This is a genomic window from Noviherbaspirillum saxi, assembly GCF_003591035.1.
GTDB lineage: Bacteria > Pseudomonadota > Gammaproteobacteria > Burkholderiales > Burkholderiaceae_D > Noviherbaspirillum > Noviherbaspirillum saxi.
Genome location: NZ_QYUO01000001.1, coordinates 1 through 224,592 on the forward strand (window position 1 = coordinate 1; position 224,592 = coordinate 224,592).

A 224,592-nucleotide genomic window follows, 5' to 3' on the forward strand; every position below is an offset into this window, starting at 1 on the left:
GTCGGCGATAAGCCCGGCCCTCAGTCAAAGGGAAAACGTCATGAATAAATGGATTACCGCCTTCGCTTTGGCGATGACGCTTGCGACAAGCGGCGTAATGGCACAGGATCCCAAGGCTCCAGCCACCCAGCCGGCGCCTGCGCCTGCAGCCGCAGCACCCGCAGCAACGACACCCGCCGCCCCCAACGTCGAATCCGTCGACATCCTCAAGCAGAACCAGGCCGAACGCACGCGCGACCAGCCGGGCAACAATGCGCCGACCTGGCGCATCATCAAGGAAGGCACGAATAATTATTCCAGCCTGCCCGGTCCGGAAATGGGTGTGCTGATTCAACCCAAAGCGCAGTTTCCGGGGCAGAGTTATGCGACCACGGCGGGCGAGGCATGGCGGCAGTATCGCAACGGGCCGCTGACCAACATCGGCGGCTGGCTGCTGATCATTGCAATCATCGCGCTTGCCGCGATTTACCTAATCAAGGGGCGCATCCGGCTGAAAGGCGCCCGCACCGGCCGCCTGATCGAACGCTTCACATCGCTGGAACGCATCACGCACTGGACCGTGGCAATTACCTTTCTCACGCTCGCATTGTCCGGCCTGATCATGCTGTTCGGCAAATACGTACTGATGCCGGTATTCGGCCATACGCTGTTCGGCTGGCTCGCGTTTGCCTGCAAGAACATCCACAATTTCGTCGGGCCGGTCTTTACGATATCGCTGGTGCTGATGTTCGTGCTGTATGTGAAAGACAACCTGCCGCAGCGCGGCGACGGCAGATGGCTGGCCAGGCTCGGCGGCGCGATCGGCAAGGAGCATGTGAGCGCCGGCCGCTTCAATGCCGGTGAAAAACTGTGGTTCTGGGGCGGCGTCGTCACGCTCGGCCTGATCGTCAGCGCTTCCGGTTTCGTGCTCGACATGCTGGTGCCGGGCATGGTCTACACCCGCAGCAACATGCAAATCGCCAATATCATCCATCTGATCGCGGCGGTGCTGGTGGTGGCGATGTCGTTCGGCCATATCTACCTTGGCACGATCGGCATGGAAGGCGCCTACGATGCCATGCGCCGCGGCTATGTCGACGATACCTGGGCCAAGGAACATCATGATCTGTGGTATCAGCAAATCCAGAATGGCGAAGTACCGCGCGTGCGGACGCAACAGCGTCCGGGCGATCCGGGACCGGTCAAGGCCGTATGAAGGCAAGAGAGGATACGATGAAAAACTGCTTACCCCTGTTGATCATGCTGGCACTGGGCGCGGGTGCGGCCCATGCCAAGCTGCCGCCTCCCACCCCGGAAGCCAAGGCCGCTGCCGATGCCGCGAAAGACAAGACTGCCTGGAGCGACAAGGTCGCATCCTATAAACTCTGCCAGTCGCAGGACAAGGTGACCGCGCGTTACTTCAAGGACAAGGAAGGCGCGAAGAAACCAACCGTCGAGACGCCGCCATGCGCGGACCCGGGGCCCTATGTTCCTACTGCGGCGGCAGCACCGGCAGCACCACCAGCAGCGGGCGGCACGGCAGCCCCCGCCGCCGCTGCGGCAGCTGCCAGCGCCCCGACCGCGCCGGCGGCATCGGCAAGCACGGCGCCCGCTGCACCGGCAGCCGAGCCTGCAAAGAAGTAACATAGGACTCATTGAACCACTCGTTGCTGTTCGCAGCAGAAAACTCGACGCATGCCACGCCGCCCCTACCTGACCAATGCCACCGTCAATCTCACGCAAGAAGTCGAGGTAATGGACGAACGCGGCCGGATATCGAAAATCTTCATTCCGGCGGAACGCCCGCTGACGGTCTATGTCGACAAGCGCGAACTGGTGACGCTGATGACCCTGGGCGGCGCGCCGGAAGCCCTGACGCTCGGGTATCTGCGCAATCAGCGCCTGGTCAGGTCCATTGAAGATATCGAATCGATCACCGTGGACTGGGAAGTCGAGGCGGTTGCGGTCAAGACCTTTTCCGGCATCGCCGACGTCGAGGAACGCACTTCGCGCAAGGTGGTCACCACCGGCTGCGGCCAGGGCTCCGTGTTTGGCGGGCTGATGGATGAAGTCGAGCGGATTACCTTGCCGCCCGACGCGCGGCTACGCCAATCGACGCTGTACCAGATCGTCGATACCATCCGCACCCAGCAATCGATCTACAAGCAGGCCGGCTCGGTGCATGGTTGCGCGCTGTTTTCGGCCGAAGGCGAGATGCTGTATTTCGTCGAGGATGTCGGCCGCCACAATGCGGTCGATGCGATCGCCGGCCGCATGTGGCTGGACGATGTCGGCGGCGGCGACAAGGTGTTTTACACCACCGGTCGGCTGACGTCCGAAATGGTCATCAAGGGCGCGCAAATGGGCATTCCCTTCCTGCTGTCGCGCTCCGGTACCACCCAGATGGGACACATGGTGGCCGAACGGCTGGGCATGACGCTGCTGGCGCGCTGCACCGGCAAGCATTTCCTTGCGCTCAGCGGCCGCGACCGCCTGATCATGGAACCGCATCTGGCCGAAGTGCTGCGGGTCGCCTAGCGCTGCCCAGGGCTGGCACACTGGGAGTCGATGTCGAAGCACAGTACACTACCCACTGACGCCAACTACCCCGATTCACGATCTGCATGCATCTGCTTGACGCTATCCGCGACGCCTTCGCCCTGCTCCTGTCCGGAGATGCCGAACTTTGGCAAGTCATCTGGGTTTCACTTAAGACCACGGTCGTCGCGCTGCTGTTCGCGACGCCGCTTGCCATCCTGCTCGGCTACCTGATCGCCGCCCGTTCGTTCGCTGGACGACGCATCGTGATCTGGCTGGTGCAGGCATCGCTGTCGCTGCCGACAGTACTGATAGGCTTGTTGCTGTACCTGATGCTGTCGCGCCAAGGTCCGCTGGGTGATTTTCGCTGGCTGTTTTCGCAGTCCGGCATCGTTGCCGGACAAGTGCTGATTGCCTTGCCGGTGCTGATCTCCTTCACGCTGGCTGCGGTGCAGGCAGCGGATCTGCGGCTGACCGAAACTGCAGTGACGCTCGGTGCATCCGGCTGGCGCGTGATGTTCACGGTGCTGTATGAAGTACGTTTCGGCGTGATGGCGGCCGTGATCAGCGGATTCGGCCGCGTGATTTCGGAAGTCGGTTGCGCGATCATGGTCGGCGGCAATATCGCCGGCGACACGCGCACCATCACCACTGCCATTGCCTTGCAAACCAGCAAGGGCGAATTTGCGCAGGGAATCGCGCTCGGCATGGTGCTCATCGTGATCGCACTTGCCATCAATGCGGTGCTGCTCCTGCTCCAGGGCGATCCACGCACGGCGCGAGGGGTGTCGTGAGAATCCTGCTATCGATACATCAGCTGAAAAAACAGTTCGGCGAACGCCAGCTGTTCGAGATCGAACACCTGACGATCCGGCAAGCCAGCGCCTATGTGCTTACCGGCTTGAATGGGACCGGCAAAAGCACCTTGCTGCGCATACTGGCCGGACTCGAACCGGCACAGGCATCGGAGGTCGTATTCCTTGATCAAAGCCTGGCGTTGGCGCCCTATCCGTCCAGCATGCGCGCGGCAATCGTGTATGTGCATCAGCATCCGGTGATGTTTTCGACCAGCGTCGCGCACAACATCGGCTATGGACTGGTGGCGCGCGGCTTGCCAAAAGCCGAGGTGGCGCGGCATGTCGACGAAGCGATGGAATGGGCCGGCGTCAGCCATTTGCGCGACAGCAAGCCGCTGACCTTGTCCGGCGGCGAAAAGCAGCGCATCGCGCTGGCACGCGCCAAAGTGCTGGAACCGAAGCTGCTGCTACTCGATGAACCGACCGCCAATCTGGACGGCGCCGCGCGCGAACAAGTGATTGCGCTGATCCCGTCACTGGTCAAAAATGGTGGCAGCGTCGTCATGGCCTGCCATGATCGTGACCTGATTGCCTTGCCCGGCGTCGAGCGGCTGAAGCTGCGCGATGGACGCTTGCAGGCGCGGCAGCAACGGGTGCGCGTGGCATAAATTTTATTGACGGGAGAACTTCACATGATGCGTACCCGAATGGTTTCCTTACTAGCTGCACTGCTGTTCCTGTCGTCGCTGGCATCGGCGCAACAGGTCCTGAAACTGTCCACCACCACCAGTACCGACAATTCGGGGCTATTGAAATTTTTGCTGCCGCCGTTTGAAGCGCAGTCCGGGCTGAAGGTGCAGGTAATTTCGGTCGGTACCGGCAAGGCGCTGGAACTGGCGAAAAACGGCGACGTCGATGTCACGCTGGTGCATGCGCGTCCTTCCGAAGACAAGTTCGTCGCCGAGGGCCATGGCGTGAACCGGCGCAATGTGATGTACAACGATTTCATCATCGTCGGTCCAGCCGCCGATCCGGCCGGCATCAAGGGCGAGAAAAACCTGATCGCTGCCCTGAAGCGGATTGTCGATACCAAGGCGCGCTTCATCTCGCGCGGCGACAATTCCGGTACTGACCAGATGGAACGCGCGTACTGGAAGGATGTCGGCGCAAAGCCGGCCGGCAATGCCTATGTATCGGCCGGGCTGGGCATGGGTGAAGTGTTGACGATGGCGGCGGAATTGCAGGCGTATACGCTGACCGACCGGGCGACCTACGTCGCCTATCAAGCCAAGACCGGGCTGGCGATTGCAGTCGAAGGCGATGCGAAAATGTTCAACCCTTACGGCATCATCGCGGTCAATCCGGCGAAGTACAAGGACATCAATTACAAGGGCGCGATGCAGTTGATCGACTGGATCACGTCGGAAGCGGGGCAACAGCGCATCGCCGCCTTCCGGGTCGACGGCAAGCAGCTGTTTTTCCCCTCCGCGACCGCGCGCTAAGTTATTTCTTTTATTTCCTTATTTCTTTTCGCTGGCAGGGCCGGTGGTATTCGGCACCGAGTGATTGTTCACTTGGCCAGAATGCGGCAGCGTGGTTGTTTCCTGGCCCTTGGTCAGCGTCTGAGGATTGGCCTGGGTCGGGGTATTGGCATCTCCGCTGCTGGGCGCGGTCGCGACCTTGGGCTGCATCGCGCCATCGGATGACGGCATCTGGTTCGGCGGCAACGCCACCGACCCGCTGCTGGTGGATGCCGGCGCGGTGCTGGTTTTCGGCTCGGGTGTTTTCTGGCAGCCGGCAAACAATAGCAGCGCGACACTGGCGAACATCAGTTTGCTCATCGTTTTCATGTCTACCTCCTGAAAGGGTCGGACCTGCGGTGCGCGATATCGCGAATCGACATGTGCACGGTGTCTGTAAAAGTGATTGACCTAGGTTTGACTGGCAACAGTACCCGGCGGTTCGGAATGGAGACGTCTATTACAACTTCGCTCAAAACAATTCCCTTTCAAAGTGCTAAGTGCGTCCTTACGTCTGTAGCCGAAATTGCTCTTGGGAAACTGCTTCGCCCGAACTTTTCCCGCGCCGGTCACTCAACCTGATTTTGGTTCAGGAGAAAAATGATGGATCCGGTTCTTAACGGAATGAATGTCGCCATCCTCGTCACCGATGGTTTCGAGCAAGTTGAATTGACCGAGCCGAAGAAAGCGCTGGAAGCGGTGGGTGCGCTGACCAGGATCGTTTCGGACAAGTTCGACAAGGTGCGCGGCATGCACCATGATCAGCAGGGAGATGAATTTACCGTCGACCTGCTCTTGCGCGAAGCGGATGCAAAAGCCTTCGATGCGGTATTACTGCCGGGCGGCAAGGTGAATGCAGCGGCATTGCGCAACATGGGAGAAGCCCAGCGCTTCTTACAGAATATCGATGAAGACCACAAGCCGATTGCCGTGATTTGCCATGGCGGCTGGCTGCTGGTGTCGGCCGGCCTGGTTGAAGGTCGCACGATGACCAGCTACCCGGCGCTGGAACAGGATATCCGCAATGCCGGCGGCAACTGGGTCGATCAGGAAGTGGTGAGGGATGGCAACCTGGTCAGCAGCCGCAAGCCGGAAGACATTCCTGCATTCAACGACAAGATGGTCGAAGTGATCGCCGAACGGCTGCAATCGCATCTACGCGGCACCGCGGATGAACATGCGGTGGGCATCGCGGGCAGCTAAGGAACGTGCACGAAATAATTTCCCGATTTGGTTCACGTCCGACGGGCGCGCTGCAGCGTTGCTCGGCGTCGCCATAGCTCGCTATGACTCCTTCTCGCGCCTTGCAGCGCATCCCGTCGGACGCGTCCAAATCGGTAACTTATTCCGTACACATTCCTAAGCGAACAAGCCGCGAATCAATTTCTGGCATGGGACAGGTGGAAGCTTTCCAGTCCTTCCACCTGCGACATGTCCTTCGCCAGTTCGCTGATCGGTGCGCCGCTGCTTTTACTGTAGGCCACTGCGACGAAATGCCATTCGGTCTTGCCATGCTGTACGGCAATCGAGATCGACCCGCTGGCGATTTCATAGCCGCGCTTCAACGCCGCATCGCGCAAGCGCTGCTCGCTCGGCGCCGCACCTTCCTTGAAGCGCATCACGATGGCAATCGCTTGCCGCGACGGCAAGCGGCTCGCCAGCTTGGGTACGCCTATCATGCAGGCGGCCGACATCAGCGCCAGCAGCATTGCAGACAGATAAAATCCGACGCCGACCAGCACGCCGATCACCGATGTCGCCCAAATCGATGCCGCAGTGGTGAGGCCGCTGATATTGAAGCCTTCCTTCATGATCACGCCGGCGCCGAGAAAACCGATGCCCGTCACGATGCCCTGAATGACGCGCGTCGGATCGACACCCGGCCCGATCATCACCTGCCCGCCATACCAGTCGCCCGGATAGCCAGCGATCACCGTCAGCGCCGCCGATCCCATGCAAACCAGGCCATAGGTCCGCATGCCTGCGGCGCGGCCGCGATAGGAACGCTCGTAGCCCACCAGCAAGCCAAGCAGCAGCGCGCCGAACAGGCTGAAAAAAACGATGAGATTGGTAGCGACCACCGGCCCCGACCAGAATGCCGCCAGCGATTCGAGCGATGGCAGGTCGGCATAAATGCTATCCATACTTGCCTTTAGATTTTTCCATCCGATTGTTTCATGCGCGAAAGCGCCGCAGTCCGTCCAGATCCAGAATCTGGATGCCGCCGTAGTCGACCTTTAGCAAGCCCGCCTTTTCCAATACCTGCAGCGCCTGATTGGCGCGCTGGCGTGACGCACCGGACAGATAGCCGATTTCTTCCTGCGAAATCTGCAGCAACATGTCGGTGCCCGGATAGAGGTGGGTATTGAACATCGCCGCCAGGCAGCGCGCGACACGGGTATCGACGTCGAGCAGGCGGTCGAACTCGACCATGCCAATGAATTGCCCAAGCCGCTCGTTGAGTTGCATTAACAGGAAGCGGGTAAACGGCAGGCTGGTATCGAGCAGCCACATGAAGGTCTTGGCCGGCATGCGCGCGACCCGGCTGTCGCGCAGTGCGGTGACATCGTATTTGCGCTGCTCTCCCTTGAGCAGCGTGCCTTCGCCAAACCAGCCGCCGGCCGACAAGCCGGTGAACGTAACCGACTTGCCTTCCGGCGAAAGATTGTTCATCTTCACCAAGCCTTCGATCACGCCTATCCACGCGTCAACCTTCTCCCCCTTGCGGCAGACATAACCGCCCTTGGGCACGAACTGCTCGACGGTATCGGCTTCGACACGCGCCATCTGTTCCGCAGTCAACTGCCGTGCCCAGATGGTTTCGCGCAGCACTTCTTTCAATGGACGCTTTTCTATAGACATGGTGCGATGCATCAACGATAGTTTTTGTTTTAATCAGGATTGTCGGGCAAATGACAGCGCACAGAGACTTCGCTGTCTAGTATGCTGACAACAAAGAACAAAGAATAACGGAGACATTGTAAGCCGACTCGCCCGACGCGCCTATGCTCGCGGGCAAAGACACTGCTGGCTTGCATCGCCCATCGAGTCAGCTCGACGGCGCTCCGCATCAGATCCTTCGTGACGGTACACCAACGGTACATCTGTTATAAGAGAGTGGGACGATGAGTGAGACAAGCAAACCGGGCGGACGCACCTTTCCCCGCATGCTGCTGCAGCATGCGCAAAGCCGCGCCGACAAACCCGCCTTCCGTGAAAAAGATCTCGGCATCTGGCAAACCTGGAATTGGGCGCAGGTCGCCGACGAAGTGCGCGCGCTGGCATGCGGACTGGCGGCAATGGGATTCAAGCGCGGCATGAATCTGGCGATCGTCGGCGACAACCGTCCGCGCCTGTACTGGTCGATGGCAGCCGCCCAATGCCTCGGCGGCGTGGCGGTCCCGCTGTACCAGGATGCGCCGGCGGCCGATATGGCTTATGTGCTGGACGATGCGGAAATCGACTTTGCGATTGTTGAAGACCAGGAACAGGTCGACAAGCTGTTTGAAATCAAGCAAGGGCTGAACCGCATTTCCCACATCGTTTACGACGATGAGCGCGGGATGCGACATTACCAGCAAGCCGAACTGACCTCGTTTGAAAAGGTGCAGCAGCTGGGCCGCGAATTCGAACGTGACCATCCCGGCTTTTTCATGAATGAAGTCAACGCCGGCAGCGAAGACGATACCGCAGTGATGCTCTATACCTCGGGCACCACCGGCAAGCCCAAGGGCGTGTGCCAGACGCATCGCTCCTTCATGGCGGCCGCGGTCGGCGGCGTCGGCTTCGACAAGCTCACCGGCGACGACGACATCCTGTCCTACCTGCCGATGGCTTGGGTCGGCGATCACTTGTTCTCGTTCGCGCAGGCAATGGTCGCGGGTTTCACGGTCAATTGCCCGGAGTCCGGCGATACCGTGATGACCGATATGCGCGAAATCGGACCCACCTATTATTTCGCCCCGCCACGCGTGTTTGAAAACATGCTGACCACGGTCATGATCCGGATGGAAGACGCCGGGTCGATCAAGCGCAAGATGTTCCATCACTATATGGATGTCGCGCGTCGCGTCGGAGCGGATATTCTCGACCGCAAGCCGGTCTCATTGCTCGACCGGCTGCGCTATGCAATGGGCAATGTGCTCGTCTACGGCCCGCTGAAAAACGTGCTCGGCTTGTCGCGCGTGCGCGTCGCGTATACCGCCGGTGCAGCGATCGGTCCGGACCTGTTCCGCTTTTACCGTTCTATCGGGGTCAACCTGAAGCAGCTGTATGGCTCGACAGAAACCTGCGCCTATGTGTGCCTGCAACCGGACGGAAACATCAAGTTCGACAGCGTCGGCCTGCCGGCACCCGGTGTCGAAGTCAAGCTTGCGCCCAACGGCGAAGTGCTGGTGAAGTCGGCGTCCATGCTCAAGGAATACTATAAGCGGCCCGATGCGACGCAGGAAGTCATCGATGCGGATGGTTACTTCCATACCGGCGATGCCGGCCTGTTCGATGAAGAAGGCCATCTGAAGATCATCGACCGTGCCGCCGATGTCGGCCGGATGACCAACGGAGCGATCTTCGCGCCCAACTATATCGAGAACAAGCTCAAGTTCTTCCCCTTCATCAAGGAAGCGGTCGCCTTCGGCAACGAGCGAGACCGGGTGTGTGCGTTCATCAACATCGATATGGAAGCGGTCGGCAACTGGTCCGAGCGGCGCGGCATTGCGTATTCGGGCTATACCGATCTCGCGGCCAAGCGCGAAACCTATGACCTGATCGCCGAATGCGTGGAAAAGGTCAACGCCGACCTGGCGAGCGAAGCCCTGATGTCGGACACGCAGATCCATCGCTTCCTGGTGTTGCACAAGGAACTGGATCCGGACGACGACGAGTTGACGCGCACCCGCAAGGTACGCCGGCGTTTTGTCGCGGAAAAATACAAGGCGCTGATCGACGCGCTGTATGCGGGCAAGACGTCGCAATACATAGAAACCCAGGTCAAGTTCGAAGACGGCCGCAAGGGCACGGTTTCGGCCGACCTGCGCATCGTCGATGTAAAGACCTATGGCGAATTGAAGAAGGCGGCATAAGCGATGAACGATAACCGCAAGATCGGCAATGTAATCCTGGACCTGCAGCATATCTCGCTCGCCTTCGGCGGGGTCAAGGCCTTGACCGATATCTCCTTCGATGTGCGCGAGCATGAGATCCGCGCGATCATCGGCCCCAACGGCGCGGGCAAGAGCTCGATGCTGAATGTGATCAATGGCGTGTACCGGCCGCAGCAGGGCAAGATCATTTATCGCGGCGAAGAACGGCACGACATGAATACCTATGCGGCGGCCAAGAGCGGCATTGCACGCACCTTTCAGAATATCGCGCTGTTCAAGGGCATGACCGTGCTCGACAACATCATGACCGGCCGTAACCTGAAGATGCAGACCAATTTCCTGCTGCAGGCGATTTACTGGGGTCCGGCGCAGCGCGAGGAAATCGCGCATCGCAAGAAGGTGGAATCAATCATCGACTTCCTGGAAATCCAGCATATCCGCAAGACGCCGGTTTCGCGCTTGCCCTATGGCTTGCAAAAGCGTGTGGAGCTGGGGCGCGCGCTGGCGGCGGAACCGGAAATCCTGTTGCTGGACGAGCCGATGGCCGGGATGAATGTCGAGGAAAAGCAGGACATGTGCCGCTTCATCCTCGATGTGAATGACCAGTTCGGCACCACGATCGTGCTGATCGAGCACGACATGGGTGTGGTGATGGATATTTCGGATCGGGTAGTGGTGCTGGATTACGGCAAGAAGATCGGCGATGGTACGCCGGAGGAAGTGCGCAGTAATCAGGATGTGATCAATGCGTATCTCGGCGTAGCGCATTAACGGACAGGCTCCCTCCCCCTACGCCGGGCGCCCCTGCAAGGGAGAGGGAACGCTACACAGATCGAAACAAGATCGGTTAAGGATATCAGATGGAAATCAGTTTCTTTTTCGAAGTGTTGATCGGCGGCCTGCTCGCCGGCGTCATGTATGCCCTGGTGGCGCTCGGCTTCGTGCTGATCTACAAAGCTTCCGGCGTATTCAACTTTGCGCAAGGTGCGATGGTGTTCTTCGCCGCCCTGACCTGCGTCGGCTTGATCGACAAATTCGGCGTGCCACTCTGGCTCGCGATTCCGTTGACGATGGCGGCAATGGTGCTGCTGGGTCTGGCAACCGAACGCATCGTGCTGCGGCCGCTGGTCAACCAGCATGAAATCACGCTGTTCATGGCCACCATCGGCCTGACCTTCTTTATCGAAGGGCTCGCTCAGCTGATCTGGGGTTCGCAGGTAAGGCGACTTGATATCGGCATCGAAGACGTGCCTATCATGTACCTGCTGGATAACTTCAATATCTCGATTTCGCAATTCGATGTGACCGCTGCCGGCATTTGCGCGATCCTGGTGACCGGGCTGGCGCTGTTCTTTTCCAAGACCAAGATCGGCCGCGCCTTGCGCGCAGTGGCCGACGACCATCAAGCCGCGCTGGCGGTCGGCATTCCGCTGCAACAGATCTGGGGCATCGTCTGGGCGGTTGCCGGTTTTGTCGCGCTGGTCGCCGGATTGCTTTGGGGTGCGCGCAACGGCGTGCAGTTCGCGCTGACCTTCGTCGCGTTGAAAGCCTTGCCGGTGCTGATCCTGGGCGGATTTACCTCGGTGCCAGGCGCGATCGTCGGCGGCCTGATCATCGGCGCATCCGAAAAACTGGCCGAGGTGTATATCGGACCGATGGTGGGCGGCGGCATCGAGGGTTGGTTCCCGTATGTGCTGGCATTGCTGTTCTTGCTGGTACGGCCGGAAGGTTTGTTTGGTGAAAAGATTATTCGACGGATTTAGCGTCTTGCATTCTCCGCACTCAGGGAAGCAAGCCGCAGCAGTAATTACGATTGACTACAAGCCACGTTATTAGTCAGGAAAAAAACTATGTTCTACCGCGAAGCAGGTCAATTCAAACCTACCTACCAGGCCGACAGCCAGATCTTTCCGATCCGGCAGGATCGCATCGGCATCATGCTGCTGCTGGCGATCGCCTTTCTGGCGGTGCCGCTGGTCGCCACGCCCTATATGTTCTCGGCGATCCTGATTCCCTTCCTGATCTTTTCACTGGCAGCACTGGGCTTGAACATCCTGACCGGCTATGCCGGCCAGCTGTCCTTGGGCACGGCGGCCTTCATGGCGGTCGGCGCATTTGCCGCCTATAACTTCATGCTGCGCATACCCGGCATTCCGGTATTGCTGGCATTCGTCCTGGGCGGATTGTGCGCGGCGCTGGTGGGGGTTGCCTTCGGTTTGCCTTCGTTGCGCATCCGCGGCTTTTACCTCGCCGCTGCGACGCTGGCTACGCAATTCTTTGTAGTCTGGTGCCTGACCAAGATCCAGTGGTTCACCAACTACAGTTCGTCAGGCGTGATCACGGCGCAAAAGATCACCATTCTCGGCTACAACTTCGACACGCCGGGCAGCAAGTATGTGTTGACCTTGGCCATCGTATGCGTGATGGCGCTGATGCTGCGCAACATGGTACGCACCAATGTCGGCCGCTCGTGGATGGCGGTGCGCGACATGGATGTCGCGGCCGAAGTGATCGGCTTCCGGCTGATGCGCACCAAGCTGCTGGCGTTCGCGGTCAGCTCCTTTTATTGCGGCGTCGCCGGTGCACTGTATGCGTATGCCTACCTCGGCACCGTCGAGCCGGAAGCCTACAGCCTCGACCTGTCGTTCCGCATCCTGTTCATGATCATCATCGGCGGCGTCGGCTCGATCATCGGCGCCTTCTTCGGCGCAGCCTTCATCGTGCTGCTGCCTATCCTGCTCAACATCATCGCGCATGCATTACAGCTGCCGACGTCGGTCGCGTCCAATCTGGAGCTGATGGTGTTTGGCGCGCTCATCATTTTCTTCCTGATCGTCGAACCGCATGGCTTGGCCCGTCTCTGGCAGATCGCGAAGGAAAAACTGCGTTTGTGGCCGTTTCCGCATTAAAGCGTCCAGGACTTTCCGTTTCACCAGTTGTCACTGCTGTCTAATAATAGGAGGAGCACCATGAAGTTGATTAAATCAATCCTGATCGGCGCCGCACTGACCGGCACTGTCAGTGTCGCTGCGGCACAGGAACAATTCATCCCCATCCTTTCCTACCGTGTTGGTCCCTATGCGGCCGGCGGCTCCGGATTCTTCGGCGGCTCGATTGACTATATGAACCTGGTCAATGCCAACGGCGGCATCAACGGCGTCAAGCTGAAATGGGAAGAGTGCGAAACCGAATACAACGCTTCGCGCGGCGTCGAATGCTATGAACGCCTGAAGTCGAACAGCGGCGGCGCGTCGCTGGTCGAGCCGCTGGCAACCGGCATTGCCTACGGCATCCTGGACCGCGTCGCGACCGACAAGATCCCGATGACGACACTGGGCTACGGCCGCTCCGACGCTGCCAACGGCAAGGTATTTCCGTATGTCTTTCCGCTGATCACCAGCTACTGGAACCAGGCTGCGGCGATGGTGGCTTATCTCGGCAGCAAGGAAGGCGGCGTAGACAAACTCAAGGGCAAGAAGATCGTGCACCTGTACCACGACTCCGCGTTTGGCAAGGAACCGCTGCCTGTGCTGGAAGCGCAGTCGCAGCAATACGGTTTCGAGCTGATCAAGATCCCGGTCGCGCATCCCGGCAACGAGCAGCAATCGCAGTGGCTGCAGATCCGCCAGGCCAAGCCAGACTATGTGATCCTGTGGGGCTGGGGCGTGATGAATGCGGTGGCGATCAAGACCGCGCAGCGTAACGGCTTCCCGCGCGAGAAGATGCTGGGCGTCTGGTGGGCGGGTTCCGAGGAAGACACGATCCCGGCCGGCGACGCGGCCAAGGGCTACACCACGATGACCTTCAACACGCCGGGCAACTATCCGGTGCTCGATGAAATCCGCAAGAAAGTCTACGACGCCGGCAAGGGCAACCTGGACGACAAGGCGCGCGTGGGCTCGGTCTATCACATGCGCGGCGTGACTGCCGGCATCCTGTGGGTGGAAGCAATCCGCAAGGCGCAGGAAAAATACGGCAAGGGCAAGGTCATGACCGGCGAGCAAGTACGCTGGGGCTTTGAAAACCTGAACATCGACGAGGCACGCCAGAAGCAATTGGGCGCAGCCGGCATGTTCCCGCCGGTAAAGACTTCCTGCGAAGACCATGAAGGTTCGGGCGCGGTCAAAGTGCAGCAGTGGAGTGGTACGAAATGGGTGCCGATCACGCCGAACTGGGTGGTTGGCGACAAGGCCCTGACACGCAAGCTGCTGGAAGAGTCGTCGAACAAGTATGCGACCGAGAAGAATATCAAGGCCGCGTGCATGAACGGATAAGCATACTGCCGACTGCATTGCTCCAACCTGCGCATGGTTCCCTCCCCCTGAAAGGGGGGAAGGGATCGTGCGGCAAATTGCTCCACACTGCTGCGTATACCGCTATGCCACTATGAGCCTATCTCCAGCCACTTCCGCAACCGCGACTGCGCCCTATCTCTCGGTCAACAACATCGAGGTCATCTACGATCACGTGATCCTGGTGTTGAAAGGCGTGTCGCTGCAAGTCCCGCAAGGCAAGATCGTCGCACTGCTTGGCGCCAACGGCGCAGGCAAGTCGACCACGATGAAATCGATTTCCACCCTGTTGCGCGGCGAGCGCGGCGACGTCACCAAGGGCAGCGTCGAATTCAAGGGTGAGCGCATCGATCAGTTGACCCCGAACGAACTCGTCAAGCGCGGTCTGTCGCAAGTGATGGAAGGCCGTCACTGCTTCGGTCACCTGACGATAGAAGAAAACCTGCTGACCGGCGCCTATACCCGCAAGATTTCGCGCACCGAGCTCAAGGATTCGCTGGAAATGGTTTATCACTATTTTCCACGCCTCAAGCAACGGCGCACCTCGCAGGCCGGCTATACATCGGGCGGCGAACAACAGATGTGCGCGATCGGCCGCTCGCTGATGGCCAAGCCATCGATGATCCTGCTCGACGAACCGTCGATGGGTCTGGCGCCGCAGATCGTCGAAGAGATTTTCGAGATCGTGAAAGATCTTAATACCAAGGAAAACGTGTCTTTCCTGGTGGCCGAACAAAACACCATGGTCGCGCTGCGCTATGCGGATTTCGGCTACATCCTCGAGAACGGCCGCGTCGTGATGGAAGGCGATGCCGACGATCTCGCCTCGAATGAAGATGTGAAGGAATTCTATCTGGGCGTATCGGGCGCAGGACGCAAGAGCTTCCGCGACATGAAGTTTTATCGCCGTCGCAAGCGCTGGCTTGCCTGAATGATGTCAACAAGGATGAGCTTGTCATGAGCGATTTTCTGGATTCACTGGAAGCGCGCGATCCTCAGCAACGCGAACAGGCGTTGCTGGCGCGGCTCCCGGAACTGGTGGCCCGCGCGCAGTCTGCGCCCGGCTGGGCCCGCATTTTAGGCGGTGTCAATGCGGCCGACATCACGTCGCGCGTCGCGCTTGCGCAATTGCCGGTCACGCGCAAATCCGACCTGAAGGACTTGCAGCAGGACGCCGCGCCGTTCGGCGGCCTGACCACGACAGCGGCGCGGCAAATGCGCCATCTGTTCATGTCGCCCGGTCCGATCTTCGATCCGGAAGGATACGGCGAGGATTGGTGGCGCTTTGCCCGGCCGATGGCCGCGCTCGGCCTGCGTGCCGGCCATATCGTGCAAAACTGCTTTTCTTACCATTTCACCCCGGCCGCTTTCATGGCTGAAGGCGGCGCGGCGCGGCTGGGATGCGCAGTGATCCCGGCCGGCATCGGCCAGACCGAGATGCAGGTGCAGGCGATGGCCGAACTGAGGCCGGATGCCTATATCGGCACGCCGTCTTTTCTCAAGATCATCATTGAAAAGGCACGTGAAATGCAGGCCGACATCAGCAGCGTGCAGCGCGCGCTGGTCGGCGCCGAAGCCTTGCCGCCCTCGCTGCGCAAATGGCTGCAGGACAATGGCGTGCCGCATGTGTTGCAGATGTACGGCTCGGCCGATATCGGCAATATCGCCTATGAAACCGAGACCGATGGCCAGGTCAATCCCGGCATGGTGCTCGATGAAGACCTGATCCTGGAAATCGTGCGCCCGGGCACCGGCGATCCGGTGCCCGAAGGCGAAGTCGGTGAAGTGGTCATTACCTCGTTCAATCCCGACTATCCATTGATACGCTTCGGCACCGGCGACATGTCGGCGGTCCTGCCCGGCATTTCCCCATGTGGGCGCACCAATGTGCGGATCAAGGGTTGGATGGGACGTGCAGATCAGACCACCAAGGTGCGCGCGATGTTCGTGCATCCGTCACAGGTGGCTGAAGTGATCAAACGCTATCCGCAGATTGCGAAAGCGCGGCTGGTGGTGAGCGGCGAAATGGCCAACGATGTGATGACCCTGCATTGCGAGGTCGACGATCCGGCCAGCGTGCCGTCGGCGGCAATTGTGGAGACGATCCGCGATGTGACCAAATTGCGCGGCGCGTTGCAATTGGTTGCGCGTGGCACCTTGCCCAACGATGGCAAGGTGATCGAGGACGCGCGCAAGTACGAGTAAGACTGACAAAAAGGCTGCCGCCGGTTCGGCGGCAGCCTCTTCATCACCAGGCTAGAACGGTTTCTTGATGACCTTGTCCGGCGATTTGCCGGGCCTGTCGTTGACCACTTCATCGACCCCGCCGGTCGCGCGTAAATCGGTATCGACCTGACCTTCCTGCAAGTCCTCGTACGCCTGCTTCATATCGTCGCGCACATTGTCGTCTTCATAATTGTCGTTCGACTCGTCGCGTTCGTGCGGCATGCGCGGCGTCGATCCGTCGCGGTACGGTCGTTGCGTGCTCACCTGATGTTGCTTCAATGTCGTCTTCATCGCTCCCTCGCTGAAAAGGTGAATAAGAGTTCGAGACGCTAACAGGGGAAAGATTCCCCTTTCACTGAAGCAAGTTGATGATGGGTTCAGGCACCTTCGACGATAAAGAGCCTGCCGATCGAATTCGCTTGCCGGATCTGCAATGCTTTCTGGTACTCCACTGATTCGTACCAGCGCCGCGCCTGCGCCAACGAAGGAAATTCAACGATCACGGTACGCCAGCCTGCATTGTGGGTTTCATCTTCGCCCTCGCGCTGGTCGCGTTCACCGCCGCGTACCAGGAACTGCCCGCCATATTGCATGGCGGCAGCGGTCGACAACGCACGGTAGCCTTCGTAATTGGTCGGATTGGTAACTTTGATTTCCGCCACGACATAAGCCTTGTTCATGCTGTGCTCCATTTCCATTCGGGTAACTGCTCGCTATCTTGCCATAGGCACGCGGCCGGCATATGATGGCCGCCCACGACGGGCTGCGGTAGGATGGTCGCACCCTGTCAATCAAGTCCAAGTTTATTTTTTCTGTTTTGAGGCGCTGCGCCATGACCTATATCGATTCCGAATTCCACCGTGACAAAGCCCGCTCGCTGCTCAACGATGCCGAACTGATTTTTGACGATGCCGCCGTGCAACGCGCAGTTGACGATGTCGCGCAAAAGCTGAACCAGCGCTTCGACAATGATGAAGGCGCGGCCTTTCCATTGGTGCTGGGCGTGATGGGCGGCGCGGTGGTGTTTTGCGGGCAGCTGCTGACGCGCCTGAAGTTTCCGCTCGAATTCGACTACATGCACGTCACCCGCTACGGCAGCAAGGACCAGGGTGGCAAGATCGAATGGAAAGTCATTCCCCGTTCGAATGTCGAAGGACGCACGGTGATCGTGCTCGACGACATACTCGACGAAGGTGAAACCCTTGCCCACGTCAAGGAGCGTTTGCTGGAAATGGGCGCAGCTGAAGTGGTGCTCGCGGTCTTTGCCGACAAGAATATCGGCAAGGCCAAGCCGGTGACGGCCGACTACATCGGCCTGACGCTGCCGAACAAGTTCGTCGTTGGCTATGGGATGGATGCCTATGGCTATTGGCGCAACCTGCCGAGTATCTGGGCAATCAAGACCGAGACCGGCGCTTGACCCCGGTTTCAACAGACGCACACTGAAATAACCGTTCCCTCTGCGGCAGCAAGCCGCAGAGGGATTTTCATTTTAGACGGCGATGCCGATCCGCTTCTTTGCCGCTACGTATTCAGCGCTCAGCTTTTCCATCACTTCCGGCACGGTCATCACGTGGTCCATCAGGCCGACGCCCTGGCCGGCGCCCCAGATATCGCGCCATGCCTTGGCCTTGCTGCCGCCACCGGAACCGAAGTTCATCTTCGTCTTGTCGGCTTCCGGCAGGTTGTCCGGATCGAGGCCTGCGGCGACGATGGACTTTCTCAGGTAGTTGCCATGCACACCGGTAAACAGGTTGGTGTAGATCACGTCAGCCGCCGCCGATTCCACGATGGCTTGGCGATACGCTTCATCGACATTCGACTCCTTGGTCGCCAACCAGCGTGAACCGATATACGCGAAGTCCGCGCCCATCGCTTGCGCTGCCAGCACCGCATCGCCGGTCGCGATCGAACCAGACAAGGCGATCGGTCCCTTGAAGAACTTGCGTACTTCACCAACCAGCGCAAAAGGCGACAGTGCGCCCGCATGACCGCCGGCACCTGCGGCGACCAGGATCAAGCCATCGACGCCGGCTTCCAATGCCTTCTTTGCATGACGGATCGAGATCACATCGTGCAGCACAATGCCGCCGTAACTGTGGATCGCGTCGAGCATTTCCTTCGGCGGCGCGCGCAGGCTGGAAATGATGATCGGGATCTGATGCTTGACACAGACTTCGACGTCATGCGCGAGGCGATCATTCGATTGGTGCACGATCTGGTTGACCGCGATCGGACCGACTTTCGCACCGGGATTGGCCTGCTTGTAGGCCTCGAGATCGGCCTGGATGTCGGTCAGCCAGGTATCGAGCAGTTCTGCCGGGCGCGCATTGAGCGCCGGGAAAGAACCGACGATGCCTGCCTTGCATTGCGCCTTGACCAGTTCCGGACCGCTGGCGATGAACATCGGCGAAGCGATGACGGGCAGGCTCAGGTTCTGCAATACCGCCGGCAAATGATGGGTGCTCATGAAGACTCCTTGGGTGGAGCGCCGGATCGATCCGGCGCGCTGTTTATGCGAGGCACATATCGACTGTAACGATAAAGCCGATTGCGTTTTTTTGAATTCTGTTTATGATGTTATCAGAAAAAACAATGTTTTTGCAAAGCGGCTTTTGAACATGAAATCTAAAAAAACGCAGGTCGTCGATTTTCGCCAGGCCCAGGAAGCGCTGCGCGATACCTTGCGCCAAGGCATGCTGGATGCGGCCACACGCTTGCTGACCGAAGAAGGCCCCGCCGCGATGACGGTCAGGCGTGTCGCCGATGCGGTGAATTGCTCGACCACGCTGCTGTATTCCTTGTTCGGCGGCAAGGATGGCCTGGCGAATGAACTGTATCTGGAAGGCTTCGCCCGCTTGAAAGCGGAATTCGCGCAAGCCGCGGCGCAGGCCTCGAAAAAGAAAACGGATACCGACGGCCTTGCGCCGCTGCTGTTGCATGCACGTGTGTATCACGATTATGCAAAGCGCAATCCCAGCTATTACATGGTGATGTTTGGCGATGCCATTGCCGGCTTCGTGCCGCCGGTCGAATCGCGCAAGCAAGCGTGGGAATCGCTGGCGGTACTGATCGAGACGTTTGAAGAAGCGATGAAGAACGGCACGCTGCCGCCGTCCAATCCGACTGCTGCTGCACGCTTGTTGTGGGCGGCGATGCATGGTGCGGTCAGTCTGGAGTTGAAAGGGTATTACTTGAAGAGCGAGCGGGCGGATGAGTTGTTCAATGCGGCGGTGAATGCGGTGTTGCGGTCGTTGCGGGTGGGGGATGGGAGGGCTTAGCAGACTTATCCGCTGGTTCAACCGCATCACCCCCATCCTAGCCTTCCCCCTGCAAGGGGGAAGGGACCGTGCGGCGCCAGGTGGTAGGCCGAAGCACTTGACTACCGTTGCGCTTAGAGGCTTTAGTAGTTCCCCTTCTGCCGACGCCAAAAGATTGCAGCATTAAGCGGAAAAAGAAGCGCAGTTGTCTGAGCCGAAGGCGAGTTCTGCGCTTCCCGCTTGATGCTGCAATCTTTTGGGAACCCCGCAGGGGCGCGGCAGTAGGGTCGCCTTTCTTTGCTTACTTTCTTTGGCGAAGCAAAGAAAGTAAGTGGCCCGCCGGGGCCAGTCCCGGCAAGCCACCACGAAGAAACACCAGCCCAGAATCACCGAAGAGAAAACATAACAAAGGAGACCAGCAATGCAATACAAATGCCTCACCCTAACCATCACCAACAAAATCGCCCACCTAACCCTAAACCGCCCCACCACCCTCAACACCATGCACCCGGTCCTCTGGCGCGAACTCACCCACGCCCTCACCACTTTGCAGCGCGAAGCTTCCGCCAGAGCCTTAGTCATCTCGTCCACCGGAAAACACTTCACCGCCGGCATGGCGCTCGACGTCTTCGGCGCCGACAGCGGCATCACCCTCAACGACACCACCGCGTCCGGCCGCGCCAACATCCATCCGCAACTAAGCGACATGCAACAGGCATTCACCCTGATCGAGCAATTGCGCATGCCGGTGATCGCCGCGATCCAGGGCGGCTGCATCGGCGGCGGCGTCGACATGGTCAGCGCCTGCGATATCCGCCTCGCGACCGCCGATGCTTTCTTCTGCATCCAGGAAATCAATATCGGCATGACCGCCGATCTCGGCACGCTGCAACGGCTGCCCAAGCTGATTCCCGAAGGCATCGTGCATGAAATGGCCTACACCGGCCGCCGCTTGCCGGCACAACGCGCGCTCGCGGTCGGTTTGGTCAATGAAGTATTCGACACGCAGCAGACAATGCTGGAAGCCGCACTGCAGATGGCGCGCGAAATTGCCGAAAAGCCACCAGTGGCGATCTGGGGCAGCAAGCAGGCAATCCACTATGCACGCGATCATTCGACCCACGATGCCTTGCAGCAGATGGGCTGGCTGCAATCGGGCATCTGGCAGACCGGCAATCTGGTCGAAGCCTTCACGGCCAAACAGCAGGGACGCGCGCCGCAATTTGACGATCTGGCGCCGCTGCATGCATTCGATGAAGGCAAGTACGAATTGAAATAACCCGCACCCGCATTTTCCGCATTTTCCGCATTTTCACAATAAGGAGACGATCATGTTTGAACCGAAACTCATGCAAGGCAAACGCATCCTGGTCACCGGCGGCGGCACCGGCCTCGGCCGCGCGATGGCGGAAAAATACCTGTCGCTCGGCGCCGACATCTACATCTGCGGCCGCCGCAAGCCGGTCTGCGACGAGACCGCGCAGGAAATGATGGCGGCCCATGGCGGCAGCGTCAAAACCTTCGGCATCGATATCCGTGACGCCGCCGCGGTCGACGACATGGTCGAACAGATTTTTGCGGAAGGTCCGCTGACCGGCCTGGTCAACAATGCGGCCGGCAATTTCATTTCACCGACATCGGCGCTGTCGCCGCGCGGTTTCGATGCGATCGCCAATATCGTGATGCACGGTACCTTTTATGTCACGCACGCGGTCGGCCGGCGCTGGGTCGAGATGGCGGCCAAGGGACAATGGAAACCGGAAGACGGCTACCGCAGCGTCGTGTCCATCATCGTTACCTGGGTATTGAACGGCGGCCCCTTCGTGGTGCCTTCATCGATGAGCAAAGCCGCGATCCATGCGATGACGATGTCGCTCGCCACCGAATGGGCGCAGTATGGCATTCGCTTGAACGCGATCGGTCCGGGCGAAATTCCGACCGAAGGCATGAGCAAGCGCCTCAATCCCGGCGAAGCGCCCGGCGCCCGTTCCGCGAAAATCAATCCGATGGGTCGCGCAGGCAAGATGGAAGAGTTGCAAAACCTGGCGACTTTCCTGATGAGCAATGGCTGCGACTGGCTGACCGGCCAGGCGATCATGATGGACGGCGGCAATCATCTGGCGACCGGCGGCAATTTCTATGAATTGCGTTCCTGGTCCGAGCAGCAATGGAAAGATGCGCGCGACCGCATCGAGGAGCAAAACAAGAAGGATCGGGAACAGCGCACCACCTGATACAGCGAATACAGTGCAGCGGATCGGCAGGCAAGGCCTGCTGATCCTTTCAGTTCCGATCCAGCAGCGCCCCGTCCCTGACCTCGGCCGCCCCCGCCTTTACCAGCTGATCGACCGCCCATTGCGCAAGCGCTGTTTCGTCTTTGTGCAAGAAGCGGCGATTCGATTCGCGGAACAGATACATGTCGGCCAACAATCGCGGCACCTCGGCCAGCGGCAGGTGTTGTTTTTCCAGCAACAGGAATTTCAGCAAGACCTTGACCGCATTCTGCGCATTGCGCGCCGGATCGGCGGCGAAGTAATCGAGCCGCGAATAAGCGGTAGCCAATGCCTTGCCGATGTCGGTAAACGGTGCCCCGTGGCCGGGGATCACCTGCTTCACATCGAGCGATGCGATCATGTCCAGCGTTGCGCGCACTTCCGCGAATCCTGATTCGCCTTCCAGTTCCGGAAACACCACGCCGAAGCCATGCTCCCATAAGGCATCGGCGGAAATCAGGATGCCTTCGTCGGGACAAAAGAACACCAGCGAATGCGGGTCATGCCCCGGCGCGCCCAGCACCTGCCATCGCAAATCGCCCAGCGTGATCACGTCGCCTGGCGTCAATGTGTCATCGAACGCAAAGCGCTCGCATTGCTGCCCGGTTGCTTCGTAGGTCAGTTCGTCTTCATTCCAGGAGCGTACCTTGGCCGCTTCGGCGGCCGGAATCGCAGTGCGGCATTTAAAGCGCCGCTGCAGGGCGGCGTTGCCGCCGCAATGGTCGGAATGCAAATGCGTGTTGAGCAAGCGGTCCAGCGGACGTCCCTGCAGCGCATGCTCGACCAGCGTCACGGTTTGCGCGGCATGCGTTGCATAACCGCTATCCACCAGCGCGGTGCCGTCACGGCCGGTAAACAGAATATTGTTCGACGATAGCCAGCCGCGCTCGAACACTTGCATGCTTGCAGGCAGTTTCATTTCTTTGCCTGGAAAGCGACTGAAATTCTGGCGAACTCGACCAGGAGGGCTTGCGAGCCGCCGTTGAAGGTGGTGAATGTATTCCCTGCGCGTACGATCAGGCGCGGCGGGAAGATCGCCGACAGGAAAGGGATGCCAATCAGTTTCGCACTGTGGACGTTGCTCCATTCGACATGGCGGTTGTACATCCAGTACTGGGTGATGCCCTTATCGTCAATCGTGACAGTGGAACGCAAAAACCAGTAATAGCTGAACAGCAGCATCAGCCCCGCACCGGCCAGCAAAGCCTTGACGCCGAACCCGTATTCCGAGAGCGGGAAGCGTAGCGCAATATTCGCTCCATATACAGCCACCAGGGCCGTGATAACAGTGGCGACAAACTTGAACCACAGGCCATATGCGGGGCCGCTTACGGTGTGCTGCGGCTTGTAGAAATTGGGTGTCATTGTTTATCTGTTACGTTGCACGCCTTGCGGCACCTGTGCGGCATGGCGAAAGGGTTCGGACTGGAAGAAGGAATCGCCATTCAGATAGGCGGCCAGCATGTCGGTCGAATCCAGTCCCCAGAAGCGACGATTATCCACCACCGCGGTTGGGACGCCAAACACGCCGGCCGCAATCGCCTGCTCGCCGTTGCTGCGCAACTGCTGCTTGACTTCGGGCGCATCGAGCATCTCGGGCGTCGCGCCCATTTCCTGCAGCAAGCCGGCGAAGCTGTCGGTATCCGCAGGCAGCCTGCCTTCGCGCCAGACCCAGCGGAACAGTCTTTGCACGACGGGCGGCGTGGCGCCGAGCGCGATGCACAGGCGCAGCAGTGGCAAGGGATTGAACGGATGCTGCGCCGGCATCGTCATCGGGATGCCATGCTTGTGCGCCAGCCAGAGGCAATGCTCGTACGTCCATTGGCGCTTGGGCACGATTTCAGCCGGTCCCTTGTTGTCCCAATGCCCGAGCAAGGCGGCGAACAGCACCGGCTTGAGCGTGAGCTTTGCGTCGGCCGGCAGTGTGTGCAGCAGTTCTGCCTGCAGGTAGGAAAAGGGCGAAATGAAATCGAAGTACCAGTCGATCTGATGCATGACGAAACTCCTGCTGCCGGTTGCTAAAAAACGGCGTGTTGCCGTCGTCGTATCTCTATCCACACCGCGCGCTTCGCCTCTTCGGTCGAAGTGCTCCATTTCACGATTTCATCGATGGTGCGAAAGCATCCTTCGCACAAGCCGGTCTGCGTATCCATCTTGCAGATATTGATGCATGGCGAAGGCACTTTGCCCATGTCGCTGGAGGGATCGTACTCGACCATCACGCCGCTTCCGATTGACTACGCAATGCGACATCGACCACCGGGGCGCCGGTCATCGCCTGCAGCTGCGCCGGCGTCAGGTTGAATACCGCATGCGGATGGCCGGCCGCGGCCCAGACGCTGGGCAATTGCATCAGGTCGGCATCGATCAGCATCACGGTCTTGTCGACATGGCCGACCGGGCATACGCCGCCGATCGCATAACCGATCCGGGTCTTGACGAATTTAGCATCGGCACGGCCGAGCGGACCGACGATCGCCGCCACCTTGTGCTCGTCAACCCGGTTCGCGCCGCTGGCGACCACCATCACCGCCGCGTCATCGGACAGGCGGCGGAATACGATCGACTTGGCGATTTCGGCAACGCTGCAGCCGAGTCCGGCAGCGGCTTCGGCCGAAGTCTTGCCGGTTTCCGGCAGCATCACCACCGGCTTGTCGTGGCCCAGCGTGACCAGCAGATCGGCCACGCGCTGCGCGGTGTCGGGAAGTGTTGTTGTGTTCATTGTGCGTTCAATATCGATTGGATGCGCCGCCGCAGTTCCGGCAACACGTCTTGCTCGAACCACGGATGGGTGGTGAACCAGTAACGGTTGCGCGGGCTCGGGTGCGGCAACGGCAGGTAATACGGCAAATACTCGCGGTATGCCGCGACGGTTTCGGTCAGCGTCGGCTTGCCATTGTCGCGCAAATAAAATTCCTGCGCATACCGCCCGATCAGCAAGGTCAGTTGCACTTCCGGCATCGCTTCAAGCAAGGGTGCATGCCATGCCGGCGCACATTCCGGCCGTGGCGGCAGATCGCCGTTGCGGCCCTTGCCCGGATAGCAGAATGCGGTCGGCACGATGGCGACCCGCCCCGGATCGTAAAAGTCTTCGCGCGACAGTTGCAGCCAGGTGCGCAGGCGGTCGCCGGACGGATCGTTCCAGGGAATGCCGGTGTCATGCACCTTGCGACCCGGCGCCTGCCCGACGATCAGCAAGCGTGCGCCCGCGCCGGCCTGCACTACCGGACGCGGGCCATGCGGCAGATGCATGGCGCAGCGCTGGCATGCGCCGATTTCGGATAACAGCAAGGGAAGCCGCTTGTCATTCATTCCTGTTCGCGACGCTTGCTTTTTATCCGAGCCGCTTTGCAGCAATCGCATTGCCGGCACGGCTGACCGCCTTGCGGCCGAGATGCTGAGAAATGAATTGTCCGGCATCGACCACCTTGTCGAGCTCGATGCCGGTATCGATGCCGAGCCCGTTCATCAGATACAGCACGTCTTCGGTTGATACATTGCCGGTCGCGCCCTTTGCATAGGGACAACCGCCGAGACCGGCGACCGAGGAATGGAAAATCGCAATGCCGACTTCCATGCTGGCGTAGATGTTGGCGCTCGCCTGGCCATAGGTGTCGTGGAAATGGCCGGACAGGCGCTCGATCGGGAATTCGCGCGCGACGCGTTCCATCACGGCCTGCACTTTCTTTGGCGTGCCCACGCCGATGGTGTCGGCGATATCGATTTCATCGCAGCCGAGTTCACGCAGCCGGCGCACCACGTCGGCCACGCTGTCGGCCGGCACCTCGCCCTGGTAAGGGCAGCCGAACGAGCAGCTGATGCTGCCGCGCAAGCGGATATGGTGTTGCTTGGCCGCTTGCGCGACATCGCGGAAACGCTCTATCGATTCGGCGATCGAGCAATTGATATTCTTTTGCGAAAACGCTTCCGACGCCGCGCCGAAAATCACCACTTCATCGGCCTTGGCCGCAATGGCGGCTTCCAGGCCTTTCATGTTCGGCGTCAGCGCGGAATAGATCACGCCGGGCTTGCGCCGGATCTTGTCCATTACCTCGGCCGATGTCGCCATTTGCGGCACCCATTTCGGCGAGACGAACGAAGCCGCTTCGATATTGATGAAGCCGGCGTCGGTCAGGCGATCGACCAGTTCGATCTTGACCTCGGCGGGGATGGTTTCCTTTTCGTTCTGCAAGCCGTCGCGCGGGCCGACTTCGACGATTTTGACTTTGCTTGGAAGGGTCATGATGTTTCTTTCCTACGATTCGTTATCCGATGTTGCACGACGGGCTCTTGCGCCTGCAAGCCCCCTATCCTGTCCCCGTCATTCCCGCGAAGGCGGGAATCCATAAGCCAGCGGATCGAAGATACTCAGCATGGATTCCCGCTTTCGCGGGAATGACGGGGGATGAAGTCGGTTGGCCCAGCCGCAACCACCCGCCCTCGCATAAAAAGCCGTTGCTACGCCGCCTTGAACGCCAGCAACTGCGCGCCTTCGGCCACCTGGTCGCCGACCGCATACAGCAATTCCTCGACCGTGCCATTGGCCGGCGCAGCGATCGTATGTTCCATCTTCATCGCTTCCATGATCAGCAATGGTGCGCCTTTTTCCACGGTCTTGCCTTGCTCGACCAGCAGCGCGACGATCTTGCCCGGCATCGGCGCGGTGAGACGGCCGCCTTCGGCTTCCGCTTCGCCCGCGTGCGCGAGCGGATCGTTGTAGTCGAGCACATAATGCGCGCCGCCCGAAAACACATGAAATACATCGCCCGCGCGCACCACCGTGCCGCGTATCGCCGTGCCATCGACCTTGATCACCAGATGCTGGCCAGTGCGTTCGACCAGGGTCATGGCCGACACGGCATTGTTCAGTCCCAGGCTCCAGCCGGTGTCGCGGTAACCGACAGTCAGCACATAGCTATTGGCTTCTTCGGCAAATTCCAGGGTGCGTGCAAGCACGCCATTCATGCGCCAGCCGCTGGTATTGGCCCAGGGATCATTCGCAGCCGCGCCTGCATTTTGCTCGGACGACAACAACGAAGCCGCCGCCAGGCCGAGGATGTGCACCGATGCCGGTTGCGCTTGCGGAAACAAGGCATCGTGGTGCCGTTCGATCAATCCGGTATCCAGATCGGCTTGCGAAAACGGCTGGCTTTCCACCAGGCGCTTCAGAAACGCGACATTGGTGGCCAGTCCGACCACCTGGAATTCCGACAAGGCTTGCGACATGTGCGCCAGCGCTTCTTCCCGGTCATTGCCCCAGACAATCAGCTTCGCGATCATCGGATCGTAGAACGGCGAAATCGCATCATGCTGGCGCACGCCGGAATCGATCCGCACCGCAGCCGGATTGCCGGGCACGTCGCCATTGCCCAACTGGAAGGTGACTGCTGGCGGCGTGTGCATGTGCCGCAGCGTGCCGATCGAGGGCAGGAAACCCTTTTCCGGATTTTCCGCATAGATGCGCGCTTCCAGCGCATGACCGTGGATCCGCAGTTGTTCCTGCGTCTTCGGCAAGGTTTCGTCGAACGCGATGCGCAATTGCCACTCGACCAGATCGAGGCCGGTGATCATTTCAGTGACCGGATGCTCAACCTGCAGGCGGGTATTCATTTCCATGAAATAAAAATTGCCGTCCTCGCCGTTACGACTTTCTTCTGCGATGAATTCCACCGTACCGGCGCCGACATAGCCGACCGCCTTGGCCGCCGCGACCGCCGCCTCGCCCATCGCGCGGCGGCGCTCTTCGGTCATGCCGGGTGCCGGCGCTTCTTCCAGTACCTTCTGGTGACGCCGCTGCACCGAGCAGTCGCGCTCGAACAGGTAGACACAATTGCCATGGGTATCGGCGAATACCTGGATTTCGATATGGCGCGGACGGGTCAGGTATTTTTCGACCAGCACCTTGTCGTCGCCGAAACTGTTGATCGCTTCGCGTTTGCAGGATTCCAGCGCGGCCTTGAAGTCGGCGCTTTTTTCGACAATGCGCATGCCCTTGCCGCCGCCGCCGGCGCTGGCCTTGAGCAACACCGGATAGCCGATCTTGTCGGCCTGTTCCTGCAGGAAGGCGGCATCCTGATTGTCGCCGTGATAACCGGGCACCAGCGGCACATTCGCCTTTTCCATCAGCGCCTTGGCCGCCGATTTCGAGCCCATCGCATGAATCGCCGAGGCGGGCGGGCCGATGAAGGCCAGTCCCGCCTTGGCGCAGGCGTTGGCGAAGTCTTCGTTCTCGGACAAGAAGCCATAGCCGGGATGGATCGCTTGCGCACCGGTCGCGAGCGCGACTTCGATGAGCTTGTCGGCGCGCAGGTAGCTTTCCTTGGCGGGCGGCGGGCCGATCAGGACCGATTCTTCGCACACGGCAACGTGCTTGGCATTGGCATCGGCTTCCGAATACACCGCGACGCTTTTGACGCCGAGACGATGTGCGGTAGCGGCGACGCGGCAGGCGATTTCGCCGCGATTGGCGATCAGGATTTTGGTGAACACGCTGGCTCCTTGTGGGTGTGGCGGTTGTTGTGTCTCTTGTTGTATCTCTTGTTGTAATGCTTTCTTGGTACGGTCCCCTCCCCCTCGTAGGGGGAGGGAGCCCTACAGTTACTCCGTTACCGCGAGCTTCGCATCGACCTGCGTATGCTTGATTTTCATCCCGAGCTTGTTGAGCAAGGCCATGTCCGCATTCGCATCCGGATTGCCGGTGGTCAGCAGCTTGTCGCCATAGAAGATGGAATTGGCGCCGGCCTGGAAACACATCGCCTGCACCGCCTCGCCCATTTCGCGGCGGCCAGCCGACAGGCGCACCCGCGCTTTCGGCATCGTGATGCGCGCCACCGCGATGGTGCGCACGAATTCCAGCGGATCGAGCGGATCGAGGCCATGCAGCGGCGTGCCTTCGACCTGCACCAAGTGGTTGATCGGCACCGATTCCGGATACGGATCGAGGTTGGCGACCTGCGCGATCAGTCCGGCGCGCTGGCGGCGCGATTCGCCCATGCCGACGATGCCGCCGCAGCACACCTTGATGCCGGCATTGCGCACCTTGTCCAGCGTGTCGAGGCGGTTTTCATAATTGCGCGTGGTGATGATGTCGTTATAAAACTCGGGCGCGGTATCGAGGTTGTGGTTGTAGTAATCGAGGCCGGCCGCGGCCAGCCGTTCGGCTTGTCCGTCTTCCAGCATGCCCAGCGTCGCGCAGGCTTCCAGACCCAGTTCCTTGACGCCGCGCACCATGGCTTCCACATGGTCGAGATCGCGGTCTTTCGGGCCGCGCCAGGCGGCGCCCATGCAAAAGCGGGTCGCGCCATGGGCCTTGGCGGCGCGGGCAGCTTCAAGCACGGTTTCCAGTTCCAGCAGCTTCTGCGCGGTCACGCCGGTGTCGTAACGTGCCGCCTGCGGGCAGTAACCGCAGTCTTCCGGGCAACCGCCGGTCTTGATCGACAACAGGGTAGCGAGTTCGACTTCCTGCGGATCGAAGTGCTGGCGATGGATTTGCTGCGCACGAAACAGCAAGTCGCTGAACGGCAAGTTGAACAATTCGAGCACCTTTTCTTCCGGCCAGACTTGCGCTGCAGCCACGCGGGCAGCCGCAGGTGTGCGGATCTCATGAAACGTAATGGCTTGAGACGACATCAGACTTCCTTTACATCAGCGTGAAACGGCGCTTGCAAGACCGGCAGCGGCCAGTCTGGCAAGCATGAAAAATCCAGGTAAGCGGCGGCGGCGGACGGGTCTGCCGCCGGCAGGCGCGGTATGCAGCCAAGCAATGGCGCATCGAGGCGAACACGCAATGCATCGATGTTTTCCTGCGCGTGGCGCATGGCAGGGTCGACCACATTGGCAATCCAGCCAACCAGCCTGAGTCCGCGCGCGGCGATGGCTTCGGCAGTCAGCAAGGCATGGTTGAGGCAGCCAAGGCGCAGACCGACCACCATGATCACCGGCAGTCCGAGTTGTTGCGCCAGATCGGCGGTATCGGCCGTGTCCGATAATGGTACGTTGAATCCGCCGACGCCTTCGACCACCACCGCGTCAGCAAGCTCGGCCACACGTTCATAGCAAAGCCGGATATGCGCCGGATCGATCCGCACGCCTTCGTGCGCGGCAACGATATGCGGTGCCGCCGCGTCGCGCAACAGGTAAGGCGTCGTCAGTTCGAGCGGCAGACTGATGCCGGCCACGGCGGCCAGCGCGTCCACATCCTCGTTATGCAAAACGCCATCGCGCAGTTCGGCCCCGGCCGCAACCGGCTTCATGCCGGCCGCGCGCAAACCCGATTGCGTCAATGCATGCAGCAAGGCGCTAGATACGAGCGTCTTGCCGATTTCGGTATCGGTGCCGGTGACGAAATAGGCGGGCTTGTTCACGCGACGCTCTCCGCTTCGGCGACATTGATCGCTTGGGCAACACGGTCCACATCGGCGGCGGTATGCGCCGCTGACAAGGCCACGCGCAGGCGTGCGGTGTCGGCTGGCACGGTCGGCGGCCGGATCGCGGTTACCCACAATCCTTGCTCGAGCAAGGAGGCGGATGCGCGCAATGCCTCTGCATTCTGGCCGATGATGACCGGCTGGATCGCGGTGTCCGAGGCAAACAATTGCCAGCGCTGCAAATGCAATGCCGCTTTCAGTTGCGCGATCAGTTGCTGCAAATGGGCGCGGCGAATCGCACCTTCATGCCCGCTGATCAGATCGATGCTGGTCAGCAGTGCATGCGCGAGGGCCGGCGCACCGGCAGTCGTGTAGATATACGGACGCGCGCGCTGCACCATCCACTCGATCACGGTCGCATGGGCGGCAACGAATGCGCCGCCGACACCGGCTGCCTTGCCGAGCGTGCCCATGTAGATCAGATAGGGCGAACGCAGGTTGAAATGTTCCAGCGCACCGCGTCCCTGTGCACCCAGCACGCCGAAGCCATGGGCGTCATCGACCACCAGCCACGCGCCATATTGTTCGCATAGCGCGAGCAATCGCGGCAATGGCGCGAGATCGCCATCCATGCTGAATACGCTGTCGGTAACAACGACCTTGGTCTTTGCGCTGCTGGCCTTGAGCAGGCGTTCCAGCGCCTCGGTATCGCCATGCGCATAAACTTGGACCTTGGCCCGCGCCAGGCGCGTACCATCGATCAGCGAAGCATGGTTCAGCGATTCGGAAAACAGGTCGGCGTCGCGCCCGGCCAGTGCGCTCAGCACAGCCAGGTTGGCCATGTAGCCGGTACAGAAATACAGCGCGCGCGCCTGTTCCAGGTGCGGCGACACGAATTCGGCGAGCCGCTCTTCCAGCAGCGCATGCGCGCGCGAATGGCCGCTGATCAGGTGCGAGCCCCCGCTGCCGACACCATAACGGGTAGCGCCTTCGCGCAAGGCTTCGATCAGGCGCGGGTGCGATGCGAGGCCAAGATAATCGTTGCTGCAGAATGCCAGCAACTTCCTGCCATCGACTGTGACGTGCGGCGCGCAAGGCGTATCCGCGGTACGCCGGCGACGCAGCAGTTTTTGCCCGTCCAGCGCCTGCAGTTGTTGTTCAAGATCAGCCAGTAATTGCATGGTCATGCTCCGATCACTTGGTTGAACACTGCCTGCGTACGGACGGCAAGCAATGCGATTTCTTCATCGTCGAGGATGTACGGAGGCATCAGGTACACCGTGCGACCGATGGGACGCAGGAGCAATTCATGCTGCAAGGCTGCAGTAAAAAACTTGCGCGAAAACGCGGGATCATCGACGACAGCGTCGAATGCCCAGATCATGCCGCGCTGGCGCACATTGCTGGCTTGCGGATGCGACGCCAATGGCTGCAAGGCTTCGGCAAGACGTTCCGACCGCTGCCGGTTGCGTTCAATGACCTTGTCTTCGTCGAAAATCGCCAGTGTCGCCAACGCGGCACGGCAGGCCAGCGGATTGCCGGTATAGGAATGCGAATGCAGAAAGCCGCGTCGCACATCGCTGTCGTAAAAGCCTTGATAGATTGCATCGCGCGTCATCACCAGCGACAAGGGCAGGTAACCGCCGCTGATGCCCTTGGACAGGCAAAGGAAATCCGGCCAGATGCCGGCCTGTTCGCAGGCAAAGAAAGTGCCGGTGCGGCCGCAGCCGACCGCGATCTCATCGGCGATCAAGTGGACCTGGTGGCGGTCGCACAGCGCGCGTAGTTCGGACAGATAGACCGGGTCGTACATCGCCATGCCGGCCGCACATTGCACCAGCGGCTCCACGATGACGGCGGCGATCTTGCCTGTGCGTTGCTGCAGCAGTTTGTCGAGGTCTTGCACTGCCCGGCGCGCAACATCGGCCGCCGATTCGCCGTCCCGGGCAGCGCGTGCATCGGGCGACGTCACCACATGCGCATGCTGCAACAGCGGGCCATAGGCATCGCGGAACAGCGGCACATCGGTAACCGCCAACGCGCCAATGGTTTCGCCGTGATAGCTGCCCTTGAGGCAAACGAATTCGCGCTTGTCGGTCTGGCCGCTATTGCGCCAGAAATGAAAACTCATCTTCAATGCGATTTCGACCGCGGAGGCGCCGTCGGACGCATAAAAGCAATGTCCAAGCACGTGATTGGTGCGTGCCGCGAGCTGTTCCGACAGCGTGATCACCGGCTCATGCGTGAAACCAGCGAGCATCGCATGCTCGAGTCGGTCAAGCTGGTCCTTCAGCGCGGCATTGATGCGCGGATTCGCGTGGCCGAACAGATTGACCCACCAGGAACTGATGGCATCCAGATAACGGCGGCCGCCGGCTTCGTACAGCCAGGCGCCGCGCCCATGGCTGACCGGCACCAGCGGGACGGTCTCATGGTGCTGCATTTGCGTGCACGGGTGCCAGACGCTTTTCAGGCTGCGGGCGACCCAGTCGGTTTGTTCAGTTGCGTTCAATACGGCTCCAAGACTTCAGTGTGACTAGTAACATCCGCTTGAATCAATGAGCGGGCTCGTTCCGTCACGAAGGGCATCCGGCGCAGGCGAAAGAAAGCTAGAGAAAGCACAATCAGCTTCTCCCTCGAGAGAAATCAATGCTTCGTTACTCTCGGCCGCTTTCAGGAATGGGCTGAGCCTAATCGTCCAACCACCCCGGCTTGCGCTTCTCCAAAAACGACCTCACTCCTTCCCTGCCCTCTTCCGAACTGCGTATATCCGCTATCCGCCGCGCAGTATCGACAATCAACTCCTGGCTCAAGGGCACGCCGGCGATATCCCGTACCAGGCGCTTTGCTTCCTTGACTGCATGGGGGCTGTTCGACACCAGCGCCTTGACGACATCGGCAACCGCCGTATCGAGGGCGTCGGCACTGACCACCGAATGGACGAAACCGATGCGGTGAGCTTCCTGCGCGGAAAAACGCTCGGCTGTGAGGAAATACCGGCGTGCGGCGTTTTCTCCCATGGCCTTGATGACGTAAGGCGAGATTGTCGCAGGAATCAGGCCCAGTTTTACTTCGCTCAGACAAAAATGCGTTGTCTCAATGGCAACAGCAACGTCGCAGGCGGCGACCAGACCCATGCCGCCGGCATAGCAATCGCCCTGAATCCTGGCGATCACCGGCTTGGGACAGGTGTAGATGGTGTGCAGCATATGGGCAAGCTGCATGGCGTCGGCACGGTTTTCTTCATGCGTGTAGCCAGCCATCTTTTTCATCCAGTTGAGATCGGCGCCGGCGCAGAATGCGAGGCCACTGGCCGCAAGTACGATCGCGCGCACGCTGCCGTCGACACCAAGATTGCGAAATGCCTGCGTCAGTTCGGCGATGGAGGTTTCGTTGAATGCATTGCGCACATCGGGACGGTTCAGCGTGACGGTGGCGACGCCGGACTCCACGCTGACATCAAGGGTTTGCCAGTTCATAATCACTCCTTCCAAACGATCTGATCGTCGACCGCAGACAGCTTGCAGTCGGTCTTTGCATATTTTTTGCAGAAATCGAACGCCTTTGCCGGCGCGTCACGGCTGGACGCAAAACCGAATGCGCCGCCCTCACATCCGGAACACGCCGAACTTGGTTTCCGGGATCGGCGCATTCAGCGATGCGGAAAGTCCCAGTCCCAGCACCATCCGGGTATCGGCCGGATCGATCACGCCGTCGTCCCACAGACGCGCGGTCGCATAGTAGGGATGGCCCTGGTGCTCGTACTGTTCGCGGATCGGCTGCTTGAAGGCTTCCTCTTCTTCCTTGCTCCAGCTGCCGCCCTTGCCTTCGATGCCGTCGCGCTTGACGGTCGCCAGCACACTAGCCGCCTGGTCGCCGCCCATTACCGAAATGCGCGCATTCGGCCACATCCAGAGGAAGCGCGGCGAATACGCACGGCCGCACATGCCGTAATTTCCGGCGCCGAAACTGCCACCGATGATCACCGTGAACTTGGGCACCGCCGCAGTCGATACCGCGGTCACCATCTTGGCGCCGTTGCGCGCGATGCCTTCATTTTCATACTTGCGCCCGACCATGAAGCCGGTGATGTTTTGCAGGAACACCAGCGGGATCTTGCGCTGGCAGCACAGTTCAATGAAGTGCGCGCCCTTCAATGCCGATTCCGAAAACAGGATGCCGTTGTTGGCGATGATGCCGACCGGCATGCCGAAGATATGCGCAAAGCCGCACACCAGCGTGGTGCCGTAACGGGCCTTGAATTCGTCGAATTCGCTGGCGTCGACGATGCGCGCGATCACTTCGCGCACATCGAAGGGCTTGCGGGTATCGGTCGGGATCACGCCATACAATTCATGCGTATCGAATTTCGGCGCAACCGGCTCGCGCAGCACGAGTTGTTGCGGCTTCTGGCGGTTGAGATTGCCGACGATGGTGCGCGCCAGCGACAGCGCATGCAGGTCGTTCTTCGCCAGATGGTCGACCACGCCCGACAAACGGGTGTGCACGTCGCCGCCGCCGAGGTCTTCGGCGCTCACCACTTCGCCGGTCGCGGCCTTCACCAGTGGCGGGCCGCCAAGGAAGATCGTACCCTGGTCCTTCACGATGATCGATTCGTCGCTCATTGCCGGCACGTAAGCGCCGCCGGCGGTGCAGGAACCCATCACGACCGCGATTTGTGGAATACCCTTGGCCGACAGGTTGGCCTGGTTGAAAAAGATGCGGCCGAAGTGGTCGCGATCGGGAAACACATCGTCCTGGTTCGGCAGATTGGCGCCGCCGGAATCGACCAGGTAAATGCAAGGCAGGTTGTTTTGGTCGGCGATTTCCTGCGCGCGCAAATGCTTCTTGACCGTGATCGGGTAATACGTGCCGCCCTTCACCGTCGCATCGTTGCACACGATCATGCATTCCTGCCCCGCCACACGGCCGATGCCGGCAATGACGCCGGCGGCCGGCGCGGCATTGTCGTACATGTTGTAGGCCGCCATCTGCGACAGTTCGAGGAAGGGCGTGCCGGGATCGAGCAGCATTTGCACGCGGTCGCGCGGCAACAGCTTGCCGCGCGCGGTGTGCTTCTTGCGCGCGTCTTCGCCGCCGCCCAGCGCCAGCTTTTCCACTTTCGCTTTCAGGTCATCGACCAGCGCCTGCATCGCGGCGGCATTGTTCTTGAAGTCGTCCGAACGGACATTGAGTTTGGAATCGAGGATTGTCATTATTTTTTACTCTCCGGAAAACTGCCATCCACGTAAAACCACTTGCCGCCTTCGCGTACAAAGCGGCTGATTTCATGCAAGCGATGCGCGCGGCCGCCGATCTTGTAGCGCGCGACAAATTCCACCGTCGCTGCGTCACCGTCGGGCACATGCCTGCGCACTTCGAGACCCAGCCATGTCGTTTCATCGTCTTGCGCAACTGCATCGGCAGGACGGGTACTGGCATGCCAGGTCGCTTTCAGATACGCGTCGTCGTGCAGCACATAGGCGCTATAGCGCGAGCGCATCAACAGATCGGCTGACGGCGCATTGTCGCCGCCATCGATGAAGCGTCCGCAGCAGCTGCCATACGCAGTGCCGCCGCACGGGCAGGCGCGCGCCTTGCCCGTACCCATGTCCTGTTTCGGCATCAGGCTTTCTTCACTTTCTCTGCAGTCGGTGCGCCGGCTGTCTTCCACGCGCCGAAGCCGCCTTCGATATGTGCGACCTTATTCATACCCATGTCCTGCACGGTCTTGGTAGCAAGCGCGCTGCGCAGACCGCCCGCGCAAAAGAACAGATATTCCTTGCCTTCGCCGAATACCGGCTTGTAATACGGCGATTCGGGATCGACCCAGAATTCAAGCATCCCGCGCGGTGCCGGGAACGCCCCGGGGATGACACCTTCGCGTTCAAGTTCGCGCGGATCGCGGATGTCGACGAACTGCACATTGGGATCGTCATACTTTGCCATGGCTTGTTCGACAGAATAGGTCTTGACCTGGGTCATCGCTTCATCGACGAGTGCCTTGTAGCCTTTTTTCATGCTCATCTCGGATTTCCTCAAAAAACGGCTTCAGGCCAGCGCGCGGCCGATCAGGATCTTCTGGATATCGCTGGTGCCTTCGTAGATCTGGCAGACCCGCACATCGCGATAAATCCGCTCCACCGGAAAATCGCTGACGTAGCCATAGCCGCCATGGATCTGGATCGCATCGGAACACACCCGCTCCGCCATTTCACTGGCGAACAGTTTGGCCATCGCGGCTTCCTTCAAGCAAGGCTTGCCGGCATCCTTCATGCTCGCCGCATGCAGGATCAATTGACGCGCCGCTTCGATCTGCGTCGCCATGTCGGATAACTTGAACTGCACCGCCTGATGCTCGAACAGGGTCTTGCCGAAACTGGTGCGCTCCTTCGCATACGCGAGCGCTGCTTCGAATGCGGCGCGCGCCATGCCGACCGCTTGCGAGCCGATACCGATGCGCCCGCCTTCCAATCCGGACAGCGCAATCTTGTAGCCTTGCCCTTCTTCGCCGATCAGGTTTTGCGCGGGAATGCGGCAATTCTCGAACAGGATCTGTGCGGTATCGGACGAATGCTGGCCGAGCTTTTCTTCCAGCCGGGCGACGATGTAGCCGGGTGTGTTGGTCGGCACCCAGAATGCGCTGATGCCCTTCTTGCCTGCCCCCTTGTCGGTCACCGCCATCACGATCGCGACATCCGCATATTTGCCGCTGGTGATGAATTGCTTGACGCCGTTGAGTACATAATCGCCGCCGTCGCGCGTGGCAGTGGTACGCAGCGCGGACGCATCGCTGCCGACATGCGGTTCGGTCAGGCAGAATGCGCCGAGCATGTCGCCGCGCGCCAGCGGTTTGAGGAAACGCTGTTTCTGTTCATCGTTGGCATACATCATCGCGATACTGCATACCGGGCAGTTGTTGACCGAAATCACGGTCGAGGTGCCGCCATCGCCAGCCGCGATTTCTTCCAGCACCAGCGCGAGCGACACATAATCGAGACCGGCGCCGCCCAGTTCTTCTGGCACCGCGACGCCGAAGGCGCCGAGCTCGGCCAGGCCTTTCAGCTCGTCCTTGGGAAAGTGGTGCTCCTTGTCCCAGCGCGCGGCATTGGGCGCCAGACGCTCTTGCGCATAGCTGCGCAGCGCATCGCGGATCATTTCATGCTGTTCGGATAAAACCATGGTCTCCCCCTATCGTTGTTCTTACCAGGACAGTCGCTCTCCCGCGTAATTGCGGAAGCTGCCGGTGTCCTTGAGTTCGAGCGTCGCTATCACTTGCAGCAATCCGCTCACGCTTTCTTCCACTGCAATCGGGGCATCAGGTCCGCCCATGTCGGTGCGCACCCAGCCCGGGCAGAGCGCGACAAAAGTCGCTTTCGGATAATCGAAGGCAGCACTTTTGACTGTCATGTTGAGCGCGGCTTTCGACGCGCGGTAGACCCAGCCGTAACTGGCGTCCGTATCGCCGATGCTGCTCATCATGCTGGTGATGAAAGCGAACTTGCCTTGCGCAGCTTCGACCAGCGGCGCGATCAGCGGTATCGCCCGCATCGCGCCGAGCACATTGGTGTGCATGACGGCGTCGAAGTCTTCCGCGGTGGGCGGCGACGTCGCCTGCCCGCCATTGCCGTAGACGCCGGCGACATAGATTGCGAGGTCCAGCTTTTCATCGTCGAGCTGCGCCCCCAGTCCGGCCAGCGACTCGGGTTTGGTCACGTCGAGCTTGAGCGCTTGCGCGCCTTCGCTGCGCAATGTGTCCAGTCCCGCATCGTTGCGCGCGGTGGCGATGACGTTCCAGCCGGCGGCGCGCAGCTGGCGCACGAATTCACGGCCGATGCCGCGGGAAGCGCCGAGGATGAGTGCGGTGGGCATGGTGGGTTGAATGAAGTGGGAAAGAAAGGAACCGGATCCCGCGCCATCTACGTCGGATTCCCTCCCCCTTCTAGGGGGAGGGTTAGGGGCGCCCGGCGTAGGGCGGGGGTGATGCGGTCGAACTATCGCAGTCTTGTGCTCGACCGCATCACCCCCATCCCAACCTTCCCCCTTGTAGGGGGAAGGGGCCGTCAGCCAGAGTGCGACAGAATGCGATGCCTACTGACTTACACCAACTCAATCGCCATCGCCGTACCTTCACCACCACCGATGCACAGCGCCGCCACACCCAGCTTGCCGCCGGTCTTTTGCAGCGCACCGATCAGCGTGATGATGATGCGGGCACCGGAAGCGCCGATCGGATGGCCAAGTGCGCAGGCGCCGCCATGAATATTGACCTTGCTGTGCGGGATATCGTGTTCCTTCATCGCTGCCATCGGGACGGCGGCGAAGGCTTCGTTGATTTCGAACAGATCGACATCCTTGGTGGTCAGGTTCAGCTTCTTGTACAGCTTTTCAATGGCGCCGACCGGTGCGGTGGTGAACCAGTTCGGTTCCTGTGCATGGGTCGAGTGGCCGAGCACGCGGGCGATCGGCTTGCAGCCCAGCTTCTTCGCGGTCGATTCGCGCATCAGCACCAGCGCGGCAGCGCCGTCGTTGATCGACGACGAGGAAGCGGCCGTGATCGTGCCGTCTTTCTTGAATGCCGGCTTGAGCGACGGAATCTTGTCGAGCTTGGCCTTGAGCGGGCCTTCATCCTTGTCGATCACGACATCGCCGCCCTTGGCTGCGACGGTGACCGGTGCGATTTCCCATTTGAAGGAACCGTCATTGGTCGCGGCTTGCGCGCGCTTGACCGATTCGATCGCGAACGCATCCTGCTCTTCGCGGGTGAACTGGTATTTAGCCACGCACTCTTCGGCGAAGGTGCCCATTGCGCGGCCCTTGTCGTAGGCGTCTTCCAGACCGTCGAGCATCATGTGGTCGTACATCATGCCGTGGCCGATGCGGTAACCGCCGCGCGCCTTCGGAATCAGGTAAGGCGCATTGGTCATCGATTCCATGCCGCCGGCGATGACGACATCGTTGCTGCCTGCCAGCAGCGAGTCATAGCCGATCATTGCGGCTTTCATCGCCGAGCCGCACATCTTCGACAGCGTGACCGCGCCGGCCGAGGTCGGGATGCCTGCCTTGATCGCCGCCTGGCGTGCCGGAGCCTGACCCTGGCCTGCCATCAGGCAGTTGCCGAACAGGACTTCATTGACATGGCTCGGTTCGAGGTTGGCGCGCTCGACCGCGGCGCGGATCGCGGCAGCGCCGAGGTCCGAGGCAGACAATGCGGAAAAATCGCCCTGGAATGCACCCATCGGGGTACGGGCTGCGCCGACAATAACAATAGGATCGTTGTTCATCTTTAGTCTCCGAGATCAAGCGGCTTGCGCCGCGGGGGTAAGGGGTTTGTAACTGAATCGCAATTCCTGTGGATAAGGGAATACGTCTTCAACATGGCCATCCAGGATTCGCTGTTTGGCATTTTGCCAATATTGCGGGGTGAGCAGATCGGCATGGTGTTTCAAAAAGTATTTGCGCACTTCCAGATTGCCGAGCAGGAAGGTGCCGAATTGCTCGGGAAAAACATCGTTCCTTGCGACCGGATACCACGGTTCGCTGGACATTTCGTCTTCTTCATTGCGCGGCGTGGGTATGCGGCGGAAATTGCAGTCGGTGATGTACTCGATTTCATCGTAGTCGTAAAACACCACTCGGCCATGCTTGGTGACGCCGAAATTCTTGTACAGCATGTCACCGGGAAAAATGTTGACGCCGACCAGATCCTTGATCGCATTGCCGTATTCGACGATGCCATGTTCGATCGCTGCATGGTCGCCGCGCCTTTCCGCATCGTACAGCCAGATGTTCAAGGGGATCATCCGGCGCTCGATATACAGATGCTTGATGATGATTTCATCGCCTTCTTCTTCGACGATGGACGGCGCAACCTGTTTCAGGTCGGCCAGCAGTTCATTGGAAAAACGCGCGCGCGGAAACGCGACCATCGAATACTCGAGGGTGTCGGCCATGCGGCCGACGCGATCATGGTTCTTCACCAGGAGGTATTTTTCTTTCACCAGTTCGCGCGTGGTTTCCTTGGGTGGCGGGAAATAATCCTTGATCACCTTGAATACATACGGAAACGAGGGCAGCGCAAACACCACCATCACCAGCCCGCGAATGCCGGGTGCCGACTCAAAGCAGTCGGACGAGTGCTTCAGGTGATGCAGGAAGTCGCGGTAGAACGCCGCCTTGCCCAGCTTTTGCAGGCCGAGAATCGTATAGATCTCGCTGCGCGGCTTGTACGGCATCAGCGTGCGCAGGAATTGCACATACGCCGACGGCACTTCCATGTCGACCATGAAATAGGCACGCGTGAATGAAAACAGCACCGTGATCAGGGTCGGATCGAACAGCACGGTATCGAGCACCAGTTCGCGCTTGCGGTTGTACAGGATGGGCACGACGAACGGATAGATGCGGTTGCCGTTGATACCCTTGCCGATGATGTACGCGCCCTTGTTGCGGTAGAACAGCGTGGCCAATACCTGGAGCTGATGGTTGGGCTCCAGCAAGTCGGAACCAAACATCGCGCGCATGCGCGCTTCGACAAAGCCGACGTCGCGGTCGAGGTCGGCGAACGGTGCGGCCAGCTGGAAATTGGTGACTATGCGCTTGAGCGTGTAGTGCAAGCCGTCGGTGCCCGGATAATAGACCCGGTAGGTCGGGTGCATGCCTTCCGGTTCCAGGTATTCGGTCGAGACCACGGGCCGCACGAAAATGAAATCGTTGTGGAAGTAGGTGCGGTGCAGGATGTTGCAACAGACCGAATTAAAAAAGGTTTCCGCCAGTTCCGGCTGCTTGTGATTGATCAGCAGCCCGATATAGTGCAGCTTGACCTCGCGCCAGACTTCATCGCCGATTTCTTCGCGGTCGTATTCGTCTTCCAGCGCCTGTACGCATTCCTGCACGCGCGCATCGTAGAACGCGATCCGCTCGCGCGCCTTGACTTGCGCGGTTTTCCAGTCGCCGGTTTCGAAATACCGCTTGGCATCCTGGCTGGCGGCGCGAAACAGGCGATAGTGCTTGTCAAAGCCGTCCAGCATGGTGCGCGCGATATCGAACGCGATCTGGGAACTGAGGAGCTTGGGGAAGGCGGTCTGGGGCATGTCTAGCGCTCGAATTGAATTTTCCAAGCCTCCAGTTTAGCCAAATCCACGCCTATCCCGCCGCAAACGACGACCAGCGGCTTCTCGAACGGTGCCAGCGCGGGCGCACAGTGGTAGACAACCGACAACGCCGCGCCGCAGGCCGGTTCGACCAGCATGCGCATATCGTCGGCGAAACGGCGGCAGGCGCTGACCGCCTGCGCATCGCTGACGACGATGCTGCGTACGTCATGCCGGCGCGTCCATTCGAACGCCTGGCGCGCGACGCACTTGGCGCCAAGCGTGGTCGCGATGGATTTGATGTCCGGCAAGCTCACGAGATCACCGGCTTGCATCGCCGCATGCAGCGAGTCCGCGCCTTCGGTTTCGACTGCCAGCACCGGGACATGACCCAAGCCATTGCGGTGCAAGCCTTCGAGCACGCCGCACAGCAGGCCGCCACCGCCGACCGAACAGATCACCGCATCGAAATCGGCGTCGGCGGCGACCACTTCATCGATCAGGGTCGCATTGCCATCCCAGATATCGCGATGGTCGAATGGCGGTACGTAGACCGCGCCTTCTTGTTCGCACAATTGCAATGCGCGCTGGTTGCTTTCATCCCAGACATCGCCATGCACCAGCACATCGGCGCCGATCGCGCGGATCTTCAGGCGCACCGATTCATGCGTGGTGCCGGGCACGATGATGGTGGTGCGCACGCCCAGTTCGACACCGGCTACTGCTGCGGCGAAACCGGCATTGCCGCCAGACGGGCAAACGAAATGGCGGGCGCCGCGTTCGGCCGCGCGCTGGCAGAACAGCCCGATGCCGCGCATCTTGAACGAGCCGGACGGCTGCAGATTTTCCATCTTCAGCAGCACGCGTTTGCCGATGGCGGCCGACAGGCTGCGGTGAGTCAGCAAGGGTGTGGTGAGATGCAGTGAAGTCATGGCCGGGATAATAATCGCTTATGTTGGAAATTCAGTACCGTAAGAATACGAGTTTCAAGAGTGGCAATAGCCATGCAGTTTTTCATGCCCCGTTGCGCGCGACGACGGCCATGGTACCGCTCAACTTGCTGACCAGCGTCTTTTTGTCGTCCTTCATCGCATACACCTCGGATTCGACCACATGGAAAGCTTTTCCCGGCTTGAGTATCTGGGCCCGGCACCATAGCGCATCGCCTATGCCGGCGCGCAGCAATTGCATTTTAAATTCCACCGTCAGGATATAGCCATCGGCCGGCGTTACCGTCATTGCCGCGCCGCCTGCGGTATGGTCGGCAATCGTCGTCTGCACACCGGCGTGGATGACGCCGGTGTGCTGCAGATGACGCGGCAGGATGCGAAGGATGGATTCGCACCAGCCGGGGCCGCAATCGACAAGGGTGATGCCGATCTCGTTCAAAAAAGCCGCTTCGCGGAAACCGCGTTCGACGATGTCGCGATAGTGTGGGTCGGGTGCGTGCATGTGGTTGGATGCGCTCCGTCGGAATGCGTTGACTACGGGCTCCTTCCCCCTTCTAGGGGCGCCCGGCGTAGGGGGAAGGTTGGGATGGGGCGGCCCGCGTAGGGGTGTGGCGGTTGAGCGCAAGACTGCGATAGCTCGACCTCATCACCCCCACCCTACCCCTGCCCCTACGCCGGGCGCCCCTAGAAGGGGGAGGGAACTATACGGAGGTGAAGTTAAAGTAGGTAATTGCCGCCCCTTACTTCGTCTCGGCGAACAACTCCCGCCCAATCAGCATCCTGCGGATCTCACTCGTTCCCGCACCAATCTCATACAGCTTCGCATCGCGCCACAGGCGGCCAACCGGATATTCATTGATATACCCATTGCCGCCCAGCGTCTGGATCGCCTCGCCCGCCATCCAGGTCGCCTTTTCCGCCGAATACAAAATCGCGCCGGCCGCATCCTTGCGCAGCGCGCGCACCGCTTCCGGGTTCTTCGCGCGGTCGCAAGCCTGGCCGACTGCGTACACATACGCCTTGCACGCCATCATGGTCGAGTACATGTCAGCGATCTTGCCTTGCATCAACTGGAATTCACCAATCGGCTGGCCGAATTGCTTGCGCTCATGGATATACGGCACCACCGCATCCATGCACGCCTGCATGATCCCCAGCGGTCCGCCGGACAAGACGGTGCGTTCGAAGTCGAGACCGGACATCAACACATTGACGCCCTTGCCGAGACCGCCCAACACGTTTTCAGCAGGCACCTCGCAATCCTGGAACACCAGTTCACCGGTGTGCGAACCGCGCATGCCGAGCTTGTCGAGTTTTTGCGCGACCGAAAAACCCTTGAACCCCTTTTCGATCAGGAAGGCGGTCATGCCGCGCGGGCCGGCTTCGATGTCATTCTTCGCATAGACCACCAGCACGTCGGCATCAGGACCATTGGTGATCCACATCTTGGTGCCGTTGAGTACCCAGCGGTCGCCTTTCCAGTCGGCGCGCAGCTTCATGTTGACCACGTCGGAGCCGGCATTCGGCTCCGACATCGCCAGTGCGCCGACATGCTCGCCGGAAATCAGCTTGGGCAGGTATTTCTGCTTTTGCTCTTCGGAGCCGTTGCGCTTGATCTGATTCACACACAGATTGGAATGCGCGCCATAGGACAAGCCGACCGAGGCCGAGGCGCGGGAGATTTCTTCCATCGCGACGATGTGCGCAAGATAGCCCATGTCGGTGCCGCCGTATTCTTCGCTGACCGTGACGCCGAGCAGACCGAGGTCGCCCATCTTTTTCCAGAGGTCCATCGGGAATTGGTCGGTGCGGTCGATTTCGGTCGCGCGCGGCGCGATTTCGGCCTGCGCGAACTGCTGCACGGTTTCGCGCAGCGCGGCGATGTCTTCGCCATGGTCAAAGGTCAAGCCGGGCAAATGAATCATGTCGTCCTCACATTTTTGAATTATCAAAGCCGCCGGCGAAGCCGGCAGGGAATGGCGCGATGGTGCAAATCATACCGCCAAACTGACGTTTACGTAAACGTAAAGCAGATACCGTAGAACTACGATTGGGAGCCGCCTACGCCAAGTCTTTCACGCGGCGCGCGGAGGATTTCTTTTCGGCACTCTTCAGAGGTTTTTCACGGTCCAGCAGGCGCCGGCATTCCTCTTCATGCGCGGCGATTTCAGCGAGCGTGACTTCCAGGTCTTCGCGCTGGCGTTCCAGCGTTTCGCGATGCTGGGCCAGTACCGCGAGAAAACGCTTGAGCTGCGCAGTGCTGTCTTTCGGCGACTCGTACATGTCGACCAGCGCCTTGATTTCCGAGAGGCTGAGGCCGAGCCGCTTGCCGCGCAAGGTCAGTTTCAGGCGAGTGCGCTCGCTGGCGTTGTACACCCGTGTACGTCCGCCGACGCCTTCGCGCTTCGGACTCAGCAAGCCTTGGTCTTCGTAGAAGCGGATGGCGCGCGGCGTGATGTCGAATTCACGCGCAAGTTCGGTAATGGTATAGGTCGGCATGGCGCTTGATGTGCAATTGATACTTTTGGCGCTCGTCAGCAGCGGGAAACGAATGTGTTTAGAATCACTGCACAGGAACTGCAGTTTACGTTAACGTAAAGCGTATTGTAGGCGCGACCGCCGCAATTGTGAACCTGCAGTTCCGGAACTCTTGTTTTGGAGCATGTGCCGATGAATCCGCTGGAATCCCAACTCGACTACGCCTTTGGCGACACCCTTCCTCTGCCCGGCCAACTGCACGAGGTAGCGCCGGATGTGTACTGGCTGCGCATGGGCTTGCCCTTCGCGTTGGACCATATCAATCTATGGCTGCTGCGTGACCGGGATGCCAGTGGCGACGGCTGGACCATCATCGATTGCGGCATCAGCAACGATGCCACGCGCGCTTCCTGGGAATCGGTGTTCGCGACCGGATTGGACGGCGCGCCAGTCAAACGCGTGATCGTCACGCATTGCCATCCCGACCATGTCGGCCTGGCCGACTGGCTGTGCAAACGCTGGCAAGCGCCGCTGTGGATGACCACCGGCGAATACGGATTTGCGCGCATGATGTCGGCTTCGCTGCCCGGGGTCGATGGAACGGCGATGCTGCCGCATTTCCAGCATCACGGCTTGCGCGATCCGGCGATCCTGGAACAGTTGCAGGCGCGCCGCAGTTATTACCCGACGCTGGTGCCGGCGGTGCCGCAGGCGTATCGCCGCATGCAGGACCGGCAAGTATTCCGGATCGGCGCGCATGAATGGCGGATGATCACCGGTTTCGGCCATTCGCCGGAACATGCGGCGCTCTATTGCGCGGACCTGAAGCTGCTGATTTCCGGCGACATGGTCTTGCCGCGCATTTCGACCAATGTGTCGGTCTTTGCGGTGGAACCGGAAGCCAATCCAGTCCAGCAATACCTCGACTCGCTACAAAAGTTTTCCGACCTGCCGGATGACACGCTGGTATTGCCGGCGCACGGCAAGCCATTTCGCGGAATGCACATACGCATCGGCCAGCTGACCGACCATCACCGCGACCGCCTGCAGGAGGTGGTTGCCGCCTGCGGCAGCGCACAGTCGGCGGCCGATATCGTGCCGGTGATGTTCCGGCGTCCGCTCGATGCGCACCAGATGACCTTTGCACTCGGTGAAGCGCTCGCCCACTTGCATAAGCTATGGTTTGACGGAGTACTGATACGCAAGGTCGATGAGAACGGCAACGTGCGTTTCCAGGCCGCCTGACGCGCGGTGAACCCCAGCCGGCGCTCGTCACGACGCCGGCCAGCGCGGCATTCGCTCTTGCAAAACCCTATCGAATCCCTCATCGAAAGGCTTCTTATTTGCACTTTGTGTACTTAAAAAGCCTTTATCTCCCCATGTCTGTGTAAGTCCATGTAAAAAACTGGAATTGTGCAAGCCGGAATGTGTTACCTTTTCTTTACGTATTTGGTCACAAACAGTTCCTGACACTCATTGACTGACTGTCAAGGCTCGGCATGGAATAGTGCGCGGTCATGAATCCATCAATCGAACGAGAAGGTTTTAGCGAACGGCTGCAGCAGGCATTGCGTAATGCCGAGTATTCGCCTGAGAGCCCGACGCAGCTGGCGCGTGAATTCAATATCCGCTTTGCGGGTCGCCCCATTACGGTCCATGCGGCACGCAAATGGCTGGTGGGGGAAGCGATCCCGACCCAGGAAAAATTGCGCGCCCTGGCGCAATGGCTGGGCGTACCGGCTGAATGGCTGCGCTTCGGCGGCAACATGGCGCCGGGCGGCGCGGAAGCGTCCGGTACGCCATCCCGTTTCGAATCGGCCGACGTCAAACTGATCGGCGATCTGCAACGTCTCGACGAACACCATCAGGCGATAGCGCGCGAATTCATTCGCATGCTGGTCAGGATGAACCGGCAAAAATAGACATGCTTATGCGGCCGCCAGTTGCCGCAGATAACGCAGGCCGGCGATCGCGCGGCTGCCATACCAGGACATCATTTCTCCATCGACCAGCTGGACCGGTTTGCCGATCTGCCGTTCGAGCGCATCGACGTGCGCTTCGGTAAACCGGTAAGGCTCGCTCGACAGCAAAACGCCATCGATCGCATGCGCCACCGCATCCGACCATTCGAAGCGCGGGTAGCGCGCAGGATCGCCGCCCGGCGTCCATGCCTGCCAGCCGATTTCAGCCATCATCCGGGCGATATAGGTATCGCCTGAAATCGTCATCCACGGATCTTTCCAGATGCAGTACAGCCAGGTTTGCGGCGGCGACTTGGGTAGTGCCCGCAGCGCGGCATACTCGGTCTCGAATGCGGCGCAGAGCCGCTCGGCCTGCGCCTGTGCGTTAAAAATCCCGCCCAGCAGCCGATACAGCGCAAGATTGTCGCCTGGCGCCAGCGGATGGGTCACCACCACATGCGGTATAAACTGCGCGAGCGTCTCGACGGTCGGCTTTTCATTTTCATCGATGTTGACGATCAGATGCGTCGGCGCCAGCCGGCGGATTTTTTCAATGTTGACATCCTTGGTGCCGCCAACTTTGGGAATGGCGTTCACGGTTCCGGCCGGATGAATGCAAAAGCCGGTGCGCCCGACCAGGGCCGATGCCAGGCCGAGATCGCATACCAGTTCGGTGATCGAGGGAACCAGCGAGACGATGCGCGGCGATGCATCCGCATTTACCGATGCATGTGCCTGCCCAATGGCATCGATGAACCTCATGATTTGCGCGCCTTGTGCGGTGCGCGCGCAAACACCGCGTCATACAGCCAGTTCGGCAGCATGCGCAACAGCTTGGCGATGATGCCCATCTGCCACGGAATCACGCGGTAGCTGACACCGGCCTCGATGGTTCTGGCCGCCTTTTCGGCAAAGCGCGGTGCCTGCATTAAAAAAGGCATCGGATACCGGTTCACTTGCGTCATCGGCGTATCGACATAACCCGGCGCGATCGTCACGACGCGGATGCCGCTGCTGCGCAATTCGACCCGCAGCGATTCGCAATAACTGATGACCGCACATTTGGAAGCGCTGTAGGCGCCCGCGCCGGGCAAGCCGCGAATACCGGAGACGCTGGCAATCCCGACCAGGCGGCAGTCGCGGCTGCCAGCCGCCGCTTGCCGTTTCATCGACGCGATGAAAGGTGCAAAGGTAGCTACCGTCGCCATCACGTTGGTGCTGAAAATCTTTGTAAATACCGCAAGGTCTTCCGCATATTCGGTCAACGTGCCTTGCGAGATACCTGCGTTAGCGATCACGATATCGGCGCCGCCGTGCGCAGCGATGAAGTCGCCGGCGGCCGCCTGCAATGCCGCGTGGTCGTTGACATCGAGCGGATAGATGCGGTGCCGTTCAGGGTCGGGCAGGCCGGCAACGAGCGCCTGCAGCGCGCTGCTCGTGCGCGCCACCAGCCCGAGTGCGGCACCTTGCCCGGCATAGCGCTGTGCGAGCGCCGCGCCGAGACCGCTGGAAGCGCCTGTAATGAATACGCGTTGCATGTTGACCTTGAATGTGCGGGAAGAAATGCCGGAATGTGCCGGCATGCTGCCGTAATTTTAACGCTGCAGCAAAAAACAAAAAGTCCGCCTTCTTTCGAAGGACGGACTTTCTCATTTTTTCGGGCAATCGGCGCGTCGTGTTTCACGCCCAACGCATCGTTACTTGCCTTGCTTGCTCTTGTTGACCAGCCAATCGGCCACCTGCAATGTTGCCGCATGCAGGACCGGTTCCGGTTTGTTGCCGATGCTTTGGCTGACGATCGAAGGCGAAGTCAGATAACGGCCGTCGATCGCCAGCAGCGGCACACCATCGATCTGGTAAGCCTGCATCAGCTGGGCTGCACGCTTGGCCTTGCTCTGAACACCGAAGGAGTTGTAGACCTCAAGGAATTTCTGCTTGTCGATGCCGTTCTTGGCGGCGAATTCAGCGATTTCAGCATCGGTGTCGGTGCGCTGCTTTTGCACGTGAATGGTGCTGAATACCTTGCCATGCAGTTCATCCAGCTTGCCCATCGCTTCCAGCGTGTAGTACAGCTTTTGCTGCGGCACCATCGAATCGCGGAACGCGACCGGTACGCGCTTGAAGACGATATTGTCGCCCTGCTTTTTCACCCATGCGACCAGATCATGTTCGAGTGCATGGCAGTGCGGGCAGGAATACCAAAAGAATTCGGTGACTTCGACTTTCTTGCCGGAGTCGGTCTGCTGCGCCTTGTCGAGCGTACGGTAGTCCACGCCGCTTTGCGGATTGTCGGGGGTTGCCTGCGCGCCGGCGGCCAACAGGCCGATGCTGACTGCAGCCAATAAATGTTTCAGAAAACGCATAAGATTCCTTCAATTTTCCTGGTAAGTTCTTGCTCGGTTTTCATTGGTTACTTGGCGATGCGCACTATTGCTGCATCAACGCCATTATCGGACAATTTCCCGCGAACCTTGTTCATTGCCTCAAGCTGGTTGAACGGCCCCACGCGCACCCGGTACAGCACTCCGGTATCGGCCTGACGTTCGGAAATTTTGGCTTCCACGCCCAGCAATGCAAGTTTGGCACGGATATTTTCCGCATCGGTCTGCTCGCGGAAAGCGCCCGCCTGCAGATAATAACTCCACTTGTCGTCCGCGTTCTCGGCCTTGGTTTCCGGCTTGGGGTCAGCTTTGCCTTCGGCCTCGGCTTTCTTCGGCTTGTCGGCCGCCGTCGACTGTTCAACCACCGGTGCCTTGCCGTCCGCTTTCTTGTCAGCCTTTGCGTCCAGCTTCGAATCAACCTTGGCTTCCTGCTTCTTTTCGGCCGGTTGCGGCGCGGCGGTATTGGGCGGCGGTTCCTTCGCCTCTTCCACCGGCTTCTTCGCGGCCTTGACTCCGTACAGCGGCTTGTTGGGATCGGCGGCCTGACCGGCGTTCGGCTCGGTCATTTTCTGCCGGCCCGACTTGTCGGTGAACGGCATCGGTGTCTTGGTGATTACCATTGCCACGCCGAGCGCGATGCCCAGACCGATGATCAAACCGATGATGATGCCTAAAATCGTTCCGCCCTGCTGCCTGTTGTACTTGTGCATACTTCCTCGATAACGTTACTTCGACATTCTCCGAACCGCAGTCCGGAGAACGCCAGCCTCGTGCCTACATCCGCGCAGGCGCCGATACCCCGATCAGCGCCAAACCGTTGCGCAACACCTGACGCGTCGCCAGCATCAGTGCCAGTCGCGCCATCCTGAAGGACATATCGTCGACCAGCACGCGCTCGGCGTTGTAGTAACTGTGCAGCTCGCCGGCCAAGTCGCGCAGATAGAACGCTACCTGATGCGGGCCGAGTTCGTCGAGGGCTTTTTGCAGCATCTCTGGATATTCGGCCAGCTTCGCCAGCAGGGCTGCTTCGCGCGGTGAAGTCAGTGGCGAAAGATCCACATTGTTGAGCGTCGATTCATCGCCGCCCCACTGCGCCATCACCGAGCAGATGCGGGCATGCGCGTACTGGACGTAATAAACCGGATTTTCATCGGATTGCGACAGCGCGAGGTCGACGTCGAACGTGAATTCGGTATCGGCCTTGCGCGAAATCAGGAAGAAGCGCACCGCATCGCGGCCGCGCGTCAAGTCACGCTCGCCCTGCTCGTTGACCGCAGCGGCGGCATCGCCGGCCGACCATTCGATCAAATCGCGCACGGTGACATAGGAACCGGCGCGCTTGGAAATCTTGACTTCCTCGCCATTCTTCATGACCGTGACCATCTTGTGCAGCACATAGTCGGGATAACCCTGCGGGATGCCGAGTCCCACGCTCTGCAGGCCGGCGCGCACGCGGGCAATCGTGCCATGGTGATCACTGCCCTGCACATTGATCACCTTGCCGTAACCGCGCTGCCACTTGGTGATGTGATAGGCGACGTCCGGCACGAAATAGGTATAGGTGCCGTCTGACTTCTTCATCACCCGGTCCTTGTCGTCGCCAAAGTCGGTGGTGCGCAGCCATAGCGCGCCATCCTGTTCATAGGTTTTGCCGGCGTTGACCAGCGCATCGACCGCGTCCGCGACCTTGCCTTCGGTGTACAGCGAGGATTCGAGGTAGTAGTTATCGAACTTGACGCCGAAGGCCTGCAAGTCCAGATCCTGTTCGTGACGCAGGTAAGTGACCGCGAACTTGCGGATCGATTCGATATCGTCGACATCGCCGCTGGCGGTGACCGGCGCGCCATCGCTGGCGGACACGGTTTGCTTTTGCAGGAAGTCGGCGGCGATATCGGCGATGTAGTCGCCGTTGTACGCGGATTCCGGCCAGCCGGCGTCGCCCGGCTTGAAGCCTTTGGCGCGCGCCTGCACCGACAGGGCGAGGTTGCCGATCTGGACACCGGCGTCGTTATAGTAAAACTCGCGGGTGACGTCATAACCCTGCGATTCCAGCAGCGACGACATCGCATCGCCGAGCGCGCCCTGGCGGCCATGGCCGACGTGCAGCGGACCGGTCGGATTGGCCGAAACGAATTCGACCATGACTTTCTTGCCGCTGCCGGCGCTGGACTTGCCAAACTGCGCCGCTTCATCGAGCACCGATTTCACGACCGCCTGCTTGGCGGCGGCCGCCACGCGCAGGTTGATGAAGCCGGGACCGGCGATATCGGCCGACTCGATCAGGTTGCCCTTGTTGGCCAGCACCGCGGCGACGATCGCCTGCGCCAGTTCGCGCGGGTTTTTCTTCAGCGGCTTGGCCAGCTGCATGGCGATATTGCAGGCAATGTCGCCATGCGCCGGGTCGCGCGGACGCTCCAGCACGACATTGGGTTGCAGTTCGGTGCCGGCGACGATGGGCGCGAGCGCGGCCTGGAACAGGTCGACAATCTGTTGTTTTTGTGAAGCGAGCATGGAAGAAATGGCGTCCGGCGGGCGGCCGCGCTTGGGAAATTGGGGAAAGAGAGAATTATACCGGCTCTACTCACCCAGCTTTTCGCGGCAATAGGTGGCGATGAAGCGCTGCATCTGGAAAGCTTCCGGCAACCATGGCGAATCCGACAACTTTTGCGGCAACAGGTAGAGATAAGCCTGGGCTTCGACGGTTTCTCCGGAGTCCAGCGTGACGCCGACCGCCACGCGCCGGTATTCGTCGCCTTCGAAGGCATCCAGGGCCACGACATCCTGCGGCGACACATCGAAATAGAGCAGCCCGGCGACACTTTGCCCCGGTTGCGCAATCACGCCCGGATAGGTTTCATTCTTCAGCACAAAGCGCGCATGGCCCGGCAGCGTGGCCGGCAGGGAGCGATAGTCGCCGCGCACAACCCGGTTCCAGACTTCCGGAAACATCAGCGAGCCATATGTGAACACTGGAGTAAGCATGAATGATGGCAAAGGCAATCAACAAGCGTCGATTGTATATCGGCCACGTGCATTGCCCATCATTGCGGCAGCGTGCTGATTGCAGCGGCCTCGGCCACCTGATTGCGTCCGCCTTCCTTGGCCTTGTACAGCGCGGCATCGGCGGCGGCCACCAGATCGGCCGGTTGCAGCGACTCGTCCGGTCGCAGCGTAGCGACCCCGAAACTGGCGGTCACGCCCGGCGCCACGCGCGATGTCGCATGCGGAATCTGCAGATCGGCGACGCCTTGCCGCATTTTTTCCGCCAATATTCTTGCATCGTCGCGACTGGTCGACGGCAATAACGCAACGAATTCTTCGCCGCCGAAACGGGCAACCAGGTCTGCGGAGCGCTTGGGCACCGAACGCAATACGTCCGCAATCTTTTTCAGGCAGGCGTCGCCAGACGGATGACCATAGTGATCGTTGTAATTCTTGAAGCAGTCGACATCGATCAGCACCAACGCGAGCTCGCAATTGCCGCGCCGCGCACGCGCCCATTCGATATTGAGCCGGCGGTCGAACTCGCGGCGATTGGCGATCTGGGTCAGCGCATCTTCGGCAGACAGCTTGCCGAGCAGCTCGACTGCCTGACTGAGTTCGCGGTTGCGTGCGTGGTCGCGCGTGCGCGCCAGATAAGCGCGCCGCTGGTCCTGATCCATCCGAAAGTTCGCGATCAGGCTGATCACCACCGCCGACAGGCAAAACAGCCAGTTGCTGAAGCGTACATGAGGCGGCATCAGAGGAACATTGCTCAAGGTGATCCCGTACAGCACCACCAATACTGCGGAAGTCCACAGAGCGCTGCGGAAGCGCTGGCTAACGACAATATTGCCAAACAGGATAATCAAGGTAATGCCAGTCTGATAATGCACGGCATTCGGATGCGAACTCAGGCCGGCAATCACCGGCACGCTCGCACCGCATACCAGGATCGATATGGCAATCGCCAGGTCGCGCGCCGCAAGGCTTTTCAGTCGGTGGACGATGAATGTCCCTAGTAGCATCAATGGGATGACGAGTAGAAACCGAATTGCCCAAGCCTGCTGATAGACGTCCGGCACCATCGAGCGGTCGCTGATTGCAAAGGCACCATACAGCACGGCACCGGCAAGCCCGGTCTTCGTAATGCGCTGTTGGCGCATCCGGTCCATCTCTAGCTGGTAGGCATGCTCGGTGTCGGGGGAGAATTTTTCATGACGTTCCCAAAACCCGATGGTTACGTCATCCGCCGGCACGTTATTGTTTGGTGAGGCGTTTTCGCGTGACATGGATTAACGCCTCGGAAAGCACACGTACACAGCTTAGCGCCGTGGGCATGCGGCGTCCAGCATCATGAGCGGCAAGGCAACGAATTCAGAAACGCGCGGAAAAACGCGCGGCAATCAGCTTGTCCATGGGCACATGGACCATGTTATTCGGGTCACGGCGCAACATCAGCATCACGCCGAATGTCGCACGCGGCCCGGCAGGCATCCGGTAGTTCAGCTCGGCACGGGTTTCCCGCCCGGTCGGCACCATGGAAAACACAATTTGCTCACGCGTGTGAGCGCCCGATTGGACATCCATCACGGCGTTGCCGGAATACATGCGCATTGGTTGCACGAGCGACAAACTGATGCGATCGCCCGTCCTGAAGCGGTTGGCATTGATCACGGCCAGTGAAAACGCATTGGTGCGCGCGGAGCTCACATCGCTGATCAGGCTGTCGGCGCTGCGTCCGCCGGGCGTGATGCCATATGCAGCTTGCCCGGCAAGCGCCAGCGTCGGCGTCAACATGACGGCGCCGGCAAGCTGGACAGCACTGGTGGATGCCCTATTACCCAGACCGAGCGCGCCACTTGAATACGAGCCAAGGTAGGCATTGCTCTCACGTGTCTGCGACACTGACAGCGACATCGCAGCGCCATCGAAGGAACGCGACAATTCGAACAACCCGGATCGCGCGCGCGGCAGGTTCGATGTTGGCGCACAGAGATCTGGCGCGGTGAACAGGCTTTGGTCGCCGGAGCGAACGATGCCGGCTTTCAGTTTGAAACCATGGACATCGCGTCCGACGGCGGCGTGCAACGCGGCTGGCAACATTGAAAAATAAGGATTTGCCAATGCGGCGACATCGGCAAGCGTCATTGCCGGCGATGGTCTTAATCCGGCAGCGCCGAAATAGTCGCCGGAATAATCGCCCAGCGCGAAGGCAGCTTCCACGCCATTCCCTTCGCGCGCCAACAATGAAAAAGCAGCAAGCCGGCGACGCGGCGCATCATCAAACGACACACCGGATCTCGCTCGTGCGGTTTCATACGCAAATGACATTTCGGTACGCTTGTCCAACACCTGTTCCACCACATCGATGCGACGCTCCATATCGCCCAGTATGTTGTCCAGCGAAAGCGAAGTCGGACGCGCAACAGTGGCGCCCAGATCGATGCCGAAGTCGCGCTGAAAATCATCATTGCCGACCACGCGCAACTGCCCCGATGCGGCAAGACTCCACAGCTTGCTGGTCGCGGAAGACGGTAATGTAGTGCCGGCCAGCACGCTGATAGTCTTGCCATTGAAGGTAGTCGTGGTCAGCGCGCCGACCGGCTGCAAAGCTTTCTCCGCATTCAGCATGCCACGTCCATAAATCGGATCGATCCCGGGTGCGCCGAGATCGGTGGCCGTCACCAGCAGAATGGTGGCAACCTGGTCGGCGCGCAACGACGGCCATAGTTGCATCAACAGCGCTGCAGCACCGCTGACCATGGGTGCGGCCATCGACGTGCCGTTCATGGTTGCATACTGGTCGTTGCGATAGCTGGAATAAATGCCGACACCGGGTGCCACCATGTACCATGCCGCCACGTCGCCGGCCCGGTTGGAAAAGGATGCAATCCGGTTGGCCGCATCCACTGCGCCGACGACGATGATCTGGTTATTGGCCCATACTTCACGGGCAAATCGGGCTGGCCAGTTGCTGACCGCTGCGCCGTCATTGCCAGCCGAAGCAACGATCAATAAACCGCTGCGCACGGCTTCCTGCATGGCGCGCGGATCGAAGGCATTGGATGCACCGACACTCATGTTAGCTATCGCTGCCTTACCGATCGCATAGCGCAGTCCACTGTTGAGCGCCGTGGTGGAACCGCTGCCGCGCTCGGGAAACACCTTGATCGGCAATAAGCTGGCGTCATAGGCGACACCGGACATGCCGCGTGCATCGCGCGCGGCGGCAAGCACGCCGGCGACATGCGAGCCATGGCCGGAGCGATCGGTCACGTCTGCATTGTGATTGACTGCATTAAATCCGTGCAGCAGTTTGCCGGCTTGCGCAAATTCGCGATGCCCGGCATGAATCCCGGTATCCAGCGTGGCGATGGTCACCCCCTTGCCGGTAATGCCCATCGCGTGCGCATAGTCGGCCTTGATACGCCCGAGGAAAGCGGAATTGCCGCGTTCGGTCTCGAGAGCGCTGCGTGCGGGTTGCACATCGGTATCGGCATGGACCGCCTCGGGCAGCGCGATGCATGCGGTACACACTGCAAGGGAAATAACACGCGGGTGGAACAATTGGGTACTGGCCATCTTTTCTGTTGCACACATGGAACATGATTCCATTGTGCATGTGCCGGCACGTGTCGCAAATGAAATGATTCGCTGATGGGGGGTAGGAGTCGCCAGCCTACAACAGCGTGCCGGAAAGGCAATACATAATGCGGATAAAACTTGTTTGACCAATATCGGCGTCGCATCGTGATCGACCATGCGCCGCGCGGCACAGGCAATTACCCTGATCTGTCCATCCTGCCCTAACCGGCGCTTAATCGACAAGTAAAAGGGCTGATATTTTTTATAACGGTCTCAAGCACCGCGCGGCAGAGTGAACGCAAACGTCGTCCCCTCGTCATCAGAGGATGCCGCACTTATCTCCCCTCGATGCGCACACACAATTTCCCGCGCAATAAACAATCCCAATCCCAGATTTGCCGGCGGCATCGAATACCCATCCTCATCATCGCGACCGACGTGAATCATGGGATCAAAGATCACTTGCAAGGCATCGGCTGAAATTGCCGGTCCATGGTTTTTGACCTGCACCGTGATGCATGTCGCCTCGCCATTCGCGATCACGTCGATAGGTAAATCGCGGCCGCCATGCTGTACCGCATTGCTCAGCAGGTTCCACAGCACCTGCCGAATACGTTCGCCATCGGCCACGCAATCCAGCGGCCCGGAGGTCTGCAAGTTGAAGCGGCGCGACGGGTAGGCTGTGTGGATCTCGTTCAACGCCAGTGCACACACATGGGCAAGATCGGCAGGCGCAGGCGAGACGGGAATTCCCTCGCCCAGCCGCGAGCGGGTAAATTCGAGCAAGTCCTTGATCATTGCACTCATCGCCGCCGCACTGCGGCTTAAGCGGTCCGCTGCTTCCGCCATTCGCTCGGACGAAATTCCCGGTGTTGCAAGATATTGACTGGTCATGATGATGGCGCCTAGCGGGGTGCGCAAATCATGGCCCAGGATGGCAAGAAACTTGTTGCGCGAGCGCTCCAGTTCTTCCGCATAGCGGCCAAGCGATTCCGACATGGCCCGGTCGATCGCTGCGTTAAAGCGCATCATTTGGTGAAAAGCACCCTCGTTCAGGTCGAAGCCTTGTGCCGTCCATCTACGCAAGACGTTGGCGCGCAACGTGCAGAATTCGGTGCCGACCTGATGTAGTTCGAAACCGGCGGCGTGGCGCAGCGTTCCATGCAGGGCAGCGGCACTTTGACGGCCAACGCTGGCCGACATTGCACCTTGCTCGCTTTGCGTTTCCGAAGAATCGGTTTCAAACGCAATCTGGTCGAGAATGTCGCGAAAATGGTCCCGGAGCGCCATCGGGGTCATGGCCTCTGCCGCCGGCAGCAAGGTCGCCGCAAAGGCTTCCCATTCCGCAACGAGCTGCTGCATATTGTCGCTGATGAATGTGGACAGGTTCACCGCATCTCCATGACTAAATGGCAATGGCGGCAGGCGGATTCCACTCCGGCCATTGATTGCAGGAACGATCGGCCTCCTGCCGTACGCCATTTTACTAGGGGGACACGAAATTGCGCAGACAGGTGTGCAGGCTTGCCTTTTTGAAAAGCATTGCCGGGGTGCCGCTCAAGCTGCCTTGAGTCGCCACAGCGAAGTCACTTCCGCCATGCGCGCCTGATACAGCGGATCGTTTTTGTCTGTTGCCTTGGAGTGGCGTGGCCGTATGTCGATACGTCCTGCGATCGAAAGTCTTGCATCGCCTATCCACGCCAGTAATTGTTCGCGCGTCCGCAATCCGAGGTGCTCGGCCAAGTCGGACATGATGAGCCAGCCTTCGCCATCCGGTTCAAGATGCGCGGCAAGGCCCTCGAGAAATCCGCGCAGCATTCGGCTGTCAGGGTCGAACACCGCGTATTCGACCGGCGAACTCGGTCGCGCCGGGACCCAGGGCGGATTACAGATGATCAGCGGCGCGCGACCGGGCGGAAACAGATCCGCCTGCGCCACCTCGACCTGCCTGGCAAAACCCAGGCGCATCAGATTGTCGCGGGCGCAGGCCAGCGCCCGTGCATCCTGGTCGGTAGCGATGACGCGGGCGACGCCGCGTTGCGCCAATACCGCCGACAGCACGCCGGTGCCGGTACCGATATCGAAGGCCAATGCCTTGGTTGGCAACGGAGCCTGGGCGACAAGATCGACATACTCGCCGCGCACCGGGGAAAACACGCCATAGTAAGGATGGATGCGCGCTCCCAGCGCAGGAATCTCGACGCCTTTCTTGCGCCACTCATGCGCACCGATCAAGCCGAGCAACTCGCGCAGGGAAGCAACATAGGCTTCGCCCGCCACGCCATAGGCTTCTTCGCAGGCCGAGCGAACGTCCGGCGCGCGGCGTAGCGGGATCACATGTCCGGTCTCGAATGGCAGCAGCAGCATGCCCAGGATACGCGCGCGCTGTGCCTGCACCTGGCGGTGCCGATGAAAGGCATCGGTCAGCGATCCGGGCGGCGCGGCTTTTTTCGGTTTGCGGTCGACCCGGCGCGCCAATGCCTGCAGCAGCTGGCGGGCATTTTGAAAGTCGCCGCGCCATAACAGCGCGGTTCCCTCGCATGCCAGGCGATATGCGGTATCGGCCGGCATGCGGTCATCCGCCGGCACCACGCGTTTGGGCGGCGGCACGCCTGCTTCCGATTGCCAGCGAACGGAATAGGCGACACCGTCTTCGGTCCATTGCAGCATAGGGGCACCTGTCATCCGGCGTCCTTCAACGAGCAGGGATGACAACGAAACAGATCAAGGGGATGCAACATGGGTCGATAATGGCAAGACTGCGTTGGCCGTCGCTGATGGTCCGGCAGACCGGTATTTTATGCCGGATTGAGCGCCAAGCTTGTTTTACCCACCACCAGCGTTCAAGGCCGGTGCGCAATCGGAGCAGTCTGATGTGGGCTCGCCATAGGTAGATGCCGGAGTTCGGCATGGTGTTCGAGAATGCAAATTACCGCTTTGACCACTGCATACATGACTGCGCGGTCCTTTGACGGATGATCGGAAAGGCGCACGGTCGAGGAACCGGCGATGACGCAATGTGGCGGCCCTGCCGTATCTTCACCGGTAAACCGCAGCGCGATGTCATACAGGGCGATCAAGGGGCCGCAGGCTGCCCAGTCGCGCGTCCATTGCGGCAAGGCGCGCGTGCCTTCCCATAATACGCCGCCGCTCTCGTAATACTCTTCGACTTCATGCCCAAGCAGTTGCGCCAGGTGACGCTCCTTGGCGACGCAGCTTCTGAAATACTCTTCATCGCTCATGCGCATTGCTGCCCTCCCGTCCATGCATATATCGTTTAGATGACAATACGACGACTGGTTCATGGCGACTTGCGATGACGCAGATGTCATCACGGCGCGGGATTGGAATATGCGCTTCATCAGAGCAAAAAAAAGCCCGCGACCTTGCGGTAGCGGGCCAATCCAATTCCAGGAGAGTTGGAGGAGACAGTTCCAACTATAGATGCATGCGGCACTACTGTCCTCTTTATTGTTGTAATAACGGATATACCTTTGGGTGATATCTAAGAAAATCCTGGAAATAGAAAAGCCCGCACGACATGGTCGTGCGGGCTTGGTTGTCTCCGATCCTTCCTGAGGTGGATTTTTTTTGTGAGCGAATATTACACCGAACCGCTCATTTGCCCAAGTTGCAATGCAGCGAAGATCTGCGCCTGTATTTCCCTTGCTCCGGGCATGAAAAAGCCCGCCGAAGCGGGCTTTTTCCCGATACAGGAGTAGATTCCTGAAACCCTAACCTATCTGGAAAGTGGCCCCAGTTTGTATGAATCTGCTCTTGTATCCGCATACCTGACTATGTCGTATGCGCGAATCGACTATAGCAGCGCAGAAACGCCACTGACAAGTGAATTGCCAGGAAGCATCAGAAAATTTCTGCCGAACGCTGCGAAAAGTCAACAGCCATGATTCCCTTGGCATGCATTCTTCGAACGTACAAGGCGGCCTGCGCCACGCTCAACTGGAGTAGCCCATGTCAACAGTGATACAGCACCGCGGTATCCGTATTGTCACGCTATCGGCGCATGAATCGGTTGCCGAACACTGCAGGGAAGGCGATATTGCGCTGGTTCAGGATGAGAGCGGATGGTGGACCCGGTTTGTCGGTGCCAAGGGTGATAGCGAGGGTTACGATTCCGCATTCGACACCTATGACAAAGCCTTGTGGACTGCCAAGGCAGCAGCGGAGTTTTCAGCCGAATAACCGTGACGATACCGGACTGGAGCGTCCCCGACGGTCCACGGCACAAACGCCAAGCCGTCCGGGCCCTGGATAGACCAGGTCCGGACGGAGTCAATGCGGAAAAGGCGTAGAACCCGAGCTTAGCCTTTTTTCAGGCATTCGCTCATGAATTTCTTGCGTTCGTCCCCGGCCTTGCCTTTGGCTTCGGCGTTGCAGGATTTCATTTTGTCCTGCTGCGCCTTTTGCGCCTCGCTCACCTTTGGCTTGCTGCTCAGGCACTCCTTCATGAACGCTTTACGCTCGTCGCCTTTCTTGCCTTCCGCTTCCTTGTTGCAAACCGTCATCTTGTTTTGCTGGTCGGTCGCGGCCAAAGCGGGTTGCAGCAGCATAGGAAGTACGAGCGCGATTGCGCCTGCAAATACTTTCATTGTTCTCTCCTGGTATGGCGTTTTTAGAGTTATTGCTGACCATGACGGTCAACTTTATTACAGCACATTCGCGGAATCAGAATAGCTGCTTCGTTTGATATTTGATCAAGTTAAATCAAAATCCGGCGGCGTCGCGCAAGGAACAAAGGAAAACAGTATTAAATTGACAAGTAGTAGGGTGACAAAGCGATGCCTGAATCCGGCAGCATCGCTCGAAACACGATAATGATGCGATGGCCGTGCTTCAAGCTCCCAACTGCGCAACCTGCTGGGCGCGGCTCGCCCGTACCACGGTAACGACATCGGTCATCGAGTCAATTTTCCAGCTCTTCAGGAACCCCTGTTCGACGAGCAGATCGAGCGCCTTTTTCAAGCCATTGCGGAAATGATAGAGCTGCTGTGCTGAAGAGCCGCACAAGCCCTTCAGCGTTTCCACCTTGTAGCCGAAGGGTTCGCGATGTGTGAAATAAAAACCGTGCAGCCATTTCGCCAGCGGCGAACGCAGCTTCAGACGCTGGCGCCAGTCAAGCTGGGTGTAGGCATCAGCGCCGAACAGCGTGATCAGCTTTGGATTCAGCCTGACTTTCCACTGCCGGTCGGTCTCGTCCTTGAAGGTGAATTCCTGCACCAGCGTTCCGCCATAGCCGCGCTTGCCGGAACCCGCATCGAAGCGGATTTCCACGGCATTCGCGGTAAGTCGCAGTATGCACAGGCGCAGCCTTTCGTACGACGGCGATGAAGTGGGCCAGCCCATGGACTTGAGCATGGAATATGCGGTGAACGACACTTCATGTCCGAGCGGCTGGCTGCGCGCCAGATGCACCAGGTTCAGGAACACATCTTCATCGTCCTGGCGCAGTTCTTCGCCGGTATAGAAAATTTCGACGCCCTTGACCGAGGTGATCGGCCGCTCTTTCAAATGCTGGCGCGGCTCGTTCTGGCGCGCGACGCTGAACAGCGCAGAACGCGCAAGCGGATTCGGCAAGCCGCGCACCTGGTTTTCCCAGAGCGGAAGCTGGATGATATTGAGGACTTGCTCAACGTCCCGCCGCACTGCCTCGGCGGCGCCGTCTTCCCCCGGTACCAGACTCATCTGGGCTTGCCGACTGCCGCCCTTGCGCTTCGCCGCGAGGGTTTCTCCTATCTTTTGCAGTGCGTCGCTAAGCGGTTTGTGCTTGATCCCTGTGGGCGGCATGTCAGTTCCGTTCGTTTTCGTTGTCAGGAAGCAAGGTAACACGACCATCCACGTATCTTGAGCGTGGGGCCTCGTCGTTGTAGCGTTGAAACACGTATGTCGAGCGTGGCTCGGAGTGCGTTTTTTGGCGGTCAATACCGTTTGACGCGTATTTCGAGCGTGGCCATCCAGCGTTTTAAATAAGACCGCCTGGTTATCGTGTTTCGAGCGAGGTCAACAATGCGCTTTGCTGCTTGATTCGGCGTTAGCGACAGGACGTTCCGAAGCGCTTATCGATACCGGCGCGCACATTTCCATCGTTTGTCGAGCGTGGGACATGGAACCTGAAGAGAAACTTGCACTAGGCACGTATGTGGAGCGTGGCAAAAGCGGATTAGTACCGCAAATATCGTCTTTTCAGCGTGGTCGATTTCCCCGATGCGACCAGAAAGTGAGGCAAACCGTGTGGCTCGAGATGAATTTATCGTTTTTCGAGCGATGAAAAGTCTAAAAATCGGTGGAGGCTCCTCGCAAATCCCGCATCGTCCTCAAGAACAGGCTTGAATCAGCACCTCATTTCCATTTTCGCTCCCGAAAAACACCGTATTTCAAGCGTTGGAAGGCATCGTTGCTCGACCGTTGAAGCTCGTTGCTCACGCGAGCCACATACGTCTGTCGAGCGTGCAAAGCACGTCTATCGAGCGTGAAAAATTCGTTTTCGGAGCGTGCGGGTCACGAGTCAATAACCAATAAAATCAATGACTTGCAAATGATTTCAAGAATGCTTAATCTGGTTTTAATCTATGTAATCGCTAATGTCGCATCGCTTCAAATACGTGTTTGACGATATAAGAATTAATGGCACTAGCGCGTTGGGCTGGAATTTTGGAAAGCAGATTTAAAGCGTAAACGGCCTAGGCAAATGCGCTCGCCAAGAAATGACTGCTGCATTCAGCCGGTTACCGAAATGGCTTCGGTATGAGTGACAAGGGAGAGCACGTTAATTACATAACGGACGTTTGAACCGCACGTACATACCATGCGGACTCGCACGGTTTGTAACTAGAACTATAAAGTGTCACCCTTTTGGAACCATAACTTGGCAATATACGGGCCTTTTCATTACTTAAATGCTAAACTTTTCGTCGAATCGGAAGCATAATTTGGCACCAAGTCGAAATTTGGAACCATAAGCTGACTCCGACCACTACCCTCCAGCGATCTCCCGATGCAACATCGCCAAGAATTCATTCCTGGGATGGAGAGGTAAATTCAAGTGCAGCAGCCGCCATTTCCCAGCCAAGCATCGCTTCCGTACCTAAACCCATGAGCTTGCGATGTTCAGGTTTCGCTTTCAAAAGCTGCCATTTTCCACCGTAACTTCTATGAAATGCCGCCCAATTTGAGCGGCATTTTTTGTCGTAAATCCCATATGTGTGGGAGATTAGAAATTTCTTTTTGGCAATATAATTACTTAAATGCCGGATAAAGCAGCAAAAAGGCCTAGGTACTAATCCATAAAGAATAATTAATGATGAGTGCTTAGGTAACCAACCAGCATCGAAGATGCGCTAACAGCGTAGGCACCCAAATTTTGAGGGAATAATCATGTCAGGTTCTAGTACTAGCTGGGATCCAGAACCACCACGCACTCCTTGCGATCGTCTTTCATTCAAAACAGTCGTCAACTCACCGGTACCGACCGTTCTGGCTAACGTGAAAGTTGGCGACTGCCTGGATGTTGTTATTGATCAATCCCAAGGGAGAAAAGTGGTCGTCGTTTTACATCAGGGCCAGATTCTGGGGTCCATCACCGTTTCCGGCATTCCTCGCTTGGTGGAATGCCTCGACGATGGCAATTCATTTAAGGCCGAAGTCTTATCAATCGCCGGCGCTCGATGCGAAGTCTTGGTGACACCAGGGAACTGCCCATGATCCACATTGCAGGCGGCACCTATCGGGAATTCTGTGAATTTCCAGAGTGGCGAGCGATGTACGGCTCCGCCGGTCGCGCTGCCGCTGCGATCTCGACATTGTCCGATCAGGTTTTTCTTTCGACGTTTGGGCAATTGTCAACGAAGCCTAATCGCCAAAGCCTAGCAGACCAGTTTGCCTTCATCATCAAGGGTTATGTAGAGGCACCAGACGTAGCATTTCGCTATTTCCACTGCTTAAGTAAGCCCGAAATCTGGCCGCGTCGCGAAACCTTGGACGGGTCGCCGACTTTGCGCATCGAAGACACGAATGTTTTGCGCTTTGGCGCTATCGAGGGCCAGATCGTCGTGAAGGCGGAGCGAGCCGTCTACGATCCTCAATCAGCCTTTAACCCTGAACCATTTCATGCAAATAGTTCCTCTGCTAAATCGCTGGCCATTGTTTGCAACGGGTATGAAGCAAGTTTGTGGACAGGGGCAAAGGATCCGAAACAAGCTGCCAGCGCTCTTCTGGCCAATCACAAGGCTGATGTCGTCGTCCTGAAAATGGGCCACGAGGGCGCATATGTCTATACGCCAAACAATCAGCCGCAGCTTGTTGCGCCATATATGACAGGGCACGTATTCTCGATCGGAAGTGGGGACGTATTTTCCGCAGTCTTCGCACATTTCTGGGCAGAACAGAACATGGACCCGATAGATGCTGCAACGCAGGCTTCTCTGGCCACAGCAATTTATTGTGAGACTCAGTCATTGCCGATCACAACACAGTCCTTACAAGATACGACGCTTCACCCACAGCCGTTCACCATGCGTCCCCAAGCTCAACGTGCGCACTATGATGTTTATCTTGCCGGCCCATTTTTTACGATGGCTCAGCGGTGGCTCGTCGAAGAAGCTAGAAATGCACTCCGTGCTGCTGGTCTCAAAGTGTTTTCGCCATATCATGAAGTCGGCAATGGTCCAGCCAGCCATGTTGCCCCACTTGATATCGCAGCACTCAATCAATCGGCCTTGGTCTTAGCGCTGATAGATGGTTTAGATGCCGGCACTATTTACGAGGCGGGTTACGCAGCCGCCAAGGGAGTGCCGGTGGTCGCATTCTCGGAACAAGTCAGCAATGAAGATTTGAAAATGATCGCGGGTAATGGTGCGGAGATTCATTCTGACTTTACTACCGCAATTTACCGCGCCTGCTGGAAAGCGCTGAAATGACGAAGGCCATACTCCTTTCCGGCGGCATGGACTCAATTTCTCTGGCGTACTGGCAACGTCCCACAGTCGCCATTTGCATTGACTATGGACAAAAGCCCGCAGAGGCGGAAATTCGTGCATCTAGTGCAATTGCGTCACTTTTGAACATCCGCCATGAAGTGATTCGCATTGATTGCAGCTCGTTAGGTTCAGGGGATTTATCGGGGACAAATGCCTTGCAGCTTGCACCGTCCTCGGAGTGGTGGCCCTTCCGTAATCAAATGCTGATCACGTTAGCGGTCATGAAGGGCGCGTCATTGAATATCAGTGAGCTGATGCTCGGCACCGTTAAATCTGACGGACATCATGCTGATGGCACCGAAGCTTTCATTTCCGCGGCCGATACCCTGGTTGCTCTCCAAGAAGGCGGCATTCGAATTACTGCCCCTGCCATTCAGATGTCGACGGCCGCACTTGTCCAAGCTTCTGGCATTCCCCGTGAAGTGCTTGCCTACGCCCACTCATGCCATACAGCAAACTACGCGTGTGGAACATGCAGAGGATGTATCAAGCATCGCAATACCTATCGGGAATTGGGCGATGAAGAACCTTATTGACCTAGGCTCTCCGGTCCCCCGTCCGCTTGAAACGGGAGTAAGGCCATATCAATATCCCGTTCAGTCCGCTGAAACATTGCCCTTTTTGACAAAAGACGCTGTGCAAGACTTCGACGACGTTGTCTTCGCTCGCAGGACGCGTTACGGTGGCACGCCGCTGAGTCGCGAGAATCTCGCCGCGCTCCTATGGCGCACGGCCTATTGCCTCCAGGACCAGCCCTTGGACCAAAGAATCCACGCCAAGCGCAAGCCAGTGATATCGGCGGGTGCCCGACATCCGATCGACATCATTGTGATCGAACGAAGTCCAAGCATGGATCTGTCAACGAAGCTGTATGACGATCTGAACCATAGCTTGCTCACCCTTGACATTGCGTCAGGTGCAGTTAGGCCGCTGTGGGATATGGCATCCATGGCGGCCAAAGGAACTTGCTCGACGCTGTGCTGGTTCGTTGCCCAAGTGGGCAAGACCGCCGGGAAGTATGAATGGCCGGATAGCCTTATTTGGAGAGATGCCGGAGCACTGCTACAGCAGTTCTCCTTGGTCTCTCATGCACTGTCACTAGGCTGCGTACCTCTTGGACCGACCGGCAACCCAGGCATCGACGATATTTTCCGCTCGAACGGCACCTTGTTCGGTGTAGGTGGATGTTTCGTTTCTGAACTGCAGGCCTAATTGCATCGGGCGCGCCTTCGGTTGCACCTTGTCTGTTGAGAATTGAGAGCTCAGCTGAGCTCTCACCGTAGTCGGGGCTTGGCGCATATGTGACCACATGATGCCATCTAACACTGATGCTCTCACACAAATAGCGCTGGCGAACTCCAGATACTGATTTTCCATTTGCGCATAGTGGCTTTCGATGCGTTGCTTCTGATCAAAGAATCCGGCCAGCAAGCCGGCTCGGTAAATATGGATATCCAGAATGGCGACATGATCGCTACCAGTGTGGTTGCGAACGATCCACGAAGCAGTCTTAGGGCCAATACCTGGTAGCGAGATTAACCAATCGCGCAACGCAAGATCGCCGTGAGGAGGAAGCTGCTCACAGAATGCCGCATGAATATTGGCGAGATAGGCGGCTTTTTGCCGAGCAAAGCGGTAATGCACTGCGGTGCCATTCCGCTTGAAAATTGGAGCGGCCAGCAAGTCAAGGTATTGTTGCTCCGATGCTGGAGATTGATCTTGCAGAACCCCCTCGTCGCGAATTCGTTTGTAGGCCGCCAAGCATATTTCGGCCGGCATGCCGTGGCCACCAAGAACGCAAGCGACCGTTTCCTCTAGAAGTGAATCGCCAAGTCGATTACGTGAGGCCGGATACTGATCTTCTTCGATCCAAACTTGAGTTGCCCAATATGCTGGGGTAAACATCGCGTCGAAGCGACCCCATTGAATGCCTGGCATCACATAGGACTCAGCTGGTGGCAAGCGCAACTCATTGTGACGAGAGGGGTCGGGGTTAAACACAAGTTGCTCATCCACGGACAGCCTCCTGTATTTCATTGCTATATTGCTCTGCAGCCCAACTCCACAACAGATGCCTTTCTGCTAGGGGCATGCGCATGATTTTGTCGGCAAGGCGGCTATGACGTCGACGCAAGGCCTCGCGCTGACGGAAGTCAGCGCCTAAATACCGCGTGTCATAAGGGGCTTCCGGCATCGGAAAATTGATCCAGACAGATTCTTCGCGTATCCCGCTATGAGTTGCTGCATTGAAAGTGATCTTTTCCCAATCTCGCAGTACATCCTCGTAGATTGGATTACTGTAGCTGGAAATCATCACCATGCAAGGTAGTTTCGTAATAACTTCTAGCAGCTGTAGATGATCTTCCGTTGAATAGTCCCGACGATAAATCCGGGCTTTCCTTCTCGTAGAAACTGGATAAGGTGGATCGCAATAGACAAGCTCATCACCGCGATAGTCATAGCCAGACAAAAAGGCGATCGCATCTCCTTCGAGGATCTGTGTATTGGGTAGATCGTGATCTGCCCAGGTACGAACGACTTCCGAGTCCGCATCAATTCCGATGGAATGTTCGACTGGTTGCTTGTTACGCAGTACTGCACCGCCACCCAAATGGCTTTCTATATACACGCGATGGTGCGGCATCAGGTTCACGATGTTCCTAAAGCAGCCGCCTTTACCCCCTGGATATCTCATGACAGCATCATCGCCACTTTTGACGATGGTGTCAAGCCGATCAAATAGCGGGTCGGCCGGGATTCGCGTGAAATTTGTAGAAAGTATTTGATTTACCGTAGAAACGAATCCATAAGAGCCTTTCGCAGTAGACCTTCGGAAAACCGGCACAGGCAATCGCAGCGCCGACGACTGAATCACTCACGGCGGTAGACTTTTTACAAGCGCGAATAGCTTGCGAACAGTGGGGTGACGTAAGGCAAGTCTGGGTTGAGCAACTTGAGTCAGAGCAGGGCCGTCGCGATTCTCTTGCCCGTATTGTCGTCGTGGCGGAATGGTCGTACTGGACGGCATTGCGAAGAAGCGAGCTGGCGGCACTCAAAATGGCGGACATCGTGTGTTCAGGCGATGAGTGGCAAGTTGCCGTACCTCGGTTTGGCAGGGGAAAGACCATCGATCTAGTTCATGTGCCGGCGCCCGCTATTGACGCATTGCGTCGATACCGGATTTCACGCGCATTGCCACCGCTTCCAAACGCTTCGGAAAGCAATGTTCCACTGATTGCTCAACTAAGGTCTGAGTCGCCAGTCGAGTCATGGACAATCGGTCACATTCTTCGAGAAGCATCTCGCCTGGCGACACGCGAACATCGTCAGTCGGCGGAACAGTGTCCACTCTCTAACCGTGCACTACGGCGCTATTTGGTCGTAGACGGGTTGCTGAAACATATTCCGTACTCGGATCTCAGTGCGCATGTCCGATCGCGATACACGGTAGGCGTTGTTGCCGGTTCGTCTGTGGCTTCGACTATCCCCGCGTCCCTTTCCAGATTGGCAATGGATACTCAGAGATAGACGTTATGCAAAAAAGTTCTCAATAGCCCTTGATGACTCGATATCCTTTGACTGGAATCTTCGCCGACTCATCCACCAGCACGCACAGGCGATTTCGGTTGTTGCTGTCATAGCATCCGACAACCGTTGAATAGCCCCCTTTGGTGGACAACTGCTGAATCTTTGCACGCAGATCGGCCTCCTCTCTGCGCAGGGCTGCGACAACATCTTCGTTAGGCTGGACAAATTTCGCAGCAATGACGATGCCTAAAACGCCGCAGAATGTTGACAACACCGCCATTCCTCCAATCCGCCATGGCGCCCAGCGCACCGCATTTTTATAGACTTCAGCGGCTCTTTCCGCGTGCAGATTTGCTTCAGTCCAATTGCTTGCGATCTGGCCTGCTGCCTTGTGTGCGGCATCCGGTAATGCCCGATCAACTTGGGCAAAAATTTCTCTGGGCAGTGCGCCAGCTTTTGTTTCAAATTTAGCGGCCGCATCCTTTAAGGCATCTAGAGTAGCTTTTGTTTCTCTCTGTTGTTGAGCTGATGCTTCAAAAACTGCGGCGGCTGCTTTCTCGAGACTGTATTGGCTCATCATTTCCCTCAGCGGCTTAAACCGTGCGAACGTTGCGGTGTTCTTTCATATTCTCGAGTGCGCTCGAGCTTTTGCTCATGTGTTTGCTCACCAATTGATTTCATACGGAGCTCGATGTAGTCCTTGTGTTGAAGACGCAATTCCCGAATATCGTCCAACGCGACATATCGGATTGCGCCAGCGGTATCAATATGCACCAACATACCTCCCGCTGATACGGAGCCAGCACCGTTCCATTCCGCAACGCACTTCAGATATTTTTTTAGCAGGGCCGGCTCAATTCCTGGTGTGTCCGGATTGAGCACGTCATCCGCTAGCTCCTGTTAAGGGTTGTAGGATGCCTGCCCTTACGCACCGGACTACCGGCGCACGCCAGAAGCCAGCGGGCAGGTGTCGTACAAGCCTCGAGGGAGGAAACCGCGGAATGCTCTAACGCCATTCGGCAAGCCTAAACGGCTATGGGGATTTGAATGTTCGCGGTGGGGATAGCCGTGGCGAATCGGCCGAGCCATTGGACAGCGACATGGCTCACCTGCCTGACGTGGTGGCGGCGGTGCTGGATTTTTCGGCAACCCGGGTGGTAAGAAATCAGGTTATTCCAGCCCAAGGCAAAGCCGTCCGCTATCGGCGTTGCCCACGCAAGAGCCGACGGAAGATTGCTGCATCGACACATGTCCACGCTCATACTGCGCCTCGCTGCCGGGGTGGCGCACGGATCGGTTGCCCGCGCGCGAAGGTCTCGATGATGCGCATCGCTGCGCCGCAGTGCGGGCAGACGAAGCGCGGCTGACTGATGGTGGCCGCCGCCTCCGCTGCGTGAGGCGGCAAGTCGGATACGACATGCAACAGTTCACGTGCCTTGGCCAGGTTCTGCTGGCGCCCGGCATTGGCAATGAGCCCATAGTGACGGATGCGGTGGAAACCGTGCGGCAAGACATGCAACAGGAAGCGGCGCATGAACTCGTGCGCCGCAAGTGTCATGGTCTTGTAGCGCGTGCGGCCCTTGGCGCGGTAATCCTTGCAGCCGAACGTGATGCCGCGCTCGTCCATGGCCAGCAGTCGGCTATTGGAAATCGCCACCCGATGGGTATAGCGCGACAGATACGCCAGCACCGCTTCCGGTCCGGCGAACGGGCGCTTGGCATACACCACCCATTCACAGGCTCGCAACGGCGCGAGCCAGTCGGCGAAGACCGCCGCCTCGCTCAGCGCGGCGTACTCGGCGAAGAACTGCAATCGTCCGTTGCGATGGGCTTTCTCCAGTTCTTCGAGGAAGCGGCGCCGAAACAGCCGCGAGAGCACGCGTACCGGCAGGAAGAAACCCGGCTTGCAGGCGACCCAACGTTCCCGGTCCAACGACAAGCCGCCGCCGGGAACGATGCCATGCACGTGCGGATGATGGGTCAGGGCCGAGCCCCAGGTGTGCAAAACCAGGGTGGCGCCGATCTGGGCGCCCAAATGCCTGGGGTCGGCGGCGATGGTGCGCAGGGTCTCGGCGGCGACGTCAAACAACAGGCCATAGATCGCGGCCTTGTTGTAATAGGCAATCGCGCTGATCTGTGCCGGCAAGGTGAACACCACATGGTAATACTCCACTGGCAGCAACTCGGCCTGGCGCGCCTCGAGCCATCGGCGTGCGGCGCTGGCCTGGCATTTCGGGCAATGCCGATTGCGGCAAGAGTTGTAGGCAATCTCGACCTGCTCGCAGGCGTCGCAGCGCAGCACATGTCCCCCCAGCACCGCACTGCGGCACTGTTCGATGGCCGACATGACCTTGAGCTGGCCAAGGCTCAAGTGCGCATGCTGAGCCTGTCGCCAAGACGGCCCGTGGAGGCGAAAGATATCCGCGACGTCCAGGGCAGCAAGCCCCATGGAAGGGACCTACGTCGTGTGTAAGTTCTCCAGGGGGCTGACGACTTCGCGCAGGATGTCCGTGGCCACCTGGGCATACAGCGCGGTGGTTTCAAGCTTCTTGTGGCCCAGCAAAACCTGGATCAGTCGGATATCCACCTTCTGTTCCAACAGATGCGTGGCGAAACAGTGGCGCAGCGTGTGCATCGACACGCGCTTGCCGATCTTCGCCTCGTCCGCAGCGGCATGCACGGCCCGATTGAGTTGACGGGTGCTGAGCGGCTCGATCGGATTCAAGCCGGGAAAGAGCCAGCCGCCATCGAGCATCTTGCCCTGGGCATGAGCGACCCGCCACCAGACGCGCAAGCGCTCGAGCAGCACCGGCGAGAGCATGGCGTAGCGATCCTTGCGGCCCTTGCCCTGTTCGACACGCAGCGTCATGCGCTGGCTGTCGATGTCGCCGACCTTCAGGGAAACGACTTCGCTGGCGCGCAACCCCGCGCCGTAAGCGACCGCCAGTGCGGTCTGATGCTTCAGATTGCCGGCGGCGGCAATCAGGCGTGCAACTTCCTCTCGGCTCAACACCACCGGCAGGGTGCGTGGCACGCGCACCGGCTGCATCTTGGCCATCAACTCGGGATGGTCGAGGGTGATGTCGAAGAAGAACTTCAGTCCGGTGATCGCTGCATTGAGCGACACCGGCGAGATGCCGTGATCGACGAGGTGCAATTGGTATCGACGCAGATCTTCGATGTCGGCGGTGTCGGGCGAACGGCCCAGAAAGGCGGCAAACTGCCGCACCGCACGGATATAGTGAGTCTGGGTCTTGGGGGCGAGCTGGCGCATGCGCATGTCGTCGAGCATGCGTTGGCGCAACGGCGTGATGGGGGAAGTCGGTGAAGACATGGCTGTACTCCTGTCTGGTAACGAGGCGGATGGCCTCATTACCAAGCATAGGAAACAGTTTCCCTGTCTCAATCATCCACAAACGCTCGCCCGGAGCTCCCCTACCGCGCGAGCGGTTTAGTCCACCGGCCATGATGCGACCTTCGCTGGAAACAGAGTTTGGCCATTCAGGCGTCGGTTGCGCCTTGGAAGCGGCCATTGAAATCCAAGGGACGGATTCCGCTTCATCGGCCAAAGCGGCTCCTCGACGTCGAGACTGCTGACGCCCATCGCGCGCAGGCTATGAGCAATTCTAGGCGGCCACATGCGTTGCAATACGGCATCGAGCAGCGGTTCGCATGTCGGTTCGCGACGACCAAACTGCGTGGTAGTTGCCCAGTTGTATTACGCACACAAATGCTAAATTGCTTAGCTACGGATCTGTCGGGTTACGTTAGCGGAGCCAACATGTCATACTTCCGCCATGCAAAAATTATAAGGGAAGGATGGCTTCATGCTGGACCTGAGTTTGCTCACAATTGACCGCCTGGCTGTTCACGACGTGCATTCGCGCGGCCTCGATCAGTCGTACGTTCAGCCGACATATCGCCCCCATCTGGTGGATTTGCCAGTCTCGGGCAAGGACATGTTCAACCGCCGGATGGCCCAGGCACTCGGACACAAGTCGCGGGGCGTGCGCGCCGATTTTCGAGAAACGGCCGCAGGCGCTTTCTTTCAGGACGCAGCCGGTCTGATGCACGGCGACGAAAAGCATTTCATTGACTTGTCAATGGCCGCGGCAGATCGCTTGTCGAAGTCGCAGTTGAACCGAGATTACGCGCCCAGCAAATTGATCGTGCTCGCAGGCACCGTGACTCAACTCCAGCGACCGTTTGCTGCGGTGGTGAAGGCAGACATGCAGGACGCTCTGGGCGAAAAGACAGAGAACGGCAAGACCGTCATCGACTATTTGGAGCACATTTTTCTGACTGAGAGCCAGCGGCTATTTAAGATCGGATTTGTCCAACAAACGGCGGCCAAGGCCCCGTCGACGGGCGGCTTACACGATCCGCAGTATTACTCCGTGTACCTATTCGACCACATTATGACCAGCACGGAAAGCCGTAAAGCCGCGTACTATTTCTACGGAGATTTCCTCGGTGCGGATGTGTCCGCCACAGACAAGCGGTTAACCAAGGATTTTTTTGAGAAAACCAACCGCTTTCTCGATACGCTGAACATCGCGCGTTCGCGAAAGATTGACCTCGGAGAGTCGCTACGCGCGGAGCTACGCAGCAACGTCAACACCATCGGTGTCGCATCATTCGGGGAGAAACACCTCAACAAGACCGAACAGGCTGCATACCTCAAGTACATGGAGAAGTCGGGCTTTCCCGCAAACGAGATCACCAAGGACACCGACTATATTGCAAGTAGGCTGAAGCGGCGCCGCAAGATGGTGTTCACGTCGGGCGTCATGCTGACTACTCCCGCCGAAGGGACGGATTGGGTGACGGTTGAGAATTCGGTCGATGGGTCAACCCTTGTCAAAATCAAGGGTTCAATTGCAAGCGAAGAGTGAGCGATCCTAGCTTTGAAAACTGGCTAAAAGAAAACGCGGCCTCCCTGGAGGCTTGGGGTGCGTTCGTCACTGCCAAAATCAAAGCGTTCGTAGAACTCGACGTAGGTGAGGACCGCTACAAATCGTTCTTCAAGATCGATCCGACCTACCGCGTGAAGGAAATCGCTTCGGCGTTGAAGAAGCAGGTCAAGAAAAAGTATCCGGATCCGCGTGTCGCCATGACCGACCTCGTCGGCGCACGCTTCGTTGTACTAGTTCGCACCGACATTGAGATCGTCGAGCGAGCGTTGCTGGCCTACAGCGGATGGTCGACCAGTAGGGATCGTCATTTCCGGGATGAAGTCATCGACCATCCCGAGCTTTTTGATTACCAGTCGGTCCACTATCTGGTGCGCGCAACAGAAGGAACCGAAGTGAACGGTCTCAGTATTCCAGATGGCCTGCCGTGCGAAATCCAGATCCGGACGTTGCTCCAGCACGCGTACGCGGAACTCGTGCACGACAATATCTACAAGCCGACGGTTCAGGTGCCTTCGTCAGCAAAGCGACTCGTGGCAAGAAGCATGGCATTGATGGAAACGACGGACGTCATGTTCTGTCAGGCCTTGCACGAACTCGATCAGGTGACTGCAACGGTTGCCGATCTCGAGCAGTTCGCTAACACGCTCTATGCCCAAATCTGCGGTAAAGCGGCTAATGACGTTGGCAGTCTGGAAACGATGGAATTCATCGAGGCCTACCGCGACCTGTTTGCCTCGTGCAACCGAGCAGAGCTCTACGATTTTCTACAAAGCGGCTATGCGCAACGCTTGCGTGAGCGGTCAGCCCGCCCTGGTCTTTTTACCAAGCCGATGAGTGTGCTGGTCTATTGGCTGGGCCGGGAGCACATTGTGGAATTGGTCGAACGGTGGAATTTTCCGGCTTATCGGCGCGATCTTCAACTCATCCTTGCAGATCTCGGCAAAGCGGCCGACAGCTTTTACTAGCCTATTCGCTGATCTGCAGGTCTGGTAAGCAATCGCGAGACGTATTCAATCTGGCACTCGCCAAGCGAAGGCGCTCTCTAACAACAGCTTTGGCGGAAGGCCGGTCTGACGAACCGGAAAATAGAACGGCCATTGCACCTCGTCAGCGGTCATTGCAGGCGTGCGGCGATGAACGGCAGTTGAGGGTCGGACCGAGTCGGACAGCCGCGCCCGCCCCAACGTCTTATTTGTGGAGGTCAGAAGTCACTAACGCGTTAGTCAGGCGGAATTCGCACGCTATTCAACGATCACGAGCACGGCGCACGTTTAAGAATCGACGTCCCATTCTTGCGCCGCCAATTCGTTGACAGTTTTTCAACGAATGGAACCATAAGCTGGCATTTGATGCCACTTTATGGTTCTAGGCACACGGTTAGGTAAAAACGCAAATGGAATTTGGCGCGGCTGGCGGGGATCGAACCCACGACCCTTGGCTTCGGAGGCCAATACTCTATCCACTGAGCTACAGCCGCGTAGGAGGAAAAGTGAAGAGGCTGAAGGATACCGGTTTTCCGGTTGCACGTCCATGCATACGCTGCGTTGCGTGAATGGCGCGCAGTTTCATGGCATGTCGGCTTTTAAATGACTTTTGGGCTAGCACTATTGGCTTCGCAATGCAGTCAAATAGCAGCTTATCCTGCCCAATTCTCATAATAAATCCATGCGGAAATAGTATTTTTCCAACTTTTGATGTAGTTCGCATAGGCGCTTCTACGTCATTGTGGTCGCTCAAGGTTACGGAACTTCTTGCAAAGAAAATAATAAAAACAGCAGGGAGAATGCCAATGGATAACGATCTGTGGAATCGACTGACGAATGAAGAAATCGATGAGGACAACGCGCGCCGACTACGGCGCAAACGTAATGACGCATTCCGTCGCAAGCTCATTATCGAAGACATGGAAAAAAGCCGGCATCGCCATCTCCTCTATTCAGTATGTGCAGCAATGCTGGCTTGGACCTACGCCGGCATTCAGTACCTGCGGTAACGCTATCAATCAGGCCAGCAAACCCCAGAAACCCCCAAAAGGCATTTCCTCGCCTACGCCTGCCCTCTTTGCCCTCTTATTTCACTGAGATGCGCACTTAGTCGCATGGCTGCCCATTCGGGTGAGCCAACTGCCTGTATTTGTTAATCCCCGCAGCCACGCCGATTGACGGGGTTTCCGTGCCCGTTTTTCCGTTCCCTACCCTCGTCTTTCCGACTATAATCAAGGGTTTTGCGAGGTGTTGCGCTGCAATTGGAGGGCGCCCCAGGCTGATTTGGACACCCGCCCACTACCGGTTTTAAAAATGCACTGAGGGAATAATGAGCAACGCACACAACGAACACGACTCCGTTATCAAGACGCCAAAGCAGCTCATCGCTGCCGTGACGGCAGCCTTCGTGATACCGATCATCTGCATCGTATTGCTGGTTCAGTATGTCGCAAATATAGAAAAAGAAGGCGCCGGCTCCGATGCTCAGACAGCAGAAGCAATCGCTGCACGCCTCAAGCCTGTTGCCGATGTCGGATTTACGCTGAAAGACGCGAACGCTCCCAAAGTGCTGCAAAGCGGTGAAGCCGTGTACAAGGCCGTTTGCGCAGCATGCCACACTGCCGGCGTTGCTGGCGCTCCAAAACTTGGCGATGCAGCCGGTTGGACTGCCCGCCTTGGCCAAGGGCAGGAAATGGTTGTTCAGAACGCAATCAAGGGAATTCGTGCAATGCCTGCCAAAGGCGGCAACCCCGATCTGGATGATGTTGAAGTCGAACGCGCCGTAGTCTATCTGGCTAACCAATCGGGCGGCAAATTGAAAGAGCCGGCTGTGAAGGAAGCTGCACCAGCTGCCGCGCCGGCAGCTACTGATGCAGGCGCGCCGACAGCCTCGGCCACCCAGCCAACCACTTCATCCCCATCGCAGCAAACTCAGGCTCTTGCCGCAGCCGCGGGTGCAGCCACCGGCGCTGCCAAAGTCGACGGTAAAAAAGTCTATGCTGCGAGCTGCGCAGCGTGCCACGATCCCGGCGTTGCTGGCGCACCCAAGCTGGGCGACAAGGCTGCGTGGGCACCGCGCATCAAGCAAGGCTCTGCGACAATGTACGAACATGCGATCAAGGGCTTTCAGGGCAAGGCCGGCATGATGCCGCCAAAAGGCGGCTCAGCGGCATCAGATGACGAAGTCAAGGCGGCTGTCGATTACATGGCCGACGCTTCCAAGTAATTATCGCGCTTAACATGCTGCGTAAAAAAGCCGACCCGCGGGTCGGCTTTTTTTTGCCTGCATCACTGATATTAATACCGGAACAGGAATTATCGTCCCGACGCGGGTTGACCATATTGCGGGCTTTGAGCAGTCGCCTGTGGTTCGGCGACGAAAATCTCGACGCGGCGGTTGCGCGCCCGATTGGCTTCCGTATCGTTCGACACCAGCGGCTCATGCGATCCGCGGCCGTCGACGCTGATGCGATTCGAAGCTACGCCGCGCGATGCCAGATAGTCACGCGTATGAGCGGCCCGATTGACCGATAAGGGATCGTTGATTGCGTCACCACCCTTGTTATCGGTGTGACCAACGATCGTGACACGGCTGTACGGGTTTTCGACCAAACCGGATGCGAAGCGGTCGAGAATAGGACGGAAGTTCGGTTTGATATCGGAACGATTGGTATCGAAAGAGATATCTGATGGAATATCGAGCTTGAGCCGATTGTCTTGCGTTTGCGTGACCTGCACGCCGGTGCCTTGCGTCGCCTGCTCCATCTGGCGCTTTTGCTGCTCCATGCGGCTCGACCAGATATTACCGATCACGGCGCCGGCAGCGCCACCCACTGCGGCTCCCGTGGCCGCGCGTCGGCCACCGCCTGGGCCGACTGTGGCGCCGAGCACTGCGCCAATACCTGCGCCTACACCAGCCCCGGTTGCAGTCCCTCGCTGCACTTCATTCATATTTGCACAACCGCCGAGCGCGACAACGGCCGCAAGGGAGATTAAAGTAAATTGCGTGCGCATTTGCATGATCTGCATATCCTCTAGCGTAATAAAACACATTTTGGACAACAATCCGAGAATGCAAGTTCGGCAAGTTACAAATGGAGATTCTTGTTACGGCGCATGCTTTCGAAAGGATCTGCCCAAACTTGTCGCGCACGATGGCATTGATGCAGGTGATGCAATCAGGTTTCGCTCGCTTTCAACGATCCTGATCTGAATGTGCAGAACCATTCCTTCTTGCCATCGCTGCGGCAGCGATCCCTGCGGCACCCAACAGTAGAGTCGCACCCAACATAGCTTTGCGTAGCGATTTTTTTTCTGCTAATGCAGAGAGTCCAGACATGAGCAAAGGGAGTAAAGCATGCAGATTGGAATCTGTTCCCAGCACGCTTCCGACACCACGGTTACGCAGGGAGGTCGATGCGGTCGCTGTAAGTTGCTGAACGGCGCTACGCGCAAGCGACACTGGACGCAAGCCTGTGCGTACCGTGTCCTTGGCAAGCAGAAGTTCGGCCCGATGAAGCGCGCCTTCGGCGATCAATTGTTTTTTCCGGTCCACTCGGTTCACGGCATCTCCCGATCACAATAAGGCGTCACGGTCATTGCGCAATTCCGACATGGTCGCCGGCAGCGACAGTGCGTTGCGGATCAGCCGCGCACGCGCATACAACAGGATGGCAAGCGTCGCCATCGAATACAACAATGCCACCAGCAACAGGATCTTCCAGCCCATCGTCTCCCAGGCGAGCACCACGATCAATGCGGTCCAGCTGCCTATTGCAAACAACAGCGCGACAATGCCGAGTGCCCCAAGCAGCAGCAACTTCGCGAGATTGTCGCGAAGCTCACCGAGTTCGATTGCCGCCAGTTCAAGCCGGCTGAGGAAAAGACCGATGCCGTGTTTGGCGAGCGCACCAAGACTGGCTATCAGTCCGGGCGAATTCTGGCCGGCGCTGCTACGTCGGGACTCCATGAATTTAGCGACGCGACATCAGCAAGCCCAGCACCAACCCGGCACCCGCCGCAATGCCGACGGCTTTCCAGGGATTTGCATGAACAAATTCATCCGTGCTTTCGGCCGCGACCTTGCTCTTTTCAACAGCAACGGCTTGCACTTCTTGTGCTTTTTCCATCGCAGTATCCAGCAGCGCGAGGCCTTTTGCGCGCAATTCATCCGCCTTGCCGCCGGTCGACTCGGTCGCCTCCCGGAACAGTTCCTGCGCTTCCTTGATCAGGGTTCTCATATCGTTACGTACTGTCTTGATGTTGGAATTCAGCATGACGATGCTCCTTTGAAAATGGCCGATTACTGAGACGATGCAATGCAGTCAGGCAAGGCTCAAGCCTATCGCTTCGTGACTGAATTTTACGCGTTTGACAACTGTGGACGCTTATTTATCTCAGGTAATTTGCGAAATGTAAAGGATATGCGCCCACTTTGGATTGCATGTCGATGCAGCGCAAAAACGACGCCAACAACTGGCCGGATATCAAGCTTCGCGTGCACGCAACTCGGCAATGCCTTCAATGCTGCCGATACGCACGACTACCGGATTGCAGGATGTCGCATGCTGGGTAGGGCGCCAGGCAAACAGCCATTCCTTTTCGGAGGCAAGCTGCCTGGCTTTTGAAAAGGCAGCGCCTAGCGGACTAGGCAAGCCGTAAGAAATCGCGGCATCGATCCCGGCCCAACTCGGCAACAACCGCTGAACCGCGCGATGCATTCTTTCGCCAAATTGTTCGGCATCGTGGATGACGAGGCAGGTATCGGCGTCACCAAACGCGTCGAACAGTTTTTCATCCCAATCAGCGGCAAGACTCAGCGTCAGGAACGCCGACGCGGCAACGGCCTTGCGCGTACCGAACGGCATGATCTGGTCGCTTGGTACGATAAGTTGCGCCTCTTGCGGTGGTGGCCGCAGGCGAAACTCGCCCAACTGAAGCGAGCGCTCCAGCCATTGACGCTGCGAATAGCGATATAGCTTGGAAGGACGTTGATAGGCGTGATTAAGCGCGCGGGAATTGGCAGGATTCATGAAATTCCGGAAGTAAGTCTTGCCTCCATTTAAACAGAATCCCGGGCGCCGGACAAACATCGCTGTCAGATATCGTTACAACACCGCCGCCTCTTGTCGCAAAGCATCGTTTATCATGCGAAAGACCCCGCACATATCTTCAGCATGCAGCGGAACGAACACGGTTTCAGGAGTGTCATCATGCGTTTCAGTTTTATCACCATCGCCAGCGCGGTTCTCGCACTTGGTTTCTCACCTGCCCATGCGAACGACGTCAATGTCGGCGTCAGCGTCGGCGGTCAGATCAGCCCTGGCGTTTATGGCCGGATCAATATCGGCAATACGCCACCGCCGCTGGTGTATCAGCAACCGGTCGTCATCGCACGCCAGGCACGTCCTGTCGCACCGGTTTACATGCACGTCCCGCCGGGCCATGCAAAAAACTGGGGCAAGCACTGCCATCGGTACAGCGCCTGCGGCCAGCCTGTGTATTTTGTCAAGTCATCCGAGTATGGGGGCGGAGGTCGGGGCCACAAGGATCGCCATCATGGCCATGGCAAACACGACAAGCATGACAAGCATGATGGGCATAAGGAAAAGAAGAACAAGCATCATGACCATCATGACTGATCGTCATCAGTAGTTGCGTTGCGGCGATAGTCGTTGCGACGCGATTCCCTGCCACTGATACCAATCCCGCGTAACAAAAAGCCGGTTCCACGCCGATTGGACAATGCGCCCGTTGCGACTTATTGATCCATCTGCGGTTGCGCGATCGTGCGTAGCTGGAAGCGCCCGTCGTTATTGAACAGCCAGGTCTCCGAAAGCTCGAGTTTGCCGTGACGGATCAAATGCGCAGCTGGTTTCGGGAATGGCGCCGCCGTACGCAATGACGCCAGCGCTGTCGCTTCGTTTTCCTTATCGCGATTGGAGCGCATGATTTCGCTGCGCACCAATTGACCGCTGGCGTCGACCGCATAGCGCACGACAATTACCGAGCGCAGCAGCGCTTGCGGCCGACCGGTATAGACCTTGGTCGAATTGACTTGGGAAATACGCTGCGCCAGATCGCGCTTGTATCCATCAACGGTATTCTCGGTCGAAGTCGCATCGGGATAGGTCGCGACTTTTTCGACCTGGCCGGGCTTGCGCGCGGAGCGATCGACCGGGGTATCGGCGTTACGTGTGGCGCAACCGGCGAGCATGGCAACGGCGAGCAAGGTGAGAATCCTGGTCTGCATGGCGATGGCGATAAACGATAGGCAATGGGCTGCATGCGGCGATCACCTGCAAGGTGTCGGCGCCGGGATACTGCAACTCAACATAATGTAGTGCAGCCCTGCGGCGGAAGCAATCTTACCCATGCTTACAAAATCGTTCTGCCCGTTCGGAAAGGGGTAGTGCGAGCTTGCTCATTGCGCGATTGCCTCAGTCAAATCGGCCACTGGCCTTGAATGCCTCGGTTGCGGCGACCAGCGCTTGCGCCAGTCCCGGTTCGTAACCCGAATGTCCGGCATCGTCGACGATACGCAGCTTCGATTGCGGCCATGCCCGATGCAGCCGATAGGCAGTGTCAGGCGGACAAACGACGTCATAGCGGCCCTGCACGATGACCGCCGGCAGATGCCGGATCCGGTCGATTTCCCGGATCAGCTGGTCGTCGCTGAAAAAGCCTTCATGCAAAAAGTAATGCGCTTCCAGCCTCCCTACGCCAAGACTGACGGCGTCGGAGCTAAATTGGTCGATTGCCTCCGGATCCGGCCGCAAAAACAGGCAACTGCCTTCGTAGCGGCTCCACCGGCGCGCCGCAGGCAGATAAACCGCGGGATCGTCGCAGAACAAACGCTTTTTGTATGCCTGCAGCAGATCGCCGCGTTCGTCATCGGGGATGGCTGCAAGGAATTCATCATGCACCTCGGGAAAGAACCAGCGCATGCCATTCATGAACCAGTCGATCTCGCGGCGCGTGCACAGGAAAATACCGCGCAGGATGAAACCCAGGGACCGCGCGGGATATGCTTCGCCATAGGCAAGCGCGAGCGTCGAACCCCAGGAGCCGCCGAACAGCAGCCAGCGATCGATGTCCAGCATGATGCGCAGGCGTTCGATGTCAGAAATCAGCAATTGCGTGGTGTTGGCGCGATACTCGCCCAATGGCGTCGATTTGCCCGCGCCCCGCTGGTCAAACAATACGATGCGGTAATGCGCGGGATCGAAAAAGCAGCGCTGCCGTGGCGACGTTCCCCCGCCCGGCCCGCCATGCAGAACCAATACCGGCTGCCCCTGCGGATTACCCGACTCTTCCCAGTAAAGCGTATGTATGTCGTCAACCGGCAGCATGCCGCTGCGATAGGGCTCGATCGGCGGAAAATATGGATAACTGGCATTGTTCATGAGCGGCTCCGATTCTTCACCCAGTCATTGTAAAACGCCGGCGGGCCAGGTCATCTGTATTCAATAGCTCGATGCAGCTGAATGCGGCAGTCCTGCATTTCACTCCATACTTTTCGCATTTCGTCGCAATCCGCTGTTGCCAATGGCTGGCACTGGTGAAAATCGCTGCATTATCCCTCTGCCAAGGAGCACGACATGCTGCAGGAAATCGTCTCAAATACGCCGTTTTGGGTCTGGCCTTTGCTCGCATTTTTGATTTATCGCGGTGTGCTGGCCAGCGTCGACCGGGAAACAAGTCTGAAAAAACTGTTCATCATTCCAACTGTCATGCTGGGACTTTCCATCCAGGGAGTAGTTGGCAGCTTTGGCGCGCATGGGGCTGCGGGACCGGCCTGGATCGCCGGCCTGGCAGTCGGTACGTTGGCGACTTGGATGATGTTTAGCCTGGACAGTGTCAATGTGACTCCGGAGCGCGGTACCGTATTCCAGCACGGCAGCTGGCTGCCGTTGGCCCTGATGATGGGCATCTTTTTGACCAAGTATGCGGTTGGCGTTCTGTTGGCGATGTCGCCGCTGCTCAGGCAGGAAACCGGCTTCGTCGTCACGGTATGTACGCTGTATGGACTGTTCAACGGCATGTTCCTCGGGCGCCTGCTGCGCATTGTCGCGATTTATCGGCTGGGAGTAGCCAGAATTCATAAATTGCTGTAGACTTCAGGCCCTTCAGACGTGGTGACAAACGTCGCATGTCCGGCTTGTACGGCATGAGCAATTTCAGGAGTGGTAGTTCAGTCGGTTAGAATACCGGCCTGTCACGCCGGGGGTCGCGGGTTCGAGTCCCGTCCACTCCGCCAGACTGAAAAAGACGAACCCTAGGGTTCGTCTTTTTTTTCGTCCCGCGCTTTTGCAGCTGAAAAAAATGGGGCCAACGCTTCCGCCGCCCCACTCTTTCACGCTACGCTGCCTGTCGCGTCAGGCCGCTTTCTTTTGCTGCTCTTCACCGCCGAGCGCCTCGACCAGATCGCCGATCAGCTTCGCCAGTTCGCCGGTCATCAACGCGAAATCGGTATCAAAGCGTTCATCATCGTTCTGCGTGGACGACTCGGTATTTTCCTTCAGTACGTCGAGCGCCGCGACGCGTTTGATCGCCAGCGATTCGGTCAGTACAAACGATACGCGGTCATTCCAGGTCATGGCCAGGCGAGTGCATTGCTTGCCGGCGGCGATATGACGACGCACGTCATCGGCTTCCAGCGTATGCCGCACATAACGTACGGTCGCCTTGCCTTCGTTGGTCGCGCGCAGTTCGGTATCCTGGTCGACCGTGAATCCGCGCGGCGCTTCATCGGCGGCCAGCCAGTCGGTCATTGCAGACAGCGCCGGGCGTTCGGTGCGCAGCGAAGCAAACGGCAGGGTTTCCAGCGACTTCAGCAACAGCTTGAACACTTCATCGGCCTTGGCCGGACTCGATGCATCGACCGCCAGCCAGCCATTGACCGGATCGATCCAGACCCGGGTGCTGCGCTGGATGCTGAAGGCACGCGGCAGCAGTTCATCGGCGACCTGTTCCTTGAGTTCCTTCATTTGCTTGCGGCCCGGCTTGAAGCCTTGCTGCTCTTCGAGATCTGCGGCGCGCGCCTTGGTCACCTGGTTGATCACGCTGGATGGCAACAGCTTCTTTTCGGTGGATAGCTGGAGCAGCATCTGCCGATTGACGGTATGCACCAGCATGCCATTGTCACGCGGCGAAGCCCAGCCCTGGCTCTGCAATTCGCTGCTGGAACAGGGTGCAAATTCCTGCGCGGCGAGACTGGCTTCCAGCTGTTCGGATGTCATGGTCCATGGAGCGGTGAGACGGTAGATTTGCAGATTCTTGAACCACATGCTTGGCACCCAAAAAAGGCGCCATTCTACAGTCAGGATCGATGGCATTGGTTGTAGCCGCACAGCGGTAAACCGCTTGACAGGCGCTGCATGTTACGACGCCTTATAGCTGTGCGGCGGGCGCGGCCTCGGCCAGTTCGGCCATGTCGTCAGCAAACAATCCGAGCTGCATCACATCCTCTTCTTCCGTCAGGCGCACGCCGACGCCGAGCAGGCGTACCGGACGCCGTCCTCGCTGCCATGCGGTATCCAGCAGCGTTGCGCACACTGCGGCGTCCACACTATGGCTGACGCATTCGGCCGTCGTACGCTGGAAATTGGCGAACCGGATTTTGACGAACAACTTATGCGTATGGCGTTCCGCATTCGCGCGCCTTATACGCTGTTCCAGCTTCACGATGAGGTCAGCCAGTTCGTGCTGGCAAGCGGCGAGATCCGGCAAGTCGGTGACATAAGTTTCTTCGACGCTGACCGACTTGCGCTCCTGGCTGGCATTGACTTGCCGGCGGTCGATGCCGCGACACAAACCATATAGATTGCCGCCGAACTTGCCGAAGTGGTGCTGCAATTCCGGTATCGTCCAGCGTCGCAGATCGGCGCAGGTAAAGGCGCCGAGTTTTTTGAGTTTGGCGGCAGTGACTTTACCGACACCGAACAACTTGTCGACCGGCAGTGCCGCGACGAAGGCATCGATCTCATGCGGACGCACCACGAACTGCCCATTCGGTTTATTCCAGTCGCTGGCGATTTTGGCGACGAACTTGTTCGGCGCAATGCCGGCCGATGCGGTAATCCCCACCGTGTCGGCGATACGCGCGCGGATTTCCTGTGCGATCAGCGTTGCGCTGTTCTGGCAATGCGGCGAGTCGGTGACATCGAGGTAGGCTTCATCCAGCGACAGCGGTTCGACCAGATCGGTGTAGTCGCGATAGATGGAAAGAATCTGCCTGGAAGCCGCGCGATATTTATCCATCGCCGGCGGCATCACGATCAGATCGGGGCAGCGCTGCAATGCCTGCGATGTCGCCATCGCGGACCGCACGCCGAATTTTCTCGCCTCATAGTTGCAGGTTGCGACGACGCCGCGCTGATCCGGCCGGCCGCCGACCGCGAGCGGCTTTCCCCGCAATGAAGGATCGTCGCGCATTTCCACCGCTGCGTAAAAGCAGTCGCAATCGCAATGGATGATTTTTCGGACAGGCGCATTCACGATGAGACGGCAATAGGAAAGGCAGCTGCCATTGTACGGCTGAGGCGGCCACAGCGCTTGCCGCTGCATTGCGAAAATCCGACGAAAAAACGCCACCCTTATGGTGGCGTTCTGACATCGGCAAGTGAGTGATTAACGACCCGAGCTTGTAGTGGGATTTGCATTGCCGGTCGTGTTCGCATCCTTCACGATTGCATTCGCTTCCTTCTTGTCAGTCTTGTACTGTTGCTTTGCACTCTTCTTGTTTTGCTTGTATTCCTCCTTGGCTTGCTTGCGTGCTTCGCGACGCTGGACATAGGGGTCATTGGATGCGCTGGTTGCCGGATTGCTGGCGACACCGGTCGTGGTAGTACTCGTTGCACCCGCCGGCGGCGTGGTGCTCGACATCGTACCTGCAGTGCCACTCATCGTGCCAGATGCTGCAGTGCCGCTCGTGGTGCTGGAACCGCTGCTCGGACTCGGTGTATTGGAAGGAATCGAACTCGATGTACCGCTACCGCCGACCATGCCGGCATCGCTGCCGGTGCCAGTGCCGGATGCGCCGGGGGCCTTTTGTGCGGGGACGGAACCGCTGGATGCGGCATTGCTGGTATCGGTTGTACTCGAGGTCTGCGCGGTAGCGAGATTGGCCAATGCGAGGACCGCCGATCCCAACAGGATTTTATGCAGTTTTGCCATGTTGAACTCCTTTGAAATTTATTGGACTTGATGGCGCAAGGTGCGCTCAAAGTGCACGACTTGCCAAGTGCGACGGGCCGGATAGCGGCTTCCGTTATTCAAGTGACAAAGGGCTGTAATTGAAGTTCCGAGTTGATACGATCAGGAAATTGTTGGTTTGAAACGGATTAGTTGTAAAGATGGTTCTCTTCATCAAGAAATCGTTTCGATGGAATCACCGCTTTGCACATGTCCATTGTGCGCCGGTTCGGCAGTCAAATCCGGCTTGGCGACAGGCTCCGCCACGCTGACTAGCGGTACTCCGATCAGCGACGATTACCGTATCGATGCGCTGATTGAAGACTTGAATTATCGCTGGAATACAGGCCAAGCAATCGGTACACCGGTAACAGTCTCTTACAGTTTTGTGTCGGGCAAACCGCCTTATGGCGGCACCGACAACGGTACCGATTACGGCTTTCTGCCTTTCAGCGAGGTACAAAAATGCGGTGCGCGACATTAGTATCCGCCCATAGCTTCAAGGGAGATTCGACATAGGGCTGGGTTGCGGATCTGCTGGATAACAAGGTCGCAGTCGCGAATTATTCTGCCGTTGACCACGGCCTCAATTACAACACAGCCGAAACATCGATCAGTTGAAGCTTACAAGTCGCCTTCGGATAACAACAAGTCGGTCAACAACACTTCGCGCACCTTAGTGGTATGTAAAGTCGTATTGCCGGCTTCACGCAGACTTTGCTGCAGCGCGACGATGCCACCCTCGGTCCTGAGCTTCTTTGGATCGGCTTCCATCAGCGTGCGCTTCATGATCTGTTCCAGCGCCTGCTGATGCTTCGATGCCCATCCCGCATCGTCGCCAGTGGTCCGGATTGCCATGCCGGCCCGGATCGAATGCCCGTCACGGCTGATGGCAATCGAAGGCAGCGTCAGATAATTGGTTTGCGCCTGCTTCTTTTGCACATATTGCAGGTAAAACCACACGCTGCCAAACCCGATGCCGAGCAAGAGCAACGCGAGTCCAATGATGACGCCGATGGGACGATCTTTTGCAGTGGGCTTGGGCATGGTGATGACAGGTGACGGAGGAACAAGATTTTCAGGCAAGCAGCGGTTTCATTCTAACTGCTGGCAGAGTCATGCTGGTCCGATCGTCGGCAATCTGAGCAAGGCGTGTAAACGACGGACAACAGTATGACAAGATGGCATCGGCGAGAAAATCGATCGTACCGGCCGCCGCCCATGCATTCTTGTCAATGCATCTTTTCTCTCTGCACCAGAATCCAGGGTTTTATGACGACGGCCCATAGTTCTGCGTTGCTTTCCAGCCAGGACTGCGCCTGCGCATCCGTCACCTTGCCGATCAAGCCATCGGCCATCCATTGCTGGACCGCTTGCTTGTCATCCGCGGCGATGCGGACCGCGACATCAACCAGATCCAGTTGTTCACTGACGGCAATCATCGCGCCGGATGCAAAAAAGCGCTGCAATTCCATCCATTGCATGCGTGCGGTTTCGCCATTGATCTTGGCGCGCAAGAGATCGTTATTGGTTTCTGTCATGTTAGTAATGCGGTGGTTTTTCATCGGCGGGAACCGTGTCGTTCGCCGCTTCGCGTATTTCCTTGACGTGGCGAACCAGTGCCGAACACAGCGCTTCCAGTTCGTCGATTTTTTTCTGTTGCTGGTAGACCGTGCGGTTCAGGGTATCGACCAGGTCTTCCTGTCGCGCAATCTTGATTTCGATGTCGACCAGACGGTCTTCGTTATTCATCGGCATGCCCTTTTGTTGGAGCCCGGATTGTAGTATGGAACGCGATTGCTGCCTGCGTAAGCGACTTCGTTTAACGCGCGACCCAGCCGCCGCATACCGGGAATACCTGCCCGACGAAGCAGTTCGCCGCATCGCTGCACAGATAGGCGGCGAACAGGGCATCTTCGCGTTGCCCGACCAGCCGGCCGAGCGGCACCTCGCGGCGCAGCCTTTCCTGAAACGCCGGATTGGCTTGTACTTCCGCCGGAAAGTAGGTCGGGTTTTCGACAAAGTTTTGTGCGATCGCGTTCACCTGCACATTGTGCGAGGCTGCTTCCACGCCCACCGACTGGATATAGGCAATTTGCGCGCCGCGCGCAGCGCTATAGGTGGATGTCCGTTTCATGCCGCGCAGCGCCGACGCACTGCCCATCAGCAGGATCTTGCCGGACTTGCGCTGCATCATCTGCGGTAGTGCCGCACGCATCAAACGTGGCAACGGATCGACCATATGCGAAAACGCATGGCGCCATTCGTCATCGTCGACCTCGGCCGCCGGCGTGGTAGGCGCCGGGATAGCCAGATTGGCGACCAGCACATCGATATGCCCGGCCGCGCGCACCATTGTTTCTGGCAATGCCGGATCCGCCAAGGCACGCGCGTCTGCGATCACCTTGGCGCCAAGCTCAGTAAACACGTCGCAAAGGGCCGGCCCCATGAAGGTATCGGATTGGGTCACAAGGATGCGCTTGCCGCGCAGATCGAATGCTGTCATGAGGGCTCCAGTGAGTCGCTATGAAAATGACAAGCTCTTATTCTACGACTGATGCCTGATCGGCACAGCGCCGGCGTTAGATTGCGTTACGCGGTGAAGTAATCGGCGTATCGTCATCAGCCCTGGCAATGCAGGTCCGCAGAAAATCGGCGTGATGTGCAGCCGCTTCTTTCGGTTGCTGGAAGACCGCACTCGCGGCGCTCACCAGCAATTGCGCATCTTCCTCGTCTTGCACGAACCAGCGCAATTCTGGCGGAAAACTCTTGATCAGTTCAAGGTCGTCATGGATGCGTTGCATGAACTGGTGTTCGCTCATGCCATGATCGCGCGCCAATGCTGCATTGCGAATAAAGTCAGCGCCTTCCGAACATTCCTGTGACGATGGTGCATGTGCGACGCAGAGTGCCGGCAGCAACAATAGCGGTGCCAGCACTGCGCGCCAGTTCGGAAACCTTCGTTCAAATGGTGGAGTCTGTATCGATGCGCAAAGCGCCTTGCGTGCGGTCATGGCGTCACCTTTTCGGTGAAAGGATATGCTGCTTGGACTGACACGCAATGCCGGGATTCCAACGACGGTGACGCACATATTGCATTTGCTCAAGCCATGCCTGTATCGTCGCTGCAGTATCATCGTCACCAGCCCGCCATTGCCGGCGGCGCATTTATGCAAGGGTTTGCCATGAGATCAACCAAAGCCAGTGCGGCGATTGCCCGGTTGAATACGCGCGACAGCGCGTACCGCTATTCGCTGGGCATCAATGCCGCCGGATTGTTTTACCTGTTGCGCGCCGCGCCTGGCGGCAGCGCCGAGAAAATCAGCAGCGATCTGCCGCTCGACGAATTCGTGCAACTGGTCAACGCGACCGGTCCGCAAAAGAAGGCCAAGGTCAGCAAGTACGATGTCGCGTTTGAAAAACAGCTGGGCAAGAGAAGCGCGCCCGAATGAAAAAGAGGCGCCAATGCTGGCGCCTCTTCCTTAAAGCTCAGATTATGCGAACCCTGGGTCCGCACACCATCAGAAGCGGTGACGCACGCCGACGTTGAAGATCGACGGGTCACGACCGGCCGCGACCGGATTACCGACCGTTGCTGCGGCATCATTCTTGATGCGTGCATAGGAAGTGTACAGATTCGTGCGTTTCGACAGCGCATGGGTATAGCCGAGTGCCCACTGGTCCGCATCGCGCGTGCCGCCGCCGATATCGTCATTGCGGCGGATATACGATGCCAGAATGATACCGGCGCCGATCGGAGCGCTGATACCGACCATTGCATCATCGCGATCGATCGAAGTCGCGCCGGTCGCGGTTTCTCCCTTGCCGCGGGCATAAGCTGCATGCAGTTTTGCGATCTTGAAATCGTAGGTGCCACCGAGCATGGTGGTCTTGGAGTCACCCGCTGCAATGGTTGCTGCGGCACCAGTGCCGACCAGATTCTGGTCATGATGCGCAAGGACGATTGCCAGCGGACCGGCTGCATAACCGGCGGAGAAGCCGACCTGACGACCGATGGAATTGCTGCCCGCGACTTCACCGAAGCTGTAATTGACCTGACCGGAGAAACCGCCAAAGTTCGGCGTCGCATAGCTGAGCGTGTTGTCGGCGCGTTCGCCATGCACATTGAACACGTTTGCGGCATTGCCGGCCAAGCCCAAACCGAACGGGTCGATGTTTTCCACCGCGGTGCGAATTGGATTGTATTGACGGCCGAGTTTCACGGAACCGAAGCCGCCGTTCAGGCCGACGAATGCCTGGCGACCGAACAGACGGCCGCCTTGGCCCAAGGTACCATCATCGATGTTGAAACCGTTTTCCAGCGTAAAGATCGCGGACAGTCCGCCGCCGAGATCTTCAGTGCCGCGAAAGCCGATGCGGCTGCCGGACTGGTTGCCGCTGCTCAGAGCGGTGGAATTGGTCGCGCCATTGTCGATGCGGCTGATGCCCGCATCGGCCACACCGTAAATCGTGACATTGGTCTGAGCGAAAGCTGCGCCTGTCAAAGAACTGAGAGCTGCAAGCGCGATGAGCGATTTTTTCATTTTTTATTTCCTGGTTGATGATTCGAGAGCGAGTGCACGCTGTCCGACCGATGGAACGGTTTGACACGCATGTTCGGCCACACTCCACTTTAGTGCCGGGCATTGCATGAGCCTACGTATATCTGCGCATATGCTCATTCACCGACGACGTATATCGATATGCGCCATCGGTAAGCCTCGATGCTGGTGTGCGACTTCAAGGATGCGAAGCGAAGCAATCAGCCGGGATTGTGCCCAAGCCGGATGACAGCTTGATGACATGGCATGGCTGCTACAGCGTTGTAGCGTTCATGCAACGAGATATAAAAAAGCCTGCGCATCGTAGGATGCGCAGGCGAAGTCAAACCTTGGGGGGAAAAGAAAGACGCTTGCCATCTTGCCCTAGGGTGATGACAGCATGATGACGTCACGCGACTCGCGGCTTTTGCAGCAAGGCCTTCAGGTTCGCCAGCCGGTTCTGCGGCGTGATCGCTTCTTCTTCCGTCGGCACTGCGCTGCCTTCATCCAGCTTCATCTCCTTGATGAAGCGCGACACGTCGCAGTTCACGCTTTCACGCGCGCGCTTGCGCTTCTTGCACCACGTGATATGCAGACTGCGCTGCGCACGCGTGATGCCGACATACATCAGGCGACGCTCTTCTTCGATGCGCGCGGCCAGCGTATCGATCGGCGCGTCGGGATCGCCCTTGTGCGGCAGGATGCCTTCTTCCACGCCGACCAGGAACACGTGCGGGAATTCCAGGCCTTTCGATGCATGCAGCGTCGACATGCGCACCGCATCCGGTTCTTCGTCGCGGCCTTCGAGCATCGTCATCAGCGCGACCATTTGCGTCAGTTCGAGCAGGCTCTTTTCTTCCGCCGCGCCATCTTTGCCACCGGTGCCCTTTTCCTTCAGCCAGCCGGTGAAGTCGAGCACGTTTTGCCATTTGCTCTGCGCCTGCCTATCGTCGAAGGTATCGTAGAGATACGCTTCGTAATTGATCTCCTTCATCATTTCATCGAGCAGTTCGGCCGCGTTTTCGCCGCGCTTGGATGCACGCGCTTCCAGCCCATTGATGAAGTGGCAGAACTCGCGCAATGGATTGAGCTGGCGGTCGGCGAGCTTGGATTCGATGCCACCCTTGTATACCGCTTCGAATAGCGAGCATTGCCATTGCCCGGCGAATGCGCCGAGCGCTTCCAGCGTCGATTGTCCAACACCGCGCTTGGGCGTGGTCACCGCGCGGATGAATGCCGGGTCGTCGTCGCCATTGGCGACCAGGCGCAGGTAGCTGACGATATCCTTGATTTCGGCACGGTCGAAAAAGCTCTGCCCGCCGGAGATGGTGTAGGGAATGCGTTCCTTGCGCAGCGCCTGTTCGATCACGCGCGCCTGATGATTGCCGCGATACAGCACCGCGTAATCGGAAAAGCGCGCGCGGCGTTCGAACTTGTGCGCGGAAATCATGATCGCGACCTGTTCCGCTTCCTGTTCGTCATCCTGCATCGCCAGCACCTTGACCGGATCGCCGAGGCCATGGTCGGACCAAAGCTGCTTCTCGAACAGTTTCGGGTTGTTGGAAATCACGGCATTAGCGGCTTGCAGGATGCGCGTGCTGGAGCGGTAATTCTGTTCGAGCTTGATCACTTTCAGGTCGGGAAAATCGACCTGCAGCTGCTTGAGATTTTCGATAGTCGCACCGCGCCATGCATAGATTGCCTGGTCGTCGTCGCCCACTGCGGTAAACATCGGCTTCTTGCCGATGCCGGTGACCAGCAGCTTGACCAGTTCATACTGGCAGGTGTTGGTGTCCTGGTATTCATCGACCAGCAGATAGCGCAGCTTGCGCTGCCAGCGGTCGCGCACTGCTTCGTTCTGGCGGAACAGTTCGACCGGCAGCCGGATCAGGTCGTCGAAATCGACTGCCTGATACGACGATAGCGTTGCAACGTAATTGCGGTAGATGCGCGCAGCCTGCGCCTCGTCTTCGGTGACTGCCTGCCTGAGCGCGGTTTCGGGATCGACCAGTCCGTTTTTCCAGAGTGACATCGCAGTCTGGATGCGACGTATCAATTGTTTGTCGGTCGTGATTGCAAGATCCTGCACCAGCGAAAAGCAGTCATCGCTATCCATGATCGAAAAGCGATCCTTCAACCCCAGTTCCTTCGCTTCGCGCCGCAAAATCTGCACACCCAGCGAGTGGAAGGTACAGACGGTCAACTGCTTGGCTTCCTTCGGTTCCTTCAGCAGCTTGGCGATGCGCTCCTGCATTTCCAGTGCCGCCTTGTTGGTAAACGTGACCGCGGCAATGTTGCGCGCTTCGTAACCGCAATCCTCGATCAAGTGCGCAATCTTTTGCGTAATCACGCGCGTCTTGCCGGAACCGGCGCCGGCCAGCACCAGGCAAGGACCGTCCATGTATTTCACCGCTTCGCGTTGCGGGGGATTCATACCATGCATACCGGGAGACGAAGGATGTGACATGCGGAAAGAGAGAAGACAAAGCGGGCCATTGTAGCAGTGCAAGGCCTTGCGGTTGCGGACGTTGCAGGCAGGCGACGACACATGTTGAATGCCGGACAAGTCTCCCCAAGGTCTAACGCAGAGAGCACCAATTTGATGGCAAAGTGACATTGCATCATTATTGGTCGTTCGTACAATAATTCATGGCCCGCCCTTCGCAAAACATTGACCAGCGTTTGCTCGCATCCGGCCTGGCATTGCTGCCCTTGACCGGTTGCCGTGGCTTGTCAGCGCGCAAGCTTACCGACCATGCGGGCGTGCACTTGGGGATGTTTCATTACCATTTTCACAGCAAGGAAAACTTTATCCGCATCCTGCTCGAGCAAGTCTATGAGGGCATGTTTTCAGAGCTGGAAATCAGAACACGCGCAGGCGAGTCGGCCGCCCATAACCTGCGCAATGCGGTACACGTGATCGCCGGCTTCGGCCGCACCCATCGTCAATTGCTGTTGCGCATAGGCGCCGATGCCCTTGCCGGCGAAGCGGTCGCTGCGCAATTTCTGCAAACCAATCTGCCGCGTCATCTCGATGTGGTGGCAAGACTGATCAGCGAAGCGCAGCGCGACGGCGACGTCATCGCAGCACCTTTGCCGCAGGTAATCGGTTTTATCGCGGGTGCGGTGATGGGACCCGTGTTGCTGGGAACAGCCGTACTCGAACAAGCACTGCTCGGTCCAGCCTTGGGCGAGCTGATCGATAACGAAGTCTTGTCCGTTGCAGCGGTGGAGCAGCGTATCGATCTGGCGTTGCGCGGCCTGACGCCATTGAAGCAGGGAGTCGCTGAATGACTGCGCTTGCCGCCCGTATCGCCTTGCTGAGTTTGGGATGTAGCGTCGTCGGCTGCGCAGACAAGCCGGACAATTATTTTCCCGGCTATGCCGAGGCCGACTACGTGCGGTTGGCTGCGCCGATTGCGGGCACCCTGGTCAAGCTGCATGTACGGCGCGGCGACCAGGCGCAGGCCGGCGCACCGGCTTTCGTGCTGGAGCAGGAAAGCGAACGGGCGGCGCGCGAAGAAGCGGCATTTCGTGCCGAGAGCGCGCGGGCGCAGCTGGCCAACCTGCAAAAAGGCAAGCGCCCGGATGAAGTCGCCGCAGTCCAGGCGCAATTGCATCAGGCCGATGCCGCATTGCGGCTCTCTAGCGCGAACTTCACGCGGCAAAAGCAGCTGGTTGCCGACAAATTCATTGCACCTTCGCTGGCCGATGAAGCCAGGGCCGCAATGGAAAGGGATAAGGCGCGTGTCAGTGAATTGCGCGCGCAACTGAGAATTGCGCAAACCGGTGCGCGCAGCGATGAAGTCCTCGCCGCGATGCAGGAATTGAAAGCGGCCGAAGCGCAACTGGCGCAGGCCGACTGGAAACTCGCACAAAAGACGCAGCGTTTTCCGATGAGCGCGGCAGTCAACGATGTGCTGTACCGCGAAGGCGAATTCGTGCAAGCCGGCAGTCCTATCGTGAGCCTGCTGCCGCCGCAACATATCAAGCTGCGCTTCTTCGTGCCTGAGCCTGTGCTCGGCACGCTTGCGCTCGGCCAGACGCTTGAGGTGCGCTGCGATGGCTGCAGGGCGCCCATCGCTGCCCGCATCAGCTATCTGTCGAACACGCCGGAATACACGTCGCCACTCATTTACAGCAAGGAAAATCGCGCTTCACTGGTATTCATGATTGAAGCGTGGCCGGCATCCGAGCAAGCGACGTTGCTGCATCCCGGCCAGCCGGTCGAGGTGCGCTTGGCCACCGCAAAGGCGCCGTGATGGAATCCGGGGCGCCGGCGATCATCGACGTGCACGGGCTGACCAAACGCTATGGCGGCCGGACCGTGGTCGATCATCTCGACATGCGGGTCGAGCGTGGCCGCATCCATGGCTTTCTCGGTCCCAATGGCAGCGGCAAGACCACCACGATACGCATGCTGTGCGGCTTGCTGACGCCGGACGAAGGCAGCGGCAGCTGTCTCGGTTTCGATATCGTGCGGCAGGCGCGCCGCATCAAGCGCGAGGTTGGCTACATGACGCAAAAGTTCGGCTTGTATGAAGACCTGACGATAGAAGAAAACCTGTTTTTCATTGCGCGCGTCTATGCAGTGCCCAATGCCGCGACCAGAGTACAGGCGACACTGGAACGGCTGGGACTGGCCAGCCGCAAGACACAGCTTGCCGGCGCGCTGTCGGGCGGCTGGAAGCAGCGACTCGCACTGGCCGCCTGCTTGCTGCACGATCCGCAACTATTGTTGCTGGATGAACCGACCGCCGGCGTCGACCCGAAGGCAAGGCGGGAATTCTGGGACCAGTTGCATGCACTGGCAGAAGGTGGTTTGACGGTGCTGGTTTCAACCCATTACATGGATGAGGCGGAACGCTGTCACCGGCTCGCCTATATCGCGTACGGCCGCTTGCTGGCACAAGGCACGGCCGCGCAATTGATCGCCGCCGCCGGCTTGACGACCTGGTCGATTACCGGTCCGCGGGTTGGCGCGATGGCAATCGCATTGCGCGACCAGCCGCAACTGCATGTCGCTTCATTCGGTAATGCGCTGCATGTCAGTGCCCGTTCCGAAACCGAACTGGAAGCGGCGCTGGCGCCGTGGAGCGGTTCGGACATGGCACGGGCACGGATCGACACCAGCCTGGAAGATGTCTTCATTGCGCTGATGCAGGGCGCCACCGACAATTACGCAGCATGAACTGGTCACGCTTTCTCGCCATCCTGATCAAGGAGTTCCGCCAGATCCGGCGCGACCGGCTGACATTTGCGATGATGGTCGGCGTGCCCGTGATGCAGCTGATCCTGTTCGGTTACGCGATCAATACCGATCCCAAAAGTCTGCCGCTGGCGGTGGTCGAGGCGGATCACAGCGAATTTTCGCGCAGCCTGATCGCGGGTCTGGAAAATTCAAAGTATTTCCGCGTGACCGCGCGGCCGCGCGATGAAGCCGCAGGCCAGCGCTTGCTGGATACGGGCCGCGTGCAATTTCTGCTGGTGGTGCCGCCGGATTTTTCGCGTCGCGTGCTGCGCGGCGAACAGCCGGTGGTGCTGCTTGCAGCCGACGGGACCGATCCGGCCGCAACCGGCAATGCATTGGCCACGCTCAATGCAATCGGCCGGCAGGTCGCTGCGCGCGATTTGGCGGCGCAGCCGGAAGCCGCGCCATTCGACATCCGCGTGCAGCGCCGTTATAACCCGGAAGGCATTTCCCGCTACAACATCGTTCCCGGCTTGATCGGCGTGATCCTGACGATGACGATGGTGATGATGACCTCGCTGGCGATGACGCGCGAACGCGAGCGCGGCACGATGGAAAACCTGCTGGCGACACCGGTCCGGCCGCTGGAAGTCATGGCAGGCAAAATTGCGCCATATATCGTGATCGGCTATGTGCAGGTGGCGGTCATCCTATCGGCGGCGCGCCTGCTGTTCGACGTGCCGGTGGTGGGCAGCATGCTGCTGTTGTCGGCCGCGCTGGTCGTGTTCATCGCGGCCAATTTGGCGGTCGGCTTCACGTTTTCAACGATCGCGAAAAACCAGCTGCAGGCCATGCAGCTGACGTTTTTCTTTTTCCTCCCGTCGATGCTACTGTCGGGATTCATGTTCCCTTTCCGCGGCATGCCGGTCTGGGCGCAATGGATAGGCGAAGTGCTGCCGCTGACGCATTTCCTGCGCATCGTGCGCGGCATCATGCTCAAGGGGAACGGCATCGGCGAGATCATGCCGCACCTATGGCCGATTGCGGCATTCATGCTGGCGGCCGGCGTGCTTGCGCTGATGCGTTACCGGCAAACCCTCGACTGATACCAATCCCATGCCATAAGGTGCCGGATGACATGAGATTGGTATGCGTCATTTCAGCCCGAACATCGCCATGCCGTTACGATAGGCGATCCGCTCGGCCACATCGCGCGGCAAGGCCGACAGCATGCGGCGAAACCACCGAGCGCGCTTCGACGTTGTAATGCATGTGCGCATCGAACAGCGGCAATGGCGCTTCAGCCTGCGCGGCAGCACCGAACAGCAGCGCGCAACATGCCGCGATCCAGTGGCGGCGCTTCATTCCACCACTCCCGGCTTGCCGCTGTGGCTGCCCATGGATTACCGCATGTCCTTGTTCGATGATCTTGCCGGAAGGCTGGGAAACGCCGGGCGTGACGGTGTCGTTGGCGCCGCCGCCAAAGGCAAATGCTGGCAGCAGCAGCAGCAAGACGCAAGGAATGATACGCATAAGGCCCCCCTTCTCGGAAGGCCTATTGTGACCCATGGGCGCCGGCCATGCAGCCCGTATTCAAAGCAAAGCGTTATTTAGAATTAGAAGTCCGCACCCGCTCAGCGCGCCACGGTTAATACCGACGGTGTGAATGTCGATGAGACGGTACTGTGCCGGTTCTGCGGAGCGGCGGCCGGCTCTGGCTCTTCCAGCAGCGGGATGCCGGGAGAACTGATGGCAATGATCGCCAGTCCGGCGACCAGCGACGTTACGGCAAGGATGGCGCCGCCGATATCGAACAGCCGGTTGCGCCGCTGTTTTTGATGGGCAAGTATCCGGTCATACGCCTGGCGGCGCGACGGCGAAGACAGCACGAGATACGCATTGCGCATCGCCTGCAGGCGCAACTGATCCTTTTTGCGCAGGGGGCGACCGGCATTGCCAAGCAGGTGGCGGCTGAGATGGCGGCGGTATCCATGCTCGATATCGAGATGCGTGGCTTGCGGCGCCACGCCAAGCAAATCGTAGAGTGTTTTCATTTGAATGTGCAGTCGAGGGAAGCATTGTCTTTATATCGAAACCACCGCACTGCAACAATCCCGCGTTTATGGGAACGGTGTCATTGGCGGCGTTGACCGAGAAGCAGTCAATAGCGCCGTATATTGCCTTTTTTGCACTGCGCAAATATTGACCTTGCCGGGCAAAGCTGCGGCATAATTTCCCCAACGCAAATATTCCGCGCTACGGCGCGGCAGGATGGCCGCCATGAACACTGACAATCCGCTATCGATTGCGAACCTGCGCTTCCTGATCGCGGAGGATGACGACTTCCAGCGTCACTGGCTATCGGTGATGCTGACCAAGCTGGGCGCGCAACATATTATCGAAGCGCAAAACGGCCGCGTCGCGCTTGAGCTCCTGCGTTCGGAACAGCATATCGACATCAGCTTCATCGATCTCAACATGCCGGACATGGATGGCATAGAGCTGGTACGGCATCTTGCCAACGGCAACATCAAGACTGCGATCGTGCTGACCAGCGCGCTCGGTTCGGCGCTGCTGTTCTCGGTCGAAACCATGTCCAAGGCCTATGGCGTCACCGTGCTGGGCAGCTTTGAAAAGCCGGCGACGCCGGAAGGATTGCAACGGCTGATCGAGCAATACCAGCCGCCTGCGCAGCATGCCGATGCAAAGCCGGCGATACCCGCCTTCGCCCTTGACGAAATACAGCAAGGGATACAGGCCGGACAGTTCGAACCGTATTTTCAGCCCAAGGTCGAGCTTGCCACTGGCAAGGTCACGGCGGTGGAGGTGTTTGTGCGCTGGCATCATCCGCACTACGGCCTGGTCACGCCGTCGGCATTCATTCCGGTGCTGGAAGCCGGCGGCCATATGGAAGCATTGACCTGGACCGTGATCGAGCGCTCGGTTGCTGCCTGCCGGACCTGGCATGACCGCGGACTGATGCTGTCGATATCGATCAATCTTTCGGTGACTTCGCTGGCCGAACCGGGGTTGGCCGAAAAGATCCTGCAGCACATCGGGCACCACCGTATCGAGCCGCGATACATCACCTTTGAAATCACCGAGTTGATGGCGATGACCGATATTCCAATTTGTCTGGAAAATCTTGCGCGCTTGCGGATGAAGGGATTTGGTTTATCAATCGACGATTACGGCACCGCCCATTCCAATTTGCAGCAATTGCTGCGCATTCCATTTCTCGACCTGAAAATCGACCGCTCTTTCGTGGTTGGCGCGTCGCAAAACGGCCAAATGCACATCGCCTTGAGTTCTTGCCTCGATCTGGCTCGCAAACTTCGCCGCAACTCGGTCGCGGTCGGCGTGGAAACGCGCGAGGACTGGGATTTGCTGCGCGACCTGGGCTGCACCTATGCGCAGGGTTACTATATCGCCAAGCCGATGGAACGCGATGCAGTGCCGGGCTGGATCGAGGAATGGTCGCAGTTTTTCTAGAGCCGTTTTGGTCTGACGGTATCGTCAGACCGACATTGAGCGCAGCGACATGCGGTAAGAGGTACACTGGGCGATTGTCTTACCGTCTCCGGCATCATGAAATTTTCCCATCTGGTCGAGATCAACGACCCGCTCAATCCCTTGATCGACAAGCTGTCACGCGAGCAACTCTGGCGCGGACTGGTGTTGCGTGCAGAAATGCCGAAAACCTTCGTGCCGTATCTGGATGCTTGCGACATCCTTGAAAAATCAACGCTGTCGATGTCGCGCCTGTTGCGCTACGGTGAGCTTGTCGTGCGCGACCGCGTGACTTTCCTTCCGCAGGAACAAGTCGTCTATCACGTACCGCAGCAGGAAGGCATCCCCGAATCGACATTGACGATGACGATAGAGGAACCGGAACCGGAGATTTTCTTTGTCCGCTTCGAATATGACGACGGCGCGAGCGAAAGTCAGGATACGGCCGACGCCTTCTACAACGATTTCCGCAAATCCGCTTATACGGAATCGGATATCGATACGATCCGCACCATTCGGCAACTGGCCGAAGGCGGCCAGCTCGACTGAGGCATCTTCTACCCCTGTAAAAAGCGCTCCCCTTCGCAAAAAGAGGAGCGCCTTGCTGCCGCGTGATAGCGGCGTCACGTCGCAGCTACCAACGATGAATGATCAATGCCGCTACCGTCTGCCGGTCACGCGCTCGGCGCCGTAGCGGACGGCATCCTTCACCTTTTCCCATGTGCTTTCCGGATGGTTCGATTCCCAGTCGCTGCGCATCGACGGTTCGGCATCTTCCCAGCGATAGTTCTTGTAGCGTTCGGTGCCGGCCATCGTTGAGCCATACCGGTAAGCGGCATCATAGTCTTCATAACGTTCGCCCGACTGGCCGTAGGCATTTTGCCAGTGAGTCCGATAATCGGAATCGTCGGCCGTCATTGCGCTGTCGCGATAATCGTCGCGACCAGTCATGCCTCGGGTGCTGGCGGCGGCCAGTTGCTCGACTTCGACATCGGTACGGCGCACGGTTTCGTTGATGTCGACGGTGCGCTGGGTCACGTCCTTGCCTATCTCGACTTCCTCGACCACGCGTGCAGTCTTCGATATCACGGGTTCTTCAGCCATCTCGCGCATTTCGACCGCACCTTCCTTGATCGCATCCAGATCAGCGGCAGTGGCCGGCTGATCTACCGGATGACGCTCGACATGCACATGCTCTTCACGCAGTTGAACCGATTCGTTGACCGGGGTTTCGCTCACACGCTGATAAAGGCGCACACCGCCGCGCTGCACTTCGCGCTTGCCGACCTGCAGCGCTTCCTCAACCACCGGAATGCGGGTGGTGCCGGTTTCAGCGTTACGCAGGTCTTGCGTATCGGTGCTGCCCATGGCACTGGTGGTTGGGGTCGTGGCCGAACCGGTGGCTGCGGTACGGGACTGGCCATATAGTGCACGGTCTTTCTCGATTTCGCTGTCGGTATACATCGGCGCGCTTTCATCGTAGCCGCTCCATCCCTGCGAACGCCAATGCGAGCTGCGCTCGTCGATGTCGACCGGATCGAAACGGTTCATGATTTCCATTGCACGATCACGCTGTTCATCGCTGGCTGCATTCACAGTCAGCACGCAGCTGCCGCGGCGCACCGCTTCCGAATAAATATCGCCATGCTCACGATGCTCATCCATTCCAAAAAGCGAACGGAAGAAATTACCGATACCGGAACCACCCGAACCAGCGGTCGATACATCGCTGATACCTGCCGAACTTTCTGCATCGGGGCTCAATTGCACATCGGAACGAGAAAAGCCTGAGCCGAGCAATTCATTGAGCGCATTCTGCGCCTGGGCATAGCTGTCGTATACGCCTACTATAGTATTTTCCATGATCAGTCTCTCCAAAAAACATGGTTGCCCGGGACCTCGTCCGGGGTGATGCCAAACCAGAGTTTTATTGACAGGCATAAGTCATGCCTGCGGCGTTTATCCGTTACGCCTTTTGTTATGCCTGCTATTGCTTGGGTGTGCCGTCATTGCCAGTGACGATGCCGCGATCGAAACGCTCCACTGATACCTGCTCCGAACGCAGGGTCACGCTTTGGGGCTGGGTGACGCTGCGTTGTTGTCGCCGGATATGCACTTCTTCCTTGAGCATCAACTGCTTCTGTACGACCAATACTTCTTCCAGCACGGGTACGACCAGCGTGTCGCCTTCATAGCGCATCTGTGGCGGCGTTTCATCGGCTACCACGCGTCCTATCGCCACATGTTCAATCACCAACTCATCCTGTCGCAGCGGCTGGTCGATGATTTGCTCGCGTTGAGAGACGCTCTTGTGGATACGCACGCCACGCCCCGTATCGACGGTACGCTTTTCCACATGGAGTTCTTCTTCCATGACAGGAAAAGTCATTGGCGTCTCGTGCTCGTCGTTTTCCGAAGTATTGAAAGTAAATGGAAGACAGTAGACGCCGTCTTCACGCAATGCGAGCAGGCTAGACGGCACCAGAACCAGGGTGCCATCGGCAAGCCGTATCCATACCTGCGCTTCATCTGCGGAATCGCCCTGCTCCAGTGAAGCAATGGTGGCATGGTGTCCCACTGCATCAACAACGCGGGCATTCAGGAGTTGCCCGGCTGAAGCAAAGGTATTCCCATTTTGATTGAGTTGCGTCATGGTCGGCTGTCCTAAGGATCTAAGATGGAATAAAGCATGCAAGGAGCGGGCCGGATAATGCAGGCAAAACGCTATGTGCGCATCGCTGTACTGGTGCAATGCTTTCACGCGTTTTTTACCTCTGCAGGGGAAAAATTTACATGCGTTGTCGGCAACCCTTGCCCGACGAACTATTGGGCCGCACTCGCCTCTTACTCATATTCACTTTTTAACCAAGGAGCCAGCCATGACAACGATTATTGCAGGCCGATTTCAAGAGCAGACGGAAGTCGACGATACGCTTGCCGAGTTGCTGCATGCAGGATTTTCGCGTGACCGGGTGTCAACGTTCTATTGCAATCCATCCGGTCAGCACGCCCTTTTTCCGATTGGCGGCGATCATAATTTGTCGCCGGGCGCGAAAGAGTCGGGCAAGAGCGTCGCTGCCGGCGCAGTGGCCGGTGCGGCGGTAGGCGTGGCAGCCACGCCTATCCTCGGACCGGTGGGTACGGTTACCGGCGGACTGGTTGGCGCGCATCTGGGCGGCCTGGTGGGCGGTCTGTCGGGAATGAAAGAAAAAGGCGATCCGGGCGATCATGCGGAAGACATGGAAAATGCGGTACCGATGCGGCATTCGGGCATGATGGTGGCGGTCGCGGTACCCGACGACGGTGAATATGAAGATCGTGCGATTGATGTGCTGCGTTCGGCCGGTGCGATGGATATCGAACGTGCGGAAGGCACGATCGAAAATGGCGACTGGGTAAATTTCGATCCGGTGACGCCAATGAATCTGGTCGAATACGCGCGCGACCAATCTATGCCCAGCGGACCGAACCAGCGAGCTTGAGTGCAAGGCAGTGATACTCGCGCAGCGGCGCTGCCGGTGCGTGAGCGTCTAACCGACGATATGCGCAATCAACGGTAAATGGTCGGATGCAATCCTTGCAAGCGGTGACGCGTGCACTTCAACGTGTACCAACCGATGGCGCGGCCGGATCCAGATCCGATCCAGCGGAAACAGCGGATAACGCGAAGGGAAAGTCTTTGGCGCCGGCGCCGCCTGGAAATGCGATACCAGCCAGCGCAGCGATTGTCCCCAGACGAACCATTCATTCAAATCGCCGAGCAGGATTACCGGCATTTCTTCGGTATCGAACACCTGCAACAGTTTGCGTACCTGCTCGCGCCGTTCCGAAATGCGAAGACCGAGATGGGTGGCAACCACACGCAATAAGTGCCCATGGCAGTTGACGTCGGCATCGACCGCCGCACGCGGTTCATGGCTGCCGAACGATAAATCGATGTTGCGCACTGAAAGAATCGGATAGCGGCTGAGCACTGCGTTGCCATAGCGCCGCTCCGGCCGGTCGCAGGCGGCGCCTTCCGCAGCTACATAGCCAGTCGCTTGCTGCAGCACTGCCAATACATTCGGCGTCCGGCTGCCACCTAGCGGTACCTCTTGCAGGGCGATGATGTCCGCATTCAATTCCTGCAAGACCTGCGCTACGCGTTCAGGCGCAAACTTGCGGTCGCAACCCACTGCACCATGGATGTTGTAAGTGGCAATCGTCAATGGCCATGGATCAAGATCGGGCTCGGTTACAGGCAACAGCTCTTGGTTGGCGGTCAGCAGGTCATTCACGCAGCGGTATCCTCTCTACGAGTCAGCAGTTTTTGAAGCCCGAGGGCGACGGCAATAATCAATAGCGCAACACCGGCCAAAACGGCAATCGTGCCGGGTGTCGGGTTACGTACTGCTTCAGCCAGATGGTGCACGAAGGTGACCGTTACCGTAATGCCGGGCAGCATCCCTAGCAAGGTACCGATCAGGTAGTCGCGAAAGCGGATATGCGACGCACCTGCAACCAGATTGACCACGGTAAACGGTGCTATCGGCAGCATGCGGACCACTACCATTGCGACAATGCCGCGTCGCGCGAAACGCTTGCTAAGACGATTGATACGTGTGCCGAGAAAGCGCTGCACCGTGTCGCGTCCGAGCCAGTGGCCGAGCCCATAGGTAACTGTCGCGCTCAGCAACGCACCTGCGATCGCATACAGCGATCCAAGCAAAGGGCCGAACACAATACCGGTGACGGCAATCAGCAACATGACCGGCACCATGACCAATCCTGCGATCACGTAGCTGGCGATCACCGCCAACGGCGTGAACGGCAATTCATCAAGATTGCGCGCGAATGACACCAGTGCGTCCAGATTGATCCATTCGCGCAGCGGCGTCCAACGCCATGCGACGGCCAGCAGCGCCAGCGCAATCGCAAGAATGCCGACACGAACCAGCCGCCGCGGCACCGGCTTGCGCGCTTCGTTGGGCAGGAATTGGCTGACCAGCTCATCCGGATCGATCGGCTTTTCCGGATCGAACAATGCCTGCTCAGGAATCAGCGCATCGAGTTCCGGGGTAGTGACGGCTTCCATTACCCGGAGCGTGCGGTCCGACAGCTGCAGCGTCGCCACTGCCTGATGCAGGCTCCCCAGCCGCTGATATTCTGCGTCAACCTGTTCCGGCACGGTATCGAGATGCTCGGCCAGCAAGCGGTTGCGCAAGCGCGAGATTGCCGCGCGAATGCGCGGGTCATGTCGGGCTTCGAGCGTGACGTTGCATTCGGTATCGAGCGCCATAGAACGGCTGCTCAGGTTGGCCGATCCTATTGAAAACAATTCATCATCGACAGCAAAGACCTTGCTGTGCACATTCAGGCATTGATCATTGAGGCCGGGGATATGCGGGCAATACATGCGATACCGGTCGTGCCGATCCGCAGCCTTGAGCCGCCGATGCACGCGTGCACGCAACACGCCCATGGTGGCCCGTTCCAACCATCCGCTTTGCGTCTGCGGCGAAATGATTGCCACTTCGGGGCCGTGCGCTTCGTCGAGCCGTTGCGCAAGTGCGTTGGCGATCGTGCCCGAAGTGAAATACTGGTTTTCGAAAAACAAACTGCGGCGCGCTGCAGCGATCGCGTCCAGATGCAATTGCCGGATTTCGTGAACCCCGGAACGCCCTTCGTAATCCGGCTCGGTACGGGAAATGGCGAGGTCGATATCGGCTAGGTCGGGGACGACATGTTGCGGCCAGGGATCATGCTCGGTGTCGCAGACGACCACCGGCGTTTCGCCGCAGGCACGTTGCCAGCGGATGCGGGCAAGCTCGCCAAGCGCGCGTGCGGCGTCGCCATCGACCATCGCTTGTACATCATGAAACGGCGCATGCAGCTTGCCATCACTGTCGCAACGCAAGGGAGCATGGCAGGCATGTTCCGACGTATCCCAGCGGGAACGGGTCAAGTCGAGTCCGCCGACAAAGGCGAGTTCGTCGTCGACCACCACGATCTTTTGATGGTGCGAGCCGCCGATCGGATGCCTGGCATCCATACGAAAGGCGAGCCGGCGATGCGTCCGCCAATCCAGCTTGTATACCGGCAGCCATTCTCGCTCCAGCGCATACAGCATCGCGAAATCCCAGTTCAATACATAGGCACGCAGGCTGGGGCGAGTGGCGACGACCTGATGCAGGAAATCTCCCAGCGGTTCCGGATAACCATCATTTGCGCCGCCGGGCACCAGTCGAGTGCGGCTATCGATATCCCAGCTCAGAATGAATACGCTATGACGGGCGCTGAGTATGGCGGCGCGCACCGCACGAAAATAGGCGTCGGCATCGACCAGCATGGCAAAACGATGCGCATGCTCGATGCGCCAACAGTTGCGCCCGGGCTGCAGAATGCCGGGCGATGAAACAATGTGTGCGGTCGGCTGAGGTAAAGCCATGCGCTCGCTGTCGAGAGGAAAGGATTTGCTCTTTCGACGCGCCGCTTGGAGTGAAGTTTCTAGGCTTGATCTGCGTGCTTGGCAAACGTTTCCTGAGCGCTAACTCAGCAATGCATATTCGCCACCGCGCTCCAATGCCCTGCGGTAAGCCGGTCGTTGATGAATGCGATCGAGGTACGCAGACAGCTTGGGATAGCGGGCATCGAGCCCTCCGCGTGCTGCCGCTGCTTCGAGCGGGAAACTCATCTGGATATCGGCGGCGCTGAAATCTTCGCCACTGAACCAGGGACGCTGCACGAGCTCGCTTTCCAGGTAGTCGAGATGCCGCATGATCTGCGGCTCGATAAAGGTAGTTTTTGCGCGTCGCGCAATCGCCTTGGCGATCGGCTTGACGAAAAACGGCATCGGGGCTTTTTCGATCCGGTCGAATACCAGCTTGAGCAAGAGCGGCGGCATGGCGGAGCCTTCCGCATAGTGCAGGAAATAACTGTATTTCAGTCGTGCCTCGCTGCCGCGTCCCGGCGCAAGGCGGCCGGCGCCGTAGCGATCGACCAGATATTCGACGATCGCGCCGGATTCCGCCACAGTCAGGTCGCCATCCGAAATCACCGGCGACTTGCCAAGCGGATGCACTTGGCGCAATGCATCCGGCGCCAGCATGGTTTTCGGATCGCGTTCGTAACGCTTTACTTCATATTCGAGGCCGAGTTCTTCCAATAGCCACAGGATACGTTGGGAGCGCGAGTTGTTCAGGTGATGGACGATGATCATGGCGAGTGTTCGGTTCCGTTAATTCGTTGAAGAAAAATGATGAAATCCGCGCCACGCAATTGTCCCATGAACCTCCTCCGGTTTCCGAGGCGGGCGTCGAGCAGCTGCTCGGGCTGGATGCCAAGTCAAATCAGATGTCGACGGGATCGACTTCGAGCGACCATTTGACGCGGGGCTTCATTGCGCGCAGCGCGGCCATCCATGCTTTCAGAAAGCCTTGCAGCACCGGGCGGGATGGCGACTCGATCAGCAGTTGCGCCCGGTCAACGTTGGCGACCCGTGTCATGGTCATAGGAATGGGATCGTTGATCGTGATGCCGGGATGTTGCAGACAGTCGGCCGCCTGTTGCAGGAAATCGAGCGCGGTCTGGAGTTCGCGCGCCTCGGCCCGCAGCAAGGCCTGGAACATGAAGGGCGGCACTGCGGCCTGGCTGCGCTCTTCCAGCAACTCGCCGGCAAAGCGGTCATAGTCATGCGCCATCACCGCGCCGAACAGCGGGTGCTGCGGATACCGGGTCTGGATCAAGACTTCGCTGGCATTGCCGCCTTCTTTGCGCCCTGCCCGGCCGGCCCGGCCGGCCACCTGCATCAATTGCGCAAACAGACGCTCGCTGGCCCGGTAATCGTGTGAGAACAGGGCGGTATCCGGATTGAGCACGCCAACCAGGGTCAGGTTGCGGAAATCATGTCCCTTCGCGACCATCTGGGTGCCGATCAGGATATCGACCTCGCCCTGATGCACGCGCTCGAACGCTTGCTGCGCACTGCCTTTGAGCCGCGTCGAATCGGCGTCGATGCGCATGATGCGGGCTTCGGGAAAAACCTGTTGCAAGCCCTCTTCCACCCGTTGCGTGCCCCGCCCCAGCGGTTGCAGATCGACGTTGCCGCAAGTCGGACAGGACTTGGGAATCCGCTGTTCCAGACTGCAATGGTGGCAGCGCATCCGGTGTTCAGGTTTGTGCAAGACCATGAACGCGGTACAACGGGAACAGTTGCCGATCCAGCCGCACGCGTCGCAGGCCAGTACCGGCGCGTAGCCGCGGCGGTTCAGAAACAGCAGCGATTGCTCGCTGCAGGCCAGGCGCAGCTTCAATGCGCTGACCAGGGTCGAGGTCAGTCCTTGTCCCGGTTTGTCGCGCTCCATATCGATCAGGCGGATTTTCGGCAACACCGCATCCGGCGATGCGCGTTCGCGCAATTCCAGCTTGCGGTAACGGCCCGACTGCGCGTGATGCCAGGTTTCCAGCGCGGGGGTGGCGGAACCGAGCACGATGGGAATGGCCAGCTGACGCGCACGCCATACTGCAAGATCGCGTGCGGAATAGCGCAAGCCTTCCTGCTGTTTGTACGACGGATCGTGCTCTTCGTCGATGATGATCAGCTTCAGGTGTGGCAGCGACGCCAGAATGGCCAGCCGGGTGCCGAGAATGATGCGCGCATGCCCCAAATGGCCGGCCAACCAATGGCTTAGCCGCTCGCCTTCGGCCAAGCCGCTGTGCAGCGTTGCGACGACCACGTTTGGGAAGCGCGTGCGGACATTCTGTTCAAGTTGAGGCGTGAGATTGATTTCGGGCACCAGAATCAGTACTTGGGCCACCGTTCCGGAACGTTCCGCGCGCGCAAGCACGTCGGATGCGGCTTGCAGGTAAACCTCGGTCTTGCCGCTGCCGGTGACGCCATAAAGCAGAATCGGTGCAAAGCCTTCGGCGTTTCCGATCGCTTCGGCGGCTTCGCGCTGCGCGGCGTTCAGCACCGGTGCATCGGCCGACGTCGGATCATGGGCGAAGTCGGTCTTGGCGAGCTTTTTCATTGCACGGTCGAGCGAAACCGTCTTGGACGAGCGCAGGTTTTTCGGTATGCCTGGCACCATCACTTCGCCCAAAGGGCGCTGGTAATAATCGGCGGCAAACCGGCAAAGGTCCAGCCATGCAGGATTGAGCGGTGCCAACTGGGTGCGTATTGCTAGCGCATCCTTCAATTTATCGGGCGGCACGTCGCTATGTTCGCGCACGTCGATAATCACCCCAACAACTTCGCGACGAGAGAATGGGACCAGCACAAGTTGTCCGGGAAGCGGTCGTTCGTGCTCCATGTTCCACCGATAATCAAAACAGGTGGCTAGCGGAGTGTCGAGGGCAACATTGAGGTAAAGAACAGTCACGTACTTAATGTAATTATTGAAAAAGACGTCTAAAGCCGCGATTCTTAAAGACTTTTCAAACTATCCACACATCCTGTGGATAACTTTGTGGAGAAATGGGACTTGACTCCCGGCAAACCTAAGCCCCATGCGACTTCCAACAAATTGCCTGTTTGAAAAGCAAAAAATAATTCCTTTATATTCAATGACTTGTATTTTCACTCTTGAGGGAAAGAAAGCCTTTTAAAAGAAATCTTTATTGCTATGCACAAGCCTATGCAGTCCTGGTTTTTGTGAATAAGTACGTCGATACAGGCCGATTTGAAGCAATTTTTATCTGATCGAGTTGCTGTTTGGAAGCGAATTTCCATCACTGTGCTGACAGGCAATACAAATTTTTTTTAGTACCAACCGTTAGATCTGAAGATTTTTCGGTTTCAGTTCCAAACGAAAACTTAACAGGTTTCTGAAGGAAACCGGCTAAGCTCCCGTTTTATAAACAATTTTTTAACTATCCACAAAGTCTGTGGATAACTTTGTGGACAAGCAGCCTATAACAGCGCGCCAAGCCTGATTTCATGCGGTTTTCAATAGAATGCTAAATTGAAAAGCAACAAATCGCTCCTTTAAAATCAACGACTTACGAAGCGATTGTTCAAGTGAAATATGGATTTCAGACAAGGCCTTATTGCCTTGCACAAGCGGAAATAATGTGAATAACTAGCCGTTCCGTCCGGAAGTGTTTCGTCGCCGATAGTTGTCCACAGAGTGGCTGAAGTTATTAGCGCGTACTACGTTGCCCTCGGCTGAACTCATGGACCGCATCGACCAACACCGATACCGATTCCGGCGGCGTGAATTGGGAAATTCCATGGCCAAGGTTGAAGACATGGCCATGACCATCCGTCGGCGCGCCATAGGAAGTAAGCAGAGTGTGCACTTGGGTACGGATCTGATCGGCGCCGGCGAACAAGACGTTGGGATCGAGATTGCCTTGCAGCGCCACCTTCTGTCCGACGCGGGCGCGCGCCTGGCCAAGATTCACGGTCCAGTCCAGGCCAACCGCATCGGTACCGATGTCGGCAATTTGCTCGAGCCAGAGTCCGCCACCCTTGGTGAATACGATCGCCGGGATTTTTACGCCATCCTTTTCCCGCTTGAGTTGCTGCATCACTTCGCGCATGTAATTCAGTGAAAACTGCTGGTAGATGCCGTCGGCCAGCACGCCGCCCCAGGTATCGAACAACATTACCGCTTGCGCGCCGGCATCGATTTGTGCATTCAGGTAAGCAGCAACCGCGGCGGCATTGACCTTCAGGATCTGGTGCATCAGGTCTGGACGGTTATACAGCATCGTTTTGACGGTCCGGAAATCGTCCGAGCCACCGCCCTCGACCATATAGCAAGCCAGGGTCCAGGGACTGCCGGAAAAGCCGATCAGCGGCACGCGGCCGTTGAGCGCGGTACGGATCTGGGTCACGGCATCGAATACGTATTGCAGCGAGCCGTCTTCCGGCGTACGCAGCGCCATCACGGCTTTTTCGTCGCGTAACGGCCGTTCGAATTTCGGTCCTTCGCCTTCTGCGAAATACAGCCCCAGACCCATGGCGTCCGGTACGGTCAAGATGTCCGAGAACAGGATGGCGGCGTCGAGCGCATAACGGTCGAGCGGCTGCAAGGTGACCTCGGTCGCGTAATCCGGGTTTTTTGCCAGGCCGAGGAAGGAGCCGGCGCGTTTGCGGGTCGCGCAATATTCGGGCAGATAGCGCCCGGCCTGGCGCATGAGCCATAGCGGCGTGTAATCAGTAGGCTGGCGCAGCAATGCGCGCAGGAAGGTATCGTTTTTGAGGGGAGCGAATGTGGATGGCATAGGTCGGGCTTTCGGTAAGCCGACATTATCGCCGAAGCGCTGCGCTTGTACCGTATCCAGGAGGATTTTCGCTACGTTATGCAAGGCAGAGTTAATATCTGCGGCAAATGGCACCGAACGTCCGCGATATCCGGCGATCGTGCCATATACTTATCAACGCGCAACAAGAACGCCATGATGCTCTTCGTCCGCAACCCCGCGGATATAAGCAGCAAAATCCGGGTCTTCGCCGCGCAGCAGCTGCGGCAGCAGGTAATAGAAGTCTTCCCGCCGGCACCATTCGCGCATGTAGTCATCCCAGGAGTTCCAGCGCCGTAGTGCGACGCCTTTCAAGTCGTCTTCGTAAGAGACGATATAGGCGCGCTCGAACAGGGCGATCAGCATTTCGTAAATGATCAGGGTCCGCTCGCGCTGCTCGTCGGTCAGGTTTTGACTCATTGTCGCACTGCGCAATTGCAGGTCGGGATTGTTCAGGACGATATTCAGGAAGTCGCTGTAGGCGTTTTGCAGCATCTGATAGGCTTCTTCGTCTTCGGCATCGCGTTCCTTGCGCTGCTCGAATAGAAAAAGAAATATCGCAAACGGCAAGCCGAATACGGTAACGACAAAACTGGCGGTTTCCCAGAAATCGGGATCGATCAGAAGGTTCATTGCATTCTCGAAAGGATATTGCCATCCTAACGCCAAATGGGCTTGCCGAGGGGAATCGGCTTACCGGGTAATATGGCAATGCATTGGTGGCATCTCTTATATACGGTGGTCGGCGATGCGCTCGGCCAGCAGCGCGGCCCAGGCGGTACAGCCTGCGGCCGAAGGATGATAGCCGTCCGAGGCCATCAAGCTGCGGTCGCGCACGTTCAGTTCCAGCGGCACATGCAGCGTGTGCGGCCGGGTGGCGACCAATGCGCGGGCAACAGTATCCAGCGTACTTGCCTTGATTCCCATCACATGGCGCAACGGTTGTGGCAAAGCGGGAAAATGGGCCATCTGCGGTACGCCGGAGACAATGGTGAGGGCCGGGGAACAGCGCGCTTCGATAGCTATCAGCAGTTTGCGCAAGTCGGCGCGCCAACGGGTGGGCGAGTGGAACGCCGTGGTGTCGTTGACTCCAAACGCGACCAGGACCAGATCGACTTTGGCCGCAGGAATGGTGGGTACAAGTTGTTCCAGCCCTTGTGCAACGGTCGCGCCATTCTTTCCGCAGGCATGCCAGTGCACAGGACGCGCCAGGCGGCGAGACAATGCGCTTGCCAACTGACCGGTGATCGCATCTTCATGCGTACCGACGCCGACCCCGGCCACCGGAGACTCGCCAATGGCGAGCAGCGACAGCGGAGCCCCATCCCGTTCTGCACCGGCGATGCCCTGGACCGGCCCCCCCGCTTCGGGCAGACGGGGCGTGCGGCGGCGGGTACGCCGGCCTTGCACAATCAAAAACGGCAGGATGGTAAAGGCTAACAGTTCGGGCAGATAGTGGCGCATTGCGATAGAAGTCGATGCCGATCCGGCCTTCAGGCGATCTTCAGACCGGTCAGCTTGGGATTGGGCGGCGGATAGGAAAGCTTGAGCGCTTCCAGGGTCTCGACCACGACCGACGCGATCGCAAGGTTGCGGTGCGTTTTGGAGTCGGCTGGAATCAGGTACCAAGGCGCATGGTCGGCGTCGGTCGCTTCAATCGCTTGCTGATACGCCTCCTGATAACTGTCCCAATAGACGCGTTCTTCCAGGTCTTTCGGGTCGAACTTCCAGTGCTTGTCGGGATCGTCGACGCGGGCCTGCAACCGCTCGCGTTGTTCATTCTTCGAGATATGGAGGAAGAATTTCAGAATCGTCGTGCCGGTTTCGGCAAGCATGCGTTCGAAATCCCGGATCTGCGCACAGCGCCGCCTGCATTCGTCCGCATCGATCCAGTCATGCACGCGGGTTACCAGCACATCTTCGTAATGGCTGCGGTTGAAGATGACCAGCTCGCCCTGGCCGGGCACCTGTTGATGAATCCGCCACAGGTAATCATGTTCCTTTTCCGCCAGCGTCGGCGCCTTGAAGGCGACGGTGCGGATACCGAGCGGATCGATGCGGCCGAACACGCCCTTGACGGTGCCATCCTTGCCGGATGTATCCATGCCTTGCAGGATCACCAGCAACTTGGGGTTGCGCGCGGCGTAAAGGATATCCTGCAGCTCGGCGATGCGCTGCGCGAGTTCGTCGACCCGGACCTTGTCGGCCTGCTTGTCGCCTGACCCGAGCGGTGTCGCGGCCGCTGCCTTGTCTTCGATTTTCAGCTTCTTTGATTTGCGGAACTGTTGGGCTGTACTCATCGCATCTCCATTATGAAAACAGCTGCATGTGTTCGATCTTGATGCATTTGTCGGTGACCACGAGCATGCCTGCACCTTTGGCGCGCTCGATTGCCGCGGCGTGGTGTATGCCAAGCTGCAACCAGACACAGGGGGCGCCGATCGCAATCGCGTCATCGATCGCCGCGCCGACTTCGGCCGACTTGCGGAAAAGATCGACGATATCAATCGATTTGTGCCCGGACTTGAGGGCGGCGGCCGCCTCGTCCAAGCTGTGGTAGCAGACCTCGCCTAGAATGTCCGAGCCGGCATAGGCGGGATTCACCGGGATGACGCGATATCCTTGCCGCTGCAGGTAACGGGCAACGCCATGGCTGGGACGCTCGGGATGGGCGGATAGTCCGACGATGGCAATCGTCGTTGCATCGGCCAGACGTTGGCGTATCAGGGCTTGTTCATCGTCCATTGTCGCTCGCCATAAAAGTGCTGCAGCCATTACACGAATTCATACCGCTCGGTATGCCGGAAAAACAAAAAGGCAGCCGAAGCTGCCTTTTCATTGTACTGCTGTACCGGATTAACGTTTTTGACGCAGCTTTTGAATTGCTGCCAATTGTGCGACCGCAGCAGCCAGTTCAGCCTGTGCCTTCGCATAATCGATCGATGAATCCTTGTTCGTCAACGCTTCTTCCGCCAGCTTCTTCGCCTCGGCCGCCTTCGCCTCGTCCAGGTCGGCACCGCGAATCGCGGTATCGGCCAGCACGGTGACGCCGTTCGGCTGCACTTCGAGAATGCCGCCCGCGACGAAGACAAATTCATCTTCCGCCTGGCCCGGCACCTTGATGCGCACCGCACCCGGCCTGATGCGCGTGATCAGCGGCGTGTGCATCGGGTAGATACCCAATTCGCCCGCTTCTCCCGGCAACGCGACGAATTCAGCCGGACCGGAGAAGATTTCTTCTTCGGCCGAGACGACGTCTACGTGAATAGTGTTTGCCATGTTAGAACCTTATATGTTCGTCCGAAGATCCCGGATAAGCAAACTGCGCTTACCCCGGTTCGCTCCCTCCCTTTGAAGGGCATCCGACGAGGAGAAGACGCTGAATAGGAATGGGTGATTGATGAAAAAACTCACCCGTTCCCTATCCAAGCTCCCACCTTGCCGGTCATCCTTCAACAGGAAAAGCTCAACCGTATTACTGGATCTTCTTGGCTTTTTCGATTGCTTCTTCGATCGTGCCGACCATGTAGAACGCTTGTTCCGGCAGGTGATCGAGTTCGCCGGAAGCGATCATCTTGAAGCCCTTGATCGTGTCTTTCAGCGAAACGTACTTGCCTGGCGAGCCGGTAAACACTTCAGCGACGTGGAACGGCTGGGACAGGAAACGCTGCATCTTACGAGCGCGTGCCACGACCAACTTGTCTTCCGGTGCCAGTTCGTCCATGCCCAGAATCGCGATAATGTCGCGCAATTCCTTGTAGCGCTGCAGCGTGCCCTGAACGGCGCGTGCGGTCTCGTAGTGTTCCTGACCGACGACGTTCGGGTCCAGCTGACGCGAAGTCGAATCGAGCGGGTCAACCGCGGGATAGATACCCAGCGCAGCGATGTCACGCGACAGAACGACGGTGGAGTCCAAGTGCGCGAACGTGGTCGCCGGCGACGGGTCGGTCAAGTCATCCGCAGGGACGTACACGGCCTGGATCGAAGTGATCGAACCGGTCTTGGTCGAGGTAATACGCTCTTGCAGGCGGCCCATTTCTTCGGCCAGCGTCGGCTGGTAACCCACCGCGGACGGCATACGGCCCAGCAGCGCGGACACTTCGGTACCGGCCAGAGTGTAACGGTAGATGTTATCGACGAAGAACAACACGTCACGGCCTTCGTCACGGAAGGATTCCGCAATGGTCAGACCGGTCAGCGCGACGCGCAGACGGTTGCCCGGCGGTTCGTTCATCTGACCGTACACCATCGCGACCTTGGAGTTCGCCAGGTTGTCGAGGTCGACGACCTTGGAGTCCGCCATTTCGTGATAGAAGTCGTTACCTTCACGAGTACGTTCGCCCACGCCGGCAAACACGGACAGACCCGAGTGCGCCTTCGCGATGTTGTTGATCAGTTCCATCATGTTCACGGTCTTGCCCACACCTGCACCGCCGAACAGACCGACCTTACCGCCCTTGGCGAACGGGCAGACCAGGTCAATAACCTTGATGCCTGTTTCCAGCAGTTCCTGCGACGGCGCCAGTTCATCGTATGCAGGTGCCTTGCGGTGAATCGATGCGGTGCGCTCGGAAGATACCGGACCACGCTCGTCGATAGGATTGCCCAGCACGTCCATGATGCGGCCCAGGGTAGCGGGACCGACCGGTACCATGATCGGGGCGCCGGTGTTCTGTATGGTCATGCCGCGACGCAGACCGTCGGAAGAGCCCAGCGCAATGGTACGGACGATGCCGTCGCCAAGCTGCTGCTGCACTTCGAGAGTCAGCTCGGAACCTGCCATTTTCAAGGCGTCATACACCTTGGGCATGGCGTTGCGCGGAAATTCCACGTCAACAACGGCGCCGATACACTGAACGATTTTGCCTTCAGCCATTTTCGTTCCTTCAATATTTAATTAGATTCGTTTCGTTAAACCGCAGCCGCACCGGCGACGATCTCGGACAGTTCCTTGGTAATCGCAGCTTGACGGGTCTTGTTGTAGACCAGCTTCAGTTCGCCAATCACGTTACCTGCGTTGTCCGAAGCGGATTTCATCGCGACCATGCGCGCCGATTGCTCGGACGCCATGTTCTCGGCAACAGCCTGGTAGATCAGCGCTTCGACGTAGCGCACCAGCAATTCATCGATAACGGTCTGCGCGTCCGGTTCGTAGATGTAATCCCATGCATGGGACGACTTATCCACTTCCATCCGCTCGGACGACAATGGCAAGAGCTGATCCATCATCGGCTCCTGGCGCATCGTGTTGATGAACTTGGTATAGCAAACGTAAACCGCGTCGAGCTTGCCTTCCTGGTACGCATCCAGCAGCACCTTGACCGGGCCAATCAGCTTTTCCAGGTGCGGCGTGTCGCCGAGCTGGACTGCATGTGACACGACCTTGGCGCCGATGCGGTTGAGGAAGCCGAAGCCCTTGTTACCGATCGCAACTGCTTCAACTTTCTTGCCCTGACCTTCGAGTTCACGCACCTTGTTGGTCAACAGACGCAGCACGTTGGTGTTCATACCGCCGCACAGACCCTTGTCGGTCGTGACGACGATGATGCCCACCGTCTTTGCCGTGTCCTGCTTGACCAGGAACGGATGTGTGTACTCGGGGTTGGCCTGCGACAAGTGAGCGGCGATATTACGAATCTTGTCACTGTAGGGACGGGCCGACCGCATCCGCTCCTGCGCCTTGCGCATTTTGGATGCGGCGACCATTTCCATCGCCTTGGTGATCTTCTTCGTATTTTCTACGCTCTTGATCTTGCCGCGTATCTCTTTACCTGCAGCCATGAGTACTTACTCCTTTAGCCTAAAGCTCCAATGGCTCAGAATGTTTTCTTGAAGTCGGCGATCGCGGCGGCCAGTGCAGCTTCACCGTCCTTGTCGAGTGCCTTGGTGTCTTCAATCTTCTGCAGCAGGGCGCCGTGGCTGTTCTTCATGAAGTTGTGCAGGCCGGATTCGAATGCCAGCACGCGCTTCACTTCGATATTGTCGAAGTAGCCCTTATTCACTGCGAACAGCGATACGGCCATCAGCGAAATCGGCAGCGGCGAGTATTGCGGCTGCTTCAGCAGTTCGGTCACGCGTGCACCGCGGTCGAGCTGCTTGCGGGTCGCTTCGTCGAGGTCGGAAGCAAACTGCGCAAATGCGGCGAGTTCCCGGTACTGCGCCAGGTCGGTACGAATACCGCCGGACAAGCCCTTGATAACCTTGGTCTGCGCTGCGCCACCGACGCGGGACACCGAAATACCGGCGTTGATCGCGGGACGGATACCGGCGTTGAACAGCGAAGTCTCCAGGAAGATCTGGCCGTCGGTAATCGAAATCACGTTGGTCGGAACGAACGCGGAAACGTCGCCGGCCTGGGTTTCGATGATCGGCAGCGCGGTCAGCGAACCGGTCTGGCCCTTGACTTCGCCCTTGGTGAACGCTTCGACATAGTCGGGGTTCACGCGAGCAGCGCGCTCGAGCAGACGGCTGTGCAGGTAGAACACGTCGCCCGGATAAGCTTCACGGCCTGGCGGACGGCGCAGCAGCAGCGACACCTGACGGTAAGCGACAGCCTGCTTGGACAGATCGTCATACACGATCAGCGCATCTTGACCACGGTCACGGAAGTATTCGCCCATGGCGCAACCGGAGTAGGCCGACACGTACTGCATCGCGGCGGATTCGGAAGCGGAAGCGGCAACGACGATGGTGTACTCGAGGGCGCCATTCTGTTCCAGCGCGCGCACGATGTTCTTGATGGTCGATGCCTTCTGGCCGATCGCGACATAGATACATGTCACGTCCTGGCCTTTTTGATTGATGATGGTATCAACCGCAACAGCAGACTTACCAGTTTGACGGTCGCCGATGATCAGCTCGCGCTGGCCGCGGCCGATTGGCACCATCGCGTCGATCGCCTTCAGGCCGGTTTGCAGCGGCTGGGAAACGGATTGACGTGCGATAACGCCCGGAGCGATCTTTTCGATCGGGGCAGTCAGCGTGGTGTTGATCGGGCCCTTGCCGTCGATCGGCTGGCCCAGTGCGTTGACGACGCGGCCGCGCAGTTCCGGGCCGATCGGCACTTCCAGGATGCGGCCCGTGCACTTGACGGTATCGCCTTCGGAAATGTGTTCGTAGTCGCCCAGGATAACGGAGCCGACGGAATCACGCTCGAGGTTGAGCGCGAGACCGAAGGTGTTACCCGGGAATTCCAGCATCTCGCCTTGCATCGCGTCGGAGAGACCGTGGATGCGGCAGATACCGTCGGTCACGGAAATGACCGTGCCCTGGTTGCGAATCTCAGCGGAATCGCCAAGGCCTTGAATCCGGCTCTTGATCAGTTCGCTGATTTCAGACGGGTTGAGTTGCATGTTAACTCCTAATATTTTTCACTCTGCCTGGCTTGCGCCAGGGGTCAGAAGCAGCCAATCACGATGCCAGGGCGACGTACATTTTCTGCAGCTTCGCGCGCACGGAAGTGTCGAGCACTTCGTCGCCTACTGCCACACGTACGCCGCCGATCAGTGCGCTATCCACTTTGACGGACGGATTGAGCTTGCGGCCAAATTTCTTTTCCAGCGTCGCGATCAAATCTTTCACTTGCGCATCGGTCAACTCGAACGCGCTCGTGATTTCCGCATCTGCCGCGCCTTCCGCTGCATTTTTCAATGCATGGAACTGTGTGCCGATTTCCGGCAACAGGGTCAGGCGGCCGTTTTCGACCAGCATCGCGACGAAGTTTTTCGCTTCGGCGCTGACGCTGGACTTCAGCAGCGACAGAAAGGTATCGACGACCTGCGTATCCGTAAGTTTCGGATTACCGGCAAAAGACTTGACGTCGGGAAGAGCGGCAACCGCTGCCATTTCCGACACGAGGTCGGACCAGGCGGCGAGATTGCCGGATTTGGCAACACGGAACAGTGCTTCTGCGTAAGGACGAGCAATCGTTGCGAGTTCGGCCATGATTACAGTTCAGTCTTGAGTTGGTTCAGCAGATCGGCATGTGCCGCTGCGTTTACCTCACGCTTGAGGATATGCTCGGCGCCGCTGACCGCAAGGACCGCGACTTGGCCGCGCAGCTCTTCGCGTGCACGTGTGACTTGCTGTTCGGCATCGGCTTTAGCAGCAGCAAGAATGCGCGCTGCTTCGTCGGATGCGGTTTTCTTGGCTTCTTCGATAATTGCATGCGCCCGCTTTTCAGCGTCGTTAATGCGCTTCTGGCCTTCATCACGGGCGGTAGCCAGTTCAGCCTGCGCGCGCTTTTCCGCGGCAGCCATCTCTGCCTTGCCACGGTCAGCGGCAGCCAGACCATTCGAGATCTTCTCGGCGCGCTCGTCGAGCACTTTCATCAGGGGCGGCCACACGAACTTCATTGTGAACATCGCCAAGATGAAGAAGACCACGAACTGTGCAATCAGGGTTGCATTTAAGTTCACGGTGTTTTTCCTTCTCAGAATAACGAGAGCCGAACCTGGGACAGGTCCGGCGGCTGGAAATCGGCGGGTGTCAACGACACCCTATGTCGCCGGATTACTTAGCGATGAACGGGTTCGCGAAAGCAAACAACATCGCGATACCAACACCGATCAGGAACGCAGCGTCGATCAGACCAGCCAGAACGAACATCTTGGCTTGCAGGGTGTTCATCAGTTCAGGCTGACGAGCGGATGCTTCGAGGTACTTGCCGCCCATGATCGCGATACCGATACAAGCGCCGATAGCACCCAGGCCAATGATCAGACCGCAAGCCAGAGCAACAAAAGAGATATCAGTCATTTGAATTCCTTCAAAAAGTTAAAGTTAAAAATTAAAAAGCAAAATACCCAAAAACCTACTTCGTTACGTACTACCTATCTTTCGATTCTTTACTGGCCCAGATTAGTGGGCTTCATGCGCCTGACCGATGTAAATCAGGGTCAGCATCATGAAAATGAATGCTTGCAGGAACACGATCAGGATGTGGAAGATCGCCCAGATCGAGCCGGCAACCACATGACCGAAGAAGCCAAACACGGTCGCGGTCGAACCCAGCAGCGCGATCAGCAGGAACACCAGTTCGCCTGCGTACATGTTGCCCCAGAGTCGCATACCCAGCGACACGGTGCGGGCGATGTATTCGATGAAATTCAGCAAAAGATTGAATGGTGCGAGCCAGATGCCGAACGGTGCGGCAAACAGTTCATGCACCCAGCCGCCCAGACCTTTGATCTTGACGTTGTAATAGAGAACCAGTGCCAGAACGCCGATCGACATGCCGAGCGCGCCGTTGAGGTCGGCGGTTGGAACGACGCGGTGATGGATATCGATCCCGAACAGACGGAAGATGCTCGAAAACAGGTCAACCGGCAGGAAGTCCAGAGAGTTCATCAGCGCGACCCAGACGAAGACGGTCAAGGCCAGCGGTGCGATGAAGTCGCGCTTGCCATGGACAATGGACTTCGATTGATCTTCGACCAATTCGACGAGCATTTCGACGAACGCCTGGAATCGTCCCGGCACACCGGCAGTTGCGTGGCGTGCAGCACGCCACATCAGGAAACAGCCAAGGATGCCGACGAAAATGGACCAGAACACGGTGTCCATGTTGATGATCGAGAAATCGACTATCTTTTCCTGGTGGTGGTTGGTGAGATGTCCGAGGTGGTGGACGATGTATTCTGACGCCGTTGGCGCGTGTGCTGCCGCTTCGTTGGTAGATGCCATGTCAGTGCCTAAATAATAAGATGATGTAACTTTTCAGCGCCACGATGAAAGCGGCGATCAGCGCCAGCCAGTTCAAATCGTGGTACAGCCAGACCACCGCACCCAATGATGCGAGAGTCAATGCAATTTTGATAAATTCGCCGATGAAAAAAGTCATCGGATTGACAGCGCCAGGCTTTCGCGCGTTGACAAACAGCCGCAAAGCGAACAAGCCGTTTGGCACCACACAGCACAGTCCCCCCAGAAGCGCCGACACCAGCGCATGCACTCCGCCCAGCCAGCCGGCAATCAGTCCGGCGATAACCGTAGTTGCAAATTGCAGGAGGACGACGTGCAGCATATGAGTCCGAATCGTGCAATCCGTGGGGTCGAAGATCGTTCCGACACCCGCTACGGGCCGCGGTGTTTCAAGGTGGTGCGTTTTGTGAAACCACGGGATTATAAGTGTTTTCCGCAGCGAGCGTCAAACAATTGCCCACTAGAATCCCGCTTCCCGGCTACCGTAAAACTACGATAGACAACTTTAAAATACTCTATAGAAAGATCTTTCCGGCCAGTTGGCATGCGCTTTTTCTAGCATTAAGAATAAGCACCACGATGCAGGACGCCAATTACTCCAAAGGTCATACAAAGAGAGAACACGTCAACTGACCGAGAAAGACGCGCCTTCGATACCGTCGCTTTGCAAATCGCCTATTTCAAGCGGGAACGACGCACAACCCCATATCTATGGGATAGCTCCTCATCAATAAATAAGGGATAAGAAAGAAATTTCTTGCCGTCCCCTCGCATGACATGGGCGGGCTCATGAAATCTATGGGAGCGAACTATAGCTTGTTATTGGGCAAGTAGAGTAGAAAGGCAGTCAAAATCGGCATCCTTGAATTCGGACGCGCGCTCTGAAGATATTGAGGACCTCGCTCGTTTCAGCGATTGCGGAAGCATGAAGACTAAAAAATTTCCAGAAAACAACAATTCGATGGCAAATGCTGCGATGTAATTGCAATTTGCATCATGATTGCATTTCGGCATGACTTTTGCCATATATCAACCAGTTATAATCTAACAATTAGCAATATCGCCACCTATCCCGCCATGCGTTCTTCATCCGTACATTTTTCAATTACTTCGGACGCTGCATGGGCGCCGGGTATAGAAACGCGGGAAGCATGGCTGGCATGGGCGCAGCATGGCGGCACGACCGAAGGCAGCGGCAAGCCAAAACTTCAGTCGATGGCGGTCATGCAACGGCGACGCGTCGGCATGCTCGGAAAAATGGCTTTGGAAGTGGCCTATGCGTGCCTGGGGGAGCGGACTGGCGTGCCGACCATATTCTGCTCTCGGCATGGCGAAGTCTCGCGCTCCGTGGATCTGCTGAGTGATTTGGCAGCCGGCGAGCCGCTCTCCCCCACCTCATTCGGTTTGTCAGTTCACAATGCGATCGGTGGAATGTTTTCCATCGTCCGTGACGACCAAGCGAACCATATCGCGCTCAGTGCGGGGCAGAGTTCGGTTGAACATGCGGTTGTAGAAGCTTGCGGTCTGTTGAATGACGGAGAAAAAGCCGTCCTGCTCGTTGTCTATGATTGTCCGCTGCCAGGAATATATACAGAATTCCAAGACGTGGCCGAGCAACCGTTTGCGTGGGCATGGCTGATCGAACCGCCGCTACAGGATGTAATGTCGCTCTCTTGGTCTGAACCAGCGAGCGATACAATCCAACCGTCATTGCTGACAGGCGGATTGGAAATCTTGCGTTTTCATCTACTTCAATCTTCCTTACTTGAGCGACGGTCCGCCAAACAATCCTGGCGCTGGAGCCGGCATGCTTGAGGTTTTCAATCGCTACTGGCGGGTCGTCGGCACGGGAATAAGTTTTGCCTCTTTTGGCGTGGGTGGATTGCTCCTGCGGGTACTGGTTTTCCCGACAATGAATATCTTTGTATGGAACGCCAGCCGTCGTAAAACCGCAGCCCGCAATGTTATTCGCCTGACATTTCGTGCTTTTGTCCGCATGATGGTCGGCTTGCGGGTACTACGCTATGAAATCAAAGGCTTGGAAAAACTAGAACGCCGCGGCTTGCTGATTCTCGCGAATCACCCGACCTTGATCGACACGGTATTTCTCATGTCTTTTGTCAAGCAGGCGGATTGCATCGTCAAAAACCAGCTATGGAATAACCCGGTCACGCATGGACCGGTTCGTGCAGCGGGTTACATCAACAATACAAGCGGCCCTGAACTGATAGAGCAGTGCATCAAATCCATACAACAAGGCAGCAACTTGATCGTGTTCCCGGAAGGAACGCGTACTCGCCGTGACGGATCGATTTGCTTCAAGCGCGGCGCGGCGAATATCGCAGTACGCGGCAATATCGATGTCACGCCGGTGCTGATCCGGTGCACGCCTTCGACATTGGGCAAGGAAGACAAGTGGTGGAAAGTGCCCGCACGCCGCGTACAACTGACGATTGAAGTACGGGACGATATCCCGATTCATCCCTTTATCGCTGCAGCGGATAACGAAGCAATTGCAGCTCGCCGGCTGACCGAATATTTGCAGCATTTTTTTGTCGAGGAAAACAAAGGCCATGCAGTCGCTTGAAGACGAAGTCAAAACAACAATCATCCAATCCCTTCAACTCGAAGATATTCGCCCGGAAGACATCGATACCGACGCCCCCCTGTTTGTCGAGGGGCTTGGACTTGACTCGATCGACGCGCTGGAGCTCGGTGTCGCATTGCAAAAACGTTACGGCATTTCCTTGTCTGCCGACTCGGAGGAAACCCGTCGCCATTTCAAATCGGTTCGCGCCCTGAGCCTGATGATCGCCAGCCATAGAACAAAGTAGGAGTAAACGGAAATGACCGCCGCCACCGTGATGAGCAAGGAAGAGATTTACAGCTGGATCGTGGACACCTTGCACGATATGTTTGAAATCGATAAAGCGGAGATCACGCCGCAAGCCAATCTTTACAATGACCTGGACATCGACAGCATCGATGCGGTCGACCTGGCCGTCAAGGCAAAGGAATTGACTGGCAAGCGGTTGCAGCCCGAGGTCTTCAAGACGGTTCGCACCGTCGACGACGTCGTCAAGGCCTTGCACGACCTCCTGGCGGAGTAGATTTGCAATGAGCCGGGAGTAATTCATTAATCGCTTCATCCTGACCGCGTTGCCGGTCGCTATCACACTTGTATATCCGCTAGCGGTATGGCTTGGTCACGGTACAGTGGAGCCACGGCTGTTCGCCGCCTTGCTGGTGCTGGCGGCATCGATACGCGTGGCGACCATGAAGATCGGCAGGGCTGCATGGTGGTGGCTCGCCGGTGCGCTGGCGCTGGGAACGGGCGCGGTGATGAGCAACGGCTGGATGCCATTGAAGTTGTATCCGGTATTGGTCAACGCGGTCATGCTCGGCATGTTCGCCTACAGTCTTGCCATGCCGCCAACCTTCATCGAGCGCATCGCCCGCATCAAAGAGCCTGACTTGCCGAGCATCGCTGTGGCCTATACCAGGCGCGTGACACAGGTATGGTGTCTGTTCTTTCTGGTTAACGGGAGTATCGCGCTGCTGACCGCGGTGTGGGCGTCGCCGGCAACCTGGTCTCTCTACAACGGTGTGATTGCCTATGTGCTGATGGGACTGCTTTTTGCTGGCGAGTATCTGGTTCGCTTGCGTTTCAAACGGCGTCACAATGTCTGACTTCATCGACATACTGAACCTGCTCAGCGCCGGCCGCTCGCTGGACAGCTGTATTGGATGGCGCGAAGACGACAAAATCGGATTTGCGGAATTTCTTGGCCGCGTCAGTTTGTGGCATACGTTATTGCTCGGTACGTCCGGCAGCAACTTTGCGCTATATGCCAACGACAGCATCGAATTCGCTGCCGCCTTGTTTGGCGCCTGGCACGCAGGAAAAACCATCTATCTGCCGTCGGATACTCTTCCGGCGACCTGCGCGTCATTGCGGCCCGCGGTGCAAGGCTATCTCGGTGATTTTCCAGCCGAATGCGCGCCCATTTCACCGGATTTATCTGATCGACATGGCCCGCAGTCACTACGATCGGCCGCCGAAGATTTTCGATTCACGCCGTTGCAGCCCGACTTTCCTGCACTAGTGGTGTATACCTCGGGCAGTACGGGCCTACCGCAGGCGATTCCCAAAAAGCTGTCGCAACTTGCCTGCGAGGTTGCGACGCTTGAAAGGCAATTCGGCTCCGTTGCCAAGGTCAAGGAAGTGGTTGCGACCGTGTCGCACCAGCATATCTACGGATTGCTGTTCAAAGTGTTGTGGCCACTGGCATCCGAACGTGGCATTCATGCCCGTAGTCGCGCGTATCCGGAAGAGCTGTTGCAACTCACATCGACACGTGACTGCATTCTGATCTCCAGTCCTGCACACCTGAAACGCTTGCCAGAAAGTCCGGCGTGGGCCGCCGCGAGTCATCGCATTTGCACCATTTTTTCTTCAGGCGGTCCCTTGCCCGAAGAGGTTGCCTACACAACGGTCGACATGCTTGGGGCAGCCCCCATCGAAATCTACGGCAGTTCCGAGACCGGGGGCATTGGATGGCGACAGAGGAAGCAGCGCGGCGGTGACGAAAGCTGGCAATTGCTGCCCGAAGTCGATGCACGTATCGCCAGTGAATATGACGCGCTGGAAGTGCGCTCGTCGCATTTGCCCGATAACACGTGGTTCCGTACCGCCGACCGTGCAAACATGGTCAGTGATAGCCGCTTTTTCCTGCAGGGCCGCGCCGACCGCATCGTCAAGATCGAAGAAAAGCGCATTTCGCTCGACTTGATTGAATTGCGCCTAAAGGAAACAGAATGGGTCGCCGATGCGCGCGTGCTGGTCGTCGATGGAAAACGCCAACGCCTGGCAGCGTTTATCGTCTTGACAGAGGACGGAAGCACATTACTTTCCCGTACGGGCAAGCCGGCATTGAATGACATGCTGCGCCGGCATTTGGCCCAGGCGATCGAAAGAATCGCCCTGCCCCGCAGCTGGCGCTATCTGGATGCGCTGCCGATCAATGCGCAAGGCAAGACCACGCACGGCGAACTAATGGCGCTGCTTGAGGACCTGTCGGCCGCGGCCAGGCCGGTAATGCCGCGCATGTCGTATCTTGAGCGTGATACGCAGCGTGTGCTGATCGCGATGACGGCGCCACGCGATTTACTCTATTTCGATGGGCATTTCGCCGGCGTTCCGATCCTGCCGGGTGTGGCGCAGGTCGAATGGGCTCAAGGCTTGGCACGACAATGCTTCGACCTGCCGCCGCTTTTCAAGGGAATCCATGCACTTAAATTTCAGCAAGTGATCCGGCCCGAAAGACCGTTTTCGCTTGAGATGATGCATGACGCAGCCAAGAGCAGCGTGACGTTCAAATATTTTTCAGATGCGGGCGTACATGCAAGTGGCCGACTGATGTTTGGAGCGGCCGATGTTTAATCCCTGTGTTGTGATTCCCGTCTATAACCATGAACACGCGATCGACGCAGTAACACAAGCCGTGCGTGCCAGCGGCGTGCATTGCATCCTGATCGATGATGGCAGCAGCGTGGCATGTGCGCAGGTACTCAACCGCATCGCCGCGCAGTCGCCATCAGAGGTCACGCTGGTTTGCCACACCATCAACCGCGGCAAGGGCGATGCAGTCATTACCGGCATGCGCAAGGCTGCCGACATGGGGTTTTCTCATGCACTGCAGATCGATGCCGACGGCCAGCATTGCATCGCCGACGTTCCGAGATTTCTGGAACAGGCAAGAAACCAGCAGGACGCTCTCATCGTCGGCTATCCACAATATGATGAATCGGTTCCGGCGTTACGCCTGTACGCCCGCTACCTGACGCATGTCTGGGTATGGATCAATACCTTGTCGCTGCAGATCAAGGATTCGATGTGCGGCTTTCGGGTGTACCCCCTCAAACCGGTTCTGGCGCTGGCAAAGCGGCAGCGCATCGGCGCGCGCATGGACTTCGATACCGAAGTGCTGGTCCGTTTGTTCTGGGAAGGAATACGGGTCGTCAATCTCGGCACCAGGGTTGGCTACCCTGCCGACGGCGTATCGCATTTCCGTCTGTGGCGCGACAACGTTCTCATATCGCGCATGCACGCGACGCTGTTCTTTGGCATGCTCATACGTGCGCCTCGGCTGCTCGCGCGGAAGTGGGGCAAGGCATGAGCGGCCGTTACGAGACTGGCGGATCGCGGCATTGGGCACAGATCAACGAAGTCAGCTTCGTCACCGGCATGCGGCTGCTCTTCTGGATTTGCCGCACATTTGGGCGCTGGCCGTTCCGGATGGTGTTGTATCCGGTACTTGCGTGGTATGTCATGACCAAACCGCTGGCGCGCCGTGCGTCGTCGGGCTATTTACGACGGGTATCCCGGTTCGGAGGCCAGCCGCATGTACAGGCGGGTATCACGAACGTCATGCGTCATTTTGCTGCCTTTGCCGAATGCATCCTCGACAAGATGCTACTGTGGGGCAAGCTCGTCGGCGTTGAAAACATCAGCTTTTTCGGAGAGCAACAGCTGGAAGACGACATTGCGGCCAAGCGCGGCGGGCTTCTGATCTGTTCGCATTTCGGTAACCTGGAGTTATGCCGGGTCATGGCGCGCCGTCGCGCCGGGATGAAGCTCACCGTACTGGTACATACCAAGCATGCACAAAAGTTCAACCAGCTGCTTGCGCAGCTCGACCCCGACAGCCAACTCAATCTGCTGCAGGTCACCGAACTGTCGCCGGCCACTGCGATGCTGCTCAGCGAGCGTGTGGCGCGCGGCGAATTTGTCGTGATTGCCGGCGACCGGGTGCCGGTGACGCCAGGTTCGCGCACCTGCGACGCCATGTTTCTGGGTGACCGGGCATCGTTTCCGATCGGGCCTTATGTGCTCGCAAGCCTGCTGCAATGTCCGGTTTACATGCTGTTTTCGATGCGGATCGGACAGCGTTCGGAAATCCATTTCGAAAAGCTGCGCGACAGTATCTGCCTGCCGCGCAAGGACCGCGAGCAGGCGTTTATTCCGCTAGTACAGGACTATGCCGCACGATTGGAACACTTTTGCTTGCGGACCCCTTTTCAATGGTTCAATTTTTACGATTTCTGGCAATCTGCCGACCGAAAGTAAGTAATGCATCCCGCTGACTTAAAAACAATAAGCCGAGCCGTCTGCTTCGATCAGGGCCGTCTGAGCATTGAAGATATCGTTGCCATCGCCGAAGGCAGCGCTTCCGTTACCTTGTCGCAGGCGCCCGAGTTTCGCGCAACCATTTCCCGTGGCGCCGACTTTCTCGACCGGCTGCTGAAAGAAGACGGCACCATCTATGGCGTCACGACCGGCTACGGAGACTCGTGCACGGTCAGCGTACCGGCGGACCTGGTGGCCGAATTGCCGCATCGGCTTTACACCTATCATGGCTGTGGCCTCGGTGAGTATTTTTCGCCGGCACAGACACGCGCAATCCTCGCCGCCCGACTGGCATCCCTGAGCAAGGGCTATTCCGGCGTCAGCGTCGATCTGCTCGAACAGATCGTGCGCCTGCTCGACAAAGGGCTGCTTCCATTGATTCCCTCGGAAGGCTCGGTCGGCGCCAGCGGCGACCTTACACCGCTGTCCTATCTGGCCGCGGTACTTTGCGGCGAACGCGAAGTGTGGCGCGCAGGAACCCGGGTGCCCGCCGCGCAGGCATTGGCCGAGGCCGGCATCGCACCGCTGCGCCTGCGTCCAAAGGAAGGCCTGGCGATCATGAATGGGACTGCGGTCATGACGGCGCTTGCCTGCATGGCTTTTACACGTGCCGAATACCTGACCCGGCTATGCACACGCATCACGGCGATGGCATCGTTTGCGCTCGATGGCAATGCGCATCATTTTGACGAAACCCTGTTTTCGGTCAAACCCCACAGGGGGCAGCAGCGCGTCGCCGCGTGGCTGCGTAGCGATCTGTTACGCAATCCGCCGCCGCGCAACGGCAAGCGCTTGCAAGACCGATATTCGATCCGCTGCGCGCCGCACGTGATTGGCGTATTGGCCGATGCCCTGCCCTGGCTGCGCGAGTCGATCGAGAACGAGCTTAACAGTGCCAATGACAACCCGATCATCGACCCGGATGGCGAACGGGTGCTGCATGGCGGTCATTTCTACGGCGGCCATATCGCTTTCGCCATGGACGGAATGAAGAATGCCGTCGCCAATCTCGCCGACTTGATGGATCGCCAGATGGCGTTGCTGGTCGATAGCAGGTACAGCAACGGCCTGCCATCCAACCTGTCGGGCATGCAAGGGCCGCGCGCAGCGATCAGCCATGGCCTGAAAGCGCTGCAGATCAGTTCATCGGCATGGACTGCCGAAGCGCTCAAGCAAACCATGCCCGCATCGGTGTTCTCGCGTTCGACGGAATGCCATAACCAGGACAAGGTCAGCATGGGCACCATCGCCGCCCGGGATTGTCTGCGCGTGCTGGAACTCACGGAACAGGTAGCCGCAGCCTTGCTGATCTCGGTTCATCAGGGAGTGGCGCTACGCCGGCGTCTTGCCCCTGCCGTCGCGCCGGAAGCCTCCCTGCTGGCAATGGCCGAGGCACTCAATGCGGACGTGAGCCTGATTGAAGAAGATCGCCGCCTGGATCCGGAGCTGCGCGTCTTGCTCGATCGCATGCGTGCGCGTACCTGGAAGCTGTATGAGTAAGCCGGCATCGCCATGGTCGGAAGAGATTGAATTGCAGGTGCAGTTCTATGACCTGGATCCAATGCAGATCGTCTGGCACGGCAACTACGTCAAATACCTTGAGATGGCACGCTGTGCGCTACTCGAAAAGATCGGCTACAACTATGTACAGATGAAGGAGTCCGGCTACCTGTGGCCGATCATCGACATGCATCTGCGCTATGTCAGATCGGCGGTCTTTGGTCAGCGCATCAAGCTGCGTGCATCCATCATCGAATGGGAAAACCGTTTGAAGATCGATTACCTGATCACCGATGGCGCAACCGGCAAGCGTCTGACGCGCGCAACGACGACGCAGGTGGCGGTCGATTTGGCTACCGGCGAAATGTGCTTTGTCTCGCCGCCAGTATTGTTTGAGAAACTTGGGGTATCACCGACATGAAACACCGACTGCTCGCCTGCTGCATTGCTCTGGCAATGATGCCGCTGTATTCCTCCCATGCGGCGATACCGGTCGCCAAAATCCAGGCGGTGCTGGCCAAACCCAAGATGCTGTGCGGCCGTTTCGATCAGACCAAGCACTTGGCCGGCATGAAGAAGCCTTTGCTTTCCAACGGCCGCTTTTGCGTGGCAGCCGGCAAAGGCGTCCTGTGGCGCACCTTGCAGCCATTCCCCAATACCTTGCGCCTGACGCGTGACGAGATCGTCCACATGCAGGGCGACCGTGTCGCGATGCGGCTCGATGCCAAGCAGGAACCGGTGGTACGAATGATCAACAACGTCCTTTTTTCGCTGCTGGCAGGCGACCTCGGTCAGCTTGAAACCCTGTTCGAAGGAGATGGCAGTGTCGAGGGCAATCAATGGAATGTAGCCCTGAAAGCGCGCGACCCCGGTCTGGCCAAAGTGATCAGCGCGGTGTCGCTGGATGGCGGCCCGTATGTCAAAAACATCGTGCTGCATGAAGCCAATGGGGACCGGACCAGTATTGCATTTTCAGCGATGCAAACCGGCGATGCCGCAATGCTTCCGGAAGAGGCGGCCCAGTTTTGAAAACGCGCCATCTGTTCGCCCTGCTGTGGGCTGCGGTCGTTGCCTTGCTGCTTGCCCATACCGCCTACTTGTGGATGGACAAACGCATTGTGCCGGATACCGACATTCTGGCGCTGCTGCCTGCACAGGAGCGCGACCCGGTGCTGCAGCAGGCGTTCACCCACATGGTCGACTCGGCCCAGCAAAAAGTCATCGTACTGGTTGGCGCAACCGATTGGGAAAGCGCAAAGCATGCAGCCGATGCCTATCAGGCAGTGATTGCATCGCGCAAGGATTTGATTACCGTAGCCGACAATCTCGCTGAAAAGACCCAGCAGGATTGGCTGTCGCTGTTCCAGAAGCACCGGGCAAATCTGATCACTGCGCGCGATGCGGATGCCTTGCGCGACCAGCCGCAATCGTATTGGGTCGAATCCGCACTGGCAAAACTCTACAGTCCGTTTGCAGGCCCAAAGCTGGGTGCATGGCAGGATGATCCGTTCGGCCTGTTCGGCAACTGGGTGCAGGAACGCGCGCAGGAAACGCCGGTGCGTCCGCGTGACGGACGGCTGTTTGTTGCCGGCGGCGAACGTCAATACATCGTGATGCCGATGACCTTGCGCGTGCCGGCCTTTGCAATGAATGCCCAGGAAAGCGTAACGCCATTGCTGGCGCAGGCCCGGCAGGCGGCGCGCAGTGCCGTGCCCGATGCGGAGGTGCTGTCCGCCGGCGTCGTCTTGCATGCGGCAGCGGCCGGAACCCAGGCTGGCAGCGAAGTGTCGACCATCGGTATCGGTTCGATGATCGGCATCGTGCTGTTGATGTGGCTATCGTTTCGGTCGCTCAAGCCGGTCGGCTACATCCTGATCCTGCTTGGTGTCGGTTGCCTCGGTGCCCTCTCGGTGTGCCTGCTGCTGTTCGAACGCGTGCATCTCCTGACGCTGGTGTTCGGCGCGACGCTGATCGGTGTCGCGCAAGATTACGGCATCTACTTTCTCTGCAACCGGCTCGGCGCGGATGCAAGCCTCGGCTCATCGCAGCTGCTGCGCCGCCTGCTGCCCAGCCTGATACTGACCCTGCTGGCTGCCGCCGTCGGCTATCTCGGTCTGGCCCTGACGCCATTCCCGGGTTTGCGCCAGATGGCGGTGTTTTCGATCAGCGGCTTGCTGTTCGCGTGGCTGACCGTCGTCTGCTGGTATCCGCTACTGGTCGGACCGAACACACTGAAAAACGTGCGGCTCGCCGGCTTCTACGCTACCGTACTTGCACGCTGGCCGGCGCTCGGGAAAAACCTGTTGTCGGGTCTGGCCGTGCTGGCCATCCTGCTTGTCATCGCTCTCGGCTGGTCGAAACTGGATGTCAATGACGATATCCGGTCTCTCCAGAATCCACCGAAAGACCTGGTCAGCGAACAGATCCGCATCGGCAAATTACTGGATGCGGCAACCCCGGTGCAGTTTTTTCTGGTGCGTGGTGCAAACGAAGAGATGGTCTTGCAACGGGAAGAAGCACTAAAGAAAAGGCTCGACCCGCTGATTGCCGCCGGATCGATCACCGGTTACCAGGCAATGTCCAATTGGGTTCCTTCTCACCAGACGCAAACTGCACATCGCAAACTGATCGAGGAAAAGCTAATGTCCAAGGACGGCGCGTTGCCGATGCTCGCGACGCGGCTGGATGAAGACGCTGCATGGAACGCAGACATCCGCAATCGTTCCGCGACGCCCCCTTTGCTGAACGCAGAAGCGTTTCTGCAATCACCGGCAAGCGAACCTTGGCGCCACCTGTGGCTGGGTAGCACAAATGGCACCTTTGCCAGCATCGTATCGGTTCGGGGGCTCAGCCTCTCTACCCTGCCCGCGTTGAAGCAGGCCGCCGATGGCATGGAGGGTGTGCAATGGGTCGACAAGGTTTCCGAAATTTCATCCGTGCTTGGGCGCTACCGGCAGTACATGGGCTGGGCATTGCTGCTGTCGTATGTCGGCGTACTTTGCCTGTTGTCGCTGCGTTACCGCGGCGAAGCCTGGCGCGTCCTGGCGCCGACAGCTGTCGCCAGCGCCGCTACGATCGCCATACTCGGCCTGAGCGGACAACCGCTGCAACTGTTCCATGTACTGGCGCTGATGCTGCTGCTCGGTATCGGTGTCGACTATGGCGTTTTTTTCCAGGAGCGACCGGAGCGGCGTGAAGCATCGGCCTGGATGGCGGTGACCTTGTCCGCCGTCAGCACCCTGCTGTCGTTCGGATTGCTAGGCTTGAGCAAAACGCCAGCGTTGCAGGCTTTCGGTTTGACGATGTTGCTGGGCACGACACTGGTATGGCTGATCGTGCCGTGCTTTCGCAGCGCACACGCACCTCAGGAGCAAACTGCTCCACTTGGCGAGATAGGTATATGAAACTCTTGCATTCTCTCTTTTGTACCGGCACCGCCATGCTGCTCGCGGCATGTACCGCACCGACACAGCAGCAAGCGGCACGGCTGGGTCTGAGGCTTCCGCCTGCCGCCTTGGGGGCGTCAATCAGCTTGCAGCAGCATCTGAGCGTCGAGCGCGAAGGCCGCACCGACCATCTGGATGCCGCCCTTGAAATCGATGAAGACCATGTCGGACTGATCGGCCTGGCAATGGGCCAGCGTGTAATGAGCCTGAACTATGACGGCAAGGTACTGAAAACCTGGCGTCATGCACTATTGCCCGCGCCGGTGCGCGGCGAAGACGTATTGGAAGATATTCAGTTGACTTATTGGCCGGCGGACAGCATTCGTGCGGCCCTGCCGCCCGGCTGGCGCATCGAAGATCATGGCAGGCGACGCACCTTGTGGTCGGGCGACACGCCGGTGGCAATTATCGAGTACAGCGCTGAACCGCGCTGGAGCGGGAAAGTTTTGCTGTCCAATCTGCGTTATCACTATCGACTGACTATCCAGTCGGTTCCGAACGGTCAGTGACATGATCTACCTTAACCATCTAGGCATTCTTTGCGCAGCCGGCAATTCGCCGGCCGAAGTCAAACGTCGCGTTTTGCAGCAGCCCGAAAGCGGCATAGCGATGACGGAACGCTATTCGCCCGGGCGCATGCTTCCGCTTGGCTGCGTGGATGACGTTCTGCCTTCAATCGACCATCTTCCGCTGGCGGAGCAAAGTCGCAACAACCGGCTCGCCCTGGCTGCGCTCGCGCAGATTCGCAGTGACATCGACGTTGCAATCGACCGCTATGGTGCGAACCGTATTGGCATCGTGATCGGCACCAGTACTTCCGGCATCGCAGAAAGTGAAGCTGCCTTGCGTGAGTATCATGCGTGCAAGGCGCTGCCATCATCCTTTCACTACAGCCAGCAGGAGCTCGCATCGCCCGCATCCATGCTGGCCGCAGTGCTGGGCATCAGCGGTCCGACGTATGTGCATTCAACGGCCTGTGCGTCGAGTGCCAAGGCAATGGCAAGTGCCGCGCGCCTGCTCAACATGGGAATTTGTGACGCCGTGCTATGCGGAGGCATCGATTCGCTCTGTGCATTCACAGTGGCGGGGTTTGCGGCACTGGAGTCGGTAAGCAGCACGCGCTGCAATCCGCTGAGCGCCAATCGCGACGGCATCAATATCGGTGAAGGCGCGGCGTTATTTCTGATGACCCGCGAGCCGGGCCCGGTCTCGTTGCGGGGATGGGGAGAATCGTCGGATGCCCATCATATGTCGGCGCCGGAACCGTCCGGACAAGGTGCATCGCTCGCGATTGAGAAGGCGCTCGCGCGTGCCGGCATCGCACCGTCGGAAATCGATTACATCAACCTGCACGGCACGGCGACCGTCCAAAACGACGCCATGGAATCGCACGCAGTGAGCCGCTTGTTCGGCGACGCCGTTGCGGTCAGTTCGACCAAGCCGTTTACCGGACATGCACTCGGCGCGGCGGGTGCCATCGAGGCCGCGCTGTGCTGGTTGACCATGCAGGACGATAATCCCGGCGGCAGCCTGCCGCCTCATCTGTGGGATGGCGCAAGAGATCCGGCGATCCCGCGGCTCAATCTGGCAATATCCGGCGCCAGCCTCGGGCGCCCGGTGCGGTGGTGTCTGAGCAATTCGTTTGCGTTCGGCGGAGCGAATGCCGCACTGGTATTTGGACGGGAATAGCATGGACATGCCGGATATTCGCTCACTGGTGCCGCACAGCGGAGCAATGGTATTGCTGGATCGCGTGGTGTCCGTTGATACCGACACGTTGTGCGCGGAAGTCGAGATCCGTCCCGATAGCCTGTTTTGCGGAACATCCGGCGTCGGGGGTTGGGTCGGTATCGAATACATGGCGCAGGCAATCGCCGCGCATGCCGGCCACACGGCGCGTCTGCGCGGCGAGCCGGTAAAGATCGGTTTTCTCCTCGGCTCGCGCCGCTATCAGTGCGAGCGTTCCGTCTTTACAGTCGGCAGCAAACTGCGTGTGCATGTGGCCTGCCTGCTGATGGCGGAAAACGGACTCGGTTCGTTCGAGTGTCGCATCGACGACCAAGATGGCATCGCGGCAACCGCCTCGGTCTCGGTTTTTTCGCCGGCGGATGTCGATAAATTCCTTACTGGAGGCATGGAGTGAACAAGAGTGTATTAGTGACCGGATCCAGCCGCGGGATCGGCAAGGCGATTGCGCTGCGTCTGGCGCGCGACGGGTTCGATGTTGTGCTGCATTGTCTCAACCGTCGCGGCGACGCCGAAGCGGTCGCTGAATCGATCGCGGCATCGGGACGGCAGGCGCGGGTTCTGCAGTTTGATATCAGCAATCGCGCCTCCACTGAAGCGGCGCTGCTGGCCGATGTCGAACAGCACGGATGCTATTACGGCATAGTCTGCAACGCGGGTATCGCGCGTGATAATGCGTTTCCTGCCATGCCGGGAGAAGATTGGGATCTGGTACTCAAAACCAACCTGGATGGGTTTTATAACGTATTGCAACCATTGGTCATGCCGATGGTACGCCGCCGCCAGCCGGGCCGCATCGTGACCCTGGCTTCTGTATCCGGCCTGATCGGCAATCGGGGCCAGGTCAACTACAGCGCCGCAAAAGCCGGCATTATCGGCGCCACCAAGGCGCTGGCGCTGGAACTGGCATCGCGCAATATCACGGTCAATTGTGTCGCTCCAGGCCTGATCGAAACCGACATGATCAACGAGGTGCCGATGGAGGAAGCGCTGAAAATGATTCCTGCACGCCGTGTCGGCAAGCCCGAGGAAGTTGCCGCCGCAGTCAGCTTCCTGATGGGCGAAGATGCCGCTTATGTGACACGACAAGTCATTTCGGTAAATGGAGGATTGGCATGAATCGTCGCGTCGCAGTGACCGGCATTGCGGGCATCAGTCCGATCGGAAACGACTGGACCAGTATACGTGCCGCACTGGGGACCTACCGCAACGCAGTCAGGCGCATGGAGCAATGGTCGCAATACGATGGCTTGAACACGCAGGTTGCCGCGCCAGCGGCACCGTATGAATTGTCGGATCGGTTCAATCGCAAGACAACGCGCAGCATGGGAGCGGTTGCCCTGATGGCGACCCGTGCCACAGAGCTTGCCTTGCAGGATGCCGGCCTGCTGGATGACCCGTTATTGAAGAGCGGCCAGCTTGGCATTTCATACGGGTCGTCATCGGGAACGACACAGGCGATTTGCGGCTTCGGCAAGATGATCGACGAGAAAACCACGCGCGGCATCAACGCGACTACCTATATCAAGATGATGGCGCATACGGCGCCGGTCAACATAGGTGTGTTCTTCGGTGTCACGGGCCGGGTAATCACGACATCAAGCGCCTGCACATCGGGAAGCCAAGGTATCGGCTATGCCTATGAAACCATTCGCAGCGGACGCCAGCGGGCGATGATTGCCGGCGGCTCCGAAGAACTGTGTCCGACCGAAGCAGCGGTGTTCGATACCTTGTTTGCCACCAGCGTGCGCAATGACGCTCCGCAAACCACGCCCAGTCCTTTCGATGCCGACCGCGATGGCTTGGTCATCGGCGAGGGTGCCGGCACGCTGGTGCTGGAAGACCTGGAACATGCCCGGGCGCGCGGTGCACGGATTTACGCCGAGATCGTCGGCTTTGGCACCAATAGCGATGGTTGTCATGTGACACAACCCAATCCCGATACGATGAAGATCGCGATGGAAATGGCGCTCGCCGATGCAGGACTGCCGGCGTCGGCCATCGGGTATGTCAATGCACACGGCACCGGCACGCAGCATGGCGATATTGCGGAATCGCAGGCCACGGCAAGCATCTTCGGCAGCCGGATGCCGATCAGTTCGTTAAAGAGTTATACCGGGCACACGCTGGGTGCTTGCGGCGCATTGGAAGCATGGACCAGCATTGAAATGATGCGCGAAGGCTGGTTCGCGCCAACCATTAATCTTCGTCGCGTCGACCCGCAATGCGCGGAGCTCGATTACATCGCGGGCGAAGGACGAAAACTGGAATGCGAATATGTGATGTCGAACAATTTTGCTTTCGGGGGCATTAATACTTCTCTCATCTTCAAGAAAGTCTAATCGATGAAACACAATAAAAAGATTGCAAGCGCCACCGCCGCTACGCTCGTATTGCTCGCAGGTTGCGCCACGCAGGTGAAGACGCCCACCACGTCGGTAAATCCGGCACCGGAAATGGCTTTTTCCAGATACAACACATTTACCCTCAAGCCGATCAACACTACCGAGTCATGCGACAAGCAGCATGGCGGCGACGTCGCGTTGAATGAAATTCAGGCATCGCTGGACAGGAAACTGGGCGCGACCATCAATACCTGGAATACCAGGAAGGCGAAGGGCGTCGCCGAGCGCAAGCTGGTCATCGAGCCGGTCTGTTCCGACGCAAAGCTGGTGGGCGGTGCGGCGCGCTTCTGGGGCGGCGCATTGGCCGGCAGTTCGGCGATCGTGATGAAGATACGCTATGTCGATCAATCCACCGGCAAAACGATCGCCGAACCCGTTTTCTATCAGCGCGCCGCAGCAATGGGCGGTGCCTGGACGATGGGTGCGACCGACAAGAACATGCTGGTTCGCATCGTTGATCTGATGACTGAATACACCATCAATAATTACCAACAAGCGGTCGGTGGTCCCACCGGGCTGTAACATCCTTGCTTTTCAAACAACGGAGAACAACAAATGAATAAATGGATCGCCGTCATCGCCGCTGCAGCGACTGCAGCTGTCGTGCTGCCCGCGCAGGCTCGCAATGTCAAATACATGGTGCCAATCGCCGCGGCCCTGGAGTCGCCAAGTGCGGCGGGAAAACTGGACAGCTCGGTCAAACTTTACTTTGGCACCCAAGCCCACCCTGCCACGCTGTCCAAAGTCGGAATTGCGGACGCGACCGGCAAGGAACGTATCGAATACAAGGCGGACCTTCCATCCTGCCAGGCATCTTTCGTCGAAGCCCTCCGCGCCCTTCAAAAGAATGCCAAGGACTCCGGCGCCAATGCCGTGATCAACATCGTCAGCTATTTCAAGAACGGCACGCCGGTATCGAGTACAACCGAGTTCGAATGCCACGCCGGCAGCTTCTCGACCATCCTGATGCTCAAGGGTGAGCTTGTCAAAATCGCCGATCACTGAGCCTGCCGTAACGTCTGCAACGCTCTGGCTGGTGGATGCCAGCCTCATGCAAGATGAGGCGCTGACGCGCGCAATGCAGTGCCTGACTTCGGAGGAACGCCAGCGTTATGCGAGCTTCACTCGTGCAGAGCGCCGCTGCCAATACTTGATTGGACGTGTACTGTTGCGGCATGCGGTAAGCCGCGTGACAGGCATTCATCCCAAGCTCGTCGCCACAGTCGATCGGCGTGGCTCCGGGCCGGGTCTGACACTGCCAGACGGCGTTCTTCATCCCGGAATCAGCATCTCGCATAGCCGCAACTGGATCGCCTGCATCACCGGCACAGGGATCTCGCTCGGACTCGATATCGAAGTCACTGATGAGAGTCGTGACGTCACGGCACTGGCGGATGCCGCATTCAGCGGCGACGAGGCGGCGTGGATACACGGACAGGAAGCACATGCCCGGGTATCGGCTTTCTATCGTTTCTGGACCGTGAAAGAAGCATTGATCAAGCTGTGGTCCAATAGCGAAAAGCGGCAACCGCTCCCCTTGCTTGTCGATGACAATGGCGGTCCACATTCATCCGGCGCCGGATGGCACTCCTTGACGCTGGCATATCGAAATCTCGCCATCGCCGTATGCAGCGGCATGGCGCTACCGGAAGTGGTACTGGTCGATGCCACTTCACTGCTGGCCTGACTTCGCAACGCAACGCGCGCTGCGGACCTTATTGCGGCTTGATTGCGATCAGATTGATCAGTGTCTCTTCACGCTTGCCAAGCGGCGGCGTCTTGCGAATGCCGAGCCGGTTCAACAAACCGAGATCGCTACGGCTCCACCACAAGTATGGATAGGAAATCTGTTCGGGATTGACCTGAAAACCCGTGGCGCGGACGAGCGCAAGATATTCGTCCGCAGTCTTCTGCACATCCATGGGATGGCGGAACAACAAACGGATGATCCAGGAGTGAATGTATGCACGGGTGGACTCGGCGAACAGCAGCACGCCGCCCGGTTTCAGCACGCGGTAAAACTCGGCGATGGCTTTCTGCTGTTCGACCAAATGATGAAATGTCTGGTGGCAGAACAGAACGTCGACGCTGTTGTCCGGCAGATCGAGGGAGGCACTATTCCCGAGCATCAGCTTTACATCGACGCCGTCGAGCGTTGCCTGCATACGGGCCTTGTCGAGGATTTCCGTGTCAGCGTCAATGCCGATCAGTGTGCGCGGAGAAAACTGTTGCTTGAGCAACCGGAAAGACTGTCCCTGGCCGCATCCAACGTCGAGCACTACGTCATAACGTGGCGCCCGTCGAGTCCCAAGCATGCGAGCGAGGTCGGCAATCGCAACTTCCAGCACATACTTGACCCAGGTTGGACTCCCCAAAAACCAGATACCAAACCGGGTTTCCGCTACATAGGCATGTTCGTTCACTGGAATCTCCATTTGCGTCTGTCAGCTGCGTGCAATCAGGCCAAGCCACTCGCGGCCCTCCGGCCAATCGCCGAGGCCGCTGTCCCCATTGATATGGCCGCGCGCACCGATGTCGTGGAACTTCGCCTGCCAGGCCGTCGCCCAATCGTGTGCTCGTCGCAAGGCGCACCAGGGATCGTCCGAGGAAGCGATCACCATCGCGGGGAATGGCAAAGGGGTGCGCGGCATCGGCGCAAACCCGGTGACGAAAACCGGAAAATCGGCGCGCTCCACATCCGGCGGCGCGACCAGCAAGGCGCCGGCCACCTTGCCTGCATGGGCCGCATCGCGGTGCTGGCTGGCCCACCATGCGGTCAGCGCGCAGCCCAGACTGTGCGCGGCAAGCACGACCGGACCGTCGGCCGCGGAAATCGCGGCATCGAGCGCCGCGACCCAATCCCTGCGATCCGGGCTGTCCCAGTCGCTTTGAAGAACGCGATGGGCGTTCGGCAATTTCGCTTCCCATAGCGTTTGCCAATGTCCTTCGCCGGAATTGAATAAACCTGGCAGGATCAGAATGGTGTGGGTCATGAACGCAGGATGGATCAGGCGGCTTGTTTCTCTACGCGCAGCTTGCCGATCAGATCGTCCAGCGCATCCAGATTGGCAAAGTCGATGATCAGCTGGCCCTTGTTCTTTGCACCGAGCTTGATCGCGACTTGCGTGGCCAGCATATCCGACAATTCTTCTTCCAGGCGGGCGATGTCGCGCGACTTTTCCTTGTTGGCGCGCGGCTTGTTCGCGGTAGCCTGTTCGCTGGACGTGCGGATCACCAGCTTTTCGGCTTCGCGCACCGACATCCGTTTAGCGACGATCTGGTTGGCAAGCGTAATCTGGGTGGCGGAATCGACGGCGAGCAAGGCGCGCGCATGACCCATGTCGATGTCACCGGCCATCAGCATGGTTTGCACCGGCTTGGCCAGGTTCATCAAGCGCAATAGATTGGAGACGGCGCTGCGCGAACGGCCGACCGCATTGGCCGCCTGTTCGTGCGTAAAGTCGAAGTCGGAAATCAGCCGATGGATACCCTGCGCTTCTTCCAGCGGGTTGAGGTCTTCGCGCTGGATGTTTTCAATCAGCGCCATCGCGGCGGCGGCCTGGTCCTCGACATCCTTGACCAGAACCGGGACTTCGCTCAGTCCGGCGATCTGCGCCGCACGAAAACGCCGTTCGCCAGCGATGATTTCGTATTTGTCCGGACCGGCATGCGCGACCGGCCGCACCAGGATAGGCTGCATCAATCCCTGCGCCTTGATCGAGGCGGCAAGTTCGTTCAGCGCACCTTCATCCATGCGGGTGCGCGGCTGGTATTTGCCGGCCTGCATCTGGGCGATATGCAAGGTCGAAGGTGCACCGGGCACGGTCGGCACCGCGTCCGCCATGTCGGACGAGCCGCCGAGCAGCGCGTCCAGCCCGCGTCCGAGTCCCTTGGATTTCTTGATAGCCATGATCTGCCTTACATTGAATGGATGCGTTCGACCATTTCTGCGCCGAATGCGATATATGCCTGCGCGCCTTTCGACGACGGGTCGAATACGACGCCGGGCATGCCGTAGGATGGCGCTTCGGCCAGCCTGACGTTGCGCGGGATGATGGTCTTGAATACCTTGTCGCCGAAATGCTGTTCGAGCTGCGCCGATACCTGTTGCGACAGCGTCATGCGCGGATCGAACATCACGCGCAGCAAACCGATGATCTTGAGATCGGTGTTGAGCTTGGCATGGACTTTCTTGATCGTGTTGACCAGGTCGGACAGCCCTTCCAGCGCATAGTATTCGCATTGCATCGGAATGATCACGCCATGCGCGGCGCACAAGCCATTGAGCGTCAGCATCGATAGCGCCGGCGGACAATCGATCAGCACGAAATCGTAATCGGCGCTGACTTCCGCGATCGCTTGCTTGAGCCGCGTTTCGCGGTGGTCAAGCTCGACCATTTCCACTTCGGCGCCGGCCAGCTCGCGATTGGCGGGCAGGATGTCGAATTTGCCGGATTCGGAAGTCTTGCACGCGGTCTTCACATCGGACATGCCGAGCAAGACTTCGTACACCGAGGTTTCGAGTTCCGATTTGTTGATCCCCGCACCCATGGTGGCGTTGCCCTGAGGGTCGAGATCGACCAGCAAGACGCGCTGATCGAGTTGAGCAAGTCCGGCTGCAAGATTGACGGCGGTAGTGGTTTTGCCGACGCCGCCTTTCTGATTGGCGACGCAGAATATTTTGGCCATTGCTTGTTAGTTGGTTGTTAGTTTGATGCCGAAGCCAATCAGAAATACGCCGGCTGCCCTGGAGGCGAATGCAGCGATACGCCGGTTACCGGCCAATCGCTTGGTGGCTGCATTGCCGGCGATCACCAGCAGGCTGCCATAAAACAGCGTGCAGCATGAAATTACCGCACCCATTGCCAGAAACGTCGTCGCGCCCTGCTGCGTCGCCGGATCGATGAATAAAGGGAAGAACGCCATGTAAAACACGATGGCTTTCGGATTGATGAGGGTGACCAGGAAGCCACGCCGGAAATCGGCCACATTCGAGAACGGCACCACGGTGGCATCTTGTCCCGCTTTTGCGGTCAGCAGCTTGAAACCGAGCCATGCAAGGTATACCGCACCCAGATACTGCAAGCCTTTGAATACCAATGGATTGGCTTGCAGCAGCGCAGCGACGCCGATGGCGGCCAGCAGCATCAGAACGGCATCGCCGGCCATCAGACCGATCAGCGACACATATCCGCTGCGCATGCCACGTTGTCCGGTGCTGGTCAGTACGCAAAACGTGCCCGGCCCCGGCAACATCAGGAAAACCATGGTGGCGGCAATCATTTGCCAGACGTCGGTGATACCGATGGCGTGAAAGGCAGCGTTCATGGCGTCGCTTCCTTTTCAATGAAGATCAGATGTCGTTCGGCCTCCATGCCGGGCACGACCAGCGGCTCGGTGGACGCCACTTTCCAGCCGGCGGGCAGGCGGGCGATTTCTTCGTGCGGGAACACGCCTTTCAGAGCGATGAAGCGTCCGCCCGGCGCCAGCAAATGGCCGGACCAGGTGACGAAGTCCTTCAGTTCGGCAAAGGCGCGTGAAGTGATCACATCGAAGTCTTGCGTGACTTGCAACTGTTCGACCCGGGCGGTGTAGACGCTGACATTCTGCAAGCCCAGCTCGCCCTTGACCTGGGTCAGGAAGGCGGTCTTCTTGTGCACGGTATCGATCATCGAGACCCGCAGTTCGGGCCGGGCAATCGCGAGTACGATGCCTGGCAAGCCGCCGCCGGCGCCGACGTCGAGCACATTTTGGGCATGTGCGAATGCCGGCACCGCAGCCAGCGAATCGAGCAAATGCTGCGTGACCATCTGCGCCGGATCGCGCACGGCGGTGAGGTTGTAGACGGCATTCCACTTGGCTAGCAAAGCGAGATAATCCAGCAGCCGCCCGGTCTGGGCATCATCGAGTTGCAGGGCCAGCGCACGGATACCATCGGCCAGGGTGCGGGTCAAATCGTCACGGTGAAGAAGTCCGGTCATTCGCAGGCTTTCTCAGGCGACGGCTGGCGCCGCGATGAAATCCTTGAAGCCGCCCTTTTTCAGGTGAACCAGCAACAATGAAATCGCCGCCGGCGTGACCCCGGAAATGCGCGAGGCTTGCCCAAGGGTTTCTGGCCGATGCTTGTTCAGCTTCTGGCGGACTTCCATCGAAAGCCCGCGCACTTCCATATAATCCAGCTCGGTCGGCAACTTCAGGTTTTCATAATAGTCATGGCGCTCAACCTCGCGCGCCTGGCGGTCGATGTAACCGGCATATTTGACTTGAATCTGCACCTGTTCCTTGACCGCTTCATCCTCCACGCCTGGACCGGCAAGCGCCCTGCCCTCGGCATCTTTCAGGCTCATCAGGGTGTCATAGTCGACATTCGGGCGGCGCAGCAAATCAGTGAGCGCATACTCTCGCTCAATCGCTTTTCCCAGAACGCGTTCGGCTTCTGCCTCCGGCAAGAGTCGAGGATTGACCCAGGTCGATTTGAGGCGCTCCATTTCACGTGCAACCGCTTCACGCTTGCGTTCGAACGCTTCCCATTGCGCATCGGCGACGCAGCCCAGTTCGCGCCCGATTTCGGTCAGGCGCATATCGGCGTTATCTTCACGCAAGCTCAAGCGGTACTCAGCGCGGCTGGTGAACATGCGGTAGGGTTCCTGCACGCCCTTGGTGATCAAGTCGTCGACCAGCACGCCCAGGTAGGCTTCATCCCGGCGCGGCGTCCAAGCCTCTCGGCCCTGGGTCTGCAACGCCGCATTGAGGCCGGCGAGCATGCCCTGCGCGGCGGCTTCTTCATAGCCGGTGGTGCCGTTAATTTGACCGGCGAAGAACAATCCCTGGATCGCTTTGGTTTCCAGCGAAGCTCTCAAGCCGCGCGGATCGAAGTAATCGTATTCAATGGCATAGCCGGGCCGCAAAATATGGGCATTTTCCAGGCCGCGCATCGAGTGCACCAGTTCGAGTTGCACATCGAAAGGCAAGCTTGTGGAAATGCCGTTCGGATAGAACTCGTTGGTGGTCAAGCCTTCCGGCTCGAGAAAGATTTGGTGCGAAGACTTGTCGGCGAAGCGATGGATCTTGTCTTCGATCGATGGACAATAGCGCGGCCCGACGCCTTCAATGACGCCGGTGTACATGGGGCTACGGTCGAGGCCATTGCGGATGATGTCGTGGGTGCGCGCATTGGTATGCGTGATCCAGCATGGCAATTGCTGCGGATGCATTGCAGCCGTTCCCATGACTGAAAATACCGGGACCGGATCGAGGTCGCCCGGCTGCTCTTCCATCACTGAAAAATCAATACTGCGGCCATCGATACGGGGCGGCGTTCCAGTCTTCAAGCGCCCTTGCGGCAGCTTTAATTCCTTGAGCCGCGCAGACAAAGAAATTGCGGGCGGATCACCGGCGCGACCGGCTGCATAGTTATTCAGGCCGACGTGAATCTTTCCATCCAGGAAGGTTCCGGCAGTGAGTACCACAGCTCGGCCTTTGAAACGGATTCCGACCTGAGTAACAGCGCCGACCACACGATCGCCTTCCACCATCAAGTCATCGACCGCTTGCTGGAACAACCAAAGGTTTGGCTGATTTTCCAAACGGTAACGTATCGCCTTCTTGTACAGAATACGGTCGGCTTGTGCACGTGTGGCACGTACCGCCGGGCCCTTGGAGGAATTCAGAATCCGAAACTGGATGCCGGACTCATCCGTCGCAATTGCCATTGCGCCACCCATTGCATCGACTTCCTTGACCAGATGACCTTTACCGATGCCGCCAATAGACGGATTGCAAGACATCTGACCAAGGGTTTCGATGTTATGCGTCAACAGCAAGGTCTTCTGCCCCATGCGGGCAGCAGCCAAGGCTGCTTCGGTGCCGGCGTGACCGCCGCCGACGACAATGACGTCAAATTCTGTAGGAAAAAGCATAGTGCGCCTCGACGAGACGGTGAAGAAAGGGGCCGGTGGAATGAAGCCGGAGGCGAGATTATACGGGGTTTTCCCTGCTTCCCGCAGGGCCTCGTGGCAATCCGACGTCGGTTTGTTTCACGTGAAACATTCGATGCTAAAACTTGGATACAAAAAAACCCGCAATGAATGCAAGGCCTATTCCGACGCACCAGTAGGGCCATGCGACTTGGAGCGTGCTGGAACCTGGATCACTGTTTCTTGATTCTTTTTGCTGTGCTCTGTCGGGTGGCACTTCGACATCGGTGGAGTGCCTGGAAAATTGCTTGCGCGCACGAAGTTCTTTACCCAGCGAATCAACCATTGCAATATGCATATCGTCCAGGTTCGCTGCCGCAGGTGCTTCTGGCACTCTTTCGATATCGGTTGAGCGAGCGTGCTGACCATAATCTCGGGGCGCGGAGCGTTCTATTGCGTGCTGAACAGATACAGCGTCGGTATTGTGCGCAACGGGAGCTCCAAACACCTCATCCGGATCGTGAACGATGATGGTGACGGGATCAAGCGGATCCTGTTGTAAAAATCGGTCGATGACCGTGCGTTCAACTTCTTCTGCCACTTGGCAGGGCAACGGCAAGAATACTTCAACGATCAGTTCCTTGGTCTCTAAGGTCTGAAATGCTCGGTCGAATCTCTGATCTGTCAGCACTGGTAATTTCTTGCGCACATCCTGGTAAGCGCTTACGCCGTCAATCATGATCAAAACCAAGCGTTCGCTCTGCGTCAAGCCGTGGCTCTTTTCCTGAATTTCCATCCGCCCAGTATGTGTGCGTTGATGGATCACCGAAGAATCAAACATAGAATTTTCTATCCTTATGTTTCACGTGAAACATCGCAAAGAGACTTGCGATCGAAATTAAACATCACTGACTACATCGCGTTATGATGAATGCTATCCTCCCAAAGTAAGCGGCGCTATACCATTTCCGCAACAACTTATTACACGAAAGAAATAGAAAAGGAGATCCGATGACTGCGCCTAGCCCTATCACCAGCTTTACTTTCAGCACAGTTCCACACCTGATTTCAGAAGCCGGGGCTGCCAAACGGCTCGGTACGATCGCCGCACAGTATTTTCCAAATAAGCGTCGCGCATTAATCGTTACCGATAACGGTTTTTTGAAAACCGGTCTGGTCGACGCTTCCATCGCCGATTTGCGCAATTGCGGGCTGAACGTGAGTATCTATTCCGATGTTGTCGCCGACCCGCCTGAAGCGGTGGTATTGAGCGCCGTCGCTGAAGCGCGTAAAAATGAAATCGACCTGGTCATCGGTCTGGGCGGCGGCAGTTCAATGGATGTGGCCAAGCTGATCGCTGTGCTGGCCGGAAGCGAGCAGGAATTGCAAACCATGTACGGCATCGGCAACGTCAAGGGCTCGAGGTTGCCGTTGATTCAGATCCCGACCACGGCCGGCACCGGTTCTGAAGTCACGCCGATTTCCATCGTGACCACCGGTGCGACGACCAAGATGGGCGTGGTATCACCACATCTGTATGCCGATGTTGCCATTCTTGATGCCGAGCTGACAGTCGGCTTGCCGCCGAAAGTCACTGCAGCGACCGGAATCGATGCGATGGTGCATGCCATCGAAGCCTATACAACCAAACTGAAAAAGAATCCCTTGTCCGACATGCTCGCGCGGCAAGCTCTTTCCTTGCTGTCAGACAACATTCTCGTGGCATGCAAAGACGGCAAGAATCTGGCAGCACGCCAAGCCATGCTATTGGGTGCAATGCTGGCGGGCCAGTCGTTTGCCAATGCACCTTGTGCGGCAGTGCATGCCCTTGCCTATCCGATTGGCGGCATTTTCCATGTTCCGCACGGCTTGTCGAATTCCCTGGTGCTACCCCACGTGCTGCGCTTCAATGCACCGAATGCCGCCCCGCTCTATGCTGAACTGGCCCACATCGTTGCACCCGGCGCCACCGGCAGTGCGGAGGCGCGTACCCAGGCACTGATCGACAGAATGGATGACATTGCCCGCCGTACCGGGATTGAAACCCAGCTGCGGCAAGTCGGTATTGCCGAATCCGATCTCGACCGGTTGGCCGACAACGCAATGTTGCAGACGCGGCTGTTGACCAATAATCCGCGTGAAGTCACGCGCAGCGATGCGCGCGACATTTACGCAGCAGCTCTATAACGGGAAATCAGAAAACCGGGAACGGAAGCCGGCAGCAGGACGCTGCCGGCGCAGGGAGACGATCAGTGTACCGCGCTGGAACCCGCGGGCGCACGCTTGAAGAGAGCACCGAATTCACCGACGATGCCGCGACGGAAAGCGAGCACGCAGACGATAAAAATGAAGCCGGTGACAATGGTGACCGATTCGCCGATTGCACGGAACCATTCGATATTGGTCGCCACGGCCAGCCAGTTACCGAGATCGCCGAGCTTGTTTTCCAGCGCGATGATCAAGATGGCGCCGACGATAGGCCCGGACAGGGTTCCCAAGCCACCCACCAGCGTCATCAGCACCACCAGACCCGACATCGACCAGTGCACATCGGTCAGGGTTTCGAAACCGAGCACTACGGTTTTAGTAGCGCCCGCCAGGCCGGCCAACGACGCCGACAGTACGAAGGCCAGCAGCTTGTAGCGGTCGACGTCATAACCGAGCGAAATCGCGCGTGGTTCATTTTCCTTGATGGCCTTGAGCACCTGCCCGAACGGTGAGTGCACGGTACGGACGATCAAGGCAAAACCGGCGATAAAGATCGCCAGCACAACGAAGTACAGCGTCAAATCGTCCGCCAGGCTGACGATGCCAAACAGCTTCCCGCGCGGCACGCCTTGCAAACCATCCTCGCCACCGGTGAGTGGCGCCTGCAGGCAGACGAAGTACAGCATTTGCGCCAGTGCCAGCGTAATCATCGTGAAGTAAATGCCTTGGCGGCGAATCGCCAATCCGCCCATGACCAGGCCGATCAATGCGGCCGTCGCAATGCCGGCCACCAGCCCGAGTTCGAACGGCAAGCCCATCACCTTCAATGCGTGGCCGGCCGCATACCCTGCCCCGCCGAAGAAGGCCGCATGCCCGAACGACAGCAAACCGGTAAAACCGATCAGCAGATTGAATGCGCAGGCAAACAGGGCAAAGCACAATACCTTCATCAGGAACACCGGATAAATGACGAACGGTGCCACCAGCGCCGCCACAATGGCAAGCGCGTACCCGACTTTCTTGTTCATGGTTCCAACCTTTTCAAACCGGTCATTCCGAACGACTTGTTCACAACGCACTTATTGCGCCATTTCCCTGTTCCATCAAGGCCACGAACTCCGCTACGTTCGGAAAAACAGCGAATCCGCAGCCGGCGCAACCGGCTTACTTTTCCTTGCCGAACAATCCAGCCGGGCGAATCATCAAAACGATTGCCATGATGATGAAGACCACGGTCGCCGACAGTTCGGGATAAAACACACGCGTCAAGCCCTCGATCACGCCCAGCCCGAGACCGGTGATGATGGAACCCATGATCGATCCCATGCCGCCGATCACGACCACCGCAAACACGACGATGATCAGGTTCGAACCCATCAGCGGCGATACCTGGATCACCGGCGCGGCCAGTACGCCGGCCATTGCCGCGAGCGCGACGCCAAAGCCGTAAGTCAGTGTCACCATCAGCGGCACGTTGATGCCGAATGCCTCAACCAGTTTGGGATTCTCGGTGCCCGCACGCAGGTAGGCACCGAGTTTGGTCTTCTCGATCACGAACCAGGTCGCAAAGCATACGATCAGAGACGCCAGAACGACCCAGGCGCGGTATTTCGGGAGAATCATGAATCCGAGGTTGAACGCGCCCGAAAGCGCCTCAGGAACCGAATACGGCTGTCCCGACACGCCATATACCGAACGGAACAATCCTTCCAGTAGCAGCGTGATGCCGAACGTCAGCAGCAAGCCATACAAATGATCGAGCTTGTACAGCCAGCGCAGCATGGTTTTCTCGATGATGATGCCGAACACCGCGACGATCAGCGGCGCCACGATCAGCATGACCCAGTAATTGATCCCGAAATAGTTCAGGCCCATCCATGCCAGGAACGCCCCCATCATGTACAGGGCGCCGTGGGCGAAATTGATCACGTTGAGCAGGCCGAAGATGACTGCCAGCCCGAGCGACAGCATCGCATAGAAAGAGCCGTTAACCAGGCCGAGCAGCAACTGGCTCAGCATGGCCTGCAAGGGAATGCCAAATATTTCCATAGACAGATAGAGAGTTAGTAAAGACCATGCAGACAGGCCCTTCCCCGGGTCAGGAAAGGGATGGGACCGGGTCATGCGCCAAGCCGGCAACAGCGGATGCGAATGCATCTCGCCGCGCCACCCCGGTACACCGCAAGCCCCCGGCCCTCAGCCTGAATCAGGAAGGGAGCTTGCTTTCAGTATTCAAGATACCTGGAACACCTTGGACAGCCATATCACCGGGACCCTGCCGCGCACGGTCCCGGCGTAGCCTTAATTTACTTCCACAATGCGCACTTCGACTCCGCCTTGGTGGTCCATGCCTGTTCTGCCGGAATGGTTTGCACGACCTTGTAGTAATCCCATGGGTACTTGGACTCGGACTGCTTTTTCACTTCCATCAGGTACATGTCATGCACCATGCGGCCGTCCGGACGGATTTCGCCATTCTTCGCGAAGAAGTCGTTGATCTTGGTCTTCTTCAACTGCGCCATCACCTTGTCCGCGTCATCGGTGCCGATGGCCTTGACCGCATTCAAATACTGCGCCGTTGCCGAATAGTCGGCCGCTTGCAGCATCGAAGGCGATTTCTTCATCTTTTCGAAAAAGCGCTTCGACCATTTGCGGGTATCGTCATTCAGGTCCCAGTACCAGCCGTCCGTCAGGTACATGCCTTGGGTCAGATTGAGGCCGAGCGCATGCACGTCGTTGATGAACATGAGCAGGCCGGCCAGTTTCATCGACTTGTTGATGCCGAACTCGTTGGCAGCCTTGATCGAGTTGATGGTGTCGCCGCCGGCATTGGCCAGACCGAGGATCTGGGCCTTTGAATTCTGTGCCTGCAGCAGGAACGACGAGAAGTCGGAAGCCGACAGAGGATGCTTGACCGCACCGACCACCGTGCCGCCGGCTGCCTTGACCACGTCTGAGGTGTCCTTTTCCAGCGATGCGCCGAATGCATAGTCAGCGGTCAGGAAGTACCAGCTCTTGCCGCCCTGCTTGACGATCGCTGCGCCCGTGCCTTTGGCCAGCGCCACGGTGTCATACGCGTAATGAACGGTGTAGAGCGAGCATTCCTCATTGGTCAGGCGGGCAGACGCCGCGCCGATCGAAATGAAGACTTTTTTCTTTTCAGCCGCGACCTTGGCCATCGACAGGTTGGCTCCGGAATTGGTACCGCCCAGCAGCATGTCCACGCCGGCCTGGTCGAACCATTCGCGCGCCTTCGAGGCGGCGATGTCGGCCTTGTTCTGGTGATCGGCATAGATGAACTCGATCTTCTTGCCATTGATTGCGCTGCCCAAGTCGGCAATCGCCATCTTGACCGCTTCCACGCCGCCCGGACCATCGATGTCGGCGTACAGGCCGGACATGTCGGTGATCATGCCGATCTTGATCACATCGCCCGAAATCTGCGCGGACGCGGTTCCGGCAATACCCATCGCTGCAATGGCGGATGCTGCAGCTGCAATTGCTTTCAACTTCATATGGATCTCCTTTGTTATAAACAACGCCACGCGGTGGCTTGCTTCCTTATACCCCGAGCAGCGAATGCAGCACGGGCATCTTGTTATCCAGTTCGGATGAAGCGAAGCTTTCGACGATCTGCCCATGCTCCATCACATAAAAGCGGTCCGCCAGCGGCGCAGCAAAGCGGAAATTCTGTTCCACCATCACGATGGTGTAACCCTTGGCCTTCAGGGTCGTGATCATGCGCGCCAAAGCCTGCACGATCACCGGCGCCAAACCTTCCGAAATCTCGTCGAGCAGCAGCAGGCGCGCGCCGGTGCGCAGGATACGCGCCACCGCCAGCATTTGCTGCTCGCCGCCCGACAGCCGGGTGCCCTGGCTGGCACGGCGTTCCTTCAGATTCGGGAACATGTCGTAGATTTCCTCGACCGACATGCCCTTGTCGTCTTTCGACACCACCGGCGGCAGTAGCAGGTTTTCTTCGGCCGACAGCGACGAAAAAATACCCCGCTCTTCGGGGCAATAACCTACTCCCAGATGCGCGACCTTATAGGTTGGAAAGCTGATCGCCTCGGTGCCGTGAATCTTGATCGATCCCTTGCGCGCGCCGGTCAAACCCATGATCGCGCGCAGCGTCGTCGTGCGGCCCGCGCCATTGCGGCCGAGCAGTGTCACGACTTCGCCCTGGTTTACCGAGAAATTGACGTCATGCAGGATATGCGACTCGCCATACCAGGCGTGCAGATTGCTGATTTCCAATGCCGCTGTTGAAGCTGCCATTCAATGCGCTCCTTCCAGCGCGCCTGTGGTCGTGCCCATGTACGCTTCCATCACCTGAGGATTGTTCGATACTTCCTGATAGCTGCCTTCAGCCAATACCGCGCCGCGCTGCAAGACCGAGATGCGATCGCTGATGCCGGAAATCACGCTCATATTGTGTTCGACCATCAGGATAGTGCGGCCCTCGGCCACCTTCTTGATCAACGCTGTCACGCGATGCACGTCTTCATGGCCCATGCCCTGCGTCGGTTCATCGAGTAGCATCAATTCAGGCTCCATCGCCAGCGTGGTCGCAATTTCGAGCGCACGCTTGCGGCCATAAGGCAGGTCGACCGTCATCGTATCGGCGAATTTTTCCAGATCGACTTGCGCCAACAAAGCCATTGCACGGTCGTTCAGGGAATTCAGTTTATTTTCGCTTTGCCAGAAGGCGAAGGAATTGCCGAGCGGCCGCTGTAGACCGATGCGTACGTTTTCCAGCACCGTCAGGTGTGGAAACACCGCTGATATCTGGAAGGAACGAATAATGCCCTGGCGCGCGATCTGCGCCGGCTTGGACATCGTGATGTCGTGCCCATTAAAAAGGATCTGTCCGGAAGTCGGGACCAGAAATTTGGTAAGCAGGTTAAAGCAGGTTGTCTTGCCGGCGCCATTGGGGCCGATCAATGCGTGGATATGCCCACGCTGCACCTGCAGGCTGACATTATTGACCGCTGTGAAGCCCTTGAACTCCTTGGTCAACTGCTTCGTCTCCAACACCACATCCGCCATGGGTTCTCCCTTTTGACTGTTATTAGCGCCGCTAAGGCTCTAGCAGAAGGTAATGTATAACGATGATGCACAGTACACAGTACGAGCGGGGGGGTGACAATACGGCAGTGAAATCTTCTGCCGATTGTTTGGCCTGTATCAATGTTCTTTAAGTCTTGATCATGAGCAACTCCGGCCAATGTTAGCACGAAGAAAACAGTGATGTCAGCAAGGCATTTTCAGGCGGCTTGTCTCCTCTTTCATTCGGGTTGTGATCGGCTTCAGACCAAAGCGGTTTCGGGCGTCGGCAATACGATCCGCGACTCCGTTTCGCGGCGCGCAGCCTTGATCCATTCCGCCGCCTTCTCGGCAATCATGATGGTCGGCGAATTCGTATTGCCGGAGGTAATGGTCGGCATCACCGAGGCATCGACCACGCGCAGGCCGCGCACGCCCTTGACGCGCATGCGGCTGTCGACCACGGCAAGCGGATCATCGACACGACCCATCTTGCAGGTGCCGACCGGATGAAAGATCGTGGTGCCGATCTCACCGGCAGCTTTCGCAAGTTCTTCTTCGGTGCGGTAATGCACACCGGGCTTGAATTCTTCCGGCGCGAATTTTTGCAATGCCGGTGCGGCAACAATGGTGCGGGTCAATCCAAGCGCGCTGGCGGCTACCCGGCGGTCTTCGACCGTACTCAGATAATTTGGCGTGATCTTTGGCGGCGCAAATGCATTGGCGGATGCAATCCGGATATGTCCGCGCGCGGTTGGCCGCAGGTTGCATACGCTTGCGGTAAATGCCGGAAATGGATGCAGCGGTTCACCGAAGCGTTCCAGCGACAAGGGTTGCACATGGTATTGCAGGTTGGGTGTCGCCTGCGATGGATCGGATCGGGTGAACGCGCCGAGTTGCGAAGGTGCCATCGACATCGGCCCGCTGCGCGACATCACATATTGCATGCCGATCCGCATCTTGCCGAACCAGTTGTTGGCCATCGTATTGAGCGTTTTCGCTCCCTTGATGCGGAATGCCATGCGCAGTTGCAAATGATCCTGCAGGTTTTCACCGACGCCGGGCAAATCCGCCACCATTGGGATGCCATGCAATTGCAGCAGCGACGCCGGGCCGATGCCCGACAATTGCAGGATTTGCGGCGATCCTACGCTGCCGGCGGTCGAAATCGTTTCTTTCGCGGCTTCGGCAAACCATTCCGTGCCGCCGCCGGTAAATTCGACGCCGGTGCAAAGCTTTCCTTGCGGACCATCCTGGATGCGCAAGCGCTTGACGTGGCAGCCGGTCATGATGTCGAGCTTGCCCTTGCGGCCATTGGCCGATTTCAGGAAGGCGCGCGCGGTGTTCCAGCGCAATCCTTTTTTCTGGTTCACTTCGAAATAACCGCAGCCTTCGTTATCCCCGCGATTGAAATCGTCGACCTTCGGAATACCGACTTGCGCCGCGGCATCGCGGAAAGCATCGAGAATTTCCCATGACAGTCGCTGACGCTCTACGCGCCATTCACCGCCTGCACCATGAAATTCGCCGGCACCCAGATGGTAATCCTCGGATTTCTTGAATATCGGCAACACCTGGTTCCAGCGCCAGCTATCGTCACCGGTCAAGTCGGCCCACAACTCGTAATCCCTGGCTTGGCCACGCATGTAAATCATGCCGTTGATCGAAGAACAGCCGCCCATCACCTTGCCGCGGGGATAAATCAGCGTACGTCCATTCAATCCGCTATCCGCTTCAGTGCGGAACAGCCAGTCGGTACGCGGGTTATCGATGCAATACAGGTAGCCGACCGGGATATGGATCCACATATAGTCATCCTTGCCTCCTGCTTCGAGCAACAGCACCGAAATACCTTCATCCTGCGCGAGCCGGTTGGCCAGCACGCAGCCTGCGCTGCCGGCACCGATGATGATGTAGTCGTATTTTCCTGCGGATTCCATGCTGGGCTCCTGTACTACGTTGTTGTTCTGTTTGCGGCTATGGCCGACGCCAATAATTTTGTGCGGTTTTTTACTTTGTATTTGATATATACAAATAGTAGTAATAGTTAACGCCCGGGGTGCCCTGTGGATAAGCCCATTTATCGCTCTGTAATCAAGTGCTTGCGCCAAGCACAGATGATTGGAAAAGCGGTGTATGGGCAAAGGATGAATTCGGGATAAAAAAATCCTTCCGTGTTTTTCAACAGTTGTCCCGTTTACATCCAGCGGCTGTCCCTAGCGTTATCCACAGGTGGCAGCTTAGCTCTACTTCGCCACCGGCATCGTGAATTCCGCCCCTTTGGCAATCGAATCCGGCCAGCGCTGCATGACCGATTTATAGCGGGTATAGAAGCGGACACCCTCTTCGCCATAGGCATGCGTATCGCCGAACAGGGAACGCTTCCAGCCGCCGAACGAATGCCAGGCCATCGGTACCGGGATCGGCACGTTGATGCCGACCATGCCGACCTCGATGCGACGCGAAAATTCGCGGGCAGTGTTGCCATCCGATGTAAACAGCGACACGCCGTTGCCGAATTCATGCGCATTGATCAATTGCACCGCCGAGGCGAAATCCGGTACGCGGACCACGCACAGCACGGGGCCGAAAATCTCTTCTTTGTAGATGGTCATGTCGGGTGTGACATGGTCGAACAGCGAACCGCCGAGGAAGAAACCATTTTCATGGCCCGCCACCTTCAGGCCGCGACCATCGACCAACAGCTTGGCGCCGGCTTGGACACCATCGGCGATATAGCCTTCGATCTTGGCTTTGTGCTGGGCGGTCACCACCGGTCCCATTTCGGCTGCGGCTTCCATGCCATTCATGACTTGCAAGGCTTTCACGCGCGGAATCAATGCTTCGATCAACTTGTCGGCCACGCTGCCGACCGCCACCGCGACAGAAATCGCCATGCAGCGTTCGCCGGCTGAACCGTAGGCGGCGCCGATCAAGGCATCGACCGCTTGATCGAGATTGGCATCGGGCATCACCACCAGGTGGTTCTTGGCGCCGCCCAGCGCTTGCACGCGCAACGGATACGGACCCTTGCGTTTAGCGCCTTCGGTATAAATGTATTCGGCGATCGGGGTCGAACCGACGAAGGACACCGCATTGACTTGCGGATGATGCAGCAGCGCATCGACCGCAACCTTATCGCCCTGCACCACATTGAATACGCCATCCGGCAAGCCGGCTTGCTTGAACAGCTCGGCCACCATCATCGACGGCGACGGATCGCGTTCCGACGGCTTGAGGATAAAGGTATTGCCGGTGGCAATCGCCATCGGTGCCATCCACATCGGCACCATGAAGGGGAAATTGAAGGGCGTGATGCCGGCGGTCACGCCCAGCGGCTGGCGCAATTGCCAGTTATCGATCCCGCCGCCGATGTTGTCGGTGAACTGGGTCTTCAGCAATTGCGGTATGCCGCAGGCAAATTCGACCACTTCCAGGCCGCGCGTGACCTCGCCTTTCGCATCGGAAAACACCTTGCCATGCTCGCGGGTAATCGCCGCAGCCAGGTCGTCATGGTGTTTCTCGATCAATTCCTTGAACTTCGACAGGATGCGCGCGCGCTTGAGCGGCGCGGTCTCGCCCCATGCCGGCGCTGCAGCATGCGCTGCGGCGACTGCGGTATTGACTTCTTCCTGGCTGGCCAGCACCACTTGCGCGCTCACCGCGCCGGTCGCCGGATTGAACACATCCTGTTTGCGGCCGCTGATCGATTCCACGGTACGGCCACCGATAAAGTGTTGAATGATTTGCTGCGTCATAAGGATTCCTTTGGCATGGTGACGATTTTTTGCCAGCATATCGCCGTCTGCAAGCAAAAGCCAATCAGTTATTATCAACTTGGTATAAGGATCGCTTATGGTGCCCCTATGGATTTGATTCAATTACGTGCTTTTGTCACCGTCGCTCGCGAAGGCAACCTGACGCGGGCCGCCGAACGCCTGCACCTGACCCAGCCGGCGGTCAGCCTGCAAATCAAGTCATTGCAAGCCAGCCTGGCCTTGCAACTGTTCATCCGCACGCCGAGCGGGATGGCATTGACCGACGATGGCGCCAAACTCTTGCCGTTTGCCGAGCGCGTGATGGAAAGCGTGGCCGAATTCCGCCAGGGTGCGGCAGCGCTGCATTCGACCCTGTCCGGCACACTGGCGATCGGCACTATCCTCGATCCCGAATTCATCCGGCTCGGCGCTTTCCTGAAGCGTCTGGTGGAAACCTATCCCCAGCTATCGACCCAGCTGCAGCAAGGCATGTCCGGCTGGGTCTTGCAGCAGGTGAAATCCGGCATGCTGGACGTCGGTTATTACCTCGGCACGCCTACCAAGGAATTCCACTCGCAAACACTGACTTCATTCACCTACAACGTCCTGGCGCCGAAAGGATGGAAGAACCGGGTCGCGGGCAAAGGCTGGGCCGCGCTGGCCAGCCTGCCCTGGATCTGGACGCCGCCGGAATCCGCGCACAACCGGCTGCTGAGCAAAACGTTTGGCGAACATAAGGTTGCGCCGAACAAGGTGGCGCTGGTCGATCAGGAAATGTCGATGCTCGACCTGGTGAAATCCGGTGTCGGGCTGTCTCTGGTGCGCGAATCGATCGCGCTGCGCGAGGCGCATGCACATGGCTTGGTCATCGCCGATGCGGTCAGCCTGTCGACCGAGCTGTCGTTTATCTGCATGGCGAAACGCAAACAGGAACCGGCAATTGCCGCTGCGTTCGCGCTATTGCAGGCTTTGTGGCGCCATTAACGCGTTTTTGGCCTGATTGCGCCGGTGCCTGTGGATAAGTCTCTGGGTATATCCGGGAGCGGCTGGGGATAAGCAAATGAATGTGACCGGAGCGTTTTTTTATCCAAGTTCTGTCCGGATCTCATACAAGCCTTATCACTGTCCTTATACGCGCGCCAAACAACTGATGTAAAAGGCGTTTACCGACTTATCCACAAGAAACGCCTGTTGTTAACTATTACTACTATTCTTATATACAACTACAAGATAAAAAACCGCAAAATCATCATCGACTACGGCCGGCTCACCGCCGGCACCAGCCAAGCCTTGGCACAATTGCCGTTTGATTATTTTTTAAGGATGAAAGATGACAGCATTTCCCATGCGTCTTGGCGTAATCAGCGCCCTGCATCAAGAGCAGGCTGGCTTGATCGAAGCGATGCAGGATAAAACGACGCTGATGCGGGGCATGCGCGAATACACCAGCGGGCGTCTATGGGATATCGACGCGATCTGCGTGCTATCCCGGGTCGGCAAGGTCGCGGCGGCCGCCACTGCAGCCACCCTGATCGAACGCTTTGGAGTCACGCATATCGTGTTTACCGGGGTGGCAGGCGCCACGGACAGCCTGGTCCGGGTCGGTGATATCGTGGTGGCCGATGCGCTGGTCCAGCACGACATGAATGCGGCGCCGCTGTTTCCGCGTTTTGAAGTGCCCTTGCTCGGACAATCGAAGTTTGCCAGCGATCTGGGATTGACCGACCGGCTGGTGGATGTCGCCCAGGCATTCGTGCGTCATGACCTGAAGACGATGATTGACGATGCGGACCGGGCGCAATTCCAGCTTGCGCAGCCGCGCGTGCATCGCGGATTGATGGCCAGCGGCGATGAATTCATCCATAGCCATCATCGGCGCAACGCGTTGCAGACGGAATTTCCGGATTTGCTGGCGGTAGAGATGGAAGGCGCGGCCGTGGCGCAAGTGTGCTTTGAATTCGGCGTGCCGTTCGCGGTGGTGCGCACGATCTCCGACGGCGCCAATGAAGGCGCGCCGCAGGATTTCATGCAATTCATTGAACGGGTCGCGGCCCGCTATGCATACGGCGTGGTAAGGCGTTTGTGCATGGGACGTTTGCAGCCGTGAAGAGATTGCGGTGACTGAGCTGAAGCAGCCACCGTTTGAGCAGCAATGCTATGTGATCATGCGCCCAGCGTCATCAGGCTCGCGTTGCCGCCCGCTGCCGTGGTATTGACGCACAGCGCGCGCTCGGCGACCAGACGCCACAAGGCCACCGGTTCGCTATCCCGCGTCTCGACCACCGGCACCAGCGCGCCGTCGCGTGCCGCCAGCAATGGCAGCATGGCCGGCATTGCTGCGCTGTCGACCAGCGCAACCTGTAACGCAGTATCGGCCAGTTCGTTATCGCGTATGGACCTGGTTGCGGCGTGCACCTCGGCCGGCAAGCCCGTGGGCAAGAGGTGCGCCACATGGGCGGGAATCACCGCCGTGTTGCCCGTCGCAAAAACCGCCGCAAGCTGGTTCAGCAAGCCATCGACGCTGTCGGCGCAGCACAGGACGGCGCCGCGTGGCGCAAATGACAAGGTATTGCGCTCCCCGGTCGGTCCCGGCAATACCAGCGAGGTATCGAGCAGCGTTGCATGGGCATAGGTATCGGCCAGTAGCGCAATCCGTTCATGTCCATGCTTGCCGGCCCAGGCCAGCAGGCTGTCGAACACCGGACCGGCCGATGCGCGATCCTTGGAATGGATGGTATGCGACGCACGCGTGACGACCGCGTTGTGCTGCAGGCGCTTCAGGTAGAGCGGACCGCCGGCTTTCGGACCGGTACCGGACTTGCCTTCGCCGCCGAACGGTTGCACTCCGACCACCGCGCCGACGATATTGCGGTTGACGTAGATATTGCCGACATGGGCGCGCGACGAAATGAAATCGATGGTTTCATCGATGCGCGAATGCACGCCCAGCGTCAAACCATAACCGCTGGCATTGATCGCATTCAGCAAGGTCGGCAATTCATCGCGCCGGTAGCGCAATACATGCAGCACCGGGCCGAACACTTCGCGTTGCAACTCGGCTAAAGACGCGATTTCGATCACGGTCGGCGGCACGAAAGTGCCATGTGTGCAGGCGGCAGGCAGGCGCAACTGATGCACCTTGTTGCCCTGCGAGCGCATGCGATCGATGTGACGCAACAGGTTTTGTTGTGCTTCTTCGTCGATGACGGGGCCGATATCGGTCGCCAGCCGGTCGGGATTGGCGAGCCGGAGTTCCTGCATCGCGCCTTTGAGCATTGCGAGCGTCTTGTCGGCGATATCGGCTTGCAGGCACAGCACGCGCAATGCCGAACAACGCTGGCCGGCACTGTCGAATGCGGAACTGAGCACATCGGTGACCACTTGTTCCGGCAAGGCGCTCGAATCGACGATCATCGCATTTTGTCCACCGGTTTCTGCGATCAGCGGAATTTCCCGACCCTCGCGTGCCGCCCGCTGCGCCAGCACCCGATTGATCAATTGCGCGACTTCGGTTGAACCGGTGAAGATGACGCCGCGCACGCGCTCATCGGCTGTGAGTTTTGCACCGACCACATCGCCCCGGCCCGGCAGGAATTGCAGCGCGCCACGCGGTACGCCGGCTTCGTGCAGCAATTGCACCGCGCGATGCGCGATCAACGGCGTCTGTTCGGCCGGTTTGGCCAGCACCACATTGCCGGCCGCCAGCGCCGCGCTGACTTCACCGACAAAGATCGCGAGCGGAAAATTCCACGGGCTGATGCACACCACCGGGCCGAGTGCGGCGGCATTCGGTGTCTGCGTGATTTCGGCGGCGTAATAGCGCAGGAAATCGACTGCTTCGCGTACTTCGGCAATCGCATTGGGCAGCGATTTTCCGGCTTCGCGAATGGCGAGCGCCATCAGTTCCAGCTGATGTTCTTCCAGCAGGTCGGCCGCGCGGAACAAGGCTTGCGCGCGCGCCGCCGGCGGCATGGTTTGCCAGTCGACCGCGTAGGTTTGCGCGGCTGCCAATGCGTATTCAACCTGAGCTGCATCTGCCTCGATCACGCGGCCAACCAGGTCGCGCCGGTCGGCCGGATTGCGGATGTCTTGCGGCTGGCCGCTCACTTCTTCCACCTCTGCGAGCAAGGGCGCAGCGCTCCACTGCTGCTGCGCAAAGCGGGCAAATACCGTATCGATATGGCGCAATGCATCTTCATTGCTCAGATCCATGCCGGCCGAATTCTTTCTTTCGGCGCCGAACATGTCGACAGGTAGCGGAATATTCGGATGCATCGCACCCTTCAGACCGGCGGCGACATCCAGCGGGTCGGCGATCAAGCTATCGATGGCGACATTTTCATCGACGATCTGGTTGACAAAGGAAGAGTTCGCGCCGTTTTCCAGCAAGCGGCGCACCAGATACGCGAGCAGGGTTTCATGCGAGCCGACCGGCGCATAAATGCGGCAGGGCTTGCCGAGCTTGTCGCTGCCGACCACCTGGTCGTACAAGGTTTCGCCCATCCCGTGCAGGCACTGGAATTCGTAATCGGTGACGCCGCGCTCCTGTGCCCAGGTATAGATCGACGACAGGGTGTGCGCATTGTGCGTCGCGAACTGTGGATAGATCACATCGGTCGCTGCCAGCAGCTTTTGCGCGCACACCAGGTAAGACACATCGGTATAGACCTTGCGCGTATAGACCGGGTAACCCGGCATGCCATCGACTTGCGCACGCTTGATTTCCGCATCCCAGTAAGCGCCCTTCACCAGCCGCACCATGAACTTGCGGCCGCTGCGCCGCGCCAGGTCGGCCAGGTAGTCGATCACATACGGGCAACGTTTTTGATACGCCTGCACCACGAAACCGATGCCCTCGAAGCCGGCCAGGTCTGCGTCATGCGCCAGCGCTTCCATCAAGTCTAGCGACAGTTCGAGACGGTCTGCTTCCTCCGCATCGATATTCAAGCCAATGTTGTATTGCTTGGCCAGCAAGATCAATTGCTTCAGGCGCGGCAACAATTCATTCATCGTGCGTACCCGTTGCGCGCGCGAATAGCGCGGGTGCAGTGCCGACAGCTTGACTGAAATGCCGGGACCGTTCTTGATGCCGCGGCCGTTCGACGCGCGGCCGATTGCATGGATCGCGCGTTCATAGGCGGCATAGTATTTCGCCGCATCTTCTTCGGTCAGGGCCGCTTCGCCCAGCATGTCGTAGGAATAACGATAACCGCGCTTTTCATTGTCGCGGCTGTTGTCCAGCGCTTCATCGATGGTCTGGCCGGTGACGAACTGGTTGCCCAGCATACGCATGGCAAGATCGACGCCCTTGCGGATCAGCGGTTCGCCGCCCTTGGCGATCAGCTTGGTCAGCGCCGAACCGAGTCCCTGCTCGCTATTGGTGCCGACCAGCTTGCCGGTGATCAGCAAGCCCCAGGTCGCCGCATTGACGAACAGCGACGGCGATTCGCCCAGATGCCGGCGCCAGTCGCCCTTGCTGATCTTGTCGGCAATCAGGCGGTCCGCGGTCTGATGGTCGGGAATACGCAGCAGCGCTTCGGCCAGGCACATCAAGGCCACGCCTTCTTCGGACGAAAGCGAAAATTCATGCATCAGCGCATCGACGCCCGAGGCGCGGGTGCGTTTTTCGCGCACCGCTTCCACCAGGCTGCGCGCCAGTTTTTGCGTTTGCGCCTTGGCGGCCGCGCCGGTGCGGGCCTGGCCCAGCAGCCATTGCACGGCGTCGGCTTCGTCGCGCCGATAAGCAGCGGTAATGGCGGCACGCAAGGAAGAAGGCGTATGCTCAATGTCTGTATGGAACGCGGAAAACGGGACGGCTGGGGAATCGGAAACTACCTGGTCGATGGCGGTAAGCATGGCGTAGGATCGAATCAAAAGATCTCGGAAAAAATAATGATTCGATTGTAGGGAGGATCGATATGGATTAATTCTGGAAATATGATCCGCTATCAGAATTTTGTATTTTGTGGGAAAATCGCGCCAAATTAAATTTTTCACCCGCCCATCATGCTAGACAAGATCAGCAAGAAAATTCTCTCGGAATTGCAGAACGACGGACGCATCAGCAACGTGGAACTGGCGTCGCGCGTCAACCTGTCGCCGGCTGCCTGTCTGGAGCGGGTGCGCAAGCTGCAGGAAGCCGGCTATATCGTCAACTACACGGCCCAGCTCAATCCCCAACTGCTCGATGTGTCCTTGTTGGTCTTCATCGAAGTTGTGCTTGACCGCACCACGCCGGAAGTATTCGAAGCATTCAAGCGCAGCGTGCAAGTGATCCCGGAAGTACAGGAATGCCATATGGTGGCGGGCGGCTTCGATTATCTGGTCAAGGCACGGGTCAAGGACATGAATGCCTACCGCGAATTCCTGGGCAAATCCTTGCTGCAACTGAAAGGCGTGCGTGAAACGCATACCTATGCCGTGATGGAAGAAGTCAAAAACACCACTAAGCTGCCGATACGCTAAGCCTATTCTGGACTGACGCCGCGCCGCTGCGTCTGCCGGAACAGCATTGGCGAGATGCCGAAGCGCCGTTCGAAGGCTTTTGACAAGCGCGCCGCGCTGCCAAAACCGGTCTCCGCCGCCACCTGCTTGAGGCCGTAAGGCAACAACAGCAAATTCCTCGCCCGGTCGAGCCGCAGCGTTTCGACAAAACGTGCCGGGGTATCGCCCACACTCTGGGTGAAATGGCGATGAAAACTGCGTTCCGACATGGCCATGCGCGCCGCCAGCTGGGCTATATCGAGCGGCTCGTCCAGATGCGTACTCATCCAGTCGATCAACTCCGCATACGGTGTATCCGCCTGCCGCCGCGCTTGCAGCAACGGGCTGAATTGCGACTGGTAGCCGGGCCGGCGCGCATACAGTACCAGCCGCTCGGCGATGCGATTGGCCGCCGCCGCTCCCAAATCCCGTTCCACAATTGCCAGACACATGTCGATGCCGGTTGTCACGCCGGCCGAAGTCCATACCTTGCCATCTTCCACATAGAGCGCCGCATCATCGACCGCCAGTTCTGGAAAACCGTCGGCGAGCAGTGAGCAAGCCGACCAATGGGTGGTCACACGCTTGCCGTGGAGCAGGCCCAGGCGTGCCAGCAGCAGCGCACCGGTACAGATCGAGCCGTAGCGCCCAGCCGCCATACTAGCCCGCGTCAGCCAGCGGGCTAGCGCACGATGCTCGGCCAGTTGCAGCAAGGCGTCTTCATCGCCGCCCGCGACCAGCAACAGGTCGATCGCGTTCGCCGGCAGGCGGCGGATCGGTTGGCTGACGATGTCGAGCGCACTGCTGCTTTTTATCGCACCGCCGCCGGCGGATACGATATGCACCTTGTAAAAAGGCGTGGCGCAGGCATCGTTGGCCGCTGCAAATACCGCGGCAGGACCGCTGACATCAAGGATTTGCACGCCGTCGTAGACCAGAATGGCAATGGAAACAGGCATTGGCAGAATTTAGCGTAATTCTGTCATTTCTGCCAAATCACCGCGGCGTTAAGATGGCTGTATTCCATCTCTTCAACTTCAATTTGCGACCGCCATGCTTGAACTCAGACCTAGCTGCGAACACTGCAATACCGCACTGCCACCCGAATCCACCGACGCAATGATATGCAGTTTTGAATGCACCTTTTGCACGCACTGCGCAATGGAGGTGCTCGACCATGTTTGCCCCAATTGCGGCGGTAACTTCACTGCGCGTCCGATACGTCCGGCACGGGATTGGAAAGGTGGAAATTTTCTCGGCACCTACCCGGCAACAACGACGGTCAAGTACCGTCCGGTCGATGTGGCTGCGCATAAGCTGTTGCTGGAAAAACTGGCCGACATTGCCCCCTGGAAGCGCTAGCGAAAAACGTGTACATCGTCGCAAGCGCACCGCCATGCATCGCATCATGCGCTTTGCGTTCGCTCAACAGCATCTCCATCGCAATTCTGTAAAACACAAGACAGGCCATACGGCTAACCGGTTGAGTATGCGGGAGTATGCGATGACATGGATCCATGCAATACCTTGGCACTGGCTGGAATCGCTCGCAATGGTGTTGTTCTGGGGATTGGTGATCGTGCTGGCCTTGGTACCGATCAACTATTTGCGTGAACAGCTCGAGGCTGTCGACTCGCCGCCTGCATCGGCTGCGGATGACACATCGACCACGCATGAGCATGGCTCTACCTGATAACGGCGCGTCGGAAGTGCTCGAGCCTTGCCATATATGTCGAACCAGTGATGGTTACGGCCATGGTGGCCGGCGCATGCATGGGCCGGTAGCCGCCCTGCATTGACCGCATCCTGTTTTACCTTCCGATACACCCTTTGACTAAACGCAAGCGCGGGGCAAATTGCGGACATTGCGGATTGTCATTGCTGACTGATTTGGCAAAATACCCCGCGCGCTTTTGCACATTGGTGCTTCACCTTATCAATGCAACAATATTCATGTAACGTCAGGCGGTAATCAGATGCAGGTCTTTTCACCTATTTTGTCTTTTCGACTTTCGCTTTCCGATTTCGTGAACAGCGGCCTGCGCGGCTGCATGCACACGACACCGGAAGGTGCCGAATGATTTCAGTGCTATTGCGCATTCTGGTGGTAGAGGATGACCAGGCCTTGCTTGCCGTACTCTGCGACATGCTCGGAAGCCTGGGATACTGCGCCGTCGGTGTCAGCTGCGCGGAAGATGCGCTTGAACAGCTGCGCAGCGCCAGCTTCCATGTACTGCTTTCCGATATCAACCTTCCCGGTATGTCCGGTCTGGAACTGGCGGCGACCGCTGTCGCGATGGCGCCGGGAATCAGCGTCGTCTTTTCATCCGGCTATGGTTATCTGCTGACGGACAAGCTTCAGTTCGAGTTCCAGCTGCTGCACAAACCCTATCATTTGCAGGAACTGGCGCGCGTGCTTCGCGCGTCGATCAAGCATCTTTCCAACGCCGCACAGTGAATGCGCCGGCAGCATCGCCGGAGCAAATCCGGGATGTCACCGAAACGTCATCCAATCTTCATTTGCAGGTCACAAATCGTCCGTAGCATCTCGGCCGTAAAGCGAGCAGTTGCTCTTAGTCCAGATGCGAAGGAAGCACCATGAGCCCCGATATTGTCATCGTCAGGGAAGGCGACGGTTACCGCCTGTTGCATGGCCACCTGCGCCTGGCCAATGAATTGGGCCAGTCCGGTGCAGTCGACGTCGAGGTGCGCGGTGAAGGACGGGTAAGCATCGTCAGACACCGTAGCGAGTATGAAGTGCATCGCGATGGTCAGCGCCTGCCGCTTTACCGGCAATAGGAAAACCATGCGTCCTATTGTTTGCATTGCGTGGCACAATCATTAACGAGGAAACCGCACCCATGAATGACCTGACCCGGAGCGAGCTGCTGGAGCCGGAAGATATCGGCACGAATAACTCGAACAATCCTTCCTTCGACAGCCTGCTTGGCGCGCGCCTGAGCCGTCGTTCCATCCTGAAGGGCAGCTTTGGCCTGGCCTCGACCGCATTCTTTGGCACCGGCCTGGTCGCCTGCGGCGGCAGCGATGCCGTCGCCACGACACCGCCGACGACCGCTCCCGAAGTCGTCAAGAGCCTCAAGCTCAATTTCAATGCCGTTGCCAAGAGCCTGGCCGATGCTGTCAGCCTTCCCGCCGGGTATACCGCCACAGTGCTATATCGCCTGGGCGATCCGATTGCGGCTGGCGTCGCCGACTACAAGAACGACGGTAGCGATTCCGGCGCCTCGTTTGCCCAGCGCGCCGGCGACCATCATGACGGCATGCATTTCTTTGGCCTCGGTGCCGATGGCAAATACAGCGCCAATAGCAGCGATCGCGGCTTGCTCGTGATGAATCACGAAGCCATCACCGGCTCCTTTCTGCATGCAGCAGGACAAACGATTAGTAATGGCGTGCGTACCGTGCCCGATGAGGTACTTAAGGAAATGAATGCGCATGGCGTCAGCGTGATTGAAGTCATCCGCAGCGGAAGCAGCTTCAGCTACAAGAAGGATTCGAGCTTCAATCGCCGCGTGACCGCATTGACGGAAATGGCCCTGTCCGGGCCGGCAGCCAAATCGCCGATGATGGTGACCGCTTATTCGACAGACGGTTCGAAGACGCGCGGCACGGTCAACAATTGCGCTGACGGATACACGCCCTGGGGTACCTATGTGACATGCGAGGAAAACTGGGCCGGCTTCTTCCGTCGCGTGGCCGCCAGCGATGACGTCAGCCGTACTGCAAGGGAAAAGACGTCGTTCGCGCGCTATGGCGTTACCGGAAACGGAACACACTTGTGGGCAACGCCGAACGGAGCATCGGCCAGCGATACCATGTTCAGCCGCTGGAACGCAATGAAGCTCGGCAGTTCGACCGATGGCAGCGACGATTTCCGCAACGCTCCCAATACCTTTGGCTGGATCGTGGAAATCGATCCGTTTACTCCGGCATCGACGCCGAAAAAACGTACCGCCATGGGCCGCTTCGCGCATGAAAACGCGGCTTATCTGCCGGTGGTCGCCGGACAGCCGGTGGTGTATTACATGGGCGACGATTCGCGCGGCGAATATTTGTACAAATACGTGTCGACCGCGGTCTGGGATCCGGCCGATGCGAGCAAAGGCATGGCCGCAGGCGACAAGTATCTGGATGACGGCAAGCTGTATGTCGCGAAATTCAATGCCGATGGCAGCGGCGCCTGGGTCGAACTCAAGTTCGGCAGCAATGGCCTGACTGCCGCGAATACGACGTATGCATTTGCCGACCAGGCCGATGTGCTGATCAATACCCGCCTGGCGGCCGACGCGGTCGGCGCCACCAGGATGGACCGACCGGAATGGGTGGCGGTCAACCCGGCCAATGGCGAAGCCTATCTGACGCTGACCAATAACAGCAACCGCGTACTCGCCAATCCGACATCGAGCCAGCAATTGGTCGACCCGGCGAATCCGCGTTTCTACAACGATCCGAAAGGCACCGCCGCGACCGCGCAGAGAGGCAACCCGAACGGCCATATCATCCGCTGGAAGGATGCGAGCGCAACGGCCACCAGCTTCCAGTGGGACGTATTCCTGTTCGGTGCCCGCGCCGGCGCCAACACGGCCAATATCAACGTCTCGAACCTGAGCGCGGACAATGACTTTTCCAGCCCGGACGGCCTGTGGTTCTCGCAGAATACCGGCTTGCTCTGGATCCAGACCGATGACGGCGCCTTTACCGATGCCACCAATTGCATGATGCTGGCGGCGGTGGCCGGCAAGGTCGGCGATGGCGGCAAGAAGACCATCAACAACGTCGATGGCGCGACCAGCAAGGCGGTCGACACTTATGTCGGTGCGGCACCCGGCGATACCAATCTGCGCCGCTTCCTGGTGGGACCGAAGGAATGTGAAATCACCGGCGTCGCGGAAACACCGGATGGCAAGGCACTGTTCGTCAATATTCAGCACCCGGGCGAAGACACTAAGCCGAATTATGCGAATCCGTCCAGTTACGGCAGTCACTGGCCTGATGGCGGCAGCGCCAGACCGCGTTCGGCGACCATCGTCATTACCAAGAACGACGGCGGAACGATAGGCGGCGGGTTGGCATAAGCAAGTCTTTTCATGAAAATAAAAAACCCGCCTCGGCGGGTTTTTTGCATTCGTAAAAGCTTTGTATCTGGACCAAGCCTTCAGGCAGCTGGTTTTTCCGTCGCTATCCCGGACTTCACAAAGGTTTCGCGCGTCGTGCCGCTCAAGTGCGAACGCAGCCATTTATGCGCCGGACTGCGTGTATCACGTTCATGCCACAACATATCGACATGCACGGTCGGCGTGGCAAACGGCAGTTCCTTGGTAATCAGCGCGCCGGTAATGCCGGTTGATGCAATCAGGTGACGCGGCAGCACGGTAATCAGGTCCGAGGTAGCCACCACGCGGCCAGCGGTAAAGAATTGATTGACCGTTAACAGAATGCGGCGTTCGCGGCCAAGCTGTGCAAGGGTTTCATCGATCAAGCCATGAGCCCGGCCCGAAAAGCTGACCAGCAAATGGTTTGCCGAACAATAGCCGTCGAGCGTCAGGTCATCTTTTGCCAGCGGATGGTTCTTGCGCATCACGCAGACATAGCGTCCGGAATACAACTGTTCATGGCGGATTGGAGATACCGACGCGCCCTGCCCTCCGGCCAGTTGCGCGACCACACCGGGAAAGAAACCCACTGCCAGATCGATATCGCCGCGCAGCAACATCGGACGGGGTTCCCGCGTGGTCAGCGGCACCATCCTGATGGTCAGGCCCGGTGCTTCGCGTTCTATCGAACGCACCAGCGCGGGCAGCCAAAGCGCGGCGGTTGCGTCCGCCATCGCCATCCGAAAAGTGTTTTGCGCGATCGCGATATCGAAGTTTTGTTCGGGAGCGATCGCTTCCTCGAGTTCCGACAATGCGTGCCGCACCGCCGGCCAAAGAGTTTCCGCGCGCAAGGTCGGTTTGACCCCGTGTGCGGTACGAATCAGCAATTCGTCACCAAGCGCATCGCGCAGACGGCGCAAGGCGTTCGACACTGCCGGTTGCGTCATTGCAAGGCGGCTCGCGGCGCGGGTCAGGTTTTGCTCGGTCATCACCGCGTCGAAAACGCGCAATAAATTCAGATCAAGGGTAAGGAAGCTCATGATGAGTAAGAAAGAAAATTCTTTTGAGCAAGACGATTTGGTTATCTCTGGCGCAACCGATATTCATGGAAATTATAGCTGATATGCAAAACCGAAATTGGTTTTAACCGATCTCCCTACTTATACTGCAATGCAGCAAAAGAGAAAAGTCATTTGAGAAAAGTCGTTTAAATATATTGTTCGGAGTAAATCATGTCTGTCCTGACCATCGCCTTACCCGCCGAAGCGGCATTGCCCGCTTTGCAAGCCTTCGCCGGCAGTGCATTCACTGCTGTCCGCCCTTTCCTCGGTCTTGGCGTTGTCGCTGCCGTCCTGCTCGCATTCAAGCCCTTGCTGATCGGTCTGCTGCGTGCCGCACTGCTGCTCGTCAAACCGCGTCAAACACTGGAGCAGCGTGCCGAGCGCCGCACGCTGCAAAGTATTTTGCTATTGAATCGCATGGCGCGCGACCTGGACGGTGCTCAGCCCAATCTGGCCAACGAATTGCGCGCACTGGCTTCGCGCGGCTAAACGGAAACACCATGAATACCCTGACACGCACTTCGGCCCATCCTGCGCCATTGCCCAGTCTACTGGTGGAATGCGCGTTTTTCATGCGCCGTTCGCGCAGCCTGGCATCCATGCTGCCGGCATTCCTGATGAGCGGCATCGCAAGCTTGGCGCTCAGCCTCGTTCTGCATTTGCCCGGAACCGGGTTCAGCGAACATCTCGCCAGCGGCTGGCTCGAAAGCTGGCTGACTGCATGGCCGATTGCGTTTCCGGTGGCCTATGTCGGGGCGCTATTGCTGCGCAAAATGAAGGCGGCGACCAAATCGTCATCCGTCAGCCGCACAGTGGCCGGTCTCGGTTGGTCCGACTTTGCCGAGGTGTCGCAGCAAGTAACAGCGGCACACTGCCTAACGGTCTTGCGCGGCGTGAAAGCCACCCCCAGCTATCGCGTCTCATAGGCCGCGCAGCAGTATTTCGGTATTCACGACGCGCACAGCACCGCGCGTTCTTTGCCCGCCTTCATCAAACCAGCGCTGGGCGACGAATGGAGCAAATCCGGTTTCTTCCCTGATAGCGAACTGGAAGATCGCATCCCAGTCGCTATCGCGCGGCATCACCCATAGCACCTGCCGCCCATTGTCGGCCCGTATCCCCGCATGGCGCAGGTTTGCACGCACGCCTTCCGCGCGCTCTTCCCGGCTTTGCACATAATTGCCATCGGTATCGGGAAGCGGCAACACCGCAGGCACACGCTTTTGCAGCAGCGCCGATGCGCCGTTGGGAAATCTGGCCCATGGCCCGACCAGAGCCTGATGCACGAATTGCAGTTCTTGTTCAGTGAGCGGTTCGTCCAGGTAATAACAGGAAAGCAGATGAGGCATAGTCGGGCGGCAACTTTATCAGCATGCGACAGCGCAGAATCATCATACTGCCAACGGGATGCGAAGTGACCCCCTAAGTGCCCCACTAACTGCGTGGCCGGTTCTTGTCGTAGATCGCAAACAGGATCAGGCCATAGCCGAGCAGCCTGATGATGTAATACGCCGGCATGTCGTCGGAGTCGACCGTTGCCGCACCCAACAGCAGACGGTTGACCGCATCGCTGGCAAATGCCAGCGAAAAGAAAAGAAAGAAGCGGTCGCCGGTACTGCGCCAGAATCGGAGAAAAAACAGGGCTGCAATCAACGAGGCGGTGACGATGGCACCTATCAACATGTCATTCATCGCGCCCTTACTCCTCCCAGATCAGGCCATACAATAACGGCAACAATGCAATTAGCGCGGCGACCAGCCGCCAGGTGAGCAGATCGACCGATGTCGGAAACACGATCCGGTCGAGAATCAGCAGGATATTGTTGACCGATAAGCCAACAAAACACAATCCGCTCCAGAACAAGAGCCGATAACCATTCCGGCGATAGCCGCGCAACAATAGCCATGAGCACAGCATCGAGGTGATTGCGCACAGCGCGTAAATTATGGCGGCCATTTCAAGAGTCCTTTCGCCACTTGAAAGCATCGGCAAATTGCTGAGCCTTTCTTCCGGACGTGGAATGAATCAGATTGGTCATCGCTACCAGCTGTGTTGAATATGCTTCCGCAACCTGGTCAATCATCTGGCGCAGACTTTCGGAAGACGGCGCGAAACAATAGTAGTCGGGCCGCGCCGCATCGGTGCGTAATATCCCGGCTTCATGCAATTCGGTCAATAATGAAGACGCCGCTTTTTCGCTGAGGTAAAGGCGGTTTGCCAACATTGAGGCATCCCAACTCACTTCTTCCTTGCTGCGCAGCAGGAGCATGGCTTCCATGTAAGGGATGGACGGTATGCTCGTCAGTACAAAACGGCGAACCTCGTCAGAAATGGGAAAGCCGGAAGACATGCGAATGGTTGGCGGGAGCAAAAGATGCACTGGGGAAAGTGCATGTTACCTATTGCAATGGCCGGCGTCGATGCAAGCGCTTATATATCATCAATAGGGTTGATATTGCTCAAGCCGGGGCTTTCTCCGTTTGCGTCGCCGGTATGAGTGCTTTCGTCGCATGAATCGATAAAACCAAACCTCGACCGTCTTGTCCAAACGACCATCAACTGAAAAGGTGTCGATGGTGGAGAACAAGAATTCGCATAAATCAGACCCATACTCTCCTGTACAACACCGCCCTCGACGACGTTCCCGTATGCGCAGGCTCTGGCGTTATGCATTTATCCTGTCCGGAGTATGCCTGATCGCCTTGCTGGCGGTGTCGATCGTCGTTGCCAGTTATATCGCCAAGATCGTTCCCACCACCCCCAGCGTAGAAGCCTTGCTGAATGCCCGCAGTGCCCAGCCCAGCATTCTGGTCTCTGCCGACGGCACCCATCTTGCGACCTTCAGCCGCGGCCAGCAGCAGCAAATCAATCTGGATCATGTGTCGCCCTTCGTCCTGGAGGCGCTGATTGCCACCGAAGATCACCGTTTCTACGCACACCGGGGCGTAGACGTCAGCCGCACGCTGTCGGCCATCGTGCATACGCTGCGCGGCGATGCGCAGGGCGGCTCGACCATCACGCAGCAGCTGGTCCGCAACCTGTTTCCCGAACAAATAGGCCGCTCGCGCACGATGGATCGCAAGCTGCGCGAAATCATCACCGCCGTCAAGATTGAAAAAACCTATACCAAGGACGAAATCCTCGAAACCTATCTCAACAGCGTGCCGTTTCTGTACAACGTGATCGGCATTGAAATGGCTGCACGTACCTATTTCGACAAATCCGCTGCCGACCTCGATGCGGCTGAAAGCGCCACCCTGATCGGCATGCTCAAGGGCACCAGTTACTACAACCCTGTCATCAACCCGGAACGCGCGCAACGACGCCGTAACGTCGTGCTTGCACAAATGCTGAAGCATGGCTCGCTGTCGGCCGACGAATTCGCAGCGCTGCGCGACCAGCCCTTGCAGGTCCGGCTGACCCGCCAGTCTGATCCGTTCGGTGTCGCACCCCATTTTGCCGCCTATATACGGCGGCAGCTGATCGAATGGGCGGATGCCAACGATTACAACATCTATGCCGATGGCCTGATCATCGAAAGCACCATTGACGACCGGCTGCAGCAGGCCGCCACCGAAGCCGTTGAGCGGCAGTCGCAAGTGTTGCAGGATATTGCCGATGTCGAATGGGCGCGCAGCAGCAGCCGGCTCATATCGCAAACGCCGGCTGCTTATGGCGCAATGCGCAAGAAGATTGAACCGTTCAGTTATTTCTGGACCGCGCAGCCGGATCTGCTCGATGCCTTCATGCGCGAAAGCCCCGACTATAAGAAGGCGGTGGCTGCCGGACAATCGGACAAGGAAGCGTTGGCCAAGCTCAAGGACAACGAGCTATTCATGTCCCGCCTGCGCGATATGAAGACCCGGCTGGAAGCAGGTTTTGTCGCGATGGATCCGAACAGCGGCGAAGTCAAGGCCTGGATCGGCAGCCGCAGTTTCGAACGGGACCAGTTCGACCACGTCGCGCAAGCCGAGCGGCAGCCGGGATCGACGTTCAAGCCCATCGTCTATGGGGCGGCGCTGGAACAGGGTTTGAAACCAGACCGAATCTATCCGGATGGACAAGTCGAGATACGGGCGCCGGACGGCAGCGTGTGGCGGCCCACCGACATGTCGGGTTTCAGCGGACGCATGATGAGCATGCGCGAAGGCTTGATCTATTCAAAGAATACGATCACCGCGCAAGTGATGCAGGAGGTGGGCTTACCCAATGTGATCAGGCTTGCGCGCGATGTCGGCGTGAGCGCGAGCCGGCTCGATCCGGTACCGTCGCTATCGCTCGGAACCAGTCCGGTCACGCTGCTGGAAATGGTGTCCGCCTACTCCACCATTGCCCGCGTCGGCCAGTACCGCGAGCCGGTGACCATCCGCAAGATCACTGATCGCGACGGCAATGTCGTGGCGGAATTCAATACCGAAGCGCGGCGCGTGATGTCCGAAGAGACTGCGGTCGAACTGATCGACATGATGCGCGGCGTGGTAAGGCAAGGCACGGCGACCGAAGTGCGCAGCCGCTTCAATATCGTCGCCGACATCGCCGGCAAGACCGGTACCACGCAAAACAATACCGATGGATGGTTCATCATGATGCATCCCGACATGGTGGCCGGCGCCTGGGTCGGCTTCAATGATTCACGGGTGACGATGCGCAGCGATTACTGGGGCCAGGGCGGCCACAATGCATTGCTGCTGGTCGGTGACTTTTTTCGCGACACCCTGAAGGCCAAGCGTATCAACGTCAAGGCAAAATTTCCTCAACCGAAGCGGCCGCCGCCGTTAATGGTGAAGACACCGTCCGACGATTGGGTCAACAAGGTCACCGAAAACATGGAATTGATACCGCCCGGCTACGGCTTGATCCAACGCGACGGCGCGGCGACGCTATTGGTCGCTCCCGACGACGGTACGCAAGCCGTGGAGCGTGCGCCTGCACCCGGCGCAGATGAACCTGGACGCTATCTGAGTGGCATTGATCCGGAGCCGGTACCTGCGCTGCGTACCGAAACCAGTGGCAGCTCGCACAATGCCGGCAGCGCCCAGTCCGGCGGCGTTGATGTGGCGATTCCGGACGCGATACATTGAGCGTGTGCGCTAAAGCGAAACAGCTTCTTCCTTTTCTTCCCGGTCCAATACCGGCGGTGATTTGAATACCTTGGGAATGTGCCGGTCCATGCATACCCATGGCAAGGCACTGACTGTCCAGATGTCGGCCACCGGTTTGAACCAGGCGGGATCGTCGAGCGATGCGGCATGAATAACGATCACCTCTGGATTTTGTTTGCTGAGGGCAAACAGCGGCGAGCCGCAGCGACCGCAAAAACAGCGCTCGCTATGTCCGCCGGTCTCTGCCTGTACCGCATGCCTGTTCAGGGCGCCGCAAATTCCAAGCTTGGCTGTCGCCATGACAATCAGGGGGGAATACGCTCCGCCCCCTGCTTGCTGGCAACTACGGCAGTGGCAGTTATACATGGCAAGCGGAGTAGCGGAGCATTGATAACGCACCGCGCCGCACGCACAGCCGCCGGAAAATTGTATGGGCATCGGCATCTCCATCATCCATGGATTTTAGACATGCTGCCTGCGCCAAAAATCTATCGGAGGCCGCATGTCGTCCATGCCCGGCTGCATCATGCGGCGCAAGGTTTTCAGGCCGGGTCGGTAAGCGCGTCCGACGACGTACCGAAGCGGTTGCTCGCTTGTGGCGGCTGCGCGAGGAAATAGATGATCGCAATCCAGCCAAGAACCGGAATCAGACCGATCAATTGAAACCAGCCGCTGCGGTCGGTGTCATGCAAGCGACGTGTTGCCGCGGCAATCGAAGGTAGCAAGATGCCGAGATAGAACAGGCCCGACAGGGTTTCGCTGACAAATGACAGCACGAGACCTGTCAGTGTGATGAACAAGGCGAACCACCAGTATTCGGAGCGCGAAGCTCTGCCCTTGAAATCGGCATATTTCGACAGGCAGGTTTTGATCGATTCAGTAAAGGTCATGGCTTCTCCAGTGTTTTTATTGTCGATATACGCGACCGCTGACGTGCGCAACGTATTGCTTCAGGGTATCACGCCGCTCAGACCTTAACCGCGATTTTTCAAATGCGCCATCCCATTCATATGGGGGTATCAAGACTGCGTGCGGCAACGCGAACCGCTTGCCGGCAACGCGGTCGTAGCGATGTAAAGTTCATCATTCATCAGGAGAAAACAAGAATGGAAATCGATATCGGCATTTCCGAGCAAGATCGTCACAGCATTGTTGATGGCTTGTCGCGCCTACTGGCGGACACGTACACGCTATACCTGAAAACCCACAATTTCCACTGGAATGTGACTGGACCGATGTTTCAGACCTTGCATCTGATGTTCGAAACCCAGTACACGGAACTGGCCGCCGCCGTCGATGAGATTGCTGAGCGGATACGTGCGCTGGGCAGCTTCGTTCCGGGGACGTACGGCGACTTTGCCCGCCTGAGCACGATCAACGAACCGGATGGCGTGCCGTCTGCACAAGAAATGATCCGGCAGCTGGTGCAAGATCAGGAAGCGGTGATTCGCACCGCCCGCTCGATGTTCAAGGCGGTCGATCAGGCCAGCGACGAGCCGACCGCCGATCTCCTGACGCAACGCATGCAGGTGCATGAAAAGACGGCGTGGATGTTGCGGTCGCTATTGGAAAAATAAAACAGTCGCGCAGGCATACTGCCTGTGCACGCCGTTGAAGCAGAGTCAAGTTGCAGCCGCAGCCGGGCTTGTAAGTGCGTTGCCGCGCGTTCGCGCTGGGCTACATGTCCCTATAGATTGTTGTTGAATGACTTAAAACCGGTAGCTGAGACCGACCCGCAACACCGGATACGCCTTGAAGCGGCTTACTTCATGACGCAACTGTTCGTTTTCGCGCGCCAGATCATTCGCGAATTGCGCGCAGACCGTTGCAGTCGCAGCACAACCCGTATTGCTCAGTGAAGTTTTGGCTGACCCTTGGAACAGCAGACCGATATCAGTGGAAAAAGACCAGCCTTTTTCCTTTTCCGATGAACGGCCCCATCCTATGCCCAGGTAGGGCGCGACCTTGTTGAAGCTGACCTTGCCGTTGACCTGGCCTACGCTGGCCGAGCTATAGGCAGTGCCATTGATGTTATAGACGCCGGCGGCATTGGGCTGAGCCATGACATCGATTTTATTGCCGTTGTAAGCCAGACCGGTCGTCAGCCGGAACGAACTGTCCTTCGATGGATACCAGTCGAGCAAGGCTTCATAGGTATTGGCCTTGAGTTTGAGCTGGTAGTCGAGGTCGCGTGTATTGCCGCTGTACGAATAGCCGAGATAGGACGAGCCGAGGCGCGCATTCATATCGGGATTCAGTGGAATGGTGGCATGCACGCCCACACCGGTGGTACCCACATTCCCCGCCACACCGATATCGGCCTGCGCGCCTGTTGCCATCATCCATCCGGCGATCAAACCAAAAGCTGCCAATGTTTTCTTCACTGTTTCCATCCTGTTCACGTGCAAGAAAGACCAGGCAATTTTTCAGCACCGCAAAATTGCTTGGCATACAGGCGCATCTGACTGCAGGCAATAGGCACCAGTTCCAAGAAATTTCGCGAAAATAGGATGCCTTAACAGGTAGATAACAGGAGTTTCAACAAAAGATGGTAGGGCATCTTGTTGCAAGGAATCAGAATGCGTTGACTATCTTTAGCGCACGTTCCACATCTGCTTGGTTCACGTCGAGATGGGTGACCCAGCGGATACGTTTCATCGCGCGTTCCTTGGTCTTGTAATAGCCGCTGGTGACCCGTATTTCATGATCCGCCAAGTACTGCACAAACGCGTCGGCCAGTTCCGCCTCGAGATCGAAGAACACGATATTGGTTTGGGCCGGATGCACCATCGCCTTTCCGGCAAATCTCGAATGCTGCACAGTTGCGCGCGTCAGGCCTTCGGTCAGCAACTGCGCATTTGCATGGTCGTCAGCCAATAGGTGCACATGGTGCTCCAGCGCATGAATGCCGGCTGCCGCCAGCATGCCGGCCTGGCGCATGCCGCCGCCGAGCATCTTGCGCACCCGCCGCGCCTGCGCAATGAAATCCCGCGATCCCAGCAACAGGGAACCCACCGGCGCACCCAGTCCTTTGGACAGACATAGTGATAGCGAGTCATAGGATTGACAGAGATTGCGCGCCTGCGCATACGGATCTCCCCCGCCGGCCAGCGCAACCGCGGCATTGAACAGGCGCGCACCGTCGATATGGGTACGCAAGCCCTGGCGCTGCGCCAGCGCTTGCACTTCGCGCATATACGACAGCGGCAAGACTTTTCCGCCGTGGGTATTTTCGATCACGATCAGCCGGGTTTTGGCGAAGTGCGGATCATCGGGTTTGATCGCGGCTTCGATGTCCGCCAGCGCGATCGTGCCATCCGGTTGATGCTCCAACGGTTGCGGCTGGATCGAGCCGAGCACCGCCATGCCGCCGGCTTCCCAGCGATAGGTATGCCATTGCTGCCCGACGATCGCTTCATCGCCGCGCTGGCAATGCGTCATCAATGCGATCAGGTTGGTCTGGGTGCCGCTGGGCGCAAATAGCGCGGCTTCGAAGCCCAGCAACCGGGCCGCCATCTCCTGCAGCCGGTTGACTGTCGGATCGTCGCCGAACACGTCGTCGCCAAGCGGCGCATCTAGCATTGCCTGTTTCATGGCGGCAGTAGGCCGGGTTACGGTATCGCTACGAAAGTCGGTCATGGTTAGCCTCGGCAAATGGTCAAGCCGACATTATCGACGTTTTGCGCGAACCTCGACGTCGCCGGATGCGACGCTTAAAAACCGTGGACAGATAGCGAACTCTGTTATCATTCCTGCAATCCAGTGTTTTGCAGCAACCGAGGAATTTCCCAACGAATTGCCGTCATCTCCCTAGAAAATGGCCTCTTCCTCCTACCCTTTCACTATTGTCAACCACCGCTTCGTGCTAGAGATGCTCGGTTTCTCCGACGCGGAAAAAAGCCTGCTGGTCTCCACCTTCCGTCTCACTGGCCGCCGGACGTTTTCCTACGTCGATGTGGAGTCGGTCGATGAACGGCCCGACATTTATCTGGTCAATGCCGACAATCCGGACGGCATTCGGCAGATGCATGAACGCAGTCCCAATATCCATGCCCCGGCAGTGTTGATCGGCCGCGAAGCGGTCGGTCCATGGCCGGTGATCGCCAAACCGATTCACTGGATGCGGCTGTTTGAACAACTCGACGCCCAGATGCAGACGGCATTGCAGGAACGCGCCCGGCGCAGCGCAAACGAACAAGGCATGCAATGGAATGGCAGCATGATGCGCCGTGCGGTCGACAAGGATGCGCCGCCGCCGGGGCCGGTCGAGGTCAAGCCGCAGGAATCTGTTCTCGTGGTTGATGACAGCGCGACCGTGCGTGCCTTCATGCGCGCCAAGCTGGCGCCGTTCCGCTTCGACGTCGACTTTGCCGAAGATGGAGAAACGGCGATCGACATGGCGCAAGCCAAGCAATACACCTGTGTCTTCCTCGACATCCTGATGCCTGGCATGGATGGCTACCAGGTTTGCAAGCGCATCAAATCCAGCCCTGCGACAAAAGGCTCGGCCGTGGTCATGTTGAGCAGCAAGTCGTCCGCTTTCGACAAGTTTCGCGGCAGCTGGGCCGGTTGCGATGCGTATCTCGGCAAACCGGTCAGCGAAGACGATTTGCTTAGCACCATCGCCCGTTTCCTGCCGAGTGCACGGCGTGTCGCGCAGGCGATTCTCGCCAAGACCGCTTAGTCGCTCCTCAAAACCGCCGGCGCGCAATATGACTGCCGTGACCGCGGTCTTGATTGCAAACAGGCCAATCACCGACAGCGGCGGCCAAGCAGGTAAATCAATACGATCGCCGCTGCTGCCTTGAGCAAGGCAAAGCCGGCCAGCGCAATAACGCCTTCGCTACTGCCCGTGCCAGTATGCCGTTATCTGCGTCGCTTTTTCCAGTTGTAATCCGGCGACGGATCGGCGACACCCGGATGGCCGACCGAGTCGGGATTTTCCGACGACATGGCAACGAAGCAGATGCTCTCGCCTGCCCGCTGCCGTGCACGCAGCTCTTCCATGAATTTCATCGCCATGCTCATGTCGTCCGATGCAAATTCGCGGCCCCGGGCCGAGGCTGCACCGTCTTCGACTTCCGTCCAGTACACCATGTACATCGCTGTCCCCGCATCGATCACGCAGCGTTGGAAACCTGTTCCGGTATCCCAAACCCGCTTTAGTCCTGCCTGGTCTGAGCCACGATTTCGTAGGAACGCAACCGGGCCGCATGATCGAAGATCATGGAATTGATCATGAGTTCATCGGCTTGCGTTGCATCGATGAAGGCTTGCAACTGCGCTTTTACCGACACCGGATCGCCGATGATGGACGCGCGCAATGTCGATTCGACCGATGCCTGTTCCGGCGGCGACCACAATCCATCCATGCTTCGTACCGGAGGTGGCATCTGTCCCGGCGTGCCGCGCACCAGGTTAACGTGCATCTGCCGGTGCGAGGTCGACAGGTACTGTGCGTCCTGTTCCGAGTCGGCCGCGAAGACATTCAAGCCGACCATTGCATACGGCTTTTCCAGCGTCGCCGACGGCTGGAAGCAGGCGCGGTACAGGTCCAGCGCGGTTTGCAGGTAAGCCGGCGAAAACTGACCGGCAAATGCAAACGGCAGGCCCAGCTGGCCGGCCAGCCGCGCGCTGAAGTCGCTGGACCCGAGCAGCCAGATTGGAACGTCCAGGCCCTCGCCGGGCACCGCGCGCACGCGTGCATGGCGGCCGTCGGGTTGCAGGTATGCGCGCAATTCGACCAGCTGCTGCGGAAATTCATCATCGCCTTGCAGCGTGCGGCGCAGCGCGCGTGCGGTCAGCTGGTTCGATCCCGGGGCGCGCCCGAGACCCAGATCGATGCGCCCGGGATAGAGCGATTCCAGCGTGCCGAACTGTTCGGCTATCACCAGCGGCGCATGGTTGGACAGCATGATGCCGCCGGAACCGACCCGTATGGTCGAGGTGCCGCCGGCCACATGGCCGATCAGTACCGCGGTGGCCGCGCTCGCAATGCCGGGCATGCCATGATGTTCGGCCAGCCAGAAGCGGCGGAAGCCCCAGCGCTCGGCATGGAGCGCCAGATCCAGCGTGCGCTCGAAGGCATCGGCGGCAGTGCCGCCCTGCCGGATCGGCGACAGATCCAGGATCGAGACAGGCGTATGTTTAAGAAGTGTCATGTCGGAACCTTACCTTCGATCTTGCGCAGTCTATTGCACAGTCTAAAAAGCCAGCAAACCCTTTTGCCACAGATATCTTCCCAGCATGATTACGCAGACGGTGACGATCATCGGGCGTATCAGTCTGGTACCGCCGCGCACCATCGCATGCGAACCGCCCCAGGCACCGATCACTTGTCCGGCGACCATTGCCGCGCCCGCCGCCCATAGCACCTTGCCGCCGGCAATGAACACGACCAGCGAAGCGATATTGCTGGCGAAATTCAACACCTTGGCTTGTGCAGTGGCGGTCAACAGGTTGTGGCCGCGCAAGGCGACGCCGGCCAAGGAAAAAAACGAACCGGTGCCAGGACCGAACATGCCGTCATAAAAACCGATGCCGGGCACGACGGCGCCGCGGTAAGCAGCGGTGCTGACACGCGGCTTTTTTTCCAGCGCGCCTGCGTTCGGCGCAAGCAGAAAATACAGCCCGATGCCGACCAGCACCGCCGGGATCACGATATCGAGCGTCTGCGCCTGCACGAACTGCACCGCAAACGCACCGATGGCGGAGCCGATCAGCGAACAGACGAATAGCACCCGCATCTCGGACCAGTGCACCAGTCCGCGCTGCAAGGCCATCAGCGAAGCGGTCAGCGAACCGAAGCTGCTTTGCAGCTTGTTTGTGGCAAGCGCATGCAGCGGTGGAATCTGGACCAGCAACAGCACCGGAATCGTGATCAGCCCGCCGCCGCCGGCGATCGTGTCGATAAACCCGGCCACCAATGCGACGCAGAACAATACGGCCAGAATTTCTGGCGATAACAAGAATTCCATATGACTTTCTGTTGAAGATTGAGCGCGCGGCTTAAGCAGGCTGCTTGTCGCGCAGGCGGATCAATCCTTCCTGTGCGATGGTCGCGACCAGTTCACGTTGCTGGTTATAGACATAGGCCAGGCACAGGCCGCGGCCGCCGGACGCATTCGGGGTTTCCATTGCAAACAGCAGCCATTCATCCATGCGGAACGGCCGGTGGAACCAGATCGTATGGTCGAGACTTGCGATCTGCAGGCGTGGCTCGCTCATGCGCACGCCATGCGGTTGCAGTGCGGTCCACAGCAGGCTGTAATCGGACACATAGCCGAACAGCGAGTCGTGCACCATTGGATCGTCGGATAAGCGTATCGGCGCGCGGATCCATATATGCTTGCTGAACTTGCCCGGATTGCCCCCCAAAATATCGCCCGCATGGTCGGCGCGGAAATCGACCGGTACCGGCATGAATGGGCGTTTTGGATGCGGCGGCTGGTTTTTCCAGGCCACGATATTGGAGGGTACGGTTTCCGGATCGTCTGCCGGCGGCATCTCTTTCTGATGCGACAAGCCCTGCTCTGGAGTCTGGAAGGAAGCCGACATCACGAAAATGCGGCGGCCTTCCTGATATGCGACCACGCGCCGCGTACTGAACGAGCCGCCGTCGCGCACGCGCTCGACTTCGTATTCGATCGGCAGCCGGTGATTGCCGGCCAGCAGAAACATCGAGTGCAGCGAATGCACGCGTCGCTGCGGCACCGTGACGGCCGCCGCATACAGCGACTGGCCGACCACCTGGCCGCCGAATACATTCGGACTGCCCATGAAATGACTTTGCCCAAGATAGCGGTCGGTTTCTATCTGTTCCAGCTTGAGCAGATCGAGGACTTCTTCGGTGTTATAGAGGGACGGGTCCGACATAGGTTTATTTGATAAAAGTAAATAGGGGTGCCGCCGCTCAGGCGAGCGTGCGGCCGAAGCTGTCGCGCAATTCGCGCTTGAGGACTTTGCCGATGGCGCTGCGGGGCAATACATCGGTGATTTCGACCGCCGCCAGCCGCTGCGTTTTGCCCAGTCTTTCATTGGCCCATGACAGCAGTGCGGGCGCATCGAGCGAAGCACCCGGCCGGATCACGGCGAACGCCACCGGCGTCTCGCCCCAGCGTGTCGATGGCATGCCGACCACTGCGGCTTCAACCACATCGGGATGCTGGTGCAGCACTGCCTCAAGGTCGCTCGGATAGACATTGAAGCCGCCGGAAATGATCATGTCCTTCTTGCGGTCCATCAGCGTGAGGAAGCCGTCCGCATCGAAGCGGCCGATATCGCCGGTACGGATGAAGCGTTTGCCGCTCGGGTCAACCCATTCGGCTTCGGCGGTTTTTTGCGGCTGGTTGTGATAGCCGGCCATCATCGCCGGCGAATGGCCGACCACTTCGCCGAGTTCGTCGGCACCGACTTCCTTGCCGGATTCATCGATCAGGCGGATGTCATGGCCGGGCGCCGGCTGGCCGACCGTGTGCAATTTGTCCGGATGCTCATGCGCGACCAGCATGCAGGTGCCGCCGCCTTCGGTCATGCCGTAATATTCGATCAGTCCGCCCGGCCAGCGTCGCAGGATGTCGGCCTTGAGCGCTGCCGAAAACGGCGCGCTGGTACAGAACTTCATACGGAAGGAGGACAGGTCGTACTGGTCGAAGTCGGCGCGCGCCATGATGCGCTGGTACTGCACCGGCACCAGCATGGTATGCGTGACGCGATGCTGCTGTGCGAGCTGCAGATACTTTGCCGCATCGAACTTCGCCATCATGACGACAGTTCCGCCCAGCGAGACTGTCGGGAAAAAACAGACCAGCGTGGTATTCGAATACAGCGGTGTCGAAATCAGCGTGACCGCTTCCGGATCATAGCCATTGCTGCGGCCGCGCTGCACATGGGTCCAGCGCATCGAATACGGTTGCACGATGCCCTTCGGCGCTCCGGTGGTGCCGGATGAATAAATGATATTGAAAGGCCACTCGGGCGCGATGTCCACCGGTTGCGGTTTGCTGCCCGGCGGCGCCAACCAGTTCTCGAATGCCTGGCCGGCCTTGCTGCCGTCGAGTGCGATCACGGGCGCGGCCAGTATGGCGCGCACCGGCGCCAGTTGCTCCGCCACTGCCTGATCCAGAAACAGCAGGCGCGCGTCGGCATCCTTGGCCATCGTGACCAGGCTGTCCGCCGACGATGACGGTGCCAGCGGCGCGACTGCCACCCCTGCGCGCAGACTGCCGAGAAAGACTGCCGCATACGGAATCGATGTGCCGGCGCAGATCGCGATCGTATCGCGCGGACCGATGCCGTCGCGTTGCAGCGAGGCGGCAATCCTATCCATCAATGCATCGAGTTCGGCATAGGTGAGCGTCGTGCCGTCCTGGACCAGCGCCGGCTTTGTCGGCATTGCCGCCGCATGCAGTTGGACCAGGTAAGGCAATGGATGGAAGTTGTCTTCAAGCACAGTGTCAATGTTGGACTGGGCGGTCATGCGAATCATCTATCGGAAGAAATGGAAGGGGCCGTCTGAAATACGGCATTGCCTCAATACTAGTCCAGATTGACGTTTCGCGCGGAATGGCCCTCTTCACCCTCTTCATCTTGCTGGCCGTTGCGAACGATCAAGTAGTTTATTGATGCATTTGGGACAGTGAATTCAGCAGGTTTGTATGCTGGACGAAAACCCTGCGCACGTGTATTACCTTCGCCGGAGACGCCATGAAGTTCGCTTCCATCTTTGCCGCCGCAATGCTGGCGACTACGCCAACTGCCGTGCTGGCATGCGAGGCGCGGCAGCCGGAAAATTTTTCCGGTTTCTTCAACCGTTTTGCGGAAGACAAGAATTTTGCGGCAAGCCGGACCGTGTATCCATCGCTGCGCATACGATATGACTACGGCCTTGAAGGCGGCAAGCAACAGATCACCGAATCGCGTCGCACGGTAAGCCGGCAAGGCGATGTCGCGAGTCAGACGATGGGCCATTTCATTCAGACCAACCAGCTCGAATACACCACTTCCGGCATATCGAAAGACAAGGTGGTAGTCGACGTGCTCAAGCCGGGCCGCGATTGGGTGCTCAGTTATCACTTTTTGAGCAAGGGCGGTTGCTGGTTTTTGCGCGAGATTCAATATCACGCGCTGTAAGCGTGCCGGAATCTGCCCGTACACGATCGGGAGTCAGCCCTTGACCACCCGGTTCCTTCCGCCGCCCTTGGCCTGGTACAGTGCCGCGTCGGCCAGGCGGAACAAATCATCCGCATCCAGATCCGCCGCCAGCTCGACTGAGCCTGCGGAAAACGCAGCCGTGAAATCCTGATGTTCGGCATGATGGCGTATGTTGCAAAACGATTCGCGGATCTCATCCATGACGGTGACTGCCGCATCGATCGGCGTATGCGGCATGATGACCGCAAATTCTTCGCCGCCATAGCGGCCGATGATGTCGCTGCGGCGCAGACGTTGCTGCAACAGCCGCGACAATGCACGAATGACCTGGTCGCCGATCGGATGGCCATACGTATCGTTGACCCGCTTGAAGTGGTCGATATCGAGCATCACCAATGACAGCGGCTTGTTCATGCGGCGCATGATCGACATTTCGCGCACCAGATGTTCCTTGATGGCGGAATGGTTGAACAAGCCGGTCAGGCTGTCGCGCATGATCAGGCCGCGCAATTCGCGATAGCGTTTGGCGCGGCTGGTCAGCGCCGAGACCAGATGCAAGGGCTGTATCGGCTTGGTCAGGAAATCGTCGGCGCCCGATGCGATCGCATCGAGATGATTATCGAGATTGCCTTCGCTCGACAGGAACACGATGGGCACATCCAGATACATCGTATCCTGGCGGATGATGCGCGCCAGATCGACGCCATTGCAGTCCGGCATGTACACATCCATCAGCACCAGTTCCGGCCGGTACTCGCCCATCACGCGCAGCATGTCGCTGACCTGATGCAGTAATCGTACTTCCATGCCGGCACCACGCAGCACCGCCGCGTAGAAATCGGCGGTTTCGACTTCATCATCGACCACCAGTACCCGGTAGGCCCGCTCCTCATCGCGTTCGATCAGGCGGTCGAGTCTGTCGATCAAGGCCACCATGTCGAGCGGCTTGGAAAAATAGCCGTCAGCGCCGGCTCGCACTGTGACAAGCCGCGCTTCAAAATTGCTGCGCGTGGATAAAAAGATGACTGCGAAACGATGCCGGCTGGCGGCCCGGATACGCGCGATTTCAGCCGCACCTCCCAATATGCCGGCCGGGAAGCCCAGATCCATCACCACTGCCGCCGGTACCCGCTGGTCTATGCACGCCTGCAGCTGCCCGAGTTCCGCGATGACCCTGACTTCATAGCCGAAATGCGTGAATTGCGCCGCAATATCGGTCGCAATCAATAGATTGTCGTGCACCAGGTAAATCAGTCGATTCGCGACGTTTTCACTCTCCGCTACCGGCGTGTGGGGTGCTGTGGCGGCAATGTCGCATACCGTGTCGTCGCCTTTCGGGTCGGTCCGCGCCCATTGCAACAAGTCGCGCACAGCGGAGGCGACCGGTGCAAAGTCCTTGCCGGACGGTGCAGTCGCTTTCAGATAAGCGCTCAACAGCTTTTCCAGTTCGGCTGCATGCAAGCCCAGACGCGGGTAACCGAAGGTGCCGGCCGAGCCAGCCAGCTCATGCAGCTTGATCAGCAGACTGTTGCAATGATCGTCGTTGCCAAGGTCCTCGATGTAACGCTGCAGCGCATACTCGATGTCATCGAGCCTGGTTGGCAGGTTGGCAGTGTAGGAAGCCTCGATTGCCTTCAGTGTGTGCTCGAGGTCGTCGCCGCTGCGTTGTTGTGGGTCCATGGGTCAGGCTTTCAAGATAAGCGCGCAGGACGATGCCGTTGCCTCACTTTGCTCGATTATCGGACTCGTTGGCATCGATGGCGACCGGTGTTGCATGCCGGTATTGCTGATTTTACGGCAGTTCGCACGCGTTTCTTGAAAAAACATCGTCAGGGGGGTCCTAGCCGCTCTGGCGCGCCGCGGTCTCGGCGACACGATGGGACCACCCTGGCCGCTCCAGTGTCACGCCGATATACGGCGGCCATTCCAACGTTGCCAGGGGCATGATTTTGGGCGGCTCCGCAGCGGCGACGGACAGTGTTGCGCAAGCAATAGTTCTATGTGCTTCTTTTGCAGGTTTACCTGGTTTTCGTTTCAGCAGTGCTAACTGCTGAGCGCGCGCATTTCGCTATACAAGTTGGCCTTGCCCTCGAAGCCTATGCCGACCAGTTCCGGCATCGTCACATGGCCATCGATCACTTCCACCCCGTCCGGGAAACCGCCGAACGGCTGGAACAAGTCGGGATAGGATTCATTGCCGCCCAGGCCGAGACCGGCGGCGATATTGAGCGACATCTGGTGGCCGCCATGCGGTATGCAGCGTGCCGGTGACCAGCCATGCTGGCGCAGCATGGCCAGCGTACGCAGATATTCGACCAGACCATAGCTGAGCGCGCAATCGAACTGCAGCCAGTCGCGGTCGGGACGCATGCCGCCATAGCGGATCAGGTTGCGCGCATCCTGCATCGAAAACAAATCCTCGCCGGTCGCCATCGGCTTGTCGTAATAGCTGCGCAATACCGATTGCAATTCGAAATCGAGCGGATCGCCGGGTTCTTCGTACCAGAACAAGTCGTATTGCGACAAGGCTTTCGCATAGGCGATCGAAGTATCCATATCGAAACGGCCATTTGCATCGACGCATAATCGTTGTCCATCCTGCAGCACGCTCATCACGGCATCGATGCGGCGCAAATCTTCATCGAGGGAAGCGCCGCCGATTTTCTTTTTCACCACCGTATAGCCGCGGTCGATATAGCTGCGCATCTCATCCTTCAATGCGTCGAGATTTTGTCCCGGATGATAGTAGCCGCCCGCCGCATAGACGAAGATATTCTTGTTGACCGAACCGTTACCGTAGCGCTCGGCCAGCAAGCGGAACAAGGGCTTGTTTTCGATCTTCGCCACCGCGTCCCAGATCGCCATGTCCATGGTGCCGATCGCCACCGAACGCTCGCCATGCCCGCCCGGTTTTTCATTGCTGAACATGCAGTCCCAGATCTTGTGCGGATCGAGATTGCTGCCTTCCTCATTGACCAGTGTCGCCGGGTCGGCGGCCAGAATGCGCGGAATGAAACGCTCGCGCATCAGGCTGCCCTGTCCATAACGGCCATTCGAATTAAATCCGTAACCGACTACCGGCTTGCCATCGCGCATGACATCGGTGATCACTGCGACCAAACTCAGTGTCATCTTGCTGAAGTCGATATAGGCATTGCGGATCGGCGAACTGATAGGAATGGTTTTTTCGCGAATTTCCACGATTTTCATGATGGCACCTTAAAGGAAGGGGGAGTGTCGACAGCATAGCGCCGGCCGCCGCTCTTATAATTAAATACAATTCAGTACACCATTCACCTAAAGTGAAAACCGATTCCACTTCCGAACTGAACTTTTTCGTTGTCCTTGCCAGGAAAGCCAGCCTTTCCGCTACTGCGCGAGAATTCAACATCACACCGCCGGCCGCAACCAAGCGTCTGGCGCAAATGGAGCAGCGGCTCGGCGTACGGCTGGTCAACCGCACCACGCGTACGCTCAGTCTCACCAGCGAAGGCGAAATCTATCTTGCCCATGCGACGCAAATTCTTGCCGACATACGCGAGATGGAAAATCAACTCGGCAACCACCGCGCGGCGCCGAAAGGCTTGCTGCGCGTCAATGCCACGCTGGGCTTTGGCCGGACCACGATTGCGCCGATTATTTCCGCGTATGCCCAGCACTTCCCCGAGGTCGAAGTGCAATTGCAACTCACCGATCGTCCGATCAATCTGGTCGAGGAAGCGTTCGACCTCGGTATCCGTTTTGGCGAATTGCCCGATACCCGTCTGAACGCCCGCAAGATCATGTCGAACCAGCGCTTTCTCTGTGCGTCGCCCGCATATCTGAAAAAAGCCGGTGAACCGCGCACCCCTGCGGATTTGTCGATGCACAGCTGCATACTGCATCGCCAGAACGACGATGCGCACGGCATCTGGCGATTGCAAAAAGGGCGCAAGACGGAGCCGGTCAAGGTCAGCGGCAATCTGTCGAGCAACGATGGCGACGTGGTGCTCAACTGGGCGCTGGATGGACACGGCATCCTGATGCGCTCGGAATGGGATGTTGCCAAATACCTGCAAAGCGGACGCTTGCGCATCGTATTGGCCGACTACAAGCTGATGCCGGCCGACTTGCATGTGTTTTATCCCAACCGCAGCAATCTGCCGGCGAAAGTGCGCAGCTTCATTGATTTTCTGATCGGCGAACTGAATTCGCGGTGATCCGGCGAATGCGTTCTAAACACCCCAGGGCACCGTTGCGACGCCAAACAACTGGCGATGAAAAGCCATCACCGCGAGCGCCAATACCACGCCGCCGACCACAGCCATCATGTCTTGCCGGATGACCGGCGTGAAGCTTTTGACCGCATGCCGGCTGGCCGCCGACAGCAGGTCGATCGCCGCATAAGCGAGAAAGGCGCCGAACAGCAGCGTCGCTTTCAGTTCGCCGTTGGCAAGCAGGTGCACGGCTGCCCATAATCCGACGCCGATCAGCATCGGATGCCGGAGCTTGTGGCGTATATGCGTCTTCATGTTCGCCGCGGCGAGCAAGACAAAGCTGATCAGCATCACCAGCGGCGCAAGCCTGATTGCAAATGGAAAGGGATCGAATACGCGCGGCGCGGATGGAGCGTAGGCATAGCCGACCACGATGAGAATCAGGCCAAGCCCGGAGATAATTGAAAAGCCTGCCTTGTAACGCTTGTCGCCTAGCGCGGCGACGACGTGATTGCGCATGCCGGCGAATACCGGAACGAAATGGATGCCGAGAAACAGTACCAGTCCTGCAATCAATAAGCCCATAACGCGCCTCCGGTGGCTGAATGTGACTGCAATTACAGCACAGCTCGTAGCGAAGGTATTGAGAATTATTTCGAACGATGCTGCGGCAGATGCTTGCCGGCAGGTATGAATGGATATCTTGAAAATCCGGTCGGCAAACTACCGCTACGCCGCCGACTGGCTGGTATTGCTATCGTTGTTGGCGCTGTCGCCATGGTCGATGCCAAGCGCTTCGGCCAATGCCTGTCCGACCAGGCCGGCCCCCGGCACCAGATGCGCGCGTCCTTCCCGCAAGGCTGCGGCAACTTCCTCGGCACTCATCGACAGCGCTTCCTGCCGTTCGCGCGTGCCAAAGATGTACAGATTGCGCAGCGGGCTGACCCAGCCCAGACGCAGGCGGCGTGTATGTTCGCCCTTGCCGAAATCGATCCAGGCGCCCTGCTCCAACGCGCTTACCTGCGCATCGAAGGCATCGGCGACCGGTTCCGGCCGCGCATTGGCCTGACGGCGCAGCCGGCGCTCGGCCGCCTGCTTGGCGAGTGCCAATGCAATTTGCACCTGCCGTTCCGGCGACAGTTCGAGCGGGGCGCGGACTATCGATGCATGGCATTTTGCAAGGTCGTTGAAGAACCGTACGCGGCCTTCATCGTCCCAGCGAATCAGATCGAGCCATTTGTTGAGCGCGGCTACGACAGACGGCAGCTTGGCCAGCAATTCCTTGCGTTCGTCCGCCGTGATTTTCGGCTTCACGCTCCAGACCAGGTCATCCATCGTCTTCAATGCATGGTCGACCGCCTGCGGCTTTTGTTCGCTCACGCTGTAGGCAAGGGTCAAGACCGGTACCCATTTTTCTTCCAGGAAGGCTTCGACGAATGCGACGATTTCTCCGGTGCCGATACGCAGCGCAACCTGGCGTTCTGCCGAGCGCTTTGCCTCCAGCATTTTTTCATCCTGCAGGCCTTGCGCAATCCACGCCTTCAGTGCCTGCGAGGCGGCGGTCTCTTCGCGCCGGCGGTAGGCATCGAGATCGGATACGACATCCGCAAACACGGCGGGGCGGCGATCGGCCTCGTCCGCAATGCGGATGACACTGCGCACCAGCAGCAGGTACAGCGAATCGGACGCGCCCTTGGCTGGTTCCCAGCCGGCCGACAGGTCGATCAGCATATCGATCGCGCGCCGCGCCGGGTATGAGCGACGGAAGAAAAACTCCGGTTTGACCAGCGCGGCTTTCAGCAACGGCACCTGCAGTTGCAGCAGCACCGTTTTCAATTCGGTCGCGATCTGCTCATGCCGGTGGATGACTGCAAAAATCTTGGCCACCAGTTCCAGGACCTTGTCATCCGATTCTCCCAGTCCGATCCGCGCCGCATCGCGCCGCAATTCGTCCAGCAAGCCGGCGCGGTTCCTTTCCGGCCCGGCCAAATGCCCGAGCAAGGCGTTGCGCGCTGCGCTGGCCACTACCGCAGCATCGTCGAACAGCGCAGGGAAACCCGTCGACAAAGGCTTGTCTCCCTCCTTGCCGGCGGCATCGGGAAACAGCCGGCGCAGGCGCGGCAGCAAAGGATCGCTATCTGGTTCCTCGATTGCCTGCACGCTTTCCGTCCCGTCTGCGGCGCGGTGGACCTGCACCAGTTGCGGCATCACGCCGAGCTTGACCAATGCTGCGTTCAGCGCATGCAGGATCGGTCCCATATCGAGACAGAGCTCCGGCCCGAGCAGCGGAAACACGAGATGATGAGCACTGATATCGGGCTGAAATTCGCACCACGCATCGTGGATCACCGACAAGAAGATATAGGGACGGAACGGATTTTCGGCGGTAATGAAAGGATTGCGGCCAAGCAGCCCGCCCAGTCGCATGCCCAGCGCAATCATGCGTTCGGTATGCTCGTTTTCGACGGCGCGGCTGGCCTTGACCAGGCAAAGTTTCTTGTCGATGTCGACATCGGGGGCCAGCGAGGGCGGCGCGTCACCCGTATCGACTGGCTGGAAATCCGGGTTCGCCGCGCTCTGCACTTCTTGCTTCAGCATCGCGGCCAAGCGTTCGGAAACGACGTAATAAAATGGATAGCGGTTTTTCTTCAGCAGGCTGGCGGCATTGAAATGCAGGCGCGCCTGTGCCGGGTCGATGCAGGCGGTCGATGCGCGGAGCAAGGCTTCCGACAAACGTGTCGTCATCGCGTCGATTTGCGCATTTGCGGTATTTGACGCGAGAACGGCCAGTTCATGCAAAATCTCTTCGCGCCGCTCGGCGGGGATGAGGTTCACAGAATTGTTGCCGTCGACGGGTCGGGAAGCCATAGGAATACTGCTCGATGAGAGAGAACAGGTAGCAACGGTATCAGCCAGAATCGTATTTTTGCACAATATTGCCGTACGGCAAGTTTTAATTTGTAATGAATCGTTACCCGCTTCTTGTATCGCTGCCTTTTTGAAAACTTGACAACAAATCCAGCAATTCCATCTCATTACGTTACAGGTTGGGATTGGTATCAAAGGCGAGTGAAGTTCTGCGCTCGCAACCGTGGCGCCGCGAAATCGATAAACGCGCGCACCCGGGCCGACATCAGCTTTGAGTGCGGGTACAGCATATGGATCGGTAGTGGCTCCGCCTCGAATTTGCGCAAGATGGGTTTGAGTTCTCCCGCGCCGACCGGGCCTTGGACCATGTATGACAGAAACGCGCCGACACCGAGTCCGTCGCGGCAGGCATTGATCGCCGCATCGACCGAGTTCGTCATCAGCCGTGGCGTAAAGCGCACCGTCAACGCCCGACCGTTTTCACGGAAGTTCCATTCGCTCAATACACTGCGTCCGGTGAAGCGTATGCCCGCATGGCTTGCCAGTTCGGTCGGATGCTTTGGCGTGCCATGTTGTTTGAGATATGCAGGGCTGGCACAGATTACTCGCTGCAGTATTCCCGCCGGCACCGCATGTAGGGTGGAGTCGCCAAGGTGTCCGATGCGCACCGCGACATCGACGCCTTCCTCGATCAAGTCGATATTCCGGTCGAGCAGCAGCATCTCTACCGATAGCGACGGATGCATGCGCATGAATTCGGCAACCAGCGGCGCGACATGCAGGCGTCCGAACAGCACGGGCGCAGTCAACATCAGCTTGCCGGTCGGCGTCGCCTTGGCATCGAACAGCGCTTCCTCGGCTTCTTCCAGCTGAGTGAGCGCGGTCTTGCAGATGGCCAGATAGCGGTGCCCTTCATCAGTCAGATGAATGCGGCGGGTGGTGCGGTTGAACAGGCGCACGCCGAGACTGCTTTCCAGTTCGGCAAGCTTGCGCACTACCGTCGGCAGCGACGTGTCGAGCGCATTGGCGGCGGCAGTGAGGCTGCCGCGTTCGGAAATGGCGATGAAGGTTTGTATGCCGCGCAGTTTGTCCATGGCGTTCAGTCAGATTGAAGAAAGCAAGCCGGCATTGAGTGCAAGCGGCTTCCAAATTACTCCGGATTGTGAAGCAATTATCTTCGTTTCCTGCCATTTATTCAGTAATGGGTACGCTGCACAATGACGTCTCACCACTTTCATCCCATCCAAGGAGGCGCAACATGCAGGCATCATCCCCGATCAAGCTTTACCGCAGCATCATCTCCGGCCATGCGCATCGGGCCGAGCTGTTCCTGTCGCTGCTCGGCCTGTCCTATGCAACGATCGATATCGACCTGCGCGCCGGCCAGCAGCACGGTGCCGAATTCCTCAAGCTCAACCCTTTCGGCCAGGTACCGGTGATCGACGACAACGGCACCATCGTCTGCGACTCGAATGCGATCCTGACCTACCTTGCGCTTAAATACGGCGATGAACACTGGATGCCGCGCGACCCGGTGGGCGCGGCCAATGTTCAGCGCTGGCTGTCGGTAGCCGCCGGCCAGATCGCATTCGGCCCCGGCTTGGCGCGCATCATCAAGCAGTTCAACCGGCCGCTTGACATCAACGCCGCGGTCGACTTGGCGGCGCGGCTGTTTGCGGTGATGGAGTCCGAACTCGCACAGCGCCAGTTCCTGGCGGCAGACCATGTGACCATTGCCGACATCGCTGCCTATAGCTACATTGCGCGCGCGCCGGAAGGCGGAATATCTCTGCAGCCATATCCGGCGCTGCAAGCCTGGCTGCAAAGAATTGAAGCCCTGCCGCGCTTCGTGCCGATGATAGAGTTGCCGCTGCCTGCGGCCAAGGTCGCATAAAGGAGCCTGCAATGGATGCCAAGCACTTGCCGCAGGTCGGGACCCGGCAGCCGTTTCATCAGGGTGAAATGGCGGCGCAAGAGCGTGTTGGGGTGCGTACCCAGATGGAAAAAGCTGGTGCGACCGTGTTGCGCGACTACATGCCGGACCAGCACCGTCAATTGTTTAGCGTATTGCCGACGCTGCTGCTCGGCGGCGCTGATGCAAGCGGATCGGCATGGGCATCGATAGTCTGGGGCAAGCCCGGCTTCATTACCTCGCCGGATCCGACCACGCTACGCATACGTGCAACGCTGCACCGGGATGATCCGCTGGCACCGTCGCTCAAGCCGGGCACGCAATTCGGCGCGCTTGGCCTGCAGTTTGAAACCCGGCGCCGTAACCGTGCCAATGGGTTTATTGCCGAAGTGGATGATGAAGGTTTTACATTCGCGGTACAGCAAAGCTTCGGCAACTGCCCGCGCTATATCCAGAGCCGCGAACTGGTGGAAGGCGACGACGCTGCAATGGAACACGGCAATGCGCTGGCAGGTACCGGCACGCTGCCCGACGAGGCGATGGCGCTGATCCGGCGCAGCGATACCTTTTTTATCGCCACCGCGGCGGAGGCGTCGGCGGGCATGGCACATGGCGCCGATGTTTCGCATCGCGGCGGCAAGCCCGGCTTCGTGCATGTCGATGCGAATGGTGTCGTGACCTGGCCAGACTTTGCCGGAAACAATTTCTTCAATACAGTCGGCAATCTGATCGCCGACGGGCGCGCCGGCCTGCTTTTCATCGACTTTGAGCAAGGCCATCTGCTGCAATTGTCCGGACAGGCGGAAGTGATATGGGAGCAGGAACAGGCGGCGCAATTTGCCGGCGCAGTGCGCCTGCTGCGCTTTCGTGCCGAACGTTACATCCTGCACCGAGGTATTTTCCCGATGCGTTGGTCGTTGCGCGAACAATCGCCTTATCTGGAACCGACCGGCACCTGGCGCGAGGTCGGTCCCGGTGGTGCATAAACGACGGCACGCCGCCGGCATCACGCGTGCTTGGGCTTCTTGCGAAAAATCCGGCTCACCACCGTGACGCCCGCCAGCACCAGCGCGCCTGCAATCACGCCGACGAGGGCATTCAATAATGTCGGCGTGAGCGCTGCCAGCACATGCCCCAGGGCGGGTATGGTGGCGACATGCTCGGCCGTGCCTTCAATGAAGTGGTGCAAGACCGAAACGCCGTGCGTCAATATGCCGCCGCCCACCATGAACATGGCGGCCGTACCGAGTACCGACAGGGTTTTCATCAGATAAGGCGCAGTGCGCAATAACAGCAGGCCGATCGAGCGCTGCAGCTTGCGAATCGCGTTATCGCCGGTGCGCTGACTCAGATACAAGCCTGCATCATCCAGCTTCACAATGCCGGCCACGAAGCCATACACGCCGACCGTCATGATGATGGCAATTCCGCATAACACCGCCACCTGCTGCATGAAGGGAGCGGTTGCGACGGTGCCCAGCGTGATCGCGATGATTTCTGCCGACAGCACGAAGTCGGTCCGCACCGCGCCGCTAATCTTTTCTTTTTCAAGTGCGGTCACATCGACCGCAGGATTGTCGAGCGCGGCTGTCAGTTGTTCATGTTCCTGCGCGTCTTCTTCCTTGCTGTGCAGCAGTGGATGCGCGAGCTTTTCAAAACCCTCATAGCACAGAAATGCGCCGCCTATCATCAGCAGCGGCGTCACTGCCCAAGGCGCAAACGCACTGATAGCCAATGCAGTCGGCACCAGGATGACCTTGTTCTTCATAGAACCTTTTGCCACCGCCCATACCACCGGAAGTTCTCGGTCTGCGCGTACGCCCGCAACTTGCTGGGCATTCAATGCAAGATCATCGCCCAATACGCCGGCAGTTTTTTTCGCGGCCACTTTGGTCATCACCGACACGTCGTCGAGGAGGGTCGCAATGTCGTCAATCAAGGCGAGCAGGCTGGCTCCGGCCATAATTATTCCTTATGCTTATCAATGAAGTTGTGCATTTAACCATGCAGGCGACGCGTCAGTTCCTGTGTATCGCGTGAGTGAGGCGCAACGGTACGTCTAATTATTGCCCATATCGGTCAAGTGCAAGAAAAAAGGCACCTTTCGGTGCCTTTTTATGAAGCGTTGCATGCTGGCAAACGACTTATGCTGCCAGCCGTTTTTCAAGCTGGGCTTTGGTCGACTCCAGTTCGCTCGGCAAATGGTGCTTCAGCTTGTCGAACAATTCCGCGTGCAGTTTGAGTTCCGCTTCCCACGCGCCTTTGTCGATCGACGTGATCCGGTCGAATTGTTCGCGGGTGAACTCGATGCCATCCCACTGCAGATCTTCGTAACGCGGCGTCACGCCAAAGATATGCTCGACACCGCCCGCATTGCTTTCAATGCGATCCAGCATCCACTTCAGTACGCGCATGTTGTCGCCGAAACCAGGCCAGACAAACTTGCCGTTTTCATCGGTGCGGAACCAGTTGACGCAGAAAATCTTCGGCAATTCGGCCGGAGATGCGGCAATCTTCTTGCCGATATTGAGCCAGTGCTGGAAGTAGTCGCTCATGTTGTAACCCATGAACGGCAGCATCGCGAATGGATCGCGGCGCACCACGCCTTGCTGGCCGGCGGCGGCAGCAGTGGTTTCGGAACCCATGGTCGCTGCCATGTAGACGCCTTCGACCCAGTTACGCGCTTCGGTCACCAGCGGCACGGTGGTCGAACGGCGGCCGCCGAAAATGAATGCCGAAATCGGTACGCCGGCCGGATCGTCCCAGGCCGGGTCGATGACCGGATTCTGTGTCGCGGCGACTGTAAATCGGGCATTCGGATGGGCGGCCTTGCGGCCGGTTTCCTTGGCGATTTCCGGAGTCCAGTCCTTGCCTTGCCAGTCGATCAGGTGCGCCGGCACTTGCTTGCTCATGCCTTCCCACCAGACATCGCCGTCGTCGGTCAGCGCGACGTTGGTGAAGATGGTGTTGGCGCCCAGCGAAGCCATGCAATTCGAGTTGGTCGCGGTATTGGTACCCGGCGCCACGCCGAAGTAGCCGGCTTCCGGATTGATCGCATACAGGCGGCCGTCGGCGCCCGGCTTGATCCAGGCGATGTCGTCGCCGATGGTGGTGACTTTCCAGCCGTTGAACGCCTTGGGCGGAATCAGCATCGCGAAGTTGGTCTTGCCGCAGGCGGAAGGGAATGCGGCGGCAACATAGTGCTTCTTGCCTTCCGGCGATTCGACGCCGAGGATCAGCATGTGTTCGGCCAGCCAGCCCTGGTCGCGGCCCATGGTGGACGCGATGCGCAGCGCGAAGCACTTCTTGCCCAGCAGCGCATTGCCGCCATAACCGGAACCGAAGGACCAGATCTCCCGCGTTTCGGGATAGTGCACGATGTACTTGGTTTCGTTGCAAGGCCACGGCACGTCGTTTTCGCCCTTGGACAGCGGCTTGCCGACGGTATGCACGCAGGGAACGAATTCGCCATCGGTGCCCAGCACGTCATAGACCGCCTTGCCCATGCGGGTCATGATGCGCATATTGACGGCGACATACGGGGAGTCGGACAGTTCGACGCCGATATGGGCGATCGGTGAACCGAGCGGACCCATCGAGAACGGCACCACATACATGGTGCGGCCGCGCATGCAGCCGTCAAACAAACCGTTGAGCGTGACGCGCATCTCGGCAGGCGCCATCCAGTTGTTGGTCGGACCGGCATCTTCTTCGCGGGCCGAGCAGATGAAGGTGCGGTCTTCCACACGCGCCACATCGGAGGGGTCGGAGCAGGCCAGATAGCTGTTCGGGCGCTTGGCTTCATTGAGCTTTTTCATGGTGCCGGCGGCAACCATGTCGGCGCACAGGCGGTCATACTCTTCCTGTGAACCGTCGCACCAGTAGATGCGGTCGGGTTTGGTCAATGCGGCGATTTCCGCCACCCAGCTGATCAGCTTTTGCTGTTTTACGTAAGTCGGCGCATTCAATGTTGCAATGCCTCCCATCACGGGCTGGTTCATAGGTTACTTCCTCCAATGCCAATAAAGAATTCTGTCTTGTCCCGGCACGGCAGGATCGTCGTTAGCTTGTGGCTCGGCTGGCAGCGGTTGCCAGCGGTACGGCGGTCTTGTCGAACGCGGTCTTGTAGTGACCGCGCTGCAGCCCGAAAAATGGAATAATGGCCGGGCTGGTGGGTGCGCGCCGGCCTTGAAGGCAAGCCCGGAAGCGCGAAAAATAGGAACCGATTGTACACGCGGGGGTACCTCCACTCAATGATTTACAACAAAAATGTAGGAATAATTGTTGACTTTTGTAGTGGGGATTTATTGTTTTTCAGCATACCCGTATTATTTTTACCAAAACACTCAATGGTTGCAAAAACAACATGAAAATCGCGATTCTCGACGATTACCAGGACTGCGTGCGTGCCCTCGATTGCTTTCGTCTGCTCGATGGCCATGACGTGAAGATATTTAACAATAGCGCACGCGGTCTCGGCCAACTTGCGATACGTCTAGCGGAGTTCGAGGCGCTGGTACTGATTCGCGAACGTACTGTGTTGTCGCGTGCGCTGTTGCAAAAACTGCCCCGGTTGAAACTGATTTCGCAAACCGGCAAGCTGAGCGGCCACGTCGACGTGGATGCCGCGACGGAACGCGGGATCGCGATTGCGGAAGGTATCGGCGATCCGACTGCGCCGGCCGAACTGACCTGGGCGCTGATTATGGCAGCCACCCGCAAGATTCCCCAATATGCGGCCAATTTGCGCGACGGCCTGTGGCAAAGCGCTTCGGTTGCGCCGGAACTCAATACGCTGGGCACGGTGCTGAAGCGCCGGACTCTGGGCATCTGGGGCTACGGCCGCATCGGCAAGATGATCGCCGGCTACGGCAAGGCGTTCGGCATGGATGTGATGATATGGGGCAGCGATGCCAGCCGCACGGCGGCCGAACACCATGGTTATCGCACTGCAGCATCGCGTGAAACGTTTTTTTCAGACGCCGATATCCTGTCGCTGCACCTGCGCCTGAACGACGCTACGCGCGGCATCGTCAGCGCCGCGGATCTTGCCCGGATGAAGCGTTCGGCGTTATTGGTCAATACCAGCCGTGCCGAACTCATCGCTCCGGGCGCGCTTGACGTCGCGCTGCGTGCCGGACATCCCGGCTTTGCCGCGCTCGATGTGTTCGAGACGGAACCCTTGCCGGCCGATTCGGCACTGCTGCGTTATGCGAATGTGCTGGCGACGCCGCATATCGGCTATGTGGAAAAAGACAGCTATGAAATCTACTTTGCCGCGGCATTCCAGAACATCGTTGATTTCGCGAATGGCACGCCGCGCAACATTCTGAATCCGCAAGTGCTCTAAGGAAGGCAGACGCCTGCAGTGCGCTTTATGATGAAGCAACGCACCATTTCCTATTCCAGGTCAAGCAGACGGCCCAAAGCCTGCCTAAAATAAGTTCATACCCTGGAGGAGATCGCCCATGCATAGCGTTGCCCAGCTTCTCAAAAGCAAACGAGAGACCACTGTCTACACGATTGCGCCGACGGATACCGTGCTCGAAGCCATCAAGCGTATGGCCGAGCGCAGCATCGGTGCGCTGCTGGTCATGGAAGGCGACCGGGTAGTCGGCATCGTCACCGAACGCGACTACGCCCGCAAGGTGATCCTGAAAGGCCGCGCGTCGCCCGATACGCCGGTGCGCGACATCATGACCTCGTCGGTGATGTATGTCCGCCCGGATACGACCAATGAACAATGCATGGCGTTAATGACCGAGAATCGCCTGCGCCATTTACCGGTGATGGAAGGCGAAAAACTCGTCGGCTTGATTTCGATCGGCGACTTGGTCAAGGACATTATCTCGGAACAGCAATTCATCATTGAACAGATGGAACACTACATACGCGGTGAACGTTAAACCGTCGCCGCGCCACATGGAACCATTGTCACCATGCCAGCTCTCACGAAACCAATCAAAGACAGGAGAACGGCATGGGCCTAGGATTCGATATCGGACGCATTCTTGAGCAATACAGCGGCGCAGCGTCCGGCCGTCCACCACAACAGATCGAACAGGATTTCGATGACATCGCGCAAAATTCACCACAGGAAGACTTGCGCGATGGTTTGAGTCAAGCCTTTCGTTCCGACCAGACTCCGCCGTTCGGCAACATGATCGGACAGATGTTCGGCCAAGCCGATAGTCACCAGCGCAGCGGCATGCTGAACCAGTTGCTCGGCGCGGTTGGCCCATCGGTGCTGACATCGGTACTTGGCGGCAGCGCCCTAGGCGGCCTGCTCAATCGCGGCGGCGGGCAGCAGGTACAGTTGACGCAAGACCAGATAGATCAACTCAGCCCGGAACAGGTGGAGCAACTGGCGACCGAGGCCGAACGTGAAAATCCAGGCATCGTCGATCGGATGAGCAGTTTTTATGCGCAAAATCCGACGCTGATGAAAGCCTTGGGCGGAGCTGCCCTGGCAATTGCACTTGGACATATGTCTCAGCGACGTCGCTAGCAGCTGCTAGCAGCGTCGATATTTTTCCGGTTGGTTCTGACAAGTGGCAGGCCACGCAACGTCCTGTCACTTCCTCTCACCGGATCAACAGTCATCACGCGCTTTTGCAAGACAGAAGTCGCTAAAAAGAATCGACTCGTCGCGCAGCATCGCCTTGTGCTCCAGACTCCGGTAAATGCCCCATTTCGGCCGCATGAACGTGGCGTCCGTGCGCCATAGATCGAGGTCATCCATTTGGTAGGCATACAGTGTCGTCCCGTTCATGTCGCGCAACACCAGAGCGTAATGGCCATGATGACTATAGGAGATGCGTTCATGCGCGTCGATCCATTGTCCCTTGAAGGGTGCAAGACTTGTCGATGCTAGTACGCGCTTTCTGTTATTGCCGTCGACATGAATGATTTCAAGTTGCTGGTCGCGGCCGCCACGTGGCGTCAGCGTCAGAATCGGCGAGGCGTTGAGCCGGTCGTCGCCCGGTTTGATCTGATGGATATGGGTAAAGCCGCGCGACGGGACAAAGCTCGTAGCAAGCTTGAAGCGCCATCGAAACGATACGGTGTCGCCATTGAAGCCTTTCAGATAATCAGGCGAACCCGAATGCACCTTGATCTCGGTGCGTTGCCGGTCGAATGTGCCGCAGCGATCATTGTCCGGATTCGCATGCAGATGAAAAGCAAATACCGGTTTTCCGAGTTCAAGCGAGATTTGCTGCGTGATATGCGGGCCGAAGGCGGCGTGCCCGCAATCCGGCACTTCGACTGAATTGCGTCCCAATGCCTTATCAATTTGCGTGTACGGATTGGTGATGCCATCCGCGTTGAGACGCACGACTCGCAAACCGGAAGCGATCGGGGTGGACGGACTCACTTCGCCGCCGGCATGACCCGATGCAAACGCAAGCAGGATGAGAATGCCAAGCGGATTTTTGGGGCGGGGTGGGATCATGTCGGGTCTCCGGCTTCTTATCTGATCTGAAGTGATTTGCAATTTGCGCGCCATATGCCAAACAGAATTTCATCTGGAAGTAAGCCCTTATCGTGAAAGCGATCGATCAGGAATGAAAGATCAAGGCCTTGTCGGCCGGGAGCTTTTGCATGCACCGCATGGCCGGGATAGAAAGCGTTTCCCTCCGACATAGGAAATCCACCCGCTCAGCACGCCCGCCCGCCTTTGGATACACTGACGCTTCGTTCCCCGGAGCTCGCATGCAACCCAGACTGTGGTCCCTCACCCTCGGCAATTTCGCTATCGGCACCGGCGTCATGGTCGTCCCCGGCATGCTCAACGAACTGGCCGCCGATCTGGCGATATCGCACGCGATGGTGGGCATGCTGATTTCGGCATTCGCGATGACCATCTGCGTCGGCGGGCCTTTTCTTGCGAGCTGGACCAGCGCGATCGATCGCCGCAAGCTGCTGACCGCATCACTGCTGCTCTACGCGGTGATGCATTTCGTTTCAGCGTTTGCGCCCGATTATGTCAGCCTGCTGCTGGCCCGGATGGCAACTGCGCTTGGTGCCGCAGTGTTTACCGCGCAGGCGGCAGCAACCGCCGGCCTGATGGTACCGGTCGCGATGCGCGGCAAGGCAATCGGCCTGGTATTCCTCGGCTGGTCGATCGCCGCGGTCGTCGGTGCGCCTATCGGTTCCTATCTGGGCGCGCATATCGGCTGGCGCCCTACCCTCGCTCTGGTTGGCTTGCTGTCCGCGGTGTTTGCCGCCGCAGTCTGGGTTCAGATTCCCGCCAGGCTGTTCGTCGCGCCGATGGACCGCGCGGCATGGAAAGCGCTGTTCGCCAATACGCCGCTGCTGTTGACGATTTCGGTCACCGCGATCCAGGCGCTCGGCATGTTCACGATGTTTGCGTATATGGCGCTGTTGCTGAAAGATTTCATCGGCGCTTCACCCACTATCATCAGCTTGCTGTTTCTGTGCTTCGGCATCACCGGCGTGATCGGAAACGTGATCGGCGCGCGCGTGATGGACCGGATGGGGCCGATGCGTGTCGGCGTGGCCGCGATGAGCTGCATGCTGCTCGCGATCCTGTGCTGGCCGTTGTCGCGCGGCTCCCTGCCGATTTCCGTGGCCTTGATGCTGCTATGGGGCTTCGGCTGTTTTGCAATCAATGGCTCGCAGCAGGCGCGCCTGGTTGGCATGGCGCCGTCATTGGCTTCTGCTTCGGTTTCGCTGAATTCGTCCGCGATTTACCTGGGCCAGGCGGCAGGGGCTTTCCTGGGCGGCGTGATCGTGTCCAGCGACGGCACTGCCAACCTGTCCTTCTTTGCCGTCGTGCCGATGGCGGTAGCAATCGCGGTCTCGATCATGGCGAGTAGCATGGCCGAGCGCCGCCGCATGGTGGGGGCGGCATGAAAGTCGTCAGCGTCAACGTCGGCGGCATAGGAAATCTGTTCATCCAGCAATCCGATATCGTGCGCCGGATTGCCACCGGCATCCACAAGCAAGCGGTGGCGCATCCGGTCCAGGTCGGCAAGCTCGGCATCGAAGGCGACGAGCAAGCCGATCCCAGCGTGCATGGTGGACTGAGCAAGGCCGTGTATGCGTATCCATCCGAACACTATGCGTTCTGGGCGATGCAGCGGCTCGCGGCGCTCAAGCGCGAAGAGCCCTTGCCGCCCGGCTCCATGGGTGAAAACCTGACCTTGCAAGGCGTGCTGGAAAGCGAGGTATGGATAGGCGACCGCCTGCGGATCGGCACCACGCTGCTCGAAGTCACCGAGCCGCGTCAGCCCTGTTTCAAGTTCAACGCGAAAATGGGCTTCAGCCATGCGGCCAAGATGATGGTACAGGCCGGCAACAGCGGCTTTTACCTGCGCGTGCTTACGCCGGGACAGCTTGCGGCGGGCGACGCGGTGACGCTGATCGCCGGCCCGCGCGAAACCTCGATCACGCAGATTAACGAAAGGCGTCGGAAGGGGCGCCAGCGGGATTTGTTTTGACGCTGCCGCGCACCAGCAGCCGTCCGCCGGTCCACAATCGGGTCCAACCTGGTGGCCACGGCAACGGCGGCCCGGCATAGGCCGGCACGCCACGGCGCACCGGAATCACCGGCAAGTGTTCCGGCACCGGCCCATCGCGGTAATCCCAGCCCAGGGTGTACGCATAGTTGGGCAGCAGGGCTTCGCATACCGCGTCGAACCAGGCGGTATGGTCTTCATCGCGGCTCAAGGCGCGCGACAAGCCATGTGGATCGAATTTCGCCAACGCACTTGCCAACTCCTGCGCACTGGCGCCGGGCTGATCGCCCCATCCCAGAATCGGGTTGAAGTTGTAATCGGCGCCCGAACCATACCAGCCCTCGCGCCATGCACGATCGATCCAGGTGCGCTGTCCGGTAAACAGATGCCAGCGCCAGTGCAAGCCTGAGGGTTTCGGCCAGCTGTACAGGTAAAGCCGCTGGTAGCCGGCACGATGCAGCTCGCGCACCATCGCCATCAGCCGCGCATGCGGCATGCGATCGGGCGGGTCGCGACGGAAACGGATCGGCTCGCCATCCGCGTGCTGCAGCTCATCATGCGAAAGATTCAGGTCGAGCGTGCGCACTTCATCGCCGAAGCGGGCGGAAATCCAGCCGGTCAGCAAATTGACCGACGTAATGACGCCATAGCCGCGGTGGCGGTGAAAGATGACGGTGCCGGGTGCAACAGGTTTCATGGTTCAATCACTTGCAATATCGGTTCTAGTGTAATGGGATTCGCGGGCGTGGCCACGAAAAAAACTTGCCGGTAGTCGCGCTTGATCAAGCACCGGCATCGCGCACGCCTTGAGCGCTTTGACAAGCGCACCAAAACAGCGCTGCAAATTGGAATGGTCCTTGCGCGCTCGGATGACAAACAGTTTTGCCATTGCTTCGCAATAGCAAAGACCGGATTGGAGGCTGAAAATCGATGGAAATTCCCGCCGGCCTGCAAATTGCTGGAATGTTGCAGCGCAACCTGCATCAAGGCTCAATCAGCGTCGAGCGAACGATGAGGGAATGCGTGCATGACCGCCGTCACGGCAGTGGTTTGCCTGAGGTTTGCGGCGCTGTTTGACAGACGGATTCAGGGCAGTGCCAGAAATTCCCGGTAAAACCCAATGAAGCTGCGCACTTTCGGCGGCATATGGCGCCCCGGCGGGGTCACTGCATAGACTCCGCCGCGCGGCAGCGACCAGTCCGGCAGCACGCGCACCAGATAGCCGGCTTTCATTCCTTCTTCAGCCGCCTGCTGGTCTAGTACCGAAATGCCTGCACCATGGCGCAACAAGGCGCGCAGCGCGCCCGGAGAATTGACGCGGATGCGCGACTTTACCTGCACGCTGCAAATCTCTCCTTGCTGCGAAGCGAACTTCCAGGTGAGCGGCGTCGGCAGCAGGCTGAGCGCGAGCCATTCCATGGTCGCCAGGTCTTCCGGGCGCTTCGGATGTCTGCTGCGTTTGAGATATGCCGGTGATGCCATCACATACTGTGCGAATTCACCGAGCTTGACTGCGCGCAGCGACGAATCGCGCAGCCAGCCAAGCCGGATCGCGACATCGATCCCCTCGCCGACCAGGTCCGCCACCGCATCGCCGGCGCGCAGGTCGATCTGCAGCTTGGGATGCAGCGCCGCAAAACGCGCCAGTGCCGGCGCCAGCGACAATACCGCATGGTCGACCGACGACGTCAGCCGCAGTGTGCCGCTCAACGGTCCGGACGGCTGCCCGTCCTTTTCGACTTGTGCCACCGCGCTTTGCAGGCCTTGCAGCAAAGGCTGACAATCGGCATGCAATGCACGTCCGGTATCGGTCAGCGTCACTTGCCGGGTCGTGCGGTGAAACAGGCTGGTGCCCAGATGCGCTTCCAGCCGGCCGATCTGGATGCTGACCTTTGCCTTGGCGATGCCCAGCCGCTCGGCCGCCGCAGTAAAGCTGCCGCACTCCACCACCGCATCGAATACGAGCAAGCTGTTCAAGTCGAGCTGGCCGAGAATGGACATGACCAAGATTGATTAGAAATTCGTAACAATGAATTATCGATGCTGCTGTTTATCGAATCAATCGTTTCCGCAATGATGCGGTCTTTATTTCATCACTGGGGAGAAACACATGCAGATCGCATTGATAGGCGCAAGCGGCTTCATTGGCACCGCCTTATTGAAAGAAGCGCTGTCGCGCGGACATCGCGTCACCGCACTGGTACGGCATCCGGAAAAGCTCGAGCCGGCGGCGAACCTGCAAGCGGTCAAGGCCGACGTGCTCGACCGGCCGGCACTGGCCGCCATGCTGCAAGGCCAAGATGCGGTGGTCAGCGCTTTCAGCGGGCATGCGCAAGACCATACCTATGACTATTACGTCCAGGGAATGCGCGCCATCATCGGCGCGACCCGGGATGCCGGCGTCGCGCGCTTGCTGGTGGTCGGCGGCGCAGGCAGCCTGGAAGTCGCGCCCGGTCAGCAATTGATCGATACGCCGGCATTTCCTGTGCAATGGAAGCCTACTGCCGAAGGCGCGCGTGAAGCGCTCGGCATGCTGCGTCAGGAAAAAGAACTGGACTGGACCATGCTCAGTCCGTCCGCATATATCTCGCCGGGTCAGCGCACCGGCATATTTCGTCTGGGCACCGATCAGTTGTTACTCGACGCTTCGGGCAAAAGCCATATTTCGCTGGAAGACTATGCACTGGCAATGATCGATGAACTGGAGCGGCCGCTCCATTCGCGCCGGCGCTTTACGGTCGGCTACTAGGTTCAAAATCCCTTCCCGTATTTCACGCGTCGCGCCAGCCGGAACAGCGGCCCGATCGTGATGACCAGAGCCGCCAGCCGTGTCACATGGAAGGCGGTGACGATAGGCACGCCGAGCTGCAGGGTTTTCGCGGTCAGGCTCATTTCGGCGATGCCGCCCGGCGACGTGGCGAGGATCGCGGTCGCCGGATGCATGCCGCTCAATGTCGCCAAGCCGAACGCGAAACAGGCGGCAATGCCCATCGCCACCAGCGTGCACAGTGCGACGCTGGCCAGATAGCGCGGCGCGGTATGCAGGAATTCCGGCGTAAATCGCGTGCCCAGCGAAATCCCGATGAACAGTTGGCCAAAATGCACCACCCATTCCGGCAAGGCCGACAGGTTCACTTCGGAGGCGGTGAGCGCGATCGTGACCGCCAGCGGCCCCAATACCCAGGCATTGGGCGAATTCATGCGCTTGAACAATAGCGCGCCCAGTGTGGTGAGACCAATCAGCGCCAGCAGGCCGCCATAGTGGACCGTACGCGCGCCCGGCACATAGCTGTCGAGTCCATGCACATCCAGAAATTGGAACAGGAAAGGAATGATCGCCACCACCATCATGATGCGCAGGCTGTGCGATGCCGCTACGCGGTCCACCTTTGCGCCGTGGCGCTCGCCCTGGTTCGCCATTTCCGATGCGCCGCCGACGGCCATGGCAAAAAACGCCGTGGTGCGGTCGATGCCTGAAATCTTGTGCAGCAGCCAGGCGCATACGGCGCCCAGTACCAGCGCAAACAGCACGCCGATGAGAATATAGCCGCTGTAGGACACCAGCACCCGCAGCACCGGCGGTGTGAAATACAGGCCGAGCGCCGCACCGATTGCCCATTGCCCGGCTTCGCGCACACGCACCGGACAAGCCAGATGAACATCCGCCATGCGCGCGGCGGCGGTGCTGAACAAGGGGCCTATCATCCAGGGCAGCGGCGTGTTGAGCCATTCACACAGCAGCGCTGCGGTCAGGCCGATGGCCAGGCTAAGGAGGAATGGACGGAATGAACCAAACGGAATTTGCGGCATGGTGTTCGATAACGGTTTTTCAAAGAAAAGCCGATTGATGCGTAAGCGATGGAAAATCGTTTGTAAAAAAGCCAAGCCAAGACCGGCCAGCCGGCCGGCCGGTTGTCGCTCGTGCGATTGAAGTGCTATCTGGCGAAACCCAGCTCCTTCGCCTGCTTTCCATAGGCGCCGACGGTCTGCCTGACATATTCAGTCAAGGCATCGCCGGTCAGCGCAAACGGATACAGGCCATGCGCCGCACGCAATTGCTCGAAGCCGGGCGCGGCCATCATGCGGTCGAACGCTTTCACCCACTTGCGGTACTCGGCATCGGCGACTTCCGGCCCCATGTAGACGCCCCGCACGATAGGCCAGGTCACGTCGAAGCCTTGCTCGCGTGCGGTCGGCACCGTCGCCAGCACGCCCGGCAGGCGCTGGTCGCTCATCACCGCCAGCACGCGAATCTTGCCGTCGACTGCATGCAGCGCCGCCTCCGACGCGTCGCCGGACACTGCCTGCACATGACCGGCGAGCAAGGCGGTAAACGATTCGCCGCCGCCTTCAAATGCGACGAAACGCAAGGATTTCGGATTGATGCCTGCCTGCCGGGCAACGATCGACACCTTCATCCAATCCTGACTGCCGGCCGTGCCGCCGGCGCCGATCGAAATCCGCTGTTTATCGCGCTTGAGCGCATCCAGCAAGTCGCGCAGCGTCTTGTATGGCGAATCGCTGCGCACCGCAATCATCCCATAATCGGTGCCCAGGGCCGCGACCCAGCGTACGTCGGCCGCCGATGCCTTGCCGTATTTCCCTTGCGCCAGATTGAGCAGCGAACCGCCGGAAAACACGACCAGGGTATTGGCTTCCGCGCGTCGCTGCGACAGTACCGAATTCCATGCGACCGCGCCGATGCCGCCGGGCAGATAACTGATTTGCAAGGCCGGATCGATCCCGGTATCGGCCGCCACCGCGCTCAAGCCCTTGCGCGTCAGCTTGCAGGTCAAATCCATGCCGCCCCCGGGCTTGGCCGGGACGATGCATTCGGGTGCACGCGCCAGCGCCGATGCTGCCGTCAGCCAGGCCGACGCCAGCAGCAGGAAGGCTGCAATATGCTTTTTCACCGTCTCTCCTCGATTACGCCGATGATGCGGCGTTGCCGCAATTATCCATCCAATCGGTCTTGAGCTGCAGGCATGGCGCTTTCTTTTGCAAACCGGATGAAATGCGTATGATGAGTGGCCCAAGCTTATGGCACAACGTTGTGCGGCTTTCCATTCTGCTCACTTCCTCAGTCGAAACACCATCATGCGAATCCTGTTGGTCGAAGATCATGCCGAACTGTCACGCTGGATCGCCAAGGCGCTGCAGGATGCACGTCTGGTGGTCGAATGCGCAATGAACGGCGCCGACGCCGATAGCCTGCTGCATACGCAGGACTATGCGCTGGTGATCCTCGACCTGACCCTGCCCAAGATGGATGGGCTGGACGTGCTCAAGCGCCTTCGCGCCCGCGGCAGCAAGACGCCGGTACTGGTGCTGACCGCGCGCGGCGGGCTCAACGATAGGGTGCAGGGCCTCAACCTCGGCGCCGACGATTACCTGCCCAAGCCGTTCGAGCTGGCCGAACTCGAAGCGCGCGTCAAGGCGCTGCTGCGTCGCTCGCAAGGCAATGAAGCGGTGACCCTGACCTGCGGCGCGCTGTCGTTCGATACCGTCTCACGCATGTTTACCTATGGCGATGCGCCGCTGGCGCTCACGCCGCGCGAACATGCGGTGCTGGAAGCGCTGCTCACGCGCGCCGGCCGGGCGGTGTCGAAGGAAAAACTGTTCGACGATGTCTTCGCGCTGGACGACGAAGCCAATCTCGATGCGATCGAAATCTATGTGCACCGGCTGCGCAAGAAGCTCGAACGCGCCGGGCCCGGGCGCGTCGCCATCACCACGCTGCGTGGGCTCGGTTACCTGCTGGAAGAAAAACCGCAATGAACGCAACATCGCCGGATCCGCCTACTGCTGCCCTACCCGGCGCGCCGCTGGGCAGCCTGCGTTCGCAATTGCTGCGCTGGCTGCTGTTGCCGCTGACGGTGCTGGTCGTCATCGATGCAGTATCGGTCTATAACAATGCGCTGGAAGCAGCCGATCAGGCCTATGACCGTTCATTGCTGGCATCGACCCGTGCGCTGGCCGAGCGGGTGTCGATTGTCGATGGCCGGGTGGTGGCCGATGTGCCGTATGTCGCGCTAGACAGTTTTGAAACCGATACGCTGGGCCGCATTTATTACAAGGTCACCGGAGTCAAGGGCGAGCATGTTTCCGGCTACGACGATTTGCCGGCGCTGCCGCGCCATGCGGCGCGTTCCGATGCCTATCCGGCACTGGTGTATTTCTATCATGCGACCTACCGCACCGAGCCGGTCCGCATTGCTGCACTGTACCAGCCGGTGTATGACGACTCCATGCGCGGCATCGCGCTGATCCAGGTCGGCGAAACCCTGGAGGGACGGCACGAGCTGTCGCGCAAGATCTTGATCGATACGCTGGCGCGCCAGGCATTGCTGGTGCTGGCCGCGGCAGTGCTGACATGGATCGCCGTACGCTTCGTGCTGCGTCCGCTGATGCAGCTCAAGGCCGATGTCGAAGCGCGTGCGCCGACCGACCTGTCCGATTTCAATCCCGATCTGGTGCACAAGGAAGTGCGCCCGCTGGTCGCGGCCATGAATGGCTATATGGCGCGTCTGCAAACGCTGATCGCCGGCCAGCGCCGCTTCATCGCCGATGCCTCGCATCAGTTGCGCACGCCGCTCACCGTATTGAAAACGCAAGCCGAACTCGCATTGCGCGCCAACGACCCCAAGGCCATGCGCGAGATCGTCGAAAGCATTGCGCGCACCACGGATGCGACCGTGCACCTGGCCAATCGGCTGCTGACCCTGGCCCGCGCCGAGCATGGCGCGGCCGTGGCCGACATGCAGACGGTGTCGCTGGTCGAGATTGCGCGCCAGGTCGGCCTGGAACTGGCACTGCATGCGGTGCGCAAGGATATCGACCTGTCGCTCGACGCGCAGGGCATCGTGCTGGCCCACGGCAATTCGCTGCTGCTGCACGAACTGGTATCGAACCTGGTGGACAATGCAATTCGCTATACGCCGCGCGGCGGCAAGGTCATGCTGCGCGTCGCCGACAACGACGGGCCGATGCTGGAAGTGGAAGACAGCGGCCCCGGGATTGCAGCGCCCGAGCGCGAACGCGTATTTGCGCCCTTTTACCGCGCCGCCTCGGCCCAGGAAGCGCATGCCGACGGCAGCGGCCTCGGTTTGACCATTGTGCGCGATATTGCCGCCATGCATAAAGCGACGGTCGAACTGCGATCTGCGCGCAAACCTGGCTGCGACGGCGCCGGATTGCTGGCGACGGTGCGTTTCCCGGATGCGAGTGTTGCCAAGACGATGCCATCGCCATCCGATTCTGTATAAATCAACACCCCCTGACAGGGCTTCGGTTAATTTCCTAGTTCGACTGCAACCGAATGTAAAACCCGCCGTCTAACCGGCGTTTTCGCCCTACGGTGTGAAAATACTGCACTAGCGCTTTTGTCAAAGGAATATTCATGGGGCGACTCCCACGCTCAATCTACCCGCTGCTGCTGGCTTCGCTGATGCTTACCGCTTGCGGCGGCAGTTCCGATCAAGGTTCAACGTCGACCAATGGCGCCACTTCGATCGCTGCGCAGGAACCCAATGCGCCGCAGGCGACCGGCAATACCGCCACCGACGGCTTCAACTGGTTCAATTTCCGTCGCCGCCAGATCGGCCTGGAAGCGGTTGCCCGCAATGGCGTAATCGATGTCGCCGCGCAGGGGCATTCGAATTATCAACGCACCAACAACATCATCACGCACGACCAGAGCGATACCAAGGCCGGATTTACCGGCAGGACCGTGGGAGATCGCTTCTCGGCGGCCGGCTATGGTTTTGCCTCGGCCAGCAGCTATGCCTATGGCGAAGTCATTTCCGCCACCTCCGATCCCTCGGGCTTCAATGCGGCCGAAGACCTGATCGCGGCGATTTACCACCGTTTCGTGATCCTCGAACCGATGTTCAAGGAAGCCGGTTCCGGCGCGGCTACGGTATCGGGCGGCCTGACCTATTTCACCACCAACTTTGCCGCCAACGGCCTGGACCGCGGTGTCGCGCGCGGCAGCGTGGTCACTTATCCGGCGTCCTCCCAGGCCCACGTGCGGCGCAATTTCTTCAGCGATAACGAATCGCCGGATCCGGTGCCGGGCCGTAATGAAGTCGGTTATCCGGTCAGCGTGCATGCCAACATCACGTCGACCCTGACCGTGCAAAGTTTCACCATCCGTCCGCGCGGGGGCTCGGCCAACCTCACCACGCGGCTGCTGACGGCGGCAACCGACCCGCAAACGCCAGCGTCGGCCGCCGCCGCCGTCCCGCTCGATCCGCTACTGCCGCTCAGCACTTACGACGTCCAGTTCGTCGGCAAGGTGGATGGCACGGACGTCAACCGTTCGTGGTCTTTTACAACACAATAACCCTCCGACTGCGGGACCGCATGCCATGGTCCCGCCGCTTGCCCACATTTCCTGTGGCTAATTCTGTGGATAAGTGGCATGGTTGCCACTTATCCGATTGATTCTTCAGGAATTTTTTCATTTGATCAAAATCACGGCAGCAGCGAACAACTCGCATCCGGCATAGTCCTATCTCCACACGGATGAAAGGAGAAGGCTATGGCAGCAGTGAAATACACCAAGGCGGATTGGGTCGCACAAGCCGATATCCAGGAACTGGACGACGGCCGGTATCAGGGTGTGGTGCTGGTCAGCCGCGAACGCGGCAAGACTTCGGAAGATTCCCGTCACACCGTCGAAGCGCCTTCGGATAGCCCGGAACAGGCGCTGGAACAAGCTACCGCACTGGCGCATCGGTTGCTCGCCGATGTCACGATGTAACACGGCCCGGTCGCATATCGCTCATGAAAAATATCGACGCGGTCTTCCGCACCTTGCAAAGATCGCCGTTTCGCCGCCGTTTTCATCTCAAGTCGGAAGAGCGCAGTTACCTTGCGCAAAAAGGCATCGAGGATACGATGCGGCATGCCCGTGCCTTCATTGCCAGCCGCTTGGCGCCGGCGCTGCCGGCCAACGACGGCAAGCAAACCCCTTTTCGCGGTCATCCTGTCTTTGTTGCGCAGCATGCGACGGCAACCTGCTGTCGCGCTTGTCTGGCAAAGTGGCACGGCATTGCGGTGGGACAGGCGCTAAACGAGGCGGAATGCCGGCATGTGGAAGAAGTGCTGGAGCGCTGGCTGCGCACCGAAGCCGCGCGCGCAACGCAATCGTCCAGACAGGCAGCTTTCGAGTTCCCCACAAGCAGCGTGGACAAGGCTGTGGATAACGCCGACTAAGTGACATTAAGTCATTGATTCGCAAGAGAAATATTGCCTTGATCAAAATCAAGGCAGCGCGAACGCCTCTTGCGTCGTTTCAACATTGGCAAGCTTATCGCGCCCAAGTCACAGCCTTGAAAATTTACCGCTGTTCCCGTCTGGGGTGTACCGCTTCATAACGCGCAATAGCCAACTCGGCGGCGAGATCCTTTCGCCATGGAGCTGGTATCGATATCGCCATACTTTTGAGTCACTCGGCATGGCCTCACGCGTACGGCCACCCGTATCAATCAATTACTTTCCGATGCAAAACCGGCTGAAGATCACGCCCAGCAAATCATCCGAGGTAAATTCGCCGGTAATGCTGTTGAGCCTATCCTGCGCGATCCTTAACTCTTCGGCGAACAAGTCAAGCGCCTGATCGCTGGTTTGGTTGCCCGCGACCGCGTATTCCGCTGCAATGTCAAGATGATTGTGCGCCGCTTTCAAGGCGATCAAATGTCGTTCGCGCGCGATGAAGCGTGATTCGCCGGTTTGCTGCCAGCCGGCGACACGCAGCACTTCCTTGCGCAGCAGGTCGACGCCGCGTCTATCGGTCGCTGACAGATAGATATGGGTCGCATCGCTCATCACATCGACCGCCGGCTTGTGCCCCGACAGGTCGATCTTGTTCCAGATGCGCAGCACCGGGACGCCGGGCGGAAAGCGTCCGACAATCACTTCATCGGCACGCGTGGGCCCCCGGCTGGCATCCAGCAGATGCAGGATGACATCGGCCTTGTGCACTTCGCCCCAGGTGCGCTCGATGCCAATGCGCTCGACTTCATCGTTTGCATCGCGTATGCCTGCGGTGTCGATGATGTTGAGCGGAATGCCTTCCATTTGTATGGTCTCGGTGACCTTGTCGCGGGTCGTGCCGGCGATCGGCGTGACGATCGCGACGTCGGCGCCGGCCAAGGCATTGAGCAGTGAAGACTTGCCGACATTCGGCTGGCCGGCCAGCACCACATTCAAGCCATCGCGCAATAACGCGCCTTGCGAAGCCTGCTTGAATACGTCGTCGAGATTGGCGCGGATACGTTCCAATTGACCGCGCGCATCGGATTTTTCCAGGAAGTCGATTTCTTCTTCCGGAAAGTCCAGTGTCGCTTCGACCAGCATGCGCAGATGGATCACCTTGTCGACCAGCTCGTGAATGGTCTTTGAAAATACGCCGGACAAGGATTGTGAGGCGGATTTCGCCGCTGCTTCGGTCGATGCTTCAATCAGGTCGGCGACCGCTTCTGCCTGCGCCAGATCGAGTTTGTTGTTTAGGAACGCGCGGTGCGTGAATTCACCCGGCTGGGCAAGCCGCAGATCGATTTCCCTGCCGGCTTCGATGCAGCGTGCCAGCAGCATCTGCATGACCACCGGACCGCCATGGCCTTGCAGCTCAAGCACATCTTCGCCGGTATAGGAATGCGGCGCCTTGAAATAAATCGCAAGGCCCTGGTCGATCGTGCTGCCGTCCGTATTCAAAAAGGGCAGGTAGGTTGCATGGCGCGGCTGTAACGGTTTGTCGCCGCATACAGCTTGCATCACCGAAGACAGATTTTTTCCGGAGATGCGGACAACGCCGATGCCGCCGCGTCCGGGAGCGGTGGCAATGGCTGCAATGGGGGAAGAGTCGTAGTTCATGGAAACGATTGTAGGTTTGCAGGGCCGGCACCGGCAACAGGAAAAACCGGACAGGGCATAGAGCGGCAAGTTTTACAACACAGGGCGCGGTATCGAACCCGGTCGGACAAGTAAAAAGCCCGCGGCATGCGCGGGCTTTCCTTATTTACAGCAGCGACAGTTGGTAATTGCTTAAGCCGGCTGTCCGCTTTCGATCCTCTTCGTAATCACCCATTGCTGCGCGATCGACAAGATGTTGTTGACTACCCAGTACAGCACCAGACCAGCCGGGAAGAAGAAGAACATCACCGAAAAAATGATCGGCATGAACATCATGACCTTGGCCTGGATCGGATCCGGCGGCGTTGGATTCAGCTTGGTCTGGATGAACATCGACACCGCCATCAGGACCGGCAGGATATACCACGGGTCCGGCGCGGCCAGATCCTGAATCCAGCCCAGCCAAGGCGCATTGCGCATTTCGACCGATGCCAGCAAGACCCAGTACAGCGCGATAAAGACCGGGATCTGCACCACGATCGGCAGGCAGCCGCCGAGCGGATTGATCTTCTCGGTGCGATACAGCTCCATCATGGCCTGGTTCATCTTGGCCGGATCAGACTTGAAGCGCTCGCGGATCGATTGCATCTTCGGCGTCACGGTTTTCATCTTCGCCATGCTTCGATAGCTCGCGGCAGACAGCGGGAAGAAGGCCAGCTTGATCAGCACGGTCAGTGCAATGATGGTCCAGCCCCAGTTGTTGAGCACTTTATGAATCTGCGTCATCAGCCAGAAAATCGGCTTGGCGATAATGGTCAGCATGCCATAATCTTTTACCAGGTCAAGGCCGGGGGCCAGTTTTTCCAGCGTGTCGGACTCCTGCGGGCCGGAATAAAGACGCGACTCCAGCGAAGTGCTTGCGCCGGGAGCGACGGTCCCGACCGGCAGGATGGTGCCGGTGGCATACAGGTTATTGCCCACCTTCTTGGTATAAATCTCGCGCGTCACATTGTCCGGCGGCAGAATCGCGGTGACGAAATAGTGCTGCACCAGCGCGACCCAGCCGTTGTCCGCCTTGGTGACGTGCTTGGCCTTGCCGTCTTCAATGTCTTCGAAGGTCATTTTCTGGAATTTTTCCGCGTCGGTGTAGACCACGGGACCGGTAAAGGTACTGTAGAACTGCGACTCGCCTTCCAGCGCTTTGCCATCGCGCACCAGTTGCAGGTATAGCGAAGGATTGACCGGTGCGCCACTGTTGTTGACCACGTCGTGCTTGACGCCGATGGTGTAATCGCCGCGTTTGAAGGTGTAAGTCTTGATCAGTTTGACGCCGGCGCTCTCGGATTCGAGCACCAGTTGAACCTGGTTGCCACTGTCCAGCGTGCGCGCGCCCGGCTTGGCGACAAAGCCCGACTTGTGATTCGGGAAATCGCCGCCGATCAGGCCGGTCTGGCCCAGGTACAGGTGCTTGGTGCCCGAGTCGAACAACAGCATGTTTTTGGTCTGATCCACGCCGTCCTTGTGCTTCAGCAGTTCCAGACGTTTGATTTCGCCGCCCATGGTGTCGATCTCTGCCTTCACCACATCGGTGGTGATCGTCACGATTTCGCTCTTGACCGGGGCGGCGCCTGCCGGAACGGCCGCCGACGTTGCGCCCGGCGCAGTTTGGGCGCTCGCCTGTGGCACATCGCTGCGGCCGGCCGGCGCATCGCCCGATGCCGGCTTGGCGGCTTCTTGGGTCAGGCCCGGGAAAAACATCGACGGTTTGCCGTTGTGGCGCATCCAGTTATCCCACAGCAGAAGCAGGGACAACGAGAAGACAACCCACAGGACGGTACGTTGGATATCCATAAATAGTAGTCAGTCAGTGGTCAGGAATTGAGTCAGTCAGCGATGGCATTCGCAAGCTTGGGCATCGGTCTTCCCGCTTGCTTGTTGCGGCACCGGATCATAGCCGCCCGGATGCCAGGGATGACACTTGCACAAACGTTTTGCCGCCAGCAAACCGCCTTTCGCCGGGCCGTAGGTCCGGATAGCTTCGCTCGCATAGTCGGAACAGCTGGGATAAAAACGGCATGCGGGCCCAAGCAGTGGGCTGATGCCTAGCTTGTACGCGCGCAATAGTAGCAGCAAAAGCGTTTTCATTCGCGCGCCTTTGTTTGCGATCCCAGCAATTGCGTCAGCTCGGCGCGCAACAAGGCTTTCAGGCTGACTGTGGTCGCAGGCTCGGCTTTGGTATTCACGGGTTTGGACAGGCGAACGATGCAATCGAGCGCCGGCAGGTTGGACTGTCGAAACAGTTCGCGCGCGACGCGCTTGATCGTATTGCGCGTGACGGCACGCGGTGCGAAACGCTTGGCTGCGACAATGCCAAGCCGCGCATGGCTTAGTTGGGCAGTACGCGCATAAAGGACGAAATGTGCGGTCCGGTACACGGGCCGCAAACGAAAAACGGATGAAAAATCATCCGTTTTAACGATTCGCCGATCGCGTGCGTAGCTATGTGAACGATCTTCGCTCACGCCGGCAGCGTCGGTTGCAGTGCTTGGCTTAGACAGCCAAGCGCTTGCGGCCTTTGGCGCGACGTGCGTTCAGCACAGCGCGGCCACCGCGGGTTGCCATACGTGCACGGAAGCCATGAGTGCGCTTGCGGCGTACGACGGAAGGTTGGTAAGTACGTTTCATGTTGGTCTCGCTAATCGGCAAAAATGGGTGGAATCATCACGCGGCCCATTCTTGTTTTGTGCGCTACACACAAAACGCAACAGGCAGTGAACCCGCAATTAGACACTGATTTCCGCTTCTCTGTCAATTACTTAGGAAGAAACGCAGGTCGCAAGCTTGAGGACTTTTGGGGTTTTCAATGCAGTCTGGAAACATAAAAAAGATGTTTGTTGTCTGTATCGCTAGCTTAGGTGTTGTCCTTGCGATACGGCCATCTTAAATAGGCAATTGAGGAAATATCCGATCTTCATATTTCCTCATGGTAATTTTATTCAGCTTTTTACATTCCTTCCAAAAGCTGAAACTTCCCCGATTGGCAAGCAAATTATTATGTCGGAAAAATGACGCAGCCTGTGGATAACCCCGTTTCCCGGAGTTAGAATAGCCCTCCCGTGTGGACGACCCAAGACGCTGGAGCAGCCGCTCCGGCATTCCCTTGTTCAGACCGTTTGCCTATTTGGCAAGCAGGACTGGACAGCGGACTGCCGGAGGAGAGCAGGGCCTGCCGCGGGCTAAGTCATTTCCACATAACAAAATATAGAAAAGTACATGGAAGATTTTTGGCAGACTTGCTCCGCTATGCTGGAGCAGGAACTCACGCCGCAACAATATAGTGCGTGGATCAAGCCGCTGGCGCCGATTGATTTTGAAGACGGCCGCTTGCGCATCGCCGCACCGAATCGCTTCAAGCTGGACTGGGTCAAGACCCAGTTTGCCAACCGGATTACCACCCTGGCTTCGGAATACTGGGAAGCGCCCATCGACGTCCAGTTCATTCTCGACCCGCGCGGCAATGCGGTACGCCGGCCTGCGCCGACCGCCGGCGCCAATGGCAATGGCATGAATGGCCAACCCCAGCGCAATGGACAACATGACATCGTCATCGACCAGGGACCTGACCCGATCGAACGCGCCGATATCCTGATCGAAACCAATGCCAAGCGCGACCAGAGCAAGATCAACACCGCCCTGACTTTCGACAGCTTCGTCACTGGTAAGGCAAACCAATTGGCGCGCGCCGCTGCGATCCAGGTTGCCAATAACCCCGGTGTCTCTTACAACCCGTTATTCCTGTATGGCGGTGTTGGCCTTGGAAAAACCCACCTGATCCACGCAATCGGTAACCAGCTGCTCAATGAAAATCCTAATGTTCGCATTCGCTACATTCACGCTGAACAATATGTTCGCGACGTAGTGACCGCTTACCAGCGTAAGGGTTTTGATGATTTCAAGCGCTATTACCATTCGCTCGACATGCTGCTGATCGACGATATTCAGTTCTTTGCCGGCAAGAGCCGCACGCAGGAAGAATTCTTTTATGCGTTCGAAGCGCTGATTGCAGCAAAGAAACAAATCATTATCACCAGCGATACGTATCCGAAGGAAATCACCGGCATGGACGACCGGTTGATCTCCCGTTTTGATTCTGGTCTGACGGTCGCCGTCGAACCGCCCGAGCTCGAAATGCGCGTTGCAATTCTGCTCAAAAAAGCGGCGCAGGAAGGCGCGGTGTTGTCCGACGACGTTGCCTTTTTCGTCGCCAAACATTTGCGTTCCAATGTGCGCGAACTGGAAGGCGCACTGCGCAAGATCCTCGCCTATTCCCGCTTCCACGGCAAAGACATCACGATCGATGTTGTCAAGGATGCATTGAAAGACTTGCTTTCTGTACAAAACCGGCAGATTTCGGTCGAGAACATCCAGAAGACGGTGGCAGACTTTTTCAATATCAAAGTCGCTGACATGTACTCCAAAAAGCGCCCAGCCAATATTGCTCGTCCGCGCCAGATTGCGATGTATCTTGCCAAGGAATTAACGCAGAAGAGTTTGCCTGAGATCGGCGAATTGTTTGGCGGCCGCGACCACACCACGGTACTGCATGCGGTTCGCAAGATCGCAGCCGACCGCAGCAAGAATCCTGAAGTCAACCACGAGCTGCACGTGCTCGAACAAACGCTGAAGGGGTAATCCACAGCTGCTTATCGGCTTGTGGATAAGTAAGAATGGAATAAATCGGACCGGCGAGCCGGCCTCGGCGGGTTCGCGCGGACCGGCGACGCGAACCCGGTTTGAGGCGAGAAAAGGACGGGGGCAACCGACCATCGCCTTGCAGGACATGTGGTGCAGCCAAGACCTTCTTTGTGGCCGGACTTGCTCGCTATGCCTATCAAGCGGCTGACGGCCGCGGTCGCGGCACCTTCCCGACCCTAAATTACCTTGCCAGCCCGACAACAAAATCCGTTCTATTTCATTGGAAGGAACCTTTTTCTGTCAAAATAGAGGGTATTTAGAAATGGCTTTATCCGGCTGCCGTCCGTCGGTAAATGACAGGCCTTTTCCCGATTCACAGCATTGTTTCAACTCACACTACAAGGATAAAAAGCATGCAATTGGTGAAAACCCAACGCGACACGCTTCTCCGGCCGCTGCAGATTGTGAGTGGTATTGTCGAGCGTCGGCACACGCTGCCGATTCTGGCCAATATCCTCATTCGCAAGGACGGTGAGAAGGTCTCGTTCCTGTCGACCGACATCGAAGTGCAGATCACCACGCATGCCAATGTGGGCAGCGGCGGCGAAGTCGCGGCCACCACGGTCGCCGCGCGCAAGCTGCTCGATATCTTGCGTGCGCTGCCCGATTCGGGCGATGTCGCGCTGTCGCTGGCCAACAAGCGCATGACGGTCCAGTCCGGCAAATCGCGCTTTGCATTGCAGACGCTGGCAGCCGAAGAATTCCCGACCGTCGCGCAAGCCGAGCACTTCAACGCCAAGGTTACGCTGCCGCAAAAGACGCTCAAGCACCTGTTCAACATGGTGCACTTCGCGATGGCGCAGCAGGATATCCGCTATTACCTCAATGGTTTGCTGCTCGTTGTCGACGGCAAGAACGTGATCGCTGTCGCCACCGACGGCCACCGGCTCGCGTTCTGCCAAGTCGAAACCGAACAGGATTTTCAGCGCCAGGAAGTCATCATCCCGCGCAAGACCATACTGGAACTGCAGCGCCTGCTCGAAGACAGCGATGACACGGTCGACCTCGAAATCGCCAACAACCAGGTCAAGCTGACGTTTGCCGATATCGAACTGATTTCCAAGCTGGTAGAGGGCAAGTTTCCCGACTACACGCGCGTCATCCCCAAAGGATACAAGAACAACTTCACGATCGATCGTCAGACGCTGCTGCATTCCTTGCAGCGCGCAGCGATCATGACCAGCGACAAGTTCAAGGGTGTGCGTTGCATCATCAGCCCGGGAAGCCTGAAGATCAGCTCAACCAACGCCGATCAGGAAGAAGCTGTGGAAGAACTCGAAATCGATTACGGCGGTGACAGCGTCGACATCGGTTTCAACGTCACCTATCTGCTCGACGTGCTGAACAACCTCAAAGGCGACAACATCAACATCGCGCTTGGAGACGCCAATTCGTCCGCACTGATTACCGTGCCGGACAACGCCGACTTCAAATACGTCGTGATGCCGATGCGCATTTGATGACTTGAACAGGAAGGAAAGCAAGGGGGCCGCTGTAGGTAAAGCGAGCCCCTTTGCTGCGTTTTAGAAAGTGTAAATTTTTCGCCGCCGGGCTCCCCCTGTCAGGGGGAAGTTTGGGATGGGGGTAAGAAGGTCGGTTCAAAGGTTTTTTCGGTCCAACCTTGTTGCCTCAATCTAACCCGCCCACTGAAAAGGGGCGGGAACCCGAAGTCTCTCGCTCTTTAGTCGTCACCCGAATCATCAGAAAGCAGCCATGTCCGCGATTCCTCAAGAAACTCCGCAACCGCAGCAAAGCCAGTACGGCGCCTCCTCGATCCAGATCCTCGAAGGTCTCGAAGCAGTGCGCAAGCGTCCTGGCATGTACATCGGTGACACTTCCGACGGCACGGGTCTGCATCACCTGGTTTTCGAAGTGCTCGACAACTCGATCGACGAAGCATTGGCCGGCCATTGCTCGGAAATCCACGTCACCATTCACTCCGACAATTCAATTTCGATTACCGATAACGGCCGGGGTATCCCCACCGGTATCAAGTGGGATGACAAGCACGATCCCAAGCGCAGCGCGGCAGAAATCGTAATGACCGAACTGCACGCCGGCGGCAAGTTCGACCAGAACTCGTACAAGGTCTCCGGCGGTCTGCACGGCGTCGGCGTCTCTTGCGTCAACGCGCTGTCCAAGCTCCTGAAGCTGACGATTCGCCGCGACGGCAAGGTGCACGCGATGGAATTCGCCCGAGGCATCGTGCAAAACCGCGAACTGGAATCGGTCGATGGCGTGCCGACTTCCCCGATCAAGGTCATCGGCGAAACCGACAAGCGCGGCACCGAAGTCCACTTCTGGGCTGATGAAGATATTTTCACGCATGTTGAGTTCCATTACGACATCCTCGCCAAGCGTATCCGCGAACTTTCTTTCCTCAACAATGGCGTGCATATCAAGCTGACCGACCAGCGCACCGGCAAGGAAGAAGACTTCGCATTCGAAGGCGGCACTCGCGGCTTCGTCGAATACATCAACAAGAACAAGAGTGTGCTGCACCCGACCGTGTTTCAGGCGACCGGCGAAAAGATGTCCGAGCACGCTACCAACATCAGCGTCGACGTCTCGATGCAATGGAATGATGCCTACAACGAACAGGTGCTCTGCTTTACCAACAACATTCCCCAGCGCGACGGCGGCACTCACCTGACCGGCCTGCGCGCTGCGATGACCCGCGTCATCAACAAGTACATCGACGAAAACGACTTCGCCAAGAAAGCCAAGGTCGAGATCTCCGGCGATGACATGCGCGAAGGCTTGACCTGCGTCTTGTCGGTCAAGGTACCTGAGCCAAAGTTCAGCTCGCAAACCAAGGACAAGCTGGTATCAAGCGAAGTGCGCGGCCCGGTGGAAGAGATCGTCGCCAAGACGCTGACCGACTACCTGATGGAAAAGCCCAACGACGCCAAGATCATTTGCGGCAAGATCGTCGAAGCCGCGCGTGCCCGCGAAGCCGCACGCAAGGCGCGCGAACTGACCCGCCGCAAAGGCGTGATGGACGGCCTCGGCCTGTCCGCCAAACTGGCCGACTGCCAGGAAAAAGATCCGGCGCTGTGTGAACTCTACATCGTCGAGGGTGACTCCGCAGGCGGCTCGGCCAAGCAAGGACGCGACCGCAAATTCCAGGCGATCCTGCCGCTGCGCGGCAAGGTGCTCAACGTCGAAAAAGCCCGCTTCGAAAAGATGCTGTCCTCCGAGCAGATCACCACGCTGATCGCCACGCTAGGCACCAGCATCGGACCGGACGAGTTCAACGTTGAAAAGCTGCGCTACCACCGCATCATCATCATGACCGACGCGGACGTCGACGGCGCCCACATCCGCACGCTGTTGCTGACCCTGCTGTATCGCCAGATGCCGCAGCTGGTTGAACGCGGTCATGTCTATATTGCCCAGCCGCCGCTGTACAAGGTCAAGCATGGACGCGACGAACGCTACCTGAAGGATGACGTCGAAGAAGCCAGCTACATGATGCAGATCGCGCTCAACGATGCGGCGCTGATCCCCACCGACAATGCCCAGCCGATCGTCGGCGACGCCCTGGCCGAACTGGTCCGTCAGTACAACACGGCCAATGCCATCATCATGCGCCTGTCGCGTGCGATCGACGATGCGGCGCTGTCGGCCATCATGACCGGCGTCACGCTCAATCTCGACAACGCCGACCATGCCGAAGCCTCGGCCGTAGCACTTGGCAAGGCCATCAATGACCCGGCCGTCGAAGTGATCGTGAAATCCGACGAACTGTCGGACAAGCACATGCTGCGCATCCAGCGTCGCCACTTCGGCAACTTCAAGATCAGCACCATCGACGCCGACTTCGTCCATGGCCCCGACTATCAGGTCTTGTCGGCCGCCGCCGCCACCTTCAAAGGCCTGATCGGCCCCGGCGCCATGGTCCGTCGTGGTCAGGGCGACAAGGCAAAGGAAATCGCGATCCGCAACTTCCACGAAGCGATGAGCTGGCTGCGCGACGAAGCAGAACGCGGCGTGTCCAAGCAGCGCTACAAAGGTTTGGGCGAAATGAATCCCGCACAGTTGTGGGAAACGACGATGGATCCGACCGTGCGGCGTTTGCTGAGAGTGCAGATTGAAGACGCGATTGCCGCGGACCAGATCTTTACGACCTTGATGGGTGATGATGTGGAGCCGCGTCGGGCATTTATTGAATTGAATGCGCTGCAGGCGGGGAATATTGACGTTTGATTTTTTGGCTTGTAGGTTCTCAGAGAAGATGAAAATTGTCTCACTCCGGTGAAAACAAATTTTCGAACTTAATGAAAAAATCCTACCTAAGCTACCAAGTCAGATAGAAGACTGGTAGGAGAAAAGGCTAGCATTGAACTGCTGGCCTTTTTTGTTGTGCCGGCGAGACCGCCCGATTGGGTGGGAGACTGCTTCCAGACACATACCGGTCAGTGAAGAACGCTTGGGCTTCTGCAGTCGGCCAAAGCGGACAGTCCCTTGGGCACAGGTCCAGTCGCTACAAGTACATCTTCCCGCACCAAAGTACGCACAACGAGTCATTCATAATGCCCTGTCCTTGTGCTCAATTAGCTTGCTTCGACGTTCCTGACGCTTGCCCCGCAAAGTGTTGAGTTACCCACTGCTCACACACGGTCCATAGCAGCGGTGCACCTGTTTTAATGACGGGACCATACCGGGAGAAGACCTGTTCAAGTGAAACACTGTTCTCTGTCCAGGTTCCTCCACCGGTGAATACGTTTATAAGGAGAGGTTGAAAGCGATCTAGCGCCTTCGCAAACTTCGCGTCCTCTGTCTCTGCACGCTCAAATTCCTGCCATAAAGCCAGAAGTTCGTTGCCTTGTTGCTGTGGCAATAAGCCAAACAATCGCGCCGCTGCTCTAGATTCTTGTTCAGTCTGCAATTCGCTTGAAGACCCACTATGGATTGGAAAATCGCCGACGTCTATCTCGACGACGTCATGCAGTAAGAGCATCTGTATAACGCGATGTGTATTCACAGGTCCGCAGGCATACTCATTCAGTAGTAAGGCATACATCGCTAAGTGCCAAGAATGCTCGGCAGAATTTTCTTTCCGACTTTTGTCGAGTAGCGGTGACTGCCGTACAACGGTCTTCAGCCGGTCGATTTCTCTTAGAAAACTTAACTGCTTTTCTAATGCTTTTAATTGCATAATTTTCACATCCAAATGTGACGTCACAGTATATAGAACGGCTGCGACGACAGTCTACTTTGGGTCGCATGTTCCAGTTCACGGTTCGTCAGCGACCGCTGGGAATGCGGTCTATAGCAGCCGTCATCAATTAGCGACGACTCGGCTCAGTCAGATCAGCAGCCATCCTTCCATCATTGCGGAATTACCAGGATCTTGTCGGCCGTAAGTCGGATCGCAGAATGCTTGTCAGCAAGGCGTGCCAATAGGCATTTCGCCGACCACTATTTCAGCAGGAACGTCATTGCCGACAAGCAGTTCAACATGTTCACAGCCGCTTGCACCGAAGTGGCCGTGAATGCGAGGGTAACCTGCTACCCGAGCTTAGTACGGCGATGATGTAGAGTCTGCCCCTGCAAGGCAGGCATGAAAAAACGATTCACCGACGCACAAATGATCGGCGTCCTGAAAGAAGCCGAAGCGGGAATGAAGATGGCAGTGCTGTGTCAGAAGTATGGTATCAGCGATGCGACGTACTACAACTGAAAGGCCAAGTTTGGCGGCATGACGGTGTCGGAAGCACAGCGGTTGAAGGCACTGGAAGCCGAGAACAACAAGCTCAAGCGATTGCTGGCAGAGGCCATGCTGGACAATGCGGCCTTGAAGGATGTTGTGGGACGAAGTGGTAAGCCCGCAAGCCAAGCGTGCAGCGGTAAGTGCCATAATGGCAGCATGGTCACGGCTATGTTCCGCTTCTATGAGGAACTGAACGACTTCCTCGCCCCCGGCAGGCGCAAACGCGAATTCGTCTGTCCCTGCGCTCGGGCGGCCACGACCAAGCACATGATCGAAGCACTCGGCGTGCCGCATACCGAAGTGGAACTGGTGTTGGTCAATGGCGAATCCGTCGGCTTCGACCGCTTGCTGCAGGAAGGCGACCGGGTGGCGGTCTATCCGAAATACGAGTCACTGGACATCACTTCGCTCTTGCGCGTGCGCGATCACCCATTACGGGTAACGCGATTCGTTGCCGATGTGCATCTTGGAGGACTGGCGCGCCTGCTGCGCATGGCCGGGTTCGACACGCTGTATGAAACGCAATGTTCTGATGAGGAAATCGCCGCCATTTCGGCGCACGAAGATCGCATCGCATTGACACGGGATCACGCCCTCCTCATGCGCCGAGAAATCACGCATGGCTGCTACGTACGGGCCTTAAAACCCTCCAGCCAACTACGCGAGATCGTGGACCGCCTCGACCTCATCGGAAGCATGCGTCCTTTCACCCTCTGCCTTCACTGCAATGCTCCCTTGCATGGCATAGATAAAAGCCGCTTGAAACTTCTGCTGCCTGCAGGCGTGCTGGCACGCTATGACAGGTTCTCCACCTGCAAGGTTTGCCGGAGAGTATTTTGGGAAGGAGCTCACTGGGAACGGATGCGTGCCCTGCTCGAAGGTGTTACCGGAAACAACCTTGGTGACGTGAATCCGAAAGGCTATCCTGATAGTAGTTGACTCACCCTGCGCACGCGGGTGCGCTGATCACAATGAACCAGATGTACCACCGAATGTGGAAGGTGCTTGCGGCACGTGTAGCAGGTGCAGCATTGACAATGCCGGTCATTGCACTGGCAGGCGGAGATTTCAGAGCCGACGTAGAGGCCAAATTTTTAATGGTCATCAACGAGCCGGGAACCTACCGACTCAGCGACAACTTGGTCGTGGCCGACGCCCACACTACCGCCATCGAGATCAACGCCGATGATGTCACCATCGACCTGAACGGCTTTTCGATTCACGGTCCCGGCTCTTGCACACAGCCACCCGTATCCTGTTCCTTGGTCGGAACAGGCAATGGAATACACGCCTTGGGCCGGGAGAAGGTTGTCGTCAAAAACGGCGGCATCTACGGGATGGGAAACGTTGGGATATATCTGAAATCAAATTCGAGCCAAGTGGAAAGCGTGCAGGTTTCCGGTAATGGAAGCGGCGGCATCGTCATGTTTGGCGGTCTCATCCGCAATAGCGTCATTGAACACAACGGTGGAGATGGCATTGCCGGCGTCGACATCCTCTTGCAAAAAAGTGTCATCAGCGACAATCAGCAGTACGGCTTCAAGGCGTATGGCGATTCATCCTATGCCGATAGTACTTTCGGCGGAAACAATAACAATGGCGTACAGGTCGATGCGCATGCCACTTCACAAAATGGCAACATGTGTAACGCAATGGCTTGCACTAAAAACCTATTTCGGTAGGGCTGAGCGCCAAGCGGTGAGACCGCAGGCGAACTGCAGCATGGCGAGATAAGTTCACTAAGGTGCGCCTGGTATTGCATGCGTTAGGCTTGGCACGGCCAGCATTAATATGTGCAGGCCGTTGAGGCTGGTTGTTGATACACATGCCAATCGCTCGTCGTATCTGTGGACCGATCGGGTCCGCCGACTTGGAGAACAGTATGGGCAAGCTCATCGTTGCGGCTTTCATCAGTCTAGATGGGGTTATGCAATCCCCCGGTAGGCCTAAGGAGGATCCTAGCGGCGAATTCCACCTCGGTGGCTGGATAGTGCCGTACACCGACGAAGCCATCGGCCAAAACTTGCAGGACCTGCTCTCGCAGCCGTTCGAGTTGCTGCTCGGGCGTTGCACTTACGACATATTCGCGGCGTATTGGCCGCGTGTGCCA

General features: G+C 58.4%; 232 protein-coding genes, 2 tRNA genes and 2 pseudogenes (1 of these 236 only partly in view). 96 read left to right on the forward strand and 140 right to left on the reverse strand.

The genetic code is table 11. The annotated features are described in order from the left end of the window. The first annotated feature begins 40 nt into the window (after positions 1 to 40). The 6 genes from D3871_RS00005 (at position 41) to D3871_RS00030 (ending at position 4,816) form a co-directional block, all read left to right on the forward strand. Positions 41 to 1,195: a formate dehydrogenase subunit gamma gene (locus D3871_RS00005; RefSeq protein ID WP_119767043.1), complete on the forward strand. Its 1,155-nt coding sequence runs from the start codon at positions 41 to 43 to the stop codon at positions 1,193 to 1,195. 17 nt (positions 1,196 to 1,212) lie between these two features. Continuing rightward, complete coding sequence (locus D3871_RS00010) at positions 1,213 to 1,623, forward strand: hypothetical protein (RefSeq protein ID WP_119767044.1); 411 nt, start codon at positions 1,213 to 1,215, stop codon at positions 1,621 to 1,623. A gap of 51 nt (positions 1,624 to 1,674) precedes the next feature. Continuing rightward, positions 1,675 to 2,517, forward strand: a complete 843-nt coding sequence (locus D3871_RS00015) for a formate dehydrogenase accessory sulfurtransferase FdhD (protein ID WP_119767045.1) — start codon at positions 1,675 to 1,677, stop codon at positions 2,515 to 2,517. Positions 2,518 to 2,603: 86 nt separating this feature from the next. Continuing rightward, positions 2,604 to 3,311 (forward strand): ABC transporter permease, encoded by a 708-nt coding sequence (locus tag D3871_RS00020; protein ID WP_119767046.1) that lies wholly within the window; start codon positions 2,604 to 2,606, stop codon positions 3,309 to 3,311. Continuing rightward, positions 3,308 to 3,982 (forward strand): energy-coupling factor ABC transporter ATP-binding protein, encoded by a 675-nt coding sequence (locus D3871_RS00025; protein WP_119767047.1) that lies wholly within the window; start codon positions 3,308 to 3,310, stop codon positions 3,980 to 3,982. The genes D3871_RS00020 and D3871_RS00025 overlap by 4 nt, the downstream gene beginning before the upstream one ends. Before the next feature lie 24 nt (positions 3,983 to 4,006). Continuing rightward, positions 4,007 to 4,816, forward strand: a complete 810-nt coding sequence (locus D3871_RS00030; RefSeq protein ID WP_119767048.1) for an ABC transporter substrate-binding protein — start codon at positions 4,007 to 4,009, stop codon at positions 4,814 to 4,816. Positions 4,817 to 4,834: 18 nt separating this feature from the next. Here D3871_RS00030 and D3871_RS00035 read toward each other — a convergent pair whose 3' ends face one another. Then, positions 4,835 to 5,164 carry a RodZ family helix-turn-helix domain-containing protein gene (locus tag D3871_RS00035; RefSeq protein ID WP_119767049.1) on the reverse strand — a complete coding sequence of 110 codons (330 nt, stop codon included), beginning with the start codon at positions 5,162 to 5,164 and terminating at the stop codon, positions 4,835 to 4,837. Positions 5,165 to 5,434: 270 nt separating this feature from the next. Here D3871_RS00035 and D3871_RS00040 point away from each other — a divergent pair, with 270 nt between their 5' ends. Next, positions 5,435 to 6,037 carry a type 1 glutamine amidotransferase domain-containing protein gene (locus tag D3871_RS00040; protein WP_274381679.1) on the forward strand — a complete coding sequence of 201 codons (603 nt, stop codon included), beginning with the start codon at positions 5,435 to 5,437 and terminating at the stop codon, positions 6,035 to 6,037. Between the two features lie 176 nt (positions 6,038 to 6,213). On the opposite strand, the gene D3871_RS00045 is transcribed toward D3871_RS00040, so the two are convergent. Both D3871_RS00045 and D3871_RS00050 read right to left on the reverse strand, forming a co-directional pair. Beyond that, positions 6,214 to 6,957: an MgtC/SapB family protein gene (locus D3871_RS00045; RefSeq protein ID WP_119769782.1), complete on the reverse strand. Its 744-nt coding sequence runs from the start codon at positions 6,955 to 6,957 to the stop codon at positions 6,214 to 6,216. Between the two features lie 52 nt (positions 6,958 to 7,009). Beyond that, entirely contained in the window at positions 7,010 to 7,696 is a 687-nt protein-coding gene (locus D3871_RS00050; protein WP_233575461.1) for a Crp/Fnr family transcriptional regulator, read from the reverse strand. Between the two features lie 263 nt (positions 7,697 to 7,959). Here D3871_RS00050 and D3871_RS00055 point away from each other — a divergent pair, with 263 nt between their 5' ends. The 7 genes from D3871_RS00055 to D3871_RS00085 all read left to right on the forward strand — a co-directional run bounded on the left by D3871_RS00055 (position 7,960) and on the right by D3871_RS00085 (position 16,433). Then, entirely contained in the window at positions 7,960 to 9,915 is a 1,956-nt protein-coding gene (locus tag D3871_RS00055) for an AMP-dependent synthetase/ligase (RefSeq protein ID WP_119767052.1), read from the forward strand. 3 nt (positions 9,916 to 9,918) lie between these two features. Next, a complete protein-coding gene (locus D3871_RS00060; RefSeq protein ID WP_119767053.1) occupies positions 9,919 to 10,707 on the forward strand; it encodes an ABC transporter ATP-binding protein in 789 nt (262 codons plus the stop codon). Positions 10,708 to 10,802: 95 nt separating this feature from the next. Beyond that, the gene (locus tag D3871_RS00065) at positions 10,803 to 11,699 is read left to right on the forward strand and encodes a branched-chain amino acid ABC transporter permease (protein WP_199724782.1); all 897 of its coding nucleotides are present in this window, start codon (positions 10,803 to 10,805) and stop codon (positions 11,697 to 11,699) included. 87 nt (positions 11,700 to 11,786) lie between these two features. Further along, complete coding sequence (locus tag D3871_RS00070) at positions 11,787 to 12,845, forward strand: branched-chain amino acid ABC transporter permease (protein ID WP_119767055.1); 1,059 nt, start codon at positions 11,787 to 11,789, stop codon at positions 12,843 to 12,845. A gap of 60 nt (positions 12,846 to 12,905) precedes the next feature. Further along, entirely contained in the window at positions 12,906 to 14,210 is a 1,305-nt protein-coding gene (locus tag D3871_RS00075; protein WP_119767056.1) for an ABC transporter substrate-binding protein, read from the forward strand. Between the two features lie 112 nt (positions 14,211 to 14,322). Continuing rightward, the gene (locus D3871_RS00080) at positions 14,323 to 15,159 is read left to right on the forward strand and encodes an ABC transporter ATP-binding protein (RefSeq protein WP_119767057.1); all 837 of its coding nucleotides are present in this window, start codon (positions 14,323 to 14,325) and stop codon (positions 15,157 to 15,159) included. A 26-nt stretch (positions 15,160 to 15,185) separates the two neighbouring features. Continuing rightward, complete coding sequence (locus D3871_RS00085; protein ID WP_119767058.1) at positions 15,186 to 16,433, forward strand: phenylacetate--CoA ligase family protein; 1,248 nt, start codon at positions 15,186 to 15,188, stop codon at positions 16,431 to 16,433. A gap of 51 nt (positions 16,434 to 16,484) precedes the next feature. On the opposite strand, the gene D3871_RS00090 is transcribed toward D3871_RS00085, so the two are convergent. Both D3871_RS00090 and D3871_RS00095 read right to left on the reverse strand, forming a co-directional pair. After that, the gene (locus tag D3871_RS00090; RefSeq protein WP_233575462.1) at positions 16,485 to 16,718 is read right to left on the reverse strand and encodes a hypothetical protein; all 234 of its coding nucleotides are present in this window, start codon (positions 16,716 to 16,718) and stop codon (positions 16,485 to 16,487) included. 113 nt (positions 16,719 to 16,831) lie between these two features. Next, on the reverse strand, positions 16,832 to 17,134 hold the full coding sequence (locus D3871_RS00095) for a DUF1330 domain-containing protein (protein WP_158597831.1): 303 nt from the start codon (positions 17,132 to 17,134) through the stop codon (positions 16,832 to 16,834). Between the two features lie 152 nt (positions 17,135 to 17,286). Between D3871_RS00095 and D3871_RS00100 the strand changes: the two genes are divergently transcribed. Continuing rightward, positions 17,287 to 17,874, forward strand: a complete 588-nt coding sequence (locus D3871_RS00100) for a hypoxanthine-guanine phosphoribosyltransferase (RefSeq protein WP_119767060.1) — start codon at positions 17,287 to 17,289, stop codon at positions 17,872 to 17,874. 72 nt (positions 17,875 to 17,946) lie between these two features. Here D3871_RS00100 and D3871_RS00105 read toward each other — a convergent pair whose 3' ends face one another. Continuing rightward, positions 17,947 to 18,924 (reverse strand): NAD(P)H-dependent flavin oxidoreductase, encoded by a 978-nt coding sequence (locus D3871_RS00105; RefSeq protein ID WP_119767061.1) that lies wholly within the window; start codon positions 18,922 to 18,924, stop codon positions 17,947 to 17,949. Positions 18,925 to 19,075: 151 nt separating this feature from the next. On the opposite strand from D3871_RS00105, the gene D3871_RS00110 reads away from it, so the two are divergent. From D3871_RS00110 to D3871_RS00120, 3 genes are all read left to right on the forward strand, one after another. Continuing rightward, positions 19,076 to 19,735: a TetR/AcrR family transcriptional regulator gene (locus D3871_RS00110; RefSeq protein ID WP_158597832.1), complete on the forward strand. Its 660-nt coding sequence runs from the start codon at positions 19,076 to 19,078 to the stop codon at positions 19,733 to 19,735. Positions 19,736 to 20,135: 400 nt separating this feature from the next. Then, the gene (locus D3871_RS00115; RefSeq protein ID WP_119767063.1) at positions 20,136 to 20,993 is read left to right on the forward strand and encodes an enoyl-CoA hydratase-related protein; all 858 of its coding nucleotides are present in this window, start codon (positions 20,136 to 20,138) and stop codon (positions 20,991 to 20,993) included. A 52-nt stretch (positions 20,994 to 21,045) separates the two neighbouring features. Further along, complete coding sequence (locus D3871_RS00120; protein ID WP_119767064.1) at positions 21,046 to 21,948, forward strand: SDR family oxidoreductase; 903 nt, start codon at positions 21,046 to 21,048, stop codon at positions 21,946 to 21,948. Between the two features lie 49 nt (positions 21,949 to 21,997). Here D3871_RS00120 and D3871_RS00125 read toward each other — a convergent pair whose 3' ends face one another. The 24 genes from D3871_RS00125 to D3871_RS00240 form a co-directional block, all read right to left on the reverse strand. After that, positions 21,998 to 22,906, reverse strand: coding sequence for an MBL fold metallo-hydrolase (locus D3871_RS00125; protein ID WP_119767065.1), 909 nt, complete (start codon positions 22,904 to 22,906; stop codon positions 21,998 to 22,000). Next, the gene (locus tag D3871_RS00130) at positions 22,903 to 23,352 is read right to left on the reverse strand and encodes a hypothetical protein (RefSeq protein ID WP_119767066.1); all 450 of its coding nucleotides are present in this window, start codon (positions 23,350 to 23,352) and stop codon (positions 22,903 to 22,905) included. Before D3871_RS00130 ends, D3871_RS00125 begins: the two co-directional genes overlap by 4 nt. 3 nt (positions 23,353 to 23,355) lie before the next feature. Continuing rightward, positions 23,356 to 23,982 (reverse strand): 2-hydroxychromene-2-carboxylate isomerase, encoded by a 627-nt coding sequence (locus D3871_RS00135; RefSeq protein WP_119767067.1) that lies wholly within the window; start codon positions 23,980 to 23,982, stop codon positions 23,356 to 23,358. 23 nt (positions 23,983 to 24,005) lie between these two features. Continuing rightward, on the reverse strand, positions 24,006 to 24,206 hold the full coding sequence (locus D3871_RS00140; RefSeq protein WP_119767068.1) for a DUF1289 domain-containing protein: 201 nt from the start codon (positions 24,204 to 24,206) through the stop codon (positions 24,006 to 24,008). Further along, a complete protein-coding gene (locus tag D3871_RS00145; RefSeq protein ID WP_119767069.1) occupies positions 24,206 to 24,709 on the reverse strand; it encodes a YbaK/EbsC family protein in 504 nt (167 codons plus the stop codon). The genes D3871_RS00140 and D3871_RS00145 overlap by 1 nt, the downstream gene beginning before the upstream one ends. After that, positions 24,706 to 25,299, reverse strand: coding sequence for a uracil-DNA glycosylase family protein (locus D3871_RS00150; RefSeq protein WP_119769784.1), 594 nt, complete (start codon positions 25,297 to 25,299; stop codon positions 24,706 to 24,708). Before D3871_RS00150 ends, D3871_RS00145 begins: the two co-directional genes overlap by 4 nt. A 22-nt stretch (positions 25,300 to 25,321) precedes the next feature. Next, positions 25,322 to 26,230 carry a hydroxymethylglutaryl-CoA lyase gene (locus tag D3871_RS00155; RefSeq protein WP_119767070.1) on the reverse strand — a complete coding sequence of 303 codons (909 nt, stop codon included), beginning with the start codon at positions 26,228 to 26,230 and terminating at the stop codon, positions 25,322 to 25,324. Between the two features lie 215 nt (positions 26,231 to 26,445). Next, on the reverse strand, positions 26,446 to 28,476 hold the full coding sequence (locus D3871_RS00160) for an acetyl/propionyl/methylcrotonyl-CoA carboxylase subunit alpha (protein ID WP_119767071.1): 2,031 nt from the start codon (positions 28,474 to 28,476) through the stop codon (positions 26,446 to 26,448). Positions 28,477 to 28,584: 108 nt separating this feature from the next. Further along, positions 28,585 to 29,616, reverse strand: a complete 1,032-nt coding sequence (bioB, locus tag D3871_RS00165; protein WP_119767072.1) for a biotin synthase BioB — start codon at positions 29,614 to 29,616, stop codon at positions 28,585 to 28,587. Then, complete coding sequence (gene bioD / locus D3871_RS00170) at positions 29,616 to 30,350, reverse strand: dethiobiotin synthase (RefSeq protein WP_119767073.1); 735 nt, start codon at positions 30,348 to 30,350, stop codon at positions 29,616 to 29,618. Before bioD ends, bioB begins: the two co-directional genes overlap by 1 nt. After that, positions 30,347 to 31,534: an 8-amino-7-oxononanoate synthase gene (bioF, locus tag D3871_RS00175; protein WP_119767074.1), complete on the reverse strand. Its 1,188-nt coding sequence runs from the start codon at positions 31,532 to 31,534 to the stop codon at positions 30,347 to 30,349. Before bioF ends, bioD begins: the two co-directional genes overlap by 4 nt. Before the next feature lie 2 nt (positions 31,535 to 31,536). Beyond that, positions 31,537 to 32,865 (reverse strand): adenosylmethionine--8-amino-7-oxononanoate transaminase, encoded by a 1,329-nt coding sequence (bioA, locus tag D3871_RS00180; RefSeq protein WP_119767075.1) that lies wholly within the window; start codon positions 32,863 to 32,865, stop codon positions 31,537 to 31,539. Positions 32,866 to 33,043: 178 nt separating this feature from the next. Continuing rightward, positions 33,044 to 33,832, reverse strand: coding sequence for an enoyl-CoA hydratase/isomerase family protein (locus tag D3871_RS00185; protein ID WP_119767076.1), 789 nt, complete (start codon positions 33,830 to 33,832; stop codon positions 33,044 to 33,046). Positions 33,833 to 33,961: 129 nt separating this feature from the next. Beyond that, positions 33,962 to 35,569, reverse strand: coding sequence for a carboxyl transferase domain-containing protein (locus tag D3871_RS00190; RefSeq protein ID WP_119767077.1), 1,608 nt, complete (start codon positions 35,567 to 35,569; stop codon positions 33,962 to 33,964). Continuing rightward, complete coding sequence (locus tag D3871_RS00195) at positions 35,569 to 35,979, reverse strand: YchJ family protein (RefSeq protein ID WP_119767078.1); 411 nt, start codon at positions 35,977 to 35,979, stop codon at positions 35,569 to 35,571. The genes D3871_RS00190 and D3871_RS00195 overlap by 1 nt, the downstream gene beginning before the upstream one ends. Continuing rightward, the gene (locus D3871_RS00200) at positions 35,979 to 36,380 is read right to left on the reverse strand and encodes a rhodanese-like domain-containing protein (protein ID WP_119767079.1); all 402 of its coding nucleotides are present in this window, start codon (positions 36,378 to 36,380) and stop codon (positions 35,979 to 35,981) included. The genes D3871_RS00195 and D3871_RS00200 overlap by 1 nt, the downstream gene beginning before the upstream one ends. A gap of 24 nt (positions 36,381 to 36,404) precedes the next feature. After that, entirely contained in the window at positions 36,405 to 37,535 is a 1,131-nt protein-coding gene (locus D3871_RS00205; protein ID WP_119767080.1) for an acyl-CoA dehydrogenase family protein, read from the reverse strand. Positions 37,536 to 37,556: 21 nt separating this feature from the next. Next, the gene (locus D3871_RS00210) at positions 37,557 to 38,225 is read right to left on the reverse strand and encodes an SDR family oxidoreductase (RefSeq protein ID WP_119767081.1); all 669 of its coding nucleotides are present in this window, start codon (positions 38,223 to 38,225) and stop codon (positions 37,557 to 37,559) included. 227 nt (positions 38,226 to 38,452) lie between these two features. After that, a complete protein-coding gene (locus tag D3871_RS00215) occupies positions 38,453 to 39,637 on the reverse strand; it encodes an acetyl-CoA C-acetyltransferase (protein WP_119767082.1) in 1,185 nt (394 codons plus the stop codon). Between the two features lie 15 nt (positions 39,638 to 39,652). Next, entirely contained in the window at positions 39,653 to 41,446 is a 1,794-nt protein-coding gene (gene aceK / locus D3871_RS00220) for a bifunctional isocitrate dehydrogenase kinase/phosphatase (protein ID WP_119767083.1), read from the reverse strand. Between the two features lie 2 nt (positions 41,447 to 41,448). Further along, positions 41,449 to 42,378 (reverse strand): pyridoxal-phosphate dependent enzyme, encoded by a 930-nt coding sequence (locus D3871_RS00225; protein WP_119767084.1) that lies wholly within the window; start codon positions 42,376 to 42,378, stop codon positions 41,449 to 41,451. Positions 42,379 to 42,460: 82 nt separating this feature from the next. Further along, the gene (locus D3871_RS00230) at positions 42,461 to 42,898 is read right to left on the reverse strand and encodes a PaaI family thioesterase (protein WP_119767085.1); all 438 of its coding nucleotides are present in this window, start codon (positions 42,896 to 42,898) and stop codon (positions 42,461 to 42,463) included. 238 nt (positions 42,899 to 43,136) lie between these two features. Further along, complete coding sequence (locus D3871_RS00235; protein WP_119767086.1) at positions 43,137 to 44,321, reverse strand: isovaleryl-CoA dehydrogenase; 1,185 nt, start codon at positions 44,319 to 44,321, stop codon at positions 43,137 to 43,139. Between the two features lie 136 nt (positions 44,322 to 44,457). Then, positions 44,458 to 44,895 (reverse strand): MerR family transcriptional regulator, encoded by a 438-nt coding sequence (locus tag D3871_RS00240; protein ID WP_119767087.1) that lies wholly within the window; start codon positions 44,893 to 44,895, stop codon positions 44,458 to 44,460. 171 nt (positions 44,896 to 45,066) lie between these two features. On the opposite strand from D3871_RS00240, the gene D3871_RS00245 reads away from it, so the two are divergent. Beyond that, entirely contained in the window at positions 45,067 to 46,119 is a 1,053-nt protein-coding gene (locus D3871_RS00245) for an MBL fold metallo-hydrolase (protein ID WP_119767088.1), read from the forward strand. 272 nt (positions 46,120 to 46,391) lie between these two features. Next, a complete protein-coding gene (locus D3871_RS00250; protein WP_199724706.1) occupies positions 46,392 to 46,796 on the forward strand; it encodes a hypothetical protein in 405 nt (134 codons plus the stop codon). A gap of 6 nt (positions 46,797 to 46,802) precedes the next feature. Here D3871_RS00250 and D3871_RS00255 read toward each other — a convergent pair whose 3' ends face one another. From D3871_RS00255 to D3871_RS00305, 11 genes are all read right to left on the reverse strand, one after another. After that, positions 46,803 to 47,597, reverse strand: coding sequence for a helical backbone metal receptor (locus tag D3871_RS00255; protein WP_119767089.1), 795 nt, complete (start codon positions 47,595 to 47,597; stop codon positions 46,803 to 46,805). After that, positions 47,594 to 48,418: an SDR family oxidoreductase gene (locus tag D3871_RS00260; RefSeq protein WP_233575463.1), complete on the reverse strand. Its 825-nt coding sequence runs from the start codon at positions 48,416 to 48,418 to the stop codon at positions 47,594 to 47,596. The genes D3871_RS00255 and D3871_RS00260 overlap by 4 nt, the downstream gene beginning before the upstream one ends. Positions 48,419 to 48,532: 114 nt before the next feature. Then, positions 48,533 to 49,198: a thiol:disulfide interchange protein DsbA/DsbL gene (locus tag D3871_RS00265; RefSeq protein ID WP_119767090.1), complete on the reverse strand. Its 666-nt coding sequence runs from the start codon at positions 49,196 to 49,198 to the stop codon at positions 48,533 to 48,535. A 47-nt stretch (positions 49,199 to 49,245) separates the two neighbouring features. Beyond that, complete coding sequence (locus tag D3871_RS00270) at positions 49,246 to 49,926, reverse strand: SPOR domain-containing protein (RefSeq protein WP_119767091.1); 681 nt, start codon at positions 49,924 to 49,926, stop codon at positions 49,246 to 49,248. Between the two features lie 64 nt (positions 49,927 to 49,990). Continuing rightward, complete coding sequence (gene argS, locus D3871_RS00275; protein WP_119767092.1) at positions 49,991 to 51,727, reverse strand: arginine--tRNA ligase; 1,737 nt, start codon at positions 51,725 to 51,727, stop codon at positions 49,991 to 49,993. A gap of 66 nt (positions 51,728 to 51,793) precedes the next feature. After that, positions 51,794 to 52,198 (reverse strand): gamma-glutamylcyclotransferase family protein, encoded by a 405-nt coding sequence (locus D3871_RS00280; RefSeq protein ID WP_119767093.1) that lies wholly within the window; start codon positions 52,196 to 52,198, stop codon positions 51,794 to 51,796. Positions 52,199 to 52,257: 59 nt separating this feature from the next. Then, a complete protein-coding gene (locus D3871_RS00285; protein WP_119767094.1) occupies positions 52,258 to 53,487 on the reverse strand; it encodes a GGDEF domain-containing protein in 1,230 nt (409 codons plus the stop codon). 85 nt (positions 53,488 to 53,572) lie between these two features. Continuing rightward, on the reverse strand, positions 53,573 to 55,798 hold the full coding sequence (locus tag D3871_RS00290; protein WP_158597833.1) for a S8 family peptidase: 2,226 nt from the start codon (positions 55,796 to 55,798) through the stop codon (positions 53,573 to 53,575). A 258-nt stretch (positions 55,799 to 56,056) separates the two neighbouring features. After that, positions 56,057 to 57,175, reverse strand: coding sequence for a sensor histidine kinase (locus tag D3871_RS00295; RefSeq protein ID WP_158597834.1), 1,119 nt, complete (start codon positions 57,173 to 57,175; stop codon positions 56,057 to 56,059). A 165-nt stretch (positions 57,176 to 57,340) separates the two neighbouring features. Then, positions 57,341 to 58,468 (reverse strand): methyltransferase, encoded by a 1,128-nt coding sequence (locus D3871_RS00300; RefSeq protein ID WP_119767097.1) that lies wholly within the window; start codon positions 58,466 to 58,468, stop codon positions 57,341 to 57,343. A 158-nt stretch (positions 58,469 to 58,626) separates the two neighbouring features. After that, positions 58,627 to 59,025, reverse strand: coding sequence for an aminoacyl-tRNA synthetase (locus D3871_RS00305; protein ID WP_233575464.1), 399 nt, complete (start codon positions 59,023 to 59,025; stop codon positions 58,627 to 58,629). A gap of 730 nt (positions 59,026 to 59,755) precedes the next feature. On the opposite strand from D3871_RS00305, the gene D3871_RS00310 reads away from it, so the two are divergent. Further along, entirely contained in the window at positions 59,756 to 59,986 is a 231-nt protein-coding gene (locus D3871_RS00310) for a hypothetical protein (protein WP_119767098.1), read from the forward strand. A gap of 119 nt (positions 59,987 to 60,105) precedes the next feature. On the opposite strand, the gene D3871_RS00315 is transcribed toward D3871_RS00310, so the two are convergent. Next, entirely contained in the window at positions 60,106 to 60,393 is a 288-nt protein-coding gene (locus tag D3871_RS00315) for a PsiF family protein (protein ID WP_119767099.1), read from the reverse strand. 244 nt (positions 60,394 to 60,637) lie between these two features. After that, a complete protein-coding gene (trfA, locus tag D3871_RS00320) occupies positions 60,638 to 61,588 on the reverse strand; it encodes a plasmid replication initiator TrfA (protein ID WP_158597835.1) in 951 nt (316 codons plus the stop codon). Between the two features lie 1,910 nt (positions 61,589 to 63,498). Here trfA and D3871_RS00325 point away from each other — a divergent pair. After that, positions 63,499 to 64,716, forward strand: a complete 1,218-nt coding sequence (locus D3871_RS00325; RefSeq protein ID WP_158597836.1) for a PfkB family carbohydrate kinase — start codon at positions 63,499 to 63,501, stop codon at positions 64,714 to 64,716. Continuing rightward, on the forward strand, positions 64,713 to 65,312 hold the full coding sequence (locus D3871_RS00330; RefSeq protein WP_119767102.1) for a 7-cyano-7-deazaguanine synthase: 600 nt from the start codon (positions 64,713 to 64,715) through the stop codon (positions 65,310 to 65,312). The genes D3871_RS00325 and D3871_RS00330 overlap by 4 nt, the downstream gene beginning before the upstream one ends. Positions 65,313 to 65,874: 562 nt before the next feature. On the opposite strand, the gene D3871_RS29685 is transcribed toward D3871_RS00330, so the two are convergent. From D3871_RS29685 to D3871_RS00365, 6 genes are all read right to left on the reverse strand, one after another. Continuing rightward, complete coding sequence (locus tag D3871_RS29685) at positions 65,875 to 66,792, reverse strand: 8-oxoguanine DNA glycosylase (protein WP_147376720.1); 918 nt, start codon at positions 66,790 to 66,792, stop codon at positions 65,875 to 65,877. Beyond that, on the reverse strand, positions 66,785 to 67,420 hold the full coding sequence (locus tag D3871_RS00345; RefSeq protein ID WP_233575629.1) for a DNA adenine methylase: 636 nt from the start codon (positions 67,418 to 67,420) through the stop codon (positions 66,785 to 66,787). Before D3871_RS00345 ends, D3871_RS29685 begins: the two co-directional genes overlap by 8 nt. A gap of 903 nt (positions 67,421 to 68,323) precedes the next feature. Then, positions 68,324 to 68,884, reverse strand: a complete 561-nt coding sequence (locus D3871_RS00350) for an ABC transporter ATP-binding protein (RefSeq protein ID WP_147376721.1) — start codon at positions 68,882 to 68,884, stop codon at positions 68,324 to 68,326. A 5-nt stretch (positions 68,885 to 68,889) separates the two neighbouring features. Beyond that, the gene (locus D3871_RS00355) at positions 68,890 to 69,186 is read right to left on the reverse strand and encodes a hypothetical protein (RefSeq protein ID WP_147376722.1); all 297 of its coding nucleotides are present in this window, start codon (positions 69,184 to 69,186) and stop codon (positions 68,890 to 68,892) included. A 376-nt stretch (positions 69,187 to 69,562) separates the two neighbouring features. Next, on the reverse strand, positions 69,563 to 70,753 hold the full coding sequence (locus D3871_RS00360) for an IS91 family transposase (protein WP_119767107.1): 1,191 nt from the start codon (positions 70,751 to 70,753) through the stop codon (positions 69,563 to 69,565). Between the two features lie 9 nt (positions 70,754 to 70,762). Further along, positions 70,763 to 71,638, reverse strand: a complete 876-nt coding sequence (locus D3871_RS00365; protein WP_119767108.1) for a tyrosine-type recombinase/integrase — start codon at positions 71,636 to 71,638, stop codon at positions 70,763 to 70,765. A 493-nt stretch (positions 71,639 to 72,131) separates the two neighbouring features. Between D3871_RS00365 and D3871_RS00370 the strand changes: the two genes are divergently transcribed. Both D3871_RS00370 and D3871_RS00375 read left to right on the forward strand, forming a co-directional pair. Next, positions 72,132 to 73,199: a nucleoid-associated protein gene (locus D3871_RS00370; RefSeq protein WP_119767109.1), complete on the forward strand. Its 1,068-nt coding sequence runs from the start codon at positions 72,132 to 72,134 to the stop codon at positions 73,197 to 73,199. Continuing rightward, positions 73,196 to 74,185 (forward strand): GTP pyrophosphokinase, encoded by a 990-nt coding sequence (locus D3871_RS00375; protein ID WP_119767110.1) that lies wholly within the window; start codon positions 73,196 to 73,198, stop codon positions 74,183 to 74,185. The genes D3871_RS00370 and D3871_RS00375 overlap by 4 nt, the downstream gene beginning before the upstream one ends. A gap of 436 nt (positions 74,186 to 74,621) precedes the next feature. On the opposite strand, the gene D3871_RS00380 is transcribed toward D3871_RS00375, so the two are convergent. Then, positions 74,622 to 74,697: transfer RNA gene (locus D3871_RS00380), tRNA-Arg, on the reverse strand. 312 nt (positions 74,698 to 75,009) lie between these two features. Here D3871_RS00380 and D3871_RS00385 point away from each other — a divergent pair. Together D3871_RS00385 and D3871_RS00390 are read left to right on the forward strand one after the other, a co-directional pair. Then, positions 75,010 to 75,213 carry a hypothetical protein gene (locus D3871_RS00385; protein ID WP_119767111.1) on the forward strand — a complete coding sequence of 68 codons (204 nt, stop codon included), beginning with the start codon at positions 75,010 to 75,012 and terminating at the stop codon, positions 75,211 to 75,213. A gap of 320 nt (positions 75,214 to 75,533) precedes the next feature. Continuing rightward, positions 75,534 to 76,430 carry a c-type cytochrome gene (locus tag D3871_RS00390; protein WP_119767112.1) on the forward strand — a complete coding sequence of 299 codons (897 nt, stop codon included), beginning with the start codon at positions 75,534 to 75,536 and terminating at the stop codon, positions 76,428 to 76,430. An 89-nt stretch (positions 76,431 to 76,519) separates the two neighbouring features. On the opposite strand, the gene D3871_RS00395 is transcribed toward D3871_RS00390, so the two are convergent. The 5 genes from D3871_RS00395 to D3871_RS00415 form a co-directional block, all read right to left on the reverse strand. Next, a complete protein-coding gene (locus tag D3871_RS00395; protein WP_420799618.1) occupies positions 76,520 to 77,224 on the reverse strand; it encodes a YiaD family glycine zipper/OmpA-like lipoprotein in 705 nt (234 codons plus the stop codon). Positions 77,225 to 77,399: 175 nt separating this feature from the next. Beyond that, on the reverse strand, positions 77,400 to 77,768 hold the full coding sequence (locus tag D3871_RS00400; RefSeq protein ID WP_147376723.1) for a hypothetical protein: 369 nt from the start codon (positions 77,766 to 77,768) through the stop codon (positions 77,400 to 77,402). A 12-nt stretch (positions 77,769 to 77,780) separates the two neighbouring features. Further along, positions 77,781 to 78,173: a phage holin family protein gene (locus tag D3871_RS00405; RefSeq protein WP_119767114.1), complete on the reverse strand. Its 393-nt coding sequence runs from the start codon at positions 78,171 to 78,173 to the stop codon at positions 77,781 to 77,783. Between the two features lie 4 nt (positions 78,174 to 78,177). Continuing rightward, entirely contained in the window at positions 78,178 to 78,480 is a 303-nt protein-coding gene (locus D3871_RS00410) for an ElaB/YgaM/YqjD family protein (RefSeq protein WP_119767115.1), read from the reverse strand. Positions 78,481 to 78,690: 210 nt separating this feature from the next. Beyond that, positions 78,691 to 79,236 (reverse strand): hypothetical protein, encoded by a 546-nt coding sequence (locus tag D3871_RS00415; RefSeq protein ID WP_119767116.1) that lies wholly within the window; start codon positions 79,234 to 79,236, stop codon positions 78,691 to 78,693. A 180-nt stretch (positions 79,237 to 79,416) separates the two neighbouring features. Between D3871_RS00415 and D3871_RS00420 the strand changes: the two genes are divergently transcribed. Continuing rightward, positions 79,417 to 79,845: a hypothetical protein gene (locus D3871_RS00420; protein ID WP_119767117.1), complete on the forward strand. Its 429-nt coding sequence runs from the start codon at positions 79,417 to 79,419 to the stop codon at positions 79,843 to 79,845. Positions 79,846 to 79,964: 119 nt separating this feature from the next. Here the strand turns inward: D3871_RS00420 and D3871_RS00425 are convergent, their stop codons facing one another. Beyond that, complete coding sequence (locus tag D3871_RS00425; RefSeq protein WP_119767118.1) at positions 79,965 to 80,456, reverse strand: energy transducer TonB; 492 nt, start codon at positions 80,454 to 80,456, stop codon at positions 79,965 to 79,967. Between the two features lie 187 nt (positions 80,457 to 80,643). After that, entirely contained in the window at positions 80,644 to 81,609 is a 966-nt protein-coding gene (pip, locus tag D3871_RS00430) for a prolyl aminopeptidase (protein ID WP_119767119.1), read from the reverse strand. Between the two features lie 195 nt (positions 81,610 to 81,804). Here pip and D3871_RS00435 point away from each other — a divergent pair, with 195 nt between their 5' ends. Continuing rightward, positions 81,805 to 82,320, forward strand: coding sequence for a DUF6622 family protein (locus D3871_RS00435; RefSeq protein WP_119767120.1), 516 nt, complete (start codon positions 81,805 to 81,807; stop codon positions 82,318 to 82,320). Between the two features lie 66 nt (positions 82,321 to 82,386). After that, positions 82,387 to 82,463 (forward strand) — tRNA-Asp (locus tag D3871_RS00440). 118 nt (positions 82,464 to 82,581) lie between these two features. Here the strand turns inward: D3871_RS00440 and D3871_RS00445 are convergent. The 3 genes from D3871_RS00445 to D3871_RS00455 form a co-directional block, all read right to left on the reverse strand. Further along, positions 82,582 to 83,493 (reverse strand): recombination-associated protein RdgC, encoded by a 912-nt coding sequence (locus tag D3871_RS00445; RefSeq protein ID WP_119767121.1) that lies wholly within the window; start codon positions 83,491 to 83,493, stop codon positions 82,582 to 82,584. Positions 83,494 to 83,596: 103 nt separating this feature from the next. Beyond that, positions 83,597 to 84,703, reverse strand: a complete 1,107-nt coding sequence (gene dinB / locus D3871_RS00450; protein ID WP_233575465.1) for a DNA polymerase IV — start codon at positions 84,701 to 84,703, stop codon at positions 83,597 to 83,599. 132 nt (positions 84,704 to 84,835) lie between these two features. Beyond that, on the reverse strand, positions 84,836 to 85,381 hold the full coding sequence (locus D3871_RS00455; RefSeq protein WP_119767123.1) for a hypothetical protein: 546 nt from the start codon (positions 85,379 to 85,381) through the stop codon (positions 84,836 to 84,838). A gap of 208 nt (positions 85,382 to 85,589) precedes the next feature. Here D3871_RS00455 and D3871_RS00460 point away from each other — a divergent pair, with 208 nt between their 5' ends. Next, positions 85,590 to 85,883 carry a hypothetical protein gene (locus tag D3871_RS00460; RefSeq protein ID WP_147376724.1) on the forward strand — a complete coding sequence of 98 codons (294 nt, stop codon included), beginning with the start codon at positions 85,590 to 85,592 and terminating at the stop codon, positions 85,881 to 85,883. 140 nt (positions 85,884 to 86,023) lie between these two features. On the opposite strand, the gene D3871_RS00465 is transcribed toward D3871_RS00460, so the two are convergent. The 5 genes from D3871_RS00465 to D3871_RS00485 form a co-directional block, all read right to left on the reverse strand. Further along, entirely contained in the window at positions 86,024 to 86,485 is a 462-nt protein-coding gene (locus tag D3871_RS00465) for a flagellar basal body-associated FliL family protein (RefSeq protein WP_147376725.1), read from the reverse strand. A gap of 146 nt (positions 86,486 to 86,631) precedes the next feature. Then, the gene (locus tag D3871_RS00470) at positions 86,632 to 86,940 is read right to left on the reverse strand and encodes a DUF2288 domain-containing protein (protein ID WP_119767126.1); all 309 of its coding nucleotides are present in this window, start codon (positions 86,938 to 86,940) and stop codon (positions 86,632 to 86,634) included. A 1-nt stretch (position 86,941) separates the two neighbouring features. Beyond that, entirely contained in the window at positions 86,942 to 87,151 is a 210-nt protein-coding gene (locus D3871_RS00475; RefSeq protein WP_119769789.1) for a SlyX family protein, read from the reverse strand. 70 nt (positions 87,152 to 87,221) lie between these two features. Then, positions 87,222 to 87,905 (reverse strand): SDR family oxidoreductase, encoded by a 684-nt coding sequence (locus tag D3871_RS00480; RefSeq protein ID WP_119767127.1) that lies wholly within the window; start codon positions 87,903 to 87,905, stop codon positions 87,222 to 87,224. 76 nt (positions 87,906 to 87,981) lie between these two features. Then, on the reverse strand, positions 87,982 to 88,413 hold the full coding sequence (locus D3871_RS00485; RefSeq protein ID WP_147376726.1) for a hypothetical protein: 432 nt from the start codon (positions 88,411 to 88,413) through the stop codon (positions 87,982 to 87,984). Between the two features lie 171 nt (positions 88,414 to 88,584). Between D3871_RS00485 and D3871_RS00490 the strand changes: the two genes are divergently transcribed. Further along, positions 88,585 to 88,851 (forward strand): hypothetical protein, encoded by a 267-nt coding sequence (locus D3871_RS00490; protein ID WP_119769790.1) that lies wholly within the window; start codon positions 88,585 to 88,587, stop codon positions 88,849 to 88,851. Positions 88,852 to 88,920: 69 nt separating this feature from the next. On the opposite strand, the gene D3871_RS00495 is transcribed toward D3871_RS00490, so the two are convergent. Both D3871_RS00495 and D3871_RS00500 read right to left on the reverse strand, forming a co-directional pair. Beyond that, positions 88,921 to 89,943: a porin gene (locus D3871_RS00495; RefSeq protein WP_119767129.1), complete on the reverse strand. Its 1,023-nt coding sequence runs from the start codon at positions 89,941 to 89,943 to the stop codon at positions 88,921 to 88,923. A gap of 406 nt (positions 89,944 to 90,349) precedes the next feature. Further along, positions 90,350 to 92,407 (reverse strand): UvrD-helicase domain-containing protein, encoded by a 2,058-nt coding sequence (locus D3871_RS00500; protein ID WP_119769791.1) that lies wholly within the window; start codon positions 92,405 to 92,407, stop codon positions 90,350 to 90,352. Positions 92,408 to 92,589: 182 nt separating this feature from the next. On the opposite strand from D3871_RS00500, the gene D3871_RS00505 reads away from it, so the two are divergent. From D3871_RS00505 to D3871_RS00520, 4 genes are read left to right on the forward strand one after another with little or no spacing between them, the layout of a single operon-like run. Beyond that, positions 92,590 to 93,234 (forward strand): TetR/AcrR family transcriptional regulator, encoded by a 645-nt coding sequence (locus D3871_RS00505; RefSeq protein ID WP_119767130.1) that lies wholly within the window; start codon positions 92,590 to 92,592, stop codon positions 93,232 to 93,234. Next, positions 93,231 to 94,202 (forward strand): HlyD family secretion protein, encoded by a 972-nt coding sequence (locus D3871_RS00510; protein WP_119767131.1) that lies wholly within the window; start codon positions 93,231 to 93,233, stop codon positions 94,200 to 94,202. Before D3871_RS00505 ends, D3871_RS00510 begins: the two co-directional genes overlap by 4 nt. Continuing rightward, on the forward strand, positions 94,202 to 95,131 hold the full coding sequence (locus D3871_RS00515) for an ABC transporter ATP-binding protein (RefSeq protein ID WP_119767132.1): 930 nt from the start codon (positions 94,202 to 94,204) through the stop codon (positions 95,129 to 95,131). Before D3871_RS00510 ends, D3871_RS00515 begins: the two co-directional genes overlap by 1 nt. Next, positions 95,128 to 96,237, forward strand: coding sequence for an ABC transporter permease (locus tag D3871_RS00520; protein ID WP_119767133.1), 1,110 nt, complete (start codon positions 95,128 to 95,130; stop codon positions 96,235 to 96,237). Before D3871_RS00515 ends, D3871_RS00520 begins: the two co-directional genes overlap by 4 nt. A gap of 76 nt (positions 96,238 to 96,313) precedes the next feature. Here the strand turns inward: D3871_RS00520 and D3871_RS00525 are convergent, their stop codons facing one another. Together D3871_RS00525 and D3871_RS00530 are read right to left on the reverse strand one after the other, a co-directional pair. Further along, positions 96,314 to 96,664 (reverse strand): hypothetical protein, encoded by a 351-nt coding sequence (locus D3871_RS00525; protein ID WP_119767134.1) that lies wholly within the window; start codon positions 96,662 to 96,664, stop codon positions 96,314 to 96,316. Positions 96,665 to 96,765: 101 nt separating this feature from the next. Beyond that, a complete protein-coding gene (locus D3871_RS00530; RefSeq protein WP_119767135.1) occupies positions 96,766 to 97,185 on the reverse strand; it encodes a J domain-containing protein in 420 nt (139 codons plus the stop codon). 226 nt (positions 97,186 to 97,411) lie between these two features. Here D3871_RS00530 and D3871_RS00535 point away from each other — a divergent pair, with 226 nt between their 5' ends. Beyond that, positions 97,412 to 98,623, forward strand: a complete 1,212-nt coding sequence (locus D3871_RS00535; RefSeq protein WP_119769792.1) for an EAL domain-containing response regulator — start codon at positions 97,412 to 97,414, stop codon at positions 98,621 to 98,623. Positions 98,624 to 98,719: 96 nt separating this feature from the next. Continuing rightward, entirely contained in the window at positions 98,720 to 99,190 is a 471-nt protein-coding gene (locus D3871_RS00540) for an SRPBCC family protein (protein ID WP_119767136.1), read from the forward strand. A 111-nt stretch (positions 99,191 to 99,301) separates the two neighbouring features. Here D3871_RS00540 and D3871_RS00545 read toward each other — a convergent pair whose 3' ends face one another. Further along, on the reverse strand, positions 99,302 to 100,504 hold the full coding sequence (locus D3871_RS00545) for a YsnF/AvaK domain-containing protein (protein WP_119767137.1): 1,203 nt from the start codon (positions 100,502 to 100,504) through the stop codon (positions 99,302 to 99,304). A gap of 124 nt (positions 100,505 to 100,628) precedes the next feature. Further along, positions 100,629 to 101,294, reverse strand: coding sequence for a YsnF/AvaK domain-containing protein (locus tag D3871_RS30670; protein ID WP_233575466.1), 666 nt, complete (start codon positions 101,292 to 101,294; stop codon positions 100,629 to 100,631). A gap of 226 nt (positions 101,295 to 101,520) precedes the next feature. Here D3871_RS30670 and D3871_RS00555 point away from each other — a divergent pair, with 226 nt between their 5' ends. Beyond that, a complete protein-coding gene (locus D3871_RS00555; protein WP_119767138.1) occupies positions 101,521 to 102,123 on the forward strand; it encodes a hypothetical protein in 603 nt (200 codons plus the stop codon). Positions 102,124 to 102,171: 48 nt separating this feature from the next. On the opposite strand, the gene D3871_RS00560 is transcribed toward D3871_RS00555, so the two are convergent. The 18 genes from D3871_RS00560 to D3871_RS00645 all read right to left on the reverse strand — a co-directional run bounded on the left by D3871_RS00560 (position 102,172) and on the right by D3871_RS00645 (position 119,891). After that, on the reverse strand, positions 102,172 to 102,909 hold the full coding sequence (locus tag D3871_RS00560; RefSeq protein WP_119769794.1) for an endonuclease/exonuclease/phosphatase family protein: 738 nt from the start codon (positions 102,907 to 102,909) through the stop codon (positions 102,172 to 102,174). 5 nt (positions 102,910 to 102,914) lie between these two features. Continuing rightward, entirely contained in the window at positions 102,915 to 105,068 is a 2,154-nt protein-coding gene (locus tag D3871_RS00565; RefSeq protein ID WP_119767139.1) for a VTT domain-containing protein, read from the reverse strand. A gap of 99 nt (positions 105,069 to 105,167) precedes the next feature. Beyond that, positions 105,168 to 105,839 carry a glutathione S-transferase gene (locus D3871_RS00570; protein ID WP_119767140.1) on the reverse strand — a complete coding sequence of 224 codons (672 nt, stop codon included), beginning with the start codon at positions 105,837 to 105,839 and terminating at the stop codon, positions 105,168 to 105,170. 130 nt (positions 105,840 to 105,969) lie between these two features. Continuing rightward, positions 105,970 to 108,000: a primosomal protein N' gene (locus D3871_RS00575; RefSeq protein ID WP_274381680.1), complete on the reverse strand. Its 2,031-nt coding sequence runs from the start codon at positions 107,998 to 108,000 to the stop codon at positions 105,970 to 105,972. A 760-nt stretch (positions 108,001 to 108,760) separates the two neighbouring features. Next, positions 108,761 to 109,849 carry a uroporphyrinogen decarboxylase gene (gene hemE, locus D3871_RS00580; protein ID WP_119767142.1) on the reverse strand — a complete coding sequence of 363 codons (1,089 nt, stop codon included), beginning with the start codon at positions 109,847 to 109,849 and terminating at the stop codon, positions 108,761 to 108,763. A gap of 153 nt (positions 109,850 to 110,002) precedes the next feature. After that, a complete protein-coding gene (locus D3871_RS00585; RefSeq protein ID WP_199724707.1) occupies positions 110,003 to 110,500 on the reverse strand; it encodes a hypothetical protein in 498 nt (165 codons plus the stop codon). A 96-nt stretch (positions 110,501 to 110,596) separates the two neighbouring features. Then, positions 110,597 to 111,331, reverse strand: a complete 735-nt coding sequence (locus tag D3871_RS00590; RefSeq protein WP_119767143.1) for an SGNH/GDSL hydrolase family protein — start codon at positions 111,329 to 111,331, stop codon at positions 110,597 to 110,599. A gap of 29 nt (positions 111,332 to 111,360) precedes the next feature. Beyond that, entirely contained in the window at positions 111,361 to 112,167 is an 807-nt protein-coding gene (locus D3871_RS00595; protein WP_119767144.1) for a PPK2 family polyphosphate kinase, read from the reverse strand. A 10-nt stretch (positions 112,168 to 112,177) separates the two neighbouring features. Beyond that, on the reverse strand, positions 112,178 to 112,612 hold the full coding sequence (locus tag D3871_RS00600) for a CoA-binding protein (protein WP_119767145.1): 435 nt from the start codon (positions 112,610 to 112,612) through the stop codon (positions 112,178 to 112,180). Between the two features lie 111 nt (positions 112,613 to 112,723). Then, the gene (locus tag D3871_RS00605) at positions 112,724 to 113,146 is read right to left on the reverse strand and encodes a F0F1 ATP synthase subunit epsilon (RefSeq protein ID WP_119767146.1); all 423 of its coding nucleotides are present in this window, start codon (positions 113,144 to 113,146) and stop codon (positions 112,724 to 112,726) included. 196 nt (positions 113,147 to 113,342) lie between these two features. Continuing rightward, positions 113,343 to 114,743 carry a F0F1 ATP synthase subunit beta gene (gene atpD, locus D3871_RS00610; protein ID WP_119767147.1) on the reverse strand — a complete coding sequence of 467 codons (1,401 nt, stop codon included), beginning with the start codon at positions 114,741 to 114,743 and terminating at the stop codon, positions 113,343 to 113,345. Positions 114,744 to 114,778: 35 nt separating this feature from the next. After that, positions 114,779 to 115,648: a F0F1 ATP synthase subunit gamma gene (gene atpG / locus D3871_RS00615; protein ID WP_119767148.1), complete on the reverse strand. Its 870-nt coding sequence runs from the start codon at positions 115,646 to 115,648 to the stop codon at positions 114,779 to 114,781. 35 nt (positions 115,649 to 115,683) lie between these two features. Continuing rightward, a complete protein-coding gene (gene atpA / locus D3871_RS00620; RefSeq protein WP_119767149.1) occupies positions 115,684 to 117,219 on the reverse strand; it encodes a F0F1 ATP synthase subunit alpha in 1,536 nt (511 codons plus the stop codon). A gap of 58 nt (positions 117,220 to 117,277) precedes the next feature. Beyond that, positions 117,278 to 117,811 (reverse strand): F0F1 ATP synthase subunit delta, encoded by a 534-nt coding sequence (locus tag D3871_RS00625; protein ID WP_119767150.1) that lies wholly within the window; start codon positions 117,809 to 117,811, stop codon positions 117,278 to 117,280. Between the two features lie 2 nt (positions 117,812 to 117,813). Beyond that, complete coding sequence (locus D3871_RS00630) at positions 117,814 to 118,284, reverse strand: F0F1 ATP synthase subunit B (protein WP_119767151.1); 471 nt, start codon at positions 118,282 to 118,284, stop codon at positions 117,814 to 117,816. A gap of 94 nt (positions 118,285 to 118,378) precedes the next feature. After that, positions 118,379 to 118,624 carry a F0F1 ATP synthase subunit C gene (gene atpE / locus D3871_RS00635; RefSeq protein WP_057288924.1) on the reverse strand — a complete coding sequence of 82 codons (246 nt, stop codon included), beginning with the start codon at positions 118,622 to 118,624 and terminating at the stop codon, positions 118,379 to 118,381. A 102-nt stretch (positions 118,625 to 118,726) separates the two neighbouring features. Continuing rightward, positions 118,727 to 119,551: a F0F1 ATP synthase subunit A gene (gene atpB / locus D3871_RS00640; protein WP_119767152.1), complete on the reverse strand. Its 825-nt coding sequence runs from the start codon at positions 119,549 to 119,551 to the stop codon at positions 118,727 to 118,729. A gap of 1 nt (position 119,552) precedes the next feature. Further along, on the reverse strand, positions 119,553 to 119,891 hold the full coding sequence (locus tag D3871_RS00645) for an ATP synthase subunit I (protein WP_119767153.1): 339 nt from the start codon (positions 119,889 to 119,891) through the stop codon (positions 119,553 to 119,555). Between the two features lie 674 nt (positions 119,892 to 120,565). On the opposite strand from D3871_RS00645, the gene D3871_RS00655 reads away from it, so the two are divergent. The 20 genes from D3871_RS00655 (at position 120,566) to D3871_RS00750 (ending at position 137,542) form a co-directional block, all read left to right on the forward strand. After that, entirely contained in the window at positions 120,566 to 121,384 is an 819-nt protein-coding gene (locus tag D3871_RS00655; protein WP_233575467.1) for a beta-ketoacyl synthase chain length factor, read from the forward strand. Continuing rightward, on the forward strand, positions 121,377 to 122,156 hold the full coding sequence (locus D3871_RS00660) for a lysophospholipid acyltransferase family protein (protein ID WP_119767156.1): 780 nt from the start codon (positions 121,377 to 121,379) through the stop codon (positions 122,154 to 122,156). The genes D3871_RS00655 and D3871_RS00660 overlap by 8 nt, the downstream gene beginning before the upstream one ends. Next, positions 122,143 to 122,403, forward strand: coding sequence for a phosphopantetheine-binding protein (locus D3871_RS00665; protein ID WP_119767157.1), 261 nt, complete (start codon positions 122,143 to 122,145; stop codon positions 122,401 to 122,403). Before D3871_RS00660 ends, D3871_RS00665 begins: the two co-directional genes overlap by 14 nt. 12 nt (positions 122,404 to 122,415) lie before the next feature. Then, on the forward strand, positions 122,416 to 122,679 hold the full coding sequence (locus D3871_RS00670; RefSeq protein WP_233575468.1) for an acyl carrier protein: 264 nt from the start codon (positions 122,416 to 122,418) through the stop codon (positions 122,677 to 122,679). Between the two features lie 106 nt (positions 122,680 to 122,785). After that, positions 122,786 to 123,259 carry a COG4648 family protein gene (locus tag D3871_RS00675; RefSeq protein ID WP_233575469.1) on the forward strand — a complete coding sequence of 158 codons (474 nt, stop codon included), beginning with the start codon at positions 122,786 to 122,788 and terminating at the stop codon, positions 123,257 to 123,259. Next, positions 123,252 to 125,012, forward strand: a complete 1,761-nt coding sequence (locus tag D3871_RS00680; RefSeq protein ID WP_119767159.1) for an ApeI family dehydratase — start codon at positions 123,252 to 123,254, stop codon at positions 125,010 to 125,012. Before D3871_RS00675 ends, D3871_RS00680 begins: the two co-directional genes overlap by 8 nt. Further along, positions 125,005 to 125,748: a glycosyltransferase family 2 protein gene (locus D3871_RS00685; protein WP_119767160.1), complete on the forward strand. Its 744-nt coding sequence runs from the start codon at positions 125,005 to 125,007 to the stop codon at positions 125,746 to 125,748. The genes D3871_RS00680 and D3871_RS00685 overlap by 8 nt, the downstream gene beginning before the upstream one ends. Beyond that, complete coding sequence (locus tag D3871_RS00690) at positions 125,745 to 126,698, forward strand: LpxL/LpxP family acyltransferase (protein WP_119767161.1); 954 nt, start codon at positions 125,745 to 125,747, stop codon at positions 126,696 to 126,698. Before D3871_RS00685 ends, D3871_RS00690 begins: the two co-directional genes overlap by 4 nt. A 3-nt stretch (positions 126,699 to 126,701) precedes the next feature. Beyond that, entirely contained in the window at positions 126,702 to 128,258 is a 1,557-nt protein-coding gene (locus D3871_RS00695) for an HAL/PAL/TAL family ammonia-lyase (protein ID WP_119767162.1), read from the forward strand. Further along, the gene (locus D3871_RS00700) at positions 128,251 to 128,679 is read left to right on the forward strand and encodes an acyl-CoA thioesterase (RefSeq protein ID WP_119767163.1); all 429 of its coding nucleotides are present in this window, start codon (positions 128,251 to 128,253) and stop codon (positions 128,677 to 128,679) included. Before D3871_RS00695 ends, D3871_RS00700 begins: the two co-directional genes overlap by 8 nt. Then, on the forward strand, positions 128,676 to 129,287 hold the full coding sequence (locus D3871_RS00705) for an outer membrane lipoprotein carrier protein LolA (protein WP_119767164.1): 612 nt from the start codon (positions 128,676 to 128,678) through the stop codon (positions 129,285 to 129,287). The genes D3871_RS00700 and D3871_RS00705 overlap by 4 nt, the downstream gene beginning before the upstream one ends. After that, positions 129,284 to 131,662, forward strand: a complete 2,379-nt coding sequence (locus tag D3871_RS00710; RefSeq protein WP_119767165.1) for an MMPL family transporter — start codon at positions 129,284 to 129,286, stop codon at positions 131,660 to 131,662. Before D3871_RS00705 ends, D3871_RS00710 begins: the two co-directional genes overlap by 4 nt. Beyond that, positions 131,659 to 132,213 carry a DUF3261 domain-containing protein gene (locus D3871_RS00715; RefSeq protein WP_119767166.1) on the forward strand — a complete coding sequence of 185 codons (555 nt, stop codon included), beginning with the start codon at positions 131,659 to 131,661 and terminating at the stop codon, positions 132,211 to 132,213. Before D3871_RS00710 ends, D3871_RS00715 begins: the two co-directional genes overlap by 4 nt. A 1-nt stretch (position 132,214) precedes the next feature. Next, positions 132,215 to 133,393: a beta-ketoacyl-ACP synthase gene (locus D3871_RS00720; protein WP_119767167.1), complete on the forward strand. Its 1,179-nt coding sequence runs from the start codon at positions 132,215 to 132,217 to the stop codon at positions 133,391 to 133,393. Between the two features lies 1 nt (position 133,394). Beyond that, positions 133,395 to 133,847 carry a hotdog family protein gene (locus D3871_RS00725; RefSeq protein WP_119767168.1) on the forward strand — a complete coding sequence of 151 codons (453 nt, stop codon included), beginning with the start codon at positions 133,395 to 133,397 and terminating at the stop codon, positions 133,845 to 133,847. Further along, entirely contained in the window at positions 133,844 to 134,569 is a 726-nt protein-coding gene (gene fabG / locus D3871_RS00730) for a 3-oxoacyl-ACP reductase FabG (protein ID WP_119767169.1), read from the forward strand. Before D3871_RS00725 ends, fabG begins: the two co-directional genes overlap by 4 nt. Further along, positions 134,566 to 135,792 carry a beta-ketoacyl-ACP synthase gene (locus tag D3871_RS00735; protein WP_119767170.1) on the forward strand — a complete coding sequence of 409 codons (1,227 nt, stop codon included), beginning with the start codon at positions 134,566 to 134,568 and terminating at the stop codon, positions 135,790 to 135,792. Before fabG ends, D3871_RS00735 begins: the two co-directional genes overlap by 4 nt. A gap of 3 nt (positions 135,793 to 135,795) precedes the next feature. After that, on the forward strand, positions 135,796 to 136,377 hold the full coding sequence (locus D3871_RS00740; RefSeq protein ID WP_119767171.1) for a hypothetical protein: 582 nt from the start codon (positions 135,796 to 135,798) through the stop codon (positions 136,375 to 136,377). Between the two features lie 33 nt (positions 136,378 to 136,410). Beyond that, a complete protein-coding gene (locus D3871_RS00745; RefSeq protein ID WP_119767172.1) occupies positions 136,411 to 136,860 on the forward strand; it encodes an excinuclease ATPase subunit in 450 nt (149 codons plus the stop codon). Then, entirely contained in the window at positions 136,838 to 137,542 is a 705-nt protein-coding gene (locus tag D3871_RS00750; RefSeq protein ID WP_147376727.1) for a 4'-phosphopantetheinyl transferase family protein, read from the forward strand. Before D3871_RS00745 ends, D3871_RS00750 begins: the two co-directional genes overlap by 23 nt. Positions 137,543 to 137,570: 28 nt before the next feature. Here the strand turns inward: D3871_RS00750 and D3871_RS00755 are convergent, their stop codons facing one another. The 8 genes from D3871_RS00755 to D3871_RS00790 all read right to left on the reverse strand — a co-directional run bounded on the left by D3871_RS00755 (position 137,571) and on the right by D3871_RS00790 (position 144,612). Then, positions 137,571 to 138,290: a class I SAM-dependent methyltransferase gene (locus D3871_RS00755; RefSeq protein ID WP_119767174.1), complete on the reverse strand. Its 720-nt coding sequence runs from the start codon at positions 138,288 to 138,290 to the stop codon at positions 137,571 to 137,573. Positions 138,291 to 138,299: 9 nt separating this feature from the next. Continuing rightward, the gene (locus tag D3871_RS00760; RefSeq protein WP_119767175.1) at positions 138,300 to 138,848 is read right to left on the reverse strand and encodes an RBBP9/YdeN family alpha/beta hydrolase; all 549 of its coding nucleotides are present in this window, start codon (positions 138,846 to 138,848) and stop codon (positions 138,300 to 138,302) included. Positions 138,849 to 138,862: 14 nt separating this feature from the next. Further along, on the reverse strand, positions 138,863 to 139,765 hold the full coding sequence (locus D3871_RS00765; RefSeq protein WP_119767176.1) for a ParB/RepB/Spo0J family partition protein: 903 nt from the start codon (positions 139,763 to 139,765) through the stop codon (positions 138,863 to 138,865). A gap of 8 nt (positions 139,766 to 139,773) precedes the next feature. Then, a complete protein-coding gene (locus D3871_RS00770) occupies positions 139,774 to 140,544 on the reverse strand; it encodes a ParA family protein (protein ID WP_119767177.1) in 771 nt (256 codons plus the stop codon). Positions 140,545 to 140,550: 6 nt separating this feature from the next. Further along, a complete protein-coding gene (leuE, locus tag D3871_RS00775; protein WP_119767178.1) occupies positions 140,551 to 141,183 on the reverse strand; it encodes a leucine efflux protein LeuE in 633 nt (210 codons plus the stop codon). Further along, positions 141,180 to 141,836: a 16S rRNA (guanine(527)-N(7))-methyltransferase RsmG gene (gene rsmG / locus D3871_RS00780; protein WP_119767179.1), complete on the reverse strand. Its 657-nt coding sequence runs from the start codon at positions 141,834 to 141,836 to the stop codon at positions 141,180 to 141,182. The genes leuE and rsmG overlap by 4 nt, the downstream gene beginning before the upstream one ends. A 12-nt stretch (positions 141,837 to 141,848) precedes the next feature. Beyond that, positions 141,849 to 143,774 carry a tRNA uridine-5-carboxymethylaminomethyl(34) synthesis enzyme MnmG gene (gene mnmG / locus D3871_RS00785; RefSeq protein WP_119767180.1) on the reverse strand — a complete coding sequence of 642 codons (1,926 nt, stop codon included), beginning with the start codon at positions 143,772 to 143,774 and terminating at the stop codon, positions 141,849 to 141,851. A 136-nt stretch (positions 143,775 to 143,910) separates the two neighbouring features. Beyond that, on the reverse strand, positions 143,911 to 144,612 hold the full coding sequence (locus tag D3871_RS00790) for a hypothetical protein (protein WP_119767181.1): 702 nt from the start codon (positions 144,610 to 144,612) through the stop codon (positions 143,911 to 143,913). 188 nt (positions 144,613 to 144,800) lie between these two features. On the opposite strand from D3871_RS00790, the gene D3871_RS00795 reads away from it, so the two are divergent. Beyond that, positions 144,801 to 145,958, forward strand: coding sequence for an iron-containing alcohol dehydrogenase (locus D3871_RS00795; RefSeq protein WP_420799651.1), 1,158 nt, complete (start codon positions 144,801 to 144,803; stop codon positions 145,956 to 145,958). Between the two features lie 62 nt (positions 145,959 to 146,020). Here D3871_RS00795 and D3871_RS00800 read toward each other — a convergent pair whose 3' ends face one another. From D3871_RS00800 to D3871_RS00830, 7 genes are all read right to left on the reverse strand, one after another. Beyond that, the gene (locus D3871_RS00800; protein WP_119767183.1) at positions 146,021 to 147,007 is read right to left on the reverse strand and encodes a branched-chain amino acid ABC transporter permease; all 987 of its coding nucleotides are present in this window, start codon (positions 147,005 to 147,007) and stop codon (positions 146,021 to 146,023) included. 136 nt (positions 147,008 to 147,143) lie between these two features. Beyond that, entirely contained in the window at positions 147,144 to 148,028 is an 885-nt protein-coding gene (locus tag D3871_RS00805; protein ID WP_119767184.1) for a branched-chain amino acid ABC transporter permease, read from the reverse strand. A gap of 257 nt (positions 148,029 to 148,285) precedes the next feature. Continuing rightward, the gene (locus D3871_RS00810; protein WP_119767185.1) at positions 148,286 to 149,494 is read right to left on the reverse strand and encodes an ABC transporter substrate-binding protein; all 1,209 of its coding nucleotides are present in this window, start codon (positions 149,492 to 149,494) and stop codon (positions 148,286 to 148,288) included. Between the two features lie 46 nt (positions 149,495 to 149,540). Beyond that, positions 149,541 to 150,257, reverse strand: coding sequence for an ABC transporter ATP-binding protein (locus tag D3871_RS00815; protein WP_119767186.1), 717 nt, complete (start codon positions 150,255 to 150,257; stop codon positions 149,541 to 149,543). Next, positions 150,258 to 151,028 (reverse strand): ABC transporter ATP-binding protein, encoded by a 771-nt coding sequence (locus D3871_RS00820; protein ID WP_119767187.1) that lies wholly within the window; start codon positions 151,026 to 151,028, stop codon positions 150,258 to 150,260. A 260-nt stretch (positions 151,029 to 151,288) separates the two neighbouring features. Then, positions 151,289 to 152,965 (reverse strand): GMC family oxidoreductase, encoded by a 1,677-nt coding sequence (locus tag D3871_RS00825; RefSeq protein ID WP_119767188.1) that lies wholly within the window; start codon positions 152,963 to 152,965, stop codon positions 151,289 to 151,291. A gap of 306 nt (positions 152,966 to 153,271) precedes the next feature. Beyond that, positions 153,272 to 154,783 (reverse strand): CoA-acylating methylmalonate-semialdehyde dehydrogenase, encoded by a 1,512-nt coding sequence (locus D3871_RS00830; RefSeq protein ID WP_119767189.1) that lies wholly within the window; start codon positions 154,781 to 154,783, stop codon positions 153,272 to 153,274. A 108-nt stretch (positions 154,784 to 154,891) separates the two neighbouring features. Here D3871_RS00830 and D3871_RS00835 point away from each other — a divergent pair, with 108 nt between their 5' ends. Both D3871_RS00835 and D3871_RS00840 read left to right on the forward strand, forming a co-directional pair. Beyond that, positions 154,892 to 155,767: a LysR family transcriptional regulator gene (locus D3871_RS00835; protein ID WP_119769797.1), complete on the forward strand. Its 876-nt coding sequence runs from the start codon at positions 154,892 to 154,894 to the stop codon at positions 155,765 to 155,767. 346 nt (positions 155,768 to 156,113) lie between these two features. Continuing rightward, positions 156,114 to 156,890 (forward strand): 5'-methylthioadenosine/adenosylhomocysteine nucleosidase, encoded by a 777-nt coding sequence (locus D3871_RS00840; protein WP_233575470.1) that lies wholly within the window; start codon positions 156,114 to 156,116, stop codon positions 156,888 to 156,890. Positions 156,891 to 156,946: 56 nt separating this feature from the next. Here the strand turns inward: D3871_RS00840 and putA are convergent, their stop codons facing one another. Further along, positions 156,947 to 160,639, reverse strand: a complete 3,693-nt coding sequence (gene putA, locus D3871_RS00845; RefSeq protein ID WP_119767190.1) for a trifunctional transcriptional regulator/proline dehydrogenase/L-glutamate gamma-semialdehyde dehydrogenase — start codon at positions 160,637 to 160,639, stop codon at positions 156,947 to 156,949. 150 nt (positions 160,640 to 160,789) lie between these two features. On the opposite strand from putA, the gene D3871_RS00850 reads away from it, so the two are divergent. Further along, positions 160,790 to 161,248 (forward strand): Lrp/AsnC ligand binding domain-containing protein, encoded by a 459-nt coding sequence (locus tag D3871_RS00850; RefSeq protein WP_057288946.1) that lies wholly within the window; start codon positions 160,790 to 160,792, stop codon positions 161,246 to 161,248. A gap of 2 nt (positions 161,249 to 161,250) precedes the next feature. On the opposite strand, the gene D3871_RS00855 is transcribed toward D3871_RS00850, so the two are convergent. Continuing rightward, entirely contained in the window at positions 161,251 to 162,225 is a 975-nt protein-coding gene (locus D3871_RS00855) for a GlxA family transcriptional regulator (RefSeq protein WP_119767191.1), read from the reverse strand. Between the two features lie 94 nt (positions 162,226 to 162,319). Here D3871_RS00855 and D3871_RS00860 point away from each other — a divergent pair, with 94 nt between their 5' ends. The 5 genes from D3871_RS00860 (at position 162,320) to D3871_RS00880 (ending at position 166,362) form a co-directional block, all read left to right on the forward strand. Further along, positions 162,320 to 162,628 carry a DUF1272 domain-containing protein gene (locus D3871_RS00860; protein ID WP_119767192.1) on the forward strand — a complete coding sequence of 103 codons (309 nt, stop codon included), beginning with the start codon at positions 162,320 to 162,322 and terminating at the stop codon, positions 162,626 to 162,628. A 142-nt stretch (positions 162,629 to 162,770) separates the two neighbouring features. Then, on the forward strand, positions 162,771 to 162,959 hold the full coding sequence (locus D3871_RS29690) for a hypothetical protein (RefSeq protein ID WP_147376728.1): 189 nt from the start codon (positions 162,771 to 162,773) through the stop codon (positions 162,957 to 162,959). 384 nt (positions 162,960 to 163,343) lie between these two features. Beyond that, positions 163,344 to 163,724, forward strand: coding sequence for a response regulator (locus D3871_RS00870; protein WP_119767194.1), 381 nt, complete (start codon positions 163,344 to 163,346; stop codon positions 163,722 to 163,724). 140 nt (positions 163,725 to 163,864) lie between these two features. Further along, entirely contained in the window at positions 163,865 to 164,065 is a 201-nt protein-coding gene (locus tag D3871_RS00875) for a hypothetical protein (RefSeq protein ID WP_119767195.1), read from the forward strand. A 62-nt stretch (positions 164,066 to 164,127) separates the two neighbouring features. After that, complete coding sequence (locus tag D3871_RS00880) at positions 164,128 to 166,362, forward strand: PhoX family protein (RefSeq protein ID WP_119767196.1); 2,235 nt, start codon at positions 164,128 to 164,130, stop codon at positions 166,360 to 166,362. A gap of 80 nt (positions 166,363 to 166,442) precedes the next feature. Here the strand turns inward: D3871_RS00880 and D3871_RS00885 are convergent, their stop codons facing one another. After that, positions 166,443 to 167,420, reverse strand: coding sequence for a LysR family transcriptional regulator (locus D3871_RS00885; RefSeq protein ID WP_119767197.1), 978 nt, complete (start codon positions 167,418 to 167,420; stop codon positions 166,443 to 166,445). A gap of 192 nt (positions 167,421 to 167,612) precedes the next feature. On the opposite strand from D3871_RS00885, the gene D3871_RS00890 reads away from it, so the two are divergent. Next, complete coding sequence (locus D3871_RS00890) at positions 167,613 to 167,930, forward strand: hypothetical protein (RefSeq protein WP_119767198.1); 318 nt, start codon at positions 167,613 to 167,615, stop codon at positions 167,928 to 167,930. 11 nt (positions 167,931 to 167,941) lie between these two features. After that, on the forward strand, positions 167,942 to 168,367 hold the full coding sequence (locus tag D3871_RS00895) for a DUF2798 domain-containing protein (protein ID WP_119767199.1): 426 nt from the start codon (positions 167,942 to 167,944) through the stop codon (positions 168,365 to 168,367). Here D3871_RS00895 and D3871_RS00900 read toward each other — a convergent pair. The 4 genes from D3871_RS00900 to D3871_RS00915 form a co-directional block, all read right to left on the reverse strand. Beyond that, positions 168,362 to 168,790: a hypothetical protein gene (locus D3871_RS00900; protein WP_119767200.1), complete on the reverse strand. Its 429-nt coding sequence runs from the start codon at positions 168,788 to 168,790 to the stop codon at positions 168,362 to 168,364. The two genes, D3871_RS00895 and D3871_RS00900, sit on opposite strands and share 6 nt — an antisense overlap. An 85-nt stretch (positions 168,791 to 168,875) precedes the next feature. Further along, on the reverse strand, positions 168,876 to 169,133 hold the full coding sequence (locus D3871_RS00905; protein ID WP_119767201.1) for a DUF5985 family protein: 258 nt from the start codon (positions 169,131 to 169,133) through the stop codon (positions 168,876 to 168,878). 7 nt (positions 169,134 to 169,140) lie between these two features. Then, positions 169,141 to 169,398: a DUF5985 family protein gene (locus tag D3871_RS00910; RefSeq protein WP_119767202.1), complete on the reverse strand. Its 258-nt coding sequence runs from the start codon at positions 169,396 to 169,398 to the stop codon at positions 169,141 to 169,143. A 1-nt stretch (position 169,399) separates the two neighbouring features. Further along, positions 169,400 to 169,792 carry an aldo-keto reductase family protein gene (locus D3871_RS00915; protein ID WP_119767203.1) on the reverse strand — a complete coding sequence of 131 codons (393 nt, stop codon included), beginning with the start codon at positions 169,790 to 169,792 and terminating at the stop codon, positions 169,400 to 169,402. A gap of 298 nt (positions 169,793 to 170,090) precedes the next feature. Here D3871_RS00915 and D3871_RS00920 point away from each other — a divergent pair, with 298 nt between their 5' ends. Further along, positions 170,091 to 172,523 (forward strand): penicillin-binding protein 1A, encoded by a 2,433-nt coding sequence (locus D3871_RS00920; RefSeq protein WP_233575471.1) that lies wholly within the window; start codon positions 170,091 to 170,093, stop codon positions 172,521 to 172,523. Between the two features lie 9 nt (positions 172,524 to 172,532). Here D3871_RS00920 and D3871_RS00925 read toward each other — a convergent pair whose 3' ends face one another. Both D3871_RS00925 and D3871_RS00930 read right to left on the reverse strand, forming a co-directional pair. Then, complete coding sequence (locus D3871_RS00925; protein WP_158597838.1) at positions 172,533 to 172,982, reverse strand: GFA family protein; 450 nt, start codon at positions 172,980 to 172,982, stop codon at positions 172,533 to 172,535. Between the two features lie 104 nt (positions 172,983 to 173,086). Beyond that, the gene (locus D3871_RS00930; RefSeq protein ID WP_119767206.1) at positions 173,087 to 173,434 is read right to left on the reverse strand and encodes a DUF805 domain-containing protein; all 348 of its coding nucleotides are present in this window, start codon (positions 173,432 to 173,434) and stop codon (positions 173,087 to 173,089) included. Between the two features lie 216 nt (positions 173,435 to 173,650). Between D3871_RS00930 and D3871_RS00935 the strand changes: the two genes are divergently transcribed. Next, positions 173,651 to 174,121 (forward strand): Dps family protein, encoded by a 471-nt coding sequence (locus D3871_RS00935; protein ID WP_119767207.1) that lies wholly within the window; start codon positions 173,651 to 173,653, stop codon positions 174,119 to 174,121. A gap of 132 nt (positions 174,122 to 174,253) precedes the next feature. On the opposite strand, the gene D3871_RS00940 is transcribed toward D3871_RS00935, so the two are convergent. Beyond that, positions 174,254 to 174,928: a hypothetical protein gene (locus D3871_RS00940; protein WP_233575472.1), complete on the reverse strand. Its 675-nt coding sequence runs from the start codon at positions 174,926 to 174,928 to the stop codon at positions 174,254 to 174,256. Positions 174,929 to 175,118: 190 nt separating this feature from the next. After that, entirely contained in the window at positions 175,119 to 176,183 is a 1,065-nt protein-coding gene (ltaE, locus tag D3871_RS00945) for a low-specificity L-threonine aldolase (RefSeq protein ID WP_119767208.1), read from the reverse strand. A gap of 232 nt (positions 176,184 to 176,415) precedes the next feature. Between ltaE and D3871_RS00950 the strand changes: the two genes are divergently transcribed. Beyond that, on the forward strand, positions 176,416 to 177,228 hold the full coding sequence (locus tag D3871_RS00950) for a response regulator (protein ID WP_233575630.1): 813 nt from the start codon (positions 176,416 to 176,418) through the stop codon (positions 177,226 to 177,228). 182 nt (positions 177,229 to 177,410) lie between these two features. Here D3871_RS00950 and D3871_RS00955 read toward each other — a convergent pair whose 3' ends face one another. The 5 genes from D3871_RS00955 to D3871_RS00975 form a co-directional block, all read right to left on the reverse strand. After that, positions 177,411 to 177,641, reverse strand: coding sequence for a hypothetical protein (locus D3871_RS00955; protein WP_420799619.1), 231 nt, complete (start codon positions 177,639 to 177,641; stop codon positions 177,411 to 177,413). Between the two features lie 65 nt (positions 177,642 to 177,706). Beyond that, a complete protein-coding gene (locus tag D3871_RS00960; RefSeq protein WP_119767211.1) occupies positions 177,707 to 178,705 on the reverse strand; it encodes an LLM class flavin-dependent oxidoreductase in 999 nt (332 codons plus the stop codon). Positions 178,706 to 178,747: 42 nt separating this feature from the next. Further along, positions 178,748 to 179,521 (reverse strand): TSUP family transporter, encoded by a 774-nt coding sequence (locus D3871_RS00965; RefSeq protein ID WP_119767212.1) that lies wholly within the window; start codon positions 179,519 to 179,521, stop codon positions 178,748 to 178,750. A gap of 31 nt (positions 179,522 to 179,552) precedes the next feature. Then, positions 179,553 to 180,419: an acyl-CoA thioesterase gene (locus tag D3871_RS00970; protein ID WP_119767213.1), complete on the reverse strand. Its 867-nt coding sequence runs from the start codon at positions 180,417 to 180,419 to the stop codon at positions 179,553 to 179,555. Positions 180,420 to 180,456: 37 nt separating this feature from the next. Further along, on the reverse strand, positions 180,457 to 182,022 hold the full coding sequence (locus D3871_RS00975; RefSeq protein WP_119769800.1) for a class I adenylate-forming enzyme family protein: 1,566 nt from the start codon (positions 182,020 to 182,022) through the stop codon (positions 180,457 to 180,459). A gap of 227 nt (positions 182,023 to 182,249) precedes the next feature. Between D3871_RS00975 and D3871_RS00980 the strand changes: the two genes are divergently transcribed. Further along, positions 182,250 to 182,675, forward strand: coding sequence for a hypothetical protein (locus D3871_RS00980; protein ID WP_119767214.1), 426 nt, complete (start codon positions 182,250 to 182,252; stop codon positions 182,673 to 182,675). A gap of 33 nt (positions 182,676 to 182,708) precedes the next feature. Here the strand turns inward: D3871_RS00980 and D3871_RS00985 are convergent, their stop codons facing one another. Then, positions 182,709 to 184,376 (reverse strand): diguanylate cyclase, encoded by a 1,668-nt coding sequence (locus D3871_RS00985; RefSeq protein WP_119767215.1) that lies wholly within the window; start codon positions 184,374 to 184,376, stop codon positions 182,709 to 182,711. Positions 184,377 to 184,739: 363 nt separating this feature from the next. After that, positions 184,740 to 185,906, reverse strand: coding sequence for a mandelate racemase/muconate lactonizing enzyme family protein (locus D3871_RS00990; RefSeq protein WP_119767216.1), 1,167 nt, complete (start codon positions 185,904 to 185,906; stop codon positions 184,740 to 184,742). Positions 185,907 to 185,998: 92 nt separating this feature from the next. Here D3871_RS00990 and D3871_RS00995 point away from each other — a divergent pair, with 92 nt between their 5' ends. Further along, positions 185,999 to 186,895, forward strand: coding sequence for a LysR family transcriptional regulator (locus D3871_RS00995; RefSeq protein ID WP_119767217.1), 897 nt, complete (start codon positions 185,999 to 186,001; stop codon positions 186,893 to 186,895). A 15-nt stretch (positions 186,896 to 186,910) separates the two neighbouring features. Here the strand turns inward: D3871_RS00995 and D3871_RS01000 are convergent, their stop codons facing one another. The 3 genes from D3871_RS01000 to D3871_RS01010 all read right to left on the reverse strand — a co-directional run bounded on the left by D3871_RS01000 (position 186,911) and on the right by D3871_RS01010 (position 190,854). Then, positions 186,911 to 187,477 (reverse strand): NnrU family protein, encoded by a 567-nt coding sequence (locus D3871_RS01000; protein WP_119767218.1) that lies wholly within the window; start codon positions 187,475 to 187,477, stop codon positions 186,911 to 186,913. 144 nt (positions 187,478 to 187,621) lie between these two features. Next, the gene (locus D3871_RS01005) at positions 187,622 to 189,760 is read right to left on the reverse strand and encodes a DUF1631 family protein (protein WP_158597840.1); all 2,139 of its coding nucleotides are present in this window, start codon (positions 189,758 to 189,760) and stop codon (positions 187,622 to 187,624) included. Between the two features lie 191 nt (positions 189,761 to 189,951). After that, positions 189,952 to 190,854, reverse strand: a complete 903-nt coding sequence (locus D3871_RS01010; RefSeq protein WP_119767220.1) for a LysR substrate-binding domain-containing protein — start codon at positions 190,852 to 190,854, stop codon at positions 189,952 to 189,954. Positions 190,855 to 191,018: 164 nt separating this feature from the next. Here D3871_RS01010 and D3871_RS01015 point away from each other — a divergent pair, with 164 nt between their 5' ends. Next, positions 191,019 to 191,654 (forward strand): glutathione S-transferase family protein, encoded by a 636-nt coding sequence (locus D3871_RS01015; protein WP_119767221.1) that lies wholly within the window; start codon positions 191,019 to 191,021, stop codon positions 191,652 to 191,654. Positions 191,655 to 191,665: 11 nt separating this feature from the next. Continuing rightward, positions 191,666 to 192,658 carry a pyridoxamine 5'-phosphate oxidase family protein gene (locus tag D3871_RS01020; protein WP_119767222.1) on the forward strand — a complete coding sequence of 331 codons (993 nt, stop codon included), beginning with the start codon at positions 191,666 to 191,668 and terminating at the stop codon, positions 192,656 to 192,658. Between the two features lie 20 nt (positions 192,659 to 192,678). On the opposite strand, the gene D3871_RS01025 is transcribed toward D3871_RS01020, so the two are convergent. Then, positions 192,679 to 193,635, reverse strand: coding sequence for a DUF808 domain-containing protein (locus tag D3871_RS01025; protein ID WP_119767223.1), 957 nt, complete (start codon positions 193,633 to 193,635; stop codon positions 192,679 to 192,681). A 181-nt stretch (positions 193,636 to 193,816) separates the two neighbouring features. Further along, complete coding sequence (locus tag D3871_RS01030; protein ID WP_119767224.1) at positions 193,817 to 195,673, reverse strand: phosphoenolpyruvate carboxykinase (GTP); 1,857 nt, start codon at positions 195,671 to 195,673, stop codon at positions 193,817 to 193,819. A 365-nt stretch (positions 195,674 to 196,038) separates the two neighbouring features. Between D3871_RS01030 and D3871_RS01035 the strand changes: the two genes are divergently transcribed. From D3871_RS01035 to D3871_RS01045, 3 genes are all read left to right on the forward strand, one after another. Then, entirely contained in the window at positions 196,039 to 197,022 is a 984-nt protein-coding gene (locus tag D3871_RS01035; RefSeq protein ID WP_119767225.1) for a D-2-hydroxyacid dehydrogenase family protein, read from the forward strand. A 118-nt stretch (positions 197,023 to 197,140) separates the two neighbouring features. Further along, positions 197,141 to 197,578, forward strand: a complete 438-nt coding sequence (locus tag D3871_RS01040; protein ID WP_119767226.1) for a CBS domain-containing protein — start codon at positions 197,141 to 197,143, stop codon at positions 197,576 to 197,578. A gap of 74 nt (positions 197,579 to 197,652) precedes the next feature. Then, positions 197,653 to 198,180, forward strand: coding sequence for a hypothetical protein (locus D3871_RS01045; protein ID WP_199724708.1), 528 nt, complete (start codon positions 197,653 to 197,655; stop codon positions 198,178 to 198,180). A gap of 84 nt (positions 198,181 to 198,264) precedes the next feature. Here the strand turns inward: D3871_RS01045 and D3871_RS01050 are convergent, their stop codons facing one another. After that, complete coding sequence (locus tag D3871_RS01050; RefSeq protein ID WP_119767227.1) at positions 198,265 to 199,125, reverse strand: polysaccharide lyase family protein; 861 nt, start codon at positions 199,123 to 199,125, stop codon at positions 198,265 to 198,267. Positions 199,126 to 199,385: 260 nt separating this feature from the next. Here D3871_RS01050 and D3871_RS01055 point away from each other — a divergent pair, with 260 nt between their 5' ends. Together D3871_RS01055 and D3871_RS01060 are read left to right on the forward strand one after the other, a co-directional pair. Next, complete coding sequence (locus tag D3871_RS01055; protein ID WP_119767228.1) at positions 199,386 to 200,549, forward strand: MFS transporter; 1,164 nt, start codon at positions 199,386 to 199,388, stop codon at positions 200,547 to 200,549. After that, a complete protein-coding gene (locus tag D3871_RS01060) occupies positions 200,546 to 201,136 on the forward strand; it encodes an MOSC domain-containing protein (protein WP_119767229.1) in 591 nt (196 codons plus the stop codon). Before D3871_RS01055 ends, D3871_RS01060 begins: the two co-directional genes overlap by 4 nt. Here D3871_RS01060 and D3871_RS01065 read toward each other — a convergent pair. Both D3871_RS01065 and D3871_RS01070 read right to left on the reverse strand, forming a co-directional pair. After that, on the reverse strand, positions 201,093 to 201,851 hold the full coding sequence (locus tag D3871_RS01065) for an L-asparaginase (RefSeq protein ID WP_119767230.1): 759 nt from the start codon (positions 201,849 to 201,851) through the stop codon (positions 201,093 to 201,095). The genes D3871_RS01060 and D3871_RS01065 overlap by 44 nt on opposite strands. Positions 201,852 to 201,854: 3 nt before the next feature. Next, positions 201,855 to 202,043, reverse strand: coding sequence for a hypothetical protein (locus tag D3871_RS01070; RefSeq protein WP_119767231.1), 189 nt, complete (start codon positions 202,041 to 202,043; stop codon positions 201,855 to 201,857). A 41-nt stretch (positions 202,044 to 202,084) separates the two neighbouring features. On the opposite strand from D3871_RS01070, the gene D3871_RS30085 reads away from it, so the two are divergent. Further along, positions 202,085 to 202,231: a hypothetical protein gene (locus D3871_RS30085; RefSeq protein ID WP_158597841.1), complete on the forward strand. Its 147-nt coding sequence runs from the start codon at positions 202,085 to 202,087 to the stop codon at positions 202,229 to 202,231. Positions 202,232 to 202,240: 9 nt separating this feature from the next. On the opposite strand, the gene D3871_RS01075 is transcribed toward D3871_RS30085, so the two are convergent. Further along, positions 202,241 to 203,155, reverse strand: coding sequence for a LysR family transcriptional regulator (locus tag D3871_RS01075; RefSeq protein WP_119767232.1), 915 nt, complete (start codon positions 203,153 to 203,155; stop codon positions 202,241 to 202,243). A 109-nt stretch (positions 203,156 to 203,264) separates the two neighbouring features. Between D3871_RS01075 and D3871_RS01080 the strand changes: the two genes are divergently transcribed. Further along, positions 203,265 to 203,903: an NAD(P)-dependent oxidoreductase gene (locus D3871_RS01080; RefSeq protein ID WP_119767233.1), complete on the forward strand. Its 639-nt coding sequence runs from the start codon at positions 203,265 to 203,267 to the stop codon at positions 203,901 to 203,903. A 2-nt stretch (positions 203,904 to 203,905) separates the two neighbouring features. On the opposite strand, the gene D3871_RS01085 is transcribed toward D3871_RS01080, so the two are convergent. Together D3871_RS01085 and D3871_RS01090 are read right to left on the reverse strand one after the other, a co-directional pair. Continuing rightward, positions 203,906 to 204,964 carry an AbrB family transcriptional regulator gene (locus D3871_RS01085; RefSeq protein ID WP_119767234.1) on the reverse strand — a complete coding sequence of 353 codons (1,059 nt, stop codon included), beginning with the start codon at positions 204,962 to 204,964 and terminating at the stop codon, positions 203,906 to 203,908. 125 nt (positions 204,965 to 205,089) lie between these two features. Next, positions 205,090 to 206,067 carry a Bug family tripartite tricarboxylate transporter substrate binding protein gene (locus D3871_RS01090; RefSeq protein ID WP_233575473.1) on the reverse strand — a complete coding sequence of 326 codons (978 nt, stop codon included), beginning with the start codon at positions 206,065 to 206,067 and terminating at the stop codon, positions 205,090 to 205,092. A 184-nt stretch (positions 206,068 to 206,251) separates the two neighbouring features. Here D3871_RS01090 and D3871_RS01095 point away from each other — a divergent pair, with 184 nt between their 5' ends. The 5 genes from D3871_RS01095 (at position 206,252) to D3871_RS01115 (ending at position 210,373) form a co-directional block, all read left to right on the forward strand. Next, complete coding sequence (locus tag D3871_RS01095; RefSeq protein WP_119767235.1) at positions 206,252 to 206,932, forward strand: response regulator; 681 nt, start codon at positions 206,252 to 206,254, stop codon at positions 206,930 to 206,932. Continuing rightward, on the forward strand, positions 206,929 to 208,419 hold the full coding sequence (locus D3871_RS01100) for a sensor histidine kinase (RefSeq protein WP_119767236.1): 1,491 nt from the start codon (positions 206,929 to 206,931) through the stop codon (positions 208,417 to 208,419). The genes D3871_RS01095 and D3871_RS01100 overlap by 4 nt, the downstream gene beginning before the upstream one ends. Before the next feature lie 134 nt (positions 208,420 to 208,553). Beyond that, positions 208,554 to 209,498: a CAP domain-containing protein gene (locus tag D3871_RS01105; RefSeq protein ID WP_119767237.1), complete on the forward strand. Its 945-nt coding sequence runs from the start codon at positions 208,554 to 208,556 to the stop codon at positions 209,496 to 209,498. Between the two features lie 198 nt (positions 209,499 to 209,696). Next, positions 209,697 to 209,918, forward strand: coding sequence for a hypothetical protein (locus tag D3871_RS01110; RefSeq protein ID WP_119767238.1), 222 nt, complete (start codon positions 209,697 to 209,699; stop codon positions 209,916 to 209,918). Between the two features lie 23 nt (positions 209,919 to 209,941). After that, positions 209,942 to 210,373: a DUF4186 domain-containing protein gene (locus D3871_RS01115; RefSeq protein WP_119767239.1), complete on the forward strand. Its 432-nt coding sequence runs from the start codon at positions 209,942 to 209,944 to the stop codon at positions 210,371 to 210,373. A 276-nt stretch (positions 210,374 to 210,649) separates the two neighbouring features. On the opposite strand, the gene mnmE is transcribed toward D3871_RS01115, so the two are convergent. The 5 genes from mnmE to rpmH form a co-directional block, all read right to left on the reverse strand. After that, on the reverse strand, positions 210,650 to 212,032 hold the full coding sequence (gene mnmE, locus D3871_RS01120) for a tRNA uridine-5-carboxymethylaminomethyl(34) synthesis GTPase MnmE (protein WP_119767240.1): 1,383 nt from the start codon (positions 212,030 to 212,032) through the stop codon (positions 210,650 to 210,652). Between the two features lie 171 nt (positions 212,033 to 212,203). Continuing rightward, positions 212,204 to 213,862 carry a membrane protein insertase YidC gene (gene yidC / locus D3871_RS01125; RefSeq protein WP_119767241.1) on the reverse strand — a complete coding sequence of 553 codons (1,659 nt, stop codon included), beginning with the start codon at positions 213,860 to 213,862 and terminating at the stop codon, positions 212,204 to 212,206. Between the two features lie 36 nt (positions 213,863 to 213,898). Beyond that, positions 213,899 to 214,156, reverse strand: coding sequence for a membrane protein insertion efficiency factor YidD (gene yidD, locus D3871_RS01130; RefSeq protein WP_119767242.1), 258 nt, complete (start codon positions 214,154 to 214,156; stop codon positions 213,899 to 213,901). Continuing rightward, positions 214,153 to 214,533, reverse strand: a complete 381-nt coding sequence (gene rnpA, locus D3871_RS01135; protein WP_119767243.1) for a ribonuclease P protein component — start codon at positions 214,531 to 214,533, stop codon at positions 214,153 to 214,155. Before rnpA ends, yidD begins: the two co-directional genes overlap by 4 nt. A gap of 28 nt (positions 214,534 to 214,561) precedes the next feature. After that, positions 214,562 to 214,696, reverse strand: coding sequence for a 50S ribosomal protein L34 (gene rpmH / locus D3871_RS01140; protein ID WP_057289000.1), 135 nt, complete (start codon positions 214,694 to 214,696; stop codon positions 214,562 to 214,564). A 588-nt stretch (positions 214,697 to 215,284) separates the two neighbouring features. Between rpmH and dnaA the strand changes: the two genes are divergently transcribed. From dnaA to gyrB, 3 genes are all read left to right on the forward strand, one after another. Beyond that, positions 215,285 to 216,703 carry a chromosomal replication initiator protein DnaA gene (dnaA, locus tag D3871_RS01145; RefSeq protein ID WP_119767244.1) on the forward strand — a complete coding sequence of 473 codons (1,419 nt, stop codon included), beginning with the start codon at positions 215,285 to 215,287 and terminating at the stop codon, positions 216,701 to 216,703. Positions 216,704 to 217,119: 416 nt separating this feature from the next. Beyond that, a complete protein-coding gene (gene dnaN, locus D3871_RS01150) occupies positions 217,120 to 218,226 on the forward strand; it encodes a DNA polymerase III subunit beta (protein ID WP_119767245.1) in 1,107 nt (368 codons plus the stop codon). A 253-nt stretch (positions 218,227 to 218,479) separates the two neighbouring features. Continuing rightward, positions 218,480 to 220,975: a DNA topoisomerase (ATP-hydrolyzing) subunit B gene (gene gyrB, locus D3871_RS01155; RefSeq protein WP_119767246.1), complete on the forward strand. Its 2,496-nt coding sequence runs from the start codon at positions 218,480 to 218,482 to the stop codon at positions 220,973 to 220,975. 343 nt (positions 220,976 to 221,318) lie between these two features. Here the strand turns inward: gyrB and D3871_RS01160 are convergent, their stop codons facing one another. Beyond that, the gene (locus D3871_RS01160) at positions 221,319 to 221,927 is read right to left on the reverse strand and encodes an HD domain-containing protein (protein ID WP_119767247.1); all 609 of its coding nucleotides are present in this window, start codon (positions 221,925 to 221,927) and stop codon (positions 221,319 to 221,321) included. A gap of 263 nt (positions 221,928 to 222,190) precedes the next feature. After that, positions 222,191 to 222,277 (reverse strand): annotated as a pseudogene (locus D3871_RS31505) (M55 family metallopeptidase); the annotation flags it as partial. A 55-nt stretch (positions 222,278 to 222,332) separates the two neighbouring features. On the opposite strand from D3871_RS31505, the pseudogene D3871_RS30675 reads away from it, so the two are divergent. From D3871_RS30675 to D3871_RS01185, 4 genes and pseudogenes are all read left to right on the forward strand, one after another. Further along, positions 222,333 to 222,636 (forward strand): annotated as a pseudogene (locus D3871_RS30675) (transposase); the annotation flags it as partial. A gap of 2 nt (positions 222,637 to 222,638) precedes the next feature. Continuing rightward, the gene (locus D3871_RS01175) at positions 222,639 to 223,421 is read left to right on the forward strand and encodes a Mut7-C RNAse domain-containing protein (RefSeq protein ID WP_119769803.1); all 783 of its coding nucleotides are present in this window, start codon (positions 222,639 to 222,641) and stop codon (positions 223,419 to 223,421) included. Positions 223,422 to 223,453: 32 nt separating this feature from the next. After that, entirely contained in the window at positions 223,454 to 224,164 is a 711-nt protein-coding gene (locus D3871_RS01180; RefSeq protein WP_119767249.1) for a right-handed parallel beta-helix repeat-containing protein, read from the forward strand. Between the two features lie 200 nt (positions 224,165 to 224,364). Further along, on the forward strand, positions 224,365 to 224,592 hold the start of the coding sequence (locus D3871_RS01185) for a dihydrofolate reductase family protein (protein WP_119767250.1). Its footprint extends 399 nt past the window's final position; only the first 228 of its 627 coding nucleotides appear in the window; its start codon is at positions 224,365 to 224,367; its stop codon lies off the right edge, out of view.

What these genes read in the sequence shown, in the direction of transcription:
- D3871_RS00095 (WP_158597831.1), bottom strand. Translation starts at nt 17,134, where the DNA reads ATGAACAAGGCTTATGTCGTGGCGGAAATCAAAGTTACCAATCCGACC.
- dnaN (WP_119767245.1), top strand. Translation starts at nt 217,120, where the DNA reads ATGCAATTGGTGAAAACCCAACGCGACACGCTTCTCCGGCCGCTGCAG.
- yidC (WP_119767241.1), bottom strand. Translation starts at nt 213,862, where the DNA reads ATGGATATCCAACGTACCGTCCTGTGGGTTGTCTTCTCGTTGTCCCTG.
- D3871_RS00270 (WP_119767091.1), bottom strand. Translation starts at nt 49,926, where the DNA reads ATGCACAAGTACAACAGGCAGCAGGGCGGAACGATTTTAGGCATCATC.
- D3871_RS00885 (WP_119767197.1), bottom strand. Translation starts at nt 167,420, where the DNA reads ATGAGCTTCCTTACCCTTGATCTGAATTTATTGCGCGTTTTCGACGCG.
- D3871_RS01050 (WP_119767227.1), bottom strand. Translation starts at nt 199,125, where the DNA reads ATGATCCCACCCCGCCCCAAAAATCCGCTTGGCATTCTCATCCTGCTT.
- D3871_RS00140 (WP_119767068.1), bottom strand. Translation starts at nt 24,206, where the DNA reads ATGGTCGAGTACGATCCCTCCAGCGACATGGGCAAAGTGCCTTCGCCA.
- D3871_RS00745 (WP_119767172.1), top strand. Translation starts at nt 136,411, where the DNA reads ATGAATAAATGGATCGCCGTCATCGCCGCTGCAGCGACTGCAGCTGTC.
- D3871_RS00300 (WP_119767097.1), bottom strand. Translation starts at nt 58,468, where the DNA reads ATGACAGGTGCCCCTATGCTGCAATGGACCGAAGACGGTGTCGCCTAT.
- D3871_RS00825 (WP_119767188.1), bottom strand. Translation starts at nt 152,965, where the DNA reads ATGGAATCCGCAGGAAAATACGACTACATCATCATCGGTGCCGGCAGC.
- D3871_RS00965 (WP_119767212.1), bottom strand. Translation starts at nt 179,521, where the DNA reads ATGGAATTCTTGTTATCGCCAGAAATTCTGGCCGTATTGTTCTGCGTC.
- D3871_RS00345 (WP_233575629.1), bottom strand. Translation starts at nt 67,420, where the DNA reads ATGCCGCACCATCGCGTGTATATAGAAAGCCATTTGGGTGGCGGTGCA.
- D3871_RS00960 (WP_119767211.1), bottom strand. Translation starts at nt 178,705, where the DNA reads ATGACACTTCTTAAACATACGCCTGTCTCGATCCTGGATCTGTCGCCG.
- D3871_RS00185 (WP_119767076.1), bottom strand. Translation starts at nt 33,832, where the DNA reads ATGAACTGGCAAACCCTTGATGTCAGCGTGGAGTCCGGCGTCGCCACC.
- D3871_RS00225 (WP_119767084.1), bottom strand. Translation starts at nt 42,378, where the DNA reads ATGACTTCACTGCATCTCACCACACCCTTGCTGACTCACCGCAGCCTG.
- D3871_RS00350 (WP_147376721.1), bottom strand. Translation starts at nt 68,884, where the DNA reads ATGATGAGCCAATACAGTCTCGAGAAAGCAGCCGCCGCAGTTTTTGAA.
- D3871_RS00725 (WP_119767168.1), top strand. Translation starts at nt 133,395, where the DNA reads ATGGACATGCCGGATATTCGCTCACTGGTGCCGCACAGCGGAGCAATG.
- D3871_RS00130 (WP_119767066.1), bottom strand. Translation starts at nt 23,352, where the DNA reads ATGACACCCAATTTCTACAAGCCGCAGCACACCGTAAGCGGCCCCGCA.
- D3871_RS01160 (WP_119767247.1), bottom strand. Translation starts at nt 221,927, where the DNA reads ATGCAATTAAAAGCATTAGAAAAGCAGTTAAGTTTTCTAAGAGAAATC.
- aceK (WP_119767083.1), bottom strand. Translation starts at nt 41,446, where the DNA reads ATGCCCCAGACCGCCTTCCCCAAGCTCCTCAGTTCCCAGATCGCGTTC.
- D3871_RS00325 (WP_158597836.1), top strand. Translation starts at nt 63,499, where the DNA reads ATGATCCACATTGCAGGCGGCACCTATCGGGAATTCTGTGAATTTCCA.
- trfA (WP_158597835.1), bottom strand. Translation starts at nt 61,588, where the DNA reads ATGCCGCCCACAGGGATCAAGCACAAACCGCTTAGCGACGCACTGCAA.
- D3871_RS00370 (WP_119767109.1), top strand. Translation starts at nt 72,132, where the DNA reads ATGCTGGACCTGAGTTTGCTCACAATTGACCGCCTGGCTGTTCACGAC.
- D3871_RS00445 (WP_119767121.1), bottom strand. Translation starts at nt 83,493, where the DNA reads ATGTGGTTCAAGAATCTGCAAATCTACCGTCTCACCGCTCCATGGACC.
- D3871_RS01030 (WP_119767224.1), bottom strand. Translation starts at nt 195,673, where the DNA reads ATGAACCAGCCCGTGATGGGAGGCATTGCAACATTGAATGCGCCGACT.
- D3871_RS00405 (WP_119767114.1), bottom strand. Translation starts at nt 78,173, where the DNA reads ATGGAGTCCCGACGTAGCAGCGCCGGCCAGAATTCGCCCGGACTGATA.
- D3871_RS00125 (WP_119767065.1), bottom strand. Translation starts at nt 22,906, where the DNA reads ATGAAACTGCCTGCAAGCATGCAAGTGTTCGAGCGCGGCTGGCTATCG.
- D3871_RS00850 (WP_057288946.1), top strand. Translation starts at nt 160,790, where the DNA reads ATGCTAGACAAGATCAGCAAGAAAATTCTCTCGGAATTGCAGAACGAC.
- D3871_RS00545 (WP_119767137.1), bottom strand. Translation starts at nt 100,504, where the DNA reads ATGGAAAATACTATAGTAGGCGTATACGACAGCTATGCCCAGGCGCAG.
- D3871_RS00810 (WP_119767185.1), bottom strand. Translation starts at nt 149,494, where the DNA reads ATGAAGTTGAAAGCAATTGCAGCTGCAGCATCCGCCATTGCAGCGATG.
- D3871_RS00240 (WP_119767087.1), bottom strand. Translation starts at nt 44,895, where the DNA reads ATGCCGACCTATACCATTACCGAACTTGCGCGTGAATTCGACATCACG.
- D3871_RS00015 (WP_119767045.1), top strand. Translation starts at nt 1,675, where the DNA reads ATGCCACGCCGCCCCTACCTGACCAATGCCACCGTCAATCTCACGCAA.
- D3871_RS00285 (WP_119767094.1), bottom strand. Translation starts at nt 53,487, where the DNA reads ATGTCACGCGAAAACGCCTCACCAAACAATAACGTGCCGGCGGATGAC.
- putA (WP_119767190.1), bottom strand. Translation starts at nt 160,639, where the DNA reads ATGCTTACCGCCATCGACCAGGTAGTTTCCGATTCCCCAGCCGTCCCG.
- D3871_RS01035 (WP_119767225.1), top strand. Translation starts at nt 196,039, where the DNA reads ATGAAAATCGCGATTCTCGACGATTACCAGGACTGCGTGCGTGCCCTC.
- D3871_RS00905 (WP_119767201.1), bottom strand. Translation starts at nt 169,133, where the DNA reads ATGAATGACATGTTGATAGGTGCCATCGTCACCGCCTCGTTGATTGCA.
- D3871_RS00135 (WP_119767067.1), bottom strand. Translation starts at nt 23,982, where the DNA reads ATGCATCAGATCGACTGGTACTTCGATTTCATTTCGCCCTTTTCCTAC.
- D3871_RS00455 (WP_119767123.1), bottom strand. Translation starts at nt 85,381, where the DNA reads ATGGCAAAACTGCATAAAATCCTGTTGGGATCGGCGGTCCTCGCATTG.
- D3871_RS01005 (WP_158597840.1), bottom strand. Translation starts at nt 189,760, where the DNA reads ATGGCTTCCCGACCCGTCGACGGCAACAATTCTGTGAACCTCATCCCC.
- D3871_RS00360 (WP_119767107.1), bottom strand. Translation starts at nt 70,753, where the DNA reads ATGGGGCTTGCTGCCCTGGACGTCGCGGATATCTTTCGCCTCCACGGG.
- D3871_RS00565 (WP_119767139.1), bottom strand. Translation starts at nt 105,068, where the DNA reads ATGGCTTTACCTCAGCCGACCGCACACATTGTTTCATCGCCCGGCATT.
- D3871_RS00765 (WP_119767176.1), bottom strand. Translation starts at nt 139,765, where the DNA reads ATGGCTATCAAGAAATCCAAGGGACTCGGACGCGGGCTGGACGCGCTG.
- D3871_RS00830 (WP_119767189.1), bottom strand. Translation starts at nt 154,783, where the DNA reads ATGACGCAGCAAATCATTCAACACTTTATCGGTGGCCGTACCGTGGAA.
- D3871_RS01065 (WP_119767230.1), bottom strand. Translation starts at nt 201,851, where the DNA reads ATGAAACCTGTTGCACCCGGCACCGTCATCTTTCACCGCCACCGCGGC.
- D3871_RS00835 (WP_119769797.1), top strand. Translation starts at nt 154,892, where the DNA reads ATGGATTTGATTCAATTACGTGCTTTTGTCACCGTCGCTCGCGAAGGC.
- D3871_RS00920 (WP_233575471.1), top strand. Translation starts at nt 170,091, where the DNA reads ATGCGCAGGCTCTGGCGTTATGCATTTATCCTGTCCGGAGTATGCCTG.
- D3871_RS00525 (WP_119767134.1), bottom strand. Translation starts at nt 96,664, where the DNA reads ATGCGTATCATTCCTTGCGTCTTGCTGCTGCTGCTGCCAGCATTTGCC.
- leuE (WP_119767178.1), bottom strand. Translation starts at nt 141,183, where the DNA reads ATGAACGCTGCCTTTCACGCCATCGGTATCACCGACGTCTGGCAAATG.
- D3871_RS00145 (WP_119767069.1), bottom strand. Translation starts at nt 24,709, where the DNA reads ATGAACACAACAACACTTCCCGACACCGCGCAGCGCGTGGCCGATCTG.
- D3871_RS01045 (WP_199724708.1), top strand. Translation starts at nt 197,653, where the DNA reads ATGGGCCTAGGATTCGATATCGGACGCATTCTTGAGCAATACAGCGGC.
- D3871_RS01055 (WP_119767228.1), top strand. Translation starts at nt 199,386, where the DNA reads ATGCAACCCAGACTGTGGTCCCTCACCCTCGGCAATTTCGCTATCGGC.
- D3871_RS01070 (WP_119767231.1), bottom strand. Translation starts at nt 202,043, where the DNA reads ATGGCAAAACTGTTTGTCATCCGAGCGCGCAAGGACCATTCCAATTTG.
- D3871_RS01100 (WP_119767236.1), top strand. Translation starts at nt 206,929, where the DNA reads ATGAACGCAACATCGCCGGATCCGCCTACTGCTGCCCTACCCGGCGCG.
- D3871_RS00520 (WP_119767133.1), top strand. Translation starts at nt 95,128, where the DNA reads ATGAACTGGTCACGCTTTCTCGCCATCCTGATCAAGGAGTTCCGCCAG.
- bioF (WP_119767074.1), bottom strand. Translation starts at nt 31,534, where the DNA reads ATGCAATTACTGGCTGATCTTGAACAACAACTGCAGGCGCTGGACGGG.
- D3871_RS00150 (WP_119769784.1), bottom strand. Translation starts at nt 25,299, where the DNA reads ATGAATGACAAGCGGCTTCCCTTGCTGTTATCCGAAATCGGCGCATGC.
- D3871_RS00415 (WP_119767116.1), bottom strand. Translation starts at nt 79,236, where the DNA reads ATGAATCCTGCCAATTCCCGCGCGCTTAATCACGCCTATCAACGTCCT.
- D3871_RS00985 (WP_119767215.1), bottom strand. Translation starts at nt 184,376, where the DNA reads ATGGACCCACAACAACGCAGCGGCGACGACCTCGAGCACACACTGAAG.
- D3871_RS00695 (WP_119767162.1), top strand. Translation starts at nt 126,702, where the DNA reads ATGCATCCCGCTGACTTAAAAACAATAAGCCGAGCCGTCTGCTTCGAT.
- D3871_RS00250 (WP_199724706.1), top strand. Translation starts at nt 46,392, where the DNA reads ATGAATCCATCAATCGAACGAGAAGGTTTTAGCGAACGGCTGCAGCAG.
- D3871_RS00605 (WP_119767146.1), bottom strand. Translation starts at nt 113,146, where the DNA reads ATGGCAAACACTATTCACGTAGACGTCGTCTCGGCCGAAGAAGAAATC.
- atpG (WP_119767148.1), bottom strand. Translation starts at nt 115,648, where the DNA reads ATGGCTGCAGGTAAAGAGATACGCGGCAAGATCAAGAGCGTAGAAAAT.
- argS (WP_119767092.1), bottom strand. Translation starts at nt 51,727, where the DNA reads ATGCTCGCTTCACAAAAACAACAGATTGTCGACCTGTTCCAGGCCGCG.
- D3871_RS00290 (WP_158597833.1), bottom strand. Translation starts at nt 55,798, where the DNA reads ATGTGTGCAACAGAAAAGATGGCCAGTACCCAATTGTTCCACCCGCGT.
- D3871_RS00035 (WP_119767049.1), bottom strand. Translation starts at nt 5,164, where the DNA reads ATGAAAACGATGAGCAAACTGATGTTCGCCAGTGTCGCGCTGCTATTG.
- D3871_RS01110 (WP_119767238.1), top strand. Translation starts at nt 209,697, where the DNA reads ATGGCAGCAGTGAAATACACCAAGGCGGATTGGGTCGCACAAGCCGAT.
- D3871_RS00535 (WP_119769792.1), top strand. Translation starts at nt 97,412, where the DNA reads ATGAACACTGACAATCCGCTATCGATTGCGAACCTGCGCTTCCTGATC.
- D3871_RS00105 (WP_119767061.1), bottom strand. Translation starts at nt 18,924, where the DNA reads ATGAGCACCCATCATTTGCCGGCGGTATTGCAGAACCTGAGCCTGCCC.
- D3871_RS00735 (WP_119767170.1), top strand. Translation starts at nt 134,566, where the DNA reads ATGAATCGTCGCGTCGCAGTGACCGGCATTGCGGGCATCAGTCCGATC.
- D3871_RS00505 (WP_119767130.1), top strand. Translation starts at nt 92,590, where the DNA reads ATGGCCCGCCCTTCGCAAAACATTGACCAGCGTTTGCTCGCATCCGGC.
- D3871_RS00975 (WP_119769800.1), bottom strand. Translation starts at nt 182,022, where the DNA reads ATGACCGCCCAGTCCAACATTGACACTGTGCTTGAAGACAACTTCCAT.
- D3871_RS00365 (WP_119767108.1), bottom strand. Translation starts at nt 71,638, where the DNA reads ATGTCTTCACCGACTTCCCCCATCACGCCGTTGCGCCAACGCATGCTC.
- atpB (WP_119767152.1), bottom strand. Translation starts at nt 119,551, where the DNA reads ATGGCATCTACCAACGAAGCGGCAGCACACGCGCCAACGGCGTCAGAA.
- D3871_RS00155 (WP_119767070.1), bottom strand. Translation starts at nt 26,230, where the DNA reads ATGACCCTTCCAAGCAAAGTCAAAATCGTCGAAGTCGGCCCGCGCGAC.
- D3871_RS00080 (WP_119767057.1), top strand. Translation starts at nt 14,323, where the DNA reads ATGAGCCTATCTCCAGCCACTTCCGCAACCGCGACTGCGCCCTATCTC.
- D3871_RS01175 (WP_119769803.1), top strand. Translation starts at nt 222,639, where the DNA reads ATGGTCACGGCTATGTTCCGCTTCTATGAGGAACTGAACGACTTCCTC.
- D3871_RS00625 (WP_119767150.1), bottom strand. Translation starts at nt 117,811, where the DNA reads ATGGCCGAACTCGCAACGATTGCTCGTCCTTACGCAGAAGCACTGTTC.
- D3871_RS01095 (WP_119767235.1), top strand. Translation starts at nt 206,252, where the DNA reads ATGCGAATCCTGTTGGTCGAAGATCATGCCGAACTGTCACGCTGGATC.
- D3871_RS00055 (WP_119767052.1), top strand. Translation starts at nt 7,960, where the DNA reads ATGAGTGAGACAAGCAAACCGGGCGGACGCACCTTTCCCCGCATGCTG.
- D3871_RS00420 (WP_119767117.1), top strand. Translation starts at nt 79,417, where the DNA reads ATGCGTTTCAGTTTTATCACCATCGCCAGCGCGGTTCTCGCACTTGGT.
- D3871_RS00670 (WP_233575468.1), top strand. Translation starts at nt 122,416, where the DNA reads ATGACCGCCGCCACCGTGATGAGCAAGGAAGAGATTTACAGCTGGATC.
- dnaA (WP_119767244.1), top strand. Translation starts at nt 215,285, where the DNA reads ATGGAAGATTTTTGGCAGACTTGCTCCGCTATGCTGGAGCAGGAACTC.
- D3871_RS00930 (WP_119767206.1), bottom strand. Translation starts at nt 173,434, where the DNA reads ATGACCTTTACTGAATCGATCAAAACCTGCCTGTCGAAATATGCCGAT.
- D3871_RS00740 (WP_119767171.1), top strand. Translation starts at nt 135,796, where the DNA reads ATGAAACACAATAAAAAGATTGCAAGCGCCACCGCCGCTACGCTCGTA.
- D3871_RS00860 (WP_119767192.1), top strand. Translation starts at nt 162,320, where the DNA reads ATGCTTGAACTCAGACCTAGCTGCGAACACTGCAATACCGCACTGCCA.
- D3871_RS00720 (WP_119767167.1), top strand. Translation starts at nt 132,215, where the DNA reads ATGATCTACCTTAACCATCTAGGCATTCTTTGCGCAGCCGGCAATTCG.
- D3871_RS00245 (WP_119767088.1), top strand. Translation starts at nt 45,067, where the DNA reads ATGAATCCGCTGGAATCCCAACTCGACTACGCCTTTGGCGACACCCTT.
- D3871_RS00805 (WP_119767184.1), bottom strand. Translation starts at nt 148,028, where the DNA reads ATGGAAATATTTGGCATTCCCTTGCAGGCCATGCTGAGCCAGTTGCTG.
- D3871_RS00485 (WP_147376726.1), bottom strand. Translation starts at nt 88,413, where the DNA reads ATGACCGCACGCAAGGCGCTTTGCGCATCGATACAGACTCCACCATTT.
- rsmG (WP_119767179.1), bottom strand. Translation starts at nt 141,836, where the DNA reads ATGACCGGACTTCTTCACCGTGACGATTTGACCCGCACCCTGGCCGAT.
- D3871_RS01105 (WP_119767237.1), top strand. Translation starts at nt 208,554, where the DNA reads ATGGGGCGACTCCCACGCTCAATCTACCCGCTGCTGCTGGCTTCGCTG.
- D3871_RS30085 (WP_158597841.1), top strand. Translation starts at nt 202,085, where the DNA reads ATGGAAATTCCCGCCGGCCTGCAAATTGCTGGAATGTTGCAGCGCAAC.
- atpA (WP_119767149.1), bottom strand. Translation starts at nt 117,219, where the DNA reads ATGCAACTCAACCCGTCTGAAATCAGCGAACTGATCAAGAGCCGGATT.
- D3871_RS00980 (WP_119767214.1), top strand. Translation starts at nt 182,250, where the DNA reads ATGAAGTTCGCTTCCATCTTTGCCGCCGCAATGCTGGCGACTACGCCA.
- D3871_RS00870 (WP_119767194.1), top strand. Translation starts at nt 163,344, where the DNA reads ATGATTTCAGTGCTATTGCGCATTCTGGTGGTAGAGGATGACCAGGCC.
- atpD (WP_119767147.1), bottom strand. Translation starts at nt 114,743, where the DNA reads ATGGCTGAAGGCAAAATCGTTCAGTGTATCGGCGCCGTTGTTGACGTG.
- atpE (WP_057288924.1), bottom strand. Translation starts at nt 118,624, where the DNA reads ATGACTGATATCTCTTTTGTTGCTCTGGCTTGCGGTCTGATCATTGGC.
- D3871_RS00925 (WP_158597838.1), bottom strand. Translation starts at nt 172,982, where the DNA reads ATGCCCATACAATTTTCCGGCGGCTGTGCGTGCGGCGCGGTGCGTTAT.
- D3871_RS00425 (WP_119767118.1), bottom strand. Translation starts at nt 80,456, where the DNA reads ATGCAGACCAGGATTCTCACCTTGCTCGCCGTTGCCATGCTCGCCGGT.
- D3871_RS00085 (WP_119767058.1), top strand. Translation starts at nt 15,186, where the DNA reads ATGAGCGATTTTCTGGATTCACTGGAAGCGCGCGATCCTCAGCAACGC.
- D3871_RS00660 (WP_119767156.1), top strand. Translation starts at nt 121,377, where the DNA reads ATGCTTGAGGTTTTCAATCGCTACTGGCGGGTCGTCGGCACGGGAATA.
- D3871_RS00690 (WP_119767161.1), top strand. Translation starts at nt 125,745, where the DNA reads ATGAGCGGCCGTTACGAGACTGGCGGATCGCGGCATTGGGCACAGATC.
- D3871_RS00115 (WP_119767063.1), top strand. Translation starts at nt 20,136, where the DNA reads ATGCAATACAAATGCCTCACCCTAACCATCACCAACAAAATCGCCCAC.
- D3871_RS01060 (WP_119767229.1), top strand. Translation starts at nt 200,546, where the DNA reads ATGAAAGTCGTCAGCGTCAACGTCGGCGGCATAGGAAATCTGTTCATC.
- D3871_RS00205 (WP_119767080.1), bottom strand. Translation starts at nt 37,535, where the DNA reads ATGGTTTTATCCGAACAGCATGAAATGATCCGCGATGCGCTGCGCAGC.
- D3871_RS29690 (WP_147376728.1), top strand. Translation starts at nt 162,771, where the DNA reads ATGACATGGATCCATGCAATACCTTGGCACTGGCTGGAATCGCTCGCA.
- D3871_RS00665 (WP_119767157.1), top strand. Translation starts at nt 122,143, where the DNA reads ATGCAGTCGCTTGAAGACGAAGTCAAAACAACAATCATCCAATCCCTT.
- ltaE (WP_119767208.1), bottom strand. Translation starts at nt 176,183, where the DNA reads ATGACCGACTTTCGTAGCGATACCGTAACCCGGCCTACTGCCGCCATG.
- D3871_RS00820 (WP_119767187.1), bottom strand. Translation starts at nt 151,028, where the DNA reads ATGGCGGATGTGGTGTTGGAGACGAAGCAGTTGACCAAGGAGTTCAAG.
- D3871_RS00075 (WP_119767056.1), top strand. Translation starts at nt 12,906, where the DNA reads ATGAAGTTGATTAAATCAATCCTGATCGGCGCCGCACTGACCGGCACT.
- D3871_RS00395 (WP_420799618.1), bottom strand. Translation starts at nt 77,224, where the DNA reads ATGCAAATGCGCACGCAATTTACTTTAATCTCCCTTGCGGCCGTTGTC.
- D3871_RS00705 (WP_119767164.1), top strand. Translation starts at nt 128,676, where the DNA reads ATGAAACACCGACTGCTCGCCTGCTGCATTGCTCTGGCAATGATGCCG.
- D3871_RS30670 (WP_233575466.1), bottom strand. Translation starts at nt 101,294, where the DNA reads ATGACGCAACTCAATCAAAATGGGAATACCTTTGCTTCAGCCGGGCAA.
- D3871_RS00880 (WP_119767196.1), top strand. Translation starts at nt 164,128, where the DNA reads ATGAATGACCTGACCCGGAGCGAGCTGCTGGAGCCGGAAGATATCGGC.
- D3871_RS00970 (WP_119767213.1), bottom strand. Translation starts at nt 180,419, where the DNA reads ATGTCGGACCCGTCCCTCTATAACACCGAAGAAGTCCTCGATCTGCTC.
- D3871_RS00100 (WP_119767060.1), top strand. Translation starts at nt 17,287, where the DNA reads ATGACCTATATCGATTCCGAATTCCACCGTGACAAAGCCCGCTCGCTG.
- D3871_RS00950 (WP_233575630.1), top strand. Translation starts at nt 176,416, where the DNA reads ATGCTCGGTTTCTCCGACGCGGAAAAAAGCCTGCTGGTCTCCACCTTC.
- D3871_RS00010 (WP_119767044.1), top strand. Translation starts at nt 1,213, where the DNA reads ATGAAAAACTGCTTACCCCTGTTGATCATGCTGGCACTGGGCGCGGGT.
- D3871_RS00330 (WP_119767102.1), top strand. Translation starts at nt 64,713, where the DNA reads ATGACGAAGGCCATACTCCTTTCCGGCGGCATGGACTCAATTTCTCTG.
- D3871_RS00435 (WP_119767120.1), top strand. Translation starts at nt 81,805, where the DNA reads ATGCTGCAGGAAATCGTCTCAAATACGCCGTTTTGGGTCTGGCCTTTG.
- D3871_RS01040 (WP_119767226.1), top strand. Translation starts at nt 197,141, where the DNA reads ATGCATAGCGTTGCCCAGCTTCTCAAAAGCAAACGAGAGACCACTGTC.
- yidD (WP_119767242.1), bottom strand. Translation starts at nt 214,156, where the DNA reads ATGAAAACGCTTTTGCTGCTACTATTGCGCGCGTACAAGCTAGGCATC.
- D3871_RS00540 (WP_119767136.1), top strand. Translation starts at nt 98,720, where the DNA reads ATGAAATTTTCCCATCTGGTCGAGATCAACGACCCGCTCAATCCCTTG.
- D3871_RS01015 (WP_119767221.1), top strand. Translation starts at nt 191,019, where the DNA reads ATGCAGGCATCATCCCCGATCAAGCTTTACCGCAGCATCATCTCCGGC.
- D3871_RS00265 (WP_119767090.1), bottom strand. Translation starts at nt 49,198, where the DNA reads ATGCGTTTTCTGAAACATTTATTGGCTGCAGTCAGCATCGGCCTGTTG.
- D3871_RS00260 (WP_233575463.1), bottom strand. Translation starts at nt 48,418, where the DNA reads ATGCCGGCACATTCCGGCATTTCTTCCCGCACATTCAAGGTCAACATG.
- D3871_RS00310 (WP_119767098.1), top strand. Translation starts at nt 59,756, where the DNA reads ATGTCAACAGTGATACAGCACCGCGGTATCCGTATTGTCACGCTATCG.
- D3871_RS00110 (WP_158597832.1), top strand. Translation starts at nt 19,076, where the DNA reads ATGAAATCTAAAAAAACGCAGGTCGTCGATTTTCGCCAGGCCCAGGAA.
- D3871_RS00210 (WP_119767081.1), bottom strand. Translation starts at nt 38,225, where the DNA reads ATGCCCACCGCACTCATCCTCGGCGCTTCCCGCGGCATCGGCCGTGAA.
- D3871_RS00655 (WP_233575467.1), top strand. Translation starts at nt 120,566, where the DNA reads ATGATTGCATTTCGGCATGACTTTTGCCATATATCAACCAGTTATAAT.
- D3871_RS00040 (WP_274381679.1), top strand. Translation starts at nt 5,435, where the DNA reads ATGATGGATCCGGTTCTTAACGGAATGAATGTCGCCATCCTCGTCACC.
- D3871_RS00595 (WP_119767144.1), bottom strand. Translation starts at nt 112,167, where the DNA reads ATGAGTACAGCCCAACAGTTCCGCAAATCAAAGAAGCTGAAAATCGAA.
- D3871_RS00685 (WP_119767160.1), top strand. Translation starts at nt 125,005, where the DNA reads ATGTTTAATCCCTGTGTTGTGATTCCCGTCTATAACCATGAACACGCG.
- D3871_RS00530 (WP_119767135.1), bottom strand. Translation starts at nt 97,185, where the DNA reads ATGAAAACACTCTACGATTTGCTTGGCGTGGCGCCGCAAGCCACGCAT.
- D3871_RS00410 (WP_119767115.1), bottom strand. Translation starts at nt 78,480, where the DNA reads ATGCTGAATTCCAACATCAAGACAGTACGTAACGATATGAGAACCCTG.
- D3871_RS00030 (WP_119767048.1), top strand. Translation starts at nt 4,007, where the DNA reads ATGATGCGTACCCGAATGGTTTCCTTACTAGCTGCACTGCTGTTCCTG.
- D3871_RS00935 (WP_119767207.1), top strand. Translation starts at nt 173,651, where the DNA reads ATGGAAATCGATATCGGCATTTCCGAGCAAGATCGTCACAGCATTGTT.
- D3871_RS00070 (WP_119767055.1), top strand. Translation starts at nt 11,787, where the DNA reads ATGTTCTACCGCGAAGCAGGTCAATTCAAACCTACCTACCAGGCCGAC.
- D3871_RS00230 (WP_119767085.1), bottom strand. Translation starts at nt 42,898, where the DNA reads ATGCACGCACCCGACCCACACTATCGCGACATCGTCGAACGCGGTTTC.
- D3871_RS00490 (WP_119769790.1), top strand. Translation starts at nt 88,585, where the DNA reads ATGAGATCAACCAAAGCCAGTGCGGCGATTGCCCGGTTGAATACGCGC.
- D3871_RS00020 (WP_119767046.1), top strand. Translation starts at nt 2,604, where the DNA reads ATGCATCTGCTTGACGCTATCCGCGACGCCTTCGCCCTGCTCCTGTCC.
- D3871_RS00700 (WP_119767163.1), top strand. Translation starts at nt 128,251, where the DNA reads ATGAGTAAGCCGGCATCGCCATGGTCGGAAGAGATTGAATTGCAGGTG.
- D3871_RS00570 (WP_119767140.1), bottom strand. Translation starts at nt 105,839, where the DNA reads ATGATCATCGTCCATCACCTGAACAACTCGCGCTCCCAACGTATCCTG.
- gyrB (WP_119767246.1), top strand. Translation starts at nt 218,480, where the DNA reads ATGTCCGCGATTCCTCAAGAAACTCCGCAACCGCAGCAAAGCCAGTAC.
- mnmE (WP_119767240.1), bottom strand. Translation starts at nt 212,032, where the DNA reads ATGAACTACGACTCTTCCCCCATTGCAGCCATTGCCACCGCTCCCGGA.
- D3871_RS00200 (WP_119767079.1), bottom strand. Translation starts at nt 36,380, where the DNA reads ATGAGCATGAAAAAAGGCTACAAGGCACTCGTCGATGAAGCGATGACC.
- D3871_RS00390 (WP_119767112.1), top strand. Translation starts at nt 75,534, where the DNA reads ATGAGCAACGCACACAACGAACACGACTCCGTTATCAAGACGCCAAAG.
- D3871_RS00760 (WP_119767175.1), bottom strand. Translation starts at nt 138,848, where the DNA reads ATGACCCACACCATTCTGATCCTGCCAGGTTTATTCAATTCCGGCGAA.
- bioB (WP_119767072.1), bottom strand. Translation starts at nt 29,616, where the DNA reads ATGTCGTCTCAAGCCATTACGTTTCATGAGATCCGCACACCTGCGGCT.
- D3871_RS01180 (WP_119767249.1), top strand. Translation starts at nt 223,454, where the DNA reads ATGAACCAGATGTACCACCGAATGTGGAAGGTGCTTGCGGCACGTGTA.
- D3871_RS00005 (WP_119767043.1), top strand. Translation starts at nt 41, where the DNA reads ATGAATAAATGGATTACCGCCTTCGCTTTGGCGATGACGCTTGCGACA.
- D3871_RS00315 (WP_119767099.1), bottom strand. Translation starts at nt 60,393, where the DNA reads ATGAAAGTATTTGCAGGCGCAATCGCGCTCGTACTTCCTATGCTGCTG.
- D3871_RS00500 (WP_119769791.1), bottom strand. Translation starts at nt 92,407, where the DNA reads ATGTCACATCCTTCGTCTCCCGGTATGCATGGTATGAATCCCCCGCAA.
- D3871_RS00770 (WP_119767177.1), bottom strand. Translation starts at nt 140,544, where the DNA reads ATGGCCAAAATATTCTGCGTCGCCAATCAGAAAGGCGGCGTCGGCAAA.
- D3871_RS00715 (WP_119767166.1), top strand. Translation starts at nt 131,659, where the DNA reads ATGAAACTCTTGCATTCTCTCTTTTGTACCGGCACCGCCATGCTGCTC.
- D3871_RS01085 (WP_119767234.1), bottom strand. Translation starts at nt 204,964, where the DNA reads ATGCCGCAAATTCCGTTTGGTTCATTCCGTCCATTCCTCCTTAGCCTG.
- D3871_RS00060 (WP_119767053.1), top strand. Translation starts at nt 9,919, where the DNA reads ATGAACGATAACCGCAAGATCGGCAATGTAATCCTGGACCTGCAGCAT.
- D3871_RS01075 (WP_119767232.1), bottom strand. Translation starts at nt 203,155, where the DNA reads ATGTCCATTCTCGGCCAGCTCGACTTGAACAGCTTGCTCGTATTCGAT.
- mnmG (WP_119767180.1), bottom strand. Translation starts at nt 143,774, where the DNA reads ATGCTTTTTCCTACAGAATTTGACGTCATTGTCGTCGGCGGCGGTCAC.
- D3871_RS00215 (WP_119767082.1), bottom strand. Translation starts at nt 39,637, where the DNA reads ATGAACAACGATCCTATTGTTATTGTCGGCGCAGCCCGTACCCCGATG.
- D3871_RS00515 (WP_119767132.1), top strand. Translation starts at nt 94,202, where the DNA reads ATGGAATCCGGGGCGCCGGCGATCATCGACGTGCACGGGCTGACCAAA.
- D3871_RS00990 (WP_119767216.1), bottom strand. Translation starts at nt 185,906, where the DNA reads ATGAAAATCGTGGAAATTCGCGAAAAAACCATTCCTATCAGTTCGCCG.
- hemE (WP_119767142.1), bottom strand. Translation starts at nt 109,849, where the DNA reads ATGCCATCCACATTCGCTCCCCTCAAAAACGATACCTTCCTGCGCGCA.
- D3871_RS00875 (WP_119767195.1), top strand. Translation starts at nt 163,865, where the DNA reads ATGAGCCCCGATATTGTCATCGTCAGGGAAGGCGACGGTTACCGCCTG.
- D3871_RS01080 (WP_119767233.1), top strand. Translation starts at nt 203,265, where the DNA reads ATGCAGATCGCATTGATAGGCGCAAGCGGCTTCATTGGCACCGCCTTA.
- D3871_RS00255 (WP_119767089.1), bottom strand. Translation starts at nt 47,597, where the DNA reads ATGAGGTTCATCGATGCCATTGGGCAGGCACATGCATCGGTAAATGCG.
- D3871_RS01010 (WP_119767220.1), bottom strand. Translation starts at nt 190,854, where the DNA reads ATGGACAAACTGCGCGGCATACAAACCTTCATCGCCATTTCCGAACGC.
- D3871_RS00900 (WP_119767200.1), bottom strand. Translation starts at nt 168,790, where the DNA reads ATGCCTCATCTGCTTTCCTGTTATTACCTGGACGAACCGCTCACTGAA.
- D3871_RS00600 (WP_119767145.1), bottom strand. Translation starts at nt 112,612, where the DNA reads ATGGACGATGAACAAGCCCTGATACGCCAACGTCTGGCCGATGCAACG.
- D3871_RS00755 (WP_119767174.1), bottom strand. Translation starts at nt 138,290, where the DNA reads ATGGAGATTCCAGTGAACGAACATGCCTATGTAGCGGAAACCCGGTTT.
- D3871_RS00235 (WP_119767086.1), bottom strand. Translation starts at nt 44,321, where the DNA reads ATGATTCATTTGCCCGGCTTGACCTTTGACCATGGCGAAGACATCGCC.
- D3871_RS00495 (WP_119767129.1), bottom strand. Translation starts at nt 89,943, where the DNA reads ATGAAAAAATCGCTCATCGCGCTTGCAGCTCTCAGTTCTTTGACAGGC.
- D3871_RS00195 (WP_119767078.1), bottom strand. Translation starts at nt 35,979, where the DNA reads ATGCCGAAACAGGACATGGGTACGGGCAAGGCGCGCGCCTGCCCGTGC.
- D3871_RS01020 (WP_119767222.1), top strand. Translation starts at nt 191,666, where the DNA reads ATGGATGCCAAGCACTTGCCGCAGGTCGGGACCCGGCAGCCGTTTCAT.
- D3871_RS00590 (WP_119767143.1), bottom strand. Translation starts at nt 111,331, where the DNA reads ATGCGCCACTATCTGCCCGAACTGTTAGCCTTTACCATCCTGCCGTTT.
- D3871_RS00475 (WP_119769789.1), bottom strand. Translation starts at nt 87,151, where the DNA reads ATGAATAACGAAGACCGTCTGGTCGACATCGAAATCAAGATTGCGCGA.
- D3871_RS00840 (WP_233575470.1), top strand. Translation starts at nt 156,114, where the DNA reads ATGACAGCATTTCCCATGCGTCTTGGCGTAATCAGCGCCCTGCATCAA.
- D3871_RS00815 (WP_119767186.1), bottom strand. Translation starts at nt 150,257, where the DNA reads ATGGCAGCTTCAACAGCGGCATTGGAAATCAGCAATCTGCACGCCTGG.
- D3871_RS00555 (WP_119767138.1), top strand. Translation starts at nt 101,521, where the DNA reads ATGACAACGATTATTGCAGGCCGATTTCAAGAGCAGACGGAAGTCGAC.
- D3871_RS00890 (WP_119767198.1), top strand. Translation starts at nt 167,613, where the DNA reads ATGTCTGTCCTGACCATCGCCTTACCCGCCGAAGCGGCATTGCCCGCT.
- D3871_RS00050 (WP_233575461.1), bottom strand. Translation starts at nt 7,696, where the DNA reads ATGTCTATAGAAAAGCGTCCATTGAAAGAAGTGCTGCGCGAAACCATC.
- D3871_RS00460 (WP_147376724.1), top strand. Translation starts at nt 85,590, where the DNA reads ATGGAATCACCGCTTTGCACATGTCCATTGTGCGCCGGTTCGGCAGTC.
- rpmH (WP_057289000.1), bottom strand. Translation starts at nt 214,696, where the DNA reads ATGAAACGTACTTACCAACCTTCCGTCGTACGCCGCAAGCGCACTCAT.
- D3871_RS00585 (WP_199724707.1), bottom strand. Translation starts at nt 110,500, where the DNA reads ATGAACCTTCTGATCGATCCCGATTTCTGGGAAACCGCCAGTTTTGTC.
- D3871_RS00645 (WP_119767153.1), bottom strand. Translation starts at nt 119,891, where the DNA reads ATGCTGCACGTCGTCCTCCTGCAATTTGCAACTACGGTTATCGCCGGA.
- D3871_RS00120 (WP_119767064.1), top strand. Translation starts at nt 21,046, where the DNA reads ATGTTTGAACCGAAACTCATGCAAGGCAAACGCATCCTGGTCACCGGC.
- D3871_RS00480 (WP_119767127.1), bottom strand. Translation starts at nt 87,905, where the DNA reads ATGACAGCATTCGATCTGCGCGGCAAGCGCATCCTTGTGACCCAATCC.
- D3871_RS01000 (WP_119767218.1), bottom strand. Translation starts at nt 187,477, where the DNA reads ATGGGCTTATTGATTGCAGGACTGGTACTGTTTCTCGGCATCCATTTC.
- D3871_RS00680 (WP_119767159.1), top strand. Translation starts at nt 123,252, where the DNA reads ATGTCTGACTTCATCGACATACTGAACCTGCTCAGCGCCGGCCGCTCG.
- pip (WP_119767119.1), bottom strand. Translation starts at nt 81,609, where the DNA reads ATGAACAATGCCAGTTATCCATATTTTCCGCCGATCGAGCCCTATCGC.
- D3871_RS00895 (WP_119767199.1), top strand. Translation starts at nt 167,942, where the DNA reads ATGAATACCCTGACACGCACTTCGGCCCATCCTGCGCCATTGCCCAGT.
- D3871_RS00800 (WP_119767183.1), bottom strand. Translation starts at nt 147,007, where the DNA reads ATGAACAAGAAAGTCGGGTACGCGCTTGCCATTGTGGCGGCGCTGGTG.
- D3871_RS01025 (WP_119767223.1), bottom strand. Translation starts at nt 193,635, where the DNA reads ATGGCCGGAGCCAGCCTGCTCGCCTTGATTGACGACATTGCGACCCTC.
- D3871_RS00855 (WP_119767191.1), bottom strand. Translation starts at nt 162,225, where the DNA reads ATGCCTGTTTCCATTGCCATTCTGGTCTACGACGGCGTGCAAATCCTT.
- D3871_RS01115 (WP_119767239.1), top strand. Translation starts at nt 209,942, where the DNA reads ATGAAAAATATCGACGCGGTCTTCCGCACCTTGCAAAGATCGCCGTTT.
- D3871_RS00305 (WP_233575464.1), bottom strand. Translation starts at nt 59,025, where the DNA reads ATGAGCGATGAAGAGTATTTCAGAAGCTGCGTCGCCAAGGAGCGTCAC.
- D3871_RS00790 (WP_119767181.1), bottom strand. Translation starts at nt 144,612, where the DNA reads ATGTTTGATTCTTCGGTGATCCATCAACGCACACATACTGGGCGGATG.
- D3871_RS00955 (WP_420799619.1), bottom strand. Translation starts at nt 177,641, where the DNA reads ATGGTGTACTGGACGGAAGTCGAAGACGGTGCAGCCTCGGCCCGGGGC.
- D3871_RS00190 (WP_119767077.1), bottom strand. Translation starts at nt 35,569, where the DNA reads ATGACAATCCTCGATTCCAAACTCAATGTCCGTTCGGACGACTTCAAG.
- D3871_RS00280 (WP_119767093.1), bottom strand. Translation starts at nt 52,198, where the DNA reads ATGCTTACTCCAGTGTTCACATATGGCTCGCTGATGTTTCCGGAAGTC.
- D3871_RS00910 (WP_119767202.1), bottom strand. Translation starts at nt 169,398, where the DNA reads ATGGCCGCCATAATTTACGCGCTGTGCGCAATCACCTCGATGCTGTGC.
- D3871_RS00510 (WP_119767131.1), top strand. Translation starts at nt 93,231, where the DNA reads ATGACTGCGCTTGCCGCCCGTATCGCCTTGCTGAGTTTGGGATGTAGC.
- D3871_RS00915 (WP_119767203.1), bottom strand. Translation starts at nt 169,792, where the DNA reads ATGTCTTCCGGCTTTCCCATTTCTGACGAGGTTCGCCGTTTTGTACTG.
- D3871_RS00470 (WP_119767126.1), bottom strand. Translation starts at nt 86,940, where the DNA reads ATGACAGAAACCAATAACGATCTCTTGCGCGCCAAGATCAATGGCGAA.
- D3871_RS00385 (WP_119767111.1), top strand. Translation starts at nt 75,010, where the DNA reads ATGGATAACGATCTGTGGAATCGACTGACGAATGAAGAAATCGATGAG.